The sequence below is a fragment of the Methylobacterium sp. Gmos1 genome (assembly GCF_053764715.1).
Window position 1 is genome coordinate 52,782 of the sequence record NZ_JBSNCC010000002.1, and the last position, 223,891, is coordinate 276,672.

Genomic DNA, 223,891 nt, shown 5'->3' on the forward strand with positions numbered 1-223,891 from the left:
CATCGGAAACCGGCGTATCTCGTCGAGGTAGCGCGACAGGCCCCCTTCGTTGGCGAGCACGGGAAGTGCAGCAGCCATTCCAACCTCCTAGAAGCTCCCCTTGAAGACTGGGCGAGCACGAACGACCTCCCGTTGGCCGGCCGTTCGATCTGCCACCATAGCAGAGAGCGCTCCGGCCGGGTAGCGACGGGTGTCGCGACTAACGCGTGAGGCGGCGTTTTGTGTTGCCGTGGCGGTTCGCCGCGTGCGGTGCCACACTGCCGCAGAGGGACTGCGCGCGGGGCGACCTCGCGCGCGATCCCCTGCCCCTCGTTCATGAGACGTGCGGGGCAAGGGTTTTCGTCCCGCCGGCGTCCTCGGCTCAGGGCGTCAGCGCCGCGATGAGCCGCGCCATGTCGGCCGGCGGCGGGCTCTCGAAGCGCAACGACTCGCCGGTGCGAGGGTGGCGGAAGCCGAGGAGCGCGGCGTGCAGGGCCTGCCGCCCGAGAGCGTCGAGCGCCTGCCGGGCCTCCGGCTCCAGGCGATTCGCCTTGGTGCGGAAGACGCCCCCGTAGGTCGCATCCCCGAGGAGCGGGTGGCCGCGATGGGCGAGGTGCACGCGGATCTGGTGGGTGCGCCCGGTCTCGAGCCGGCAGCGCACCAGCCCGACCGGCTCCCGCTCCCCGAGCGCGGCCTCGGTGCGGTAATGGGTGATCGCGTGGCGGCCGCGGCCCTCGCGCACCACCGCGATCTTCTCCCGGTTGCGCTCCGAGCGGGCGAGCGCGGCGTCGATCGTGCCGGTCGCGGGATCGGGCAGGCCCCAGACCAGGGCCAGGTAGGCCCGCTCCAGCGGCCCGGTGCGACCGTGATCGGCGAATTGCGCCGAGAGGTCCTGATGGGCGAGATCGGTCTTGGCCACCACCATCAGGCCGGTCGTGTCCTTGTCGAGGCGGTGGACGATGCCCGGCCGCGCGACCCCGCCGATGCCCGACAGGCTGGCGCCGCAATGGGCGAGCAGCGCGTTGACCAGCGTGCCGCTGTCGTTGCCGGCGCCCGGATGGACCACGAGCCCCGCCGGCTTGTCGATGACGATCACGTCGTCGTCCTCGTGGACGACCGCGAGGTCGCGCGCCTCCGGCTCCGGCTCGGCCGGGCGCGGCGGCGGTACCGTCACGGCGACGCGCTGGCCGCCCGCGACCTTGGCGGAGGGATCGCCGACGGGGGCATCCTCCAGGGTCACCTGGCCCTCGCGGATCAGCGCCTGGAGGCGGCTGCGCGACAAATCCGGCCACAGACGCGCCAGGGCCCGGTCCAGGCGCTCGCTCCCCTCCCCTTCCGGGATCACGCCCTCGCGCCGGTCAGCCTCGCTCAACCCCACCACTCCTGCCGCCTTTCTCGAAAACATCGCCGGCATACGATTTCGGGCTTGTGCCCGTCCAGGCCCGTCGCTATACCGCCGCCATCCCGCCGGGCCAGCTCCCATCGTCTAGCGGTCTAGGACGTCGCCCTCTCACGGCGAAAACAGGGGTTCGAGTCCCCTTGGGAGCGCCACCGGCCGGAGATTATCTCAGCCAACATCGGTTATACGAGTCCAGTGCTTCGCGAGAGGCGGGCTCGTCTTCGGTCTCCGCGGCGATCTGGATCTGGTCGTCGCGCCTCGCCGAACGGGGCTCGCGCGTCATCCCTGCAAGCGCTCGAAGCGGAACGGCCGGTGCCGGCCCTCGAAGGCCCGCAGATCTACCGTCCATAGGCCGCCGTCGTCACCCTGCAGGGTGGTGGGACGAACAGCAGATCCGCTCCGCCTCGGCATGGCCGCGGAACTCGATCTCGTCGAGCCACCACGGCTCGTCGGCACCGCAGACCCTGATCCTGTCCACGAACGCATCCAGATAGGCCGCCGCTTCGTCCCGCAGGGAGGGGAGCGCCTGTCGCACCGCCTCGGCGATTTTCGCCTGCGCCCGATTCGCCTCGCCGTTCTCGTCGTCCAGGTAGACGCGGACGTGGCCGATCCGCCCGACCCAGCCGTCGACGCCCATGCGCGTGAAGCCCCAGGTCACGGTGTCGCCTTCGAGCCGGTCATCCCCAGACTCTCCCCACGATGTCGTGCGCATCTCGCGCCGGAGTTACCAGTCCGGCCCTCAATGGTCGTGCCCGTGCTCCGGCAGGCTCAACCCGAAATGGCTCACCAGATCCTGCACCTGCGCCGGGGTGAGGTGGCGCGGGTTGAGGTTGCGCAGGAGCAGGTAGAGCTTCGCCGTCTCCTCCAGCTCCTCGGTGGCGAAGACCGCCGCTTCGAGGTCGTCGCCGGCGACCACCGGGCCGTGGTTGGCCAGCAGCACCGAGGAATATCGGCCGGCGAGTCCCCGGATCGCGTCCGCCACCGCCGGGTCGCCGGGGCGGAAGTACGGCACCAGGGCCACCGCGCCGGCCCGCATCAGGCTGTAGGGGGTGAGCGGCGGCAGCACGGCGCGGGGGTCGATCTCGGGCAGCATCGAGACCGCGACGGCGTGGGTGGAGTGGAGGTGGACGATCGCCCGCGCCGACGCCCGGCTGTCGTAGAGGGCGCCGTGGAGCGGGATCTCCTTGGTGGGCTTGTCGCCCGACAGGAGCTGTCCGTCGCGGTCGAGGCGGGAGATGCGGGCGGGGTCGAGGAAGCCGAGCGAGGCGTTGGTCGGGGTCACCAGCCAGCCGCCGTCGTCGAGGCGGAGCGAGATGTTGCCCGACGAGCCCGGCGTCAGGCCGCGCTCGAACAGCGAGCGGCCGAAGCGGCAGATCGCCTCGCGCAAGGCGGATTCGCTCTTCGTCGATACGTCCGTCACGCCGTCGCTCCCTCGATCAGCTCGAAGCCGAGATCCACCACCGTCGCCGGGCTCCCCGTGCAGAGGAGCCGGGCCGCCGTCGCGCCGGCCTCGACCCGCGGGGTGCGGATGGTAGCGAGCGGCTGCGGCATCAGCCGGCCGACATCGAGGCCGTTATAGCCGAACAGCGCCAGCCGCTCCGGCACCGTCAGGCCGTGGGCGAGGCAGTGGAAGTAGCCGCCGAGCGCCATGTCGTCGTTCGAGAAATAGGCCGCGTCGAGATCCGGCACCCGGGCGAGCAGGGCCGCGAGCCCCTGCCGGCCGGCCTCGACGGAGGACGGGCTCGCCACCCGCTCCTCGGCCGCGAGCGCGAGGCCGGCGGCGCTCAACCCCTCGCGAAAGCCGGCGTAGCGCTTGGCGGCGCGCCTGTCCTTGGTCAGATCGTGGCCGATATAGCCGATGCGGCGGTAGCCGCGCCCGGCGAGGTGGCGGGCGCTCGCCTCGCCGGCGGCGCGGTTGGAATAGCCGACCACGATGTCGAGCCCCGGCCCGTCGACGTCGAGGAGCTCGGCCACCCGCACGCCGCTGGCGATGAGCCGCCGCCGGGTGCCCGGATTGTGCTCGAGCCCGGTGACGATCAGCCCGGCCGGGCGCCAGCTCAGGAGCGAGCCGACCACCGCCTCCTCCTTGTCCTGGTCGTAATCGGTGACCGCGATGACCGACTGGAAGCCCTCCTGCTCCAGGGCCGCGGTCGCCCCGCGCAGCAGGTCGGGAAAGACGATGTTGGTGAGCGAGGGGATGACGATGCCGATCAGCCGCGAGCCGGTGGAGGCCAGCGTTCCGGCGATGCGGTTCGGCACGTAGCCGAGGCGCGCCACCGCTGCCTCGACCCGGGCCCGGGTCTTCTCCGAGAACGAGCCGTGGCTGCGCAGGACCCGCGACACCGTGCTCTCGCCGACCCGCGCCTCGCGGGCGACGTCCGCCAGCGTGATCGGGCGCCGGCCGATCCCGTCGCGCCCATCGTCCTCGTCGGCCGCGAAGGCCTCGTTGCCCCCCTCGTCCATCCGCCCTCCGTCGTCGCCCGGCACCTTGTCACGGCGGCTCGGGGGCGCCACGATGTCATGGTTCCCGGGCCGGCTCAACGGACCCTTGGTTCGGATTGGCAGCGCTGCCAAATCGGTGCTAGGACTCGGGGCGACGGCGCGGCGTCAGATCGCGCGGGTATTCGGATCGCGCAGGCGGTCCGCAACGGGTCGTCGCACGACCCGCAAGGGAGGATTCGGCATGAGCGACACACCCGCCCGCGTCGCGGTGATCGGCCTCGGCTCGATGGGCTACGGCATGGCGCAGGCCCTGCGCCGGGCCGGCCTCGAGGTCGCCGGCAGCGACGTCGCCCCCGACAACGTGGCGCGCTTTTCCGCCGAGGGCGGCCGCGGCGCCGCGAGCGCGGCGGAGGCGGCGCGGGATGCGGGCATCGTGGTCTGCGTCGTCGTCAACGCCGCCCAGACCGAGGCGGTGCTGTTCGGGGACGGCGGCGTCGCCGAGGCGATGCCGTCCGGCGCGGTGTTCGTCTCCTGCGCCACGATGGATCCGGAGGTCGCCCGCCGCCTCGCCGCCCGGCTCGAGGCCACCGGCCGGCACTACCTCGACGCGCCGATCAGCGGCGGCGCCCAGCGCGCGGCACAGGGCGAGCTGACGATCCTGGCTTCGGGCAGCGCGGCCGCCTTCGCGCAGGCGAGACCCGCCCTCGACGCCATGGCGGCCAAGCTCTACGAGCTGGGCGATGCCGCCGGCCAGGGCGCGGCGTTCAAGATGATCAACCAGCTGCTCGCCGGCGTGCACATCGCCGCGGCGAGCGAGGCGATGGCCTTCGCGGCCCGCCAGGGGCTCGACCTGCGGAAGGTCTACGAGGTCATCACGGCGTCCGCCGGCAATTCCTGGATGTTCGAGAACCGGATGCCGCACGTCCTCGACGGCGATTACACCCCTCGCAGCGCCGTCGACATCTTCGTCAAGGATCTCGGCATCGTGCAGGACATGGCCCGCACCCAGAAGTTCCCGGTCCCGGTGGCGGCCGCGGCCCTCCAGATGTTCCTGATGGCCGCCGGCGCCGGCATGGGCCGGGACGACGACGCCTCGGTGGCGCGGATCTACGCGCAGGTGACCGGGACGGCGCTGCCGGGTGGGAAGGGATCGGCGTCTTGATTGTCACCCGACCGGATTGAAGTCCTCGGTATCATCCCGGGGCTCGGCGAAGTCGAGAACCCGGGATCCATAACCGTCGACGTTGCAGCGCACGGCGAAGACCGTTCCGCTTCATCCTGAACTCTCAGCGGTTATGGATCCCAGGTTCCGCTTCGCGGCCCCGGGATGACGCGGAGGGTGAGGCCATGTGAGCGCCCGGTCGGCCAACCCGGATCATCGATCGGGCTCAGCCCGCCAGGGCACCGGCGCCAGCGCGCCACTCAAGGGAGGACGTTCATGCCGCGCTTTGCCGCGAACCTGACCCTGATGTTCACTGAAGTCCCGTTCCTCGACCGCTTCGCGCAGGCCGCCGAGGCCGGGTTCGAGGCGGTCGAGTTCCTGTTTCCCTATGAGCATCCGCCGGAGGTCGTCGGCGAGCGGCTGCGGGCGCACGGCCTGACCCAGGCCCTGTTCAACCTGCCGCCCGGCGACTGGGCGGCGGGCGAGCGCGGCCTCGCGGCCCTGCCCGATCGGTTCGAGGAGCTGAAGGACGGCGTCGAGACGGCGCTCCCTTACGCCCGCGCGACGGGCGTGCAGCGCCTGCACCTGATGGCCGGCATGGCCGACCGGGCCGACACCAAGGCGCAGGATTCCTACCGCCGCGCCGTCGCCTGGACGGCTGAGCGCTTAGGGAAGGAAGGCCTCGACCTCGTCCTCGAGCCGATCAACGCCCGCAACATGCCGGGCTACTTCCTCAACGATTTTGCTTACGCCGCCGACCTGATCCGCGAGCTGGCGCTGCCGAACCTCAAGCTCCAGTTCGACCTCTACCATTGCCAGATCCTGCACGGCGACGTGACCATGCGGTTGCGCGCCCTGATGCCGATCGTCGGCCACGTCCAGACCGCGAGCGTGCCCGAGCGGCACGAGCCCGGCAGCGGCGAGATGAACGACGCCTTCCTGTTCGCCGAGCTCGACCGGCTCGGCTACGACGGCTTCATCGGCTGCGAGTACAACCCGCGGGCCGGCACGCGCGAGGGCCTGGGCTGGTTCACCCCCTACAAGGGAGCACGGGCATGACCCTGGCGCTGGGCTGCATCGCCGACGACTATACCGGCGCCTCCGACCTCGCCAACACGCTCACCAAGGCGGGCCTGCGCACGGTCCAGACCATCGGGGTGCCGGCGGACGATCTCGTCCTGCCCGAGGTCGACGCCGTGGTGGTCTCGCTCAAGAGCCGGTCGATCCCCGCCGGCGAGGCGGTGGCGCGCTCGCGCGAGGCCGCCGCGTGGCTGAACGCGAGGGGCGCCGGCCACCTGCTGTTCAAGGTCTGCTCGACCTTCGATTCGACCGATGCCGGCAATATCGGCCCGGTGACCGACGCCTTGCGTACGGATGCCGGCGAGGCGATCGCGCTCGTCACCCCGGCCTTTCCGGAGACGGCGCGCACGGTCTATCTCGGCCACCTCTTCGTCGGCGCGGTGCCGCTCAATGAGAGCCCACTGAAGGACCACCCGCTCAACCCGATGCGGGATTCGAACCTCGTGCGGGTGCTGGCGCGCCAGAGCCGGGCGGGGGTGGGCCTGATCGACCTCGCGACGGTGGCGCGGGGCGCCGACGCCGTGAGCGCCCGCCTCGATGCGCTCGCCCGCGAGGGCAAGGGCGCGGCCATCGCCGACGCGGCGCTCGACCCCGACCTCACGGTCCTGGGCGAGGCCGCCCTGACCCGAAAAATCTCGACCGGCGCCTCGGGCTTGGGGTTGGGCCTCGCCCGGGCCCTGGTCTCGACCGGCCGGGTGACGCCCGCCGCGGCGGATTCCGACCTCGGCGGGCCGATCGGCGGCCCGGCGGCGTGCCTCGCCGGCAGCTGCTCGCAGGCGACGCTCGGGCAGATCGCCCGCGCCGAGGCGGCGATGCCGGTGCGCCGCCTCGATCCGGCCCGGCTGCTCGCCGGCGAGGACGAGGCCGGCGCGGCCTTGGCTTGGGCGATGGAGCGGATCGGCGACGGACCGGTGCTGATCGCCAGCAGCGCCGGCCCGGAGGAGGTGGCGGCGGTCCAGGCCAAGTACGGCCGCGACGAGGCCGGCCACGCCATCGAGGCCGCGATGGCGCGGATCGCCGAGGGGCTGGTCGCCCACGGCGTGCGCCGGCTGGTGGTGGCGGGCGGCGAGACCTCCGGCGCCGTGGTCGACCGCCTCGGGCTGCCGGCCTTCCGCGTCGGCCCCGAGATCGCCGCCGGCGTGCCGGTCCTGCGCACCACCGACCGGGACATGTGGCTGGCGCTGAAATCCGGCAATTTCGGCGGGCCTGACTTCTTCGCCGACGCGCTGAAGCTGATGCCGTAGGATCGTCGCGCGACCCGGCCGGATTCCGTCCGGTCAGGTCGCGCGGGTTTCGGGGCGGCGGGGCTGCATCACCAGCTTCACCTCCAGGTCGCCGTCCAGCGTCTCCAGGATGGTCATCAGCCGGTCGAGGGTAAAGCGTCGCAGCTGCGCATTGCGGATGCGGGAGAACTCGCTGTGCGCCACGCCGGTCGCCGCCTCGGCGGCGCGGGTAGTGAGGCCGCGCGCGTCGAGCGTCCGGGCGATCTGCGCGGCGACCAGGGCGCGCGCCTGTTCGAGATCCGGATGCGGCCGCTTCAGGTCGCGGTAGACGTTGCCGCTCCCATGGATGAGGTCGAGATCGTCGTTGCTCATCGTAAGGCCTCCTGCACTCTCTTCAGGCGCTCCTTGATCCGATCGACATCCATCTGAGGGGTCTTGATCCCTCTGGTCGACTTCTTCTGGAACGCGTCGATGACCCAGATCGCATCGGCGATCTGGACAGCGTAGATCGATCGGTAAGCGTCACCGCGGTGTCGGATCGCTATCTCGAAGACGCCGCCTCCGACACCTTTGAACGGCTTCGCCGTGAGGGGCATCGCACCGTCGGCCGCGAGGGTCAGCGCGTCGAGGATTTCATCCTGTACAGCGGCGGGAAACGCCTCGAACGCCTTCAGCGCCCCTTCACCCACGAGATCGACCGCGTCTTGAGCATGAACGCGACGATGACAATTTTGTCAACTTTCCGCAAGGGAACATCGCGCCTTCACGGCTCTCCCTGCCCCTCCGTCTCCTCCCCCTCCGGCGCAGCCGGCGGCACCGGCTGGGGCGCCGCGTTCGGCACCGGCGCGACGGATGCCGGCGGCACGGGCGCGGTCACGACCGGCGCCGGCCGCCACGGCCGCGTCTCTCCCGGCCGCTTGGCGGTCTCGACCACCGGACCGTCCGCGGTGAAGCGCAGGGTCGTCGACCCGTGCGCCGCCAGGAACGTCTTGTCGAGGATGTGGGCCGCGGCGCAGCCCGGCGGCGCCTCCAGCCGGCTCACCACCACGGTCGCGCGGGCGCAATCCTCCGAAAAGGCGCGCTTGTCGCGCACCAGCGCCACGCTGACGCCCCGGGGCCCGTGGCCGACGCAGCCGAGCTTGTCGCAGCGGGCGCCGGTGGTCAGCCCGGGATCGTCGCGGGAGCGGCCGTCGCCGTCGGCCTTGAGCCACTGCTCCAGCACGAAGGCGGGGGGACGCCCCAGCACCACGAGGCGCCCGTCGGCCCCGCGCAGGGCCGCGCCGCCGCCCTCGCGGTCGACGTAGAGGTCGCGGCGCTCCGGCGAGGCCGCGAGCGCGAGGCCGACGAGGCCGGGGACGAGGCCGAGCCAGCGCAGGCGGGAGACCGGCAGCACCAGGAGCAGCAGCGCCACGCTCATCAGGCCGAGCGCGCCCGGGCCGAAGGCCGGCAGCACGACGGTCGCCCGGTCGAAGCCCTGGATCCAGGCCGAGATGTCGAGCATGCCGCGCACGGCCAGCCCCATCGCCCACCAGACCGGCCGGTCGAGGGCGAAGGGATAGGCCAGGATGCCAAGTACCGCCGAAGGCATCACCACCAGCGAGACGAGCGGCAGGGTGAGCGCGTTGCCGACGAGGCCGAAGGGCTGCACGGTCTGGAAGTGGTAGGTGGCGAAGGGCGCGGTGGCGATTTGCGCCACGAGCGTCGTGGCCAGCGTGCCGACCGCCGTGGCGAGGCCCCAGGCCAGCGCCCGGGTGACCGGCCCGGCGCCCTCCGGGTTCCACAGCCGCCCCTCGATCACCTTCGCGCAGGCGACGAGCCCGGCCACCGCGCCGAACGACATCTGGAAGCTCGGGCCGAGCAGCCCTTCCGGCTCGCGGGCGAGCGAGATCAGGGCGGCGAGCGCCAGGTTGCGCAGGCTGAGCGCCGGCCGGTCGACCAGGATCGCGCCGAGCATCACGAGCGTCATCACCAGCGAGCGCTCGGCCGCGAGGTCCCAGCCCGAGAAGGCGCAGTAGCCGGTGACGCCCATCATCGCGAAGGCGGCGGCGATCTTCTTGATCGGCCAGGAGAGCGCCAGGCCGGGCACGAGGGCCAGGAGCGCCCGGGCGAGCCAGAACACCACGCCGGCGGCCAGCACCATGTGGAGGCCCGAGATCGAGACCACAACTATTCCAGTAAGCCGGCAAGCTGGCGAGCCAACCGCGTCCAAGCGTGAGAACCGTCCGGACGGCAAGAGACCGAAGCCGGTGATCCGACGCGCGACGTCAGGCGGGGACCACTGTGTCCGGCCGCCAGCCGCGAATGGCCACGGAGCTGATTTCCCTGTCGATGGTCGATGCCGTAAGGCAGTTCAGTTCGGCCTGCTCGCCAGCGGCGGCCTCCAGGTTGCGCCGATTAAGCCAGGCTGATTATCGATCATGTCCAGCCGCAGGGCCGTGACGTCGAGGGCTCCGCGCCGCAGGGCGATCACGTCCGGTCGTTCATGCCGACCGCCGGACGATGTCCCCGACGTGGCATGCGCGTCGTCAATGGCTCGCCCGGTACTCCGCCACCATCTCCGGGGTGACGTCTTTCGCGTAGCAGAGGGGCGCGTAACCGCCGGGCCGGACGTAAGCGGCCCGGCGGCCGCAGGAGGAGCCGTTGCGGGCGCTCTGGTAGGGACAGGCGCAGGGACCCGGGTATGCCGCGATTGAATCCGCAATCAGGATCTTCGCGATTTCCGCCGAGGACAGCTTGGGGGTGACCGTGGCCGGTTTGGGCTGCTCCTTCGCCTCCTGCACCAGGGGCTCCGCCCGGAGCCTCTTGGCCTGGATCCACCCTTCACGCTGCGTCGGCCGATGCCGAACGCGGATCCATTCCTCGCCGCGTTCCAGCACCTCGACGGGCTGACCGGACCCGTAGCGGTCGACGACCTTGCCTTGGGCGCTCGGCTCGGCACGCAACGCGACCTTGCGTCCGGAAACGAACAGCGTCTCGGTGGCTGGTGGCTTGGCGGCGGCCGGGGAGACGGGGGGCTCGACCGCGGGCTGCGGGCTCGGCCTGTCGCGGGCCTCCACGGGCACTTGGGCAAGGCCCACCGGCGCCGAGCCGGGCTGCAACGAGGCATAGGACGTCGGCGGATCCAGACGCGGCTTCGTCGGGCCGGAGAAGGCCCCGAACAGGAGCAGCGGCCCACCGACGACGAGGATGAGTGCGAGAGGTAAGCCACCTCCGCCCTTGGAGGATCTGCGCCCGCGCTGCGGCATGTGACGACCTCGGAAGCCCAGCGCAAAGGTTGCCGAGGCGTGGCGTATGGTCAACCGGGCCGTGTAGGTTTGAACCGGGACTTTCCTCGGTCCCGCACCCGGCTGATCCCCGGCCACTAACGGACCAGCGGTCGGGTTCGGCTGGCAAGGAATGGAAGGGGTTAGGCTGGACGGCTCCGGATCATCGCTACCGGGGCTACCGCCGGGCACTCCCTTATCTCAGGGGAACGCCCCAAATGTCGGTCTTCCCCCACAGCCTCCAGGCACGCTCCTTCTCGTACGCGTTCCATTCCTCGATCCGGGCGACCGCCTCGCGGGCGCGCTCGGCCGCGGCCAGATAGGCGGCCGACGACCGGTCGAGCTTGGATAGGCGTCGCCGGAAGGCTAGGGCCCGAGCCTGCGGAAAATCTCGGAGACGTCCGAGCGCAGCGCCCGCACTTGCGCCGTCACGTCGGCCGTCGCCTCCGTCAGGTCGGCCAGCGCCTCGATCAGGTCGTCGAACGCCGCGCCCCCCTCCGGGTCCCCCGACGCCAGGCCCGACACGATCACGTGCATCAGCCGTTCCATCGCGTCGAGGCGCTGCGCGAGTTCCATTCCGTCCATCTCCAGTCCCTTCCAGTGTGATCCCTTGCACGCGGCCCCGCACCTCCGCGGCCGTGATCCGTCTTCCCTCGAACTGTCGCGCCGCGGCCCCGATGACCCGCGTCGCCAAGCGAGCGGTCCCGCTGCCATCGATGATGACAGGCCCCTTCCGGCCTTGGCGAAGGTCCAGCCCCCGGGCCCGCAGGGCCGCGATGAATCCCGCGGCGTTGGCGCTCGCGCGCCAGGCAGCGAGCGCCATGAACCGCACCTCGTCCAGCGGGATGCCGGTGCGCTCCTGGATCAGCCGTTCCGCCGGTGATGTCGCCGCGACCGGGCGGGCCGCCCTTGTGGCGCCATGAGCGACGAGCCAATCCGCCACGTCGAGCCGACCGTCCGCACGCAGGTTGCGAGCGATGGCTCGGGCGTGCTTCGACGCCACCGGCGATAGGCCAGCCTCAAATTCAACGATGCGGCTGACCTTCTCGCGCCGTGCGTAATCGCAAAACAGGTTGACGACGCCGCCTGTCGGACGCACGAGGCCGTAGACCCTGTGCTCGTGCGTCCGACCGCTCTTGACGTGCACGACCCCGCAATACGGCTGGTCCCCGAGCCCGAACTCGACCTCGAACTGCGCCCACCACCGCGCCCGGGCGGCTGCCCCGTCGCGTATCCCGGGATCGGGATCGAGATGGACATGGTACAGCGGCCGGTGGGTCCGGCCGGCCGCCGAAACGGCCACCAGCTCGCGGATCTGTGCGGCGAGCCCGGGCGAGCCGAGGCCGCGCGCCGGGATGACGACCACGCTGTCGTTTTCCGTCTTGAGGAGGTGGTTGGCGAGCGCGTCCCCGCCCCGTCCCCGCACGGCGCCGGATATCATCGCCGCGAATGCTTCATCAAAATAGGGATCAGCAACGCGCGCGATCGCTCCAGGCCGGCCTTGGCAGCCCGTGTGTCGCTGAGCGCGATCGCCGCGTTCACGGACGCGAGTTCGCGGACCGCGGCGGCGATCGCCACTGTCTCCTCGCGCGGCGGCGAAGGCAGCGGAGGCTGGTTGCGGCGGCCAGCCTCCGCCCCGATATTGCACTGCGCCGCGAGCTGGGCCCTGATCCACGCGCCAACGGTGATGCCGTCCCGACGGGCCGCCGCTACAACCGCGTCATGCAGCTCTTGGGTCATCCGAATGCCGGTTCGGACTTCGAGCGGCCGCTCGCTCCGCGGCCGGCCGGCGGTACGCTTCACGGGGACGGACAGCTCGGCGGCAATGTCTTCGATGTCGCTCAAGTTGGGCTCCATGGGATTTCGACGAACGACGTCGGCTCAGTGGGATTTCGGGATCGGGGGGGCAGCCTCCTCCGGCGCCTGTGCCAGGCTGGAACCGTCACCGCTCTCCCGGCGACGGCGACGGGCGGCACGTTCACGCGCCGCCTCCCGTCGCCGTGCAAGCGCGTCAGCGACTTCCTCCGGGACGTTGAGCGGGGCGGGTATGGGCTGGCGCAGGAGGCGCGCCTGCGCGATGCGGGCATCGAGGCGCCGCAGGGCGACCTCCCATGTGTCGAGATCGTGCGTCATCTCCCGGCGGACGATGTCGCGCTCGATGTCCTCGTCGGCGTCTGGCTGGGCTCGCCAGGGCGGGAGGTCCGCGAGGCGGCGGGCGCGCTGCCAAGCCCAGACGTCAGGCCCCATCGCCGCCACGAGCGGGACGATGTCCTCCTCGCGGGCGCCGTCGAACGTGCCGGCGGCGAGCCGCCGCGCGTAATCGCGTGTCGCCGTCGCGAGCGACAGTATCCGCAACCCGCGCGATGTGCGTTGGGCGCCTCGGGAAGGTTCACCGATGAGCGATCCGGCTTTCCTGGTTATAGGCGGTGGATCCTGCGCGTATTTTTGGCTGACAAAATTTAGAGCAAATTTTAAATATCGGCTTAGCATTTTAAGAGCATCTCCGAATCCATGGCAGAGAGCCCTCTTTATGCATCCGGTGAGCCAATAACTCTATTTGCGCGCTCGCTTTGTCTATTGCTGATTTTGTTGTATGCGCGGATCACAACCGAGGATAGATGTCGATCTGAAATTTCCCGTACCGGGATCTGAGGTGGCCACCCCTAGTGAATTACGCAGCTGGAACGAAGACGAATCGGTGAGCTTGTTAGACCAAGCAACCCAGCAAGACTGATTCGTGTCCATGATAGGCTGTCAAAAAGAATTTACGCGTGACAGCAATGGATTAATTGCCGCTCGCTGAAATTCGAAGATGGATGCCTCGACTTGGACGAAGAGGGCGGTATGGGGAACATCTTGGCTCCACATGGAGCCCCACGATGTTCGACGCCTTTTTCCGCTTTCTTGGGCTGGCGCCCCGTCCGCACCTACCCAGCCGCGTCGCGGCAGCCGCCCCGACGGCCAGGCCCCCACGCCCGTCCGCCGGGGTAAGGCCGCCATCCAGTTGTTCGACACCCGCCGTGCGTGACACGATCCCCGGCGCGCCCAACCCGGGCGTCGTTGAGCCAGCCATTGCCGTCGCCGGAGGCGACGTCAAACTGCCGCCGGCTTCGCCGTCGTCACGAGGGCTGCCGCCCGTCGACCCGCAACCGAGCGCGTGTGGCACGCGAGAGCTTGAGGCCCGACCCGCCGCGTCGCTGGCCCCCAGGAAGGCCAGAGCCCCCCGCCGGCACAAGTCCGTGGATCCGAAGCCATAGCTGCGTCCGCCGTTGCGACGGTCGTTCCGCGTCACGCGGAACGACCTCATTCACCACCCGAGAGAAAAGGCCCCCTCATGGCGAGCGTGACCCGGCGCATGGGCCCGGAGCGACAACGGTTTCCGAACGGTCACGAGGCGACGGTCGTGCCGGAGGGACCGGCGTCCGACGCGGCGGACGCCCTCTGGCGGATGATCCCGGCGGCGGCGATGCACGTACCCTACCCCAGGTACCACACCACTCTCGTGCTGCATGTCGCCGGCATGCCGAAGGGCTGGAGCGCCCGCGCGCTGTTGCTCCGTCGCGTCGAGGACGACGGAGGGGTCGAGGTCTACGGGCCGCTGCTCGATTACATGATGGCCTTCCACTGGCGCTCTCGGACCTGGCAGGACACCGTCGCCAGGGCCGTCGGGCTGTTCTGGGACTACACGCTGTCCTGCGGCCCGGCGACCGCGAGCCGGGCGCACGCCGCGCGCCAGGACATGCTGGACCTGCACTTCCGGATGTTCGTGCTCGCCCTCCAGAACGGCACCATGACGGATGCCGAAGATCCGAGCGGCCTGTTCTGGCCCCGGACGCGGCACCAGCGGGCGATTGGCCTCGCCCGTGCGATCGAGGACTTCGCCCGGTGGCGCAGGGGTGGGACCGCGTCCGCCCCCGGGGCCCCGGGGCGGGACGCATGGTGTGACGCCCTGCCCGATGGCAGCACCACCCTCGGCTTCACGGACATGCTCGTGTGGTTCCGGCTGCGCGAGGTCTCCGTGCTGAAGCACCTCTCGTCCCCCCCGACGCCAAAGCGTCGGCCGTCGGTGTTCGACGCCGATGGGGCTGGCCACGGCCTGGAGCCGGTGAAGTTCTTCCCGCGCGACCATGCCGAACGGCTGTTGTGGGAGGGGCACCTGCGCCCGGGTCGGGAGCGCGAGCCGAACGAGTTCCTGCGCTTCAACGTCCGCGACCAGATGATGGCGCTGCTCGATGGGTGGGGGGGCCTGCGGCGGAGCGAGGGCCTGCATCTGTGGGTCGGGGACGTGACGCAGGACCCGAATTGGCCGGGCCATGCCCTCGTCGTGCTGAATCACCCCGCTCGGGCCCTCGTCGAGGTTCGGGACGGCCTATCCGGCCGCATAGTGAGCCAGTCGCGCGAGGCGGTGCTCGAAAGTCGGTACGGCCTGCGACCCAGGAACCTGGTGAAGCGCGGCCGGTACCACGCCGGCTGGAAGGGGATGGACCTCGACAAGCGCGAGCAGGGCGTCGTGCACTGGATCGACGAGCGCGCCGCCGCGCTCTTCCTCGTCCTCTACCGGGGGTACCTTAGCTTAGTGCGGGGCCCGGCGATGCGCGAGCGCACCATACGCGGCGGGGGCGACCATCCATTCCTGTTCGTCTCGGAAGGCCTCCCCGGGGGCGAGGGGATCGGGGACCCGTACTCGATGCAGGCCTACGAGCGGAACCACAGGGCCGCCGTCCTGAGGATGAAGCTGCCTTACGGCAAGGACCACGGCACGACCACGCACGGGCTGCGGCACATGTATGGGCAGACGCTCGCGGACATGAGGATGCCGGCGCAGGTCATCAAGAAGGGGCTCCACCACCGAAGCTACCTGTCTCAGGCCGTCTACGTCGCCCCGTCCCGGGAGAAGATCGACGAGACCCTGCGCAAGGGCTGGGACAGCATGGTCAGCGGGGAAAAGCCAGAGGTCCAACTCGGCGGCTCGGAGGCCACCCAGGCGATCTATCGGCTCAGCGAACGGGTCAGGGGGTAACCACGTGAAGCAGTACAAGCACGTTCAACTCGCGACCCAGAAGGTTTTGGGTGCGTGGTTCAATCATGACCGGACCCGCTTCGAGATTGTACCGACCGAAAACGAAGCTGACCTCGAAGCGACGGCTAAACGCGTCGAGGAATTGGTGAACAGTCTCAGTGTCAACGACGAACAGCGCTCCGATGCCCTCGTGATAGAAACCCTATCGCAGCTGCTTTCGTTGCACGACGCTGGTAAGCTCCTCTGGCCTATATCCCTCGCATACGGTGGGTCTTGCATCGGTAAAATAAATAAACTAGAATATACGAAATTGTTAATATCAAGATACAATCAACTTAACTCAATCATGGACGAGTTGCTGACTTCCAAGGAAACAAAATATTATAAATACAATAAAAGAGATACTGTGGAACAGGGTCGGAAGACTTGGGTAGCCATGTCAGCTATTACTATGGCCTGCGACCGTAAATTGGACGAGCTGTCAAAGGTTCATAGCGAGCATGTCCGGGCATTCATCGACGTGGCTCGCCGTGATGGAGCCTGGGTCGATTGGCTGAGTTTGAATAATAGAAGAGGTATAAGATTTCTTGCTGCCTATCTCGGGGTGATTAGGAACGATCCCAATTTTGGGTATGGCAGAGCTAATTATGGGAGTTCCGGAAAATCTTTTAAAAGAAATATTGAAGTGTTTGATGCATTACCCCATTTGTCTTGGCTGAAGGATCTTTACAATTCTTACGTTAATGGAAAATATATAATGGGAAAGAATTGGCATGATACGCCACTGCGCCTCATGGGGGATTATTATTCCACTCTGCCCCCTAAATCATGTTTGAGCCCTAGTGTTGCTTTTACCGAAAAGAATTTAAAAGGAATGCTGGCTTTTGCTTCTTCATGGAACACTGTAGGCCAGAGACTGAAAGCTATCAATGGTGTGCAGCATTTTATAAGATGGCACCAGCATTCCCTATATGTCGCTGGAGAGCCAAATATTCAGTTAAATTCTTTAAACATTGAATTTGGTTATTTCATATCAGAGCATAACTCAAAGATAGTAAAATCTCTTGGAGCAGATGTAGATGCTCGGCCAATGCCGACACACTACCATCGTTTATTAAGGCAAATAATATGCGAGAATGACTTTGCATGGCCTAAATCTATTGAAAATAGCAAAGGTGAGCCGACGTATTTTATATCAGTATTTGATGATACGACAGGTCGCCAAAATTTTGTATTTTGCCCTGTCATACCTCGCCTTCTTATGTTGCTGCTGGATGTGCCTATAAGGGCAATCCAAGCTCGTCGACTCGATAGCGGTGAAGGTGACAGTCGGCGTTGGAATGCGGATACCGGGCTTTGGGGTCCGTCGGACGGCAAGCATAATGGGTACTGGGAGCGACAACATCGAGGGCTCAATGCGAAGCGCGGTGTTATTAGGGAGATGTCTAATATTAATGGAAATACCATATCTGGTTTATGGATAAACTCAAACAAGACCCAGGATCGCAAAAATCTTTTCGATGAAACATCTGGCTATGAAATTCCCTGGCAGAACAACGATGTACTATTAAATCTCGATGCCATGCGCACATGGCAAGAAACTTACAACCCAGTGAGAGGGCCGATATCGTTTGCAGAAATCTCAAAAGATATTTTTCCAGAGACGCCTGGAGATAGCATCATCAATAGAATACCGGACAGGTTTTATCTATTCAGATATCCAATAAATACGAAAGGTAGAGGAAGAGAGGCTCCCCCAAGTCATATACAAATTACCAAGTTTTTTCTCTTAGCTATAGCGGAGCTTGAAAAGCGTCTCAACGAAGAGGACCCGGAGAGACCAGTCAAACTGATCACAAGCCACGACCGCGCCGGTAGGCCAACTTCGTCTGTATTTACGGTTCATGGGATGCGGTCTTCGACGTTGACAGGACTTCATCTCGCGGGCGTGCCACTTGAGATCTTGAGCAAAGTGGTGGCAGGCCATGCCTCCATCCTCATGACGCTCAAGTATCTCAAATTCGATCCATTGCACATCAGTCAGGTCCTGAACGAAGCGAGCTTCAAGTCGATTGCGAACGCTCGGGATGAGTTTCCCAACTACCTCAAGAAGGCTAGTTTCGAGCACGCCGTCAGGATGACAGCCAGGCTGACTGACGATGGATTGGCGCAAACATCAGGATCATATTCCGAGCCGTCGTGCTGGACTAAGCTCGACATCGGACTGTGCCCAAACGGTAGCACCCAGTGCCATATCGGGGGGCCGATCTTGGTAAAGAGCAATAAGCATGGCCGGGATGAGAGTGTCTACGCGCCAGTCCCAGGGGGACGTAACTGTGTACGCTGCCGCTTCTTCATCACCGGGCTTCCCTTCCTGATCCCGTTGTGGACTCACGGAATGTCGTTGCTCGCACGGGCCGAGGGGCACGCGCGTCGCGCAGCCGCGAGGGATGAGGAGGTCCGGGCACTGAAGGGCGAGCGCATGGCGGTTTCCGCCTCCGGCAGGCCAGTCCCTCTGGACTTGCGCGATCGGATCGACGTGCGCATGGCGGAAGCCGAAGCCGCCAGGGACAAGCGGGACGAGACGTTCGCGGACTTCCACGCCACGCTCGCCCTCGTCGAGAAGATCCGCGCGATCAGCCCGGAGGCGGGCGAGGGCGCGCTCCCGATGCTGCTTCCCGCGGCGGAGATCCCGTCCATGGTAGGCCGTGAATCGACACGGTTCGAGGTCGCGGATGCGGTCGTGCAGGCCTCGCGCTTCTTCCCGTCCATCGAGACGCCCGAGCTCGAACGCGAACGTGACGCGTTCCTCGACCAGATCCTCTACAGGAACGGCTATGTCCCGATCACGATGGCTCCCCTGACGCCGTCCGAGAAGCAGCGTGCCGCCGATGCGATGAGCGCGATGCTCCTCGTCGAGATCAGGGCGATGGAGACGCAGGATCTCATCGAAGGGCGCAGGCAGCTCGACGATTTCGGGCTCAAGGGGCGCCTTGAGGATGCGTGCCGCCAGGCGATCGGCACGCCGATCGGGCGGCTGGCACTCGCCGGGCCGAGGGACGCGCCCGTCACGATCGACGCCGTCGCGACCGCATGAGGCGCCGGGTCCGGTCCCTAATCGGGGACCGCCCCTAGGAGCGCGACGACACCGGAGAGGATCCGCATGGACAAGCAATCGGCCCCGTTCCTGGAAGCCGTCGAGACCGTCGCCAGCCGCCTGAAGGCTGAGGCGAAGAGCGAGGTGGTGCGCGCGAAGCTCGGCCATCTCGACGAGGCGTGCAGGCAAGTTGTTGTGAAGGCCGGGCAGAGGCCGACCATCCCCCTCGTCTGCAAGGTGTACGCCAGCCTGGTGGTCGACCCGAAGCTCGCGATGGCGGGGCAGTCCATCCGCAACGGTCGCGGCGGGGCGAACCCGTACCGGCAGCTCTACCAAGCTTGGGCGGCGGCGGCGGAAGGCATCCTGAAGGCCGGCAGGAGGAAGGGGCGCACCCGCGAGGTGCCGCACGACGAGATCCTGTCGCAGGACGACCTGGATGGGATCGCCGACATCAACCTGCGGGGGCTCGTCAGGCTCGTCGTGGCGCAGAACCGGGGCTTGCGGACCGAACGCGAGATGCTGAGGCGCGCCCACGGAACGCTGACCGTCAACGCGGGGCCCCGCCTCGATCACGAACCAGGGCGGGGAGAGTGCCGAGATGCGATGGCGATGAACGAGGCAGAGGTTGAAGCAGTCCGCGACTTCATCGACGCGAAGCGGATGAGGGCCCGGGGGCTGAGACGTGCCGATGATGGGGCCATCGAGACAGTGGACGGTCGTCCGCTATCGGATCCCGGCTTCGCTACCGTCCTGGAGAAGATGATCGGCTTCACCCGATCCTCGTGATCCGCGGTTTCACGCCTCTCGTTCGCCCCTTTGTCCGGACCCTCACGCCCTCCATGGTGGGCCCCGGCATTCGATTGGTAGATCTACAAAGCGAAATCCCATATTTTTCAAACACAAGTAGGTTGGTAAGGGGGTAAAGCGGCGATTTTACACCCACCCTCAGATGTACCAGGCACTACCATGGTCTTCGCATGCGTCCTCACCCCAGGACCGTGCTCATGACCCTCAAGGTCAAAGCCCCCACCAGCTTGGCCGTACGGAAGGCTGCTGAGGGTGGGTGGCAGCGGTTCGCTGACCCATGGGCCGAATGTCCGTGTCAGGGGCTGACGCGGACGGTGCGGTGGGATCGAACTACCGCGCCTGCCACAGCGCCCCGACGAGCCCAAGATTGGCCAGGCTCAGGGTAAGCAGCAGCCACCACAGCACCTCCGGACCGGCGTGGGTCAGAACCGCCGCGCCGGCCGGCGGTGCGAGGGCCTGAGCAACCAACCCCGGCCGCGCCAGGCGGCCGACCAGCAGCGGGTAGCGTTCGGCGCCGAACAGGGCCAACGGCACCGTCCCCCGCGCGATCGAGTAAACCCCGTTGCCGCCGCCGTAGAGCACCAGCCAGATCCCGACGCCGGGCAGACCCAGAGCGAGCAGCACAAGGCCTAGGGCGACTAGGATCAGGGCCGCCGTCAGGGTCCAGAGCGGGTGATGCCGGCCCTTGAACGCCATCTCCACGACCCGCGCCCCGACCTGTGCCGGGCCGATCAGCGCCCCGTAGGAGACTGCCGAGGCGAGCGCCACGCCGCGCGTCTGCAGGAGCGTGATCAGGTGGACCGACACCAGGGCCATGATCGCCCCGCCAAGCACCAGCACCCCGGCGAACAGGAGGAACGCCCGCCGTTCATGCCCTGTCAGCGCTCCCGTTGTCGCTTGGTGGGTCGTAGGCGTCGCCGGCAGCGCCAGGGCTCTAGGGATCAGCAGCAGCACCAGCGGCAGCGTGACCAGGAGATGCAGGCCGGCGTAGGCCAAGCACGCCCCCCGCCAGCCAATCTGGGCGACCAGGAACGCCGACAGTGGCCAGCACACGGTACTGGCGAACCCGCCCCACAGGGTCAGGGTCGTGATCGCCGGCCGCGCCTCGGCGCCGTAGAGCCGACCGAGCGTCGCAAAGGCCGGGTCATAGAGCCCGCAGGCCATGCCGAGCCCGAGCAGCAGCCAGCCGGCCAAGTAGACCGGCAGGACCGGCGCCAGCGCCAGCGTGGTCAGGCCGCCCGCCAGCAGCAGCGCCCCCAGGGCGAGGACCGGCCGGCCGCCATGGCGGTGGATCGCGGCGCCGACGTGCGGTGCGGCAGCCGCCGCGACCAGCAGGCCGAGCGTCAGCCCGCCGACCACCCAGGCCAGTGGCCAGCCGGTGCTGTCGGCGACCGGACTGGCGAGCACCGCCGGCAGGTAGGCCTACAAGGAGTTTGACGACGCCGGCCGGATGCATCAGGGGCCGCTCTACGAGCGTGTGGTCGACGTGTGCGAGGAACTGATGAAGTTCACGCTGTTGACCCGTGAGCGGGCTGACTACCTGGTGGACCGCTACAGTGAGCGGAAAGAGCGGGAGCCAGACCGGCTCAAGGCCGTAGCGGTAGATATCGGCTTCGTGAAGCGATAGAATGTCGATCAAGATCGATACGGTCTCCTTCTAATAACCTCAACTTTGACTTCGCGAATGTTTGTTGATCCTCGGCGACTGGTAGGCGTGAACGTACCTTCCCGTATGTCCTTTGATCGTCCAAACACTTGCTGAACTTCTTGATCGTGGATTGGGCGATGCCTGCTCTGCTCCGCCCGTCGAGTGTATCGCTTCGCTTCTCTGCTCAACCGAACTTGCTCAATTTCTTCCGTAGTATTGGGAAGTAATCCAAGATCTTTTGCAATCATCATTTCAATCCATTCTTGCCAGCATTCGATAACAAATCCATATTCTCCTTCATCGTCTTCGTCTGCATCAGAAAAATCGGTATCTTCATTGCAATCACCCGATTTGCCGTCGTCTTCATCCTCTTGAGAAGATGAAGTGATATCAAATCCATGCTCAACAGCAAGATCGACAATTTGTTCGTATGTCCACTCGGCAATTTCAGCTATTTTAGTTGGAGGGATTTTGCCTGTTAATTCAGCGCGAGTGTATGCAAAATATTGCGTAAAAAGCCTGTCGCGCTCTTCAGATATATCGTGTTCCGGAAATTTCTTGTCCTTTAGCTGGTATAGACGGTCAGTTACTTCTTCAAGACTGATCAGTGAAGACGCATAACGCATACGCTGAACCCTTGCATTGGAGATACGACAAGATCATGGTGCCTCCAGATGGGGGTTTTGAAGTGCGTCAAATTGTAATCGTAGACTTATCCACAGCCCATGTACGGTGCGATTGGTGCAGCGTAGAGGGTGATTACAGGCGGTAGACCGCAGTCTGATAGGTGTACATCATGACCAGCCCGCACTGAATTGGCATCCCGCTGAGACACCATTGGACCGCACCCACACTCTCTCTGCATGCTCCATTTTGTCCGCATGGGTAAACCGCAGCGGACACCCGAGTGGGGGGCCAAAACCCTGTCCGCTAGGGTTGTTTTCGGTTTGCGGACATGGCTTTATGTGGACGCCATCTCAGCGGACGATTTTGCCTCATGTCCCAGGTCATCCTCTACGCCCGCGTGAGCACCACGGACCAGACCGCCGTCCATCAGCGGACGCAGGCCGAGGACGCGGGCTTCGCGATCGACGCCGTGGTCGCGGACGAGGGCGTGAGCGGCCTCAGCACCCGGCTCGCCGACCGCCCGCAGGGGCGCCGGCTGTTCGACATGCTCCGGCGGGGCGACGTGCTCGTGGTCCGGTGGGTCGACCGGCTCGGCCGCGACTACCAGGATGTGACCGACACCATCCGGGAGCTGATGCGCCGCGGCGTGGTCGTCCGCACAGTCATCAACGGGCTCGTGTTCGACGGCGCTGCCAGGGACCCGATGCAACAGGCCGTCCGGGATGCGCTCATCGCGTTCATGGGCGCGACAGCGCAGGCTCAGGGCGAGGCGACCAAGGAAGCGCAGCGCGCGGGCATCGCCCACGCGAAGGCCCGGGATGACGCATACCGCGGTCGCAAGCCCAGCTTCACCCGCGTCCATCTCGACACTGTACTCACCCAGCTTGCCCAAGGTGCCAGCGTATCGGCCGTTGCCCGGGACACCGGGCTGAGCCGGCAGACAATCTACCGCATTCAGAGAAACCCGGCGGATGCCGAAGCGATCCTCGCTCGATGGGCGGCCTGAGGCGTCGGTGTATCCGGCGAGCCCTGCGCGGGCGCCCTCCGACGACCCGGTCCCTCCCGCCAAGACGCGTTCCAGGTCGCCCAGGACGCCGTTCGGCTGGGCGTGCGAGGCGCACAGGCGACCGCCGCTTCGGGCAGGCTCGGCCACGGTCTCGCAAAACGATCGGCCAATCAGCGCGATTACCTCTCCGTTGCGTGTCGGGTAGCCGATGGAGCGGGGAGGCCGTCGCGGGAGGGTGTGGCAAGCAGCGCCAGCGCCCAAACCCCGAGGGACAATCACCTTGAGGGGGATTGGCAAAACATCTGCCGAGATGGACCGGAAGCGTGCGCGCGCCCGATGACAGGCGCACGGCGGGCGCACGTTAGCGCTTGGCAGAGTTTTAAACCATCCACGATTGCATCCGAGGGAACATTGCGACATCAGCGATAGCTTTGTTATGCGACGTGACGATCACCGTCAGTCCGGCTCGCACGTGGTACCCGTTCAGGCCACGTACTTGCGCTGGTACGCCTCCACGAAATCTGGATCGCGGCACAGGCACCTGCCCGTCGGATCCTGTGCCATGGGATCGTGGAGGTGTTCTGCAAGCGGCCGGGTCAGGTTCAGGCGCGTGGCAACGGTCGGCGCGGCCGCCATCGCTGACACGTCCTTGACCAGTTCCGCCGCCAGCATGATGCCGGCCAGCGCCGACTGAAATGCCATCGGCACCGTCGCTCGGTCACCCTTGGCGCCGCCCGTGAGACGGAACACTACACCGCCGCACATCGCCCGTCCGTAGAATGTCCGCAGCGGCTGGCCCACGAAGGGCAACAGGGCGTCGAAAGGTACACCCTGCCGTTCGGCGACCGTCGCAATGAAAGCGGCGTCGACCGGCGCCCCCGTCGCGAGCAGGCTGCGCACCTGCATGAAGGCCTCCGGGACGCCGAGCTCACGGGCGACCCGGACATCCTCGTCCTCGACTTTGCCGGCCGGCAGGTAGAGGCAGGCGAGACAAGCCTTGCCGTCTGCGAACCCGTGCCGGGATACCCCCAGGTCGTCCGGTGCCGTCCACGCATTCAGGATGCGACGCGGCAGAGACCCCTGTACCGCTAAGCGGTCCTTCGCTGAATCGAGCGCCACGACGACCCGGTCGAGGCGCCAGTCTCCCCGCTCCTGTATGTACCCATCCCAGCGCAGCTGGTGCGGCACGACGCGAAGCGAGCTCCCCGCCAGCGCCTCGGCGGATGTCTCCACCTTCGGCCGGTCCACGCTGTCCTGCCCCGTCATCACGTAGCGCTGCAGGTTGGAGAGGTCGGCCTCTTCGTGGTCGACGAGATGAAGCTCGCCTGTCAGGCCCGGCAGGCGGGCAAGGGCCCAGACCACGCCGTTCCCGATCGCACCCAGGCCAACGAGATGCGTCTCGCCCATGTCGAGGGGGCCGAGCGCCGGATCACACGCCGACCGGCTGAAGTCGGAGATCGAGAGGGTCAGTTCCGCATCCGGTCGCCCGTCCGCCAGCTGGCCGGCGAACACCGTCCGGAATACGTTGGCAGCGGCGAGGCATGCGGCCGCGCCCGCGCCGAACGGGTTCGTCGAGGTGCCCGACCCAACCGGACCCGCCGTCGAAAGCCTCGCAACCCAGCCCCTCGATCCTGCATGGAATGAGGGAACGTCGAGGCCGGCGGGGGTGTCGCCCACCACCACGCAGCATGTGACCCTCCCCAAGGCCGAAGACAACCCGATCTCCGGGTTGATCGACCGGGCGAGGTCGCACAACGTCGCGCCTGTGTCCGAAGCGGCGGCGTCCAGCGGAAGGATTGCCAGGTCGGGGTAGAGCCGCGCCGTGAGGCGTACCGTGAGATCGAGCGTCGCGCGGCCCTCGGCCGACGCGGCGGCCGCGCCGTCGAAGGCCACGCCGACGACGTGGCTTCCGAGGACCGCCTCGAAAGACGCGAGGTCGAACCCGTTCAGTACCTGCGAGGCTGCGGTGGCCGCCCGGTCGAAGAAGCTTGCGCGTGCCATGTTCACTCCACGATCCGGATCAGGCTTCGCGCCCGGGGCGGCGGCACCACGCGCCACCGCCCTTTCGGGTCGAGCCGGTAGACGGCCGTTGTCTCGACGGTGAAGGGACGAGCCGCGAAGTCGGGCACGACGAGGGACAGGCAGCCCGTCGCGGTCGCGACCGCGTTCTCGTCGTCGGTCCCCGAATGGTAGGCACGCCCTGGATGGCTGTGGATCTGGGCGAACAGCGTCAGCCCTTGCCGGAACAACCAGACGTTCAGGCGGTGGAGCTCCTCCGGGCCTACGACGACGCAGACGCCGTCGCCGGTACGGATGTGGCGCTGCACCGGGATCACGGCTTGGACGACCGTGAAACGGTCCTGCTCCTGGCGGCCGACCCATAGTCCGAGCCCTTCGTGCCCGGCGCGGCCTACCTCCCGCAGGTGCGTTTGCACTTTCTCCACGCACCCGCGTGGGACGACCACCGTCTCGACCTGCGCCAGCCTCATCGCGGGATCGAAGCCGCTTGGATCGCGAACCCCGTCACGGTCTGTCGCAACTCCACCTGCCATTGGTCGATGGGGTTGACCCCGTAGGTCAAGATCTGCTCGACCAAGAAGTGCAAGGATCCACCGCCCGAACCCCGATGGAGAAGCCATGAGTCACCTGTGTGGGCCGGATGCTCGTGGTACTCGCGCACGCCGGGAAGGCAGAGGAAGGGGCGCTCGTTTGGGCCGTGCCAGGCGATCATGGCGACCGGCTGGATCTGGCCCGAGGCGAAGAGACCCTCGAACATCTCCGGCGGCACCCCCGGCATGTGGGGACGCCGAACCATGGCCATGGTCATGTCCGCCGCCCGGAGCGGCTCCCGGGTGAACGGGTCGACGAAGGTCACCGAAGGGGGCTGCAGGTCGTAGTTCGTAAAGTCGATCACGACGGCCCCGACCATGGCGGCAGGCTTGAGGCGCGGCGCCGCGAAGGCCATGAAGACCTGAGGAAACGTCGCGTCGAGCAGTAAGCAGCCGCGGCGCCGGTGCGCGACCTCGTGCTCGCGGAACTGTGCCACTTCCCGCTCGAACTTCGCCCGCGAGACCGTCTCGTCGACGGACTGCATCTCTCCCGCGACACCCGCCTTCAGGCTCAGGAACAACACGGTTCCGGATGCGAACCCCGAATCCCGCACTAGCGTCGCGAGGTCGAGAACGTCGCCCGCCTCCGTCTTCAGCTCCCAGTCTTCCGCCGGCCGGCCGACGTTGTCGGTCTGCTTCAGCGCCTTGTCGCGTACCGCAACGAGGGCGTCGCCGCCGGCCACAACGACCTCCGTCTGCGTGCCGTTCACCACCACCGTCAACGTGACGGTTGCGTCCTGCTCCTTTGGCCGCGATACGAAGCGCTCGATGCCCTTGCGTGTCAGGTCGAACGGCCCGTCCAACGGCACAGGCTCGTCGACACCGCCGACCACCTCCAAGAAGAGCTCGTTCTCCTCCGGTTCCAGGCCCGCGACAGTCATCAGCACGCGGCCGGTGATCGTCGGCGCCCCCCAAAGCATGTCCATGTCGTCCACGAAGACGGGCAGGAGCTCGTCCGTCTTGAACACGAGCACCTTCTCGATGCCCCGCTCGCGCAGGTCCCAGGTCGCGTCGAGGCGCAGATGCTCCGTGCCGCCGCCGGGCAGCATGCCAAGCACCATGAACGCGGTTACCGGACGGTGGCCCGACGCCGACAGGATTTGCCGCGCGGTCGGGACCGGGTCAGGCAACTCGACGCGATGGAAGGAGAGGTGCTCGTCGCCAACGTCGAGCAGGTGGCGTTCCCCACGGCGGTTTTCGGGGGGATCTTCGGACTGTGTCATGGGTGTTCCTCGATCGACGGTGCCTGCGCGGGTCCATCCCGCGCCTTCACAAGGTCAATCGAGCCGGCGAACCTGGACCGGAAACGGCCGCCGCAACTTTTTTCGTGGTCCCGCCGAGCCGGGCCGCCGCCCAGGAATGGATTATCGCGGCAGGGTGCCCGCCGGCACGGGACCGCAGACGAAGTAGTGTGGGCAGCGCGGGCAGGTCCGGTCGTTCGCCTTGCGGGGGAACTCGCCGGCGAGGATGCGCTCCGCGTGGCCTAGCGCCTTCTTCTCACGGTTCGCCACCTTCCGCTCGCCCAGGTCGAGCCGCATCACCATCTCGCCTTCCGGCTCGCTCAGGTGGATGGCCTCTACGCTCGCCCGGCCGCCTAGCCGGCGGCGCGCCGCGATCTCGTAGAGGCCGTAGACGATCCCGTCCTCCTCTTCCGAGCTGCGCCGTCCCGTCCGGACGCGGCGGAACGCGACCCCAGCGCCGTCCCCGCGCACCTCGTCAGGCGTCACGATCACCCGAAGCCCGCCCAGGTCCAGCGTGACGGAAGCCCCGCCGCCGTGGCCGTGGCCCTCACGCGAACGCATCAGCGCCCGGATCAACCCGAGCCCGGCCCGCCGATAATCGTCCGCATAGCCGTTCGCTGTCGGACCCTTCTCAAGCCACGCCTCGTCGAACTTGGCCTCGACCGCGGCCTTGGCAAGATGCCACCGTTCCGGCTCTGCCCGGATCCACCGCATGACCTCGTAGACGACGTCGTGCATGCGGACGTAGTCCGTCGACCTGCGGCCGCCCGCTACGCCAAGCACGTGCGTGTACAGGAAGCGGCGCGGGCACTTGTCGAACAATGCGAACGCTTCCGCCGAGAACTCGGGCGGTGCGCTCCAGGTGATCGGCACCCGACCCGCGTCATCTCCTGCCACCACGTCCCCGAATGGGGCCGCAGCGACCCGACGAAGCCGGGATTCGATGCGGGGAAGGAAGGGAGAGGGCTCCCGCCGGTTGCCGTTCGACTGTCTCGATGCCGCGTAGAGGGTCAGGTGGACCCGCGCGCGAGAGAGTGCGACGAAGAATAGGCACTCCTCCTCCGCGTCGTGGCCAGCCTTCACCGCGTCGATGCCGGTCAGGTGCTCCATCCCGGCGATCATGCCGTCGGGCGGTGGGCAGCGCGGCGTCATGACCTTGGCGGGGATGCTCGTCACGACCATGCCCGGGACGTGGACCGCCTCGAACTCAAGCCCCTTGCTGGCGTGGACCGTCAGGAGGCTCACCGCGTCCATCGCACCCGCTGCAGCCGGCATGTGGCGGAGATCCCGCTCCTCGGACAGCAGCACCAGCCGGCGGACCCGGGCGAGGAGACGCTCGATCGGAAGGCCTCGCCCTTCCGGGAGCGCCCGGCAGAACGCGAGGAACTGCCATAGGGCCACGCCCCTGAGACGGTCGCTCGGCCGGTCGGAGAGAACGAGCCGGCGTAGCAGGTCGGTCCGGTCGAGAAGCAGGCGGGTGAGCACGTGCCAGGGATAGGCGTCCGGTCCGAAACCCTCCAGATCCCCGGCCAAGACGCGCAGGGCATCGGTCGCCCCAGGGGCGACCTCAGGGGCGGTCGAGAGCCATTCCAGCGGGTGCCGGCACCTTGATGCGTGGCCTTGGACCTCGTCGAGGTCCGTCAGCGACATCGCGTAGCGCTCCTCCATGGCCACGCGCGGAAGGCTGGCCGCCTTCTGGTCGACAACCAGCGATAGGAGTGCGAGCAGGTCCCTGACCTCATCGCGCTCGAACAGGTTGCCAAGGAATAGAACCGGGACCTCGCGCTCAGTCAGGGCGGTCGCGATTTCGCCGAGCCGCCTGTTGCCCCGGCAGAGCACCGCCTGGTCACGGAATGGTACGCCAGCCTCGCGGAGTTCTAGGATGCGATCCGCCACGGCGCGGAGCTCGTCCTCGGGATGATCCGCCGTTCGCAACTCAGGCGCGTGGCCGGAGCATCCATTCCGGGCTTCGAGATCGAGCGGCAGCACCCCACGGGAGGCCAGCATCCCATCGGCGAAGGTCGAGAACGCATCGACCACCTCGCCCGTCGACCGGTAGTTCACCTTCAGCGCCCGCACGGTCGCACCGGGGAAGTCGTTGGCGAACTCGGCCATGCTCGCCGACGAGGCGCCGCGGAATCGATAGACGGACTGACGGGAATCGCCGACCGCCCAGAGCCGCTCCCCCGAGCCGGCGAGCGCCTTGAGCAGCCGGACGCTCGCCCGGTTCACGTCTTGGTACTCATCGACGAGAACATGGCGGTGGCGGTCGCGCAGCAGCGCAAGCGCCTCAGGGTCCCGCTCCACAAGCAGGGCTGCTCGCATCACCAGATCGCCGAAATCCAAACGGTCGGTTCGGCGCATCTCCCGATCGTACACCTCGTAGACATCCGCCGCCTCGCAGGCCTTCTCGGCTCTGATGCGGGCGGCCTCGTCGACCGGCGACCTTTCTCTCATAGCCCTCGCGAACGCCCGGTATTCCGGTACGCCGCAGACTTCGTCCTTCGCCCGCGAGATCGCCGACAGGATCTCCGCCACGTCAAGCGTCGGGTCATGCAAGTTCCTGAAATGGCGGAGCGTGAGCCCCGGCAGCAAGTCCTCCAGGAGATCGACCGCGTCGGCCTTGTCCACGAGGCGTGGGTCGTCCGGCAGCTTGTCCCGGTCGTGGAAGCGGCGCAGCAGGTCGAGTCCGAACCCGTGGAAGGTTCCGATCCACATCCCAGCCGCCGCCTCGGGCCACACGGCCGCGACCCGCTCGACGAGCTCTCCCGCCGCCTTGTTGGAAAAAGTCAGGATCAAGAGGTGGCGCGGGTCGACGCCCGTATCGAGGAGATGCCCGATCCTGGCAACGAGCGTACGCGTCTTGCCCGTCCCTGGCCCGGCCTGGAGCAGGCACGGGGACCCCTCGTGTGTCGCCGCGTCGCCCTGGCTGCCGTCGAGATCGGTCGGCCGCTTGGCTGCGGGCTTGACCGCCTCGACTTGCTCTGGCAGCAAGAGCGCGTCGAACAACTGCTCGGCGACGAGCGCGTAGGGCAACTCCATGCGCTCCGCGATGGCATACGCTCCTAGGCCGTCACGTAAGAACAGGTCCCGAACCCTCTCCCGCGGCAGGACGAGTTCGCGGGCAAACAGGTCCGCCTGGAGCTCACGCCGCTCACGGCGGCCGTAATCGACGACCTTTTCGACACCGCTCGCCCCTGCCTCGACCGGGCGGGATGGATCGATCTCGTGGTCGACGATCACGTCGGCCGGCTTGTGCACAACCGCGTGGCCCAGTTCGTGTGCGGCGAGTAGCGCCCTGTCAGCGTCGCCGCCCTGATCGACGCAGATGACAGCGTCGAGTTCGGGATCGTAGAGGCCGCGGCCACAGCGTAGGAGCGGGTCGCCTGGCGCGAGCCACCAAAGATTGGGAACCCGCAATCCAACAGCGGCGGTCACTAGGGCAAGTGGCTGCCAAGGGTTGGCGCCTCCCTCGACGGCCTCCCGGTGGATAGAAGCGGCTTGTCGCCGGATTGTCTCGAACGCGTCCACCGGTTGGCTCCGTTAGAGGGACGAGAGCCGGCGCTTCTGCTGCTCGGACAGCTGAGACGTCTCCAGGGCCTCCAGGAACCCTTGCTTGCGGGTCGCCTCGGGCTTGCTGTCGCTCTTGAAGCTCGCGCCCGCGGGGATGCGCGACGGCAGAGCGAGATATGCCGCCACCTCCTCGGCAGAGGTCGCTAGCGCCTTTGCCAGGGTGGCGATGAACCCCGTCGACAACTCCTCCGACCGAACGACCCTATCCCTGAGCCTCGCCAGGAACAGGACGCTGCAATCGAAGGTGGCGGCCACCGCCTTGGGCGTACGACCTGCGAACGGATCGGCCACGATGACTGGTGTCGCAGAGTGGTCAACGATCCTGTGCTCGATTTCGGTGAATCTACGACGCGACGCAGCAGCTTGCCGCTCGTCGACGGGCGCGCATTCGGAGACGTCGCCTCCCACATGCAATAGAAGCTCCTCGGCAAGTTCCATGAGTTCGTTCTCGAACTCAGGGAAACGGAGGATGAATTCGTCGAGGCGCGCCTCTGGGGGGCCGTCGAGCGTGGCAAAATCCGTCAGAACGTCTTCCAGGCTGTGCCGAACAGTCATGGCCTGCGACCTTCCAGTTGCTCTCGTACGAGCCTTACGGCCCGCTTGATACGGTTGCGGACGGTTCTCTCGTCGACGTCGAGCTGCTTGGCGATGGTCATCTTGTCGGGATCCGTGGAACCGGTCTGGTCCCCTTGGCAGACAAGTCGGACTGTCTCGCGAAGGGGTTCCGGTAGCCTCTCAATCGCGGCCAGAGCCGCGGTCCGGAAATCTTGGAACTCAAAAGGCGTCAGCCCGAAGATCTCCTCGGGCGCGGGAGCCGCCAACTCGCTCGACTTCGCCTTGCCATCGCTTGCAGCGGGCACGTCCGCCTTGCGCCCGTCGAGACGTCGCTGCCGTGTGTAGGTCGTCTTGCGCAGGCTCGCCAAAGCGCCGTCGAACATCGCCTCGTAAGGGTCCAACCGTTCTGGTTCGGGCCCGAGCCCGATGGCGAGCACCTCATGGAACTTGCCCAGCACCTCCTCCCGCACGGTTTCGGGATCCGAGACGGTGCCGTAGCGGATGGTGCCGGATAAATTGTGACGGACGCGGCAATCAAGCACCGCGAAGAGCTTGTCGAACCACGCCGGATTGTTACCTGACCTCGCCGTCCGAAGGAGATAGAGGAGACATTCGTTCGAGATGTAGCCTACGGCGTCTCGCCTTCCAACCGCGAGCCTTGCCACGATCTCCTCGCGCGACAGGACTTCAAGTTCGACCAAAGTCGCAGTGGTTTCGGGACGGCGGACATAGAGGTTGCCGTCCATCCGTTTTTTCGTCAGGGGGCGCAGTGACACGTCGTCGTTACCCAACAGGAGACTTCCGGACGAATATGCCCGATCCGATCGATAAACAACAGTGATCATTCAATTTTGATCGTCGCACTTCACCAGGACGCCCGATCACTGGAAGACGACGATCGTGACAGTGAGGCCGGACGCGTACATGGTCTCCATGCGTGGGAGTGAGGGTGGCGACCGCGCGGATCATGTCGGCGCACGTCCCAACCCTCCCTGTCGACATGGAGCCGCGGGAGTAAATACGATGGTCATGAAGCGTTGATTTTCCTCGATCCCGGCTTCGGTCAGCTTAGTCCGGGACGATCCCATTCCTTCTTACGAAGCCAAACCTTCGGGAACCCTCGGGAGGATTTTGGCCCCTTGCGACTTGGAGCGGATCCCGTCCCGTGCCGGTCGATGCTGGCGAACGGCCAGTCCCGGGCCTCGTTGCGAACAAGTCCGGCATCCTCGCCGGCCCTATCCCGGCGTTCCCCCCAGGCCCTGCGATATGCAGGGAGCAAACCGCCGTTGACGGTTCGATCACGGCACGCACCGCCCCGCGCGCCAGAACCTCTCCCACCCATCACCCTATTGGGCCAATACCCCCGGCGTGTGCGCCCGACGACTGGCACACGGTCGTGAGCACATTATCCGCCGGTCGTGGAGCCTTCTGGACCCTTTAAGCCGGTGCGATTGCCGCCTCGCTCGTTCCAGCCTCGCCCATCCGCGGCCTGCGATCGGTCGACCGCGGCATCTATCGATCCTGTCGCATCGACAGGCCACGCATCGGGGGACGGGTTTCCATGGGCCGCAGGCTTCAGGCCGCGTCGTCCTCGGGGCGCCGCCTGCGGTAGCGACCGCCGCCCTCGCTCGCGAACAGCTTGCGATACACGATCCGCTGGTCGACCACGCCTCGTAGCAACTCCGGCCCCCACTCCCCGGGATACGCCTCGGCCTCCTTCACGAACTCGCGCCCGACCCGCTGCGCGATGTCCCTCAGGTGCAGCGCCTCCGTCTCCGGCAGGACCTGCCAGATTTCCTGCGCGACCCGACCCCAGAACTCCCGGGCCCGCACGGCCTGCACGTGGCCCTTCATCCTTTCGAGCTCGCCAGCGTACCATGCGAGCTCCTTCCGCTGGGCCTCGATCACCGCGTCACGCGCGTCGACCATGCCCAGCGCCTCGTTCCGCAACTCGCGCTCGATCGCGATGGCCTCCGCCATGCGGACGCGCTCGCGCTCCAGCACCGTCGCCGCCTCCGCCTGCGCGGCCTTCCAGAGCTCCACCCCCGCCTTCGCGAGATGCGCCGACACCTTGTCCGGCAGCCCCGCGGGCTCGATGACCGGGCTGTACTGGCGCTCCTCCGCCCACTCCGACAGGTACCCGCCCACGCATTGGTTGTTGCCCGCCACGCCGGCATTGCGCTTCACCCGCGCCCATACGTTCCGCAGGGCGACCCGCTCCTTGCCCTCGGCCCGGATCTGGTCCGCCGCTCGGAAGACTTGCTTCCGCCGAGGGTCCTCGGCCCGCGCGGGGTCCGCCTTGCCCTTCGCCATCGCCCGCACCTTCCAAAGGTCAACAGCCTTTGGCGAGCACGGTTAAGGAAGCGTGCCGAGCCGTAGCGAATGCCATGTGGCGCTACCCGCTACGCGCTACTTTCGGAGTCGCGGATCCGGTCCCTGCGCCCGGCCACGAACGGGCCCCGGCGACCGAGACCGATGACTGTTAAGACCTTGACCGGGCCGCGCCTCACCGACGCTTTCCGCGCAGCGCCGTCACGGCCCGTAACCGAACGGCCAGCCGCCCCGTCATCGCCCGGGAGGTTCACGGCAGCACCGAAGATCGCATCGAGCTCGTCCTCGCGTCGGTCGATGAGCGCCGCCAGCGGTTCCGCCGATTCGATGCTCCGCATTCTCGTGGAGGGGGCGGGTCGCCTCCTGGACAACCGTTCCCCGGAGCCCTTCGCCGTGGCGGGCACGATCCGGCCGATGATTGCACCAACCCGCAAGGCGGCTTCAGGGCGAGCTCGGCAAGAGCACGGACAACGCTCCCTTGATGGCGGAGGGCCATACCGGCTCGGCGATGGCCACGAGGTACAGGGCGGTTGCGAGGTAGAGGCTTCGCGGTGCGCCCCCGCTGTCGGATCTCAGGCTGCCTCGCCCTCGGGCAAGGTCGACTTGACCTCAGCGATTGCCTGGAACGGTTCGAGCAGCTCGGGATGCCGGGTGGCGAGGAAGCGGTGCACCTGCCGGTTGGCGAGGAGCTTCGCGAGGTAGCCCTTGGCCACAGTCAGGTGGAGGTTGTCCCGGCTGAAGGAATCCTGGATCGCGCCCATGGACATCTGCAGGTTCTCCAGCTCCCGCTCCATCCGGGCCATCGCCGCCGGGCTCACGCCCTTCGGCTTGGGTTTCTTCCCCGAGACGAGGTCTGCCTGGGGCGTCCCTGCGAGGATCGCCGACGCGTAGGCCACGCTGAAGTTGTTGTGCTGGACCATGAGGTCGGACACCGCCATCTGCCGCAAGGGCTTCATCTTGCGGAGGATGTCGAAGACGGCCATCGGGCAGTGCCGGTCCGTCAGCTGGGTAACCACCTCCTCGCATATCCCGTCCAGCATCTTCACGCGGCGCTGGATGCTCACGACGTCCATTCGGAGCGCGGCGGCGAGCTTCTCCTGCGGCACGCCGCGCTCGATCGTGCGGACGATCATCGCCCGCACCATCACTGGGGTGAGGCGGTTGATGTGGCGGTTGTAGGTGTAGGCCTCGTCGTCCTTGGAGACGATACATTCCACCTCGGTCGCCCCCTCGTCCTTGAGCACCTCCACCCGGACGTGGCCGTCGAGCAGGAGGTAGCGCCCCGGGGCCGCCGCGTCCCTCGATATCACCGGGGGCTCGACCACGCCGATCTCCCGGATGGACTGCGCGATCTGCGCGTACTCCTGGCTCGCCTTAAGGGTCGGCCTAAGGATCTGCACCGGCATCAGCGAGGCGATCGGCACGACGACGATCCCTTGCTCGAACCCTAGGGTGAACGACTTCTGCCGCGCCCCGCTCATGACGCCCTCCCGGCCACGCGGGCCTCCAGGTCGGCCGGCATCGCGTCCAGCCTCTCGGCCTGCAGCAGCTGCACGAAGGCTTGGTCCTCCCGAAGCTCGCGCATGGCCTCGACGATGAACATCAATCGGGATTGCGTGAGCTCCGCCTTCTTGACGAGTACCCTCTCGCGATCGGCCTCCTGCTGGAAAATGCGAAGCAGCGCGGTGGGGGAGGTCGGGGACCGCGGCGGCTCCTTGCGCCCGAAGGGACTGGTGTCGACCTCGCGGCCCCGCTTCCGGCGGGCTTCGAGCAAGAGGCGCGCCTTCACCAGTTTCCCGCCCGACAGCTTCTTCTCCGCGTATGCCTGCGCCAGGAGGGCCTGCTCCCCCGCTTCGTCGGCCTTCGCGATCTCGATAGCCACGCTGATCGGCAGGATCCCGGTCTCGACGGCCGACAGGAGGCGTTCCTCGCCCCGCTCGATCAAGCTGCCGATCATGTTGACCCATTGTTGCGTGCAGCCGACCTTCGTCGCGATCTCGGCGTCGTTGTAGCCGCGCTTGCGGAGGGTCCCGATGTTGTGGAGCAGGTCGACCGGGCGATGCTGGCGACGCGCGCAGTTCTCGACCAGGCCCATCACCAGGCAGTCCTGCTCGCTCGCATCGACCACGACGGCGGGGATCTCCGTCTGGCCGAGCTCGATGCACGCCCGCAGGCGCCCCTCGCCGCACACGACGCCGTAGGCCTCCTGGCCATCTTTGGACGGGACGCGCCTGACGGTGATCGGGCGTTTCAGTCCAACCCTGCCGATGTTCTCCACGATTTCCTGGAAGCGCCGCTTATCGCGCGACCGCGGGTTGAGCACCGTGATCCGATCGACCGGGATCATGACGACGCGCTTGGTGACCCGTTCCATCACGCGGCCTCCGTGAAGCTGGCCCTCTTGGCGAGCGAGTAGAAGAAGTCGAGATCGTCGAACCGGTAGCCGTCGAGGGAGAACCCGTTGCGCTCGGCGAGGCGCAGCCTCGGCTCGGTCATGTCGATGCTCGGAAGGACGTAGTAGTCCAGCGGGGTCTCGTTGCCCGAATTCATGCGGACCGCGACGGTGAAGTCCGGCGCGAGGCCCGCGTCGAGCCTCAGGCGCCACCGGGACGATCCCGCGGCGGTGCTGCGATGGCGGGCGATGATGATGGAGGCCGTGAACTCGCCGTTGACGCTGAGGAGGTCCGTCGCCGGGTCGCGGTCGACCGTGCCGCCGACGCCTTCCAGGCCCTCGACCACGGAGCCGACCACCTCGGGATGCAGAGCCCTGAGGCGCCGGTTCTCCTCCAGGTATCGATAGTCGCGATCCGGGGCGTAGCCCACCAGCCGGTAGGCGCGCAGGAGGCTGCCGAAGCGGCGCCGGTAGACGCTGCTCGACGGCATGTCCTCGCGCTCGTCGATGACCAGGCTCGACAAGGCGCCCGCCGCCTCCAGCAGCCGCGCCAGCAGTTCGAGCAGCTCCGCGTCGTCGTAGCGGCGGCTGCGATCCTCGACGATCGCGCGCGCCTTCTCGAAGACGTCGCTCGCCACGACCGGCTCGAAGGCCCCCTTCGCGACCACCCACAGGCCTGGCGGGTTCACGACCCGGCGCTGCTTCAGCTTGTTGGAGACCCGGTTGTAGACGTTGTCGCCGACGTACTTCGGGTTCGTCAGCACCTGATGCACCGTCCCGCGCGTCCATGGGCGCCCGAGGTCGGTCCGGCCCCCCTCGCCGTTCAGCCTATCCGCGATCTCGCGCTCCGGCTCGCCGGAGAGGAAGAGGGCGTAGATGCGCCGGACGGTCGCCACCTCGGCCTCGGGACCCGGCACCAGGATGACCCGATCGGTCTGGAGGCTCTTGCGCTCGCCGAGGCGCAGCTCGGTCTTGGCGGCGCCGTGCTCGTCGACCATCAGGCGGCGCAGTCCGTACCCCGCCATCCCGCCCTGCCGAAATCCCTTCTCGATCAGGCGGCACTGCCCGGCGAAGACCTTGACCGACAGGTCCCGGCTGTACTCGCCGGCCATCAGGCGCTTGACCGTCTTGAGGAGCGTCGAGCCGATGCTGCCGTCGTTGTCGAACTGCTCGGCGCAGTAGTGGACCGTGATGCCGGCGCGGCGGCAGACGTGCTCGTGGTAGGCGCCCTCGTCGGCATCCTGGAACCGGCCCCAGCGGCTCACGTCGTAGACCAGGATCGCCTCGAAGTCCGCTCGGCCACCCTCGACCTCGGACAGCAGCCGGCGCAGGGAATCGCGTCCCTCCAGCGTCAAGCCGCTGCGTCCGGCATCCTCGTAGACCCGGAGGATCTCGAAGCCGTGCTTCTCGGCGAAGCGGCCTATGAAGGCGAGCTGGTTCTCAGGCGAGAACGTCTGCGGGTCGGTCGACATGCGCACGTAAGCCACCGCCGGCTTGGGCCCGCGCCGACCACGACCGTCCAGGGTGTCTTTACCGGTCGGCCTCAACCAACGATCCTCGTTAGTACGGCTTACTATGCGGTCGCATCTTAGAAGCCGTAAGCTTCTCTCATCCCGAACCTACTGACAGGAGGTTGGGAATGTCGTTTCCGAAAGAGAGCAACAAGTTTCCAGTCGGCAGTGGCCGGCCTCCCATTTCGGAAGGCACGGTCGCGACGGAGATCGCGAAGGCCCTGCGGAGGGAGCTCGGCCACTCGCACGCCGCGGTAAAGACGGTGGCGCAGTGGACGGGCGCCAGCGAGCGAGCGGCGAAGAACTGGTTGGCCGGACGTTTCGCCCCGAGCGGGGAGCACCTCGTCTCGCTGGTCGAGCGCTCAAATGAGGTGCTGTTCGTGTTCCTGATCCTGGCACACCGACAGGACGTCGCCACCGCCGCCGTGCTGGTCGACGTCCGCGACAGGCTGAGAGCGGCATTCCTCGCCGTAGATCGGATCCTCGGCAACGATTGCGAGGAGACCCGATGATCGAGGCGCCGCCGTGATGCCAACGCCGGGTCCGTCCATCCGTCAAAAGTCCCCTCCCCTCGGGGACACCCGACCGCTAGGCGGCGACGGAGCTCGATGGCCGCGTTGCCCTTCCACCACGACAAACCTCAACCCCGCTCCCGCCTCGTGCTCCATGCCCATGTGGTCAACCACAGGCGCACGTCGGGCGCACGTTAGTGCTTGGTTACCCTTCGAAGCGACTTCGCTTGCGCCTATGGCGGCGATAAACGGTTGTGGTGGCAATTCCGCGGGCCACCAACCTCACCACGGCGGCGGGTGGACAAGTTCGCGTCTCGTGCCGGGGAGTGGGATCGAACGCATGGATGCTGCGGGCAAGTAGCCCGAACCGGCGATTTTGCGTGGAGGCGGACGGCGATCATCGTCTATCCTGAAGTCCGTTCCGAAACCTTGTCCTGCCAAGGCGTACATCTGGCGCCAGAACGGGGCGGGACTGCATCGTCGCAGGGGGAGACGTGGAAATAATAATGGTAGTCGTCCTGATCGGCATCGGGGCGTGGGCGTTGAATCACATGCGCAATGAAGCTCGCCGAAAAAGGCTCATGGCCAAGTACGGCGATGCCGAGATTGTCGATATGCTCATGAAGAAAATGGTCTGGCAGGGGATGTCGGCCGAGCAATTGTCGGACGCGCTGGGCCCGCCAGCGGCGACGGACCGGAAGGTCTACAAGGCAAAAACTCGCGAGACCTACAAATACGACCAGAACGGCAAGAACCGTTTCCGCCGTCGGATCACGTTGGAGAACGGCGTCGTGGTCGGCTGGGATATGAAGTAGGCGTCACCGTCCAGCGGCCTGCTTGTCGGCTGACGCCTGCATGAATTCCTGGCGGACGGCCTCGATTTGAGGTTGCATGTGTCGGCGCACGGAGAGGATCTGCGCATGCGCTTGTCGCAGTTCTCCCAGGGCGACGCCCATGCGGCCCTCGATCTGGGTCTTCTTGGCCAGGATGTCTTGCTCGACGCGAGCGGTGTCCCGGGGGTCGACGTGGCGCCTCGGATCGAAGACGAAGCGCTGCTCCACCTGGGACCGCCACGCGAGCATGCGCGCCTGCAGCTTCGGTCCGAAGCCAGGCACCTGGGACAGGGCAGCCTGGGTCACGTCGGCGGCGGTCTCGATGCCGTACGATGCCAACGTCAGCTTCCGGCCCTTGCCGATGCCCTCGATCCTGGCTTTCTCGATCTCGAACGCATCGAGGAAGCGAGTGCGCTGAGCACGTTCGCGGTCGCGTTCCAGGTCGGCCAGCATCCGCAACCTGAGGCTCGGCACCTGGTTCCAGTCGTTTCGCAGCCCAACCAGGACGGCCTTGCGCTGCTCGAAAAGGCCGGGTCCCGCCTTCTGCGACCATTCCTTTTCCGCCCGGTCCCATCGCGCCGCCGCCGCATCGAAGGCCGCAATGATCGGCGCGACCTGCCGGTCCCCGCTGTTGGCTGCGAGGGCGACGAGGTACATGACGACCGCGGCCAGAAGCATCACGGGGCCGGCCACGAGCGCGAAAGCCGCCACGATGCCCGCCAGGGTGGCCGCGACGGCATGGCGCTTCCTGCCCAAGGAGGCGAGCTTCCGGGATTCGGCGGAGGCTTCCGGCATCGGAACCACGATTGCCGGGGCCGGCCCCGGATGATGGACCGCCTCGATCTCCCGCCATAGCCGGGCCATGTCGAAGACCGTGCCGGCCCCGCCTTGCTGCACGGCCGGGAAGAGGACGATGCCGGTGGCTCCCTCCATGGGACACCACGGGCACGACGAGGCTCGGTGGTGCCAGTGCGACGAGTTGGACGCGCACTGCTTGAGGTCCCTTTCGAGGCCTTCCAGAGCAGGGATCCACTCTCGCGCCGATGGGCGGCCGACCGTCGGCGCGTTGGCCGCGAACGCCCTCTCGAACAGCTGGGCGACCTGAGGGCCCACGATGGACAATGCCGGGGTGCCCGGAGGCTGGGTCATCTGCAGGGCGGCGCGCCCCTGGCCGTACGCGAAGCGGTGCTCCTCGATGGCGCGTGGGATCGGCATGTCGCCCGCGCCGGAGAACCGTCCGGCGAAGGGATGGCGCCCCATGAACAGCAGCAGGAACGTCATCACGGCCAAGCCGAAATCGTCGTGTGACGGACTGCGCACTACTCCCTGGAAGGAGCGGCCTTGCAGTTCGGGCGGCGTGAAAGTCTCGACTCCGACCTCGCACAGGAAGCGGCGACCGCCGTGCGTGACCTGGAAGCTGTCGCAATCGATCAGGGTGACGGTGGCGTCCTGGCCAACGAGGACACCGCCGTGGTTGACGTCGCCTATGACGCAGCCGGCCGCGTGCACCGCCGCGAAGGCGCGGGCCGTGTTGGCCGCCGCGTGGACGAGGAAGCGCCAGTCCGCCCTCACGAACTCGGAACGGCGGCTCTTCGGGCTGTAGAGGTTGTGGATGTCCTTGCGGTTGTTGACCCGCGGCATCAGGAGCCCGACCGGCGCGCGTCCGGTGCCGTCCATGAGAAGTCCCGCGGGCCACGCCGCGAGCCGTCCCAGGGCATCGTTGCCGAGCTGGCCCATGAGCCTGATCTTGTCTGCCCGCTCGGCGGTTAGCGGCTTGTGGTAGACCTTTGCCACGAGGCCGGGCAGCGCAATCACCTCGTAGACCGCGCCCTCCCCTCCCCGGCCGAGGACGGCTCCCAGCCGGATCGACCTGCCGGCATCGTCGACCACCTGCGGCGGCCCGTTGTCCATCTGGGGCCCCGTCAGGCGGGTGGCAGGCGGGAGGCGAGGACCAACGACTTGTCGTCATCGGTGCGTTCGCAGACGCGCGGGGATGCGAGATACCGACCGAGATCCGAGGAGAGGGCATCGTTTAGGCCGGGCTCCCCGCCCCGCCGGACCGGCGCGATCATCTGCCTGAAGAAGGGTTCGTAGACCGTCCTCGTCGCATGGTGCAGGACGAGGTTCTCCAGCCCGTCCGAGAAGAGCGCGAGCTCCTGGAGCCGCTCGGGCACGAACGCGAAGTCGAGGAGCTCGGTCGCATCGCGAGAAACGACGAAGTTCGTCGTGTTGGCGAACTCCCCGTGCTGCGGCCAGAACACGTAGGACCAGTCCTCGTCCTCGCCGCGGGATATGACGATGGCGCCGTCGCCCACCTGCAGGAATGCCGCGCAGTCCTCGCCGACGACGGCAGCCAGCAGCGTGCAGGCATAATCTCGGATCGCCCTTCCTTGGGCCGCGGCGTCGCGGATCAAGGCATCGGCCACCCGGGCGACCCAGGCTCGGCCGCAGGCGAGGTCGACGTCGGCCATGCGCCCGCCTTCCTCGAAATGCAGCTCGACCAGCTCGGCCATCGTCTCGGCCGCTCGCCAGGCGCCGACGTCGGCATACGCGGCGCTGCCCGCGCCGTCGCAGACGACCGCGATCAGCACGCTCCCGCCGTCGGTGGCGATGACCCGGCAGCAGGCGTGATCCTGGCAAGGGGTGCCTGAAACCTCGTGCGAGGTGCCCCTGGCGATGGCTGCCGCCAGTCGCCAGGGACGGCTGGCCTCGCTCACACCTCGGCCCACCCGGTCGGGGCGGCCAACGGCACGGCTTGTCCGACCTGGGAGCGTGAGACCCCGCTCAGGGAGGAGGACAGCCAGGCGAAGAGCTCTCGGAAGCGGAGGCCGCCCAGCTTCAAGGGCTGGCGGGTGGAGATGCTCGCCAGGACGTCCATGTTCGCCCCTTCCACGCCGACCGCGAAGAACGAGAACGCCTTCGTCTCCTCGCCCTCGCGAACCAGCTGCGCGGCCCGGGCATACTGGTCGGTCGGCGCGCCGTCGGTCAGCAGGAAGATCCAGGGGCGATAGTAGGAGATCCCGTTGGCGCGGTAGGTGTCCTTGCGCTGACGGACCATCCCGACGCCACGCTCGATGGCGGCCCCCATCGGGGTATCGCCCGTGGTCTCCAGCTGGTGCGGGACGAACAGGTCGGGTGTCTGGAAGTCATGGACGACGGAGACCGGCCCGAACGTCACGACCGCGATCTCGACCCTCTTCATGGCCAGGGCATCAGCGGCGAGCTCATCCTTGAATGCCACCAATCCCTTGTTCAACTCGGCGATGGGTCGACCCTGCATCGAGTGGGAGGTGTCGAGGAGGAGCAGGCATGGACAGCGCGGCTCAGGGTTGTCGGCGAACTCGGCTGCGCCGAACGGCACCTGGTCGAACTCTGACATGCTGTTTCCCCGCCGCAACGCCGTGTAAGGCCCCGCTCTCGGTGGTACGCGATCTACATCATCATGCAAGAGCTAGCTGCGACCTGATCTGGCGAGGACGGCATACTTCAACCCGTGCCTTCCGCCTCGGAGGATGCGGAGGCTCCCCGGCCACTTCGTCCATACATGGAGACGGATTGGGGCAGGACCTTGCGAGCCCCTGCGACACCATTGATTGTGCGCCCTGTCCTTGAGCGGAAAACCGCGGTGACTTCGAAAGGGGGACACACTTCATGCGCATCAAAACTCAGATCGACGGCTCGTTCGAGGGATGGACGGGCGACACCATCGTGAAGCTCATGAACGGGCAGGCATGGCAGCAGGCGGAGTACCATTATCACTACCATTACGCCTACATGCCGGCGGTCGAGGTCACGCTGGCTGGCGGTCGGCCAGTCATGAGGGTGGAGGGGGTTCCGGTCGCGGTTCCTGTCGCAGAGGTATCGATCGAGTGCGACGGCAGCATCGTCTCGCCGTTCACGGGCTTCGGACGCGGCATGATCTTCCAGTTCGACACCGGCCACGTATGGCAGCAGGTTGAGGGGACGACCGAGCGCCACAACGCGAGGCGGCCGTCGGCCATGGTGGTGGACGGCCCCAACGGCACCGTGCTCAAGGTTGAGGACATCGAGACTGTGGTCGAGGTCCGGCGGGTCGCGCGTCGATGATCGACTTGCCGGGCGCGCTCGGCATGGGCGGCGTTCATCGTCGAGGGGGCCCGCTACCATAGCTGTCGCCCGTCCTACACGCCAAGCGAGGTTTCAGGCGGCACCGTCAGTTCGAACATCCAGGTTAAGCCCGACGTGACTTCCGCGGATCGTGTCACGCAGCATGTCCGAACCCAGCACCTTGGTTGACATCGGATGCAGGAAGCTCGGCCGGTCACGACGCCGAACCCAGCAGCTTCCTTGCCATCACCTGGGCTGGCCTTCGATTGATGTCCGATACTGAACTACGCTCCCTTCGGCGAAGCCGCGCCAAACCGCGCCGATACCATCCCCATCCTCACTTTGCGTCGACGAGGCACGAGGGACGCGCATCAGCTCTCTATACCGCCCTTCCGCGCAATAAATTTACCCATCGCGCCCATGTCGTGAGAGGATGACAGTAGCAGAGGTGTGGGATCCGGACATCCAATCATCCGGAGACTCAGCCGAGCAGGTCGTCGATACGATCTTGAGGTACCGATCAAGTTGCATGGGACTTGTGAAGGCGACCAACGCTAACCCCGCTCGACAGGATCGGAGGCTGAGGCCGCCTTCTCAGACCTTTTCTTTTCGACATCCCTCCACGACAGCGGCGGGCACGCCGCCTCGGCCTCGGCGAGCCATGCGGCACGTCGGCGGAGCTCGGCCTTGGTGGCTCGGTAACCCATGCCGAACATGGATCCTGCCCAGGGCATCCACCCCCGTGCTTCCTCGTTCCACCAGAAGCCGTCCCGGAACCTGTGCGCCGCGCCATCGATCGTCTCGACCTCGATGAGCCCGTCCGGCTGGCAGCGCATGGACTTGACCGTATTCCGTATGACCTGCCTAACCCTGGTCCGAACGGCGTGCGTCTCCTCATCGATGCCGGCGCGCGCTGCATCATCCGATGCCTCGGCACGGTTCCAAGCAAGCCGAACCGTCTCGGTCACCGCGGCGACGCGCTCGTCGCGTGCACCCTGAGCCCTGAGGGCTGCAAGGGTGGCGGAGATGCCGGCGATCTCACGCTTGAGGCTCGCCCGCGATTTGTCGATCTCGCGCAGCGGTTCCTCCGCATACTCGTTCAAGGCGCCGAACTTCCTGACGATCGCCTCGCCCTGGGTCTTGAGCTCGGCGGACTTCGCCGTCTTGTTCCTGAGCTCTTCGTCCAGGCGGGCGATCTCGCCTCGGGCGCCCCCCGACAGGTCGAGCGTGACGAGCCACGACAGGATCGCGTTCTCGGTGTCGTGGTAGGGGATGCGGTAGGCATTCTCGCATGAGCCGGCCCGCTCGCCCGTGCATCGGAGCACAGGCGACGAGCGAGGGCCGCGGTCGCGGTATGTCATCGGCTTCCCGCACGCGCCGCAGGCCGCCACCATGCCGAACAGGTTCGAGATGACCGTGCCCTGGCGTCCTCCGGCATTCGGCGCGCGGCCCATGCGCCTACTGACGGCGACGGCACGGGCTTTGTTCCATAGATCGTCGTCGATCACGCGCGGGAAGTAGTCTTTGATCGGATCCCCGATCGGAAGGCGCTTTGCCACCCGCACCCCGTTGATCCGCTCGAACTCCAGCTTGTGCGGCTGGAACTCGCCGATCAGGGCCCTGTTATCGGTGATCTTCTGGACCGTGCCACCATGCCATTGGGTCCCGTGTCCCCAGGGCCGCTTCTCCGGATCCGGGTCCGCGTTCAGGGCCCTGGCGATGTAGTCGCGACCGAACCCGTCGGCCAGCAGTTGCATGATCCGCCGGACGACCTCCACCCGCTTCTCGACCTCGACGAACCCGTCGTCGACCTTCCGGAGCCAGCCCGGGGCGCGAGCTGTCAGCTTGCGCGTCCTGACCATGGCCCGCTTCTGATGCCATGTCGCCTGGAGGCGCTCTGACTTGATCCGCGATTCCTCATGGGCACGCATCAGCGTCATCACGCTGAAGATGAACGAGGCCTGTTGCTCGGCGCCCGACAAGCCGGAGCGGTAGGTCCTCTTGTCCGTCAGGGAGACGACGATGATGCCAGCGCGCATGAGGCTGAGGAGCATGTGCTGGGCGATGTCGACCTCGTCCCGGCTGAAGCGATCCAGGCTCTCGACGAGGAGGTAGGATCCCTTCGGGACGCGGCCGTCGGCGATCGCTCTCTGGAAGAGGTCGAGCCGGCTGTCGATTGCGGCATTCGCGCCGGTGAAGCCGGACACGCCGATGTCGTTGAGGTCGAAGCTCGTGTTCAGGGTCAGGTGCGGGTTGTTCGCGAGATAGTCCTCCCGCAGCTGTACCTGCCGCCGGTAGCCGTCGCGCTCGGGCTTGCGGTCGGGGTCGTTGGCGTTCCGGACCTCTGCGTTGGCCTGACGCTTCGAGCTCAGGCGGATGTAGCTGAAGGCCCACGCCGGTTCCGGCAGGGGGCCATCGATCGGGTCATGGCTCATTGCGCGTCCAGGTATTGTTCGGACCCGGCTTACGGCGTTTGCCGGTCTACCTGCAAGCTTGTGACGACGTGGTAGATGCCCGCCGCCCGCAGCGTCTCGTTGGTGTCCTGGTCGATGAGGCCGCGCTTGCCGGTGACGAGGGCGGCCGCCACCGCCCCGGGCTGGCCGCCATTGGCATCGGCGATGCGGCGGGTGAGCGCGTTGCGGGCCTCGTCGAGGCCGGCGGCGAGGCGCAGGGCCAGCGGCGCGGGCTCGGGCGGCGGCTTGACCGCGGCTTGGCCGAGGAGCGAGCCGACGGCGCCGATGCCGCGAAAATACGCGTCGCGGGAGAAGTCGTAGCCGCCCGGCCGCGCCGGCTCCGGCGGGGGCAGGAGGCGCGCCCTGGCCTCGATGTAGTCGCCGGGCTTGAGGTTGTCGGCGCGGCGATACGAGACCCGCACCCGGGACGGGCGCTCCGTCGCCGGCATCTCGCCGAGCCGCATCACCCGCACCACGAGGCGGGCCCCTTCTTCGCGCTCCTCCAGCGCCTCGACGAAGCCGTGGAGCGGCGCGATCACCGTGCGGGCGAGCACCGGCGCGGCGACGCTGGCGGTGCGGTAGGCCGCCGCCGTGAAGCCGAGGAACACGAAGGACGCGGCGAGCAGCAGGGCCGGCGCCACCGCCCGGGCCCGCAAGGCGAAGGCGGCCCCGGCGAGGGCGAGCCCGGTGCCGAGCGGCGCGGCGAGCACGGCCGGCCCGTCGGCGACCGTGAGGAACAGGAGCGCGCCGGCCCCGAAGGCGACCGCCAACCAGGGAAACAGCCGGCGCTGCGCGGCCTCCAGGGCGAGGCCGGCGGCGAACCAGGAGCCGAGCGCGGGCAGCAGCAGCACGGGTGCGGGCAGCGCGCGCAATCCGCGCGCCACCACTCCCGTTCCTGCCCCCGACCCGGCCATCGTCCGTCCTGCGACGAGGCTGCGCGCAACCGCCGCTCCCCCGGCAGCCCGACGAACGATCGGCCCCGGAGACGGTTTCTTAACGGCTCGTCTCGCGCATGCTACAGGACCCGGCGCCGGCGGGTCGACTCAGGCGACCCGGCCCTGACGGCCCCGGCCACACCGTTTTTTCCGCTCTCACCCGGTTCACGTCGCGCATGTCCTCCGTCGTCACCCGCTTTGCCCCGTCGCCCACGGGCTTCCTCCACATCGGCGGGGGTCGCACGGCGCTGTTCAACTGGCTCTACGCGCGCCGGCACGGCGGGCGGATGCTGCTGCGCATCGAGGACACCGACCGCGAGCGCTCGACGGACGCCGCCATCGAGGCGATCATCGACGGGCTGAACTGGCTCGGCCTCGATTGGGACGGCGACGTGGTCTACCAGTTCGCCCGCGCAGGGAGGCATCGCGAGGTGGCCGAGGGGCTGCTCGCCGCCGGCCGGGCCTATCACTGCTACGCGACGCCCGAGGAGCTGACCGAGATGCGCGAGGCTGCCCGCCGCGAGGGCAAGCCAATCCGCTACGACGGCCGCTGGCGCGACCGCGACCCGTCCGAGGCACCGGCCGGCGTCAAGCCGGTGATCCGCCTGCGCGCGCCGACCGACGGCGAGACCGTGGTCGAGGACGCGGTGCAGGGCCGGGTGGTGTGGCAGAACAAGGACCTCGACGACCTCGTCCTTCTGCGCTCGGACGGCACGCCGACCTACATGCTGGCGGTCGTGGTGGACGACCACGACATGGGCGTGACCCACGTCATCCGCGGCGACGACCACCTGACCAACGCGGCGCGCCAGACCCAGATCTACCAGGCGCTCGGCTGGGACGTGCCGAACATGTCGCACATCCCGCTGATCCACGGGCCGGACGGGGCGAAGCTCTCGAAGCGCCACGGCGCGCTCGGCGTCGATGCCTATCGCGACCTCGGCTACCTGCCGGTCGCCCTGCGCAACTACCTCGTGCGCCTCGGCTGGAGCCACGGCGACCAGGAGATCTTTTCCACGCAGGAGATGATCGCGGCCTTCGATCTCGCCTCGGTCGGGCGCTCGCCGGCCCGGTTCGACTTCGCCAAGCTCGAGAGCCTGAACGGGCACTACATCCGCTCGTCCTCGAACGAGGCGCTGGTCGAGGCGATCGAGGCGATCCTGCCGACGCAGGGTGGGCGCTGGGGCCTCTCCGCCCCGCTCGACGCGGGCCTGCGTGAGAAGTTCATCGCCGCGATGCCGGGGCTGAAGGAGCGGGCCAAGACCCTGATCGAGCTCGTCGACAGCGCCTATTACCTCTACGCCGATCCTCTCACCCTCGACGAGAAGGCTACCGGCCTCCTCGGCAATGGCGGGCGCGAGCGCCTGGCCGGCGCGCTTCCCCATCTCGAGGCGCTGGACGAGTGGTCCGCCGCCTCGACCGAGGGTGCGGTGCGGCACTTCGCCGAGACCGCCGGGGTCAAGCTCGGGCAGGTCGCTCAACCCTTGCGCGCGGCGCTCACCGGCCGCACGACCTCGCCGCCGCTCTTCGACGTGATGGCGGTACTCGGCCGCGAGGAGAGCCTGGAGCGCCTGCGGGTCCAGGCCGCTGCCTGAGGCGGGAGGACGTCGCTGCCCAAGGTCTGGGCAAGCCGCCTTTCGAAGCACAACCTCACCGCGCACCCCCGCGAATCCGTCTCGCGGGGGTGATCCGGCCACCTCTGAACAGAGTCTGAATTCTGTCACCCGGGCGCGGGCCCGTAGTTGATGCCGGTGCGTCGATCCGCTAACCCGGACGGCGAGTGAGCACCCGCAGCAAAGTTCGCCGCCCTGCCCCGGGGGCCGCGGCCGAGGCGCCGACGCTCAGTCTCGTTGATGGAAAGGGTCCGCAACCCCATGAGCCTCCCCCCCAGCACCCTTCAGGTGAACGGCCGCGCGATTGAGATGCCCACCAAGACCGGCACGATCGGTCCGAGCGTCATCGACATCAGCAAGCTCTACGCGCAGACCGGCCAGTTCACCTACGACCCGGGCTTCACCTCGACGGCGTCCTGCGAATCGAAGATCACCTACATCGACGGTGACGAGGGCGTGCTGCTGTATCGCGGCTACCCGATCGAGCAGCTGGCCGAGCACGGCGACTTCCTCGAGACCTGCTACCTGCTGCTGTACGGCGAGCTGCCGACCGCGGCCCAGAAGGCCGATTTCGACTACCGCGTCACGCGCCACACCATGGTGCATGACCAGATGAACCGCTTCTTCTCGGGCTTCCGCCGCGACGCCCACCCGATGGCCGTCATGGTGGCCTCGGTCGGCGCGCTCTCGGCCTTCTATCACGACTCGACCGACATCACGGACGAGAAGCAGCGCATGGTCGCCTCCATGCGCATGATCGCCAAGATGCCGACGCTCGCGGCGATGGCCTACAAGTACACGATCGGCCAGCCCTTCGTGTACCCGAAGAACGACCTCGACTACACCTCGAACTTCCTGCGGATGTGCTTCGCGGTGCCGTGCGAGGAGTACCAGCCGAACCCCGTGCTGTCGCGGGCCCTCGACAGGATCTTCATCCTGCACGCCGACCACGAGCAGAACGCCTCGACCTCGACGGTGCGGCTCGCCGGCTCCTCGGGCGCCAACCCCTTCGCCTGTATCGCCGCCGGCATCGCCTGCCTGTGGGGACCGGCGCATGGCGGCGCCAACGAGGCGGCGCTGAAGATGCTGGCCGAGATCGGCACCCCTGAGCGCGTCGGCGAGTACGTCGCCAAGGCCAAGGACAAGAACGATCCCTTCCGCCTGATGGGCTTCGGTCACCGGGTCTACAAGAACTACGACCCGCGCGCCCGCATCATGCAGAAGACCACGCACGAGGTCCTGAGCGAGCTCGGCATCAAGGACGATCCGCTGCTCGACGTGGCGATGGAGCTGGAGCAGATCGCCCTCAAGGACGAGTACTTCATCGAGAAGAAGCTCTACCCGAACATCGACTTCTACTCGGGCATCACGCTCAAGGCGATGGGCTTCCCGACCTCGATGTTCACGGTGCTGTTCGCGCTCGCCCGCACCGTCGGCTGGATCAGCCAGTGGGCCGAGATGATCGAGGACCCGTCCCAGAAGATCGGCCGTCCGCGCCAGCTCTACACCGGCGCCCCGAAGCGGGACTACGTGACGGTGGCTCAGCGGGGCTGACGCTTCCATCATCGGAAAATGAGAACGGGCGGCACGCGAGTGCCGCCCGTTTCTTTTCGTGCTGCAGACTTCAGCGGAAATCGCGCAGGTCTCTCCTCTCCCCGCGGGCGGGGAGAGGGCCGTGTTCCTGTTCAGGGAACACGGCAAGCGGAGGCGCAGCCGGAGCGAGGGTGAGGGGGTGTTTCCGGAGGAGCCACATTCGGCACTTCCCCCTCACCCTCGCGGCGAACCTGCGGTTCGCTGCTCCCTGAGCCCCTTCGGAGCTCAGGCCTCTCCCCGCGAGAAGTCGGGCTTGCCCGACTTCGTCTGTCGCCTGCAGATCCCGGACAAGCCCGGGATCTGTCGGGGAGAGGGGATTACCCGCGCTTCACCTCGAAGCCATCGGCCCTTACGCCGGCACCTTCCCGCCCAGCTCGTCCTCGATATGCGCCCGCACGATGGCGTCGAAGTCGGGCTCGGCCTTGAAGCCGAGCTCCAGCGCGCGGCGCGCGTCGAAGGTGCGGGGCCAGCCGGAGACGATGCGCTCGATCGTCGGATCGGGCTCGCGGCGGATGCGGGCGACGGCGGAGTCACCGGCGGCGCGGCGCAGGGCCTCGATCTGCTCGGCCACTGTGGCGCCGACGCCCGGCATGGTCAGGTTGCGGCGGTCGCCGAGGCGCTTGGTGTCGATCGTCGCGGCGTGGATCAGGAAGCCGACGGCCGAGCGCGGCGAGGCGTGCCAGTGGCGGACTTGGTCGGAGACCGGCAGCACCGCCTCCTGGCCGGCCAGCGGCTCGCGGATGATGCCGGAGAAGAAACCGGAGGCCGCCTTGTTGGGCTTGCCCGGCCGCACGCAGATGGTCGGCAGGCGGATGCCGACGCCGTCGAAGATCCCGCGGCGCGAGTAGTCGGAGAGCAAGAGCTCGCCGATCGCCTTCTGGGTGCCGTAGCTGGTGAGCGGCGCCGTCAGGTACTCGTCGGGGATCGGGTCCGGCATCGGCGCGCCGAAGACGGCCACCGACGAGGTGAAGACGAAGCGGGGCTTGTAGCCCTCACCGATCGCCCGCACGGCGTCGTAGAGGCGGCGCGTGCCGTCGAGGTTGATCCGGTAGCCCTTGTCGAAATCGGCTTCCGCCTCGCCCGACACGATGGCGGCGAGGTGGAAGATCACGTCGGGGCGGCCGGCGACCAGGCGCTCGGCCTCGCCGGGATCGGAGAAGTCGGAGGCCGAGAGCGAGACCGGGATCTTGGTCCCCGCTGGGGCTTCCGGCGGCACGACGTCGTGCAGGGTCAGGCGCGAGATCGTCTCGCCGCCAAGCGTGCCGTCCTTGACCAGCCGGTCGAGGAGCTTGCGGCCGACCATGCCGGCGGCGCCGAGGATGAGGATGTGCATCGTCGTATCTCCGTCCTCAGAGCGTGAAGCCGCCGTCGGCGACGTGGGTCTGGCCGGTGGTGAAGCGGGACTCGTCCGAGGCGAGGTAGACGGCGAGCGCGGCCATCTCCTCCGGGGTGCCGAGCCGGCCCATCGGCTGGCGGTCGATGAAGGCCTGGCGGGCGGCCTCGACCGAGGTCTTGTTCATCTCCGCCAAGGCCGCGATGCGGTCGTCGAGGGAGGGCGACTGGATCGTGCCGGGGCAGATCGCGTTCGCCCGCACGCCGCTGCGGATGAAGTCGCGCGCCACCGCCTTGGTCAGGCCGACCACCGCCGCCTTCGAGGCGCCGTAGACGTAGCGGTTGGGTGCCGTGGCGTCGGCACCGACCGCCGAGGCGATGTTGACGATCGAGCCGTTGCCGCGCTCCAGCATGCCGGGCAGGAAGGCCCGGATGGTGCGGTGCATCGAGCGCACGTTGAGGTCGAAGGCGAGCTCCCACTCGGCGTCGGTGCAATCGAGGATCGTGCCGTGGTGGACGAAGCCGGCGGCGTTCACCAGCACGTCGACCGGCCCCGCGCCCTTGGCGAAGGCCGCGACGCCTTCGTCAGAGCGCACGTCGAGGGAGGCGGCCTGCGCGCCCTTCAAGCCCTCGAGCTTAGCCACATCGAGGTCGGTCGCCAGCACCTCGGCGCCCTCCGCCAGGAACGCCGCCGCGATGGCGCGGCCGATCCCCTGCCCCGCCGCCGTCACGACCGCGCGCTTGCCCGTCAGCCGTCCCGCCATTGTCGATCCTCCCGTGATGTCCGCCCGCTCGTTGGCGGGGCTTGTTCGTGTCTCGCCGTGTCGGGCGAGGCGCTTGTGCATCCTCGTCGTCAGGCGAGGCGCTTGTGCATGTGCACCAGGCGCCGGTCCGGCAGAGCCTCGACCCGCGCGGTGGCGTAGCCCCGCCGCGCGTACCAGTCGATGTTCCGCACGAGCTTGTCCCCGGTGTAGAGCCGTAGCTCTGACAGGTCGAGGTCCCGCGCCCTGGCCTCGGCCGCCGCGAGCAATTCGTCGCCGAAGCCCACACCCTGATGCGCCGGATCGACCGCGATGCTCCAGATCATCAGGTGATCGGGCTGCGGATCGAGCACCAGGGCGCCGGCGGGCGCGCCGGCGGCCTCCGCCAGCCAGACCTCGTAGCGCGCCAGCACCTCTTTCGCCGGGGTGAGGAGCGGCACCGGCTCGACGCCGAGGAGCCGGCGGTTCGGCGCGTAGGCCGCCTCCTGCAAGGCCGCGAGGGCGGCCTCGTCCGCAATGGTCGCCCGCCGCAATGCGCTGCCCGGGATCGCCGGCGCGGTGAGCGCGCCGAGGCGCAAGCGCTGGCCGCCGTCGAGGTTGCCGGCGGCGAGCCAGCGGTCGAAGCCCTGGGCGAGCTGCGGCCACTCGCCGTCGAGCATCGAGAACCAAGCCGTGTCGCGGTTGCGGCCCTTCACGATCGCCGCCTGGCGAAACAGCCCCTCGTAGGTGAAGCCCAGGCGCTCGGCCGCGCGGCGCGAGGGCGCGTTGAGGGCGTTGCACTTCCACTCGTAGCGGCGATAGCCGAGATCGAAGACGTAAGCAGCGAGGAGCCGCATCGCCTCGGTGGCGCCGGGCGTGCGCTGGAGCGCCGGGGTGTAGAGGATGTTGCCGACCTCGATCACCCGGTTCGCCCGGTCGATCCGCATCAGGGCAGCGTGGCCGATCGCCTTGGCCGTCCCGGCATCGAGGATGGCGAAGAACAGCGGATCGGCCGAGGCCGCGCAGGCCGCGACGTGGGCCTCGAACGCCGCGCGGTCGGGAAACGGCCCGGCGGGCATGTATTGCCACAGGGCCTCGGTGCCGGGCCCGACCGCGCCCTCGGCGAGGTCGGCGGCGTGGGCCGCCTCGAGGGGCACGAGCGTGACGTGGCGCCCCTCCAGGCGCACGCGCTCCGGCGCGGGGGCCGGGGCGGTGACGGCGACGGGGTGGCCGATCGGCAGGCCGGTGACGGGATCGCGGTCCGGGCTCATGCGCCGCCCCGCTCCTTCAGGTCGTTACGGAAGAAGCCGTTGATCTCCGAAAAGCTCACCGAGCCGTCGAAGCCGCCGAAGCTGCCCTCGTCGTGGATGCGGCGCGCCGCGCGGATGAAGCCGGTCCAGGCCGCCCGCGCCAGCGACGAGCCGACGCTGATCCGCCGCACCCCGAGAGCTTCGAGATCGGCGACCTTGAGGCCCGGATTGGTGCTCATCAGGATGTTGACCGGTACCGGCGCCAGGGCCTCCACCAGGGTGCGGATCTCCTCGCGCCGCTTCGGGCCCGGCGCGTAGACCACGTCGGCGCCGGCCTCGGCATAGGCCTGGAGCCGGCGGATCGCCTCCGGCAGCGGCTCGGCGTGGCCGGTGAGGTAGCACTCGGCCCGGCCGGTCAGCATCACGTCGGCGCCGGACGCGTCGATCGCCGCCCGCGCCGCGCGGATGCGCTCGGCCCCCTCCCGGATGTCGTAGAGCGGCCGCGCGGGATCGCCGGTGGCGTCCTCGATCGACAGGCCGGCGATGCCGGTCGCCACACAGGCCGCGACGTTGCGGGCGACGCCCTCGGAATCGTGCGCGTAGCCGGATTCGAAGTCGGCGTTCACCGGCCGGTCGGTGGCGGCGGCGATCTCGGCGATGTGTGCGAGCATCGCGTCGAGCGGCACCGCCCAGTCGGTGTCCGGCAGGGCCCGGGTGAAGGCGTAGCCGGAACTGGTGGTGGCGAGCGCCGGGAAGCCCATCGCCGCGAGGTAGCGGGCGGTGCCGATGTCCCAGGGATTCGGCATCACGAAGCAGCCGGATTCATGGAGCCGCCGGAAGGCGGCGCGGCGCTCGGCGAGGTCGGTCATCGGGCTTGGCTCCCTTGGTCCGGCCCCTTCCTCACACGCCGCGAGCGCGGCTGTAAATCGGCCGGGCGGGCGAAATCGGGCCTGCCGGCGTGTCGGGGCGGACAGCCGTGCACGTCAGACGGATGAGGCGCGGGAAATCCCCTCTCCCCGCCGGGCGGGGAGAGGGCTGTGTCCCCCTTGTCGGGGACACGGCAAGCCCGAAGGGCGAAGGTGAGGGGGTATCTCCGGACGAGTCTCCTCCGGCACCTCCCCCTCACCTTCGGCTGCCGCCTCGCCGTATCCCCTGGACGGGGACACGGCCCTCTCCCCGCCCGCGGGGAGAGGAGAATGCGCACGATTCGGCGCGATCCGGGGACGGCCCTCGTCAGTGGTTGTCCCGCGGGACGCCGTGCGTCTGCGCGATGCGCTGGAAGGCTTCCGAGCCCTTGAGGATCATGCCCTCGGAGAGCTGGTCGACCATCGCGCGCTGGATCGCCTGCCAGGGGGTCTGGCTCGCCGGGTAGGGGTAGCCGCCCCGGGCTGCCAGGTCCTCGCGGCGGCGCCGGATCTCCTCCTCGGGGAGCAGGATGTCGGCGGTGCGCTTGTTGAGGTCGATCCGGACCCGGTCGCCGTTCTGGAGCAGAGCGAGGCCGCCGCCGGCCGCGGCTTCCGGCGAGGCGTTGAGGATCGAGGGCGTGCCCGAGGTGCCGGACTGGCGCCCGTCGCCGATGCAGGGCAGGGACAGCACGCCCTTGCGGATCAGCTCGCCCGGGGGCTGCATGTTCACGACCTCGGCCGCGCCCGGATAGCCGATCGGCCCGGCGCCGCGCATGATCAGCACCGTGTGCTCGTCGATCTCGAGGGCCGGATCGTCGATGCGGTGGTGGTAATCCTCCGGCCCGTCGAACACCACGACACGCCCCTCGAAGGCGTAGGGGTCCTCCGGGTTGGCGAGGTAGCGGTCGTAGAACTCGCGGCTGATCACGCTGGTCTTCATGATCGCGGAGTCGAACAGAGAGCCCTTGAGGTTGAGGAAGCCGGCGCGCTCGCGCATCGGCTCGGCATAGGGCTTGATGACGTCGCGGTCCCAGGTGTGGGCGTTCGCGCAGTTCTCCGCCACGGTCTTGCCGTTGCAGGTCAGCGCGTCGGCGTGGAGCTTGCCGGCTTCCAGCAGCTCCGACATCACCGCCGGCAGGCCGCCGGCCCGGTAGTATTCCTCGCCGAGATACTGGCCGGCCGGCTGCATGTTGACGAGGAGCGGGATGTCGTAGCCGACGCGCTCCCAGTCGTCGCAGGTGAGCGGCACGCCGATCAGCTTGGCGATGGCGTTGATGTGGATCGGCGCGTTGGTCGAGCCGCCGATCGCGGTGTTGGCGACGATCGCGTTCTCGAACGCCTCGCGGGTGAGGATGTCGGAGGGCTTCAGGTCCTCCCACACCATGTCGACGATGCGCTGGCCGGTGGCGTAGGCCGCCTGCCCGCGCTCGCGGTAGGGCGCGGGGATCGCCGCCGAACCCGGCAGCGACATGCCGAGCGCTTCGGCCAGCGCGTTCATGGTCGAGGCGGTGCCCATGGTGTTGCAGTGGCCGTCCGAGGGCGCCGAGGAGGCCACGATGTCGAGGAACTGCTGGTAGTCGATGTCGCCGGCGGCGTGACGCTCGCGAGCCTTCCACACGATGGTGCCCGAGCCGGTGCGCTCGCCGCGGCTCCAGCCGTTCAGCATCGGGCCGACGTTCAGCGAGATCGTCGGGATGTTCACGGTGGCCGCCGCCATCAGGCAGGCCGGCATGGTCTTGTCGCAGCCGGTGAGCAGCACGACGCCGTCGAGGGGGTAGCCGTACAGCACCTCGACCAGCGACAGGTAGGCGAGGTTGCGGTCGAGCGAGGCGGTCGGCCGCTTGCCGGTCTCCTGGATCGGGTGGCACGGGAACTCGAAGGCCACGCCGCCGGCCGCCGTGATGCCCTCGCGCACGCGCTTGGCGAGTTCGAGGTGGTGGCGGTTGCACGGCGAGAGGTCGGAGCCGGTCTGGGCGATGCCGATCAGCGGCTTGCCGCCGCGCAGCTCGCCCACGGTCAGGCCGAAATTGAGGTAGCGCTCGAGGTAGAGCGCGGTCATGCCCGGGTTGTCCGGGTTGTCGAACCAGAGGCGCGAACGCAGGCGGCTGGCGTCGATGCGGGGGCGCGGCGTCTGGGCCATGGCGAGGTCGTCCTTCCCGAGTTCGTTCTTGTCGAGAACCGTTCCGGGGAACCTATGGACCCGGCCGGTGCAGGAAGGCAACACCGCCGGACGCATGGCCGGCGCCCTCGCGGCTGCGACGCCGAGGGGCCGAAAGTTTATCGCCGCGGTGCTGTCGCAACCCGGCTGAGCGGTGCTATGAGGCCGGCTGAACCGTACCGCTCGACAATTCGGGGGAGCCGCCGATGAGCCAAGAGAAGCCGTCCAACCCGCTGGTGCCGATCGCCATCGTGGTGTCGATCCCGGTCATCGTCTGCCTGATCATCATGCTCACCGACGACGGCATCGAGCGCTCGCTGCTCTGGGCGGCGATCAAGACCGGCATCATCCTGACCGTGCTCGGCGGCGCGATCTCGTACGGCGTCAGCCGGCTCGCCGAGCGCAACGCCTCGCGCTGATCGACCCGTCCCGACGGCACCGGAAGGCCGCGGGACCGCCGGGCGGGGCGCAACGATGCCCCGCCTGCCCACGAGGAAACGAGAGACCGCCATGCCCGCCATCGTCCCCGCCTTCTCGCGCATCGGGGAGGAGAACGCCTTCGCGGTGCTCGCCCGCGCCACGGCTCTGGCCCAGGCCGGCCGCGACGTGATCAATCTCGGCATCGGCCAGCCCGACATGCCGACCCCGCCCCACGTGGTCGAGGCGGCGGTGAAGGCCCTCCAGGACGGGCACCACGGCTACACCCCGGCGACCGGCATCCTGCCCTTGCGCGAGGCGGTGGCGCGCGACCTCGACCGGCGCCTCGGCGTCCAGGTCTCGCCCGACAGTGTGATGATCGTGCCGGGCGGCAAGGTCACCATGTTCATGGCGATCCTGATGTTCGGCGAGCCGGGGGCCGAGATCCTGTACCCGGATCCGGGCTTCCCGATCTACCGCTCGATGATCGAGTTCACCGGCGCGACGCCGGTGCCGGTGCCGATCCGCGAGGAGAACGGCTTCGCCTTCTCGGCCGAGGAGACGCTCTCGCTCATCACCCCGCGCACCCGGCTCCTGATCCTCAATTCCCCCGCCAACCCGACCGGCGGCGTGACCCCGAAGGCCGAGATCGACAAGCTCGTCGCCGGCCTCGCCCAGCACCCCGACGTGACCATCATGTCGGACGAGATCTACGGCACGATGACCTATGACGGCGAGCGCCACCACACGCTGCTCGCCTATCCGGAGATCCGCGACCGGCTGATCTACCTCGACGGCGCCTCGAAGACCTACGCGATGACCGGCTGGCGCCTCGGCTGGTCGGTCTGGCCGGCGCCGCTCTACGACGCCGCCCGCAAGCTCGCGGTGAACTCGTTCTCCTGCGTCAACGCCGCGACGCAATGGGCCGGCATCGCGGCCCTCGACGGGCCGCAGGATTGCGTCGCCGCGATGATGGCCGAGTTCGACCGCCGCCGCCTCCTGGTGGTCGAGGGGCTGAACCGGCTGCCCGGAATCTCCTGCATCACCCCGAAGGGCGCGTTCTACGCCTTTCCGAATATCGCCAAGACCGGCTGGAAGGCCAAGGCGCTCGCCTCGGCGCTCCTGGAGGAGGCCGGCGTCGCGACGATCGGCGGGCCGGATTTCGGGGTCCACGGCGAGGGCTACCTGCGCCTGTCCTACGCCAACTCGGCGGAGAACATTTCCCGGGCGCTGGAGCGGATCGGGACGTTCCTCGAGGGGAACCGGCGCTGAGGCGAGGCAATTCTCCGCGTCACCGACAAATTCCTCTGACGTCGGCCCGGGAGCGTCGCAACCCGGACGGCGCGCCGCGAGCCGAAGGCCCCTCACGTCGCTCCCATCAGGAACGCGCACTGTTCGACAGTGATTTTCACTGCGTGCTATGCTGGTGCCAGGAGGGTCGAACCATGGCGACACCCAGCGGCCAGATGACCGTGACGCTGACGCGTGAACTCGAGCAGTACGTACGCGACAAGGTGCGCGAAGGTGCGTTCGCCACTCCAAGCGAGTACATCCGCGATCTCGTGCGCGACCGTTACTTGGCCGAGCGTGATCAGGCAGCCAAACTGAAGGCCTTGGACGCAGCACTGGCCCGCGGGATCGCCGATGCCGACGCAGGCTGTGTCGTCCCGGTCGCGGAAGCTTTCGCGCGCATCCGTGCACAGCTCGCAGACGACGAGACCGGCTCGCGCGGATGAAAGTCGTCCTGACGGAGAATGCGAGCGCAGATCTCCTGCAAATCGCCCGCTACATCCGTCAGGACAATCCGGCCCGGGCCGAAACGTTCGTCGCCGAAATCGAGGATCGCTGCGCTCGACTGGCAGCATCTCCCTTTGCCTATCCGCTCATTCCCGGTCGGGAGCACAGCGGCATTCGGCGCCGTCTGCACCGGAATTACCTGATCTTCTATCGCGTCGATTTGCTCACTGACTTGATCGAAGTGCTCCACGTTATCAATGAAGCGCAAGATTATGAAAATATCCTGTTCCGGCAGGATTGACTCGTTTCGAGCGCGCCGCGCTGCAACGCTGGGCTACATCACCCCATACACGTCATAAACCGGCCCCTCCGGCAGCCGCTGGCCCACCCCCACGGCGATCACCCGGTTGAGCCAGGCGAGATCCGCCGCCCCGGTCTCGAAGCGCACGGCCGTGCGGAAGTAGTATTCCTGCGGCGCCACCGCCTCGCCGCGGCCGAGGCGGGCCAGCACCTCGGGCGGGCCGGCGCGCAGGCCGGTATACTGGCAGTAGACGAGCCCGCCGCCGCTCGCCCGGAGCGTCAGGCGCACGTCGAGATGGGTCGTGCCGTCGGGCTCGACCCGCAGCCAGTCGCCGGCAGGAGCAGGTAGCACCTCGCCCGCAAGGCGCGGCCCCGCGACCGTACCGCCGGTGACGGGCACGACCCGCAGGTCGGCGCCGCGGGACGCGCCGATGCCCTGCGGCGCGCCGACCGTGAGGCTCATCCGGAACAGGAACTCGGTGTCGAGCGGCAGCGGCGCGTCCATGGTGTCTCCTCCGGTTCTCATCGAACGACATCCTCCACGGCGCGACGCGCCGCGTCGAGGTCGGGCGGGTCGATGCGGCGGTAGCGGGCCTGGACGAGGCCGAACACCCCGAAGGCGGCGAGCCCCGCCGCCGTGAGCCCGAGCAGCACCCAGCCGTAGGGCTCGGCGCGCAGGGATTGCAGCGCGCCGCCGAGGCCCTTCACGTCGCTCGACCGGCTGGCGATCGCGGCGGAGATCAGGAAGCCGCCGATCAGCCCGAAGGTCAGCGCCCGGGCGGCGTAGCCGAAGCGGCCGACGTGACGGACCCAGTCGCGGGCGTCGTGGGGGACGGACAGGCGCTTGCACACGTCGCCCTTCCACGCTTTCGCCGCGAAGGCGAGGCCGGCGCCGATGACGACGAGCCCGACGGCCCCGACGAGCCACTGGCCGAAGGGCTGCTGGAGCAGCCAGGCGGTCCAGTCCCGGGCGCCCTGGTCCTCGGCCTTGCGCGCCGTGCCGCGCCCGAGCGCCGCCAGCATCATCGAGGCCCCGAGGCCGCCATAGGTGACGCCGCTGACGAGGTGCCCGGCCCGGGTCGCCAGCCCCTTGGCCGAGCGGCCGTAGGCGTCGGCGTCGGTCAGCGCCTCGACCACCCGCCAGAGCGCGAAGGCGGCGAGTCCGAACGCCACGATCCCGAGCAGGATCCAGCCGAAGGGCCGCTCCAGCAGGATCAGGAGCGCGGTGCGGCTGCCGCCGGTCTGGCCGCCGACGCCGATCGCCGCCAGCACCGCGAGGCCGCCGACCAGGCAGTAGGTGACGCCGCGGGCGCCGTAGCCGAGGCGGGCGAGCAGTTCGAGGGCTTGCCGGCCGCGGGAATGCACGGAACCTCGGCGCATGGCGGCCCCCGTCAGGCCGGAAGGCCGGATTCGACCCGCGCCACCGCCGCCGCGTCGAGGTCGAGGGCCTCGGCCAGCATGCGCAGGAACGTGCGCTCCTGCATCGTGTCGGGGTCGATGGCGAGGCGGGCCGCGGCGTAGACCCGGGCGCCGGCCTGCGGATCCCGCACCCGGTCGGCGATCTCGTCGATCGTCGCCGGGTCATCCAGCTCGCGGGCGAGCCATTGCCGGCCGGCGAGGTCGAGGCCGGATTCGGCCACCGCCGCGTCGAGCCGCGCGCGCTCGCGGGCGTCGATCACCCCGTCGGCGGCGGACGCCGCCACCATGATGCGCAGGCAGAGCGTCGCCTCGTCGTCGCTGAGCGCGCCGGCCTCGAACGGCGTTCCGGACGGCGCGGCGGGCGTCTCGCCGGATTGCGCCTCCGGCTTCGTCGCCCGTAAGGCGAGCCCCGCGATCAGCGCCAGGCCGCCGAGGGCCGCGGAGGCCGCGAGCCCGCCGCGGCGGCTGCGCACCAGGGCGTCCAGCACCCGTTTCACCTCGGCCATCGTACTCTCCCCTGGCACTCACAGATCTTTGCCGACAACGGTCTCGTGCTGCTCCGGTTCGCAACCCAGTTCGCGTGGGGCGGATCGATCGCCGCGGCCGTTGCGCCGCCACGCTCGCGGCGCCATCTCTCCTGTCATGCTCCTCGCCCTGGCCTGGCTGGCGCGCACCCTCGTGCTCGCGCTCGTTCTCCTGTTCCTGCTGCCCCTCGCCACCCATGCCCTGTGGTGGTGGAGCCGCGACGACCTCGCCCCCGACTGGTCGACCGCCGACTGGTCGAGCGCCCGGCTCCTGCCCGCCGCCGCCGCGGCGCCGGAGGCCAAGGTGCGGATCTACGCCGCCCGGGTCGGGCGCTGGCGGGGCATCTTTGCCCATCACACCTGGATCGTCGTCAAGGAGGCGGGTGCCGCGCGCTACACCCGCTACGACGTGGTCGGCTGGGGCCTGCCGGTGCGCACGGACGCCTACGCGGCCGATGCGCGCTGGTTCGGCAACCCGCCGCAGGTGGTGCTCGCCCTCGACGGCGAGGCGGCGGCGCGCGCCGTGCCGGCGATCCGCGCGGCGGTCGCGGCCTACCCCTACGCGAAGGCCGGCAGCTACAGCGCCTGGCCGGGGCCGAACTCCAACACCTTCGTCGCCCACGTGCTGCGGGCGGTGCCGGAGCTCGCCGTGGCACTGCCGCCGACGGCCCTGGGCAAGGACTTTTCGGAGCGCCTGGTGGCCTGGACGCCGAGCCGCACCGGATTCCAGCTCTCGGCGCGGGGCTATCTCGGCCTCACCCTCGGCTGGATCGAGGGGGTAGAGCTGAACGTGCTCGGCACGGTGGCCGGGCTCGACCTGCGCCGCCCAGCCCTGAAGCTGCCGGGCTGGGGCCGCATCGGCATGGATCCGGCCGGCGCGACCGAGACGCTGATCGCCCCGACGGCGCGGGGCTGAGCGGGCACGTCACGGCCCGGCCCGGGCGAGGGCACCGTCCGCCGGCACCTGCCCGAACGGCCGCAGCAGGTTGCGGGCCGCCGCCGCGACCGCCGCGACGTCCCGCGTGCCGCGCATCAGGTCGATCTCGCCGCGCTGCTGGTGGCGGATGGCGTGGGAGAGGAGGCGCACCCGCGGGTCGCCGGCCTGGCCCAAGGCCTCGTCGGCCATCCGGGCCGCGCCGGCGTGGTGGCGGCTCATCAGGGTGACGAACAGGGCGTCGAAGGCGCGGCCTTCGGCGAGGCGCAGGGCCGCGATCTCCTCGGGCCGCGCCATCCCGGGCATCGCCGCGCGCTCCTGCGGCGTGCAGAGGGCGGAGAGCGCCGGAAACCAGCTGTCCCACCATTGCGACATCACGGCGATCTCGCCGTTCTGTGCCGCCTCCATCAGCCCGGCGAGCGCCCGCAGGTGCGGATCCTCGGCCTTCTCCACGGCCAGCGCCGCGAGCTGCGCCCCTTGCGCGTGGTGCTCGCTCATCCGCCGCAGGTAGGACTGGTCGAATGCGGGCTCGCCGAGATGCGGCACCTCCCAGCCGAGCCAGCCGAGGAGCGCCAGGAGGCCGAGCGCCGAGGCCCCCGCCGCGGCAAGGCTCGCCCACAGGGCCGATAAGCCCGGGTGAGATGAGGAGCGGCCGGCGATCCGGTCGCGCAGGAACGGAAACAGCGGGTAGATCGAGGCCGAGGTCAGGTGGACGAGGAAGCCGATCCAGTAGGGCTGCTCAAGGGTGAAGAGCGGCTGGCGGAACGGCAGCAGCGGCACCAGCACGAACCATTCGAGCGACGAGGTCAGGAGCGCCCAGGGCCCGCACAGGACCAGCAGGGTGGCGGGCGACAACCCGGTGGTCCAGCGGCCGAGAAGCCCGAAGAACACCAGCGCCCAGGAGAAGTCGGCCCATTGGTGAAACAGGATGCCGGCCGCGACGACGGGCCAGCCCGGCTCGGGCGAGAGCGCGGCGTCGCGCAGCGGGATTGCCGCCACCACCATCCAGTCCACCGCCGCGTCGCGGCCGATGCGGGCGGCCGTCAGTTGGCTCACCAAAGTCGAGAAGGTGCTGCTGAGGAGCCCGAGCAGGGCGCCGGCGCGCCAATCCATGGCGTTTCCGAAGGGCCGGATGAGCATCGTGACGGATCGCTCCCGCGCGAGGTCCTGCCCGAAGAGCCTACGGGAGGGGAGCGTCACGCCACGACAGCCTATGTTGCCCCGAAGCCCCGAATGCGGGCCGGCGGATCATCTGCACGCAGGCCGTGAACCAAACCGTGGAGCCGTGCGTTGACGCTGACGCCGAGGTTTGTACCGCTCCATGTCCAGTTCCCGATTCGTCAAGGCCGACGCGGCCCCCTCGCCCCTCACCGGGCCTTTCGCCCCGGTCCTCACCGGCGTCTCGCGCGGATTGCAGAACCTGTTTCCGCCGGTCGAGCTGCCGCGGGCCGCGCGCGACGCGCAGGAAGACGAGGACGAGCGCGAGGCCGTGGCGCCGGTGCTGCGGCCGCGCCAGATCCCAGAGCCGCGGCTGGCCTGACGCGACAGCCTCTACCCGGTGCTCTCCCGCAGAACGAGGCGCAATCCGAGATCGACCACCGCCGGCTCCACCGCCTCCCCGTCGAGGAGCCCGAGCAGCATCTCGCCGGTCCGCCGCCCGATTTCCATGGGATCGACCGCGATGGTGGAGAGCCGCGGGATGCATTGCCGGCCGATCTCGATGTCGCCGAAGCCGAGGATCTGGACGTCCTGCGGCACCCGGATGCCGCGGCGCTGGCACTCCATCAGGGCGCCGAAGGCCGAGATGTCGGAGACGAGGAAGGCGGCTTGCGCCCCGCCGCGGGCCAGCAACTCGGCCATCGCCTCGGCCCCGTGCGCGAAGGCGCCCGCCGCCCGTCCGTGATGCAGGACGAGGTCGTCCGCGAGCCCGGCCTGCCGGAGACCGTCGCGCAGGCCGCGCAGGCGCGCCTCGCCGCGAAAGTCCCGGGCCTCGCCGGTCCGCTCCGGCCCGAGCCCGGCGATGCGGGTGGCGCCGAGGCCGATCAGGGTCCGCGCGGCGAGCCGGCCGGCCTCGTAGTTGGAGAAACCCACCGCCCGGTCGATCGGTACCTCGGGCCGGTCCCAGATCTCCACCACCGGCACCCCGGCGCGGGCGAGGAGGTCGCGGGCGGCGGGGGAGCGCTCCATGCCCGACACCACGATCGCGTCCGGTCGGCGCGACAGCATCGCGCGCAGCACCACCTCCTCCTCGGCCACCGAGTAGCCGGTGACGCCGATCAGGGGCTGGTAGCCGCGCGGGCGCATCGCCGCGGTGAGGCCGGCGGCGGTGTCGGCGAAGTTCGGGTTGGTCAGCGTCGGGACGATGAGCGCGACGAAGCCGGTGCGCCGCGACGACAGGCCCCCTGCCCCGCGATCCGGCACGTAGCCGAGCCGGTCCACGGCCGCGAGCACCCGCGCCCGCGCCTCCGCCGAGACGAGGGCCGGATCGGCGAGCGTGCGCGAGACCGTCATCGGCGAGACGCCGGCGAGGCGCGACACGTCGCGCATCGTCGGCGCCCGGCGGGGTGCCCGATCCTCGGCCACGCCCGCCTCAGAAGGTGAGGTGGACCTTGATCGCCCGGCTGCGGTCGGCGGCGAGCGCGAAGGCCTCGTCGGCCCGGGCCATCGGCAGCTCGGCCGAGAGGATCGGCCCGACATCGATCCGTCCGGCGGCGAGAAGCGCGATGGCGGTGCGGTACTCCTCGTGGAAGCGGAACGCGCCGACGAAGTCGATCTCGCGCGCCATCAGGAGGTTCGCCGGCACCGGCACGTCGCCCGGCGGCATCATGCCGAGCTGCACCACCCGCCCGCCGGGCCGCACCACCCGGAACAGCGAGGCCAGGGCCGCGGGCGAGCCGGTGGCCTCGAGCGCCACGTCGAAGGTACCCTTGTCGGCCTCGTAGGCCGCCAGCCGCTCCGGCTCGCTCCCGACATTGATGGTCTCGGCGGCGCCGATCTCCCGGGCGATGCTGAGCGGCGCGTCGGCGAGGTCGGTGCAGACGATCCGGCGCGCGCCGGCGAGCCTCGCCGCCATCAGGCACAGGAGGCCGATCGGCCCGGCCCCGGCGATGAGGACGTGGCGGCCGAGCAGCTCGCCCGCCCGTCGGATCCCGTGTAGCGAGACCGCCAGGGGCTCGCCGCAGGCCGCGACCCGCATCGGCATCGCATCGGGGATCGGCACGCACTGGTCGGCCCGGGCGAGGAAGCGCTCGCTGAAGCCGCCCTGGACGTGCGGAAACATCGCCGCCGAGCCGAAGAAGCGCATGTTGCGGCACAGGTTCGAGCGGCCGGCGCGGCAATAGTCGCACGACAGGCACGGCCGGCTCGGATCGACCGCGACCCGGTCGCCGGGCTTGACGCCGGTCACGGCCGCCCCCACCCGCTCGACCGTGCCGGCGACCTCGTGGCCGAGCACCATCGGCTCGCGCAAGCTGAAGTCGCCGACCCGGCCCTTGCCGTAATACGACAGGTCCGAGCCGCAGATGCCGCCGGCCCCGAGCGCCACCACGACCTCGTCGGCCTCCGGCTCGCGCAGCGAGATCGCCTCGACCCGCAGGTCCCTGGCGGCGTGGATGCGCGCGGCGAGCGTCATGGCGGTTCCTCCCGGTGCGGCTCTTCGGGCTCGTGCGAATCTCGCGCGCCGAGATGCCGCTTGCGCTGGTATCGGTACCATGGTTCCCTTGCCGTACAAGCGCAATCGCGGGAGCGGCCTCGTCTGCCGCCGGGACGGGGGCGCGACTGGGAGGAAGCGTCTCGTGTCGACCGCCTTGTTCGATCTGTCGGGCCGCCGCGCCCTGGTGACCGGTTCCAGCCAGGGCATCGGCCTGTCGCTGGCGCTCGGCCTCGGCCGCGCCGGCGCGGCGATCGTGCTGAACGGCCGCGACGCGGCAAAGCTCGACGGCGCGGTGGCCGAGTTGCGCAAGGAAGGCCTCACCGCCGAGGCCGCGGCCTTCGACGTGTCGGACGCGAGCGCCGTGAAGGCCGGCATCGACCGGATCGAGGCCGAGATCGGCGCGATCGACATCCTGGTGAACAATGCCGGGATCCAGCGCCGCGGGCCGCTCGAGGATTACTCCGTCGAGACCTGGCACGAGCTGATGCGGATCAACCTCGACAGCGTGTTCTACGTCGGCCAGGCGGTGGCGCGGCACATGATCTCGCGCAAGCGCGGCAAGATCATCAACATCGCCAGCCTCCAGAGCGAGGCGGCGCGCTACTCGATCGCCCCCTACACCGCCTCGAAGGGCGCGGTGAAGAACCTGACCAAGGGCATGTGCACCGACTGGGCCCGCCACGGCCTCCAGGTGAACGGCATCGGCCCGGGCTACTTCGCCACGCCGCTGAACCAGGCGCTGATCGAGAACCCCGAATTCGACGCCTGGCTGAAGACCCGCACCCCCGCCGGGCGCTGGGGCCGGGTGGAGGAGCTGCAAGGGGCGGCGATCTTCCTCGCCTCGTCGGCCTCGGACTTCGTCAACGGGCAGATCCTGTACGTCGACGGGGGCGTGCTGGCGACGTTGTGAGGGCCTGTTCGGCCTGCTCGACAGTCCCGGCACCCTCCCGATCATCCCGGGGCCGCGAAAGCGGAAACCCGGGATCCATAGCCGCTGACGCTTCAGGACGAGGCGGAGCGCGATCCGGCCTTTCAGGACACCTCGGCGGTCATGGATCCCGGGTTCTCGCCTTCGGCGAGCCCCGGGACGACGCCGAGCGAGTCAAGAACCCGTCGGAGACGGGCGTCCCGGCGCCTCAGAACACCCGCTTCTCGCGGATCTGCCCGTCGAAGCCGACATGGAGCATCCGCTCCTTGCCGTCCTGGCCCTTGGCCGCCACGTCGAGGTGGCGCGGGCCGCGTCCGGCGACGCGCACATCCGAGTAGCCGGCATCCGCGACCGCCTTGGTGAGGGCCGGGACGTCGACGCTCGGCCCCAAGCCCACCTTGTCCTTGGCCCAGTCGAGGCCGCCGGGGGGCGGGCCCATCGGGCGCAAGGACTGGATCTTGCCGTCGGCCCGGGTGAGCGCGCTCGCATGCAGGAAGCCGTTCTCGAACCGGCCCTGCACCGTCACGCTCTCGCCCTTGGCGACGAGGGTCCCGCCCTCCCCGGCCCGGCCGGTCTCGACCAGCGCCCGGCCGGTGCCGTCCTGGAGGATGAACTTGTTGCCGAAGATCTCGGAGACCTCGCCCTTGGCGGCGGTCGCACCGGAGGGCGCGAGCGCGCTGACGGCCACCGGCGCGACGGGGGTGAGCGGCGTCTGCGCCGGCTGGGCGAGCGAGAGCCCGACGGCGCCGAGCGCCAGCGGCACCGCGACGGCGCCGACGAGGAGGCCGCGGCGGGGCCGCGGGCGCCGGGCGGCCGCCTCGGTCTTCGGGGTCGCGGTGGCGTCGATCTCGGTGGCCTGGCCCTCGATGGTGGTGTGGTCGGTCATGGTCGTGGTCCCTGTTGGTTGAGGCCCTGTCCGGGTCGGCGCCGCTTCTACGTCAGGCCCCGGGAACCGGGCCTGAACCCAACCGTTCAGGTTCGGTTAAACCGCCGGGACTACGGCGGAAATCCGCTTTGAACACGTGGCCTCTCCCCCATGAAGCTCCTGCTCGTCGAGGACGACGCGGCCCTCGCAGCCGAGATCCTGCGGGTCCTGCGCGCCGAGAACTGCGCCGTGGATCACGCCCGGAACGGCGAGGACGGCGCGCATCTGGGCGACACCGAGACCTACGACGCGGCGGTGCTCGATCTCGGCCTGCCGAAGCGCGACGGGATCGCGGTGCTCCAGGGCTGGCGCGCGGCCGGCCGCACCCTGCCGGTGCTGATCCTCACCGCGCGGGACGCCTGGAGCGACAAGGTGGCGGGCTTCAAGGCCGGGGCCGACGACTACCTGGTCAAACCCTTCCGGGTCGAGGAGCTGGTGATCCGGCTGCGGGCGCTCGTGCGCCGCGCCGCCGCCCACGGGGCGACGAGCGTCGCCTGCGGGCCGATCGCGTTCGATCCCGGCCTCGGCGCCTTCACCCGCGACGGGCTGCCGCTCAAGCTCACCGGGCTCGAGTGGCGGGTGCTGTCCTGCCTGATCCTGCGCCGCGACGGCGTGGTGCCGCGGGGCGAGTTGCTGGAGCGGGTCTACGAGGGCGACGCCGAGGTCGATTCGAACTCGGTCGAGGTCATCATCACCCGGTTGCGCCGCAAGATCGCCCCGGCCCGGATCGAGACCGTGCGCGGCCACGGCTACCGGCTCACCGCCGGCAAGGCGTCGTGACGGCTCTCGGCCAGATCGGCTCCTTACGCCGGCGCCTGCTCCTCGGGGCGCTGGCGCTGATCGCGGTCGCGCTGGTGGTGGCGGGGCTCGCGATCGGGCTGATCCTCGCCCGCTTCGTGCGCGGGCAGATCGACCAGCGGCTCGACGCGCAGATCGTCTCCCTGGTCTCGGGGCTGGAGCCGGGACCCGGCCTCCGTCTCTCCCGCGACCTCGACGCGCCGCCCTTCGACCGGCCGGGCTCGGGCTGGACCTGGCAGGTGACGCGCGGGCCCGCCCGGCTGGCTTCCGCCTCGCTCGGCGACCGCGTCCTCGCCGTCCAGGCCGAACTGGGGGCCGACGAGGACAGGCCTCGCCCGGCGGAAGGCACCGGCCCGCGCGGCGAGGCCCTGATCCTGCGCGTGCTGGCCCTGCCGGACGGCATGGTGGTGGCGGCGAGCGCGCCGCGGGCCGCCCTCTACGGACCGTTGCGCGAGGCGGGGCTGGCGCTCGCCGCGAGCCTCGGGGTGCTGGGCCTGTGCCTCGCCGCCGGCGCGGTGGCGCAGGTGCGCTTAGGGCTACGCCCCCTCGACACCTTGCGCCGGGAACTGGAGGCGGTGCGGGCGGGACGGCGCGAGCGGGTGCCCGATTCCCAGCCGGCGGAGGTCCGGCCGCTCGCCGCCGAGATCAACGCCCTCCTCGACCAGAATGCCGCGCAGCTCGCCCAGGCCCGCACCCACGTGGCGAACCTCGCCCACGGGCTGAAGACGCCGCTCGCCACCCTGTCCCTCGCCCTGTCGGAGCCCGGCCGCGACCCGGACGGGCGGCTGACGCAGCTCGTGGCCCATCTCGACCGCGGCGTGCGCCACCACCTGCGCCGGGCCCGCAGCGCCGCGCTGACCGGGGCGGTCCGGATCCGCACCGAGCTTGCCGGGCCGGTCGCCGACCTCGCCGGCGCGCTCGAACGGCTCCACGCCGGGAAGGGGGTGCGGGTGACCTGCGCCATCCCGCCCGGCCTCGCCGCGGCCTGCGACCCGCAGGACCTCGACGAGATGCTGGGCAACCTCGTCGACAATGCCTGCACCTGGTGCACGCAGGCCGTGAGGGTGTCGGCGGAAGGCGCGGGCAGCGACGTGGTGGTGGCGATCGAGGATGACGGCCCGGGCCTCGGGCCCGACGCCCTGGCGGCGGTGGCGCAGCGCGGCCGGCGCCTCGACGAGCGGGTGCCCGGCCACGGCTTCGGCCTCGCCATCACGACGGAACTCGCCGAGCTCTACGGCGGCGGGCTGGAGCTCGACCGGTCGGAGATGGGGGGCTTGCGGGCGCGGCTGCGGCTGCCGGCGTGAGCCCCCCTTTCGGCCGCGCGGCGCGGCTTGCGGGCATACTCCGCCGCCCTACACTCCTCTCAGTCGGGACGAGCGCCGCACGAGACGGCGCGGAGACCGGCCGGGAGGACAGTCTCATGGTTCATCACCCACGCCGTTTCGGCGCCCTGACCGGCGCCCTGTTGAGTCTCGCCGCCGTCACCCCCGCGGCCGCGCAAAGCGCCCCGCCGCCGCTGCAAGTCCCGGCGAAGAGCGTGCCGGTGCCGGGCGACGTCAGCCCGCAGATGGCCAAGATCATCGGCGCGCCGTTGCGCACGAACTGGGACATCCAGCCGAAGACCGGCGAGGAGTGGAAGCCCGTCGCCGAGGCCGGCGCGGCCGCACTCGGAAAGCTCGTGCCCGGCATGCTCGAGCGCCTGAAGGTGAAGGTCGAGCGCACCACGATCGACGGCGTGCGCGCCTTCATCCTCACGCCCGAGGAGATCCCGCCGGAGAACCGCAACCGCCTCCTCGTCCACGTCCATGGCGGCTGCTACGTGCTCAATCCCGGTGAGGCCGGCCTGCCGGAGGCGATCTTCATGGCCGGGTTCGGCCGCTTCAAGGTCATCTCGGTCGATTACCGGATGCCCCCGGAGGCGACCTATCCGGCCGCGCACGACGACGCGATGACGGTGTGGAAGGCCGCGACCAGGATGGCCGACCCGAAGAAGATGGCGATCTTCGGCACCTCGGCGGGCGGGGCGCTGACCCTCGCGATGGTGCTGCGCGCCAAGGCGGAGGGGCTGCCGCTGCCCGCGGCCATCGCCCCCGGGACACCGATGTCCGACACCACCAAGGTCGGCGACAGCTTCGTCACCAACGCGATGCTCGACAACGTGCTGGTCTCGCCCGACGGCTTCTGCGACGCCGGCGCCAAGGTCTACGCCAACGGCCACGACCTCAAGGACCCGATGCTGTCGCCGGTCTACGGCGACATGCACGGCTTCCCGCCGACGATCCTGACCACCGGCACCCGCGACCTCCTCTTGTCGAACACCGTGCGGGTGCACCGCAAGCTGCGCGACGCCGGCGTCGAGGCCTATCTCCAGGTCGGCGAGGGCCAGTCGCACGCCCACTACATCCGCGACGACACCGCGCCCGAGACCCGGGCGGTGTTCCAGGAGATCGCCGGGTTCTTCGACCGGCACCTCGGCCGTTAGAGCATTTTCCGACGAAGTGGATACCGGTTCGTCGAAGAAAATGCGGCAAAATCAAAGATCTAGAGAGCTTCGCGATCGCAATGCGATCGTGAAGTGCTCTAGCCGAGCGGGGACGGCAGGGCTCAGCCCCGGCCCCCTCCACCAGGTCGCGGGAACGCGTCGAGCGACACCCGCGCCACCTCGCGCAAAGCCTCCCGGTCCGCCCCCGAGGAGGCCAGCACCCCCATGCCCGAGGCGACCGTCGACAGGAAGCGGGCGAGCGCGGCCGGCTCGCTGTCCGGGCCCAGATCCCCCTCATCCCTCGCCCGCACGAAGCGCTCGCGCAGCTCGGTCTCGGTCTGGGCGCGGCGGGTGGCGAGCTCGAACGGGATGTTCTCGGAACCCGCGCCGCAGGCCAGGCCCCCTTGCACAAGCAGGCAGCCGGGGGGGTTCGCCGGATCGGTGTGGCTCTCGGCGATGCTCGACAGGAAGCGCTCGGCCACGTCGCGGGCGGTCGCGCCGGCGAGCACGTAGCCCATGTGCTCCGAGCGCCGCTCGGCGTAGCGGTCGAGGGCGGCCTTCAGCAGGCCCTCCTTGCTGCCGAAGGCGGCGTAGAGGCTCGGCGGCTTGATGCCCATCGCCTTCGTCAGCATCGACAGGGTCGCCCCGTCGTAGCCGTGGCGCCAAAACACCTCCATCGCCTCGTCGAGGGCCTTCTCCGTGCAGAAGGCCCGGGGCCGCCCCATCACCATTGTCCTCTGGCTCCAACTTTTGTATCGAGTGGTAGATAAGTCACTTGACGACCGGCGTCCATGCCGACATGTGTAACGCACCTTACAGATGTCGGAGCCGGTCGTGAATCCCGATCCTGCTGTCGTCCCGTCCAGAAGCCCGCGCTTCGCCGCGGCCGGCCTCGCCCTCGCGCTTCTCGCAGGGGCATCCTACCATTTCGCTCCCCTGTCGCGCCTCTCGGGGAATCAGGCCGTCGCCGCGACCCCGCCGGTCGAGCAGGCGGTGCCGGTGCCGGTCGCCGCGGTCGAGCCCCGCGACGTGGTTTTGTTCGACGAGTTCTCGGGCCGCCTCGAGGCGGTCGAGCGCATCGACGTGCGGGCCCGGGTCGGCGGCGCGGTCGCGGCGACGCATTTCTCCGAAGGCGACCTCGTCCGCGCCGGCGACCTCCTGGTGACGATCGACCCGGCTCCTTACGCCGCCGAGGTGCAGCGCCTGGAGGCGCAGGTGGCCGGCGCCGAGGCGCGGCTGGCGCTGACGGCGAGCGACTACGAGCGCGGGCAGCGCCTGTCGGACCAGCGCATCGTCACCGCCCGCGACCTCGACGTGCGGGCGAACGCCTTCAAGGAAGCCAAGGCCAACCTCGACGCCGCCAAGGCGACGCTGGCCTCGGCCCGGCTCAACCTCGACTACACGCAGGTGCGTGCCGCGGTGGGCGGCCGGGTCGGGCGCCGGGAGATCACCCCGGGCAACCTCGTGGCGACGGGAGCGGGCGCGGCGGTGCTGACCACCCTGGTCTCGGTCGATCCGATCTACGCCAGCTTCGACGCCGACGAGACCGTGGTCCTGAAGGCGCTTGGCGCGATCGCCGAGCCGTCGGGCCGGCGCGGCAAGCTCGATCGCATCCCGGTCGAGATGGCGACCGCCGACGGCGAGCGCGCCAGGGGGCACCTCCAGTTCATCGACAACAAGGTCGATGCCCGCTCCGGCACGGTGCGGGTGCGCGCCACCTTCGCCAATGCCGACGGGCACCTGATCCCGGGCCAGTTCGCCCGCATGCGCCTCGGCCAGGCGTCCCCTGAGCGGCTGCTCCTCGTCGACGAGCGGGCGGTCGGCACCGACCAGGACAAGCGCTTCGTGCTGGTGGTCGGGGCCGACAACCGGGCCGAGTTCCGGGCCGTGACCCTCGGCCGGTCGGTCGAGGGCCTGCGGGTCGTCACCGCCGGGCTGTCGGGCGGCGAGCGGATCGTCGTCAACGGGTTGCAGCGGGTGCGCCCGGGCAGCCTCGTCAGCCCGTCGCCGGTGACGATGGGAGCGCGGCCGATGCAGGAGCCGGGCGTGGGGAAGCTGGCGCAGCGGTGAGGGGGGGCGTCCGCCGATAGATCCTCTGCGTCATCCCGGGGCCCGGCGCAGCCGGGAACCCGGGATCCATAACCGCCGACGGTGTAGAAGGCATCGGAACGCGTTCCGCTTCATCCTGAAGAGTCAGCGGTTATGGATCCCGGGCTCCGCTTCGCGGCCCCGGGATGACGCGGAGGGTGGAAGGTTTGTCGTGCAGAGCGAACACAGCTCTGAAACGCACGTCTCCAGCATCGCACACATTCAAAAATAAATCTCAGTTCCCCTCTCCCGTGTGGGAGAGGGGCCAGGGGTGAGGGTGCTACGCCGCCGAGTAGAACTCGGGATGTTCCGGTCTCAGCACCCCGATCAGTGCCTAGTCCTGAACCGTCCCACCCTCACCCCTACCCCTCTCCCACTCGGGAGAGGGGACCCCGCGACTTCTCTTCATCCTGACGCATGAGGCGGCTGCCGCCTCCAGGATCCCTCGCGCCCCCGGAGGGCGGCATGAACCTCTCCAAGTTCTTCATCGACCGCCCGATCTTCGCGGGCGTGCTCTCGGTGCTCATCTTCATCGGCGGATTGCTGTCGCTGTTCGCGATGCCGATCTCCGAGTACCCGGACGTGGTGCCGCCCTCCGTCGTCGTCCGCGCGACCTTCCCGGGTGCCAACCCGAAGGTCATCGCCGAGACCGTGGCGACGCCGATCGAGGAGCAGATCAACGGCGTCGAGGGCATGCTCTACATGTCGAGCCAGGCGACGACGGACGGCATCATGACGCTGACCGTCACGTTCCGCCTCGGCACCGACCCCGACAAGGCGCAGCAGCTGGTCCAGAACCGGGTCTCGCAGGCCGAGCCGCGGCTGCCGGCGATCGTGCGCCAGCTCGGCATCGTCACGGTGAAGTCCTCGCCCGACCTGACGATGGTGGTCCACCTCGTCTCGCCGAACGGCCGGTACGACATGACGTACCTGCGCAACTACGCGGTCCTGAACATCAAGGACCGGCTCGCCCGCCTCGACGGCGTCGGCCAGGTGCAGCTCTTCGGCTCGGGCGACTACGCGATGCGGATCTGGCTCGACCCGCAGAAGGTTGCCGAGCACGGCCTGTCGGCCGGCGACGTGGTGCGCGAGATCCAGGCCCAGAACGTGGAAGCCGCCGCCGGCACCATCGGCGCCTCGCCGGCGGTTCCCGGCCTCGACCTCCAGCTCTCGCTCAACGCGGAAGGGCGGCTCACCAGCGAGGAGCAGTTCGGCGACATCGTGGTCAAGACCGGCGAGAACGGCGAGATCACGCGCCTGCGCGACATCGCCCGGATCGAGCTCGGCGCCGCGGACTATGCCTTGCGCTCGCTCCTCGACAACAAGTCGGCGGTGGCGCTTCCCATCTCGCAATCGCCGGGCTCGAACGCGATCCAGATCTCCGACGAGGTCCGCCGGACCATGGCGGAGATCAAGAAGACCATGCCGGAGGGGGTCGACTACCAGATCGTCTACGATCCGACCCAGTTCGTGCGCGCCTCGATCGAGGCGGTGATCCACACCCTGCTCGAGGCGATCGCCCTCGTCGTCCTGGTGGTGATCCTCTTCCTCCAGACCTGGCGGGCCTCGATCATCCCGCTGCTCGCCGTGCCGGTCTCGATCGTCGGCACCTTCGCGGTGATGCACGTCTTCGGCTTCTCGATCAACGCGCTCAGCCTGTTCGGCCTCGTGCTCGCCATCGGCATCGTCGTCGACGACGCGATCGTGGTGGTGGAGAACGTCGAGCGCAACATCGAGGCCGGGCTGTCGCCGCGCGACGCCAGCTACCAGGCGATGCGGGAGGTGTCGGGCCCGATCATCGCCATCGCGCTGGTGCTGGTGGCCGTCTTCGTGCCGCTCGCCTTCATCAGCGGGCTCACCGGCCAGTTCTACAAGCAGTTCGCGCTGACCATCGCGATCTCGACCGTGATCTCGGCGATCAACTCGCTGACCCTGTCGCCGGCCCTCTCGGCGCTCCTCCTCAAGGACCACCACGCGCCGAAGGACCGGCTGACGAAGGTCCTCGACGGGCTGCTCGGCTGGTTCTTCCGCCGCTTCAACCGCGCCTTCGGCCGGGCCTCGGACGGCTACGGCCACGGCGTCGGCGGGGTCATCTCGCGAAAGGGCGCGATGATGGTGGTCTACCTCGTCCTCGTCGGGGTGACCGCTTTGCTGTTTCGCCAGATCCCCGGCGGCTTCGTGCCGGGCCAGGACAAGCAGTACCTCGTCGGCTTCGCCCAGCTCCCCGACGGCGCGACCCTCGACCGGACCGAGGAGGTGATCCGCCGCATGAGCGAGATCGCCCTCAAGGAGCCCGGCGTCGAGAGCGCGGTCGCCTTCCCGGGGCTGTCGATCAACGGCTTCACCAACTCGTCGAATTCGGGGATCGTGTTCTCGACCCTCAAGCCCTTCGAGGAGCGCAAAGGCCCGGCGTTGAGCGGCGCTGCCATCGCGATGTCCCTGAACAAGAAGTACGCCGCGATCCCGGAAGCCTTCATCGCGATGTTCCCGCCGCCTCCGGTCAACGGCCTCGGCACGATCGGCGGGTTCAAGCTCCAGATCGAGGACCGGGCCGGCCTCGGCTACGAGGCGCTGAACGACGCCACCAAGGCATTCCTCGCCAAGGCGGCGCAGGCGCCCGAGCTCGCCGGGCTTTTCTCCAGCTTCCAGATGAACGTGCCGCAGCTCTTCGCCGACATCGACCGGACCAAGGCGCGCCAGCTCAAGATCCCGGTCACCGACGTGTTCGACACGCTGCAGATCTATCTCGGATCGCTCTACGTCAACGACTTCAACCGCTTCGGCCGCACCTACTCGGTCCGGGTCCAGGCCGATGCGCCGTTCCGCGCCCGCTCCGACGATGTCGGCCAGTTGAAGGTACGCGCGGGCTCAGGGGAGATGGTGCCGCTCTCGACGCTCCTGCGCGTGCGCCAGACCGCCGGCCCCGAGCGGGCGATGCGCTACAACGGCTTCCTCACCGCCGACATCAACGCGGGTGCGGCCCCCGGCTACTCGTCGGGCCAGGCGCAAGCGGCCGCCGCGCGCATCGCCGCCGAGACCCTGCCGCGGGGTTTCGCGTTCGAGTGGACCGACCTCACCTACCAGGAGTTCATCGCCGGCAATTCCGGGGTCTGGGTCTTCCCGCTGGCGCTGCTCCTGGTCTTCCTGGTGCTGGCGGCACAGTACGAGAGCCTCGCCCTGCCGCTGGCGATCCTGATGATCGTGCCGATGGGCCTCCTCGCGGCGATGACCGGGGTCTGGCTGTCGTCGGGCGACAACAACGTGTTCACGCAGATCGGCCTCATCGTGCTGGTCGGGCTGTCGGCGAAGAACGCCATCCTGATCGTCGAATTCGCCCGCGAGCTGGAATTCTCCGGCCGCACCCCGGTCCAGGCGGCGATCGAGGCGAGCCGGCTGCGCTTACGCCCGATCCTGATGACCTCGATGGCCTTCATCATGGGCGTGCTGCCGCTCGTCACCGCCACCGGCGCCGGCTCGGAGATGCGCCGCGCCATGGGCGTGGCGGTGTTCTCCGGCATGATCGGCGTGACGGCCTTCGGGCTGTTCCTTACCCCGGTCTTCTACGTGCTGCTGCGCAGGCTCACCGGGAACCGGCCGCTGAAGCAGCATGGCGGGCATGAGGCGGTGGCCGAGGGGCGCGTGGTCGAGGTGGCGTGACAGACGATCCGGCCGGTGGTGCCTTGGGCAGCCACCGGCGATGGGACGATGGACGGCTCGCCATCGCGCAACACCGGCGTCGTGCTGCGAGAGCTTGTCGACCCGAGCACAAATCTCATCCCAATCACGACCTCATCCTGAGGTGCTGGGCGATCGAAGATCGAGGAGATCCTGGGGGATTGCTCGGACGTGCGAGACGGTGCACGCCCGACACCCGGCTACCGCCCCTTGCAGCGGCTCCGCAGCAGCTCCGAAAACTCCTTCTCGGAACTCTGCACCTGCGCCAGCCTCTCGCTGCGCTCTCCCCCCGAGAGGCAGCGGCCGTAGACGGTGGCGGCGCGGCGCATCGTGTCGACGTGCTGGCGCCAGCCGCGGCAGCGGTCGGCCTCGCTGTCGCCGACGGTCTCCAGGCGCTCGATCGCCATCTTCTGCGAGGATTGCGCCACCAGGAGGTCGCGGGCGCAGGTGCCGTCGGTGGCGCGCGCACCGCTGGAGGCGACGACGAGGAGCACCGCCGCGCAGAGGGAAATCCGCATCGTCACGCCGTCGTCACGCCGCCTGGGCGGGGGATTGGGTCAGGAGGGCGTAGAGCGCGTCGGCGTCGCGGGCGGCGCGGATGCGATCGATGATGCCGGGCTCGCGCAGCACCCGGGCCACCCGGGCGAGGGCCTTCAGGTGGTCGGCGCCGGCGCCCTCGGGGGCGAGCAGCAGGAAGGCGATGTCGACCGGCTGGCCGTCCAGAGCCTCGAAATCGACCGGGCGCTCCAGGCGGGCCATCAGGCCGAACAGCGTGTCGAGCCCCGCCAGCTTGCCGTGCGGGATCGCCACGCCCTCGCCGATGCCGGTCGAGCCGAGGCGTTCGCGCTGGAGCAGCGTCTCGAAGATCTCGCGCTCGTCCAGGCCCGGCAGGTGGCGGGCCGCCTGGGCGGCCAGCTCCTGCAGAACCTGCTTCTTGCCCTGCGCGCGCAGCGCCGGGAGGACCGCCTCCGGCTTCAGGAATTCCAGCAATGGCATCGAGACCGCTGCCTCATCGGCGGGGTGCGCCAGGGCGCCCCGCACTTGTTCCAGGACCGGAGGCCTTCCGTGAGAGGGGTGCTTGGCCCGCTCACGGAGTGCCGCGTTCCGGCGGATCGATCCATCCGATCGCGCCGTCGCCCCGACGATATACGACGTTGACCCGCTCGGTTCCAGCGTGAACGAAGACGAGAACGGGGACACCGGTGAGATCGAGCTCCACCACCGCCTCGCTCACCGTGCGCCGGTGCAGGGTGCGGGTGCTCTCGGCGATGATCGGCGGGTGCTCGCCGGTATCCTCCTCGGGCGCTTCCATCACCGAGTAGGCCGCCTCCATCACGGCGGTGTCCTCAGGGAGCAGGGCCCCGTCGGCGACCGCGCCCTTGGCGTGGCCGTTCGGATGGGCCTTGAGGCGGTGCTTGTAGCGGCGCAGGCGCTTCTCGATCCGCTCGGCGGTCTGGTCGAAGCTTGCATTCGCGTCGTGGGCGGCGCCCGACGCCTCGAGGGTGATGCCCGAGGGCAGGTGCAGCACGCAGTCGGTGCGGTAGGCGCTGCCGTCCCGGCCGACCGTCACGTGACCGTGATAGGCACCGTCGAAGTACTTGGCGAGGGCCGCGGAAATCCGCTCCTCGACCCGGGTTCTCAGGGCCTCCCCGAGATCCACGCCACGACCCGACACGCGCAACGCTGCCATCAGCTCCCTCCGGTCTCGTCGTTCTTCCCGTCGTTGCGGGCCCAAGGTCCCGGGGACGTCTCCGGCGCCAGGGCCAGCCCTCAAGAGCTAAGAACGCCCGGACGCGAAGTCAACGAAGCCGGCTCAGCTGCGGCAGGCGGGGTTCAGCGCGCCGGCATCGCGGCGCGCTCGCGCCGGCGCTCGATCGAGGAGGGAATGCGCAACGATTCCCGGTACTTCGCGACGGTGCGGCGGGCGATGTCGACGCCCTCGCCGCGCAGGCGCTGCACCAGGGCGTCGTCCGACAGGACGTCGGCGGCGGTCTCGCCGTCGATGAGCTGCTTGATGCGGTGGCGCACGGCCTCCGAGGAATGGGCCGCCGCGCCCGCCGCCCCGGGGATCGCCGCGGTGAAGAAGTACTTCATCTCGAAGGTGCCGCGGCTGGTGCCGATCGACTTGTTCGAGGTCACCCGCGAGACGGTGGATTCGTGCATGCCGATCGCGTCGGCGACGGTCTTCAGATTGAGCGGCCGCAGGTGGGCGACGCCGTTGACGAAGAACCCGTCCTGCTGGCGCACGATCTCGCTCGCCACCTTCAGGATGGTGCGGGCGCGCTGCTCCAGGCTGCGGGTGAGCCAGTTGGCGGTCTGGAGGCATTCCGACAGGAAGGCCTTGTCGGTCTCGTTCGCCGCCCCGCGCGAGACGGTGGCGTAGTAGCTCTGGTTGACCAGCACCCGCGGCAGCGCCTCGCTGTTGAGCTCGACCAGCCAGGAGCCGTCGGGGGCCGGGCGCACGAACACGTCGGGCACCAGCACCTCGACCGGGCCGGCGCCGAAGGCGCGGCCGGGCTTCGGATCGAGGCGGCGCAGCTCCGAGAGCATGTCGGCGAGGTCCTCCTCGTCGACCCCGCACAGGCGGCGCAACCCCGAAAAGTCGCGCTTGGCGACGAGGTCGAGGCGCGAGACCAGGGCCTGCATCGCCGGATCGAACCGGTCCTGCTCGCGCAGCTGGATCGCCAGGCACTCGGCGAGGTCGCGGGCGCCGACGCCGGACGGGTCGAAGCCCTGGACGAGGCCGAGCACCCGCTCGACGACCGGAAGAGCGACGCCGAGGCGCTCGGCGAGGGCCGGCAGATCCTCGCGCAGGTAGCCGGCCTCGTCGATCGCATCGACCAGGAAGCCGCCGACCAGGCGCTCGACGGGATCGCGGGTGGCGATGTCGAGCTGCGCCGCGAGGTGGTCGTGCAGCGAGGATTCGGCGGTCAGCGTCGCCTCGAAATCCGGCGCCTCGCCGTCGAAGCTGCCGCCGCTGCCGCTCCACGGCGCCGGGGTGAGCGACAGCCCCTCCCCGCCCGCCGCCGGCGCCTCGCGGCCGACCGGGCCGTCATCCGGGAAGACGTTGTCGAGGCGGGTGCCGAGATCGCCCTCGATCTCGCTGCGGCTCGGGTTGAGGTCGTGGGACAGCCACGGCTCGGCCCCCGATTCCCCGTCGAATCCCCCGCCGTCGAACCCGTCGCCGTCGCCCGAATCGGATGCCTCGCCGCGGGACTCGCTCGGCTCGGGCGCCTCGACCTCGGCCCGCTCCAGGAGCGGGTTGCGCTCGAGCTCGGCGTCAACGTAGGCCGCCAGATCGAGGTGGGAGAGTTGCAGAAGCTTGATCGCCTGCAGGAGTTGCGGCGTCATCACCAGGGCCTGGCCCTGGCGCATCTCGAGCCTTTGCAGCAAACCCATCAGCCAGCCCCGCCGTGCAACGCCCCGGGCCTCGCCGGGGTCGGCACAAGTCTTGCTTCAGACATCTGACAGCAGCTTTAAACCGAAGCGTGACACGCGTCAAAGCGATCGTGAAGGCCCGGCCGGCTGCGCGCGACGGTGGCGCAGGGCGGGGCCGGGCGCCGGTGCAAAGGAAGTGTGACGCCCTAGAAGATCTGGTTCCGCCGCAGGGTCACTGAAGGCCATCGAATTCCTGGCCCGGCACAATGCCGAAACGTCGTTTTGATGATCGCCTGTCGTCGCTACGTCATGGACAATCGTACGTCACGAAACCTTGTGCATGATGGCGTCTCGCGGTGGGCGACGGTCGATCGCCCTTCGTGACATCAACGTCTGTCGCCAGTCCGGGCTCCGCTGCGCGAGCCGGGCGCGAGGAGAGCGGATGTCCGATTCGTGCGGAGAGTTAATCCAACCTGTACGCGATCGCCAGGAGAACTTTTCCAGGAGCACTTTTCCAGGAGCATCGCTCGACGGGCACCCTTCGATCGCGGCCCGACACGCCGCGCTACAGCCGGAAATCCTCGCCCAGGTAGAGCCGCCGCACGTCCTCGTTCGCCACGATCTCGTCCGGCGTGCCCTCGGTGAGGATGCGGCCGGAATGGACGATGTAGGCCCGGTCGATCAGGCCCAGCGTCTCGCGCACGTTGTGGTCGGTGATGAGCACGCCGATGCCGCGGCCCTTGAGGTGCATCACCAGTTCCTGGATGTCGCCGACCGCGATCGGGTCGATGCCCGCGAAGGGCTCGTCGAGCAGCATGAAGGAGGGCGAGGAGGCGAGCGCCCGGGCGATCTCGCAGCGCCGCCGCTCGCCGCCCGAGAGCGCGATCGAGGGCGACTTGCGCAGGCGGGTGATGTTGAACTCGTCGAGGAGCGAATCGAGCTTGCGCTCGCGGGTCTTGCGGTCGGGCTCGACCACCTCGAGCACCGCCCGGATGTTGTCCTCGACGTTGAGGCCGCGGAAGATCGAGGCTTCCTGCGGCAGGTAGCCGATGCCGAGGCGCGCCCGCTGGTACATCGGCAGCCGGGTGATCTCCTGGCCGTCGAGGCTGATCGTGCCGCGATCGGCCGAGACCAGGCCGGTGATCATGTAGAAGATCGTCGTCTTGCCGGCGCCGTTGGGGCCGAGCAGGCCGACCGCCTCGCCGTTGCGCACGGTGAGGCCGGCATCGTGCACCACGGTGCGCGCGCCGTAGCTCTTCTTCAGCCCGGCCACCGCCAGGATGCCGGGGCCGCCAAAGCCCTCGGCGCCGCCCCGCTCCAGCGGCACGGCCTCGGCCCGGCGCCCACGGCCGAACAGGCGCCCGAGGCGCGAGACGGCCCGGGGCGCGGAGACAGCCTGGGCTTGCAAGGGCAGGGCGGAGGGAAAGGTCACGGGCGCACTCGCGAAGGAAGCCGGAGGTCCGGCGCCCCGCCGCGTCGGCCTGATCCGCCCCAGGCGGCCGTGCGGCGGGTGAACGGCGCCGGTTTAGCCGAAGCCGGGCCCCGGCCGCAACGCGCGCGAAGTCCGGCCGGTCCCCGCCTCGTGTTCTGGAACACACCACCACAATGCGCTTACAAAGTCGTTGACCCGACCCCTCCCGCCCGGACGGCCCGATGCTCTCGCTCCTCGACCTCTGCGCCCGAATCGATGCCGGCCGGCTGACGCCCGAGGGGGCGGTCGGCCTCGTGCGCGAGGCGATCGCGGCCCGCGAGCCGGAGGTCGGCGCCCTGGTCTGCGTCGATCCGGCGCCCGCCATCCCGGCGACGGGCCCGCTTTCCGGCATCGCGGTCGGGATCAAGGACATCATCGACACCGCCGACCTGCCGACCACCATGGGCTCGGGCATCTACGAGGGCTGGCGCCCGCGCGCCGACGCGCCGGTGGTGGCGCGGCTCAAGAACCTCGGCGCGGTGCCGCTCGCCAAGACCACCACCACGCCCTTCGCCTTCCTCGACCCCACCGCGACGCGCAACCCGCATAATCCCGGCCACACCCCCGGCGGCTCCTCGGCGGGGTCCGCCGCCGCGGTGGCGGCCGGGATGCTGCCGCTGGCGCTCGGCACCCAGACGGGCGGCTCGATCATCCGCCCGGCGGCGTTCTGCGGCGTCGTCGGGGTCAAGCCGTCGTTCAGGCTGCTGCCGACGGTGGGGGTGAAGTGCTATTCGTGGGCCCTCGACACCCTCGGCCTGTTCGCGGCCGGCGTCGCGGATGCCGCCCACGCGCTCGCGCTGCTCGCCGACCGGCCGGCCATCGCGCGCACAGGCGAGGCGGGCGCGCCCCGGATCGGGATCCTGCGCCAGGACTTCTGCGCCGCCCCCGAGCCGGAGGCGGAGTCAGCGCTCGCCCGGGCGGCGCAGGCCGCCGAGCGGGCCGGGGCGACGATCCGCGACCTCACCCTGCCGGCACCGTTCGGCGAGGCCTACGCCGTCCACGGCACGATCCAGGACTACGAGGCGCGACAGAGCCTCGCCTGGGAATACGCCGCCCACCGCGACGCCCTGCCGCCGCGCCTGCGCGCCGCCCTCGACGCGGCGCAAGGCATCGAGACCGCCGCCTACGACGGCGCCCGCCGCACCGCCCACCACGCCCGCCGCGGCCTGAAGGACGTGTTTTCCGAGAGCGGATGCGACGTGCTCCTGACCTACGCGGCGCCCGGTGCGGCGCCCGCCGGCCTCGACCATACGGGCGATTCGCGCTTCAACCGGCTCTGGACCCTGATGGGCGTGCCCTGCGTCACCCTGCCGGTCGAGCGGACGGGGGCCGGCCTGCCGGTCGGGGTGCAGGTGATCGCCCGGTTCGGCGACGACGGCCGGGCGCTGGCAGTGGCGGGGCTGATCGAGCGGGCGTTGCGGGAGTGAGAATCAGGCCGCCGCAACGTCGATCCGGATTGCCGATCATGTCGCGCGGCGCGAGTCATGCCGCCGCCGACACCCCTGCGCCGACCACCCCGGCCCCCGTCACCTCCCCCATCGGGCGGGGCCGGCCGAACAGGTAGCCCTGCAACTCGTCGCAGCCCGCCTCGCGCAGGATCGCGGCCTGTTCCTCGGTCTCGACGCCCTCGGCGAGCACGATCATGCCGAGCGCCTTGCCGAGGCCGACCGTGGCGCGGACGATCGCGGCGCTGCCGTCCTCCTGCCCGAGATCCTGCACGAAGCAGCGGTCGATCTTGATCTTGTCGAAGGGGAAGCGGCGCAGGTAGCTCAGGGAGGAGTAGCCGGTGCCGAAATCGTCCATCGCGGTGCCGACCCCGAGCGCCCGCAGGCGGTGCAGGATGGCGAGCGTCGCCTCGTCGTCCTGCAGCAGCACCGATTCGGTGATCTCGAGCTCGAGCCGTTCGGGCGGCAGGCCGCTCGCCGCGAGCGCGCCCATCACTTCCTCGACGAGGCCGTCGCCGACGAACTGCGCCGGGGAGAGGTTCACCGCCACCTTGACGTCGGCCGGCCAGCCGGCGGCATCCGTGCAGGCCCGGGCGAGCGCCCAGGCGCCGAGCCCGCGGATCTGCCCCGTCGTCTCGGCGATCGGGATGAACTCGCCCGGGCTGACGAAGCCCTCGCGCGGGTGGCGCCAGCGCAGCAGCGCCTCGCGAGCGCGCAGGGCCGACCCGTCGGCGGCGACGATCGGCTGGTAGTGGACCTCGAGCTGTCCCTCGGCCAGGGCACTGCGCAGGTCCGCGCCGAGCTGGCGGCGGCGTTGCAGGTCGGCATCCATCGCCGGATCGAAGAAGCGCCAGCCGTTCTTGCCCGCGGATTTCGCCTGGTAGAGCGCGACGTCGGCCCGGCGCAGCAGCTCGGCGGTGGTGGTGCCGCGCTCCTCCGTGGTCGCGAGACCGATCGAGGTGCCGATGGCGACCTCGTGGCCCTGGACATCGAAGGGCAGCCGCAGCAGCCGCACGATCCGCTCGGCGAGCGCCGCGATGCCGGCCGGGTGCGAGGGCGCGCAGCGGATCACCGCGAACTCGTCGCCGCCCAGGCGCCCGACGAGCGCCGTGCCGCCGACCGCCTCGCGCAGGCGCCGGGCGACGAGGCGCAGCAGCTCGTCGCCGACCGGGTGGCCGTGGGTGTCGTTGACCTCCTTGAAGCCGTCGAGGTCGAGGCAGAACACGCTCACCGTCTCGTCGGCCCGGCGCTCGGCGAGGGCCGCGTCGAGGCGCTCCTGCAACTGCGCGCGGTTCGGCAGCCCGGTCAGGGCGTCGTGCCCGGCCATGTGGGCGATGCGCGCCTCGTTGCGGCGGCGCTCGCTCACGTCCTCGTGGGTGCAGATCCAGCCGCCGCCCGGGACCGGCACGTGCACGACCGCGATGGCGCGCCCGTCGGTGAGGTCGCAGGTGAAGCTCGCCGGACCGCCGGCGACGATGCGGCGGCGGGCCGCCGCCGCCAGGCCGGCCCGGGTCCCGTCCGCCTCCAGGTGTTCGAGCAGCGCCGAGAGCGGCGTGCCCGCCCGGCGCAAGGACTCCGGCATGGCGTGCATCTCGGCGTAGCGCGCGTTCATCACGATCAGGCGGTCGTCGCGGTCGAACAGGCACAGGCCCTGGGTCATGTGGTCGAGGGCGACGCCGAAACTCGCCCGCTGGGCGCCGAGCTGCCGCTCGCCGCGCTCCCGCACCTCGGCGGCGGCCCGGGCGGCCTCCGCCTCGGCGAGCCGGGCCTGGGCGCGGGTCTGGCGCAGGGCGAGCAGGACCAGCCCGGCGAGGCCGAGATCGAGGAGCAGGGCGGCCGTACCGATGAGCCAGGCTTGCCGGTGCCACTCGGCGAGGCTCGCCTCCGCGGTGCGGCTGACGCTCAGGATCATCGGGTAGCGCGTCAGGGCGCGGGCGGCGGCGATGCGGTCGTGGCCGTCGATCGGGCTGCGGGTGCGGATCACCCCGCCGGCCGGATTCCTGAGTGCGATGCGCAGGGGCGCGGCGTCGGTGAAGCTGCGGCCGACGCTGCCCTCGCGCCGCGGGTACCGCACCAGGAGGGTGCCGTCGTCGCGGAAGACCGAGACGACGTAGTCGCGCGCCGGCGCGATCACCCCGTAGAGTCGCTCGAAGTAGCCGAGCTCGACCGCGCCGAGCACCAGGCCGAGGAAGGTCCCGTCCGGGGCACGGACCTTGCGGGCGATGTAGATCGTCCACACCCCGTCGCCGCGGTTCTGCACCGGCCGACTGATGAAGCGGTCGAGGGCGGGATCGGCCGCCAGGGCCTTGAAGTAGTCCCGGTCGGCGATGTTGACCGTCGGGATCGGCCAGTAGCGGCTGAAGTTCAGGAGGTTGCCGCGGTGGTCGATCACCGTGACGGCGTTCACCTGCGGCAGCGCGGCGATGCGCGACTTCAACGCCTCGTGCAGCGATTCCCGACTCGCGACGTCGGCATAGTCCTCGTCGCTCGTCACCCGTGCGCTGCGGAACTCGCCGATCACCGTGTCCTGGACCAGCTCGATCGATTGCAGCGCCCGGTCGGCCTGATCGGCCAGGACGGTGGAGAGGCCGACGAGGCCGTGCTCGGTCTCCGCGACCGCGTGGTCGTGAAGGTTGCGCACGAGGAGCCCGGCCCCGGCCGCGATCAGCCCCGCCAGCAGGCCGGCGGAGACCGCCACCCTGCGGAAGGAGCGGCGGCGTGGGGCCCCGATGGGCCGCAAGAGGCTGGTCGTCGGGTCCACAGCTCTCGTCTAGTCGAAGCGAACGCGCAGATGCGACGTGTATGCGCCCGCAGGCTTAAGGAGCCATGAAGCCGCGGGCCGGAACTCGCCGATGGAGCGGATCGAGCATCGGACCTCGACCTTCGAGGATGCGGGGATTGTTTCTCCTCGATTGCGCCCGGTTGGCGCCCAATGGCCCGGACGCATCGTCGCCGCGCGAGGACATACACTCTGGCGGCTTCGACAGGGCAATCTCGCACCCGGTCGGTGCGGCGGCAGACAGATGTCGTCCAGGTTCGATCAAATAGTCCCGCCTCGGACGACCGCTCTCCGCGGCACCCCGATCGGATCGGAAGGACGGCGCGAGAAGCCGGGCCGTCACGCGAGAGCGCCCGGGGGACGCGCCGCGACAATTCTCGCTTGCTATTCCGGCATTTGCCGCACCGTCACAGCCCCCCGTCCTGCAGCCGGTACCAGGCCACCACCGCCGAGGCGTAGAGCCGGTGCAGCCCATGCAGCGGCAGCGGCGTGATCGGCGTGGGGCCGAGCGGCAGGGCGTCGGCGTCGTCGCGGGCGATGAAGGCGGCGATCGCCTGGCCCATGCGGGTCTGGAGGCCGACGCCGCGGCCCTGGCAGCCGATGTCGATGAGGAGGCCGGGCTCGGGGGCGTGCAGGTGGGGCAGGTAGTCCCGGGTGACCGCGACCCGGCCGCACCAGCGATGGTCGAAGCCGATGCCGGCGAGCTGCGGAAACAGTTTCGGGACGATCCGCTCCAGATGCGACCAGTCGCCCTGCCCCCTCGGCTCGCGGAACGGCCCGCGCCCGCCGAGCAGCAGCCGGCCGGTATGGTCGAGGCGGAAGTAGAGCAGGAGCTTGCGGGTGTCGGAGGAGACCTGGCCCTCGGGCAGGACGCTGCGGCGCAGGTTGTCGGAGAGCGGCGTGGTCGCGACCTGGAACGAGTTCGCCGCGATGATCGTCCGGCGCAAGGTCGGCCACAGGTCGCCCGAGTAGCCGTTGGTGCACAGGACCACCCGCTCGGTGGCGAGGCTCGGGCCGGCTGCCGTCCGCACCGTCCAGGTCGCGCCCTGCCGCGACAGGCCGGTGACGGGCGAATCGGTGTGGATCCGAGCTCCGGCGGCGAGCGCGGCGCGGGCGAGGCCGCGGGCGTAGGAGAGCGGCTGCACCGCGCCGCCGCGCCCGTCGAGCCAGCCGCCGAGATAGCGCTCGGAGCCGATCAGCCGGGCGGCCTCGGCCTTGTCGAGGAGGCGGGCGGGCGCACCGCGGCGCGCCCATTGCTCCGCCCGGCGCCCGGCCTGGACCAGCCCCGCTTCGGTGTGCGCGCCCTGGATCCAGCCGGTGCGGGTGTGGGGCACGTCCATCCGGTGCTTGGCGATGAGGTCGAACACCGCGTCGGCGGTGCCGGCCCCGAACGCGGCGAGGCGCTCGCCGCGCTCAGGTCCGAACATCCGCACCAGTTCGTCGGGATCGTGCTTGAGGCCCGGGATCACCTGTCCGCCGTTGCGGCCCGAGCCGCCGAAGCCGATCTCGCGCGCCTCCAGGACCACCGGCCTCACACCGGCTTCCGCGAGGTGGAGCGCCGTCGACAGGCCGCAGAAGCCACCGCCGATCACCACCACGTCGGCCCGGCCGGATTCGGCGAGCGGGGCGGTGGCGGGCGCAGGCGCGGCGGTGGTGGCCCAGAGGGCGGGGGCAAGCGGGAAGGGTTCGGTCATGAGATCGGGAGAGCCTGGAATCGACGGCGCGTCACAGCGGGTTCAGCACCCGCCTCAGGAAGTCCTGGGTGCGGGGCTGCTGCGGGCGGCCCAGCACCTCGCGGGCCACGCCCTCCTCGACGATCACGCCGCCGTCGAGGAAGAGCACCCGGTCGGCGACCTCGCGGGCAAAGCTCATCTCGTGGGTGACGACCACCATGGTCATCCCCTCCTCGGCGAGCCCGCGCATGACGCCCAGGACCTCGCCGACGAGTTCCGGGTCGAGGGCCGAGGTCGGCTCGTCGAACAGGATCGCGTCGGGCCGCATGGCGAGCGCCCGGGCGATGGCGACCCGCTGCTGCTGCCCGCCAGAGAGCTTCTGCGGGTGAGCCTCCTCCTTGCCGGAGAGCCCGACCCGGGCGAGCAGCGCCCGGCCGCGCTCGGTCGCCTCCCGGCGGTCCTCGCCCTTCACGTAGATCGGCCCCTCGACGACGTTCTCGAGCGCCGTGCGGTGGGGAAACAGGTTGAAGCGCTGGAACACCATCGAGACCTGGACCCGCACCGCCCGGATCGAGCGGTGGCTGCGGTCGACCTTGCGGCCGTTCACGGTGATCGTGCCGGAATCGTAGGATTCGAGGCCGTTGATGCAGCGCAGCACCGTCGACTTGCCCGAGCCCGACGGCCCGATCACGCAGACCACCTCGCCCTTCGCGACCCCGGCCGAGATGCCCTTCAGCACCTCCAGCGCGCCGTAGGACTTGCGGACGTCGTGGAGCGCGATCATCGCCGGCCGGCCTGCTTCTCGAAATGGCGCACGATCAGGATCAAGGGCAGGCTCAGGGTCAGGTACATCAGCGCGACGAGGGTGAACACGCTGGTGTTCTTGAACGTCGCCGAGGCGATGAGCTTGCCTTGCAGCGCCAGCTCCGCCACCGTGATGGTCGAGGCCTGCGAGGAATCCTTCAGCATCATGATCATCACGTTGCCGAAGGGCGGCAGCGCGGTGCGGAAGGCCTGCGGCAGCAGCACCCGCCGCATCGTCAGCCCCCAGCCCATGCCGATGGTCTGCGCCGCCTCGACCTGGCCCTTGTCGATCGCCTCGATGGCCGCGCGGAAGTTCTCGGCCTGATAGGCCGAGTAGGCCAGCCCCAGGCCCAGCACGCCCGCCTGCACCGCCGACAGCGACAGCCCGAAATCCGGCAGCACGAAGTAGATGTAGAACAGCTGCACGATGATCGGGATGCCCCGGATCACGTTGATGAAGGTCGCGGCGAAGAACGAGAGGGCGCGTACCCCTGAGACCCGCATCATCGCCCAGACGAGCCCGAGCGCGGTCGAGACCACGAGCGAGCCGACCGTGATGAGGATCGTCAGCCACACGCCCTGGAGCAGGATCGGCACGAACTCGCGGGCGTCAGACAGGAAGCTGTCCACGGGACAGGCTTACCCGCTCAGGACGGGTTCACGGAGGGCTGGAGGCCCCACTTCTCCAGGATACGCGCGAGCTCGCCGTTCTCCTTGATCTTGGCGAGCCCGGCGTTGATCTTGGCGAGGAGCGCGGTGTCGTCCTTGCGCACGCCGATGCCGACCGAGCCGACGACGACCGGCTTGTACGAGGCGACGAGGTGGGCGTTGGGGAAGTTGCCGCTCTTGAGGTTGTAGGCGATGATCGGCGAATCGGCGAAGATCGCCTTGACCCGGCCGGCATTGACGTCGCGCAGCATGTCCGGGAACGTGTCGTAGACCTTCACGTCGGCGAACTGGCCCGACTTCTTGAGCGCGTCGACGAAGGCGGTGCCGACCTGCGCGCCCACCGTCTCGCCCTTGAGGTCGGCGAAGGCGGTGTAGGCCTTGGTGTCGGCCTTGGGCACCACCATCCCCTCGCCATAGGAATAGACCGGCCCTGAGAACGCGATCACCTCCTGGCGCGGGGCTGTGATGAACATCGCGGCCGAGATCGCGTCGATCTTCTTGGCGGTCAGCGCGGCGATCAGGGTCGAGAACTGGAACGGCTCGATTTGCACCGAGAAGCCGGCCTGCTTGCCGATGGCGGTGATGACGTCCACCATCACGCCCTGGATGGTGTTGGTCTTGGTGTCGAGGAAGGTGAAGGGGACGCCCGTCGGCGTCGAGCCGACCCGGACCGTATCCTGCGCGAGCGCGGGGCGGGCGAGGGCGGAGCCTGCGAGCAGCACCAGGGCCGCGCCCGCGGCCCGAACGAGACGCTTCATCCTCTTCTCCCCCTGCCAGTTCCGTGCGGTTCACCGCTCGAATTTCATTGACATGAACATCAGGCCATATTTCGCTGCCTCCCGCAATCGAATTTCATGCGCATGAAACAGGCGGCAGATCGACCACGAAACGGGCAGGAAGACCACCAGCGTGATGGGCCGGTGGCGGCCGATCTCGCGGTCGGGCAGCGGCTGCGCCGTTTACGCCAGGCACGCGGCCTGTCGCTGAAGGCGGTGGCAGGGACGACCGGGCTGTCGATCGGCTATCTCAGCCAGGTCGAGCGCGGCCTGTCCTCGCCGTCGCTGCGGGTATTGACGCAGGTGGCCGACCTCCTCGGGGTCGGGCTCAATGCGCTGTTCGAGGGCCCCGAGGGCGCCGAGCCCGACGGGATCGTCACCCGGGCCGGCGAACGGGCGGCGCTCACGCTCTGGCGCGCCGGCATCACCAAGCAGTTGCTGACCCAGGGCGACGGAACCTTGAGCCTGTTCCTGATGCAGCTCGCGCCCGCGTCCGGCACCGGCGACGAGGCCCTGGTCCATGACGGCGAGGAGGCCGGGCTGGTGATGGAGGGCGCCCTCGTCCTCACGGTGGAGGAGACGACGGCGGAACTCGGGCCCGGCGACAGCTTCCGCTTCGCCAGCCGGCGCCCGCACCGCTACCGCAACCCCTCCCCCGACCGGATCGCCGTGGTGCTGTGGGTCAACGCCGTGCCGCGGGCGGGAGATCAAGGAAAATAAACCTAAATCCCGCATTCGCGGCGCCGGTTTCATATTGCGTGAAGATAACTGCGGGAGTGTATCCGCCGACGAAACCGGACCGGTATCATGCAGAAGCGCAGCGGGTGCGACCAGTGCAGGAGCGGCGAGCCGCTGCCCTTCACCTTCACGATGGCGTTCCACCCGATCGTGGACCTCGAGAGAGGAGATATCTGGGGCTACGAGGCCCTGGTGCGCGGCACCGAGGGGCAGGGCGCAGGCTACATCCTCGGCCAGGTCGACGACGGAAACCGCTACCGCTTCGACCAGGCCTGCCGCACCAAGGCGATCGAGCTCGCCGGCGGGCTGTTTCCGGCCGGCGACGTGCGGCTGTCGATCAACTTCCTGCCGAACGCGGTCTACGAGCCGGCGGCCTGCATCCGGGCGACCCTGGAGGCGGCGCGCCGCATCGGATTTTCGCACCAGCGGATCATGTTCGAGTTCACCGAGAACGAGCGCATGACCGACGTCGCCCACGTCCAGCGCATCATCACCGATTACCGCCAGCGCGGCTTCCTCACGGCGCTGGACGATTTCGGCGCCGGCTACGCGGGTCTCGGGCTGCTGGCGCGCTTCCAGCCCGACCTCATCAAGCTCGACATGGAGCTGATCCGCGGCATCGCCGAATCGCCGGCCCGGCGGGCGATCGTGTCGGGGGTGATCGGCATTGCCCGGGCGCTCGGCATCGCGGTGATCGCCGAGGGGATCGAGACGCCCGACGAGCTCGCAGCCCTGCGCGAGGCCGGCATCACCCTGTTCCAGGGCTACCTGTTCGCCCGGCCGACGGTGGCGGCCCTGCCGGAGCTGAGCCTGCCGGGGTTGCGCCAGGCGGCGTGACCGCCCGGCCCGCGCCGCCAGTCGCTAATCGAGGAACCGCCGCACGGTGAGGCGCGAGACCACCGCGGTGACGACCGAGGCGATGACCCCGATCAGCACCACGCTGGCATAGCCGCGCCAGCCGATGGCGAAGCCGCCGAACAGCGCCTCGATCTCGTCGCCCGCGGGCCCGGCGCGCCAGACCCGGGCGAGCGCGCCGCCGGCGCCGATCACCGCCAGCGCCGCCACAGCCCCGATCGCCCCGCCGCGCAAGCCCAGGCGGAAGAAGCGGCGCTGGAACTCCCGGGCGATGAAGTCGGCGTCGGCGCCGACGAAGTGCAGCACCTCGACCACCTCGCGGTTGCCCGCCATCGCCCCGCGGGTCGCGAAGGTGACGGCGAGCCCGGTGGCGAGCAGCACCAGGGCCACGATCGCCACGCCGACGCCGACCACGGTGTTCGCCATGGTCGAGAGGCGCGAGAGCCAGAGCGCGTGGTCGTCGAGGCTCGCCACCCCCGGCAGGGCCTCGGCGAGGCGCTGGCGCAGGGCGCCGAGGTCGGGGGTGCCGGCGCCCAGCCGCACCGTGATGAGCCGCGGCACCGGCAGGTCGCCGAGGTCGAGGCCGCTGCCGAGCCAGGGTTCGAGCAGGCGCTCGGATTCCGCCTTGGTGAAGGGCCGCGTCGAGGCGATGCCCGGGGTGCCGGCCGCGAGCGAGGCCGCCTTGGCGACGTCGGCGTCGGTGTCGCGGCCCGGCCCCGGCCGGACCTGGATCGTCACCTCCTGGGCCACCGAGCCCTGCCACTGCGCCGCGCTCGAGGCGACGATCTCGGCGCCCCCGGCGCAGAGCGCGGCGAGGAAGGTCAGGATCGCGATCACCGCGGCGAGCGCCCGGCCGGCGCTGGTGTCGGTCGGCACCAGGGCGGCGTTGCGGCGCAAGGTCGGCGGCAGGTCGGGGCCGGGCGCCTCGCGCCGCGGCGCCCGTTCCAGGGTGGCGGCCTCAGACATGGCGCGCCTCCCCGCGGCTCATGCGATGTCCGGACGATCGGTTCGGACATCGCATGAGCGAGCCGGCGCGGCGCCTGGGCGAAGCCGGTTTCCGCATCGCGAATGCGATCCGACCGGATCGCCCGAAGCGATCAATCGGAAACTGTCTCATCCCTCGATCCGCAGGCGGTTGTTGCCCAGGACGAACCGGCGCGCGTCGACGAGGTCCATCAGGGCGAAGTCGTGGGTGGCGATCAGCACCGAGGTGCCGAGGCGGTTGAGCTCGACGAACAGGCGCAGGAGGCGCCGGCCGAGCTGGGGGTCGACGTTGCCGGTCGGCTCGTCGGCGAGCAGGAGCTCCGGCCGGGCGATCAGCGCCCGGGCGATCGCCGCGCGCTGCTTCTCGCCGCCCGACAGCAGCGGCGGCAGCACGTGCATGCGCTCGCCGAGGCCCACCCAGCGCAGGAGTTCCACCACCTCGGCCCGGTAGCTCGTCTCGGCCCGGCCCTGGACGCGCAGGGGCAGGGCGACGTTCTCGTAGGTGGTGAGGTGGTCGAGCAGGCGGAAATCCTGGAACACCACGCCCATGCGGCGGCGCAAGCTCGTCAGCGCGCCGCTCGAGATGCCGCTCACCTCCTCGCCGAACACCGAGACGAGGCCCCGGCTCGGCCGCACCGAGAGCAGGATCAGGCGCAGCAGCGTCGTCTTGCCGGCGCCCGAGGGGCCGGTGAGGAACTGGAACGAGTGCGGCGCGATGGTGAAGCTGATGTCGCTCAGGACCTCGGGGCCGACCCCGTAGCGCATCCCGACATTCTCGAACCGGACCACCGGCTCGTCCATCCCGCCGAGCAGGCTGCTTCCGGTCCCCCGGTCCTTTCTCGCGTCCATCCGGTCTCCATGCGCGCCGGTCCCCAAGGTCCGCATCGCTCGTTCGAGGTCGCTCGGCGCGCGCCATTTGACGGCAAGGCCCCGGCGATCCGCGCCGCTTTACCATGCATTAAGGCTGTCGCGGGAGGAGTCGTGGTCCGGCCTCGGTGCCGCGCCCGACTGATTCGCCATGCTGATCGTCTGTCCCGCCTGCGCAAGCGAATATACGCTCGATCCCGAGCAGATCGGCCCCGCGGGGCGCACCGTGCGCTGCGCGGCCTGCCGCGAGCCGTGGTTCGTCGCCGCTCCCAGCCCGGAGCCGGACACCGCGCTCTCGCCCCCCGGCGAGGCGGTGTTCTCCGCCGCCGGAACCAGCCCGCCCCGCCGCGCCGGGGCCCGGGCCGCGAAGGCCGCCGCCGCCGGGCGGCCGTCGCGCCGGCGCCTCGCCGGGGCGGCGCTCGTGCTCGCAGGGATCGCGGCTTTCGTGCTCGCCATGCTGCCGGCGGGGCGGGCCGGGATCGTGCGCGCCCTGCCCTCGACCGCCCGGCTCTATGCCGGGCTCGGCCTGCCGGTGAACCTGCGCGGCCTCGCCTTCCGGGACGTCGCCGCCTACCAGGTGCCCGACGCCTCCGGCAGCGGCCGCCTCGTGGTCGAGGGCGACCTGGTGAGCGCGTCGAAGGATGCCGTACCGGTGCCGCCCCTGCGCATCGAGCTGCGCGACGCGCACGGCCAGGTCGTCTACCGCTGGACCGCCGCGGCGCCGCGCGACCGGCTCGAGCCCGAGGAATCCGCCCGCTTCCGGGCCGAGCTGCCGAATGCGCCGGCCAAGGGGCGCGACGTGCTGGTCCGCTTTGCCGCGGTTGACAGCGGGGATTCTGCCGTCAGCCTGGGGGCTGCGACGAACCCTAAGTGAATCCTAAAAGACCGAGATCGATGAACCCTCCCCTGCCCCGCGTCCGCGTCCTCTTCGACGAATCCGCCATCGCGCAGCGCAACGAGGAGATCGCCCGCGCCATCGCGAGCCAGCCGCTGGAGAACCTCCTGGTGGTGGCGGTGCTCAAGGGCAGCTTCATGTTCGCCGCCGACCTGATCCGGGCGCTGCACCGGGCGGGGCTGGCGCCGCAGGTCGAGTTCATCCACCTGTCGAGCTACCGCGCCGCCACGGTGTCGTCGGGCCAGGTGGCGATCCTGCGCGACGTCGAGAGCGAGGTGCGCGGGCGCGACGTGCTCCTGATCGACGACATCCTCGAATCCGGCCGCACCCTCGTCTACGCCAAGGACCTCCTGATGGCCCGCGGCGCGCGGCGCGTGCTCACCACCGTGCTCTTGGAGAAGCCCGGCAAGCGCGCGGTGACGATGGATGCCGACTACGTCGGCTTCACCTGCCCGGACGTGTTCGTGGTCGGCTACGGCATGGACGTCGCCCACGCCTTCCGGCAGCTGCCCTTCGTCGGCCTCGTCGATTACGGCGATGGCGGGCCGGACCTGTTCGACGAGGCTTGAGGGTTTCTAAGGCTCGGGCAGCGGCTCCGGGGCCCGGAGCGGTTGCGCGTTTGCAACGCCGGCGCGCCGCGATCCGGAAAGCGACACGAAATCGGAACCTTAGCTGCCGCAACGACTTGACCCGATGCGGCGGGGCCCGTCAGATTTGGCCGTGTCCGCGCGGTTTTCGGACCGGAGAGACGAGAGGACATGGCGCGCATCCTGCTGGTCGACGACGAGGAACCGATCCGCGGCTTCCTGAAGCGCGGGCTGGAGATGGACGGCCACACGGTCGTGACGGCGGTCGATGGCAGCGACGGTCTCGACCGGCTGTCCGAGACCGCGTTCGACCTGATGCTGACCGACATCCGGATGCCGCTGATGGACGGCATCGCCCTGGCGCTCGCCGCCAAGCGCGACCACCCGGACCTGACGATCCTGCTGATGACGGGCTTCGCCGACCAGCGCGAGCGCGCCCGCGGCCTCGACGCGATCGTCGCCGACGTGCTGACGAAGCCCTTCACCCTCGCCGACATGCGCGCCACCGTGTCCCGCACCCTGCGCGGCGCCGGGGTCGTGGCGGCGCGGTGAAGCCGTAGGCTTTACACGTCTGAGCGAAGCCGACTTCCGCATGGCGAATGCGATCCGGCAGGATCGCCTGACGCCATCAGCCGGACGTCGTATGACAAGCCTGTCAGGCCGGGCCGCCGGCGAAGTGCCCGAGCGCGAAATCGATGAATGAGCGCAGCTTCGGGGTGATCCGCCGGTCGGGCGCGTAGAGCAGGTGCATCGGGCGGGAGACGGGCCGATAGGTCGGCAGCACCGGCACCAGATGGCCTGCCGCAACGGCATCCCGCACCAGGGCGGTGGGTTGCAGCAGCAGGCCGAGGCCGGCGAGCGCCGCCGTCAGCAGGGCTTGCCCGTTATTGACCAGGAGCCGGTACGACACCTCGACCGTCTCGGGCCCGTCCGGCCCGACGAAGCGCCACTGGTCCCCGGTCGCCATGTAGGCGAATCCCAGGCATTCGTGCTGCTTGAGCTCCGCCGGCGCGCGCGGCGCACCCCGCGCCGCGAGGTAGGCCGGGGCGGCGCACAGGGCGAAGTCCATCGGGCGCAGCGGGCGGGCGACGAGGCCGTTCTCGGCCGGAGGGCCGACGCGGAAGATCACCTCGTAGCCGTCCTCGATCAGGTCGGCCTTCCGGTCGGAGAGGGTCAGCTCGACATCGACCTCGGGGTAGGCCGCCAGATAGGCGGGCAGCACCCGGGCGAGGTCGTAGGCGCCGAAGGTGACGGGGGCGTTCACGCGAATCTGGCCCCGCGGCACCGCCTGGCTGCTCGCCGCGACCGCCTCCACCGCCTCGACCTCCGCCAGGATGATGCGCACCCGCTCGTAGAGCGCGCGCCCCGCCTCGGTCAGGCTCTGCCGGCGCGTCGTGCGGTGGATCAGCCGGACGCCGAGATGCTCCTCGAGCAGGCGCACCTGCTTGCCGACCGCCTGCGGCGAGAGCCCGAGACTCTCGCCCGCGGCCGAGAAGGAGCCGGTCTCGACGGCCCGGGCGAAGGCCTCCATGCCCGACAGACGGTCCATCGATTACAAACCGGGCGTTTCGAATCTCGAATGCGGGCCCGGATTTATCATGGCCGACCGCGGGTTCATACCGGAGGCACGAGCGGAGCGGAGCAGAGGAGAGACCCGGCATGACGACCCAACGCCGCGTGGCGATCACCGAGTTCGGCCCACCGCAGGTCATGACCGTGCAGAGCGGGGAGCTGGCCGCACCCGGCGCCGGCGAGGTGCAGATGCGCCAGACTGCGATCGGCTTCAACTTCATCGACGTCTACCAGCGCCGCGGCGCCTACCCGCTCGACCTGCCGACCGGGCTCGGCTTCGAGGCGGCCGGCGTGGTCGAGGCGGTCGGGCCCGACGTGACGGAGGTGAAGCCCGGCGACCGGGTCGCGTACATGAATGCCGGCGTCGGCGCCTATGCCGACCGGCGCAACGTGCCGGCGGGCAAGCTCGTGCGGCTGCCCGACGCCATCAGCGACGAGACCGCCGCCGCGCTGCTGTTCAAGGGCATGACGGCGCAGTACCTCCTGCGCAAGACCCACGCGGTCCAGGCGGGCGACCTGCTCATGGTGCACTCGGCCGCCGGCGGCGTCGGCCAGATCCTGACCCGGTGGGCGACGGCGCTTGGCGCCAAGGTGATCGGCACCACCGGATCGCCGGAGAAGCGCGACGCGGCGCTCGCCGCCGGCTGCGCCGCGGTGATCGACCTCAACGGCGACTGGCCCAAGGCCTTCCTGGAGGCGACCGGCGGCGCCAAGGCCCGGGTCGTCTACGACGCGGTCGGCAAGGACACGCTGCTCAAGTCCCTCGATTGCGCCGCGCCGTTCGGGCTCGTCGTCTCCTACGGCGCGGCGTCCGGGCCGTCGCCGGCGATCGACCCGGAGCTCCTGAACAAAAAGGGCTGCCTGTTCCTCACCCGCCCTTCGGTCTTCCCGCACAACGCCGACCCGGCCACCTTCCGGGCCAACGCCGCCGACCTGTTCGACGCGATCGGCCGCGGCCACGTCGCGGTCGATATCGGGGCCCGCTTCCCCCTCGATCGGGTGGCGGAGGCGCACGCGGCGGCCGAGGCGCGGGCGGTGACGGGGGCGATCGTGCTGGTGCCGTGAGGCTGGCTGCCGAGGATTTCAGGCTCTCCCGACGGACCTGAAATCCTCGATGTCATCCCGGGGCCGCGCAGCGGAGCCCGGGATCCATAACCGCTGACGATGCAGGATCAATCGGGACGCGCTCCGCCTCACCCTGTACTGTCAGCGGTTATGGATCCCGGGTTCTCGACTTCGTCGAGCCCCGGGATGACAGGGAGGGTGGCAGATCGTCCAGTTCTCGCTCTGTCGTGCGGCAGAATAGCGGTCTGCGTCAGTTCATCCACCAGATCGCGGCGTTGAGCGCGCTCGCGTAGGCCACCCAGGCGGCGTAGGGCACCAGCACGAGGGCGGCGAGGCGGTCGAGCGGCAGGAACAGCCGGATCGTCCACAGGATCATCACCAGCAGGGCGAGCACCACGACGAGGCCGCCGCCGAGATCGTGCCGGGCGAAGAACACCGGCGTCCAGGCGCCGTTGAGGGCGAGCTGGACGAAGAACGCCCACAGGGCGAGCGTCCGGGTGCGCCGCAATCTGCCGGTCGCCGGGGCGGTGCCGAGCACCCGCCAGCCCGAGAAGGCGATGAGCGTGTAGAGGATCGTCCAGGCGACCGGAAACAGCCAGTTCGGCGGCGTGAAGCCGGGCTTGGCCAGGCCCGCGTACCAGGTCGGGATGTTCGGCGTCGTCGCGAGGCTCCCCACCACCGCGACCGCGGCGACGGGGGCGATCGCCGCGAGGAGGCGCGGCAGGGGCGGGAGGACGGGCCGGGCGGGATCGGTCAGCGTTGCGGTCGGCGGCATCTCGGGCTCGGGAGCTATACCGGGATGGAGGTTGCGCGCCGGCACCGGTTCTGCAAGGGCGGCGGGGGAGCAAAACCGTCCCGTCGCATCCTGGAGTCCGGCATGAGCCACGCCCCGCGCCACTGGTCGAAGAAGAGCCTCGCCGCGCAGGCGCTCGGCCACGTCGATCCGGTCACCAAGGCCGTGGTGCCGCCGATCCACGTCGCCACCACCTACATCCGCGACGAGGACAACCAGTATTCCTCCGGCTACGTCTACGGCCGGCCCGACAACGCCACCGTGCGCGAGGCCGAGGCCGTGATCGCGATGCTGGAGGAGGCGCAGGCCGGCGCGCTGCTGTTCTCCTCCGGCATGGCCGCCGCCACGGCGGTGTTCGGCGCGCTCGATCCCGGCGACCACATCGTGGCGCCGACGGTGATGTACTGGGCCCTGCGCCGCTGGCTGTCCGAGGAGGCGACGCGCTGGGGCCTCAAGGTCGACTTCGTCGCCACCGACGACCTCGACGCGCTCAAGAGCGCCGTGCGGCCCGGCGAGACCAAGCTCGTCTGGCTCGAGACCCCCTCGAACCCGCTCTGGACGATCACCGACATCGCGGGCGCCGCCGAGATCGCCCACGCGGCCGGCGCGCGGCTCGCCGTCGATTCGACCGCGAGCTCGCCGGTGGTCACCCGGCCCCTGTCGCTCGGCGCCGACGTGGTGATGCACGCCGCCACCAAGGTGCTCAACGGCCATTCCGACGTCATCGCCGGGGCGCTCGCCGGCGCGAAGGCGGACGCGTTCTGGGCCCGGATCCAGCGCATCCGCTCCGGCAACGGCGCGATCCTGGGGCCGTTCGAGGCCTACCTCTTGATGCGCGGGATGCGCACGCTCCACGTCCGCATCGCCGCCCAGATGGCCAATGCCGGCGAGCTGGCCCGGCGGCTGTCGGCGCATCCGGCCGTCGCCCAGGTGCTGTATCCGGGCCTGCCCGAGCATCCCGGCCACGCGGTGGCGGCACGCCAGATGCCCGGCGGCTTCGGCACCATGCTGTCGATCCGGGTGGCGGCCGGCGAGGCGGCGGCGATCCGGGCGGCGGCGCGGGTGGGCCTGTGGAAGCGCGCGACCTCGCTCGGCGGCGTCGAGAGCCTGATCGAGCACCGCGCCTCGATCGAGGGCCCGGGCACGCCGTGCCCGCCGGATCTCCTGCGCCTCTCGGTCGGCATCGAGGACGCGGACGACCTCTATGCCGACCTGGACCAAGCCCTTCGGTAGAGGACGCGCCGTTTATCGACCCGGAGATACTGGAGAGAAGCATCTCCGGTTCGTCGCCATGACTTGACTGGACTTCGCGATCCGGCGACCTTGCCGGTTGCCGGCCGGCCTGCCGGCGCGGAGACCAGCGGCTCTTGGACCCCTCGCCGAATCCCGGGGCGCCGCCGGACCTGCTCGCGGCGCTCTACGGCAGCGTGACGCGCGACGACGCGCTGCCGGTGATGCTCGACCTCCTGGCGGCGCGGTTCCGCTGCCGCTCGGCGGCATTCTTCTACGCCGACCGGCTGCTGCCGCGGGCCGACGTGGTGCGCGGCCACGGCCTGTTCGACGAGCCCGCGCAAGCCCGCTACCGCGACCGCTTCGCCCATCTCGATCCGCTGCCGGGCCTGATGACGCGGCTGCCGGTCGGCCGGGCCGCGGCGAGCGACCGATTGTTCCGCCCCGACGAGATCCTGGCGCTGCCCTTCATCCGCGAGTTCTACCACCCGCTCGGCCTGCGCGAGGCGCTGGGCGGTCCGATCGTCAACGAGGAGGGCCGCCTCGGCATCGTGTCGGTGCATCGCGGGCCCGACCGGGAGCCCTTCGGCGACGACGAGATCCGCGACTTCGAGGCGCTGATCCCCCACCTCACCCAGGCGGTGCAGCTGCGGCGGCGCTTCTTTGCCCTCGCGGACGAGGCCAGGACCGCCGCCGACGCCCTCGACGCGACGGCGCTCGCCGTGCTCGTGCTGGCGCCGTCGGGAGCCTTGGGCCGGGCGAACGCCGCCGCCCGGGCGCTGCTCGCCCGGGGCGATGGGCTCGCCCTGAGCCGCGCCGGCCGTCTCGAGGCCCGCGACCCGCCGACGGCGCGGCGCCTGCGCGACCTCCTGGCGGCGGGGCTGCCTGCCGGCCGGCCGGCGGTGCTGCCGGTCCCGCGCGGCGGCGACGGCCACCAGGCGGCCTATACGCTGCGGCTCGCTCCGGCGCCCGCGGGCGGCTTCATCGCCCACGTCTCCGACCCCGACCGGCCGTCCGCCGACCCGACGCCGCTGCTGATGGCGGCCCTCGACCTGTCGCTGCCGGCCGCCCGCCTCGTCGCGGCGCTCCTCCGGGGCGACGACCTCAAGGATCACGCCCGCGCCACCGGCCTCTCGCCCAATACCGTGAAGTATCACCTCAAGGCCGCCTTCACAGCGACCGGCACCCGGCGCCAGGCCGACTTGGTCCGGCTGGCGACCGGCATCGCCCGCGACTTCGAAACCAATTATTAACCAATCTTTCGAGCGAGATTTGACCGTGCCATATTCGCAACGGCCCGTGTTTCCGATTGTCTCCTACCCGAACGGGTAGGGCGCGGCCCGGCCGGCCCCTCGTAACACTGGCTTCGTCCGACGGACATCTTCCGCTCTTGCTCGCCGAGACCTTGCTCGCCGAGACCTTGCCGGGGCCGCCATGTCGCCACGTTCCCTGTCGCACGTCCTCTTCTTGACCAGTCTGGGCCTCGCCGCATCGGCCCAGGGCGCGGATCTCGGCCCCCGGCCGGCGCCGCCGGCTGCCGGGCCGCTCTGGTCGGGCTTCTACGCCGGCGTGAGCCTCGGCGGCGGCGTCGGTACCAGCCGCCTCGCCCCGCGCCTGTCGCCGCTGCAGCAGACGACCACCACCACGACGATCGCGATCCCGGGCGGCTGCCAGACCCCCACCGGGCTCTACCCGGTGGTCGGCAGATTCCAGGGGCCGGGCTTCTTCGACGTCACCGGCCCGAACGTCGTCGCGCCGGACGGCACGGTTTTGGGCCGGCTCCCCAATGCCGGTTATCAGCTCAACCCGGTCGAGCCGTTCAACCTCGTACCGGCCGGGCCGCGCACCACCGAGCTTCGGACGATCCAGGGCAACCTGACCGGCTCCTTGAGCGAACAGATCATCGCGGCGCAGAACCTGGTCCTGGCCCCGGGGGCGACGCCGGCGGCGGTGGGCCGCAACTTCCAGTCCCTGGACCCGGCCACCAACCAGCCCGGCAACTGTCGCCCCGTCCTCGCCGCCACCGACTACCTGACGGGCCAGGTCTACGACCGCACACCCAACGACACGCCGGTCGGCACGATCCAGGCTGCCGGAACGCGGACCGAGACGAGCACCGCCACCGCCCTCGTCGGGCCGCTCGCCGGCGGCCAGGGGGTCGACGCCGCGACGCTTGCCGCGCTCGCCGCCCTCCCCGGGCAGCGCCGGTCGTTGCGCACCAGCGGCATCGTCGGCGGCGGCCAGGTCGGCTACAACCTGCAATTCGGCAACGTCGTCGCGGGCCTCGAGGCCGACATCCTCGGTACCGGGCTGTCGGGCCGGTTCGCGGCGGGCGCCTTCTCGGCCCGCACCTCCCTCGACTGGTTCGGCACGGTGCGCGGCCGGCTCGGCCTCGCGGTCGACCGGGTGCTGGTCTACGCCACCGGCGGCCTCGCCTACGGCCAGGTCAGCCTGTCCTACGGCCTCGGCGGGCTGTCGGTCGGCGAGCACCGGCTCCAGCTCGGCTGGACCGCGGGCGGCGGCGCCGAGTTCGCCCTGACCGAGCGGGTCTCGCTGCGGGCCGAGTACAAGTATCTCGACCTCGGCACCGCGACCTACCTGCGGCCGGAGGGCTACGACGCGCGGCTGCGCACGCAGGCCCACGTCGCGACGGCGGGCCTCAACTACCGGTTCTGAGGCGGGCTCGCGACGGCCGGGGCGCGGGTCCGGGAGCCGGCGGGGCGGTTCGCGCGTTGGCTCGGCGAAGCTGACTTTTCGTCCCACCCGGGAGACCCGCCATGCCCGCCGCCCTGCCCTTCGCGCTCCTCGGCGCGCACCTCGTCCTCGTCGCCGCGGACGGCCCGCCGCGGCTCGATATCGAGCACACCTGCAACTCGCCGGGCCGCGCCTCGGTCAGCCAGGAAGCCGGCGCCGACGGCTGCCTGCGCTCCGAGCGCTCGGCGGGCGACGAATTGCGCAAGCGCTGGGGCCAGTTCACGAGCTCGGCCAAGACCCAGTGCTCGCAGCAATCGACCGCCGGCGGCTTTCCGAGCTACGTCGAGATGCTGACCTGCCTCGAACTCGCCAGCGGCACCGTGCCGGTGACGAGCCCCACCAACCGCGCCACCGCCGGCCAGGGCAGCCCCGCCACCACCGGCAGCGTCCGCGGCCGCCCGGGCGAGCGCGCCGACAGCCTCACCGCCGAGCCGGCGCCGAGCCAGCGCACCGACCCGATCAAGGTGCTGGGCAAGCCGGCGCAGTAGGAGCGGCGCTACAGCACGGCGGCGTAGGGGCGGAGCACATCGACCGTCTCGACGAGCCCGGCGGCGTCCATGTCGACGAGAAGGGCTTCAGCGTCCTTCTCGGGCCGCTTGAAGCGCAGCCTCATTGTACGGATGGCAAAGGTCGCCCGGCCGATATCGAGCGCGATCGTATCGGCGAGAAAGGCATCGCTGGAACGGGCTTCCAGGTTCAGCGGCAGAAGGACGTCCGCAGGAAAATCCTTCAGGTTGTCCGTCACGATGATCGAGTTGTCCGTCACGATGATCGAGGCGCGGGTCTTGATGGCCGCAGCCAGGACGTGCGCGTCGTCCTTGTCCGGCAGTCCCTCGCCGTGGACGAGGAACTCATTGAAGCCCGTTACCATGGCCTCCTCGAACGCGGCCTCCATGTTGGCACGCGCATCCGCATCGGAGACACCCTTGCCGGAAAGGATCTCCGCAATAGCGCGCTCCGTCTCGGCCAGGACGGGCTCGGACCATCGGATGCGGAAGAACTCGGCCTCGGCCAAGGTCAGCAGCAGATTCCGCTTCAAGGCACCAGCGAGCGCGCAGGCGTCGATGAATGCGGTGAAGCGACTGGCGAACATGGCTCAGAGATGCTCGGCATCCATCTCCGCTAAGGCGGACAAGGCCTCGCCCCTCTCGGCATCCCGCGCCCGCTTGTAGTCGAACAGGTGCTCGGCCCGGATCCGGCGGTGCCGCCCGACGAGGGTGTGGGGGATCTCCTGCCGGTCGAGCAGGGAGATGAGGAACGGCCGCGAGACGTTCAGCAGGTCGGCCGCCTGCTGGGTCGAGAGCATCTGCCCGACCGGCACCAGCGTCACCGCGTGGCCGCTGCCGACGTGCCGCAACAGTTCGATCAGAAGGTTCGACAGGCCGGGGGTAAGCGTCACCTCGACTGGGGATTTTGCTCCGTCGAGGATGCGCAGGCTCGCGCGGTCGGTAGCGTGGCTTGCCAGGATCGTGCGGAGCTGGTTGGCCGCCGCCCGCTCGTCGTCCGAGGGAAGGCGACGACCCAGGGGCTCGGCATGGGCGGGCGCAGTCACAAGGCCTCCTTCGTCCCGAACCGACGCGGTGCCACTATTCGCAATAATCGCAGCAAACGCAACCATCGCAACGCGGGACCGCGGCAGGCGTTCCGGCCGTTCAGATCTCCCGCCGCGGCAGCGCCTTGGCGTCGTCCGTGGCGGTGGCGAGCCAGACCGGGGCCTCGCCGCGGACCGGCTGGGACCGGGCGGGGAGCGGGGCCGGCGGCGCGGTGCGGGCGGCGGCGAGGTCGCGCAGCTCGGGCGCCTGGGCGGTGTCGTCGACCGTGAGGAAGAGGCCGCGCCGGCGCGCCGCCTGGCCGAGATCGGCCCGGCTCGTCAGCACGCTCAGCACCGGGCTCGCCAGGAGCGCGAGGACGAGCGGCGCCATCCAGAGCGTCAGCAGCGGGTCGGCGGCGTAGGCGAGCGCCGCCGCCAGCAGCCCACCCGCGACCACCGAATCGGCCTGGAGCCGGCAGGCCTCGGACCACGGCACCCGGCGGTCGTCGCGCGCCTGCGTGTCCCAGCGCACCACGCGGCCCGCGAAGGTGGTCGCCACCGCGCCGGCATTGAACAGGGTCATGACCGGCCAGAGCAGCACCCACAGGGCCTGTTCGAGGGCGGCGCTCACGAGCAGGCTCCGGGTGCCCCCGAAGGCGGCGCGGCGCTTACGCGAGAGCAGGACGTGGCCGAGGCTGAGGAGCTTCGGCGCGGCCAGCACCAGGAGGCTCAGAGACGCGAGAGCCGCCGCCGCCGGCCCCTCGCCGGTCAAGCCGTAGGCGAGGAGCCCGAGATCGCCGTCGCGGACCGCCTGCCAGGTACCCAAGGCCAGGAACGCCACCCAGACCGGCGAGGCGAGGTAGGACAGGATGCCGGCGCCGAGGTGCCAGCGGCTGCCGGCGGTGAGGCCGGGCAGGCCGATGATGCCGAGATGCTGGAGGTTGCCCTGGCACCAGCGCCGCTCGCGGCCGAGCAGGTCGGTGAGGTTGGTGGGCATCTCCTCCCAGGTGCCGGGCTCCTCCGGCAGGAGGCGCAGCTCCCAGCCGGCCCGGCGCAGGAACGCCCCCTCGACCGTGTCGTGGCACAGGATCTCGCCGCCGAGCGGCGCGCGGCCGGGCAGCACCGGCAGTTCGGCGTTGGCCATGAAGGCCTCGATCCGCAGGATGGCGTTGTGGCCCCAGTAGCCGCCGTCGGGCCCCTGCCAGGTCTCCAGCGCCCGGATCGAGAGCGGGGCGTAGAGCCGCACGGCGAATTGCTGGATGCGGGCAAACAGCGTGTCGCGCCCGGCGGCGTAGCTGACGGTCTGGATCAGGCCGGTGCGCGGGTTCTCCTCCATCAGCCGCACCAGGCGGCGCATGGCCGCACCGGTCATCAGGCTGTCGGCGTCGAGGACGATCATGAAGTCGTACTCGTGGCCGTAGGTGGCGCAGAACTCGCCGATGTTGCCGGCCTTGCGCCCGGCATTGTCCCGCCGGCGGCGGTAGCGGATCGCCGGCAGGCCGGGCCCGGCCGTGCCGCGCCACGCCTGGATGCGGGCGAACTCGCGCTCCTCGGCCGCGGCGATCTCCGGATCGCGGGTGTCGCTGAGGACGAAGACGTCGAGGTCGCGCCCGTCGCCGCCGGTGCGGGCGAGCGAGCGCGCCATCACCCGGATCGCCGCGAAGACCGCGGCCGGGTCCTCGGCGTGGATCGCCACGACGGCCGCCGTGCGGCTGCGGCCGCTCGCCACCGGCGGCGTCGCGGCGGCCTGCCGCTCCACCACCGACATCACCCGGGCCCCGAGACCGGCGGCGACCGCGCCGTAGAGGTAGGTCCAGGCGATGTAGGCCTGCCAGGCCATCGCCAGGCAGAACAGCGCGAGCACCGCCGCGTCGAGCGGCCCGTCCGGCACGCCGGTCGTGGCGAGCGCCGCGAGCGCGAGGGCGAGCGCCGTCGCGACGGTCGGCAGGACGAGGGCGAGGCGGCGGCGGCGCAGGGACGCGGCCTCCCGCCCGGCATCCTGCCGCTCGGCGGCTTGCGTCTCGGCTTCTTGCCGTTGGGTGAGGTCCGCGCCGGGCGCAGCCGGCACCGCATCGTGCGACGAGGGAGCGAGGGACATGGGGGTCGCGTGAACTCGGTGGATGGGAGCCGAAGCGGGACGCCGGTCGAGCGCCGTCCATGCGCTATCCCGCTGACATCCCTTGAGGCAATCGGGCTGAATGACGCCAGAACGATGACACCTGTTCGCGGCGCTCCAGCTACATAGATACAGGAGGGAGGTATCGGCCGAGGACGGCCGGCAGCGGAAGGAGCGCGACGGGTGCCGCAGACCATCCTGATCACCGGCGGGGCCGGCTTCATCGGCCGGGCCGTGGCGCGGGCCCTCGTCGCCCGGGGCGACCGGGTGCGCGTGCTCGACAGCCTGATCGAGCAGGTCCACGGCGGCCGGGCGCGGCCCGAAGGGCTGCCGGACGCGGTCGAGCTGCGGCAGGGCGACATCCGCGACGGACGCGCGGTGGCCGACGCCGTGGCCGGCGTCGATGCGGTGATCCACCTCGCCGCCGAGGTCGGGGTCGGACAGAGCATGTACGACGTCGACCGCTACGTCGCGGTCAACGAGCACGGCACCGCGATCCTGTTCCAGGCCCTGATCGAGCGGCCGGTGCGCCGCGTGGTGGTCGCCTCCTCGATGAGCGTCTACGGCGAGGGGCTGTATCGCGGCGCCGACGGACGGGTGCGCGAGGAGGTGGTGCGCCAGCCCCGCTCGGGGCCCGACGCGCCGTGGGATCCCCTCGACGAGGCGGGCCGGCCGCTCGTGCCGGTGCCGACCCCGGAATGGAAGCGCCCGGCCCTGGCCTCGGTCTACGCGCTCGGCAAGTACGCCCAGGAGCGCCTGACCCTGATGCTGGCCCCGGCCTACGGCATGGAGGGCGTGGCGCTGCGGCTGTGGAACGCCTACGGGCCGGGCCAGGCGCTCTCGAACCCCTATACCGGCGTGCTCGCGATCTTCGCCTCGCGCCTGCACAACGGCGCGCGCCCGGTGATCTTCGAGGACGGACACCAGCGGCGCGACTTCGTGCAGGTCGACGACGTGGCCCAGTCCTTTCTCCTCGCCCTCGACCGGCCGAAAGCGGCGGGCCAGGTCTACAACATCGGCTCGGGCGAGGACCGCTCGGTGCGCGAGGTCGCGGCCCTTCTGGCCCAGGCGATGGGCCGGCCGGACCTGACGCCGGAGATCGCCGGCAAGGCCCGGGCCGGCGACATCCGCCACTGCATCCCGGACATCACGAAGGCGCGCGAGGAACTGGGCTACCGCCCGGCCCGCGACTTCGCGGACGGCTTGCGCGAGCTCGCCGCCTGGGTGGCGGAGCAGGAGGAGGCCCGGGACCGGGTCGAGGAGGCGCGCCGCGAGCTCGACCGGCGCGGGCTGGTGGCGTGATGACCGCTCCCGTCACGACGCCTCCCGCCCTCGCCGGCCGGCGCCCGGTCCTGATCACCGGCGGCGCCGGCTTCATCGGCTCGAACCTCGCCGACGCCCTGGCGGCGGAGGGACGGGACGTGCTCGTCTACGACGCCCTGCTGCGCCCGGGCGTCGAGGCCAACCTCGCCTGGCTGAAGGACCGCCACCCGCAGCGGATCTCCGCCGTGACGGCGGACGTGCGCGACGCCGGCTCGCTTGCGGCGGCGGCGGCCGAGGCCTCGGCGGTCGTCCACCTCGCCGCCCAGGTCGCCGTGACGACGAGCCTGACCGATCCCTTGGCGGATTTCGCCGTCAACCTCGGCGGGACGCTGACCCTGCTCGACGCCCTGCGCCGGCGTCCCGACCCGGCCCCGCTCGTCTTCGCCTCGACCAACAAGGTCTACGGCGACCTCGCCGACCTGACCTTCCGGCGGGTGGGCGACGCCTACGCACCGGAGGATCCGGATATCCTCGCCCACGGCGTCGGCGAGGACAGGCCGCTGGACTTCCACACGCCCTACGGCTGCTCGAAGGGCGGGGCCGACCAGTACGTGCTGGATTACGCCCGCAGCTTCGCGGTGCCGACCTGCGTCCTGCGGATGAGCTGCATCTACGGCCCGCGCCAGATGGGCACCGAGGACCAGGGCTGGGTCGCGCATTTCCTGATCCGGGCGCTGGAGCGCGAGCGGATCACGGTCTACGGCGACGGCTGCCAGGTGCGCGACGTGCTCGACGTCGGCGACGCGGTCGCGGCCTATCGGGCGGCGCTGGCGCGGATCGCGCAGGTCAGGGGCCGGGCCTACAATCTCGGCGGGGGTCCGGCCAATGCCGTGTCGCTGCGCCGGGTGCTGGCGGCGATCGAGGACATCGTCGGCCACCCCCTCGATCTCGGCTTCGAGGAATGGCGCGCCGGCGATCAGCGCTACTACGTCTCCGACACCCGCCGCGCCGCCGCCGATCTCGGGCTCGAAGCACCGCTGCCCTGGCATCGGGGTCTGGCACGGCTGGCGGACTGGCTCGCGGAGAGCCGGGGCCTGCGCCTGCGGCCCCGGGCGCTGTCGGCGTAGGCCCACGTGCGAGACGCGGTTCGGTTCCGGCTCAAAACCTGCGACGGCGGCATGGCGCGCTCCGCGCCATGCGCCCGCAGCATGACTCCGGTCCCATTGGTATCGATCGCTTAACCGTGCCCGAGCGAAAAGCCCTTGTCGTCCGGAGCGGCCCCGCCACTTCCCAATAGTCGCCACCAGTATCTGCGATGCCCGTTCCCGGTTCAGGACAGCCGCTTTGAGAATCGCCCTCGTCAACCCGACCTGGAGCTTCGAGAACAGCATCTACTTCGGGTGCCGTTCCCCGCACCTCCCCCTCGAGCTCGGGGCCTGCAAGGTGCTGCTGGAGCGGGCGGGCCACGAGGTGCTGATGCTCGATGGCGCCCTCGACGGGCTGTCGCTGACGGCGCTGGCCGACCAGGTGGCCGATTTCGGGCCCGCGATGACGGTGGTCACCACCGCCCCGACCTACCTGTTCTGGCGTTGCGCCCAGCCCGAGTTGCGGGTGCCCCGCGCCTTCCTCGACGCGCTGGGGAATCGCGGCGGTCGCACCGTCGCGGTCGGCCCGCACGGCTCGGTGACGCCCGAGACGACGCTGTCCAAGCTCGCCTGCGACATCGTGGTGCGCGGCGAGTGCGAGGAGGTGGTGGCGCGCCTCGCCGAGGGCGGCCTGGCCCGGCCCGACGCCGTGCCGGCCCTGGCCTTTCGCGACGGGTCCGAGATGGTCGTCACCGGCGGGCCCGCGGCGACCAGCTTCGTCGACCTGCCGGCCCTGTCCTGGCCCGACGAATGGGTGGCGCGCCACGCCCACCACCACCACCGCTTCGACCGGGCGCCGGAGGGGCCGGGCGCCGAGGTCGAGGCCTCGCGCGGCTGCCCTTATTCCTGCACCTTCTGCGCCAAGATCGATTTCCGCGACAAGTACCGGCGGCGCGCGCTGCCGCACGTCCTGGAGGAGATCGACCGGCTGATCGCGCAAGGGGCGACCTACCTCTACTTCATCGACGAGATCTTCCTGCCGCAGAAACCGCTGCTCGAGGCGCTCGCCGCCCGCAAGGTGGAGTTCGGGGTGCAGACGCGAATCGACCTGTGGAAGCCCGACATGCTCGACCTGCTGGGGGCGGCCGGCTGCGTCTCGATCGAGGCCGGCGTCGAGAGCCTGACGGAGGCCGGCCGCGCGATGCTCGACAAGAATTGCCGCGCCTCGACGGACGACCTCGCCGAGCGCCTGATCCACGCCCGCCGCTCGGTGCCGTTCGTGCAGGCGAACCTCATCAAGGTCGCGGGCGACGATCCGGAGATGGTGGCGGCCTGGCGCGACCGCCTGCGCGCCGCCGGCGTCTGGGCCAACGATCCCGTGCCGCTCTACCCCTACCCGTCCTCGCCGGATTACCGCCGCCTCTGGGGCGAGCCGGACGGCGAGGCCTGGGAGCGGGCGCACGCCCATTACCTCGGCCAGTTCGACCGCTTCAGCGATATCCAGGAGGAGCGGCCGGCCCCGTTGCGCGAGTTGGAGGCGGCATGCTGCCCAGCCTGACGGTCCCGGCCGGACGTCCCCTCCCCTACCGGGGGGCGCCGGCCCTCAACCTGTTCATGACCGTCGATGCCGTCGGCGGCGTCTGGCAGTACGGGCTCGACCTCGCCGAGGAGCTGACGCGCCAGGGGCTCGGCGTCACCCTCGCGGTGCTCGGGCCCGAGCCGAGCCAGGACCAGCTCCGCGCCGCCCGCGCCATCCGCGGCCTCGCCCTGTGCCCGCTGGGAGCCAGCCTCGACTGGACGGCGCTGACCCCCGGCGAGGTCGAGGCCGCCGCCGCGATGGTCGCCCGCGAGGCCGAGCGGGCGGGGGCCGACCTGATCCACCTCAACAGCCCGGCGCTCGCCGCGCTCGCCGAGTTCTGCGCCCCCGTGGTGGCGGTGGCGCATTCCTGCGTGGCGACGTGGTGGGCGGCGATGCGCCCTGGGCCTCTGCCGCCGGACCTCGCCTGGCGGGCGAGCCTCGCGGCCGAGGGCTACCGCCGGGTCGACGCGCTGTTGAGCCCCACCCGCGCCTTCGCCGAGGCGACGGCTGCGACCTACGGGATCACCCCGCCCCGCGTGGTGCCGAACGGCCGGCGCAAGCCGGCCTCGCGCGGCCAGCGCACCCCGGCAGGGGCCGCCGCCTCGCCCTTCGCCTTCACCGCCGGCCGGCTCTGGGACGAGGGCAAGAACGCCCGCACCCTTGACCGGGCCGCCGCCCGGATGCAGCTGCCGCTCTTGGCCGCCGGCGACCTGAAGGGCCCGAACGCGGCGCAGTTTTCCCCCGAGCACCTGCGCCCGCTCGGCCGCCTCAGCGACCAGGACGTGGCGCGCTGGCTCGCCGGCAGCCCGATCTACGCCTCCGCCGCCCGCTACGAGCCCTTCGGCCTCGGCGTGCTGGAGGCGGCGAGCGCCGGCTGCGCCCTGGTGCTCTCCGACATCCCGACCTTTCGCGAGTTGTGGGACGAGGCCGCGATCTTCATCGCCCCCGACGACGAGGCGGGCTTTGCCCACGCCATCGAGATGGTAGCGGCCGATCCGGCGATCCGGGCGCGGCTCGGCGCCGAGGCGCGGAACCGGGCCGAGGCCTTCACCGTCGAGGCGATGACGGCGGGGGTGCTCGACGCCTACCGAATGGTGCTCGAAGCCCCGCCCCTGCGCGCCGGGGTGCCGGCGTGAGGATCGTCGCCTTCACGCATTCCCTGCGCTCGTGCTGGAACCACGGCAACGCCCACTTCCTGCGCGGCGTGCTGCGCGAGCTGCAGGCGCTGGGCCACGCGGTCGCGGCGCACGAGCCGGCGGGCGCCTGGAGCGTCGAGAACTTGCGTCGCGATCACGGCGAGGCGGGCCTCGCCTCCTCCCTCGCGCCCTACCCGGAGCTGACGGCCACGGTCGATCCGCCGGGCTTCGACCTCGATGAGGCGCTCGACGGCGCCGACCTCGTGCTGGTGCACGAGTGGAACGAGCCCGCCCTCGTGGCCCGCCTCGGCGCGGCGCGGCGCAACGGCGGGCGCTTCACGCTGCTCTTCCACGACACCCACCACCGGGCGGTGAGCGAGCCCGACGCGATGCGGGCCTACGACCTCTCGGGCTACGACGGCGTGCTGGCCTTCGGCGAGACGCTGGCCGCGGTCTACCGTGGCTGGGGCTGGGGGAATCGCGTCTTCGTCTGGCACGAGGCCGCCGATACCCGCCTGTTCCACCCGTCCGAGGCGGAGGGACCCCGCGAGGGCCTCGTCTGGATCGGCAACTGGGGCGACGGCGAGCGCAGCGCCGAGCTGGAGCAGTTCCTGTTCGGGCCGGCGCAGCGGGCCGGTCTGCCCCTCGACGTCTGGGGCGTGCGCTACCCCGACGCGGCGCTGGCGACGCTGGAGCGCCACGGCGCGCGCTACCGCGGCTGGCTCGCCAATTCCCGCGCCCCGGAGGTGTTTGCCCGCCACCTCGCCACCGTCCACGTGCCGCGGCGCTTCTACGTCGAGGCCCTGCCGGGCATCCCGACGATCCGGGTGTTCGAGGCGCTGGCCTGCGGCATCCCCCTGGTCTCGGCGCCCTGGCGCGACAGCGAGGGGTTGTTCACGCCGGGCAGCGACTTCCTGGTGGCGCCGGACGGCGCGGCGATGGAACGCCACCTGCGCGACCTGGCCGCGGATCCGGGCCGGCGCACATCCCTCATCGAGCACGGCCTGCGGACGATCCGGGCGCGGCACACCTGCGCACACCGGGCGGCGGAACTGCTGGCGGTGGTGGAACGGCTGCGGGGGTGAGCGGACGCGCCTGAACCCCTCCCCCGATGCGGGGGAGAGGCCGGACGCGCGACGAGTTGCCGAGGATGCTCAGTACCGCACGAATTCCCCCAGCCGGCCGGCGAGGCGGTATGCCCGCTCGCGGGTGAGGCCGCGCAGGATGACCCGGGTGTCGCTGTAGAGCGTGAAGGTGCCGTCGGCGTCGGCCTGGATCCGGATGCCCTCGTGCATGGTCTGGCGCTCCCCCCGTCGTTGCGGCATCCGTTCCGGAATGCCGGGGGAAACGCGCGGCCACGGGCGGGGATCGATGCCCGGCAACATTTTTTTAAGCAGCGAATTTTTCCGGTGCCGGACCCGCGAAAAACGATCCTTCTGCCGGAACCTTCACCGTTGGATGAATCTTTCTCCTGACCCGATGTCCAAGCGGGTGAGCCCGCCGCTTCGGCGGGCCGGCTCCGTCCACGAGGGCGGGACCGCGCAGAGGAGACACCAAAGATGAAGAAGACGACTCTGGGCCTCGCGGCGGCGGCGGTTCTCGGCTGCCTCACCTTCGGTATCGGCGCGGCGTCGGCCGCCCCGGCGAGCCCGGCCGGCATCCAGGCCGCTCCCATGGTGGAGACGGTGCAGATGACCCGCGGCGAGCGCCGGATGATGCGCCACCACCGCATGCACCGGCACATGATGCATCGCCGCCACATGATGCACCGGCGGCACATGATGCGCCACCGCATGATGCACCGCCACATGCACCGCATGTAACGGATTTCGCTCCGCCCGGCTCAACGCCGGGCGGAGCTTTGCTTGTCAGAACGACCGGTTGCTGAGCGCCGGCTTGCCGGCCAGGATCCGCTCGTCGACCTGGCGCACGTCGCGCAGGCCGCACATCGCCATCGTGACGTCGAGTTCCTTGCGGATGATGTCGAGGCACTGGGTCACCCCCGCCTCGCCGCCGGCACCTAACCCGTACAGGAAGGCGCGGCCGATGAAGACGCCGTGGGCGCCGAGCGCCAGCGCCTTGATCACGTCCTGCCCCGAGCGGATGCCGCCGTCCATCAGCACCTCGATCCGGTTCCCCACCGCCTCGACGATCGAGGGCAGGGCCGCGATCGACGAGATCGCCCCGTCGAGCTGGCGCCCGCCGTGGTTCGACACGATCATCGCCTCGGCGCCGCTCTGCGCCGCCATCTCGGCGTCCTCGGGATCGAGGATCCCCTTCAGGATCAGCTTGCCGCCCCAGCGGTCGCGGATGCGCTTGACGTCGTCCCAGTTGAGCCGGGGATCGAACTGCTCGGCGGTCCAGGACGAGAGCGAGCGCAGGTCCCCCACCCCTTGGGCGTGCCCGACGATGTTGCGGAAGGTGCGGCGCTGCGTGCGCAGCATGTTGAGGCACCAGCGCGGCTTCGTCGCCAGGTTGATGATGTTGGGGATCGTCATCCTGGGCGGGGTCGAGAGGCCGTTCTTCACGTCCTTGTGGCGCTGGCCGAGGATCTGGAGGTCGAGGGTGAGCACGAGCGCCGAGCACTGCGCCGCCTTGGCCCGGTCGATCAGCCGGTCGATGAAGTCCCGGTCGCGCATCACGTAGAGCTGGAACCAGAACGGCGCGTCGGTGTTCTCGGCCACGTCCTCGATCGAGCAGATGCTCATGGTCGAAAGCGTGAACGGCACCCCGGCCTTGGCGGCGGCGCGCGCGGCCAGGATCTCGCCGTCGGCGTGCTGCATCCCCGTGAGGCCCGTGGGCGCGAGCGCCACCGGCATGCTCACCGGCTGGCCGACCATGGTGCTCGCCAGCGTGCGGTTCGTCATGTCGACGGCGACGCGCTGGCGCAGCTTGATCTGGGAAAAGTCGTCCTCGTTCGCCCGGTAGGTGCCCTCCGAGTACGAGCCGGAATCGGCGTAGTCGTAGAACATCCGCGGCACCCGCCGCTCGGCGAGCACCCGCAGGTCCTCGATGCAGGTGACGGGCCCGCTCGTGAAGAACCGCGACGTCCAGGACGGCGGCCGCGACGAGGGCATTCGGGTGGCGTGCATGGCGTCTCGCTCGTGCGTCTTCTCTTGCCCCGCGCGGGATCTCGCTCGCGCGGGGCGCAGGTTTTTGGTCTCAAGCCCGTCCGGGATACAATCAACCTTCCGGGTCTGACCATCGTTTTTCCCCTGCGCCCGGCGCGGCCCGGCACCGCGGATCACGGGGCCACCTCCTCCCGCGGCGTGGCGCTGAGCTCGGCCCAGTCGAGTTCCTCCTCCAGGCGCAGGTAGGCGTCGTCGCCGATCTCGTCGCGCTCGCGCAGTTCCAGGATGACGGCGCGGGCGGCCTCGATCGCGCGGCGGCGCAACCCGTCGGCGGGCAGGCCCGCCGGCGCGAGGCCCTCCTCGTGGGCCTCCGCCTCGCGCAGGCCCGCGTCGAATTCCCGCCGCAGGGCCTCGGCATGGGAAGACGTCTCGTCGGCGAGGCTGTCGCGGGCCGCCCGGTAGGCCGTGGCGCGGGCCCGGCCGATCTCGATCCCGACCGGATCGTCGTCGCCGAGCGAGAACCAGGCGAGCAGCGGGCGCAAGGTCAGGCCCTGGATCACCAGCGTGCCGAGCACGACGCAGAACGCCGTCAGCACCACGAGGTCGCGGTGCGGGAAGTCGCCGGGTAGTGCCAGCGCCAGCGCGATGGTGATGATGCCGCGCATGCCGCACCACGCCACGATCGTGCCCGAGCGCAGGCCGACCGGGCGTGGGCCGACGGGCCCGGCGAGGCGGTGCACGAGCCGGGCCGAGGCCCGCGCGCCGAGCACCCAGGCGATCCGCACCACCACGGTGGTGCCGAATACGGCGGCAGCGACCACGGCGTACTGGCTGCGCTCGGCCGGGCTCAATCCCTCGAGGATCGGGCCGATCTGCAGGCCGATCAGCACGAAGGCGAGCACGTTGAGCACGAACACCGCCGTCTCCCAGACGGTGTTGGAGGTGACCCGCAGGTGGGCCGGCATGGTCTGGGGCGAGAGCCGCGACACGGTGAGCCCGAAGCTCACCACCGTCAGCACGCCCGAGACCCCGATCCGCTCGGCGGCGAGCCAGAGGCCGAAGGTAGCGACGAATTGCAGCACCACCGCGCTCGGCGGATCGGTCACCCGGCGCATCAGCCGGACGTAGAGCAGCGCCAGGATCGGCCCGGCGATGATCCCGCCGACGACGCCGACGAGGAAGGTCGGGGCGACCTCGGCGACCGAGAACGAGCCGGTCGCCACCGCTCCCAGCCCCAGGCGGTAGATCAGCAGCGACGAGGCGTCGTTGAACAGGCTCTCGCCCTTCAAAATGGTGACGAGGCGGTGGGGCAGCCGGACATGGGCCAGCACCGAGAGCGCCGCCACCGCGTCCGGCGGCGCCACGATGGCACCGAGGACGAGGCCGGCGGACCACGGCAGGTCGGGCACGAGCCAGCGCGCGACGAGCGCCACCGCCACGGTCGTCACCCCGACCGCGCCGACGACGAGGCCGGCGATCGGCAGCCAGTTGCGGCGGATGTCGCGCAGGCTGGTGTCGTAGGCGGCGTCGAGCAGGACGGGGGCGAGAAACAGCGCCAGCGCGAGGTCGGGATCGAGGCGCAGGTTCGGGACCTGCGGCACGAAGGCCAGCACCGCCCCGCCGATGGCGAGGAACGCCGGGAACGGCGCCCCGAGGCGCCGTGCCACCCCGGCGAGCAGGACCGCGACGACGAGCACGCCCGCGATCCATTCGAAGATCAGCATCACCCCTCCGCATCTGAAGGAGGGCAACGCGGATGGGGCGTCCGGGGTTTGGTCGGGGGAGGAGGGAAGCGACCGGCTCAGCCGCCGCCGGCCCGAAGCTCGGCGACTTGAAGCTCGGCAACCTGGCCTGGGCGGAGGATGCGCCCGTCGGCGAGGATGATCCAGGCGCTCCCGGCCTCGACCGCGCGGGAGGCCGCCACCGCCTCGCGCAGGGTCGTGGTCACCGGCTCGCCTGCGCCGCGGTCCGGCCAGGCGACGAGTTGCGCCGGGGCGGTCCAGTCGATCGAATCCGGGTCGCTCATCGGTCCGCGTCTCTCCGGGTCCTCGATGCGCCTCACGAAACTCCCGCGGCGCTGGCGCTCCCCATCGAGCGACGCCGGTAACCGGGAGTTTCGTGAGAGGCATTCGGCCTTGCAGGGGGGAGAGACCATCACCCCATTGCGGCCGCCCCGGGGCGTCTTGCGACGACGCCGCGCTCAGGCGGCGTCGGTCGCGGCGCTCAGGCGCTCCGTCAGGCTGCGCTCGTAGGCGACGAGCTCGCGGCCGATCTTCAGGGCGCGGTGGTACTGCTTGTTCGCCAGCTCGTCCTGGATCGCCACCAGGTAGGGCGCGCTCGTCGGGATGCTGCGCAGGATCTCCATCGATTGCCGCACCAGGAGGTCGTCGGCCTCGATCGGATGGTCGGCGAGGTAGATCAGCTGGAGCGTGACGCACAGGCGCTTGCAGGCGGTGTCGGCGCCGCTCTCCGGGATGATCTCGCTCTCGCGCAGGAACTTGCACGTGTTCTCGATCAGGAGGTTGGTCGAGCGCTCGCCGTTGCGGAGCGCCGCACCGTTGATGATCAGGCGCTCGAACGGCTTGAGGTGGATGCGCAGGGGCATGGGCGTCTATCCGTCTGGTCTTTGCCGTCTAGTCTTTGGCGAAGGGCGCGCCTTCCGAGTTGGGTTGCATCCGGCACGTCACCCCGACGGATCGGCGGGGGACCGCGCCGCCGGCGCCATCCCGTGCCGCCCGCCCCGGTCCGGCACCAGGCTTAAGCACGGGGGCGGCACGACCGGGATCGGGCCATCCGGGGATGGCCGAGGTCGGCGGGCCTGCCCTTGCGGCGGGGCGTTGGAGGGGGAATGGGTGAACATGCGCCCGACGCTAGGGCCCGGACGATTAAGAATTCACTGTAGCGAAACACGAAACGACCTGGCCCGCCATAGATTTATCCAATATTAACCATAACAGGACGGATCCGAACGACGCAACCGTTAGGCTTAAGGAAGACGAAAGGCCCGTTCGGCGAAGGTGATGGCGTCGTCAAAAAGACGCCCCGCCCGACGATCAAAAAGGTCGCCCCATGTCCGACATCACGCTCTCGGCCGCCACCCGTCAGAACCTCCTGTCGCTCCAGGACACGGCAGCGCTGCTCTCCACCACGCAGACGCGCCTCTCGAGCGGCAAGAAGGTCAACAGCGCTCTCGACGGCCCGGTGAACTACTTCACCGCCCAGAACCTGAATTCGCGGTCGTCGTCCCTGACCTACCTGCTCGACGGCGTGTCGAACGGCATCCAGACGATCCAAGCCGCCAATACCGGCATCACCAAGCTGCGCGGCCTGACCGACCAGCTCAAGGCCGTCGCCCAGCAGGCGCTGTCGTCCTCCAACGCCTTCACCGCCAAGGCCAGCGTCGGATCGACCGCCCTCGCCGGCGCCACCGCCAACAACCTCCTGTCGGTCGGCGCGACCGTGGCGACGGCGGACAATCCCATCGGCGCGACCACCGGCACCGCCGCGCCGAAGACCGCCACGAGCTCGACCGCGTTCACCGGTACGGGCGGTCCGCCCAACGACATCGAAGCCGCCATGAACATGACGGCGACGTCGACCTCGGCGACGATCTCGATCGACAACGTCTCGATCACGATCAACAAGGGCAGCGACACTGCCAGCACCGCCGCGTTGGCCTCCGCGATCAACACGCAGCTGAAGGCGGCTGGGTCGAGCGTCGTCGCGTCCAACTCGTCCGGCAACTTGGTTCTCACCGGCACGGGCGATGGCGGCGCATTCGTGGTCGGAACGGATGCAAACACACAGAAGCTGTTCACCGGGTCGAATACCACGGCGGTCCCGATCACCGCAGGCGTGTTCAGGCCGTCAGCGACCACCCTCGCCACCGGCCTCGGCTTTACTGCGGGTGACTCCTTCAACGTCAACGGACAGCCCGTGACCGTGTCCCGGACCGACACCCTAGGCTCGCTCGCGCAGAAAATCAGCGTGGCCACGAATGGCGCGGTGAGCGCGACCTATGATTCCAGCGCCCAGAAGTTCATCTTCACGGCGGCGGATTCCTCGACCGCGATCACGCTGAGCAACGGCAGCACCGCGACCGCGTTGCTGTCCAAGCTCGGCTTCGCCACCCAGTCCTTCGCCGCCGGCGTTGGGGCGATCTCCGGCACCACTCCGACCAACACGAGCGCCCTCAACGGCAAGACGATCAGCGTCAAGGTCGCCAGCGGCAACGCGGTCAGCCTGACCTTCGGCAGCGCCCCGGGCCAGATCTCGACCCTCAATCAGCTCAACGCCGCCCTCGCTCCGGGTAACGCGATGGCGACCATCGATAGCGTGACCGGGGCGTTGAAGATCAGCACCACCAACGAGTCGGGCGCCGACAACCTGACCCTGTCGGCGAGTGGCACCGGCAACCCGTTCAGCTCCAGCACGTCGAGCGCGATCATCGGCGGCGACGGCGCGAACAGCCGCAACGGTCTGGTGAGCACCTACAACAGCCTTCTGTCTCAGATCGACCAGATGGCGGCGGATTCGGGCTTCAACGGCACGAACCTGCTCGCCGGCGACACGGTCGTCGTCAGCTTCAACGAGAAGGGCACCTCCTCGCTCAAGGTCTCCGGCACGGCGGTCACCGCCACGGGTCTCAACCTGATGGCGATCGGTCAGACCGACTTCCAGGACAGCAACTCGATCAACGCCGTGATCGCAACGATCAACACTGCCAACAGCACGCTCCTGAGCCAGGCCTCGACGCTGGGCGCGAACCTGGCGGTGGTGCAGAACCGGCAGGACTTCACCAAGCAGATGATCAACGTGCTCGACACGGGCGCGGCGAACCTGACGAATGCGGACCTGAACGAGGAGGCGGCGAACTCGCAGGCTCTCTCGACCCGCAACTCGCTCGGCATCTCGGCCCTGTCGCTCGCCAACCAGGCCCAGCAGGGCATCCTCCAGCTCCTGCGCTTTTCGTGTTTCCCGGACGGCGCCCTCTCCGAACGGCCGCGCGTTATGCGGCCCATTGCTTCAAGATATACAGCGCAGACTCCAGAAAAATCCCGGGCAGAGGCGTATGGCGCGCCTCTACTTGGGATTTTCCATTGCGGCAGAGTCGGATCAGATCATCGCGCCATCGATCTATTGCAAACGCCAATACCTCTCTTCGTCATCCTGGGGCCACGAAAGTGAAACCCAGGATCACGACGGCGAATTTCAATTTGGCCGAGTCACTCGAATAGGCCCTGAAACTCTCTGCGAGCCCCTCGTCCGGTGACCGTGTGCTGGCGGGTCGTAATGGATGCCGCGAAGCCTGACCTTGCGGGACTGGCATCCGGAACAGCCGGCAATGGGAGCGCCCCGCTCGCCGGGGACACCACAATGGTCTTTTCCCGATAGCCGTTGGTGCTTGGTGGGCACGGCGTACACGACACAGTAGCTTTCACTTTACGGGAGCGACGGCCGCCGCGCGCCCTCCCCCTCCGCACCGGGCTGTCCGGGGACAATAAAGGGCGCTGGCAATCTCCTCTCCCCGCGGGCGGGGAGAGGACTTCATCGACCTTGTCGTCGATGAAGTGAGCGCAGGCGCAGCCGGAACGAGGGTGAGGGGGCCTCCACGGATGATACTCTTCCGGCAATACCCCCTCACCCTCGCCCTGCGGGCTAGCAGCTGACCCAACAAGGGATCAGCGGCCCCTTCCCCGCCCGCGGGGAGAGGGGACACCCGCGCCTCTTCTTTTCTCCGGACAGCCCTGCGCAATAGAGGAAAGGGGCTGCGACAGCCGTCGCTCCCGCACAGCGTCACCTGCTGCTTCGTGTACCGGGCTTGACGGGTTATCAACCAGCGCAACCAATCACCATCCCGTATTCACCCCTCGGCTACCCACTCCGAGCCGCGCATGAATCATGGTAACTTCAATATTAAGGTAAATTTATAAGCAGGAACCAGCAACCTGTTTAACCTTTTGAAAGTCATGACCTTCGCAACCAGGGGAACGAAAGCCTTTTCAGCTTTGCGGTAAGAACCGGGCAAGGGCGAGGGGGCCATTCTGATCTCGCCTTCAAAACACGAAGGTCTACCGATCAATAGGATCGTCCCATGTCTTCCGGCATCACCCTCTCGGCCGCCACCCGCCAGAACCTCCTGTCGCTCCAGGGCACCGCCGACCTTCTCTCGACCACCCAGACCCGCCTCTCGACCGGCAAGAAGGTCAACACCGCCCTCGACAGCCCGAGCAACTACTTCACGGCCCAGGGCTTGTCGTCGCGTTCGTCTGCGCTGACCAGCCTGCTTGACGGCGTGTCGAATGGCATCCAGACCATCCAGGCCGCCAATACGGGCCTCACCAAGCTGCAAGGCTTGACCGACCAGCTCAAGTCCGTCGCCCAGCAGGCCCTCTCGTCCTCCAACGCCTTCACCGCCAAGGCCAGCGTCGGATCGACCGCCCTCGCCGGCGCCACCGCCAACAACCTCCTGTCGGTCGGCGCGACCGTGGCGACGGCTGACAACGTCATCGGCGCGACCACCGGCACCGCCGCGCCGAGGACTGCCACGAGCTCGACCGCGTTCACCGGTACGGGCGGTCCGCCCAACGACATCGAAGCCGCCATGAACATGACGGCGACGTCGACCTCGGCGACGATCTCGATCGACAACGTCTCGATCACGATCAACAAGGGCAGCGACACTGCCAGCACCGCCGCGTTGGCCTCCGCGATCAACACGCAGCTGAAGGCGGCTGGGTCGAGCGTCGTCGCGTCCAACTCGTCCGGCAACTTGGTTCTCACCGGCACGGGCGATGGCGGCGCATTCGTGGTCGGAACGGATGCAAACACACAGAAGCTGTTCACCGGGTCGAATACCACGGCGGTTACGGTGACCGCTGGCACCTTCAGGCCGTCGGCGACCACTCTCGCCACCGGCATCGGCTTTACGGCTGGCGACACGTTCACCGTCAACGGTCAGGCCGTTACCGTCAGCCGCACGGACACGCTGAGCTCGCTCGCTCAGAAGGTGAGCGTGGCGACCAATGGGGCGGTGAGCGCGACCTACGATTCCAGCGCCCAGAAGTTCAGCTTCACGGCGGCGGATTCCTCGACCGCGATCACGCTCGGCAACGGCAGCACCGCGACCGCGCTGGTGTCCAAGCTCGGCTTCGCTACCCAATCGTTCGCCTCGGGCGTCGGCGCGATCATGGGCACCTCTGCGTCCGCCACGAGCGCCCTCAACGGCAAGACGATCAGCGTCAAGGTCGCCACCGGCAACACGGTCAGCCTGACCTTCGGCAGCGCCCCGGGCCAGGTCTCGACCCTCAACCAGCTCAACGCCGCCCTCGCTCCGGCCAACGCCATGGCGAGCATCGACGCCACCACCGGCGCGCTGAAGATCACCACCACCAACGAATCGGGCGCCGACAGCCTGACCCTGTCGGCGAGCGGTACCGGCAACCCGTTCAGCTCCAGCACGTCGAGCGCGATCATCGGCGGTGACGGCGCGAACAGCCGCAACACCCTGATGAGCACCTACAACAACCTGCTGTCGCAGATCGACCAGATGGCGGCGGATTCGGGCTTCAACGGCACGAACCTGCTGGCCGGCGACACGGTCAACGTCACCTTCAACGAGAAGGGCACTTCCTCGCTCAAGATCTCCGGCACGCAGGTCTCCGCCTCGATGCTCGGCCTGAACGCGATCGGCCAGACCGACTTCCAGGACAGCAACTCGATCAACAGCGTGATCTCGACGATCAACAGCGCGTCGAGCCAGCTGAAGAACCAGGCCTCGACCCTGGGCGCCAACCTGGCGGTGGTGCAGAACCGGCAGGACTTCACCAAGCAGATGATCAACGTGCTCGATGCGGGCGCGGCGAACCTGACGAATGCGGACCTGAACGAGGAGGCGGCGAACTCGCAGGCCCTCTCGACCCGCAACTCGCTCGGCATCTCGGCCCTGTCGCTCGCCAACCAGTCGCAGCAGGGCATCCTCCAGCTCCTGCGCTGATCGGCGCAACGAGCCTCATCAAAGACGCGGCCGGGGCTCACGCCCCGGCCGTTCCCGTTTGGGGCTCAGGCGAGACCCGCCAGCCCCTCGGGACGCTTCACCTCGATCTCCACGAAGGCGATCGGGTGGTCGGAGCCGTTCTGGACGTCGTGGCGGATGCCGGCCGGGCGGCGGTAGGACTGGCCGTGGGCGAGCGGCACCTCGGTGACCTGCGTGCCGTCGTGGATCCGGAGCGTGCCCTCCGTGATCATCACCACGAAGTAGGGCCAGCCGTGCTCGTGCCAGCCGGTGACGGCGCCGGGGGAAAAGTCCCAGCGGGTGATGCGGACCGTGTCGTCGTCGTGCTGGACGGTGGGCACCGCGGGGATCGTGCAGGCGAAGGCCATCGGGCGAAAAACTCTTCAGCGGGCGGATTCGAAGCCGGCCAGCACCGCCGTCAGGTTCTCGCCCAGAAGGTCCGAGAGGTAGCCGCCCTCCTGCACCAGCACCGTCGGCAGGTTCAGCCGCGCGAGCGCCGCGCCGATGCGGCGAAAGCCCTCGGTGGTGATGGCGAGCCCGGCGAGCGGATCGTGCTCGGACGCGTCGAGGCCGAGCGCCACCACGAGCGCCGTCGGGGCGAAGGCCCGCACGGTGCGGCTCGCCACGCCCTCCAGCACGCTCAGGTACGCGTCGTCGCCGGTGCCGAGCGCCAGCGGCAGGTTGAGGTTGGCGCCGATCCCCTCCCCTTCGCCGCGCTCGTGGGCGTAGCCCCAGACGAAGGGATAGAAGCCGCGTGGGTCGGCGTGGAGCGACACCGTCAGGACGGTGGGATCGCGGTAGAAGATCCCTTGCGTGCCGTTGCCGTGATGCACGTCGACGTCGAGCACCGCGACCCGCGCGTGACGCTGGCGCAAATGCGCGGCGGCGACCGCGCTGTTGTTGAAGTAGCAGTGGCCCCCGGCCCGGTCGCGGTAGGCGTGGTGGCCGGGCGGGCGGCACAGCGCGTAGGCCGCGTCCTCGCCGTCGAGGACGAGTTGCGCCGCGCTCGCCGCGACGTCGGTGGCGCTCGCCGCCGCCGCGTAGGTGCCCGGGCCGATCGGGCAGGCGGTGTCGACCGTGTGCCAGCCCAGCCGCCCGACGATGTGGGTCGGGTAGGTCGCCGCCTCGCGCACCGGGTGGATGTTGGCGATCATCTCGGACCCGTGATCGGGCAGGGCCTCCCAGGCCTCCCAGGCCTCCGCCATGAAGGCGAGGTAATCGGGGCTGTGCACCCGCGCCCGGGCGCCGACGCCGTGGGCTTGCGGCGCCACCACCGTGTGGTTCCCGGCCCCCAGGCCCGCGAGCAGCCGGTCGGCCCGCTCGGGCTGGTCGGCGGCGGGCTTCACCTGGCCGCGCACCAGGAAGAACTTCGGGTCGTGGCTGCGGTGGTCCTCGGAATGGACGGCCTTCATGGGATCTCCGATGCGGTGTGGGTGAGGCTTGCCACCAGGCGGCCGACCTCGCGGCGGGCGACGCCGATATGGTGGTCGACATGGGCGACGATCCGCTCCGGGTGGCCGGCCTCGATGGCCTCCAGCACCGGCTCGTGCGTGCGGGCGATCTCTTCGGAATCGTCGTAGAGCCGGCCGATCAGCCCGATCACGATCCGCAATTCCGAGGCCAGCCCGTCGAACAGGCGCAGCAGGCGGCCGTTGCCGGAGGCCTCGCAGATCAGGCGGTGGAACTGGTAATCGGCCTCGACGATCGCGACCGGGTCGTCGCGCCGGGCAAGCTCCCGCATCAGGGCGAGCTGGCGGCGCAGGCCCTCGCGGAGGGCAGGCGTCAGGCGGCGGGCCGCCTCGACCGCGGCGTGGCGCTCGACGCACAGGCGCAGGTCGTAGAGCTCGTCGACGTCCTGCGCCGACAATTCGCGCACGAAGAAGCCGCGCCGCGGCGAGGCCTTGAGCAGGCCCTGGCTCTCGAGCAGGCGCGCGGCCTCCCGCACCGGCGCCCGGCTGATGCCGAGCTCGCGGGCCACCGCCGCCTCCGCCACCTTGGCGCCGGGGGCAAGCCGCCCCTGCACGATCGCGTCGGTGAGCCGGCGCGCGACCTGGCGCACGAGATCGCTCTCGGCCAGCACCGGCAATCCGACGGGTCGGGACATCGCGCGCATCGCACCTCCGTGGGTGCAGTGTGCAATGCTTAGGCGTCGATTGTCGACACTTTCGGCTTGATCGCCGCGCGGGCCCGGGTCAGTCTAGGCTCGTACCGGGCGATGTTGTGCTCCGTCCGGCCCTGCATCCGGCCGCCGGCGCGAGAGTATCCGCGCGGCGTCGCCCGTACACGCGAAGACGGGGCGGCTCGTCCGCTCCCGAACATTGTCGCGAGGAGGTCCGATGTCGTCATCCGCCCATCCGCACGCCGACGAGACCGTGCAGCGCATCCGCGTCGACCTGGCGGCGGCCTATCGGCTGATCCACCGCCTCGGCCTCGACGACAGCATCTACACCCACATCTCGGCCCGGCTGCCGGGGCCGGAGCACCGCTTCCTGATCAACCCGTACGGGCTGCGGTTCGAGGAGGTGAAGGCCGGCAACCTCGTCACCGTCGATCTCGAGGGCCGGGTGGTGGACGACCCCTGTGGTCTCGGCATCAACCCGGCGGGCTTCACCATCCACAGCGCGGTCCACGCCGCCCGGGAGGACGCGGTGTGCGTGCTCCACACCCACACGGTCGCGGGCGTCGCCGTGTCGTGCCAGGAGGAGGGGCTGCTGCCGCTCAACCAGTGGTCGATGCAGTTCCACGGCCGCCTGGCCTACCACGCCTACGAGGGCATCGCCCTCGACCTCGACGAGCGCGAGCGCCTGGTGGCCGATCTCGGCGACAAGCCGGTGATGGTCCTGCGCAACCACGGCATGCTGACCTGCGGCCGGTCGGTGGCGGAGGCGTTCAAGCTGATGCACAACCTGGAGCGCTCGTGCCGGGCGCAGCTCGCGCTGCAGGCCGCCGGCGCCCCGCTGATCCGCCCCTCGGCGGCGGTCGCGACGAAGACCGCCGGCCAGTACGCCTCGTTCTACGACAAGATGGAGACCGGCAAGGTGCCCGACCCCGAATGGGACGCCTTCAAGCGCATGCTCGAGCGCAGCGACCCGGATTACAAAGAGTAGTCAAAGCAAATCACGCTCGCCGAGAGGAGTACGGGTTTTCTCCTTTCGCCGCCCGGCGCAGGGCTGTCCGGGGAAAGGACTGGCGCAACTTTACCCCTCCCCCCAACGGAACTCGGGCATGCCCGAGTTCCGCATCCACTTGCCCAAATCCACTTGCCCAAGTCGGGCATGCCCGACTTGGGTCGGGGGAGGGTGGCGAGCGCAGCGAGCCGGGAGAGGGGGCGCCGCTTCCGGATAGGACGGAGCCGTCGTGAAGGGCGCCGCCTGGAACAGCGTCGCGCTGCCCCTCTCCCGCCCCACTCCGTGGGGCACCCTCCCCCGCAGAGGGGGGAGGAGGACGCGCACGACCCGAAGTGCATGCTCTTTCACTGCTGCGACAGGGACCCGAGAGGACAACCGATGCTCAAGACGATTCTGGCCGGCACCGTGCTCTCCCTGGCGCTCGCCGGCACCGCCCTCGCGCAAGGCACGCCGAAGCCCGGCGGCATCGCCAACGCGGTGATCCAGCCCGAGCCGCCCGGCCTGATGCTGGCGATGGTGCAGAACGGACCGACCCAGATGGTGGCCGGCAACATCTACGAGGGGCTGCTGCGCTACGACTTCGCCCTCAAGCCCCTGCCCGGCCTCGCCGAGAGCTGGAGCATGAGCGACGATGGCAAGACCTACACCTTCAAGCTGGTCAAGAACGCGACCTGGCACGACGGCAAGCCGTTCACCGCCGACGACGTGATCTTCTCGGTCGAGCTCTTGCGCCAGACCCATGCCCGCGCCCGCGGCAACCTCGCCCGCGTCGCGAGCGTGACCGCGCCCGACCCCTATACGGTGGTGTTCACGCTCTCGGAGCCGTTCGGGCCGTTCCTCGGCATCTTCGAGGTCGGCTCGATGCCGATGATCCCCAAGCACATCTATGCCGGCACCGACTACAAGACCAACCCGGCCAACAACACGCCGATCGGCACCGGCCCCTACATGTTCAAGGAGTGGAAGAAGGGCTCCTACATCCGGCTCGTCAAGAACCCGAACTATCACGTCGCCGGGAAACCCTACCTCGACGAGATCTACTGGCACGTGATCCCCGACGCCGCCGCCCGCGCGGTGGCGTTCGAGACCGGCAAGGTCGACATCCTGCCCGGCGGCTCGGTCGAGAACTTCGACGTGCCGCGGCTGTCGAAGATCAAGGGCGCCTGCTCGACCACCAAGGGCTGGGAGTTCTTCAGCCCGCATTCCTGGCTCTGGCTCAACAACCGCAAGGGCCCGACCGCCAACAAGGCCTTCCGCCAGGCGGTGTCCTACGCCCTCGACCGGGATTTCGCCCGCGACGTGGTCTGGAACGGGCTCGGCCAACCGGCGACCGGCCCGTTCTCCTCCACCGTGCGCTACTACGACCCGAAGGCCGCGAAATACTCCTTCGACACGGCCAAGGCCAAGGCGCTCCTCAAGGAGGCCGGCTACAAGGGCGAGACCGTGCGCCTCCTGCCGCTCCCTTACGGCGAGACCTGGCAGCGCTGGGCCGAGGCCGTGAAGCAGAACCTCGAGGATGCCGGCATCAAGGTCGAGCTGGTCGCCACCGACGTCGCCGGCTGGAACCAGAAGACCTCCGAGTGGGACTACGACATCGCCTTCACGTATCTCTATCAGTACGGCGACCCGGCGCTCGGGGTCGGGCGCAACTACGTCTCGTCGCAGATCGCCAAGGGCTCGCCGTTCAACAACGTCGAGGGCTACTCGAACCCGGGCGTCGACGAGGCCTTCGCGAAGGGCGCGACCGCGGTCGGCGACGATCAGCGCCGGCCGATCTACGAGGCGGTGCAGAAGACCCTGGTCGAGGACGCGCCGGTGGCCTGGCTCCTGGAGCTGCAATTCCCGACCATCACCCGCTGCAAGGTCCACGACCTCGTCACCACCGGCATCGGGGTCAATGACGGCTTTCGCGATGCCTGGATCGAGCGCTGAAGGGTAACGGCATGGCGGGCTTTCTCGCGCGGCGGATCGCGAAGGGCATCGTGGTGCTCCTCGCCATCGTGGTCCTGAACTTCTTCCTGATCCGCCTCGCCCCCGGCGACCCGGCCCTGGTGATGGCCGGCGAGGCGGGGGCCGGCGACGAGGCCTTCATCGCGCAGCTCAGGGAAAAGTTCGCCCTCGACCAGCCGCTGCCGCGCCAGCTCGGCGCCTATCTCGGCAGCATCGCGACGCTCGATCTCGGCTACTCGGTGCGCCAGCAGATGCCGGTGGCGACCCTGATCGGCGAGCGGCTGCCGGCGACCTTGCTCCTCACCGGCAGCGCCTTCGTGATCTCGCTCTCGCTCGGCGTGCTGCTGGGATCGCTCGCCGCGCGGCGGGCCGGCACGCTCGCCGACACCGCGATCACCGGGCTCGCGCTCCTGTTCTACGCCACGCCCCTGTTCTGGGTGTCGCTGATGGCGATCATCCTGTTCTCGGTCCGGCTCGAGTGGCTGCCGAGCTTCGGCTTCGAGACGGTGGGGGCCGGCTATACCGGGCTGTCCCGCGCCCTCGACATCGCCCACCACCTGGTGCTGCCGGCGCTCACCCTCGGGCTGTTCTTCATGGCGGTCTACGTGCGGATGACCCGCTCCTCGATGCTCGAGGTCTCGCGGCTCGACTTCGTCAAGACGGCGCGGGCCAAGGGCCTGACCGAGGGGGTGATCCAGCGCCGCCACGTCCTGCGCAACGCGCTCCTGCCGGTGGTGACGCTGGCGGGCCTCCAGGCCGGAACGCTCGTCGGCGGCGCGGTGCTCACCGAGACGGTGTTCGCCTGGCCGGGGATCGGGCGCCTGATGTACGAGGCGCTGCTGCAACGCGACTACAACCTGCTGCTGGGCGTCTTCGTGGTCTCCTCCGCGATGGTGCTGGTGTTCAACCTCGTCACCGACGTGGTCTACCGCGCGGTCGATCCGCGCATCGAGGTGGCGTGATGAGCAACGCCCTGCCCCTGGCCGCCGCAGGCCGCCCGCGCCGGCGCGGGCCGCTCTCCGCCTTCCTGCGCCATCCCGGCGCGATGATCGGGCTCGTGATCCTGACCCTCGTCGTCGCCGCAGCGCTGCTGGCGCCGGTGCTCTACCCGACCTCGCCCTGGCGGATGGTGCAAAGACCCTTCGTGCCGCCCTTCACCCTGGAGCGGGTGCCGCTCGGCACCGACGCGCTCGGGCGCGACATCGCCGCCGGGCTGATGCACGGAGCCGGAGTCTCGCTCATCGTCGGCCTCGTCTCGACGCTCGCCGCCCTCCTCATCGGCGTACCGCTCGGCGCGCTCGCCGGCTATCTCGGCGGCCGGGTCGACGATGCGCTCATGCGCTTCACCGAGCTGTTCCAGACCGTGCCGAGCTTCGCGCTCGCCATCGTGCTGGTGGCGATCCTCCAGCCCTCGCTGTCCTCGATGATCCTCGCCATCGCGCTCGTCAGCTGGCCGCCGGTGACCCGGCTGGTGCGGGGCGAGGTGCTGTCCTTGCGCTCGCGCGAATACGTCCAGGCGGCGATCGTAACGGGTCAGACCACCTTCACCATCCTGCGCCGGGAGGTTTTGCCCAACACCCTGTCGCCGATCGTAGTGCTCGCCTCCCTGATGGTGGCGACCGCGATCCTGCTCGAATCCTCGCTCTCGTTCCTCGGCCTCGGCGACCCGAACCGGATGTCGTGGGGCTTCATGGTCGGGGCCGGCCGCACGGTGATCCGGCAGGCCTGGTGGATCACCGCCTTCCCGGGGCTCGTGATCCTGCTCACGGTGCTCGCCCTCAACCTGATCGGCGAGGGGCTGAACGACGCCCTCAACCCGCGCCTGTCCCGGGAGCGCTGAGATGGATGCCGTGACCCAGCGAGCCGCCGCCTCGGTCCGGAACTTGAGCCTCGCCCTGCCGGAGGGCGGCGACCGGCCGAACGCCGTCGACGGCGTGTCCTTCGATCTCGTCGCCGGCGAGATCCTGTGCCTCGTCGGCGAGTCGGGCTCGGGCAAGTCGATGTGCGCCCACGCCCTGATGGGCCTCCTGCCGAAGGCGGTGCGGCCGGTCTCCGGCACGATCCGCCTCGGCGAGACCGACCTGCTCGCCCAGGACGCGGCGGCCTGGCGCGACACCCGCGGCCGGCGGATCGCGATGATCTTCCAGGAGCCGATGACGGCGCTGAACCCCCTGATGCGGATCGGCGACCAGATGGCCGAGATGTTCGAGGCCCACAACCTACTCACTCCGAAGGAGCGCCGCGCCCGCGCGGTCGCGCTCGCCGGCGAGGTCGGGCTGCCGAACCCGGAGCAGATCGTCCGCTCCTATCCCCACCAGCTCTCCGGGGGCCAGCGCCAGCGGGCGATGATCGCGATGGCGCTCGCCCTCGAACCCGCCGTGCTGGTGGCCGACGAGCCGACGACGGCGCTCGACGTCACGACACAAGCCCAGATCCTGAAGCTGATCCGCGACCTCCAGCGCCGTCGCGACATGGCGGTGCTGTTCATCACCCACGATTTCGGCGTGGTGGCGGAGATCGCCGACCGGGTGCTGGTGCTGCGCCACGGACGGGTGGTGGAGGAAGGACCCGCGAGCGCCGTGCTCGGGCGGCCGCAGGCCGCCTATACCCGCGCGCTGCTCGCCGCCGTGCCGACCATGGACCCACCGGTCCGCCCTCCCCTCTCGGGCCCGAAGGCGGTCGAGGTGGTCGGCTTGCAGAAGACCTACGTCACCGGCGGCGGGCTGTGGCGGGCGGGTCGGCGCACCGCGGCGGCCCGGGACGTGACCTTCGCGCTCCACCGCGGCGAGACCCTCGGCCTCGTCGGCGAATCGGGCTCGGGCAAGTCGTCGGTCGCGCGCCTCGTCATGCGGCTGATCGAGCCCGATGCCGGGTCCGTGCGCCTCGGCGACACCGACCTGACGGGGCTCAAGGGCGAGGCCCTGCGCCAGGCCCGCAGCCGGATCCAGATGGTATTCCAGGACCCCTTCGCCTCGCTCAACCCGCGCCGCAGCGTCGGACGCATCATCGCCGACGGGCCGGTGGCGCACGGGGTGCCGCTGGCGGAAGCGATGGAGCGAGCGCGCCGCCTCCTCGGGCTCGTCGGCCTCGACGAGCGGGCGCTGGAGCGCTTCCCGCACGAATTCTCCGGCGGCCAGCGCCAGCGCATCGGCATCGCCCGGGCACTCGCCCTCGAACCCGAGGTCCTGGTCGCGGACGAGGCGGTCTCGGCCCTCGACGTCTCGGTCCAGGCCCAGGTGCTGGCGCTGCTCGAAGACCTGAAGGCACGGCTCGGCCTGTCGATGCTGTTCATCACCCACGACCTGCGGGTGGCGGCCCAGATCTGCGACCGGATCGCGGTGATGCGCCAGGGCGAGATCGTCGAGCTGAAGACCGCGAGCGCATTGTTCGCGAATCCCGAGCACCCCTATACCCGCGCGCTGCTCGACGCGGTGCCGGGCCGGGTGCGGCAGGCGGCGTGATGACCGACCGCCTGCCCTGCGTGCTGCTCAGCACCACCACCGACATCCGCGGGCTGTACGGCGACGCGCTCCGTACGATCGCCGACCGGGTCGAGATCCTCGACCATCCGGCCGAGAACCCTGAGCGGGTGCGCCTGGCGCTCGGCTGGCGCCCGCCCGCCGACGCGTTCGCGCGCTATCCCAACCTCGCGGCCCTGTGCTCGATCGCGGCGGGTGTCGACAACCTGCTCGCCTGCCCCGGCCGCCCGCCCGACCTGCCGGTGGTGCGCGTCGTCGATCCCGACCAGGCGCGCGCGATGTCGGGCTTCGTGCTCTGGCACGTCATCGGCCACCAGCGCCGCTTCGCCACTTACGCCGAGAACCAGCGCGACCGGGTCTGGCGGCGGATCTACCCGCGCGACGCGGGCGCGGTGCCGGTCGGTGTGCTCGGCTACGGCCGGATCGGCCGCCGGGTCGCCGGCGATCTCGCCGCCCTCGGCTTCCCGGTGCGGGCCTGGAGCCGGACCCCGCAAAGCCCGGATCCGGGCGTCACCCACCATCACGGCCCGGACGGGCTGGCGGAGATGCTCGGGGACAGCGAGGTCCTGGTGAACCTGCTGCCGCTGACGCCGGAGACCCGCGGCATCCTCGACGCCCGCCTTCTCGCCCGCCTGCGCCCGGGCGGCTACCTGGTCCAGGTCGGCCGCGGCGAGCACCTGGTCGAGGCCGACCTCCTCGCCGCCCTCGCCTCCGGCCACCTCGCCGGCGCCGCCCTCGACGTGTTCGCCACCGAGCCGCTGCCGCCCGCGCACCCGTTCTGGGACCACCCGGTGATCCGCGTCACCCCGCACGAGGCCTGCGACGCCAGCCCCCGGGCCGTCGCCCGCACCCTCCTCGCCGCGGCGGACGCGGTGCGCGAGGGAAGGCTGCCGCCGGACACCGTCGACCCGGCGCGCGGCTACTGACGTCGCGGCCGGGGTGGCGGACACGGTGAACGGCCCGCACGGCTACGCTACCCATCGTTAACCATTCGGCGCGCAGAGTCCCGCTGGCTGGGTTGACACGCCGCAGCGATATTTCGGGCGGGTGGCTTCGTTTCGCCGTGTTGCGGGGATAAGCTCCGCCGTGGCGTAACCAGCCGAAGGGGGATGGACATGCTCGGGACTGTGACGGCCTTCCTGGCGATCCTGATGGTTCTGGCCCTGCGCAACCTCGCCAAGGCGGCGCTGCTGCCGGTCTATGCCGTGCGCGACATCCATCGCGGGCGCTACGTCCGCGGGCTGGTGCTGCTCTCCTGCTCGGGCCTCGCCGCCTGGTCGATCTGGGCGATGACCCACACGGTCCGCTCGAAGCCCGCCCCGGTCGCGGCGGTGATGTATACCGGCTGATCCGCCGGACCGCTCCGGGGTTTTCTGCACCGACGCGGCGCCCATCGCCGTCCTCGCACGGCGCCCTTGCGCGCTGCGGCATCGGCGCTGGCGCTTCGCGCTGGCGTTCGGCGCTGTTCGGGCCCATATCCACGGTCGCGTCGCGCGCCCGCCCCTCCGAGGCGGGCCCCCGACCGGGCGCCCGAAGGACCGCCATCGTCTGATCGATCCTCCCCCTCGCGGCGCGGGCCGCACCACGGCGCGGACTTGTCCGCCGCGTCGCCATGCCGTGTGCCCCGCCGCCAAGAAGAGTCAACGACCATGCTGCGTTCGAAGCAGAAGCCGAAGGTGCAGGACACGGGCTTCGTCCTGTTCGACGTCTACTACGAGGACGGCTCGCGCCGCTCCAACCGCCGGGTGCCCCGCACCGCCACCCTCGAGCACGACGTCGACGGCGCCGTCCGCCAGGTGATCGAGGAGCAGGACCGCGACATCGCCGAGAAGTCGGGCCGGCCGCCGCTCGCCATCACCAAGATCGTGCGCTCGGCCGATTGACGCGGCCCGCTCGACCGATCGATGCCGGCCCCGGCCGGCATCCCCTCCTCATCGTTTCGCACCGACCCTCGCGGCGGAGGGTTTCGACAGATCGCGGTGGAGCCGCTTCAGGCCCGCATCGTCCCGCGCGCACAGATCGTGCCGCGTCATCGCGTCGAGGAGGTGCTGGGTCCGAGCATCAGGCGAGCCGGCGAGAGCCGCCCCGCCCGGCCACAGCGTGCCGAGCACGGCCGCCAGGCACGGCCCGAACCACCCGCCCCGCATCCGCCGGACCATGCCGCCCTCCCTCACTCCACGCGGAAGAGCGTCGCGCGACGCGCGTAAACGCTTGCCTGCTCAGGCCGGGAGCACCGCGTAGACATCCCCGGAATTCGCCTCCATCGGCAGCGCCATGAGGTGGGCGGCCATCTCGTCCCTGCCGACGAACCGCCCGAGGCTCAGGGCCTGGCTCTCGCCGAGCGCCACGTCGAACCCGTAAGAACCCAGGGCCGAGAACCGGTCGAGGCAGCGCAGCGCGCTCTCCCGCGCGATGGTGGTGAACTCGAAGGACAGGGCAGGCAGCGGCGTCGAGAGCCCCGCCAGCACCCGGTCCTCGAACCCCTCGACGTCGATCTTCACGAAGGCCGGGCGTCCGTGCTCGGCCACCAGCCGGTCGAGGGTGGTGGCCGGCACGGTGATCGACCGGTCCCAGACCTGTCCCTCCCAGCCCGGCGCGCCCGCCGCCCCGGCGACGAACTCGGCCGAGGCCGAGGACACGGTGGGGTTGGCCGAGTTCAGGTGGAACACGACCTCGCCCGCCGCGTCGCCGGCCGCCGCCGCGACCAGGGTCACGCCCGCGTCGCGGCCGTGGAGCAGGCGCAAGGCGCGGGCCGGCCCCGGCTGCGGCTCCAGCGCCACGACCCGGGCACCGAGGCGCCGGAAGGCCGCCACCCGGTCGCCGACATGGGCGCCGACGTCGAACACCAGGTCGCCCGGCCGCACGAAGCGGCGGTAGAGCGCGTCCATGGCGGCGTGCGGCGCGTCCGCGCCGCGGTAGATCCGCAGCGAGCGGCCGATCGCGGCGGCGGTCCCTCTCGGGCGGGTCATCGGGGGGGCTCCGGACATTCGTCCGGAGCCCTATCAGTAGATCGCCGGCTCCGGCACCGGGGCGCCGTACTCGGTGCGCAGGAAGTCGAAGTCGCAGCCCTCGTCCGCCTGCTGGATGTGGCGCGAGAACATCACGCCGTAGCCGCGCTCGTAGCGCGGAGCCGGCGGGGTCCAGGCGGCGCGCCGCCGCTCCAGCTCCTCGTCCGACACCTCCATGCGGATCGAGCGCGCCTCGACGTCGATGCTGACGATGTCGCCGGTGCGCAGGAGCGCCAGCGGGCCGCCGATGAACGATTCCGGTGCGACATGGAGCACGCAGGCGCCGTAGCTGGTGCCGCTCATCCGCGCGTCCGACAGGCGCAGCATGTCGCGGTGGCCTTGCTTGAGGAGCTTCTTCGGCATCGGCAGCATGCCCCATTCGGGCATGCCCGGGCCGCCCTGCGGGCCGGCATTGCGCAGGACCAGGACGTGGTCGGCGGTGACGTCGAGGTTCTCGTCGTCAATCGCTGCCTTGAGAGAGGGGTAATCGTCGAAGACCAGCGCCGGGCCGGAATGCTTGAGGAAGCGCTGGTCCATCGCCGCCGGCTTGATGACGCAGCCGCTCGGCGCGAGGTTGCCCTTCAGCACCGCGAGCGAGCCCTGGCCGTAGACCGGGTTCGACAAGGGCCGGATCACGTCGGCGTTGTAGACCCTGGCGCCCTGGATCGCCTCGCCCAGCGTCTGGCCGCTCACGGTCAGGCAGTCGAGGTGCAGGTGCTCGCGGATCTCGTTCATCAGCGCCCGGATGCCGCCGGCGTAGAAGAAGTCCTCCATCAGGTAGGCGTTGCCGCTGGGGCGGACGTTGCCGATCACCGGCACCACGCGGCTGTAGCGCTCGAAATCGTCGAGGCCGATCTCGTGGCCGGCGCGGCGCGCCATGGCGATCAGGTGGATGATCGCGTTAGTCGAGCAGCCCATCGCCATCGCGACCGCGATGGCGTTCTCGTAGGCCTCGCGGGTCTGGATCCGCTGCGGGGTCAGGTCCTCCCACACCATGTCGACGATGCGCCGGCCGGATTCCGAGCACAGCCGGATGTGGCCGGCATCGGCCGCCGGGATCGAGGAGCCGCCGGGCAGCACCATGCCGACGGCCTCGGCGATCGCCGTCATGGTCGAGGCGGTGCCCATGGTCATGCAGGTGCCGTAGGAGCGGGCGATGCCGCCCTCGATCCCGAGCCAGTCCTGGTCGGTGATCTTGCCGGCGCGCAATTCGTCCCAGTACTTCCAGCTGTCGGAGCCCGAGCCCAGCACCTTGCCCTGCCAGTTGCCGCGCAGCATCGGTCCCGCCGGGATGTAGATCGCCGGCAGGTTCATGCTGGTGGCCCCCAGCAGCAGGCCCGGGGTGGATTTGTCGCAGCCCCCCATCAGCACCGCGCCGTCGACCGGGTGGGAGCGCAAGAGCTCCTCGGTCTCCATCGCCAGCATGTTGCGGTAGAGCATGGTGGTCGGCTTGACGAAGCTCTCGGAGACCGAGATCGCCGGCAACTCGACCGGGAAGCCCCCCGCCATCAGGATGCCGCGCTTCACGTCGTCGACGCGGTGCTTGAAGTGGGCGTGGCAGGGCTGGAGGTCGGACCAGGTGTTGAGGATCGCGATGACCGGCTTTCCGGTCCACTCCTCGGGGGCGTAGCCCATCTGCATCGCCCGCGAGCGGTGCCCGAACGAGCGCAGGTCCGCCGGGCCGAACCAGCGCGCCGAGCGCAACGAGGCGGGGTCGCGGCGCACGGCCTGCGGGCCGTCAGGGATGGTGCCGGGCTCGAGTTCGGACGGGGGGAGCGGGTCGCGGGCCATTTTTTTCGAGGCTCCTGTTGGTGTTCGACGGTTCATGTCAGGCGCACCGCCCGCCCCCTTCCCCCTCTGCGGGGGAGGGTTCACAGCGGCGCCCGTCAGTGCTGCAAGCCCCACTTCTGCACGGTCCGCCGCTCCAGCGTGCGGAAGATCAGGTTCTCGACCACGAGGCCGATGATGATGACCGTCAGCAGCCCCGCGAACACCGCCGGGATGTCGAGGAGGTTGCGGTTCTCGAAGATGAACCAGCCGAGGCCCCCCGCTCCCGACGACACGCCGAAGACCAGCTCCGCCGCGATCAGCGTGCGCCAGGCGAAGGCCCAGCCGATCTTGAGGCCGGTGAGGATCGACGGGAACGCCGCCGGGATCAGGATCTTGGTGACGTAGGGAATGCCCTTCAGCCCGTAATTGCGCCCGACCATCCGCAGCGTGTTCGAGACGCCGCGGAAGCCCGAATGGGTGTTGAGCGCCACCGCCCACAGGACCGAGTGGATCAGCACGAAGACCAGGCTGCCGTTGCCGAGCCCGAACCAGATCAGCGCCAGCGGCAGGAGCGCGATGGCCGGCAGCGGATTGAACATCGCCGTCATCGTCTCGAGGAAGTCGGTGCCGATGCGGGTCGAGATCGCCACCATGGTGAGCGTGGCGGCGAGCAGGATGCCTGCGGCGTAGCCCATCAGCAGCACCTTGATCGACGTGAAGGCGCGATTCGGGATCGTGCCGTCGATCGTCTGCTGCCACAGCGTGGTGACGGTGTCGGAGAAGGTCGGGAACAAGAGCGGGTTGTCGAGGAAGCGGGCGTAGATCTCCCAGATCAGCGCCAGCACGACGATGATCGCGGTCTTGCGGACGAAGCCCGAGTTCCACAGGATCTCGGCGGTGCCGAGCTGGCGCTCGACCGCGCCGTCGGCGGCGGGCGCCGCGTCGCTCATGATGATGCGGGCCGGCATGGTGGCGCTCATGGCTTGTGCCTCCTCTCGGGCGCGGCGATCAATGGTGATGGGCGGGCTCGTCGGCAAACAGCAGGTCGTGGATCTGCTGCTCGAGCTGGCCGGCGCTGCCGTCCTGCGCCGAGACCTTGTCGACGTCGCGCACCTCGGCCTTGACCCGGCCCGGATGCGGCGAGAGCAGGAGGATGCGGTTGCCGATCTTGATCGCCTCGGCGATCGAGTGGGTGACGAACAGCACCGTGAACTTGGTCTCCTCCCAGAGCTGCAGGAGCTCGTCCTGGCAGGTGCGCCGGGTGAGCGCGTCGAGCGCCGCGAAGGGCTCGTCCATCAGGAGGATGTCGGGCTCCATCGCCATGCCGCGGGCGATCGCCACGCGCTGCTTCATCCCGCCCGACAGGGTGTGGGGGTAGCTGTCGACGGCGCGCGTCAGGCTGACCTTCTCAATATAGGCGCGTGCCCGCTCCTCGGCCTCGCGGCGGGGCATTTTTCTGGCGTTGAGGAGCGGGAACATCACGTTCTCCAGCACCGTCTTCCAGGGCAGGAGCTGGTCGAACTCCTGGAACACCATCATCCGGTCGGCGCCGGGCTCCTTGACCACCCGGTCCTTGATGCGGATCTCGCCCTCGCTCGGATGCAGGTAGCCGCCCACGGCCTTCAGCAGAGTGGACTTGCCACAGCCCGACGGTCCGAGCAGCACGAAGCGGTCGGAGGTGTCGACCTTGAAGCTGACGCGCTCGGTCGCGGTGACGAGCACGTTGGGCGTCTTGTAGCGCAAGGTGACGCCGCGGACGTCGAGGAGCGCGGTCATGATGGCGTGTCCCTTCCCGGCGAGATCGCGTCAGCTGCCGCTCAGGTCGTGGGCGACCGGCAGGTAATAATCGGTCCAGGCCTTCGGCTTCGTCCGCAGGGTGCCGATCCGCCCGAGATGCTCGGCGAAGCGCATCGTGCCTTGCGGCTGGAGATTGAACTCCATCATGCCGGGCTCACGCAGATAGCTCAGCAGATCCTCGACGCTGGTCTTGTCGCCGGTCACCTCGCGGTAGATCTCGACGGCCTTGCGGGTATCCGAGCGGATCAGGGCCTGCGCCTCTTCCGACGCTGCCCGCACCGCCTGGACGATCTTCGGGTTGGCGTCGGCGAACTTGGTGGTGGTGAAGAACTGGCCCTGCGTCAGCGGCCCGCCGATGATGTCGGGCGAGCGGGCGACGATGTGGGCGCCGGGCACGGTGCGCAGCTCGACGTACTGGAACGGGGGCGCGGCGAAGTGGGTCTTGATCTCGTGGGTGGGGTTGGCGAGCGCGATCGCCGCGTCCGGGTGCCCGAGCTGCACCGTGTTGGCGTCGAGCCGGCCCGACTGGTCGGCGCCCCACAGCTCGCCCGCCGCCATCTGGAGCAGGATCGCCTGCGTCGAGACCTTGACGGTCGGCACCGCGACCTTGTCGCCGGGGGCGATGTCCTTGATCGTCCTGATCTTCGGGTCGCGGCTGACGAGCAGCAGCGGCAGCGCCGAGGTGGCGACGATGCCCTTCACCCCGCCCCGCGTGCGGTCCCACAGCAGCAGCAGGTTGCCGGTGCCGGTATTGACGATGTCGACCCCGCCGGCGAGCAGCGCGTCGGTCTGGCTGCCGCCGCCCGAGAAGGTGATCCACTTCGTCTTGACGCCCGGCACGCCCAGCCGCTCGGCGTGCTTCTCGATCAGCCCCTGCTTCTCGATGACGTGGGTCGGCAGGTAGATGATGCCGGGCTGGCGCGTGATCGCGATCTCGCTCTTCTGCTGCGCGGCCGCCGGGCCGAATCCGGCGAGCAGCGTGCCGGCGGCGAGGAGGCCCGCCGCGAAGGCGCGGCGCGCGGGCGAGTGGATCATGGGCGTTCTCCCGGGGCCGCCGTCTGGGCGGCGCGTGCCGGCCGCTGTGTTTCTGGTTCGTCGGCCTGACCGCCTCACTAAAATGGTAATGCATTAGTATGTCAACCGGGAACGGGGCGTGCTAGGCTGCCCCTGGGGCGGCTCCGGCTGCCTCGCGTCCTCGACCGGGTTCGACTGCCATGAACGCCGTCTTCGCCGGTGCGCAGCGTCTGCGCGACCGCTCGCGCCACGCCGCCCCGCAGGTCTTCGACCTGATCCGGGAGAAGATCGTCTCGCTCGATCTCGCCCCCGGCACGGTGCTGTCGCGTCCCGAATTGCAGGCGAGCTTCGGCCTGAGCGCCACCCCGATCCGCGACGCGCTTCTGCGCCTCCAGGAGGAGGGCCTGGTCGACATCTTCCCGCAATCGGCCACCGTGGTGAGCCGCATCGACCTCGCGGCGGCGCGCCAGGCGCAGTTCCTGCGCCGCGCCGTCGAGCAGGAGGTGGTGCGCACCCTGGCGCTCGCGCCCGACCGGGCCCTCGTCGCCCGGCTCCAGGCCTTCGTGGCCGAGCAGGGAATCTTTGCCGACGAAGGCGACCTCGCCCGCCTGTCGGCGAGCGACGAGGCCTTCCATCGGGCGCTGTGCGAGGCCGCCGCCGTGCCCGACCTCTGGGACCTGATCCGCCGCCGCAGCGGCCATATCGACCGCCTGCGCCGGCTGCACCTGCCGGTCGAGGGCAAGGCGCAGCAGATCGTCGCCGATCACCGGCGGATCGTGGCGGCGCTCGCCGAGGGCGCGGCGGAGGCGGCGCAGGAGGCCCTGCGCGACCACCTGTCGAAGTCGATCGCGCTCGGCGACGAGATCCGGGCGCGGTGGCCGGCGTATTTCGCGTGACGCTCTCACCCCCCTGCCCTTTCCCGGACGACTGTAGCGAAGCGGAAGGAGATCCGGGATCCAGGGGAGAGATGCCGCGAAGCGGCTCTGCAGATTGCACCGTTGCAGACACAAGGACGCTTCGCGACTTTTTATGCTGGATCCCGGATCTCCTTCCGCTGGCGCTTCAGTCGTCCGGGAAAGGGCCAGCCTCGTTCTGAGAGGGAAATTACCCCCGCCCCACCACCGTCCGGATCGCGAAGCTCGACTGGATCCGCGCCACGCCGGGCAGGCGCGACAGCACCTCCTTGTGCAGGCGCTCGTAGTCGCCCGCATCCGAGACTTCGATCCGCATCAGGTAGTCGGACAGGCCGGTCATCAGGTAGCAGTCGCGCACCTCCGGGCAGCGGCGCACCGCCGCCTCGAAGCGGTTGAGCGATTCCTCGGTCTGCCGCTCCAGGGTGATCTGGGTCAGCACCACCATGTGGTGCTCGCGCTCGTCGGCCTCGATCAGGGCGGTGTAGCCGCGGATGGTGCCGTTCGATTCGAGCAGCCGCAGGCGGCGCAGGCAGGCCGAGGGCGACAGGCCGACCTTGGCGGCGAGATCGGCGTTGCTGATGCGCCCGTCGTCGCGCAGGACGCGCAGGATGCGCGCGTCGATCTCGTCCCGCCCGGCCACCGCGCAATCTCCTGTCGTCCGACCGCAGATTGGTGCGTGTCGTAGCACAATCTCGCACGTCCTGCGCCGATCCGGCGGGAAATTCGGCGATCGTTGCGCGACACTCCCCTCATCGACCAGGCGCCGGGTCGGGCACGGACAGGCAGGGCGCGACTCTAAGGATTTTCGGCGATGCGCGTTCTGATCCTCGGCGGCGGCGTGGTCGGCGTCACCTCGGCCTACTACCTCGCCAAGGCCGGCCACGAGGTCACGGTGCTCGACCGCCAGCCGGGCGCGGGCCTCGAGACCAGCTTTGCCAATGCCGGCCAGGTCTCGCCCGGCTACTCGGCGCCGTGGGCCGCCCCCGGCATCCCCGTCAAGGCGATGAAGTGGCTGATGATGCGCCACCGGCCGCTGGTGCTGTGGCCGAGCCTGGAGCCCAAGCTCTACGGCTGGCTCGCGCAGATGCTGGCGAACTGCACCGAGGACGCCTACCGCCGCAACAAGGGCCGGATGGTGCGGCTCGCCGAGTACAGCCGCGACGTGCTGCGCGACCTGCGCCTCGAGACCGGCATCACCTACGATCACCGCGAGAAGGGCACGCTCCAGCTCTTCCGCACGCAAAAGCAGCTCGACCATGTCGGCGACGATACCGGCGTGCTCGACGAGTACGGCGTTCCCTACGAGGTGCTCGACCCGGCGGGCTGCATCGCGGCCGAGCCGGCGCTCGCCCGGGTCGCCGGCAGCTTCGTCGGCGGCCTGCGGCTCCCCGGCGACGAGACCGGCGACGCGCATCTCTTCACGCAGCGGCTGGCGGCGCTCTGCGAGCGCATGGGCGTCACCATCCGCTACGGCGCGACCATCACGAGCCTTCGCCAGGAGGGCGGCCGGATCGCCGGCGTGGGGCTTGCCGGCGGCGAGGTGCTGACGGCAGATTCTTATGTCGCCGCCATGGGCAGCTACACCCCGATGATGCTCAAGCCGCTCGGCATCGCGCTGCCGGTCTATCCGGTGAAGGGCTACTCCCTGACCCTGCCGATCACGGATGCCGAGGCCGCCCCGGTCTCGACCGTGATGGACGAGACCTTCAAGGTGGCGATCACCCGCCTCGGCGACCGCATCCGCGTCGGCGGCACGGCAGAGCTCGCCGGCTTCAGCCAGGCTTTGCGCGGCCCGCGCCGGGCGACCCTGGAGCGCTCGGTCCTCGACCTCTTCCCGGAAGGAGGCGACGTCTCGCAGGCGAAGTTCTGGACGGGCCTGCGCCCGATGACCCCGGACGGCACCCCGATCGTCGGCGCGACCGCGTATTCGAACCTCTACACCAATACCGGCCACGGCACCCTCGGCTGGACCATGGCCTGCGGCTCGGGCCGGCTGCTCGCCGACCTGATCGGCGGCCGGGCGCCGGAGATCGACCACCAGGACCTTGCGGAGTCGCGCTACGCCAAGGCGGCGTGAGGCGTTCCACGACAGTAACTGACACCCTCCTGGTCATCCCGGGGCCGAGTAGCGGAGCCCGGGATCCAAATGCGCCGATGCTTGTTCGGCTCAGGCGCAATGCTTCGCGAAGATCCGCTTTGTCCCACCCACGGCCTCATCCTGAGGTGCTGCGCAGCACCTCAGGATGAGGCCGTGGGTGGAATAGCCGTAGAAACGTCGACGCCTCGCGACAACAGCCCTCCCCGCGCTAGATCCATGCCCCGAGCGGAGAAACGGGAATGACGTGGGTCGCAGGGGTGGACGGGTGCCCGGGCGGCTGGGTGGCGGTCTTCGCTCCGCGCGACGGCGACCCCGACACCATCCGCGCCCGCGTCCTGCCAAGCCTCGAAGCCGTCTGCGACGCGCCGGAAGCGCCCGCGATCGTCGCCGTCGACATCCCCATCGGCCTGCCGGACCGGGTCGGCCCCGGCGGGCGCGCGGCGGAGGTGCTGGTCCGCGCCCTCCTTGGACCCCGGCGCGCCTCGGTGTTCCCGACTTCGGCCCGCAGCGTCGTCTACGCGCCCGACTACACGGCGGCCATCGCCCTGTCGCGCCGGCCCGAGACCCAGCCCTTCGCCCCCTCCCCGCCCGCCAACGCCATCTTTCCCCGCATCCGCGAGGTGGACGGCCTGCTGCGCGCCCGGCCCGAGTTGCAGGCGCGGGTCTACGAGGTGCATCCGGAACTCGCCTTCCTGTGCCTCAACGGCGGCACCCCGCTCCCCGAACCGAAGCGCAAGCCCGCCGGCGCGGCGCTGCGGCGCGATCTCCTGGCAAGAGCCGGCCTGCCGGCCGACCTCGCGGCGCCCCGCGGCGCCAAGCCCGACGACCTCCTCGACGCGCTGGCGGCGCTCACTGTGGCGCGGGCCATCGCCAACGGGCGCGGGGTGCCGTATCCCGATCCGCCGGAGCGCGACGCCCACGGCCTGCCGGCCGCGATCTGGACGCTTCCCCCCAGCGAGGCACCCGCATGACCGAAGCTCCCACCGCCCTTGCGACCCGCGACATCGCCCGCGCCCTGGTGCTCGACCCGGCGGGCCGCCTCCTGCTGATCGCCTACGAGGCCTCGCGCGACGTCGATCCGGGCCGGCCGGGCGACCGGACCTTCTGGTTCATGCCCGGCGGCGGCATCGAGCCCGGCGAGACGCCCGAGGAGGCCTGCCGGCGCGAGCTGGAGGAGGAGATCGGCGTCAAGGACGTCGCCCTCGGTCCCCAGGTCGCCCGCTGCGACGGGCCGTTCACGCTGTTCAACAAGCCGCGCTTTGCCCGCGAGCGCTACTTCGTGGTGCGGCTGCCGGACGATACCGTCGATACCAGCCGGCTCGCCGAGACCGAGGACAACCCGGTCTACGGCACCCGCTGGTGGCCCCTCGACGAGCTCGCCGCGACCCGGGAGCGGGTCGAGCCGCAGGGGCTGGCGGATCTCGCCCGGCGCCTCGTCGCCGGCGAGACCCCCGAGGTGGTGACGTTGTCCTGGGGCCCGGGCGCAGCGTAAGCCCACATCTGCCGAAGGAGCACGACCATGACCGACGCGACCCCCTTCCCCCCGGCGCTGACGGAGGGCTACCGCGCCTTCCTCGACGACCGGTTCGTGCGCGAGCAGGACCGCTACGCCAGCCTCGCCGAGGGGCAGAGCCCCGAGATCCTGATCATCAGCTGCTGCGACAGCCGGGTCTCGCCGGAGGTGATCTTCGACGCGCGGCCGGGCGAGCTGTTCGTGGTGCGCAACGTCGCCAACCTGGTCCCGCCCTTCGAGACCGGCGGCGAGTACCACGGCACCTCGGCGGCGCTCGAATTCGCCGTGCAGGCGCTCAAGGTGAAGCACATCGTGGTGCTGGGCCACGCCCGCTGCGGCGGCGTGCGCGCCTTCGCGGACGACGCCGCGCCGCTCTCGCCCGGCGACTTCATCGGCCGCTGGGTCTCGCTGATCCGCCCGGCGGCGGAGGCGCTCGGCGACGAGCCGCGCGGGCCGGACTACCTCGAGCAGCTCGAATTCGCCACGGTGACGAACAGCCTGCGCAACCTGATGACGTTCCCGTGCGTGCGCATCCTGGTCGAGCGCGGCAAGCTCCAGCTCCACGGCGCGCATTTCGGCATCGCCACCGGTCAGCTGCGCATTCGCGACCCCGAGACCGGCGAGTTCCGCCTCGCCGAGCCCGACCGAGCGGCCGGCGCGACGAAGCTGATCCGGTGCCAGGACGAGGCGGGGAGTGGTGGCTGAGAAGGCTTTCTCCCCGCCTGTCCCAAGTTGAGCGCGTCCCCCTCTCCCACTCGGGAGAGGGGATCCCGCGACCTCCTGGTCTCACGTCATCGCAGTGAAATCACTGCTCCGAATGCCCGATCCGCGCCGCCAGCGCCGGCGCGAGGCCGGTGCTCGGCTTCGGATCGGGCCGCCGGAACGTCCCGGCGGTCGCCTTGCGCGGGCGCTGCGCCGCCACCGCCTCGGCGAGCTTGACCGCCGCCACCACCTGATCGACCACCGGAACCGGCAGCCGGTCGCGCACCCGGGCGCCGAGACCCGTCAGCGGCGCGCCGGCAAAGATCAGCACGTCGGCACCATCCTCGTCCACCGCGACGCGGGCGAGGTCGATCAGCTGCGCCTCCTTCTCCTCCTGCACGGAAGACAGGGCGGAGAAGCGCCCTTCCAGCGCCCGCACCCCGGCGCAGCGCTGCTGGAGGCCGTGGGCGGCGACGCATTCCTCGTACCAGGGCACGAGCGCGCGGGCGAAGGTGACGAGGCCGAAGCGCCGGCCGAGCAGGCAAGCCGAGAGCATCGCGGCCTCCGCCAGGCCGACGACCGGGGTGTCGAACAATTCGCGGGCACCGAACAGGCCGGGATCGCCGAAAGCCGCGATGATCGCCGCATCGACCGGAGGCGCCTCGGCCAGCATCTCGAGCGCGAGCGCGCCGCCGATCTGCGCCTCGGCGCGGGTCGCGATGTAGGGCACGCCGCGGGGCGCGGTGGCCGTCAGGATCTCGGTGCCGGGCGAGGCGACCGCGGCGCCGGTGGCGCGCATCAGCTCGGTCACGTCGGAGCTGGTATTGGGGTTGAGGAGCAGCAGGCGCATCGGCGGTCTCTCGTCAGTCAGGCGGCATCGGGCCGGGCGAGGCCGGACAGCAGAGCCGTGCCGGTATGGCCGACATGGTCGGCGAGCAGGCGGCCGGCGCACGCGGCGTCGCGGGCCTCGAGCGCTTCGAGGATCGCCCGGTGCTCGGCGACCGATTCGTCCCAGCGCGCCCGGCTGTCGAGGGCGCGGCGGCGGGCGATCTCGGCCCGGGCGTGCAGCGCCTCGTGCGCCTCCCGCAAGGGGGCGTTGCGGGCGCAAGCCACGATCAGGGCGTGGATGCGCTGGTTGAGGGCGAAGTAGGGGCCGAGTTCGCCGGCCGCGTGGTGCGCCTCCATCTCGGCCTGGTACGCGCGTAAGCGCTCCAGCTCGGCCGGGGTGATGCGCGCAGCTGCCAATTCGGCCGCGGCCCGCTCGATGGCGGCGATGGCCTCGAACAGCTCGGTCACCGCGTCCGCCCGCAGCTCCGCCACCCGGGGCGAGCGGTTGGGCCGCAGCTCCACCAGCCCCTCGACGGCGAGCAGCTTCAGCGCCTCACGCAGCGGCGTGCGCGAGATGCCGAGCGCCGCCGACAGCTCGGTCTCGACCAGAGCCGCGCCGGCCGGCAGCGTCCCCTCGACGATCAGCGCGCGCAGGCGCTCCGCCGCCTGGTCGTGCAGGCCGCGGCGCGGCCGCAGGGCCGCGGCCTCCAGCAGCACCGGTTTGCGCGGGCGCCCGCGCGGGCGCCGGACCGGGTCCATGCGTGTCGCTCTCCTTGTGCCGTCGGGATGCGACCATAGCCGCTCACCTCAGCCACGGGCGCTTCAATTCCAGGCAATTCTGCTGCCTACCTCGGCAGTTGGCATCAATTGCATGCAGAGTACGAAAAATCCATTGCGCCGGCCTCGCACCCGTCCCACCCTGATCTCGCGGCGGCACGGACAGTCCCGCCAGCTCCTTCGAGACGCCCGATCGCGCGCCCCTCACGAGCGAGGTCCCAAGACCATGCGCCGCCATCTCGGCCCCCTGCTGGCCGCCGCCCTCTGGTCCTTCTCGCCCGGGTCCCTCACGCCGGCCTCGGCGCAGGAGGCGCCGGTGAAGGTCGGCTACGCCAAATGCGCCCATTGCCTGCCGGTCGCCCTGCTGCCGGGGCTCGCCAAGGAAGCAGGCAAGGGCGCGACGATCGACGCCACCGGCTTCAATTCCGGCAACGACGTGCTGACGGCCCTGATCGCCAAGAGCCTCGATGTGGCGCAGGTCACCTACCTCCACTACGTCACCGCCCTCGACAAGGGCTTCGACATCGTGGCGGTGGCCGGCGAGGTGAACGGCGGCTCGGAATGCCTGTCGTCGAAGGCGCTGAACCTAAAGGCGGACGACTGGGCCGGGTTCAAGGCCGCGGTGGAGAAGGCGAAGGCGGCGGGCACGCCGCTGAAGGTCGCGGCCTCCCGCGGCAACGCGCAGGACATCCACATGCGCGGCGCCTTCCTCAAGCAGGGCATCAACCCGAACAAGGACGTGCAGTTCGTCAACATCCCGAACCCGTCCGACCACCTCGCGGCGATGCAGCGGGGCGAGATCGACATGGTCTGCTCGGTCGAGCCCTTCGCCTCGCAGATCCGCATGGCGGGGGCCGCACACCGCTTCGTGCTGCCCTACGACCAGGCCGCCGGCAACCTGACGAACCTGATCGTCACCCGCTCCGACGTGATCGCGAAGAACCGGGCCGGGGTGCAGGCGGTGGTCGATGCCGACGTGGCGCTCGTCGAGAAGCTGAAGGCCGACAAGGCCGTCTGGATCGACGTCATCAACCAGAAGACCGGCCTGTCGAAGGAGGTCGCCGCCGAGGCGATCACCAACGCCGAGCCGGATTACCGGATGCATCGCGCCAAGACGCTCGCCATCGCCGCGATGATGCGGGACCTCAAGTACATCAGCCGCGACGTCTCGGCCGACGTCGAGAAGCACATGGACTTCTCGTTCCTGGAGGCCGCCACCAAGAAGTCCCGCGATGGCCTCGGCTACTGAGACCGCGCCGCTCGCCCCCGCGGCTCCCGCCCGCCGGCTGCCCCGGCGCCTCGTCGCCTTCGCCGAGCGGGCGGCCCTGCCGCTCCTCCTCGTCGCCGGCTGGGAGGCTTTCGCCCGCTCCGGCGCCCTGCCGGCGGCCCTGCTGCCGGCGCCGAGCACCGTGCTGCACGCGCTCGGTGACTGGCTCTTCGGCATCGACGAGAGCACCCAGACCTATTCCGGCCACTGGGTGCCCGACGCGCTGGCGAGCCTGACCCGGGTCGCGGCCGGCTACGCCATCGCGGCGGTCTCGGCGATCCTCCTCGGGGTCGCGATCGGCTGGTGGCGGCTCGTCGAGCGCACCGTCGAGCCGACCCTGCAGATGCTGCGGCCGATCCCGCCGGTGTCGTGGATCCCGCTCGCCATCATCTGGTTCGGCATCGCCGACAAGCCGGCGATCTTCTTGGTCTTCCTCGGCGCGTTCTTTCCGGTGCTGATGAACACCATCCACGGCGTGCGCGGGGTCGACCGCAACCTGATCCGGGCTGGTTCCATGATGGGCGCCTCCGAGCGCCAGCTCCTCACCGACATCGTGCTGCCGGCCGCCCTGCCGTCGATTTTTTCCGGGTTGCGCATCGCCATCGGCTCGGCCTGGATGCTGACGGTGACGGCCGAGATGGTCGCGGTGAAGAGCGGGCTCGGCTACGTGCTGTGGGATTCCTACTATTTCCTGCGCTACGACATCGTGCTCGCCGCGATGATCTCGATCGGGCTCCTCGGCTACCTGTCCGATCTTGGCCTCAAGGCGCTGATGGCTTCGGTGCTGCACTGGCAGAAGGGCACGACGGTGCAGGGGCGGTGAGCCGCCCCTCCCCTTCCTCCGGATTCCCTCGTCCACGGAGCTCCCGATGAGCGCGATCGACCTCGCCGACGTCCAGAAGGTGTTTCGCGACCGCGACGGGCGCGACCTCGTGGCGGTGGAGCGCACCCGCGCCACGATCGAGGCGGGCGAGTTCGTCTGCCTGCTCGGCCCCTCGGGCTGCGGCAAGTCCACCCTGCTCAACATGATCGCCGGCTTCGAGGCGCCGAGCGCCGGCGAGATCCGGGTGGCCGGCCGGCGCGTCGAGCGGCCGGGGGCCGACCGCGGCGTGGTTTTTCAGCAGCCGACGCTGATGCCGTGGCTCACCGTCATCGACAATGTCGCCTTCCACCTCAAGCTGAAAGGCGTGGGGAAACCTGAGCGGCACGAGCGGGCCAAGGCCTATATCGACCTTGTCGGGCTCACCGGTTTCGAGCGGCACTACCCGGCGGAACTGTCGGGCGGCATGAGCCAGCGGGTCGGCATCGCGCGGGCGCTCCTGATGAACCCGGCGGTGATCCTGATGGACGAGCCCTTCGCGGCGCTCGACGCCCAGACCAAGATCGAGATGCAGGAGGAGCTGGTGGCGATCTGGCAACGGGTCGGCGCCACGGTGGTGTTCGTCACCCACTCGGTCGACGAGGCCCTGGTGCTCGGCAATCGCATCGCCGTGATGAGCCGGCGCCCGGGCCGCATCCGCGAGTTCATCCCCTTCGACTTAGCCAGGCCGCGGGACGTGACGAGCCCGGAATTTAACGACATGAAGCGCCGCGTGCTGGGGATGATCCGAGAGGAATCGAGCCGGAAGGTCGCGGCATGATCCGCCTCGGGATGCTGACCCCGTCCTCGAACACCCGGTTGGAGCCGGCGACCGCGGACCTGCTGCACGATACGCCCGACCTCACCGCGCATTTCTCGCGCTTTCGCGTCACCGAGATCACCCTCTCGGCGGCGGGGCTCGGGCAGTTCGACGAGGCGCCGATCCTGGACGCGGCCGCCCTGCTTGCCGACGCGAAGGTGGACGCGATTGCCTGGAACGGCACCTCGGCGGCGTGGCTGGGATTTCCCCGCGACGAGGCCCTGTGCGCCCGGATCACGGACGTCACCGACATCCCGGCGGCGACCGCAGTGCTGGGTTTTCGCGAGGCCTTCACCCGCGCCGGCATCCGGCGCGTCGGCCTCGTCACGCCCTACACCGGCGACGTGCAGGCGAGGATCCAGGCGAACTGGGGAGCGGCCGGCTTCGATTGCACGGCCGAGCGCCATTGCGGGCTCTCCGACAACTTCTCCTTCGCGGAGGTGCCAGAGGCGGAAGTCAGCGCCATGGCCCGGGCGGTCGCGGCGGAGGGCGCCGAGGCGGTGGCAATCGTCTGCACCAACATGGCGGGGGCGGCGATGGCCGCGGATCTCGAGGCCGAGCTAGGCATCCCGGTCTACGATTCGATCGCCGTCACCCTGTGGGCGGCCCTGCGCGCCGCGGGCGCCGATCCCGGCCGGATCACCGGCCGAGGGGGACTGTTTCGGCTCTGACGGACTGTTTGGTGTGAACGACAGATCCGTCCCATCCTCGGCCTCATCCTGAGGTGTCAGTCGATCGTCCATCGTCGATCGACTGACCTCGAAGGAGGCCTCCAGATGTCTCTGTGCTCTCTGGAGGCCTCCTTCGAGGCCGCTATGCGGCACCTCAGGATGAGGTCGTGGAGGGGACGGATCGGATAGTCGGTATTGCTACGAAAATCTCCGAGACTTACCGGTCGGCCTTGTCGCCGCTGACCGTCAGCTCCAGGTAGCGGCGCGTCGTCGGCCGCACGAGGTCGGCCATTTTTTGCGCCATCGCCAGCTCCTCCCGCAGCGACATCTCGAAGGCCGGCAGCCGGGCGCTCTGTCCGGCCGCTTCGGCGAGCGTGATCAGCGCGTCGTAGGCTGCCGCCTCGTAGTTCTCGAAGGCGCGGTTGGCGAAGGCGTTCTTCAGGATCTCGTCCTGGGCCGGGGTGTGGGCGAGCGCCGCCATGTTGCCCATGAAGCCGAGCACGCCCTCCTTCAGGGCCGACGGGCTCTCGGACATCGCCGCCAGGGCCTCGTCGAGCCGGTCGCGCTGGCCGTGCGTCTCGGTGATGTGCCGGCGCAGGGCCGCCTCCATGTCGGGGTAGCGCTCCAGGCGCTCGACCTGCCGCTCCATGATCTGGAGCGCCTGCAACTCGAGCGCGTGGGTGTTCTTCAGCGCGGTCACGTACAGCGAACGGACGTCCTCGGCCATCTCGGGGGCTCCTTCGTGGCATGGTGGGGCAGGTGCCTGCTGACCGGGCCAACGCCCCCCGCCAGCGCCGGTTCTCCCAAAATACTTATACTGTGACAAAGTATCCGAGGGGTGCGGGCGTGCCAGGAACGCCCGGAGAGGCCCGGCGTTGTCTGCCCTCCACGGCGAGACCAGCTCCTCGCCCCACCACTCAAGGGAGATCGCCATGACCGCGTCACCCCCGCCCGTGCCGCCGGCCAACCGCTCCGACAAGGGCCCCGGCAGCGCCGAGCGTGCTCCGACCGAGACCGGGCCGAAGGGCGCCAACCAGACCAAGGACCCGGACAAGATCGGCCAGGCCGGCAACTCGAAGGTGAACACCACGAACCAGGGCTACCAGCAGGATCGGTGATCCGCAGGATTGACGCCTTCCCACGGACAAGAGCTTCGAGGATCGGAGACCCTATGAGCACCTCGGACAAGACCGGCGCCGCCAACCGCCACCATGGCGGTCCGGGCAGCAGCCATCAGGCGCCCGACCGGCCCGACCCCACCGCCAAGGCCGGCCCGAACCCGGGCTCCGCCACCAGCGACAGCCGCTCCCACGTCTCGGGCGGCGGCGGCGAGCGCGACCGGCACCACACCCACGATCCCGACCGCAAGGGGCACTCGCCGCGGTCGCATTGAGGCGAAGGGCGCCGCGCCCTGGGGAGACACCTTTCGTTAAGGGTGTTTCCCGTGAAACGTGGGGCGGGCGCCCCGATCCCGTCACGGCCTCAGCGCGATATCGCCCAGGTCGTGCGGCAAGCGAGCCTCCCTGACGAACCGCGCAGGGAGCCCCACGATGTTCCACCCCGCCCGTCCTCAGCCCGGTCTCACCCGCCGCGCCGCCCTGATCGGCACCGCGCTCGCGGCCTGCGCCGTCCGCAGCGCCTCGGCCGCCGAGGATGCGGTCGCCCGTCTGGCACAGCTGGAGCGGCGCGACGGCGGCAGGCTCGGCGTCGAGGTGCGCGACACCGCCACCGGCCGCCGCTTCGGCCACCGCGCCGACGAGCGCTTCCCGATGTGCTCGACCTTCAAGGCCGTCGCCGCCGCCGCGGTGCTGGCCCGCATCGACGCGGGCAAGGACGACTTGAACCGCCGGATTCATTACGGCCGCGACGCCCTCCTCAGCTATGCCCCGGTCACGGCGAAGAACGTCGAGACCGGCATGACCCTCGCCGAGCTCTGCGCCGCCGCCGTGGTGTGGAGCGACAACACCGCCGCCAACCTGATGCTCGACACGCTCGGCGGACCGGAGGGGATCACCGCCTTCGCGCGCGCCCACGGCGACACGGTCACCCGCCTCGACCGCACCGAGCCGACGCTCAACACCGCGATCCCCGGCGATCCCCGCGACACCACCAGCCCGGCGGCGATGGTGGGGCTCCTGGAGAACGTCCTCCTCGGGCGTGCCTTGTCGGCGGAGTCGCGCACGCGGCTCACCGGCTGGATGCACGACAGCCCGACCGGCCTCAAGCGCGTGCGCGCCGGCCTGCCGGAGGGGTGGCGCACCGCGGACAAGACCGGCACCGGCGACAACGGCACCGCCAACGTGGTGGCGCTGATCCACCGGCCGGACGGTGCGCCGATCCTCGCTTCGGTGTATCTCACCGGCTCGCCGGCCGAGCCGGCCGCCCGCGACGCCGTGCACGCCGAGGTCGGCCGGCTGATCGCCCGGACCCTGGCCAGCGCCTGACCGCCCCGAGACGTCCCGCCCGACGATCCCATGTCGAAGACCACCCGCGCCACGCAAGCCCTCGCCCGCGCCGGCATCCCGCACAGCGTCCACGCCTACGACTACGACCCGGACGCGACCCGCATTGGCCTCCAGGCGGCGGAGGCGATGGGCGTCGGACCGGGCGAGGTATTCAAGACCCTGATGGCCGCCGTCGATGGCAAGCCGGTCTGCGTGCTGGTCCCCTCCGACCGCGAGGTGTCGCTGAAGAAGCTCGCCGCCGCCTTCGCGGGGAAATCCGCCGCGATGATGCGCCCGGCCGAGGCCGAGCGGCTGACCGGCTACCATGTCGGCGGCATCAGCCCGCTCGGGCAGAAGCGATCGGTCCCGACCCTGGTCGACGCGGCCGCCCTCGCCCTGTCCGAGATCTTCGTCAATGGCGGCCAGCGGGGGTTGCAGGTGCGGGTGAAGCCCGACGATCTCGTGCGCCTGCTCCAGGCCCGCATCGAGGCGGTGACCTGACGCAAACGCGGCGTTAACCACGATCCGCCAAGGCTCTGCATCGAGAGCGGATGCGGGGACGGGCGGATGGGTGACGGCGTGCGGCTGCTGGCGGGCCTGATCGTCCTCGGCCTCGCGGGACCGGCGAGTGCGGCCGACATGCCGGAGCCCGGCTACTGGCCGGCGCCGCGGCCCGGGCCGGGCGCTCCCCCGCCCCCGCGCTACTTCCCGCGCGGCGACAGCGACGCCTCGCCCATCACCCGCGCCGATCCCGCCTGCCAGGGCTTCGTGCCGACCAACGCACCCGGCGACCCGACCTATGTCGGCTCGCCCTTCGGCATCGGCAAGCCGAGCTATTACGGCTTCCCGCCCCCGCGCGGCGTCGACGATCCGTACGGGCGCCGAGTCGCCCGGGGATGCTTCTAGGGTCAAAGCGCGATCAGCTTGACCCTATGAGGGTCTGCTGACGACCCTACTCGGACCCTCGGAAGGTCTGCTTCTAGGCAATCTGATTGAGTGTGCCTGAACGGCCAAAGCTGGTCGATTGTGGTCCGCACTCCTCTCGATCAGCTCGGGAGCAATCCCACCTTCTGATAGCTCTCGATCAACGAGTCGAACAAATTGATGTCTGAGCGGCTTCGGGCTATGATCTGTGCTCCTGCAACAGCAGCATAGATAGCACGGGCTCTCGACTCGCTATCGACCGGATCAACTAATTGGGCATCGACCAGTTGCTTGCGTAGCCACGCCGTGTTGACATCAGCAAAAGCCTGGACTTCTTTTAATACAGGATCTGGCAACTCGTCATGTTCCGTAGCCATAAAGCTGCTGAGACACATACGATTATTGCGCGCCAGAGATAAGCGAAAAATACCAGGATATTGCTCCAAAGCGTCAATCGGGCTCTGAGCGCCCGTAGAAATAGCTTCAAGATCGCGTGCTATATCTTCCCAATAACGACGCGCCACCGCCTCGCCGAGGAGAGCCTTATTGGCGAAGTAGTAGTTGATGCTTGCGGCCTTGATGCCGACAGCCTCCGCGAGGTCGCGGAAATTGATGCCGCCATAGCCATAGGCCATCGCGGCCTCCTTCGCGGCCGAGAGGATCGCCTCTCTCACGTTCGCCTTCAATGTCGCTGCCATCTCAACCTCCATCTGTCATATGGCAGACAGGGGTTGACGGCACAAGGTGGGAGTCCTAGCTTCCTACCTGTCATCTGACAGACAGACGACCACCGCCGGAAAGCGAGACGACGATGTCCGACAAGCTCAAGCTCTTCACCTCTCCCTCGGCCTTCCCTAACCCGCAGCGCCTGCGGATCTTCATGCACGAGAAGGGCATCGCCGATCGCTTCGACGAGACGATCTACGACATGTCGCCTGTCGGCGAGCAGCGGGGTTGGAAGCACTTGAAGATGAACCCATGGGGCGAGACACCGACCCTTGCGCTCGCTGACGGTTCTTACCTCAGCGAGACCTCCGCCATCGCCCGCTACCTCGACGACACGTTCGAGGGCCGCAAGATCATGGGCGAAACGGCGTACGAGCGCGGCCTCGATCAGATGTGGGACAACCGGGTGTGGGTGCACATCCTCTACCCCATCGTCACCGCCTTCCATGTCCTGCACCAGGGGCTGGGCCCGAAGCTCGAACTGACCAGCAATCCGGCCTGGGGCGAGCATTCCCGTAAGGTGGCACTGACGCATTCGGGTCTGGTCGATCGGCATCTTGCGGACGGGCGGGAATGGCTGCTGGGCGGCAGTCAACCGACCTTCTCGGACATCACGCTGGCGACGGCGATCGCCTTCTCCAAATTCCCGGTCAATGCTACCCCGCTCGATGAGCGCTTCGAGCACATCGACGCTTTCTGGCGGCGCTGGCAGACCCGGCCGACCTTCCTTGCCGCCTACGCCGATAGAAGCAGCGGCGTGCCAGAACTCGACAACCGCGCTTGAGTATCCTGTCGCCGATCTCGACGGTTGACTGACTCTATTTTGAGACGAGAAGAATACTAGAAATTATATCTTGGCGCGGAGGGTTCTGATGACCCTCTGCCCAAGTGGGCGCATAGGTTGATTGAATGCGCAAGGATCAAGGTCCGGCTTTGGACATCACACGAGCGCCCGCTTTCCACCCTCAGCAACACTTCACTCGGTCAAGCTGATTGAGTTTTGACCCTAGAGTCCAGATCCCGGCCGGCCGCAAGGCCGCGCACTCTGGCCGATCGATTCGATCTTGCGGCCCCGGCTTCCACGGATAAACCGGCCTCACCGAAGCCGGATGTTCCGCCCATGCCCCGCATCGCCTGCCTCCACACCCTCGACAGCAACGCCGCGCTCTTCGACGCGGCCCTGCGGGAAACCGGGCGGGCCGGCGTCGCCTTGCGCCACACCGTGCGCGCCGACCTGCTCGCCGCCGCCGAGCGCGCGGGGCAGCTCACGCCCGGGATCGCCGCCGAGACCGCCGCGATCCTGCGCGAGCTGTCGGAGGAGGCCGACGCGGTCCTGCTCACCTGCTCGACCCTCGGGCCGGCGGCCGAGAGCGCGGCCGCCGAGGTTTCCGTGCCGGTCCTGCGGGTCGATGCGGCCCTCGCCGCGGAGGCGGTGAGGGCAGGCGGCCGGGTGGTGGTGCTCTGCGCCGTCGCGACGACGGTCGAGCCAACCCGGCGCCTGTTCGAAGCGGCCGCGCGGGCGACGGGGGCGGCGGTGAGCGTCGAGGTTGTTCCCGGGGCCTGGGACGCGTTCAAGGCGGGCGAGTCCGACCGTTACCGGGCGCTGGTCGCCCGCGCCGCCGCCGCCGCGCGGGAGGACGGCGCGACGCAGGTCGCCCTGGCGCAGGCCTCGATGGCGGGCGCCGCCGCCCTGCTGCCCGAGGCGACCCGCCCGCTGACCAGCCCAGCGGTCGGCCTCGCGGCGGCGATCTCGGCCGCCGGCGGGTAGAGCGCCTGAAGGCTGCGCCCTATCCGGCGGGCCCGGCCATGCGCGCCCGGGTGTCCGCATCGAGCACGGCGCGGATCGCCGCCGTCAGCGGATGGCGGGCGGTGTGCCGGGCGCCGTAGGTGAGGTTGAAGGCGTAGTCGAAGCCCGGCGGGTTGCGGCCCTGGTTGTGCTGGAGGATCGTCTCCAGCTTGTCGAAGCCCTTGGCGAGCACCGCCTCCGGCGAGGTGCCGGCCTCGTACTCCTCCCACAATCCCAGGATCTCGTCCCGGCGCGCCGGAGGCAGCGGCGCGGTGAGGCTTTCGAGGTCGCGCCGCTCCTGCGCGCTCTTGCCCGCGGCGCGGGGATCGGTCGCCGGCACGCACGCCGCTGCCTCGCGAGGCCTACGACGCGCTATGGGCGGAACGCTGAAGTTCATCGATGCCTCGACGCTTCGTCGCGGTGCTGTCGGACGAACCGGAAGCCGGACGCCGGGGCCTCGACCTCGGTGACTGCCTGCACTCTGAATCGGCGAAATACGAGCGCGTGCCGATCCTGGCGATGGCCGACGAGTTCAGGCAGACCGATCCGGATGGCATTCCCTAATGTACCATCCGTTCGATCGACGAACAGGCAGCGCTCCAGATAGTTGATATTTCGAGATTTTTCTTCGGCGATGCGCCATTCGCCCCGTTGAAAACGCTTGGGGCCGCGTCCCGCGAGCCGAAAATCGGCTCCTCGACCGCGGGAGGCGCCACAACTTCACACAGCACGACCCTGGCGCCCGATCCCCGCCCCGATTACGGTCCCGGCCGATCCGGCCGCCAGGAGCCCCGCGCGATGACACCATCCCCCTCCCCTTCCCCCGTCCTCCGGCTGACCGACGTTCCAGCCCTGCGGGCGCAGGTGCGGGCGTGGCGGGCGGCCGGCGAGGGCGTGGCGCTGGTGCCGACCATGGGGGCGCTGCATGAGGGGCATCTGTCCCTGGTGCGCCAGGCGCAAGCGGGCTCCCGGCGGGTGGTCGTCAGCATCTTCGTCAACCCGACGCAGTTCGGCCCGAACGAGGATTTTTCGCGCTACCCGCGGGTCCTCGGGGCCGATCTCGCCCTGCTGGCCGAGGCCGGGGCCGATGCCGCCTTCCTGCCGGACGTGGCCACGATGTACCCGCCGGGCTTCGCCACCACCGTGACGGTGGCGGGGCTGACCGAGATCCTGTGCGGACCGTTCCGCCCCGGGCACTTCGCCGGCGTTGCCACCGTGGTGACGAAGCTCCTGCTGCAGGCCCTGCCCGACCGGGCGATCTTCGGCGAGAAGGATTTCCAGCAGCTCCAGGTGATCCGGCGCGCGGCCCGCGACCTCGACGTCCCGGTGGCGATCGAGGGCGCGCCGACCCTGCGCGAGCCTGATGGCCTCGCCCTGTCGTCGCGCAACCGCTACCTGTCGCAGGAGGAGCGGCGGGCCGCCCCCGCGATGCACGCGGTGCTGCGACGGGTGGCCGAGGCGGTGCGCGGCGGCGCGGATACGGCGCCCGCCCTCGCCGAGGGCCGGGCGGCCCTGGCGGCGGCGGGGTTCGGGCCCGTGCAGTACCTGTCGGTGAACGACGCCGAGTCGCTGGCGCCGCTGGAGCGGGTCGAGGGCCCGGCCCGGGTGCTGGCGGCGGCGTATCTCGGCGCCACGCGCCTCATCGACAACGTCGCGGTCTGACGGCGACCGCGACGCTCGGATTTCTCAATCGCGCAACAGCTCGTTGATGCCGGTCTTCGCCCGGGTGCCGGCATCGACGCGCTTGACGATGACCGCGCAGTAGAGCGACGGGCCGGGGGTGCCGTCCGGCAGGGCCTTGCCGGGCTGCGTGCCCGACACCACCACCGAGTAGGGCGGTATGCGGCCGTAGGAGACCTCGCCGGTGGCCCGGTCGATGATCTTCGTCGAGGCGCCGATATAGACGCCCATCGACAGCACGCTGCCCTCGCCGACGATCACGCCCTCGGCCACCTCGGCGCGGGCGCCGATGAAGCAGTTGTCCTCGATGATGACAGGGTTGGCCTGGAGCGGCTCCAGCACGCCGGCGATGCCGGCGCCGCCGGAGATGTGGCAGTTCTTGCCGACCTGGGCGCAGGAGCCGATCGTGGCCCAGGTGTCGACCATCGTGCCCTCGCCGACATAGGCGCCGAGATTGACGAAGGAGGGCATCAGGACCGCGCCGGCGGCGATGTGGGCGCCCCGGCGCACCACCGCGCCCGGCACCGCCCGGAAGCCCGCGGCGCGGAAGCGCGCGGCGTCCCAGCCCTCGAACTTCGACGGCACCTTGTCCCACCAGCCGCCGCCGCCGGGCCCGCCCTCGATCAGCGACATGTCGTTGAGGCGGAAGGAGAGCAGCACCGCCTTCTTGAGCCACTGGTTGACGTGCCAGTCCGCGCCCCCCGACTTCTCGGCGACGCGCGCCTCGCCGGAATCGAGCAGCGCCAGGGCGGCCTCGACGGCCTCGCGCACCGGCCCGCGCGTGTCGGCACCGACACTCGCGCGGTCCTCCCAGGCGGCTTCGATGGTCCGGGCGAGATCGGCGTGCGACATGGGAGGCGTCCAAGGCGGGAGTTCGGTGTCGCGTCCCCTCTACCAAAGCCGCTGCCGTGCTGTCACGTCGGGTCGGCGGCCCGGCTGTCGGCGAAGGCGCGGGTCAGCGCGGCGAGCTCGTCGGCGAGCGCGTCGTGGATCACCGCGGCGGCGTCGGGAAACACCTCGAGCATCCGCCGCATCACCGCCTGGGTGACGACCATGACCTCGACCGGGTCGCGCCCGGCCCGGGCGGTGGTCGGCCGCTCCAGGGGGTAGAACAGGGCGGCCTGGCCGATCAGCGCCGAGGGGCCGGCCTCGACCGGGGCGCCGCGGGACCCGCGCGGCTCCAGCACCACCGTGCCGCGCATGACCACGAAGCCGCCCTCGGCGGTGTCGCCGCGGGTGAAGAGCACGGCGCCCGGCTCCAGCCGCCGGCGCTCGGCCGCGAACGAGATCAGCCGCAGGGCGTCCCGGTTCATCAGGCCGAACAGCGGCGCCGCTTGCAGAATCGCGATGTCGTCGTCGAGCGCCAACGGCCTCGCTCTCCCCTCTCGCGCCGGCGCCCGGCACCGGGGCGGCCCGGCCAAGCTCTAGAGCATTTTGCGCAGCACTGGACACCGGTTCGTCGCAGAAAATGCGGCGCGGCGGAAGCCGCCGCTCCGCGTTCCCCCCATGCGCCTCGCCCTCACGCGACCCGCGCGCCGGCCCCGCTCCCGGGCCGGGCCACCACCCGGTCGCGCCCCTGGCGCTTGGCCTCGTAGAGCGCCGCGTCGGCGGCCGAGAAGCCCTGCCCCCCGGTCTCGCCGGACAGGATCTCGGCGACGCCGAGGCTCACCGTGACGATGCCGCCCTCGTTGGCGACATGCGGGATCTGGAGGCGGGCCACCGCCCGGCGGATCCGCTCGGACCGGGCGACGGCCTCCGGGCCGGACGACCCCGGCAGCAGCACGGCGAATTCCTCGCCGCCGATCCGGCAGGCGCTCTCCGCCGGCTCGCGGACCTGGCGCTGCAGCACCCGGGCGACGGCGCGCAGCACCTCGTCCCCGGCGAGGTGACCGTAGGTGTCGTTGTAGCGCTTGAACCGGTCGGCATCGAGGAGGACGAGGGACAGGGGCGTCCCGGTCCGCACGGCCTCCTCGCGCGCGCGAGAAAACGCCTCGTCGAAGTGGCGGCGGTTCGGCAGGCCGGTGAGCCCGTCGGTATGGGCGAGGCGGGCGAGGTCGCGGTTGGCCGCGAGCGCGCCCTCCTCGGCGTGGGCGCGCCGCTCCAGCTGGCGCTGGAGCACGAGGGTCAGCGCGATTAGGCCGCCGCACAGGAACGCCACCAGGGCGGCGATCACCCTCGCCCGCGGCCACCACAGATCGGCGATGGCCTGGGTCGGCACTATCACGACGGCGACGAGCGGATGCGGGCCGATCCGGGTGTAGCTGAACAGGCCCTCGACCGCCTCGGTGTAGCCCGTCGCCACGAACCGCCCGGTGCGATGCTCGAAGAAGCGCCGGAAATGCGGTGCCGCCGTCAGGTCCTTGCCGATCGCGTCCTCCATCATCGGGCTGCGGACCAGGAGCTCGCCGCTCTCGCGGAAGAACGCGATGCGGGTGCGGTCGCCGAGGCTGAGGCGGCCGAACAGCGCGTTGAAGTAGCCGATGTCGATCGTGCCGACGACGACGCCGGCGAAGGCCCCGTCGGCATAGGCGAGGCGGCGGCTGAGCGGGATGACCCAGCGCCCGTCCGGCGTCATCCGGGTCGGCTTGCCGATGTAGAGCCCGACATCCTCCCGCTCCCGGTGGACGCGGAAGAAATCCGCGTCGGGAAAGCTCAGCCGGCGCGGCACCACGGCGGTCGAATCGGCGAAGGCCTGCCCCTGCGCGTCGAGGGCCAGGATGGCGCCGAGGCCCTTGGCGGTGGCGGCCCGGTCGAACAGCACGACCTGGCGCAGGCCCGGGGCGACGCCGTCGGCCTCCGGGTTGTGCAGGCCCTCGACCACGCCCTGGAGCGACAGGTCGTAGAGCTCGATGTTGCGGTCGACCATGTGCTCGACCGATTCCAGCAGGTTCTGCGATACCCGGCCGACCTGCTCCCAGGCGCTGCGGCGCATCTGCATGACGGTCAGGCCCGAGGCGCCGCCGATCACCAGGGTGGCGGCGACGATCGCTCCCGCCAGCGTGCGGGACGCGGTCGACTGTCGCCTGCGGGGTCCGGGCTGCATCGACGCTCCGTTGCGCGGTGCTCTGCGATCCTCCCGGTCTAGGTACGGGACTCTAAGATCCGGTTGCGGCCGCAGGGTAATCGGCCCCAAGGATAACCGATCGTTACGAGCGGCCGGCCCTGTGCGGGTGGGCGGGCCGCGCCGTTTGCGGATACGATCCGGTGCGGGCGACTGACCCGGCAGGAGGGACGATATGCGTGCCGACACGATTGCGCCCATGATGGTCAGGGGCGCGCCGCGATGCTGAGCCCCGCGCTTCGCGAGGAGATCGCCCGCCGCTACGGCACGCCGGCGGTCGTCGTCGACCTCGACCGGGTGGCCCGCAACGTCGCCCGGCTCCAGGCCGCCTGCGACGCCGCCGGCCTCGCCAACCGCCCGCACATCAAGACGCACAAGAGCCCGGTCCTCGCCCGGATGCAGATCGAGGCCGGGGCGCGGGGCGTCACCTGCCAGAAGATCGGCGAGGCCGAGGTGATGGCACGGGCCGGGATCGACGACATCCTCGTCAGCTACAACCTGATCGGCCCGCACGCGGTCGGGCGCCTCGGCCGGCTCCTGCGCGAGAGCCCCGCCCGGATCACGGTCGCGGCCGACAATCCCGTGACCGTGGCGGGCCTGCCCGAGGCGGCGCAGGCCGGCGGGCGCCCCCTCGACGTGGTGGTCGAGTGCGACACCGGCCGCAAGCGCGCCGGCGTCGAGACCCCCGGCGAGGCGGTGGCGCTCGCCCGCGACATCGCCGGCCGGCCCGGCCTCGCCTTCGGGGGCCTGCTGCTCTACCCCCCGGTCGGCGCCGCCGACGGCGCGCAGGCCTTCCTCGACGCGGCGCAGGCGGGCCTTGCCGAGCACGGGCTCCACGCCCGCATCGTCTCGACCGGCGGCACGCCGAACCTGCCGGAGCTCGGGCACGTCCGCGGCGCCACCGAGCACCGGGCCGGCACGGTGATCTTCAACGACCGCATGATGATGGCGGCGGGCGTCGCGACGCTCGAGGATTGCGCGCTCGCCGTGCTCGCCCGGGTGGTGAGCCGGGCCGGCCCTGAGCGCGGCATCCTCGACGCCGGCTCGAAGACGCTCACCAGCGATGCCGGCGGCGGGCTCGACGGGTTCGGGCTGCTGCCCGACCATCCGGGCGCCCGCATCAGCGCCTTCGCGGAGGAGCACGGCTTCCTGGATCTCGCGGCCTGCGCGGAACGCCCCCGGGTCGGGACGCTGGTCGAGGTGGTGCCCAACCACGTCTGCGTCGTCGTCAACATGGTCGACGAGCTGGTGGCCGTGCGGGACGGGGCGATCGTCGGCACGCTGCCGGTGGAGGCGCGGGGGATGATCGCGTAGAGGACGGGATCAAGCCGTCGCGGCATCGATCCTATCCGCGACCTCATCCTGAGGTGCGAGCGACAGCGAGCCTCGAAGGAGGCCTCCAGTGATCTCGGCGATGTCTGGAGGCCTCCTTCGAGGCCGCTGCGCGGCACCTCAGGATGAGGTCGCGGGTAGGATGACCCCGGGGTCTTCGATGCTTCGCGGCGCCCTTGTCCGACGCCGGCCGCACTCCTACGGCAGCAGCTTGTACCCCCCGCCCTCCGTCACCAGGATCGAGGCGGTGGCCGGGTTGGGCTCGATCTTCTGGCGCAGGCGGTAGATGTGGGTCTCGAGGGTGTGGGTGGTGACCTGGGCGTTGTAGCCCCATACCTCGGCGAGCAGCGTGTCGCGCCCCACCACCTGGCGCCCGGCGCGGTAGAGGAAACGCAGGATCGCGGTCTCCTTCTCGGTGAGCTTCAGCTTCGAGCCGCGATCGCCGACGAGGAGCTTGGCGCCCGGCCGGAAGGTGTAGGGGCCGATCTGGAACACCGCGTCCTCGCTCGCCTCGTACTGGCGCAGCTGGGCGCGGATGCGGGCGAGCAGCACCGCGAACTTGAACGGCTTCGTCACGTAGTCGTTGGCGCCGGCATCCAGCCCCTGCACGGTGTCGGAATCCGAGGCCTGGCCGGTCAGCATGATCACCGGGCCGCGAAAGCCGCCCTGGCGCATCTGCCGCACCGCCTCGCGCCCGTCGAGGTCGGGCAGGCCGACATCCATCACCACGAGGTCGACCCGCTCGCCCGTGACACGGTCCATCGCCCCGCGGGCGGTCTCGGCGGTGACGACCTCGAAGGCGTCCGACAGGGCGAGCTGCTCGGTCAGGGTGTCGCGCAGGGTCGGATCGTCGTCGACGACGAGCAGGCGGTGGGCGTTCGACATCGAACCGGCACTCTCGAGGAAGGCGGACGGGCGCAAGGCCCGCCGCCGGCCGGGCCGCGATCCCGGACGGAGCGCAGCCTGGCAGCGTTGCGGGGCAGAGTAGCGGAGCGCCAAGCCGCGGCAAGGGCCGGCACCCGTCCTGTCCCCCGTCCTGTCCACGCTGCCGGCGGTCAGGCGCGGGGCGGCAAGGTGCCCTCCGGGCGCGGCGGCACGGGCCGCAGGTTGCTCGGGGTGGCGAGATCCGGGCGCGCCACCGCCACCGGGCAGGCCTGGAGCCAGAGATAGGCCCGGAGCGCCAGCCAGGCATCCTCGAGCGCGCCGTGGCGGGTTCCCACCCGGGCAAGGCCGATGCGCCGGCACACCGCGCCGAGGGCCGCCCTCCCCTTCTCGCCGCGCCGGCGATAGGCCTCCATGGTGCAGTAGACCTTCGCCGAGACCGGCGGCAGGCCGGCCGTCGCGAGTTCGCGGCCGAGGAAGCCGAGATCAAAGGCGGCATTGTGGGCGACGATCAGGTCGGCCCCGGCAAGCAGCTCCGCCAGGGCACCCATATGGGCGGCGGCCGGGTCCTGGTGGCGCAGGAGCCAGTCGTCGTAGCCGTGCACCGCCTCGGCCCGCGGGTGGCTCGCCCGGCCGGGATCGAAGATCAGGTGGTGGCAGGCGATCTCCGGCGCACCGGCGGCGAGGGAGGCGGTGGCGAGCGCGACGGCGCCGAAGCTCACCACCCGGTCGGCCTCGGCGAGCCCCGTCGTCTCGACGTCGATCGCGACGACGCGCGGCGGCAGCCAGCCGAGCCAGTCCGGCGCGGGATCGGGGGGCGGCGAGGACATGGCGACGGCTCGGGCACGGGACGCGTCCCGCCATTCTCCGCCGGGCCGGGCGTCCTGTCACGCTCCCCTCGACGGGCCCGGAGCCGGCGCCGTAGAACGGGCTCCCATGAAGCGCACCACCCTCCGGCACCTGCGGGTCCGCCCGAACCCCCTCGACCGACGCCGCGGCACCCTGATCGCCGGACCGGTCCTGATCCCCTGCGCCCTCGGCAAGGGCGGCCAGACGCGGGGCAAGCGCGAGGGCGACGGCGCCTCGCCCCGCGGGACGTTCCGCCTGCGCGGCGGCTTCTACCGGCCCGACCGGCTCGGCGTGCGGCCCGCGAGCCTCCTCCCCCTGCGCCGCATCCGCCCGCAGGACGGCTGGTGCGACGAGCCCGGCGACCGGCGCTACAACCGCCCGATCGCGCTGCCCGCGCCGGGCATCAGCGCGGAGGCGATGTGGCGCGACGACGGGCTCTACGACCTCGTGATCGACCTCGACTACAACCGCGGCCCGATCCGCCCGGGCCGCGGCAGCGCCATCTTCCTGCACGTCGCCCGCCCCGGCTTCCGGCCGACCGAGGGCTGCGTGGCCTTGCGCCGCCCCGACCTCGTGCGGCTGCTGCGGCGTCTCGGTCCCGGCACCCGCCTCACGATCTAGGCCAGCTGTTCTCCGGCAACCCGGAGAATTCGAGAGAATTTTCTCTTCCGCCCATGCTGCGGAGCACAAAAAACTCTTTCATTTTGGTAACGCTGCCACACTCGCGCCACGCGAAAACATCCTGTACGGTCCGGCTGCCACATAAAAACCATGTCGGACGCAGGGAGAAGACGCATGCTCGACGCCTACACCGCGACCGAGATCGTTCGGGCCCGACAGATTCACGCGGCGGAGGGCGCCCGCGGCACCCTCTGGGACAGCACCGCCCGCTACCGCGACGGGTTGCCGAACTCCCCGATCCTGCTCACGGACGAGGATCGCGTCCGCTTCCTGGAGCAGGCGCGGGAGGAGATCCGCTGCCTGCACGCCAATTGACGTGACGCCGACGCGTCAGACCTTCGGCTGGCGCGCTCCGAAGATCGCGCTGCCGACCCGCACGTGGGTCGCGCCCATCTGGATCGCCGCCGAGTAGTCGGCGCTCATCCCCATCGACAGGACCGGCAGGGCGTGGCGGCGGGCGATCGCCGCCAGCAGCCCGAAATGCGCCGAAGGCGGATCCTCCGCCGGCGGGATGCACATCAGTCCCGAGACCGTGAGGCCATGCGTCTCGCGGCACTCGACGAGGAACGCGTCGGCCGCGCCCGGCGCCACCCCGCCCTTCTGCGGCTCCTCGCCGGTATTGACCTGCACCAGCAGGGTCGGGTGCCGGCCGCTGCGCTGGATCTCCTTCGCCAGGGCCGCGGCGAGCGAGGTCCGGTCGAGGGTGTGGATCACGTCGAACAGCTCCACCGCCTCGCGCGCCTTGTTCGACTGCAAGGGGCCGATCAGGTGCAGCTCGACGTCCGGAAACTCGTCGCGCAAGGAGGGCCACTTGGCCTTCGCCTCCTGCACGTAGTTCTCGCCGAACCGGCGCTGGCCCGCGTCGAGCGCCGGGCGGATCCCTTCCGCCGGAATCGTCTTCGAGACCGCGATCAGCGCGACGTCGTTGGGATCGCGCTCGCCGTCCTCGGCGGCGCGGACGATTGCCGCCCGCACCTCGGCCAGATTCGACGTGACGGTCTGCGGGTCGATCATGACCGGCGCCTCTCCGCTAGATTGGTTGACCCTCGGGACCAAACCGTGTCCTAGTCCGCCGGCGCCGCGCCGAGCAAGCTCAACCGTTTGCGGCCGTGACGTTTTCCCTTCATCCCTGCCGCCGGTGCTCACGGCGCCGGCGCCGACCGGTCGCAAAGACGCCGCCATGGCCGAACGTTACAACGCGAAGGATTCCGAGCCCCACTGGCAGCAGGTGTGGGCCGAGCGGGAGATTTTTCGCACCCGCAACGACGATCCGCGCCCGAAATACTACGTGCTCGAGATGTTCCCCTACCCGTCGGGACGCATCCACATGGGCCACGTGCGCAACTACGCGATGGGCGACGTGGTCGCGCGCTACAAGCGCGCCAAGGGCTTCAACGTCCTGCACCCGATGGGGTGGGACGCTTTCGGCCTTCCGGCCGAGAACGCCGCGATGCAGAACAAGGTCAATCCGCGGGACTGGACCTACGCCAACATCGCGACGATGCGGGCGCAGCTGCAATCGATGGGCCTGTCGCTGGACTGGAGCCGCGAGATCGCGACCTGCGATCCCGAGTACTACAAGCACCAGCAGCGGATGTTCCTCGACTTCCTCCAGGCCGGGCTGGTCTCGCGCCGCACCGCCAAGGTGAACTGGGACCCGGTCGATCACACGGTGCTGGCCAACGAGCAGGTCATCGACGGGCGCGGCTGGCGCTCGGGCGCGCTCGTCGAGCAGCGCGAGCTGACCCAGTGGTTCTTCAAGATCACCGACTTCGCCCAGGACCTGGACGACCGGCTCGACACGCTGGAGCGCTGGCCGGAGAAGGTCCGGCTGATGCAGCGCAACTGGATCGGCCGCTCGGAGGGGCTGGAGCTGCGCTTCGCGCTCGAGAGCGCGCCGGAGGGCGCGGCCCGCGAGGTCACGGTCTACACGACGCGGCCCGACACCCTGTTCGGCGCGAAGTTCCTGGCGGTCGCCGCCGATCACCCCCTCGCCGCCGCGGTGGCGAAGGACGAGCCGGCGCTCCAGGACTTCATTGCCGAGTGCCGGCGCATGGGCACGGCGCAGGCCGCGATCGACACGGCGGAGAAGCTCGGCTTCGATACCGGCTTGCGCGTGCGCCATCCGCTCGATCCGTCCTGGACCCTGCCGGTCTACGTCGCGAACTTCGTGCTGATGGAGTACGGCACCGGCGCGGTGTTCGGCTGCCCCGCCCACGACCAGCGCGACCTCGACTTCGCCAACAAGTACGGCTTGGGCAACACGCCCGTGGTCTGCCCGCCGGACCAGGACCCGGCTGCCTTCGTCATCACCGACACCGCCTATGACGGTGACGGGCGGATGATCAACTCGCGCTTCCTCGACGGGATGGACACCGACGCGGCGTTCAAGGCCGTCGCCGACCGCCTGGAGGCCGAGACCCTGGACGGCGCGCCGGTGGGTCAGCGCCGGGTGCAGTTCCGCCTGCGCGACTGGGGCGTCTCGCGCCAGCGCTACTGGGGCTGCCCGATCCCGGTGATCCATTGCGATGCCTGCGGCGTCGTGCCGGTGCCGGTCGAGAACCTGCCGGTGCGCCTGCCCGACGAGGTCTCGTTCGACGTGCCCGGCAACCCGCTGGAGCGCGACGCGGCCTGGCGCAACGTGCCCTGCCCGTCCTGCGGGCAGCCCGCCCGGCGCGAGACCGACACGATGGACACCTTCGTCGACTCGTCCTGGTACTTCGCCCGCTTCACCGCGCCGTGGCTGGAAGACGCTCCGACCGACAAGGCGGTAGCCGACCACTGGCTGCCGGTCGACCAGTATATCGGCGGCATCGAGCACGCGATCCTGCACCTGCTCTACTCCCGCTTCTTCATGCGGGCGATGCGCAGGACCGGCTGGGCCGGGCTCGACGAGCCCTTCGCCGGCCTGTTCACGCAGGGCATGGTGGTCCACGAGACCTATCGCGACGAGGCCGGGGCCTGGGTGCAGCCGGTCGACGTCAAGGTGGTGACCGAGGACGGCGCCCGCAAAGCGTTTCACGTGAAAACCGACGCGCCGATCGCCATCGGGGCGATCGAGAAGATGTCGAAGTCGAAGAAGAACGTCGTCGATCCCGACGACATCATCGCTTCCTACGGCGCCGACACCGCCCGCTGGTTCATGCTCTCCGACTCGCCGCCGGAGCGCGACGTGATCTGGACCGAGGACGGCGTGCAGGGCGCCTCACGCTTCGTCCAGCGCGTCTGGCGCATGGTGAGCGAGGTGGCCGAAGGTGGATCGGCGCCCGCGGGTGCGGGCAGCGAGGCGGTGCTGAAGGCGGCGCACAAGGCGCTGCACGCGGTCGGTGAGGATATCGAGCGCCTGCGCTTCAACCGCTGCGTCGCCCACGTCTACGAGCTGGCGAACAGCCTACAGGAGGCCGTGAATGCCGAGCGCGGCCACGCACCCTCGCCGGCCCTGCACGAGGCGACGCGGATCCTGGTCCAGCTCATCGCCCCGATGATGCCGCACCTCGCCGAGACCTGCTGGACCGCGCTCAAGCAGGACGGCCTGGTGGCCGAAGCCGCCTGGCCGGCGGTCCGCCACGACCTCCTGGTCGAGGACAGCGTGACGCTGCCGGTGCAGATCAACGGCCGCAAGCGCGCCGACGTCACGGTCCCACGCGATGCCGATCAGGCCGCCGTGCAGGCGGCGGTGCTGGCGCTCGAGCCGGTGCAGCGGGCGCTGGAGGGCAAGCCGCCGCGAAAGGTGATCGTGGTCCCGCTGCGCATCGTCAACATCGTGGTCTGACCGGACACGCTCCGCGACGACAATTCGGGGCCCGGCGATCACAGGATCGCCGGGCCTTTCCCTTATCCGCGACATCCCCGGTTTCCCGCGACCGACCGGCCCCACGCCCTTGTGTCGCCGCAGAGACTCGTTAGCTCCCGTCCTCTATCCTGAGGGACGCGGAGGGCGTCGATTCGAAGGCCCCTCCCCCTTCGCCAAACCCCTTGGCAGGGGCCAAGCGTAGCGGTAACGGACGAGCGGTGGCAGGACGGACCTTCATGGCAGGCAGCACGGCGAAGACGGCGCGAAACCTCACTCTCGTCGCCACCCTGGCGCTCGGCCTCTCGGCCTGCTTCCGGCCGCTCTACGGGCCGACCGCCTCCGGCGCGCCCTTGAGCGCCGTGCTCGCCTCGATCCAGGTCGAGACGGCGAAGACTGCGCAAGGGCAGGAGCGCCTCGGCCACTACCTGCGCAGCGAGCTGGTCTTCGACCTCGACGGCTCGGGCCAGCCGTCCGAGAAGAAGTACCGCCTGACGCTCGCGGCGAGCGAGACGGTGCAGACGCCGATCGTCAGCTCGATCACCGGCCGGGCCGAATCGGCGACCCTGCTCGGCACCGCCTCCTACAAGGTGCAGACCCTCGTCGGCGACCGCATCATCACCGAGGGCGTCGCGCAGGGAACCGCCACCTACGACCGCTCGGCCCAGCGCTTCGCCAGCCTGCGCGCCGCCCGCGACGCCGAGATCCGGCTCGCCAAGCTCCTCTCCGAGCAGATCAAGACCCGCGTCGCCGCGATCCTGGCGACCCAGCCCTGAGCCCGACCGCCGGAGACCGCGAATGACCGCCGTCAAGGCCGGCGAGGTCGAGGGGCTGCTGCGCCGCGGCCCCGACCCGCGCATCGCCGTGATCCTGGTCTACGGCCCGGATACCGGCCTCGTCACCGAGCGTGCCCGGACGCTGGCCGAAAAGGCGGTCGACGACCCGGCCGACCCGTTCGCGCTGGTGAAGATCGACGGCGACGTGCTGGCGGGCGATCCCGGCCGCCTGATCGACGAGGCCGGCACGGTCGGGCTGTTCGGGGGCAAGCGCGCCGTCTGGGTGCGGCCCAGCAGCCGCAACTACGCGCCGGCGGTCGAGGGCGTGCTGAAGCAGGACGGCCTCGACACCCGCATCGTCGTCGAGGCCGGCGACCTCGCCAAATCGGCCCCGTTGCGGGTCGTCTGCGAGCGCTCGCCGAAGGCGCTGGCGATCCCCTGCTACCCGGACGATGCCGGAACCCTCGCCGATCTCGTCGAGCGGACGCTCAGGGCCGACGGCCTGCGCATCACCCGCGAGGCCCGCGACCTCCTGGTCGGCGGCCTCGGCGGCGACCGGCGGGCGAGCCTCGGCGAGATCGAGAAGCTGGCGCTCTATGCCCGCGGCCAGGGCGAGATCGGCATCGACGACGTCGAGGCGATCGGCAGCGACGTCTCGGGATCGATGCTCAACGCGCTGATCGACGCGGCCTTCGCCGGACGGGTCGCCGAGACGGAGCGGGCCTATCGTCGCTTCCAGATCGAGGGCATGGACGCCTCGGTGATGCTGGGGGGCGCGCTGCGCCACGCCCTCACGCTGCTCGCCACCCGGCTCGACGGCGAGGGCAAGAGCCCGGGCGCGATGGTGGCGGGCTGGCGCGGCCTGCACTTCCGGCGCCAGAAGATCGTCGAGACGCAGCTCGCCCGCTGGAGCCCGGCCTCGTTGCGCCGGGCGGTGGCGCTGTTGCAGGAGGCGGTGCTCGGCGCCCGCCGAGCCGGCGGCGACTTCTCGCACGCGGTCGCGGCCGATCTCTTCCTGCGGCTCGCCAGCGAGGCGGCGCGGCGGGGCTGACGGAGCCCCCCTGCCCTCTCGCAGGCCGGGCTGAGAGACCCGACCGGCGGCGTCACATCTCCAGGCGCCGGCACAGCCCGTCGAGCTGGTCGAGGCTGGTGTAGCGCAGCCGCACCTCGCCGCCGGCGCCCTTGGCGTCGATCGACACCACGACGCCCAAGATGTCCTCCAGGCGGCGTTCGAGCGCACGGGTATCGGCGTCCTTCTCCACCGCTACCTTGCGCGGCCGGCCGGGGCGCGGGCCGGTGCCGGTCTGCTCGCCGGCGGCCAGGGCCTCGACCTCGCGCACCGTCATGCCGTCCTCGATCACCCGGCGGGCGATTCCCTCCGGGTCCTTCACGGCGAGGAGCGCCCGGGCATGGCCGGCGGTGAGGGTGCCGGCGATGACGTGGTCCTGCACCCCGGGCGGCAGTTGCAGCAGGCGCAGGGTGTTGGCGAGGTGGCTGCGGCTCTTGCCGATGATCTCGGCGAGCTCGGTCTGGGTGTAGCGGAACTCGCTCATCAGCCGCTCGTAGCCCGCCGCCTCCTCGATGGCGTTGAGGTCGGCGCGCTGGACGTTCTCCAGGATGGCGTATTCGAGCGAGGTGCGGTCGTCGATCTCGACCGTGACCACCGGCACCTCGTGCAGGCCAGCCCGCTGCGCCGCGCGCCAGCGCCGCTCACCGGCGACGATCTCGAACGCGTCCGGCACGTTGGCGAGCGCCCGCACGACGATCGGCTGGATCACCCCGCGGGTGCGGATCGAGGCCGACAGCTCCTCGAGTTCGGTCTCGGCGAAGTGGCGGCGCGGGTTGCGCGGGTTCGGCCGCAGGAACTCGATCGGCACGCGCCTCTGCCCGGCCTTCGCCTTCTCGGGAGCGGCCGGGGCCTCGTCGCCGAAGTCGCCGATCAGCGCCGCGAGACCGCGCCCGAGGCGCGGCCGCGCTCCCTCCTCCGCCATACCCTTCATCCTCTCCATCGCTCCAATTCGTATGGCGTCAGGCGGCCGCCGGCAGGCGGCCTTCGCGCTGGATGATCTCGGAGGCGAGCCGCAGGTAGGCCTGCGAGCCGGCGCATTTGAGATCGTAGAGCAGCACCGGCTTGCCGTGCGACGGCGCCTCGGACACGCGCACGTTGCGGGGGATCATGGTCTCGTAGACCTTGTCGCCCATGAATTCGCGCACGTCGGCCACGACCTGCGCCGACAGGTTGTTGCGCGGGTCGAACATCGTCAGCACCACGCCCTGGATCGCCAGGCGCGGGTTGAGCGCACCCTTGACCTGCTCGACGGTGCGCAGGAGCTGGCTCAGGCCCTCCAGCGCGAAGAACTCGCATTGCAGCGGCACCAGAACCGCGTGCGCTGCGGCGAGCGCGTTGAGGGTGAGCAGGTTGAGCGAGGGCGGGCAGTCGATCAGCACGTAGGTGAAACGCTGCTCGTCCGGCGCCCCATCCTGGTCGAGGGGTTCGAGCGCCCGGCGCAGGCGCTGCGCCCGGTCGGCGGCGCTCGCCATCGCCATCTCAAGGCCGAGCAGGTCCATGGTCGAGGGGATGAGCGACAGGCGCGGCACCGCCGTCGCCTGCACCGCGTCGACGAGCGGCGCCTCGCCGGAGAGCACGTCGTAGGTCGAGAGGCGGCGCTGGCGCCGGTCGATGCCGAGGCCGGTCGAGGCGTTGCCCTGCGGGTCGAGATCGACGATCAGCACGCGCTCGCCGATCGCCGCGAGGGCGGTGCCGAGGTTGATCGCCGTCGTGGTCTTGCCGACGCCGCCTTTCTGATTGGCGAGCGCGATGATGCGCAGGGGTCGCGGGCTGCCGCTCACCTGCGACTCGGGGGGTTCCGCGATCATGGGAGTAGGCCGCTCACGCTGGAGACGCGGACGATTCTGGCCTCAGAATCGGTCCGGCTCGGGATCAGATCCGCGGCAAATCTCCACCTTTCCTCCGCCTCGGTCAATTCGGTTAAGACATCACGCCCTTTCGGAAACAGCCCGGTGGCGCCTTTTTTCAACACCGGTTCGGTCCAGGCGAGGAGCTGCGACAGCGGCGCGAGGGCGCGCGCGGTCACGACCTGCGTATCGGAGAAGCCCGCGATGACGCTCTCGATGCGGGCGACGTGGACCTTCGCCGCCGCCCCGGTGAGGCGGGCGGTCTCCTGGAGGAACGCGCCCTTGCGGCCGTTGCTCTCGACGAGGTCGACGCGAAAGCCCGGCCGCTCGCGGCCGGCGATCGCCAGGATCAGCCCCGGGATCCCGGCGCCGCTGCCGAGATCGAGCCAGCGCGTCGCCTCCGGGGCGAGCGCCAGGAGCTGGAGCGAATCGGCGATGTGGCGGGTCCAGACCTCGGCCAGCGTCGAGGGGCCGACGAGGTTCTTGATCGACTGCCAGCGGGTGAGTTGCGCGACGTAGAGATCGAGCGCCGCGGCTGTTTCACGTGAAACGCCGGCCTCGCGGAGGACGGCGTCGCGGCCGGAGGGCGTGGTCTTCATTCGGCCGGAACCTGGGCGGGAGCGCCGCGGCGAGCGTGCGCGGCAAGCAGCGTGAGGGCAGCCGGGGTCACACCCTCGATACGGGCGGCTTGGCCGAGCGTGAGGGGCCGAACCTTATCGAGCTTCAGCCGCAGCTCGTTCGAGAGGCCGGCGATGCTGCCGTAATCGAGCAGAGCCGGCAGGGCCACGGCCTCGTCGCGCCGGAACGCCGCGATGTCGGCCTGCTGCCGGTCGAGATAGACCGCGTAGGTCGCGTCGGTACACAGCCGATCGGCGAGGGCAGGGGGGATGGCCTGGAGTTGCGGCCACACCGCGGCGAGCCGGTCCCAGGTGATCTCCGGGTAGGAGAGGAGCTGGAACGCCGAGCGTCGGATGCCGTCGCGGTTGAGGGCGATGCCGTGCCGATGCGCCTCGGTCGGCGTGAGACTCAACTCATCGAGCATCCGCCGCGCGCCCTGAAGCGCGTCGCGGCGCGCCGCGTCGTGCGCGGCGCGGGTCGGCGAGACGCAGCCGAGGGCGAGGCCGCGACCGGTCAGACGTTCGTCGGCGTTGTCGACGCGCAGGCTGAGCCGGTACTCCGAGCGCGAGGTGAACATGCGGTACGGTTCGCTGACGCCGTGGGTCACGAGGTCGTCGATCATCACGCCGAGATAGGACTCGGCCCGGTCGAACACCGCGAGTTCCGCCGCTCCGGCCAGACGCGCGGCGTTGAGCCCGGCCACCAGCCCCTGGCCCGCCGCCTCTTCGTAGCCGGTGGTGCCGTTGATCTGTCCGGCCAGGAACAGGCCGGGAATGCGCCGGGTCTGCAAGGTCGGGTCGAGCTCGCGCGGATCGACGTAGTCGTACTCGATCGCGTAGCCCGGGCGCAGGATCACCGCGCGCTCGCAGCCGGGCAGCGACCGGACGATGCCGGCCTGGACGTCCTCGGGCAGAGAGGTCGAGATGCCGTTCGGGTAGACCGTCGGATCGTCGAGGCCCTCCGGCTCCAGGAAGATCTGGTGCCCGTCGCGGTCACCGAAACGCACCACCTTGTCCTCGATCGACGGGCAGTAGCGCGGGCCGCGGCTGGTGATGCCGCCGGAATACATCGCCGAGCGGTGGAGGTTGGCGCGGATCAGGTCGTGCGCTGCCGGTCCGGTCCGGGTCACGCCGCACTCGATCTGCGGCGTGGTGATGCGCTCGGTTAGGGTCGAGAACGGCACCGGCGCGTCGTCGGCGGCCTGCTTGTCGATGCCGTGCCAGTCGATGGTGCGGCCGTCGAGGCGGGGCGGGGTGCCGGTCTTCAGGCGGCCGAGGGCGAAGCCGTGGCGGTCGAGGGTGGCCGAGAGGCCGAGCGCCGGCCCTTCTCCCATCCGTCCGGCCGGAATGGTGACCTCGCCGATATGGATCAGGCCGCGCAGGAAGGTCCCGGTGGTCAGGACCACGGCGCGGCAGGGGAGGGCGCGGCCGTCGGCGAGCACGGCGCCCGTGACCCGCCCGCCGACGACGGTAAGATCCGCGACCTCGCCCTCGACGATCACCAGGTTCGGCGTCTCGCTCAAGGCGGCCTGCATCTCCCGGGCGTAGAGCTTGCGGTCGGCCTGGGTGCGCGGCCCACGCACGGCCGGGCCCTTGCGGCGGTTGAGCAGGCGGAACTGGATCCCGGCCCGGTCGGCGCAGCGGCCCATCAGGCCGTCGAGAGCATCGACCTCGCGCACGAGGTGGCCCTTGCCGAGGCCGCCGATGGCCGGGTTGCAGGACATCGCACCGAGCGTGTCGCGGCGGTGGGTAACCAGGATCGTACGGGCGCCGGTGCGCGCGGCCGCCGCGGCCGCCTCGGCACCCGCGTGCCCGCCGCCGACGACGATCACGTCGCAGGGGAGAGAATCGTCAGTGAGCATGGGGTGATTAGGCGGCGCCCGGCGGCGGCGTCAATCGGGCTGTCGCGCGATCCCGCGTTTCACGTGAAAACACCGCGGATCGCGACGCTCACTTGCCGATGCAGAAGCTGGAAAAGAGCCGGTCGAGCATCTCTTCGACCCCGACGCGGCCGGCGACCTCGCCGAGCGCACGGACAGCGAGGCGCAGATCCTCGGCCACCAGCTCGGTCGGCAGGACGGCGCCGTGCTCGACGACGCGGTCGAGGTGGTGCAGGCAGCGTTCGAGGGCGAGCCGCTGACGTTCGCGGGTCACGAGGGCATCGCCGCTGCCGAGCGAGGTTTCGGCCAGGCGCTCGATCTCGCCGAGGAGCCGGTCGAGCCCGGTGCCGATCCGGGCCGAGATCGTGATCTCGCCGGCCGGCGCCGGGCTCGAAAGATCGCCCTTGGTGGCGACGACGAGAACCGGGACGGCGAGGGGAGGGGGCGGCTCGCCGCCCGGCTCGCGCAGCCACAGGACGAGATCCGCCTGATCGATGCGACGCCGGCTGCGGGCCACCCCCTCGGCCTCGATCGCATCCGTGCTGTCGCGCAGGCCCGCCGTATCGACCAGCAGGACCGGCAATCCGCCGAGATCGCAGCGGACCTCGATCGCGTCCCGCGTCGTCCCGGGTATCGCCGAGACGATCGCGACGTCGCGGCGGGCGAGCGCATTGAGCAGGGTCGACTTGCCGGCATTGGGCGCGCCGGCGAGCACCACCGTGAAACCGTCCCGCAGGCGCTCGCCCCGGCGGCCCTCGGCGAGGGCGGCGCGGATGGCGTCACGGACGCGGCCCGCGGCCGCGCGCCCGGACGCGGTCAGCGCCTCGTCGTCGACATCGCCCTCGTCGGAGAAGTCGAGCGCGGCTTCCGTTCCGGCAAGCACGTCGAGGAGGGAGGCCCGCCAGCCCTCGACGGCCCGGCCGAGGGCGCCGTCGAGCTGGCGGACCGCCTGCCGCCGCTGTGCCTCGGTCTCCGCGTCGATCAGGTCGGCCAACCCCTCGACGGCGGTCAGGTCCATGCGGCCGTTGAGGAAGGCGCGGCGGGTGAAGGCGCCGGGCTCCGCCGGCACGAGGCTGGGGATGCCCCCGAGACTGCGGAGGATTGCCGCCCGCACCGCCGGACCGCCGTGGAGATGCAGTTCCACCATGTCCTCGCCGGTGGCGGTGCCGGGGCCGGGCAGCCAGGCGACGAGGGCGTGATCGAGCATGTCCCCGGTCCCTGGCTCGCGCAGGGTGCGCAGCGACAGACGGCGTGCGGCGGGCAGTGACCCACGGATCAGCGCCGCGAGGGCGGGGCCGGCCTGCGGACCGCTGATGCGCACGACCGCGACGGCGGTGCGGCCATAGCCGGTGGCGGGGGCGAAGATGGTATCGGACATAGGCTTCGGGCGTGACGGCGGCAGGCTTGCGGGAGCGCCGGATCGGGGTTCGGCGCGGCGTCGCTAGCACGGATCGAGGTGCGATGCCGAGAACCGGCGTCACGGTGTCGATGCGGTGAGGCCGTTTCCCGGACGACTTGCCGGACCCCACGGGCGAGCCGCTTCCGCTGACGGTCGAGGACGCCGCGATATCTCGTCAATCTCGCACCCTCGTCTGGAGATGCCGCGCGTAGGGGGCAAGCCGCCCGACGGAGGGCTCCAGCTAGCGTGAAGATCCCTGGAGCCATCCTCTAACACCCGCGGCCGCGGGCACCTCGGGACGCGGGCGCGTCGTCCACGCCCTCCCCAAACGAGAACGGCGCCCCTCTCGGGGCGCCGCGTGAGCCTGTTGCGTGATCGCGACCGATCGGCCGGATTAGGTGTTCATCGAGTCGAAGAAGTCGCCGTTGCTCTTGGTCTGGCGCAGCTTGTCGAGCAGGAACTCGATCGCGTCGGTGACGCCCATCGGGTTGAGGATGCGGCGCAGCACGTAGGTCTTCTTGAGCGAGTCCGGCGGGACCAGCAGCTCCTCCTTGCGGGTGCCGGAGCGGGTGATGTCGATCGCCGGGAAGATGCGCTTGTCGGAGACCTTGCGGTCCAGGATGATCTCCGAGTTGCCGGTGCCCTTGAACTCCTCGAAGATCACCTCGTCCATGCGCGAGCCGGTGTCGATCAGCGCGGTGGCGATGATGGAGAGCGAGCCGCCCTCCTCGATGTTGCGGGCGGCGCCGAAGAAGCGCTTGGGCCGCTGGAGGGCGTTGGCGTCGACACCGCCGGTCAGCACCTTGCCGGAGGACGGCACCACGGTGTTGTAGGCGCGGCCGAGCCGGGTGATCGAATCGAGCAGGATGACGACGTCGCGGCCGTGCTCGACCAGGCGCTTCGCCTTCTCGATCACCATCTCGGCGACCTGGACGTGGCGGGTCGCCGGCTCGTCGAAGGTCGAGGCGATCACCTCGCCCTTCACCGAGCGCTGCATGTCGGTAACCTCCTCCGGCCGCTCGTCGATGAGCAGGACGATGAGGTAGCACTCAGGATGATTGAGGGTGATCGACTGGGCGATGTTCTGCATCAGCACCGTCTTGCCGGTGCGCGGCGGCGCCACGATCAGGGCGCGCTGGCCCTTGCCGATCGGCGCGACGATGTCGATGATCCGGGGCGAGAAGTCCTTGCGGGTCGGCTCCGACAGTTCGAGCTTGAAGCGCTGCGTGGGGAACAGCGGCGTCAGGTTGTCGAAGTGGACCTTGTGCTTGATCTTGTCCGGATTCTCGAAATTGATCGTGTTGACCTTGAGCAGCGCGAAGTAGCGCTCGCCGTCCTTCGGGCCGCGGATCGGCCCCTCGACGGTGTCGCCGGTGCGCAGGCCGAAGCGGCGGATCTGCGTCGGCGAGATGTAGATGTCGTCCGGGCCGGGCAGGTAGTTCGAGTCGGAGGAGCGCAGGAAGCCGAAGCCGTCCTGGAGCACCTCGACCGTGCCGGCGCCGATGATCTCGACATCCTTGGCAGCGAGCTGCTTCAGGATCGCGAACATCAGCTCCTGCTTGCGCATGGTCGAGGCGTTCTCGACCTCGACCTCCTCGGCGAAGGTGAGCAGCTCGGTCGGGGTCTTGGACTTGAGATCCTGCAGCTTCACCTCGCGCATGGCGGGGGCGGCGGTCTCGATCGGGGCGAGGGTGTCTTCGATCATGGGATATCGGGGTGTGGGGGCGAAGCTGGGGAGCGTCATGTCAGGACAGGTCCGGCCGCCGCAGGACGCGGCGTTGAGCGGAAAAGCAACGGGGTGGCCGAGAGGCGGGCACCGGTCGCGAAGTCGTCGCCTGATTGTCCCGGAGGTCGCGTGGAGGGGCCGGGCGGCCCTGGATGCGACGTGACGTGACGATGGAGGAGGGAACGACTTTATGTAACGGGTCCTCGTCGTCGACTCAAGTCCGCGGTTGCGGAAAAGTGGGGAGCGGCGCGGTACGGCGGCACCAGAAGAGACGGCGGACCCGGCGAGGATGCTCCGGCCGCGTCCGAAGCACGGCGAACTATCGGCGCAGTCGTCCGGGCCATGCATTAACATTTGGAACGTTCTGCCCCGACGTTACAACCAACGATCGTCGACGCAACCGCCGAGCTCGAGGCTATTCGGGCGGGTCGAGCGAGGTCTCGCGGTGATCCGGTCCAGTATCGTGGTGGGCGTGGCCGGCAGCGATGCGGTCGGCGGCCAGTCGATCAGCGGCGGCGAAGGCGGATATAGAGCGCGCCGCCGCCGCCGTGATGGTGAGCCGCCTCCTCGAAGCCGACGACCAGGGCGCGCAGTTCGGGCAGGCGCAGCCAGTGCGGCACGCTGCGGCGCAGGACGCCGCGCTCGGCGTAGGGGTCGCCGCCGGTCCCGCCCTTGCCGGTGACCACCAGCACCACGGCGTGGCCGGCCGCCCGGGACCGGTGCAGGAAGCCGATCAGCGCCGCGTGGGCCTCGGCCTGGCGCATCCCGTGCAGGTCGATCGAGGCGTCGACGCTGCGCGAGCCGCGGCGCAGGGCGGTGCGGACCCGCCGCTCGAGGGGCGCCAGCGGCGGCAGGACCGGCGCGGGCGTCACGGTCGGTTTCCTGACCGGCTTCTTGACCGGTTTCTCGACGACCGGACGACCGGGCGGCGTCACGGCGGCGGGGCTCGCGACGGGCTCCGGCGACGGGGGAGGGGAGGGGGCGGCCCGGCCGCGCAAGGGCGTGACCAGGCGGGAGATCTCGGCCCAGAGCCGGGCCTCCTCGGAGGAGAGCCGGCGCCGGCGCCGGATGCGGGGAGGCTCGGTCACGGCGCGGCCCCTGCCTCGCCCGGCTTCGGCAGCAGCACGACGAAGCGCGCGGGATCGCGCAGCAGGCCGGCGACCGCGCCGGCCCGGGCGCCGGTGCCGAGATAGAGGTCGCCGCGGGCCGGGCCCAGGATCGCCGAGCCGGTATCCTGCGCCACGACGAGGCGGCGCAACGGGGCGCTGCCGCCCTCCGGATCGGGCAGCGATCCCTCCAGCCAGAACGGCAGGCCGTAGCGCCACAGGGAGGCGTCGACCGCGAGGCTGCGCCCGGCCGTCAGCGGCACGCCGGCCCCGCCGCGCGGCCCCGCCCCCTCCGGCACGCTCTCGTCGAGGCGGAAGAAGACGTAGGAGGCGTTGCGGCGGATCAGGTCGCGGGCGATGTCGGGATGGGCGCGCAGCCAGCCGGTCCAGCGGGCGAGCGTCAGGCCCTCCAGCGGCAGGTGGCCGCCGGTGACGATCAGGCGGGCGACCGAGGTGTAGGGCCGGCCGTTGCGGCCGTCATAGGCGAGGCGGACGGCGCGGCCGTCGGGCAGGCGCACCCGGCCGGAGCCCTGGACCTGCAGCACCAGGAGGTCGACCGCGTCGCGCAGCCAGAGGAGCGGGCGGGCGCGGGGCCCAAGCGCCCCATCCTCGATCGCCGCCCGGTCCGGGTAGGGCAGGAAGGCGTCGCCGTCGCGGCGCGCGGCGCGGAGCGAGGGGTCGAGGCCCGGCCGGGTCTCGCCGGGATCGAGCGACACGAGGTCGTCGGGGCGCGCGAGCGCCGGCACGGTGAAGTCCGGCGTGGCGACCGGCGAGCCGGCGAGCTCGGGCTCGAAATAGCCGGTGAGGAAACCATTCGTGCGCTCGGGCGCGGCGTCGCGGTTCGGCCGCAGGACGCGGTAGGCGGAGAAATGTCCCTCGAAGAAGGCCCGGGCTCCCTCCGGCGCCGCGCCGGCGGCCGCGGCGCAGGCGCGGGCGAGATCCTGGCTCGGCGCGCCTGGGGCCGCCTCGGCGAGGACCGGGCCGGCAGGCGCCGTGCAGGTCGCCCGGAAGGCAGCGAGGGCCGCCGCGAGGTCGTCACCGGGAAAGCCCGGCAGGGCGCTGAAGGGAACGGGTTCGAGGACGGCCTCGCCGACCCGCAGGGGGGCGGCGCCCGCCGGGCTCGGTCCGCCGGCGAGGAGGGCGGCGAGGACCAGTCCGGCGGAGACGCGTCCGATCGCGGAACTGGCAGCGGGACAAGGGCCGAAGGCCGGTGGCATGGGCGCGTCGGGCTCCGGCCCCGGGAATGCTGTGCTGTGGTCGCGTCGCGCGAGGCTGCGAGGCGAGGCCCGGCGACCGATGGAGTGTCGCCGAGGGCCGGCGGCCGATCAAGCCGCCGGCGCGACGGTCATCAGTGCCCGGCTTCCGTGGCGACGAGCTGCCAGTTCGGGTCGCGGCTGCCGAGGGTCCGGGCGAAGGTCCAGACGTCGGTCACGTCCACGACCTTCTCGGGGCTGCCGTCGACGACCTGGCCTTGCGGCCCGCGGGTGGCGGTGATGAGCTTCGAGAGGTAGCGCACGGTGACCTGGGCCACGCGGTTGCGCACGTCGACCCCGACGATCTCGGCCCGGTCGATCGACACGAAGGTGGTCTCGACGGTTTGGCCGGCGCGCTCGCGGCCCTGGATCGCCCGCTCGAACCCGTCCGCGACCTCGCGCGAGAGCAGGGTCTTGAGCGTCTTGCGGTCGCCCTTGGCGAAGGCGGTCACGATCGTCTCGTAGGCGACCTTGGCGCCGTCGGTGAAGCCGCGGGGATCGAAGTTCGGCTCCTGCTGGAGGATCAGGTCGAGGCCGCGGGCGGCGGGCGAGTTCGGCTCGACCACGCCCTTCCAGTTGCGCGGCACCGCGGTCGCGACCGGCGCGGCGGCGCCGCGCTCGGGGCCGGCGCCGGGCAGCCGCACGACGTTGTCGCCGTCGCGGGGTGCCGCCGGCGGCTCCTCGCGCCGGGCCAGCGGGTTGAACGGCGGCCGCTCGCTCCCGGTCTTCTGGCCGAGGACCGAGCGCAGCTTCCAGATCACGAAGACCGCAAGCCCGAGGAAGATGAGGGTCGTAAGGTCGAGGGAGTCCTGCATCATCGATCCGTTCATCGATCCGTTCTAGACGGCTTCCTTGGCGGCGTCCTTGGCGGCTTGACGCCGAGCATCCCCGACCGCCCCGGCACAGCTTGCGACATCTCCGGCGCGTCGACGGCTTTGGCACCAGGACCGGGGCAAGGCAAGCGTCCGGCCGGCGCCGCACCGCGGGCCATGCCGGTGATATGGGGCCGGGCCCCCGCCGTATCCAGGCGCCGGCGCGCGACGCCGCACGGGTCCCGGCCGAGTTCGAGGCGGGAGCCGGCCTGCCGCAGCGTCGGGACGGCCGGGAGGCAGGGGCGCGGGAGGGATGATCGGCGCCTCTGCTTGTTCGCGGCCTGCGGGCATGATAGCCGCAACGCCGCCGTCGCGCGCGCCGTTTTTCGCGCCAGCGCGCGTCGGCCGTCGTTTACGTCCAGCCCTCGAAGGAACCCTCCGCCATGGCCGATTCCCCGGTCCCGAACGGCAACGGTGGCGCCGCGGCGCAGCCCGACGACTTCACGCCGACCCTCAACGCCCTGGCGCAATACGCCAAGGACCTCTCCTTCGAGAACCCGAATGCGCCGCGCTCGCTGCAGCCGCAGCAGCAGGGCCCGCAGATCAACATCCAGGTCAACGTCAACGCCCGGCAGCTCGCCGAGGAGGACTTCGAGGTCGAGCTGCGTCTCGAGGGCGACGCGAAGATCGGCGCCGAGGTGCTGTTCGCCTTCGAGCTGACCTATGCGGGCATCTTCCGCCTGCGCAACATCCCGCAGGACCAGATGCACCCGGCGGTGATGATCGAGTGCCCGCGGCTGCTGTTCCCGTTCGCCCGCCAGATCATCGCCGACGCGGTGCGCAACGGCGGCTTCCCGCCGCTCTACATCGACCCGATCGACTTCGTCGGCCTCTACCGCCAGAAGGCCGCCGAGGCCCAGGCGCAGGGCGGCGTGGCGTAACGCCGGCTGCCGCGTGGGCCGGCTCCCGGCCCGCGCGATCGTCGGACGTGTTTCACGGGAAACGCGGCCGCCACTCCTAATCCCGCAGGGTTGGCACCAGGGACGCCACCAGCAGCCCGGCCATCGCGAGGTTGAACACGCGCAGGGCACGGCGCGTCCGCAGCACCCGGGCGGTGCCGACGCCGATCAGCGTCCAGAGACCGACGCAGGGCAGCGCGACGATCCCGAACAGGACCGCGAGCAGCAGCGTCGCGCGGAGTGGGGCGTCCTCGGTGCCCGCCGTGTAGGTGGCGAGCGCCCCCGCCGCGATGACCCAGGCCTTCGGGTTCACCCACTGGAACAGGGCCGCCTGCAGGAAGCCGAGCGGCCGTCCGCCCGCACCCGCCTTGCTGCCGGGCTCGGCGGGATCCGGGTCTGCACCGGCGATCTTCCAGGCGAGCCAGAGCAGGTAGGCCGCACCGACCCATTTCAGCACCGCGTGGACCCGCGGATCGGCCAGCAGCGGCAGGCCGACGGTGCCGAGCACGACCAGCATCACGGGAAAACCCGCGGCGATGCCGAGCATGTGCGGCACGGTGCGGACGAAGCCGTAGGTCGCGCCCGAGGCCACCACCATGGTGTTGTTTGGGCCGGGCGTCGCCGACATCGCGACCGCGAAGGCGCCCGCCGAGAGAAGCCAAGTCCAGTCCACGATCGATCCGCCCTGTCTCGTCGTTACGCCGTCGGGGCGATGATACACGGTTTCGAGGCGGCGCTCGCGGCGGCGTCGGACGAAACGGCGACGGTCCCGCGCTCTGCTGCCGGCCCGGGGCCCTGTCGCGCACAGCAGCCGCGAACCCTGGGTCAGGTGACCGCAGGACGGGTCGGCGCCGCCCCCTGGACTCCCGCCCCCGGATCGGGCGATGGGGGCCCTGCGCGCTCGGGCGTGCGGGAACATCTGCGCGTCGCGCGAGAGGGAAGACGACGGGATGGCGTACTGGCTCTACAAGTCCGAGCCCTCGGTGTGGTCGTGGGACGACCAGGTCGCCGCCGGCGCGGCGGGGACGTTCTGGAACGGGGTGCGCAACCATGTCGCCCGCAAGAACCTCGAGGCGATGCGGCTCGGCGAGCAGGGCTTCTTCTACCACTCGAACGAGGGCAAGGCGGTGGTCGGCGTCGTCGAGGTGATCCGCACCTACTATCCCGACCACACCGATGAGACCGGTCGCTTCGGCATGGTCGACCTGAAGGCGGTCGAAGGGCTGCCCAACCCCGTGAGCCTCGAGGCGATCAAGGCCGAGCCGCGTTTACGCGAGATGGTGCTCGTCAACAATTCGCGCCTGTCGGTGCAGCCGGTCAGCGAGGCGGAGTGGGCGCTGGTGCGCCGCATGGGGGGCCTCTGACCGATGGGGACCGGCGCGTGAGGCGCGTCCTCGCAGGGTGCGGGCTCGTCCTTGCGCTGCTGGCGGACCCGGCGGGCGCCCAGCAGAAGCCCAGAGCCCCGGAAGCCAAGGCACCGGCGAAGCCGGCCGGGCCGGAGAAGGTGCTGACCTGCGGGGCGCTGTCGAACCTGCGCATCCTGATGGCGGAGACGGGCGGCACGCCTGCGGCGATCAGGACCCGGCTGGACGACCCGAAGGCCGATCATCTCGGCTGCACGCGGGTCGGCCGCGACCGGATCGAGGGCAATGCCGAGCGGGTGGTGATCGGCGGCACCGCCTACGATTGCCTGAAGGTGAAGGAGACGAGCCTGTGCCGCTGGACCCCGTCGGGCGTGCCGGCGGAGGCGCCGTGAGGCGCCCCCGCCTTTAAGCCGGTCAGATGCTCCAGTACGGCGTGGCGTTGAAGTAGTGGTGGACGTGCTCCTCCCACTTCCGGTCGTAGGAGGGATCGTTGCCCTCGGCCGAGGCCGGCGGCGCGGCGCGGAGCTGCTCCTCGGTGAGGTCGAGCACGTAGGCGTCGAGCTCCGGCGCGAAGCGCAGGGTCGACCACGGCACGGTGTGGTAGCCCTCGCCGATGCCGAGGAAGCCGCCGAAGCTCATCACGGCGTAGACCACCTTGCCGGTGGCCTTCTCGATCATCAGGCGCTCGATGCGGCCGATGCTGTCCCCGTTCGGGCGACGCACGGCGGTGCCCTCGACGCGGTCGCTGGCGATCAGCGCGCTGGTCTCGTTGGTGGTGGTGCTGCCCATGTCGGAGCGATCGCCGACGGTCGGTGCGACGGTGGTCATCGGAACTCTCCAGGTTCGTCCGTTTCTTCCCCGGCAACGCTGCCGCCGCGGGGCCTGTTCCGGCGCCGGGATCGCGGAGGGACGCTGCGGCGAATGGCGGAGCAGCGGGGCAGTTCCCCCCGGGCGATCGGGGCGCTAGCCTGCGGCATGCCTCTGCGTTGCTCGCCGATTCGCCGTGCCGCCGTCCTGACGGCCCTCCTCGCGCTCGCCGCACCCGCCCTCGCGCAGGATCGCGGCACCCTCAACCCGAAGCCGCTGCCGCCGCTCGCCAACCCGGACGATCCCTCGACGCCGGCCAAGGCCCTGTTCGGCCGCGCGACGACGCCGGCCGCCCTGCCGCCGCAGGCGATCGGCGGCTACGCCCGCGGCTGCGTCGCCGGGGCCGAGGCGCTGCCGATCGACGGCGCGACCTGGCAGGTGATGCGCCTGTCGCGCAACCGGAACTGGGGCCATCCCCGACTCGTCGCCTTCCTGGAGAAGATCGCGGCGGAAGCGCCGCGCAAGGCGGGATGGCCGGGCCTCCTCGTCGGCGACATGTCGCAGCCGCGCGGCGGGCCGATGCTGACCGGCCACGCCTCGCACCAGCTCGGCCTTGACGCCGACATCTGGCTGACCCCGATGCCGGACCGGCGCCTGAGCCGCGCCGAGCGCGAGGAGATGTCGGCCACCAACGTGGTGCGGACGGACCGGCGCGACATCGACCCGGAGGTCTGGCGGCCGGAGCACCTGCGGCTGATCAAGATGGTGTCGCGCGAGCCGGAGGTGGCGCGGATCTTCGTCAACCCGGCGATCAAGCGGGCCTTGTGCCGCGAGGCGGGATCGGACCGTGGCTGGCTCACCAAGGTGCGGCCGATCTACGGCCACAACTACCACTTCCACATCCGGCTCGACTGCCCGGCCGGCGAGGCGGCCTGCCACGACCAGGACCCGCCGCCCTCGGGCGACGGCTGCGGCGCGGAACTCGATTACTGGTTCACGGACGCGGTGCTGAACCCCAAGCCCCGCCCGCCCGGCAAGCCGCGCCCGCCGATGACGCTCGCGGGCCTGCCGGAGGCCTGCCGCACGGTGCTGAAGGCGCGGTGACGGCGGAACCGGGATCGGCCCACGCCGGTCCCGGTGCGCAGGCTCACTCCGCCGCGACGCCGACCCCGATCGGGCAGGACACGCCGGTGCCCCCTAGGCCGCAATAGCCGCCCGGGTTCTTCGCCAGGTACTGCTGGTGGTAATCCTCGGCGAAGTAGAACGGGCCGCCGTCGCGGATCTCCGTGGTGATCGGGCCGTAGCCGCGGGCCTTCAGGGCGGCCTCGTAGGTCTCACGCGAGGCCTCGGCCTCGGCCCGGCGCGCCGCGTCGGGCAGGTAGATGCCCGAGCGGTACTGCGTGCCGACGTCGTTGCCCTGGCGCATGCCCTGCGTCGGGTCGTGGCTCTCCCAGAAGGTCTTGAGCAGGGCGGAGAAGGGGATCGTGCGCGGGTCGTAGGCGACGAGCACGACCTCGTTGTGGCCGGTCATGCCCGAGCAGACCTCCTCGTAGGTCGGGTTCGGGGTGGTGCCGGCGGCGTAGCCCACTGCGGTGACGAAGACGCCGTCGCCCAGCTGCCAGAACTTGCGCTCCGCCCCCCAGAAGCAGCCGAGGCCGAACACCGCCGTCTCGATGCCGTCCGGATAGGGGCCCTTGAGGGGATGACCGTTGACGAAGTGCCGCTCCGCCGTCGGCAGGGGGTTGGGCCGCCCCGGCAGGATCTGGTCGGGGCTCGGCATCTCGGCGCGCTTGCGGAAGAACAGCATCGGGTCGCTCCGGTATCGGAACGGAGCCTCGCGGCTCCGGAGGCGAGACGCCTCTGAACACGACCTGATGTGGGGTGGGAGCCCTCGCTTCTGAAGGGCGTCGCGTCAGCGCAGGAGCAGCCTCAGCGGAGGAGCAGCTTCAGCGAAGGACCGGCGCCGGCGCGTCCGTGGCGGCGACGCGGGCCGGGGCGTCGGGGCCGAAGGCGGTGCTCGGATCGAAGAAGGCGCCGCGGGCCACGATCAGCCCGGCCGCCAGGACCCAGAAGAGCACCGCGCCGACGATCCGCCGGGTCCGGACCGGACGTCGGCGCGCCGTCGCGCAGGCAGCCTCCTGCGCGGGCCGCAGGTCCAGACGCTCGCCGAACGGATCGAAGATGGCAGGACGCATGGTCTTTCCGGGCTGACGCGCGACTTCGCAGGACGACACTTCGACATTGTAGATAGGTCGGGCGCAGGCCCCGCAGCAATAGACGCGGTTTTCTATTTTCAGTGGATCTAGAGAAGATATTTACTGCCCGAAAGATCGTCTGGAGAAATTTCGTCTTTGTTCCCCGACGCACCTTCGGTCCGGTGCTGCGTCGTGACGCAGCCGGGCCGTCCGGCCCTCCGCGGGTGCTCCCCCGCGCCATCGGAGCGGACCGCCGCCGCCCCCGCCAAGGCCGGTGAAGCCTCGGCATCGCGCAGACGCGGTGCGGGCCCGCGCCCTGGTCCGCGCAACTCACCAGGCGCGGTTGCCCGCCCGGGATCGTCCAGCCTACAATTCCGTGACTTTGCGGCATGACGGCCTGTTTGGCGCCGGCCGCAACAGCTGGGATTGGGAACAAGTACCGTGGAGAGCGGGACTCCGATGCGTGTCGCGCGGGGGGATTATAGAGCGCGGCGATGCCGCCATCCGGGCCGACACCGCGAAGCGGGGCGGATCGCGCGCCGGACCGGCGCCCGATGAACCCGTCCTCGCCGGATCACCGCGCCGACCCGCGGTCGGCGGAGCTGTCGTCGGCCGACTTCATGCGCCTGATCGAGGCGTTCGGCCTGACCGGCGCCTGGCGCTGGGACTTCGTCACCGGCCGGCAGGTCTGGTCGGCGGGGCTCTACCGGCTGCTCGGGCTGCCCGAGGGCGAGCCGGCGAGCTACGAGCGCCTGATCGGCCTCGTCCACCCGGCCGACCGCGACGGGCTCGAGGATTCCGGCCAGATCGTCCAGGCCGGGATCCTCGGCAGCCACACGGTCCGGCTGATCCGCCCGGACGGGACGACGCGCACGGTGGTGAGCCGCGGCGAGGTCTTCTTCAGCCCGGAGGGACGCCCGGTCGCGGCGACCGGGGTGCTCCTCGACGTGACCGACCGCGAGCGCCTGGCCGAGATGCACCGCCTGGAGCAGCAGCGCCGGGCCAGCCTGGCGCGGGAGGCGCAGGTCTTCATCCACACCGAGCCCAGCCTGCCGCTGACCGAGTACGGACCGGATTTCCTGGCCCTCGTCGGCCTGCGGCGCGAGGAGGTGCAGGCGGACTGGCTCAGCCCGATCGTGCCGCAGGAGCGGGCGCGCTGGCGCGACGAGCTGCCCCGCCTCGCCGCTCTGGGCCAGCCGTTCAGCATCGCGCCGACCCTGCGGCTCGCCGCGGGCGGTAGCGCGCAGTTCCGCATGACGCTGGTGCCCTTGCGCGACGGGACGCCCGATCCGGCCTGCTGGACCGCCGTGATCACGCCCCTGTCGGCCGAGGGCACCGCCTGGGATCCCGTGCCGCGCCCGGCCGAGCCGGCGATCCTGGTCGAGCAGGCGATCGAGGGCTGCCACCTGCGGGCGGCCCGCGGCCTCCTCGACTGGACCCTGAACGACCTCGCGCGAGAGAGCGGCCTGTCGCTCTCCACCGTGCGGCGCCTGGAGGAGGAATCCGACGGGCCGTCCTCCCGCTCGCGCCCGCACGCGCTGGCCGCCCTGCGCCGGGCCGGCATCGTCTTCACCCTGGTCGAGGGCGCGGTGGCGGTGGCGCTGGCGGAGTGAGCGCTCACCCCACCCGGAACACCGAGAGCGCCACGTGGTCCGGCGCCCGGGCCCCGGTGGCGAGGAACAGGCTGGTCTGCATCCAGGCGAGATGCGGGGCCGCGGTCTCGAAGCGCGGCACGGTGCGGAAATAGATCAGGCTCGGGTCGACCGGCTCGCCCCGGCGCAGGCGCTCGAGCGCCTCGGGCGGCCCGAAGCGCAGGCCCGTGTTCTCGACGTAGATCCGGGCGCCGTCCCCGGCCTCGACCACGTAGCGGGCGTGGAGATGGGTGAGCCCGTCCGCGGCGATGGTCTGGTAGTCGGCCCCGCCGGGCAGGACCCGCCCGGCGAGGGCGGGGCCCGAGACGGTGCCGCCGGTGATGGCGATGACCCGGCGGGCGCCGGCGCTCGTCGCGCCGATCTCGCAGGGGATCGCCACGTCGATGCGGGCATCGAAGACGTGTTCCAGGGCGGGGGCGGGAAGCGTCACGATCCGGCCCTCACTTGCCCCGCACCAGCGGGCAGTCGCTCTCTTCGATCGGCCGGAAGGCCTCGTCGCCGGGAAGCGTCGCGACCCGCTCCATCACGTCCCACTCGCCCTTCGATTCCTCCGGGCGCTTGACCCGGAACAGCGAGACGTCGCGGATCACCCGCCCGTCCGGCCGCAGGCGCCCGCCCTTGGTCATGAAGTCGTCGATCGGGGTCTCGCGCATCTTCGCCATCACCGGCTCGGCCGCGTCGGTGCCGGCCGCCTTCACGGCCTTCAGGTAGTGCATCACCGCCGAGTAGACCCCCGCCTGGTAGCTGTTCGGCATCGCCCGCTGGCGTTCGTAGAAGCGCCTGGCGAAGGCACGGGCGGCGTCGTCCTGGTCCCAGTAGAACGCCTCCGCGAGGTAGAGCCCGCCCGCGACCTTGAGACCCAGCGCGTGGACGTCGACCGCCGTCATGTAGAAGCCGGCGAGCTTCTGCTTCCCGCCGAGCAATCCGAACTCGGAGGCCTGCTTGACCGCGTTGATCGCGTCGCCGCCGACGTTGAACAGCGCGATCACCCCGGCGCCGGAGGCTTGCGCCTGGAGGATCTGCGACGACAGGTCGGGCGAGAGCAGGGGATGGAAGACCTGGCCCACCACCTTGCCGCCGCCCTTCGTCACCACCGGCGTCACGTCGGCGACGAAGGATTTGCCGAGCGTGATGTCGGCGACGATGTTGAACCAGGTCTTCTCGCCCGCCTCGACCAGGGGCTTGGCGATGGCGCGAGACAGCGCGTAGGTGTCGATGACCCAGAGCGCGCCGTTTGGGGAGCACTGCGCCCCGGTGATCACCGTCGAGCCCGATCCCGTGATGAGGGCGAGGCGGCCCTTCTCCTTCGCGAGCGCCTGGGCGCCGAGCGCGATGGCCGAGTTGTCGAGGTCGGTGATCATGTCGACCCCCTCGACGTCGTACCAGCGTCGCGCCAGCGTGCTCGCCACGTCCGGCTTGCTCTGGTGGTCGGCGGCGACGATCTCGATCGGCTTTCCCAGCACGGTCGGGCCGAAATCCTCGACCGCGAGCCGCGCCGCGGTGACGCTGCCGGTGCCGTAATTGTCGGCCATCGCGGTCGACATGTCGGCGAGCACGCCGATCTTGACGACGTCGCCGGAGACGGCGCCCTCCGCCCGGACCGCGGCGGGGGCGAAGGCGATCAGGCCCGCGAGGAGGGCGGAGCGGAGGGCGCGCATCGATTCACCCCCCTCAGACGGCCTTGAGGCCGAGGATCTCCCGGGCCTCGCCCGGGCTTGCCGGCTCGTGGTTGAGCTCCTTGACGATCCGTACCGTGCGGGCGACGAGCTGCTCGTTGGTGGCGAGCTGGCCGCGGGAATAGTAGTTGTTGTCCTCGAGCCCGACCCGGACGTGGCCGCCGAGCAGGATGGCCTGCGTGGTGGCCGGCAGCTGCGCCGGGCCGATGCCGGAGACGCAGAAGATCGATTGCGGCGGCAGCATCCGGATCATCGCCGCCAGGATGTCGTGCGAGTAGGGCATCGCGCCCTGGAAGCCCTTGTCGGCGCCGAGCACCATGTTGATGTAGTAGGGCGGCTTGTCGTAGCCCTTCTCGATCAGCCGGGTCACGTCCTGGAGGATGTGCTGGGGGCCAAAGACCTCCCATTCCGGCTTGATGCCGCGCTCCTGCATGCGCTTGGCGAGCAGCTCGCAGCGGCTCGGGGTCGTCACCACCAGGATCTCGCGGCCGCCATGCACGTCCGCGAAGGTCATGCCGTCGAAGGTCGCCATCTCGGCCCCGGCCTCGCAGCCCTTCAGCCGCTCCTCGAAGCTCGATTCGAACAGCCCGTCGGGGCGCGGCACCAGCATGTCGCCGCTCGATCCGCCGCCGGTCGAGTTGTTGAGGATGATGTCGCAGCGCTCGCGGATGCGCCGGTTGATGTCGCGATAGATCTCGGCGTTGCAGGTCGCCTCGTCGTCGGGCCGCCGGGCGTGGAGCGCCGCGATCGCCGCGCCCTCCTTCCAGGACTTGTGCACCGATTCGGCGATTTCCTGCGGCTGGGTCGGCAGGTTGTGGTTCTGGGCCTTCGAGGCCATGCCGCCCGTCGGCGCTACCGTCACGATCACCTTGGCCATGTTGTCCTCCCTTGGTTCGTTGGGGTTGGTTACGGCAGCTCCGGCGCGGCGCGCTTCTGCCGCACGAGGTCGACGAGCAGCCGGTCGCGCTCGGCCACCATCGCGTCGAGGTCGCGGCCCGCCAGCGCCTCGTCGAGGCCGCGGACGAGGGTCTGTTTCAGCTCGGGCGTCAGGCGCGGGTCGCCGAGATCGGCCCACATCGCCTCCATCAGCGGCCCGAGATGGTCGAGGGTGTGGGCGAGCCCGCCCGGGCCGCCGGAGAGGTGGTTGAGCAGGCACGGCCCCATCAACGCCCAGCGCAGGCCCGGCCCGTGGGCGATCGCCGCGTCGATGTCGGCGACCGTCGCGGCGCCCGAGCCGACGAGGTGGAACGCCTCGCGCCAGAGCGCCGCCTGGAGCCGGTTGGCGACATGGCCGACGAGCTCGCGCCGCAGGCGGATCGGCCGCTTGCCGATGCGTTCGTAGAAACCCATCGCGGCCGCGATGGCGCCCTCGTCGGTTTTTTCTCCCCCTAAGACCTCGACCAGCGGCACGAGATGGGGCGGGTTGAAGGGATGGCCGAGCACCACCCGGCCGGGGAAGCGGCAGGCCTCCTGGATCGCGCTCGGGGTGAGGCCCGACGAACTCGTCGCCAGCACCACGTCGGGGGCCGCCGCGGCGTCGAGGCGGCGGTAGGTCTCGCGCTTGATCGCCAGGCGCTCGGGCCCGTTCTCCTGCACGAAGTCGGCGCCCTCGACCGCTTCTTCCGGCTCGGCCACGAAGGTCAGGCGCTCCGGCGAGGCGTCGGGCTGAAGGCCGATTCGTTCGAGGACCGGCCAGTGCCGGGCGACCGTCTCGCGCAGGCGGTCCTCGGCACCCGGAGCCGGATCGGTGGCGGTCACGTCGAGGCCGTGGGCGAGACACAGCGACACCCACGACGCCCCGATGACGCCGGTGCCGATCACCGCCACCCGGCCGATGGCCGTGCGGTAGCCGCCTGCCTGCTCGCTCGCGTGGTTCATCGCGGCGCCCTCCCTGATCGGGTCGGTTGTCAGGGCTTGCCGCCCGATTGACCCGTTGAGATAGTTATATCACATTACAAATCAGGTTTGGCAATCCGGCGCGAACAGGCCGGAGCGAGAATCGGAGGAACGCCACGATGGCGGAGGACCTGTCGGGCCTCGGCACCGAGTCCCTGGTGGTGACCAGGCGGGACGCGGTGGCGATCGTCACCCTGAACCGCCCGCACAAGCGCAACGCCCTCGACGACGGCATGGTGCTGGGGCTGGAGCGCATCGCCCGGGGCCTGCCCGACGACGTGCGGGCGCTGGTGATCGCAGCAGAAGGCCCGCATTTCTGCGCCGGGCTCGACCTCGCCGAACTGACCGAGCGCGACGCTCCGGCCGGCATGCTGCATTCGCGGATGTGGCACCGGGCCTTCCACGAGATCGAGTTCGGCCGGGTGCCGGTGGTGGCGGCGCTGAAAGGGGCGGTGATCGGCGGTGGGCTGGAACTGGCCCTCTCAGCCCACCTGCGGGTGGCCGAGGCCTCCGCCTTCTTCGCCCTGCCGGAAGGGCAACGCGGCATCTTCGTCGGCGGCGGCGCCTCGGTGCGGCTGCCGCGGCTGATCGGCGTCTCGCGGATGCGCGACATGATGCTGACCGGCCGCGTGCACGACGCCGAGAGCGGCGAGCGGCTGGGCCTGTCGCACTACGTCGTGCCGGCCGGCGAAGGGCTGGAGCGGGCGATCGCGCTCGCTGCGCGCGCGGCCGAGAACGCCCCGCTCACCAACTACGCCCTGATCCACGCCCTGCCGCGCATCGCCGAGGCCGACCCGGCGACGGGCTACCTCACCGAGGCCCTGATGACCGCGGTGGCGCAGAGCGACGCCGAGGCCAAGCGCCGGCTTGCGGAGTTTCTGGAAGGGCGGGCGAAGAAGGTGCGGGAATAGCCCCGATTCCCCGCGCCGTGCCCTGACACCCTCCTGGTCATTCCGGGGCCGCGAAAGCGGAGCCCGGGATGATACCGAGAGACAGAAACACAGAAAATACAAGTAAATCTCGGTTACCTTCTCAGTTTTGGGAGAGAGATTAGGGGTGAAGGTGCTACATTTCTGAGTCTAACTCAGAACGTCCCGCTGCCAGCACGACGCTCAACGTCTCATACGGAAGCGTGTCACCCTCACCCCTACCCCTCTCCCAGACGGGAGAGGGGATCCCGCGCCTTATTCTGCTTCGTCGCGCCAAGGATAAAGCGCTCCGAAGACTTCGACCGCATCCAAAAACCCGGCACGAAGACCGGCCACCCCCATCCCGGAGGAACCCATGCCCCGCCACGCCACCCGCCGGCTCGCCCCGGCCCTCGTCGCCCTCCTCGCCTTCCTCGCCCCCGCCAAGGCCACCGAGCGGCCGGTGAAGATCGGCGTCCTCAACGACATGTCGGGGCCCTACGCCGACTACCAGGGCCAGGGCTCGGTCATCGCCGCCCAGCTCGCCATCGAGGACTTCGCAGCCAAGGCCGGGCGACCGGTCGAGCTGGTCTCGGCCGACCACCAGAACAAGACCGATATCGGCGCCTCGATCGCCCGGCGCTGGTTCGACCAGGACGGCGTCGACCTGATCCTCGATGTGCCGAACTCCGCCGTGGCGCTGGCGGTCGCGAACCTGGCACGGGAGAAGAACAAGGTGTTCATCGGCTCGGGCGCCGGCACCGCCGAGCTCACCGGCAAGCAGTGCTCGCCCAACACCGTGCACTGGACCTACGACACCTGGTCGCTCGGCCACGCGCTGGCCAAGGCCCTAGTGCAGCAGGGCGGAAAGTCCTGGTACTTCCTCACCGCCGACTACACCTTCGGCAAGGATCTCGAGGGCTCCGCCGCCGAGGAGGTGAAGGCGACGGGCGGCAGCGTAAAGGGGGCGTCGCGCCATCCCCTCGGCACCGCCGACTTCTCGTCCTTCCTGCTCCAGGCGCAGGCTTCGGGCGCCGACGTGATCGGGCTGGCGAATGCCGGCGACGACACCTCGAACGCCTTGAAGCAGGCGGCGGAGTTCGGCATCGCCCCGGGCCAGCGCCTCGCCGGCTTGATCCTCAACATCACCAACATGCCGGCGCTCGGCCTCAAGGCGACGCAGGGCGTCTACATCGTGACCCCCTACTACTGGGACCTCAACGACGGCACCCGCGCCTTCGCGGCGCGCTACGCTGCGCGCCATCCGCGCCACGCCATGCCGAACGACATGCAGGCCGGCATCTACTCGGCGGTGGAGCACTACCTGAAGGCGCTCGGCACCGTGAAGGAGGCCGGCGACGGTCGCGCGGTGGTGGCGGCCATGAAGGCGATGCCGACCGACGACCCGATCTTCGGCAAGGGCCGCATCCGCGAGGACGGGCGCAAGCTCCACCAGATGTACCTGCTCGAGACCAAGACCCCGGCCGAGAGCAAGGGCGGCTGGGACTACTTCAAGCCGGTCCGCACCGTGCCGGCGGACGAAGCCTGGCGTCCGCTCTCCGAGGGCGGCTGCCCGCTGGTGAAGGGCTGATCCATGGCCACGCATCGCTTCGTCGAGCGGGACGACGGCAGCCTCGTCGTCACCGCGACGGCCCCGCTGCCGCCCTATCCCGAGCGCCTGACCGCGCACCTCACCCGCCACGCCGCCGAGGCGCCGGACCGGCCGTTCCTGGTGCGGCGAGGCCGGGACGGCGCGTTCGAGCCCCTGACCTACGGGGCGGCTTTCCGCGGCGTCGAGCGCATCGCCGCATCGTTGCTCGCCCGGAATCTCTCGGCCGAGCGGCCGGTGATGATCCTGTCGGGCAACGGCTTCGAGCACGCGCTCCTCTCGCTCGCCGCCCTCCATGCCGGCGTCGCGGTGGCGCCGGTCTCGCCGGCCTATTCCACCGTGTCGCAGGACCATGCCCGCCTGCGGGCGATCGTCGAACTGCTCACCCCCGGCCTCGTCTTCGCGGCCGAGGGCGCCCCTTACGCTCCGGCCATCGCCGCGGCGGTGCCGGCGGGCACCGAGGTGGTGATCGCGGACGGCGCCGCGATCGGCCGGCCAGTCACGACGTTCGACGACCTCTTGCAAGGCGAGGACGGAGAAGCCGTGGCGGCGGCCCACGCGGCGGTCGCGCCCGATACGGTGGCTAAGCTCCTGTTCACCTCCGGCTCGACCGGCGTGCCGAAGGCGGTGGTGAACACCCACCGGATGCTCGCCTCCAACCAGGCGATGCTCCAGGCGCGCTTTCCCGCGCTGACCGCCGAGCCGCCGGTGATGGTCGACTGGCTGCCCTGGCACCACACCTTCGGGGGCAACCACAACTTCAACCTGGTGCTGGCGAATGGCGGCACCCTGTACATCGACGAGGGCCGGCCGACCCCCGGCGGCATCCGCGAGACCGTGCGGGCACTGCGCGAGGTCGCGCCCACCCTCTACCTCACGGTGCCGAAGGGCTTCGAGGCGCTGGTGCCGCACCTGCGCGACGATCCTGAGCTGCGAAACAACTTCTTCAGCCGGCTCCAGGTCACCTTCTTCGCCGCCGCCGGCCTGCCGCAGCCGGTCTGGGACGCGATCGACGATCTCGCCCGCCACACCATCGGCCGCACCGTGCCGATGGTGACAGGGCTGGGCGCCACCGAGACCGCCCCGATGGCGCTCGTCACCGACGACCGCCCGGCGAAGGCCGGCCAGGTCGGCCTGCCGGCGCCGGGGGTCGAATTGAAGGTCGCCCCCGTCGGCACCAAGCGCGAGGCACGGGTGCGGGGCCCCAACGTCACGCCCGGCTACTGGCGCCGGCCGGACCTGACGGCCTCCGCCTTCGACGAGGAGGGCTTCTACCGCCTCGGCGACGCGCTGGTGCCGGTCGATCCCGACGATCGCAACCGCGGCTTCACCTTCGACGGGCGCCTCAACGAGGATTTCAAGCTCACCACCGGGGTCTGGGTCAGCGTCGGTCCCTTGCGGGCCGCATTCCTCGACGCGTTCCAGCCGCTGGTGCGCGACGTCGCCATCGCGGGCGAGGCGCGCGACGAGGTCGCGGCCCTGGTCTTTCCCGATCTCGCCGCCTGCCGGGGGTTGAGCGGGAAGGGGGGCGACGACGAGGCCGTTCTCGCCCACCCGGCGGTCCGGCGCGACTTCGCCCGGCGCCTCGCCGCCTTCGCACGGAAGTCCACCGGCTCGTCGAACCGCATCGCCCGGCTCCTGCTGGTGGCCGAGCCGCCGGCCCTCGACCGCGACGAGGTGACCGACAAGGGCTCGATCAACCAGCGCGGCGTGCTGCGCAACCGCGCAGGGGCGGTCGAACGCCTCTACGCCGCGCCCTACGCCCCCGACATCATCACCCCGGAGACCGCATGACCGCGCCCGCGACCCAGCCCGTCGCCGACCACGAAGGCTTCAGCCACACCCGGACCCTGACGGTGGAATGGGGCCATTGCGACCCCGCCGGCATCGTGTTCAACCCGCGCTTCTTCGACTTCTTCGACTGGTCGACCGCGCTCCTGTGCGAGGCCGCGACCGGGCTGCCGAAGGCCGGGATGCTGGCGCGCTACGACCTCCTCGGCATCCCGCTGGTCGAGACGGGAGCGCGCTTCCTCAAGCCCTCGCGCTACGGCGACCGGGTCGAGATCGTCTCGACGGTGGTGGAGGTCGGCCGCTCCAGCTTCGCCGTGCGCCACCGCCTGCTCAATGCCGGGGATCTCGCCGTCGAGGGCCGCGAGCGCCGGGTCTGGGCCGGCCGCCACCCCGACGACCCGAACCGGATGAAGGCGGCGCCGATCCCGGAGGAGCTGGTGCGAAAGTTCCGGGGGGAGTGAGACTCCGGCTTCGAAGCCGGTCTGACCCGAGAAGACACGTATCGCGAAAACCCGTCATGTCCTTCCCGCGACCTCATCCTGAGGTGTCAGTCGATCTCGATCGACTGACCTCGAAGGAAGGCTCCAGAAACCTCTGCGATCCCTGGAGCGCTCCTTCGAGGCTGCTGCACGCAGCAGCACCTCAGGATGAGGTCGCGGGTGGGATGACGTGGAGCATCGCTCCGTCGAGAGTGCGCGTCCGGGAGCCTCTCCCCATCATCACTCCGCCTCCTCGGTCCCCTCGTCCCCCGCCACGTCCCGCGCGCCCTGCTCCAGCCGGCGCAGCAGGCCGAGGAGCGCGGCGCGCTCCTCCGGGTCCAGGAAGGCGGCGATGCGCTCCTCGTGCGCGGCCTCGCGGCGGTGCAGCTCGGCCATCAGGGCCTCGCCGTCGGGCGTGAGGAACAGGGATTGCGAGCGGCGGTCCGTTGGGTCGGGCTCGCGGCGGACCAGGGCGCGGGTCTCCAGCTCGTCGAGAAGCGGGCCGATATTGGCCCGCTTGATGCCGATCGCGGCCCCGACCTGGCTCGGCCGCAGGCCCGGACTGCCCTCGATCACCGTGAGCACGCCGAGCTGGCTCTGGCGCACGTCGAGATCGGCGAACAGCTCGACGAAGCTGCGGGAGACCGCGACCTGCGCCCGCCGCAGGGTGTAGCCGATCAGGCCTTCGAGGCGGGCGAGGCCCGGGGAATCATCGCTCGGCAACGCTGGACGGGCCCCTGTCTTCGGCCGTGAACCTGTCCCGCCACCTGCCCGCGATCGGGCCCGGGCGCAAGCCGGGAGGCCGCGCCCGGGCTTCTGCCCGTCAGCCCGCCGCCCGGGCCTCCCGGTCCCACGCGGCTTCTGCCTCGAGAGAGGCCTTATCCCGCTTGCAGGTGGCGAGCGCGGCGTCGCGCCCGTCCTCGCGGTAGGTGACGGCGAAGTCGCCCTTCTCCACGTCGCCCTCGATGCGGGCATCCTCCGCCGAACCGGCATGGCCGACGTAGCGCAGGCTGGTACCGTAATGCCCGCTCCAGAAGAACGGCGTCTCGGTGAACGGCGCCGCCTCGCCGAGAAGGGCGCGGGCGACGTGCTGGCCCTGGCGCTGGGCGTGGACCCAGTGCTCGACCCGCACGCGCTGCCCGCCGCGCGGATCGGGATACGACGCGACGTCGCCGACCGCGTAGATCCCGGGGCTCGAGGCGGCGAGCTGCGCGTCGACCGCGATGCCGCCGCCCTCGTCCTTCTCCGCCAGCGTCAGGCCGGCGACCTCGGCGAGGTCGGTGCGGGGCGCGACGCCGGTGCCGAGCACCACGAGGTCCGCCTCGATCCGGCTGCCGTCGTCGAGAGTCAGCGCCCGGCCGTCGAAGCCCGTGACCTCGCGGCCGAGGCGGAAGGTCACGCCCTTCTCCTCGTGCAGGCCCTGGACGAAGCGGCCGACCGCCGCGCCGAGGATCTTTTCCAATGGCACCGCATCCGGCGCCACTACCGTGACGGCCTTCTCGCGGGCCACCATCGCGGCGGCGACCTCGAGGCCGATGAAGCTCGCGCCCACCACCGCGACGCTGCGGGCGCTCGCCGCCGCCGCGATCAGCGCGTCGGCGTCGGCGAGGCTGCGCAGGGTGTGGACGTTCGGCCGATCGAAGCCCGGCAGGTCCGGCCGCCGCGGTGCGGCGCCGGTCGCGATCACCAGGGCGTCGTAAGGGAGCCGCTCGCCGCCCGCGGTCACGACCTCCTCGGCGCCGAGATCGAGCGAGACCACCCGGTCGCGCAGGAGCCGGGGGCCGTCGCCGGAATAGAAGCTCTCTGGGGCGAGCAGCGTCTTCTCCCGCGGCGCCTTTCCGGAGAGGTACTGCTTCGAGCAGAAGGTGCGGTCGTAGGGCGGATCGGGATCGTCGCTCACCAGGGTGACGGCGCCGCCGTGGCCGGCCCGGGCCAGCCACTCGGCGCAGGCATGCCCGCCCGCCCCGCCGCCGACGATCACGACCTTGCCGGGGGCCCGCACGACCCTGCCGGGGGCCTTCGTCACGGGCTTGCGCTCCGCCTCGCGGCGGCCGGTCACGGTGATGCGGCCGTCGCGCTCCTCGGCGCGGTAGCACGGCAGCGGGTCGAAGGCCGGGGCGCCGACCGCCTCGCCGGTCTCCAGGCTGAAGCGGGCGTGATGCCAGGGGCAGAGGATCTCGCCCTCGGCCACGATGCCCTTGCCCATCGGCGCGCCGAGATGGGTGCAGCGGGCGCCGATCGCCCGCATCTGCCCGTCGCGGCGCAGGAGCAGCACCTTGTCCGCGCCGAGCGTGCCCTCGATCATCGCCCCCTCGGGCAGGTCGCCGGCCGGAATCCCGCGGGCGAAATCCGGCTTGTCCTCGGCAGTTGTCTTCTCGGAACCCGTATCGGCCATGGCCTGCCTCTTCGTCAGTCGACGCCTCGTCGGCAGGCAACGCGCATGTGCCGTAACGGTGCCTCGCCCGATCCCGTCGATGTTCGGCGGGCGGCGACCGCCCCCGGGCGAAGGGCGTCGGCGGCGCCCGCCGGGCAGCATGGAGATCGACAGGCGCGGGCTTGTTACGTCAACCGTTCGATTCCTCGGAGTTTGCGGTTTTTATCAACAGATAATCCTTGCCTTTTCGGGCGCCCCGAACTTAAGGATAGGATACCGAATTCCAGTGATTCTCAGAGCGTGCCGGGATGGACGAGACCTCGAACACTCACGATCAGATTGTCACGCTGACAGCTGACATCATCTCTGCCTATGTCAGCAGCAATCATCTGCAGAGCGCAGAGTTGCCGAAGCTGATTTCCGATGTCTATGGCGCGCTGAACGAGATGGCGCGGGGGACCAAAGCCCTGCCCGAGCCGGTTCATCCGAAGGCGACTCCGGCCGAGATCCGCCGCTCGATCACCCACGACTACCTGACCAGCTTCGAGGACGGCAAGTCGTACAAGACCCTGCGCCGCCATCTCACCTTGCGGGGTCTGACCCCCGAAGCCTACCGCCAGAAATGGGGCCTGCCCCACGACTACCCGATGACCTCGGCGAGCTATTCGGAGCAGCGCTCCGAGCTCGCCCGCTCGCTCGGCCTCGGCCAGCAGCGCCGCCGCCCCGCGCGGAGCGAGGAGGGGGACGACGCGGTCGAGGCGGTCGAGCCGTCCGCTCCCGAGGCATCTGCCCCCGAGCCGGCGGCCGAAGCGGCCGAGGCCCCGAGCGAGACCAAGCCCCGCCGCGGCCGCCGCGGCGCCTGAGCGCCGGTCCGATCGGCTCGTCCGGCCGGCCCGCGACGCCGCGGGGACCGGTCGCCTTCGACGAACCGGGTCTCGCGGCGTCGGACCGTGCTCCGAGCCCGAAGCCTGGTCCCGCTCCCCGCGCCTCAGCCGCCCCGCGCCGCTTCGGCGAGCGCCGCGAAGGCGTGCGCCACCGCGATCGCGCCCGGATCCTCCACCCCGGCGAGGTCGGCGGCGGCGAGGTAGCTCGAGCGGCCGGTCCCGGCCCGGGTCATCCGGGCGGTGGCGGCGGCGCCCGCCTCCGCCGCCCGCGCCGCCGCGGCGAGACCGTCGGGCAGGGCGCCAAGGGCCGGCACCAGGGCGTCGAGCAGGGTGCGGTCGCCGGGGCGCGCGCCGCCATGGGCCTGGAGCCGCTCTGCCCCGCGCGCGAGAGCGTCGCGCCAGCCGAGCCCGTCCGCGAGGCCGGCACCCGCGGCGGAGAAGAAGATCGACATCAATACCCCGCTCGATCCGCCGGCCACCCGGGCCAGCCGGTCGGAGAGAGCGCGGCACAGGGCGGCGGGCTCGGCCTGCGGCAGCCGGTCGAGGTCGGCGAGCACGGCGCGCGCCGCCGCCGCGAAGGTGGTGCCGGTGTCGCCGTCCCCGACCCGCGCGTCGAGGGCGTTGAGCGCGCCTTCCGCCCCGATCAGGGCGGTACAGACCGCCGTGATCGCGCGCGCCACGGCGGGATCCTGCGAGGCGGCCGCCGCGTCCTGCCGCGCGAGGGCATCGGGCAGGGGGCGCGTCGCCGGGGCGACGACGGGAACCGCGCGCGGCCAGGCCGGCACCTCGGTCGCGGCCGTGAGCGCGGCTTCGGTCGCCGGGCCGAGCGGCAGCAGCGAGAGCGAGGCGCCGTGCATGTCGAGCGCCGTCATCGCGGCGGCCGGCCCGAGGAGCAGGCGCACCCGGCGGCCCAGCGGCGTCGCCAGCACCGCGCCGGTCAGCACCTGCATCTCCAGCGCCGTGGTGCCGCCGAGGTCGTTGACGAGGAGGGCGAGCGGCCCCTCCTCCGGGAGCGCCGCGGCGAGGCGCCCGGTCATCAGGCCGGCAAGCTCGCCCGCCCGCGGCAGGGCGATGCGCTCGATGCCGGGCTCGCCGTGGATGCCGAGGCCGAGCTCGGCCTGCCCCGGCGCGAGGCGCGCCTCCACCGTCCCACCCGGCATCGTGCAGCCCGAGACCGCGATGCCGAGGGACCTGACCCCGGCGGCGGCGGCCCGCGCGGCGGCCGCGACCTCGGCCAGCGGCCGGCCGCTTTCCGCCGCGTGGCCCGCCACCTTGTGCACCAGTAGCGTGCCGGCGATGCCGCGGGGCTGCGCGGCGCCGGGAATCGCCACGTCGTCGGCCACCGTGACGGTCTCGATGGCGAGGCCGAGAGCCCGGGCGCGCTCGGCGGCGAGGCCAAAGTTCAGCCGGTCGCCGGCGTAGTTCTTGATGATGACGAGGCAGCCCGCCGGCCCGGTCACCGCCAGGATCCCAGCCAGCACCGCGTCGACGGAGGGCGAGGCGAAGACGTCGCCGCAGACCGCCGCGGTGAGGAGGCCGCGCCCGACGAAGCCCGCATGGGCCGGCTCGTGGCCCGAGCCGCCGCCGGAGACGACCGCGACGCGGTCCGCCGGCCAGTCGGTCCGCAGCACGACCCGGATCGCCGGATCGCCGTCGAGGCGGGCGAGCCGGCCGCCGCTGCCCGCGACGAGACCGTCCACGGCCTCCGCCACCAGGGCGGCGCGGTCGTTGATGAAGTGGGCCATCCGGTCCTCCCTCTCGCGTCGGTCGCGGATCCTCCGCGACCCGGCAGCGCCTTGTCGCCGATCCTGCCAAAAGCGCGGCCGGCCCGCCACGGCCGAGGCGACCGAGCGGACGGCTTTGCCGAATCGGCCGCTTCGGGCCATAAGGGAGGGCCATCCTCCGGGCCGGGACTTCCCGGCGTCGCGGGCGCCACGCGGCGTCCGGGCCCGGACCGGCTTCGAGACCCGCCAGGGCCGTGTCGCAGCGGCGCCCCGCCCCCAAGGTGAGCCCGCCGCCGACCCGATGAGTGACACCCTCCCGTTCCTGGCCGGCGGCGGCCGCGCGGCCGCGATGATCCGCGCGCGCGACTGGTCCGGCCACCCGCTCGGGGGCCCCGAGACCTGGCCGGAGGCCCTGCGCACGGCGCTCTCCCTGGTGCTGAACTCGCCCGAGAGCATGATCCTGGCCTGGGGGCCGGACCTGCATTTCTTCTTCAACGAGACCTACTTCCCGCTGCTCGGGCCCCGGCTCGACTGGGCGATGGGCGAGCGCTTCGACCGGGTCTGGGCCGACGGCTGGGAGCAGGCCAAGCCCATCATCGATGACGCCTTCGCGGGTCGGAGCCGGCGCTTCGTCGACCTGCCGTGGACGCTCGGCACCGACCGGGGCGAGGCTCAGACCTGGTGGACCTTCTCCTACTCGCGGGTACTCGACGGCGCGGGCCGCGTCGCCGGCCTGTTCATCCTCACCAACGAGACCACCGCCCAGGTGATCGCGACGAAGCGCCTGCGCGAGAGCGAGGCGGTCGCCCGGGAGAACATCGAGCGGGTCCAGCTCGCGCTGTCCGCCGGCGCGATCATCGGCACCTGGTTCTGGGACCTGCCGAACGACCGCTTCACCGTCGACGAGGCCTTCGCCCGCAGCTTCGGCCTCGATCCGGCTCTCGGCCGCGAGGGCCTGAGCCTGGAGCAGGTGATCGAGACGGTGCACCCCGACGACCGGGCCGGGCTGATCGCGGCGATCGACGCGGTGGTGATCCGCGGCGGCGCCTACGCCCACCAGTACCGCACCCGGCGCGCCGACGGGCAGTATTACTGGCTCGAGGCGAACGGGCGGGTCGACCACGCGCCCGACGGCACGCCGCTGAGCTTTCCGGGCGTCCTCATCGACGTGAACGAGCGCCGCGCCGTCGAGGCCGAGCGCGACCGCGCCACCACGATGCTGCGGGCGCTGACCGAGACCCTGGAGCAGCAGGTCGCCGCGCGCACCGCCGAGCTGATGCGGGCCGAGGAGGCCCTGCGCCAGTCGCAGAAGATGGAGGCGGTGGGCCAGCTGACGGGGGGCATCGCCCACGACTTCAACAACCTGCTCGCCGGCATCTCGGGCGCGCTCGAACTGATGCAGACCCGCATCAACCAGGGCCGGCTCGCGGATGTCGAGCGCTACATGGCGGCGGCGCAAGGCGCGACCCGGCGCGCCGCGGCGCTGACCCATCGGCTGCTCGCCTTCTCGCGCCGCCAGACCCTCGATCCGCGGCCCACCGACGTCGGCCGGCTGGTGGCCGGGATGGAGGAGCTGATCCGGCGCACCGTCGGGCCGGCGATCGAGATCGCGGTCTCGGGCGCCCCCGGCCCCTGGACCGTCCTCGTCGACCCGCCGCAGCTCGAGAACGCGCTGCTCAACCTCTGCCTCAACGCCCGCGACGCGATGCCCGATGGCGGGCGCATCGCGATCGAGACCGCGAACCTGCACCTCGATGCGGCGGCGGCGCGCGAGCACGGGATCCCGCCCGGCGACTACCTGTCGCTCTGCGTGACCGATACCGGCATCGGCATGGCGCGCGAGGTGATCGCCCGGGTGTTCGAGCCGTTCTTCACCACGAAGCCGATCGGCCAGGGCACGGGCTTGGGCCTGTCGATGATCTACGGCTTCACCCAGCAATCCGGCGGGCAGGTGCGGATCACCTCCGAGGTCGGCTGCGGCACCCGGGTGTGCCTCGTCCTGCCGCGCCACCACGGCGCCTCCGAGGCGGAGGTCCCGCAGGCGGCCCGCGCCGACGCGCCCCGGGCGGAGCGGGGCGAGACGGTGCTGATCGTCGACGACGAGCCGACCGTGCGGATGCTGGTGACCGAGGTGCTGGAGGATCTCGGCTACACGGCGGTCGAGGCGGCCGACGGCGCGGCCGGCCTGAAGGTGCTGCAATCGGACGCCCGCATCGACCTCGTCGTCACCGATGTCGGCCTGCCCGGCGGCATGAACGGGCGCCAGATGGCCGATGCCGGCCGGGTGCGGCGGCCGGGCCTGAAGGTGCTGTTCATCACCGGCTACGCCGAGACCGCGGCGCTGGGCGCCGGGCAGCTCGAACCCGGCATGCAGGTGCTGACGAAGCCCTTCGCGGTCGAGGCCCTGGCCCTGCGGATCCGCGAGATGCTCGCCCGGCCGTGACGGGCCGAGCCGTGCGGCGGTCTGCCGCGGGATTACGTTGCGTTATATCCCGTTAAGGGCGGCGTGCTTGAAGGGAGCAAAGGCCCACGATCGTCTGGGACACCATAATGTTTGCCTCCGCGCGCCGCGCCAGCACTGCCGCCAAGCTCGACGCCATCGAGCGCTCCCAGGCCATCGTGACGTTCGGGCTCGACGGCCTGCTCGCCGAGGCGAACGAGAATTTCCTCCAGCTGATGGGCTACCGCCTCGACGAGGTGCGCGGGCGTCACCACCGCCTGTTCGTCGACCCCGACGAGGCGGCGGATCCGGCCTACGAGGCGTTCTGGGCCTCGTTGCAGCGGGGAGAGTTCCAGAGCGCCGAGTATCGGCGCCTCGCCAAGGGCGGGCGCGAGGTGTGGATCCGCGCCAGCTACAACCCGGTGCTCGACGCCCGCGGCCGGCCGGTCCGGATCGTGAAGTTCGCCCTCGACGTCACCGCCGAGAAGCAGGCGGCGATCGCCGCCGCCGGCCAGATCACCGCGATCAACCGCTCGCAGGCGGTGATCCACTTCGCCCCCGACGGCACGATCCTCGACGCCAACCCGCACTTCCTCACGGCGACCGGCTACGGACTCGACGAGATCGTCGGCCGCCACCACCGCGTGTTCGTGACCGGCGAGGAGGCCGCCGGGCCGGAGTACCGCGAGTTCTGGGCGGGGCTCGCCCGCGGCGAGTACCGGGCGGGCGAGTTCAAGCGGCGGGCCAAGGACGGCACCGAGATCTGGATCCAGGCGACCTACAACCCGATCCTCGACCCGACCGGGCGCACGCTCAGGATCGTCAAGTACGCCGCCGACATCACCGCCGCCAAGCAGCACGCCGCCGACACCGCCGGCAAGATCGAGGCGGCGCTCCGCTCGCAGGCGGTGATCGAGTTCGCGATGGACGGCACCATCCTCGATGCCAACGGCCACTTCCTGAAGGCGATGGGCTACGGCCTCGACGAGATCGTCGGCCGGCACCACCGCCTGTTCGTCTCGCCCGATGCCGCCGCGAGCCGCAGCTACGCCGAGTTCTGGGAGTCCCTGCGCGCCGGGCGCTACGCCTCCGCGGTGTACCAGCGCGTCGGCAAGGGCGGCCGGGAGGTGTGGATCCAGGCCACCTATACCCCGGTCCTCGACCTCGACGGGCGCCCCTGCAAGGTCATCAAGTTCGCCACCGACGTCACCCACAGCATGAGCGTGCGGGCGCGCGCGATCACGGCGGCGGAGCAGACCCTGGCCCGGATCCAGGCGGTGGCGGAGGCCTCCGAGGAGATGCACCGGACCTCGGCGTCGATCGCGGGCCGGATGGGCGAATCGCGCCAGGCCGTCGGCCAGATCCAGGAGCGGATGGGCGTGGCGGAGGCCGCCACCGCGCGCCTCGACGTGGCGGCCCGGGCGATGAACGGCGTCGTCGAGACGATCACCGCCATCGCCGAGCAGATCAACCTGCTGGCTCTGAACGCCACGATCGAGGCGGCCCGCGCCGGGGCGGCCGGCCGCGGCTTCGCGGTCGTCGCCGCCGAGGTGAAGAACCTCGCCGGCCAGGCCAGCGCGGCGACGGGGCGGATCTCGGGCGAGATCGGCGCCATGCAGAGCGTGTCGCGCGAGGTCGCCGAGGCCCTGGGCTCGATCAGCGGCGCGGTGGACGCCGTACAGGGCTTCATCGCCGAGACCACGGCGGCGAGCGAGCGCCAGCGCGCCACCACCGGCGAGGTCAGCACCAACGTCCAGACCACGGCGACCGGCGTCGCGGAGATCGCCGGCAGCCTCGACGAGTGGCTGGTCGGCCTCGAGGAGCGGCGGATCGACGAGCGGACCCGCACCTCGATCTCCGGCCGGGTCGTGCTGCCGCCGGGATCGGGAGTGGTCGAGGCGATCTCCTGCCTCGTGCTCAACCTCTCGAAGTCCGGCGCCAAGCTCGCCCTCGAGCGCCCGGTCCGGCTGCCGCCCCGGATCCGCCTCGCGATCGAGGGCCACGCCGAGCGCCCCTGCGAGGTGATCCGCCAGCACGGCTGCGAGATCGGCATCCGCTTCGAGGAGTGATGGTTCGGACAGGCTGGTTGCCCCGAGAAAATATTTATGTTGTCGGCTACATCATACCGCTCGCAATCACTGGTACGGGCGAACGGAGTCTGAACCGGCACTTCAGCCGAAGACTTCGCTGTGCGAGCCAAGTCGGGCGAGCCGCAAGGTCGTCGAGTCGGGCTTGCGATAGATCAACACGAGGTCCGGCTTCACGTGGCAATCGCGATAGCCGGACCAATTGCCGGTGAGCTCGTGGTCGCGATGGTGCGTCGCGAGGGGCTGATCGGTCGCGAGTGCGGTCAAAACCGGCAGAAGCAAGCTGTCGAGCGTCGCTCTGTACCGTCCACGGGCCTCTCGCTTGTAGTCACGCTTGAACGCAGTTGAGCGGTCGATCGTCCGCATGGAGATCGGCCATCAGGGCTTCGATCCCAGCCAGGCGCGTCCCATGTCCCTCTTCCAGTTCGGTAATGGCTTCGCGGGTCTCGGCGTTCGGAACTTCGACGTCGAAGGGAAGGCGCCGGTCGTCGGCGATGCGCAGCATCAGCAGCCGGATCGCATCGGAAACAGACAGGCCCATGGCGTCGAGCGCCTCCGCGGCGCGCTCCTTGATGTCCGCGTCGATGCGGGCGCGAACGTAGGTGACGTCGGGCATCAGCGTCTCCGAAGTAGGGCTTCCGATGTTGTGGGCTCACGGTCGCGCCAGTGCAACGGACGCGGCGTCGCGTCCCACCCTACGGCCGCGGCCAGCCCAGCAGCCGCTCCGGCGCGAACGGCGCCACCGGCACCGCGGGCGTGCGGCCGGTAGCGAGGTCGGCGACGAGCCGGCCGGTGATCGGGCCGGTGGACAGGCCGATATGGCCGTGGCCGAAGGCGAAGATCAGGCCGGCGTGGCGCGGCGCGGGGCCGATCACCGGCAGGCCGTCCGGGGTCGAGGGGCGCGAGCCGAGCCAGGGCCGGTTGTCGAGGGGCTGGCCGAGGCGCACGGTGCCGGCGGCCTCCCGCGCCGCCGCCTCGATCTGCCGGTAATCCGGCTCGGCATGGCGGTCCGCGACCTCGACGCCGGAGAGCACCCGCACCCGGCCCTCGCCCATCGGCGACAGGATCGAGGCGGCGCCGGTGTCGTAGACCGGGCGGGTGAGGGCCGGGCTGTCGGGGTGCAGGGCGTAGTGGCGGTGGTAGCCGCGCTCGGCCGCGAAGGCGAAGCGGTAGCCGAGCGGCCGCGACAGCTCGTGCGCCGCCGCTCCCGTCGCTAGCACCACCTGGCGCGCCCGCACGATCCCGCCCGGATGGACGACGCGCCAGCCGTCGGCCCCGGGCTCCAGGCGGCTGACGGTAGTGCGCAGGGTTCGCCCGCCGAGGCCGGAGAACAGCCGCTCGGCGGCCTCGACGAGGCCACCCGGATCCCCGACGGCGCCGGTCTGCGGCAGCAGCATCGCCCGGGCGAAGGGGCGGACCAGCGCCGGCTCCAAGGCCTGGATCGCCGGGCCTTCGACAATCTCGAACGGGACGCCGTGATCCGTCAGGATCTCGCGCTCCAGGGCCGCACCCGCGAAGGCGGCCTCGGTGCGGTAGAGCTTCACCCAGCCGCATTCCCGCAGCAGGTGGGGCACGCCGGCCCGGTCGGCGAGGCGGCGGTGCTCCGGGTAGGCGGCGTCGGTGAGCGGGGCCAGCGCGTCGGCGGCCCGGCGCCAGGCTGAGGCACGGGCGCTCGCGAGGAAATGCGCCACCCAGGGCAGCACCCGCAGCAGGTGGCCGTGGCGCAGGCGAAGGCCCGGATCCGCGTTGCGCAGGTAGGCCGGCAGCTTGCCCCACAGGGCCGGGCCCGCCATGGGCAGGATCGAGCCGCGGCTGACCACGCCGGCATTGCCGTAGGAGGTGCGCGCCCGCGCCTCGCCGGGGTCGCACAGGACCACGTCCAGCCCGCGATCCTTCAGGGCGATGGCGGAGGACAGGCCCACCATCCCGCCGCCGACCACCACGATGTCGGCCGTCTGCTCGTCCTGCTGCATCACCCTTGTCTCGCCCACCAGGGAGATTCGCGATCGCAATGCCATCGCGAAGCTCTCTAAGTCTTTGTTCTGCCGCATTTTCTTCGACGAACCGGCATCCATTTCGTCGGAAAATGCTCTAGGTCAGCCCGGCGAGATCGCGCACCGTGCCGAGCAGCACCCGCGTCGCCGCGTCGGCATCCTCCAGGGTGATCGACTCGGCCGGGTTGTGGCTGATGCCGCCGCGGCAGCGCACGAACAGCATCGCGGAGGGGCCGAGCGCCGCCATCGCCACCGCGTCGTGGGTGGCGCCCGAGGGCAGTTGCAGGGGAGAAAAGCCGAGGCGCCGCGCCGCCCGGTCGAGGGCGGCCTGGAAGCCCGGATCGAGGGCGACCGCCGCGTTGTCCATGTGGGTCTCGGCACTGAACCCCACCGTGCGGCGCCGCGCGATCGCCCGGCACTCGGCCTCGATCGCCTGGGACAGGCGCAGGCGGTCGGAATCCTCGGGCGCGCGCACGTCGAGGCTGAAATCGACCCGGCCCGGGATCACGTTGACGGCGCCCGGCACGACGGTGAGCGCGCCCACCGTCGCGACCGCGCCCGGCACCGCCTCGCCGAGGCGCTCGACCGCGAGCGCCATCTCAGCGGCGGCGGCGAGCGCGTCCCGGCGCATGCCCATCGGCACGGTGCCGGCGTGGTTGGCCTCGCCGGTCACGGTGCAGCGCGCCCGGGTGAGGCCGACGATGCCGGAGACCACGCCGACCGGCTGCGCCGCGGCCTCCAGCGCCGGGCCCTGCTCGATGTGGATCTCGAGGTAGCCGGCGATCTCGTCGCGGCGCCGGGCGAGGGCCGGGATGCCGTCCGGGTCGCCGCCGAACCGGGCCAGCGCCTCGCGCAAGGTCGTGCCGGCGTCGTCGCGGCCCTCCAGCCACTCCGGCTTGTACTGCCCGGCCCAGGCCTTCGAGGTCGAGAGCGAGGTCGGGAAGCGCACGTTCTCCTCGTCGCCGAAGGCCACTACCTCGATGGCGAAGGGGAGGGTTCGGCCGCGCAGCTCCTCGGCGACGACCAGGGCCGCCGCGACCCCGAGGGGGCCGTCGTAGCGCCCGGCATCGACCACGCTGTCGATGTGCGAGCCGAGCACCAGGGCCGGCAGCCCCGGCTCCCGCCCCTCCATCCGCCCGACCACGCTGCCGGCGGCGTCGATCCGCGCCGAGAGTCCAGCCTCCCGCATCAGGCCAAGCACCGCCTCGGCGGTCGCCCGGTGGGCCGGCGAGAGGTAGAGCCGGGTCAGCCGTCCCGGCTCGTCGGTGTGACGGGCGAGGTCGTCGATCAGCGCCATCACGCGGGCGCCGAGGCGGGGAGTGTCGGTCATGGGCGTCGCGACCCTGCTGGTGTCGAGCGGGCGGTATGCAGGGTCGGTGGCGGTGGAGGCAACCGGGCGCGGCGCATGCCCGGAGCCCGTCAGCGCGGCGCCGGGCGCAGGCCGTCGAGGGGGGCGAGGCCATCCGGACCCACGGCGGGCGGGCGGACCGCGTCGAGATCCCGGGCGAGGCCGGCGAGGTCCGGCACCGGGGCCTCGCCGGTCCCGAACAGGGCCGCGTCGAGGGCGGCGAGGCGCGGGCCGGTGCGGAGATCGGCGCGCCAGGCCGCGGCGCGGGCCGGATCGCGCCGGGCGGCGTGATCGAGGGCGGCGCGGAACCCGCGCGGATCGCGCCGCCGGGCGGCACGGGCGAGCGCGCGCAGGGGCGGCGCCTCGCGGCGGGAGAGGCCCCAGGCGCTAAAAGCCAGCCCGAAGGCGGCAAGCCCGGCGGCGAGCGCGCGCCAGGGCGAAGCCGGGGGAGGGGGCGCCGCGTCCGTGCTCCTCGCCGCGCGGGCACCGACGATGCGGGCCGGGATCTCGGCCTCGCGCATCACCCGCGCCTTGGTGTCGAACCACGGGATCGAAATCGCCTGAAGGGTGATCGGCTCCGGCACGCCCGGGCGCACGTCCCAGCGATAGGTCGCGCGGGCGACCGGGCCCGCCGGGGTGATGCGGGTCTGGCGCTCGACCGGGCCGGCGAAGGTGAGGATGCCGCGGGTGCGCAAGGTTGGCCGCGGCGGCAGGGCGTCGGCGGTGAGCCCGCGCGCCTCCAGCGTCACGGTGCGGCGGGCCGGCTCGCCGAGCCGCAAGCTCTCGGGCTCGGGCTCCCAGACGTCGGTCACGGTCAGGCCTTCGGCCGGCAGCCACCAGGGCTCGGGCGCGTCCGGCCCGCCCGGGCCCTGCCAGGCGGCGACGGCGAGGGGCAGCGGGTTCGAGCGCACCTCGATCAGCCGGCGCTCGCCGCCATCAACGACCGTCAGGCGGTGCACGAAGGGATCGACGACGAACCGGCCGGCGCCTTGCGGGAACACCGCGACGGTGCGCTCGAAGCCGCGCGCCTCCTGGCCCTGGATCGTGGTGCGAAACCACCGGTCGCGGCCGAGCTGGGTCCAGGCGAAATGCGGCAGGCTCGGCTGGCGCAGGTCTTCGAGCGCGATCTGCGCCCGGTAGGTGCCGCGGATGCGCAGGAGCACCATCTCGCGCGGGTAGGGCGCGGCGGAGCCCGGAACCTCGGCGGTGACGGAGAGCGCGAGGTTGCCGTCCTCCAGGGCGAGCGCCGGCGAGGCGGCGAGGAGGCCGGCGAGGAGGAGCCACGCCGCCACGGGCTGCTTCACCACGGGCTGCCTCACCATGGGTCGCTTCCCGGCTGCACGGCGGTGCCGGCCTCGCGCCGGCGGGTCTGCTCGGCGAGAATCCTCGAGCGGACGAAGCGGCCGGGATCGTCGGTCAGGGTCGCGAGCCAGTGCCGGTCGGGGCGGATCTCTCGCGACTCGAAGCTCTTCGAGACCCGGCGCACCTCGCGCTCCACCACCTCGGACACGCTGGCATTGCCGCCGCCCTGGCGCCCACCGCCCTCGGCGTCGCTCGCCGAGCCCCGCGCCTGGCCGCGGCCGGGATCGACCGCCCGCTGCTCGGCCCGGCCGGTGCGGGCGGCCTTCGAATTGCCGGGCGATTCGGCGGCCGAGGACGCCTCGCGATGGCCGGCCAAGCCCTCGCCGGTCGAGGCGGTACCGGGGTCGTCGGCGTCGGATTCGGTCTTGGTGGCGTAGCGGGTGGCGGCGTCGGCCCGGGCATTGGCCTCGCCGGCGGTGCGGCCGCCGGGGGCGTCCGGCGTGTCGAGGAGGCGCGCCACCAGTTCGCGGTTGGCCCTGGCGTCCTCGTCCGCCGGGTCGCGGGCGAGCGCGGCGTCGTAGGCCCCGAGCGCCCCTTTCAGGTCGCCGGAGAGCGCCAGCGCGTTGCCGCGGTTGTAGGGCGAGCCCGCGAAGGCCGCGGCGGCCTCCTCGTAGCGGCCGGCGGCGTAGAGGGCGGTGCCGCGCCAGGCCGGATCGTCGGTGATGGCGGCCGCCGGGCCCGGCAGGCCGGCGGCGAGGAGGAGGCGGGCCAGCGCCGCGGGCTCGACGACCAGCCCCGCCAGGGCGAGGCCGCCGGCGGCCAGGAGAAGCGTTCGCATCAGGCGCTCCGCCGGAAGAGGAGCAGGACCGGCAGCAGCGCAAGGCCCGCGAGAACGCGGCCGAGATCCTGCCAGGCCAGCACCGCGTAGCCGCCCTCGGCCAGATGGCGGGCCACCGTCTCGGAGATCGCCGCCAGCACCGGGCCCGGCGCGTCGAGGCTTCCGGACGCGCCGCCGCCGAGGGCAGCGAGGCGGGCGAGGCCCGCGCCGTCCGGCCGCGGCGCCTCGGGCGGCAGGGCGGGATTCGTGACCAGCACGGTGTGCAGCCGGTGGCCCTCCGCCCGGAGCGCCGCCGCCTCGCGGGAGCTCGCTTCGTCGAGGCCGCCACCGTCGCTCACCAGCACCACGTCGCCGGTCACCACCACGCCCTCGGCCAGCGTCCGGCGGGCGAGCGCGAGGGCCCGGGCCGGATGGCTGCCGCGATCCGGCACGGTGGTGCCGTCGAGGGCGAACAGGACCGTGCTCACGCTGTCGCGGTCGGTGGTCGGCGTCGCCACGAGGTAGGCGTCGCCGGCATAGGCGACAAGCGCGACCGCCTTCGTGCCGGCGGCCTCGGCCAACCCTTGCGCCAGCGCCCGCGCCTCGCCGAGGCGCCCGCCCTCGGCGACCGAGCGCGACAGGTCGAGGGCGATGATCGCCGCGTCGAGGTTGCGGAATCCCACCACGTCGCGCCGCTCCCGGGCCGGGCCGGCGAGACCCAGCGCGAGGAGGGCGGCCGCCAGCACCAGCAGGGCCTGCCCCGAGCGGCGCCCCGGCCGCACCGCGCCGCGGGCGTGAAGCGCCGCCATCAGGTGCGACTCCACCGCCCTGGCCCAGTCGCCGAGCGGCGCGGCGCGGTGGGCGACGCGCCAGGCCAGGAGGGCGAGGAGCGGCAGGACGAGGAGCCACCAGGGGCGCAGCAGGGTGAAGGCCTCGGTCACGCCGCCCTCCGGGTCAGCAGGAGCGCCAGCGCCGACAGGAGCGCCACCGTGCCCGGCCACGGCCAGAGGTCGCGGCGCAAGGGCACCGGCGGGGCCCGGTCGCGCCCGCCTTCGAGCGCGTCGATGCTGTCGGCGACGCCCGCGAGATCCTCGGTGGTGCGCACCCGGAAGAAGCGGCCGCCGCTGGTCGCCGCCACGTCGCGCAGCGCATCCGAATCGACCACGTCCTGCTCGCCGTCGGCATCGGCGAGGTCGCGGGGACCGAGGGCGATGGTGTGGACGCGGATGCTGAGGTCGCGGGCGAGGACGGCGACGTCCCGCGGCGTGGTCTGGCCGGCATTGTTGGCGCCGTCGGAGAGCAGCACCACCACCTTCGCCGGGCCCGGCAGGGCGTCGAGGCGCTTGAGGGCGAGGCCGAGCCCGTCGCCGATGCCGGTCGAGCGGCCGACGAGACCGATCTGCGCCTCCTCCAGCGCCCGGGCGACGGCGCTGGTGTCGAAGGATGGGGCGGCCGCCACGTCGGCCTGGTCGGCGAAGATCACGAGGCCGACCCGGTCGCCGGCCCGGCGGCGGATGAAATCGGCCCCGACCCGCTTGACCGCCGCGAGGCGCGAGGTGGTGCGGCCGTCGAGCGAAAAGTCGATCCGCTCCATGCTGCCCGACAGGTCGAGGGCGAGCACGATGTCGCGTCCGGAGGCCGGCAGTGCCGCGCCCGGCAGCACCAGCCGCGGGCCGGCGAGGCTCGCGACGAGGGCGACCCAGAGCAGCCAGGTCAGGGCCGCGCGTCCCCGCGCCCCGACCGCGAGCGGCCCGCCGCGATCGAGCCCGGCGATCAGGGAGGGCGGCACCGCGAGCGCCCCGCTGTCGCCCGCCCGCGGCGGCAGGAGGCGGGCGGCGATGAGCGGCAGCGGCAGGAGCAGGCCGGCGAGCGGCGCCGCGAAATCCAGGGAGGCGAGGCCGGCCACGTCGCTCAAGCCCGCAGGCGCGCGAGGAGCCGGGCGAGGCCGGCCTCGACGGCGGCGAGATCGGGCGCGGGGCCCGGGACGTAGAGGTTTTCGCTCAGCGCCCGGCCGGGGCCGCGTCCGAAGAAGTCGGTGCGCAAGGCAGCGTCGAGCCCCGCCGGACCCTCGACCCCGAGGCTGCGGGCGAGCCGCCGGCTCAACCGCGCCAGCGCCACGCGGCGCTCCGCTGGCGGCAGGGCGCGGGCGGCGGACAGCTCGGCGAGCGCCGCCCGGCGGACCGGGCGGGCGCGCCAGCGCGGCCGGAGCCAGGCGGCGAGGGCGGCGAGCGCCAGGCCGAGGACGACCGCGGCCAGCATCTCGGGCCGGACCAGCCCCGGATCGGGCGGGGGGTGCAGGCCGCGCAGGCCCGAGAGCGCGGCCTCACAGCACGGCATCGAGCCGTTCCACCAGCGGGGCGAAGCCCTCGGGGCCCGTCTCGGTGTCGAGGCGCAGGCCCGCGAGGCCGAGGCGGGCACAGGCCGCGAGGCGGTCCTCCGGCGCCGGCCGCGCCCGGCCGATCCTCGCGGTGCCGCGGCGGCCGTCCGGGGTGGCGTAGGGGTAGAGGCCCGGGGGAGCGGCGCGCTCGAAGGCATCGCTCACCAGGATCAGGCTGACGGAGATCCGCTCGGCGAGCGCCGCGAGGCACTCCGAAAAATCCTCGCCGGGTGAATCGAGGGCGCTCGCCAGCACCAGGTGCCCGCCCGCCGGCAGCAGCGACCGCGCCCGCTCCAGGACCGGGCTCAAGGGCGGGTCTTCGTGAAGCGGAGCCGCGAGCGCGCCCGCATGCGCCCGGGCGAGGCCCTGGCACAGGGCCGCCATGCCGCGCCCACCGCCCCGCGGCGGCAGCGCCACCGGCTCGGCGCCCGCGACGCAGAGCCCGACCCGGCCGCCATCGCCGGCGATGCGCCAGCCGAGCAGCACCAGGGCCTCCGCGGCGGCGACCGAGCGCAAGGAGCGGCGGGTGCCGAACAGCATCGAGGGCCGGAAGTCGGCCAGCATCACCACGGCGCGGTCGCGCTCCTCGTGGTGGGTGCGCACGTGCGGCGCGCCGGTGCGGGCGGTGGCGTTGCGGTCGATGTGGCGCACGTCGTCGCCCTCGGCCCACGGCCGCACGTCGTCGGGCTCGGTGCCGCGCCCGCGCCGGCGCGTGACGATGCCGCCGGGCAGCCCAGAGCGACCCCGCGTCATCGCCTCGGTCCCGCGGCGGGCGAGGTGGCGCAGGCCCATGAGCGCCCCGGCCTCGAGGGCGATGCCGGGCTGGGCGAGGGGGTCGGACTCGGGCGGCGGCCGTGCCACGATGACAAACATCCTCAGAGCGGGTGCACCCGGTCGAGCAGGCCGGCGACCACGGCGCGGGCGGTCTGCCCATCCGCCGAAGCGCGCCAGGTCAGGGCGAGGCGGTGGGCGAGCGCGTCGCCGGCGAGCGCCGCGACGTCGTCCGGCACGACGTGGTCGCGCCCGTGCAGGTAGGCCCGGGCCTTGCCGGCGAGCATCAGGGCTAGCGTCCCGCGGGGCGAGACCGGATGCTCGATCGCGGCCCGCAGGTCCGGCGCCGCCGGCCCGCCCCGGGTGGCACCGACGAGGCGGACCAGAAAGTCCTTGAGCGCCGGCGAGACGTGGACCTTGAGCGCAGCAGTTCGGGCTTGGCGCAGTTCCTCGGCCGTGAGGCGCACCGGCATGGCTGCCACTGCCTCCGTCATCTCGCCCTCGACGAGGTCGAGGATGCGGCGCTCGGCGACCTCGTCCGGCATCGCGACGGCGACGTGGAGCAGGAACCGGTCGAGCTGCGCCTCCGGCAGCGGGAAGGTGCCGGCATGCTCGATCGGGTTCTGGGTCGCCACCACCATGAACGGATCGGGCAGGGGGTGGGTTGTGCCCGCCACCGTGACCTGCTGCTCGGCCATCGCCTCGAGCAGCGCCGACTGCACCTTCGGCGGCGCCCGGTTGACCTCGTCGACGAGCACCAGGGAGTGGAACAGCGGGCCTTCCAGGAACTCGAACCGGCCGCCGTCCGGCCGCCAGACCGTGGTGCCGGTGAGGTCGGCGGGCATCAGGTCGGGGGTGCACTGGATGCGGGCGAATCCCGTGTCGAGCCCGTCGGCGAGTCGCTTGACCGCCCGGGTCTTGGCGAGGCCCGGCGCGCCCTCGATCAAGAGGTGGCCGCCGGTGAGGAGCCCGATCAGGAGCCGCTCGACGAGGCCGGAGGCACCGATCAGGCCGGCTTCGAGGCCGGTCCGCAGGACGTCGAGGCGCGCGCGGACGGGATCGTCGGCTGCCGCGACGCTGCGCAGCGCGGCCTGTTCAGCGCCTCGCGCCATCCTGGCGTCTCCCCCTCGGGCCGGTGCTTGGCGTGCCGGCGTTGCGGGGGATCAGGCCGCGTCTTGCTTGGTGCGTCAATCCCGCGGGTGAGGGAGGCGGGGTGTGCTTAAGTCCGCGGCGCAGGATGAGAATGCCGGACGTCTCGAATCGAACCCAGTCAGCTTGACCGAGCGAGGGGCTGCATGCGACCCGGTACTGAAGCTGTGAACGTCCGCTCGCAGGCTGCTCGACGGGACGATGATCTGCGGTTGCCTGGACAGGCCACCCGTGGCTCCAGAGCATTTCCGACGAACCGGCATCCACTTCATCGGAAAATGCTCTGGTCCAACCAGGACTTGTTCGGTCAGCGCAAGCTCATCCTTGCATCATTGTCGACGATGAAAGCTCCGGGTGCGCAGCTTCCGAGTCAAAATCGCCTATACGGTCCCGTGACCGAACCGATGACGGCTGTCGCTGTCTTGGCCGGGTAGGTCAGCAATGACGTTCCGAACGAAAGCGTGCTGGTCACGAGGTTGGTGGTCGATGTCGTCGTTGTCGTCTTGGGCGCAGTTGCGGTCGTCGTGGTGGCGCTGGTCGTAGGAGCCGTGGTCGTTGCAGGTGCCGTGGTCGACGTGGTGCCTGACGCCGTCACGATCGCGGGAGCCGCGGTCGCGCTCGTGCCGGATGTCGTAGTGGTCGGTGCCGTCGTTGTCCCACCGGCGGTCGGCGACGTCGTCGAGGTGGCCGTGCTTCCGGTCAAGGCTGAGGTCATGCCGCTCAGGAGCGAGGTGGCTTCGCCCAGGACCTGCGTCGTCCCGCTGGAGACCGTGGAGGCTGTGGTCGTTGAAGCCGTGCTGCTGCCGCCCGATGTCGTTCCCGCCGCCGTGCTCGGAGAGACGGTGCCAGTGACGGATGCCATCGTGCTCGCCAGGTAGGCGGTCGTCGCGCTTACGACAGACGGGCTCGACGTTGTGTCGCTCAGGACCGAGGTCACTGGCGCCACGACCGGAGCGGTCACAGCCTGCGCGGCGCCGGAGAAGGCGCCGGTCGTCGCGGTGACCTGCGCGATCGTCGAGGAAACAGCGGGCGTGGCGACGGCATCCGCGACGGTCGAGGTGACGGCAGCAACCACCGGGGCTGAGACCTCCACGCTCGCCTGGACGCCGCCGGGCGCCACGCCCAGGGCGTCGAGCGCCTGACCCGCTACCCCGTCCTTCACGCCATCGAGTGCCTGCACGGAGACCGCGACATCCCCGGACTTCGTATCGATGCCGATTTTGGCGTCAGCCTTCGCGCCTGCGACAGAGGCCTTGACCGTCGCATCGGCCGCCTGCGTATTGATATTGGCATCGATATCGCTACCGCCCAAGGACGCAGTCGGAGAAGAGTTGATGTTCGCCTTCTCCAGAGCCTTCAAAGACGCGTTGATGGACGCACTTGCAGTCGCTTTAGCCGAAGGTGATGTGAGAGCAATGGCGTTCGGCTCCTTCGACTTGTCTGAGCGTTTCTGAGAGATTTTATTGTCGATCGCTGCGTCATTCGATTTTGGCTTGCTGCCAGAGACCTTGCTCCGGTCGTAGGCGTAGTAAGCCTCGCGGGCCTTCGCGGCGGCTGTCGCGGACGACTTGAGAGTATCACCTGCTGTCGATGGAGATGTGTCTGCATATCTGGAGAAGAAAGAATTGATTTGGGACTTGGTATATTGCCCTATCTGCATGTCGAACCCCTTCGTCTGGAGGATGATTTCCGCTAAAATCCAGACCGGGATCTAAATAAGATTCATCGTATTTTAGTAGTTTTGTTCTATTTCAATCGTTTTGGGCGCAATCTGATCGAGGCTTCGCGAAATGGTTGACGCTCTTTTTAATGATTACGTGAGCGAGAGGTTCCCGGAGGTTGCGTAGCGCAACGCGGCACCACCGGAGATCCCCTACGGACAGTGTAATACGAGGTTGTCGGCGCATGCGTAGCCAGGCTTAGTGCACCTCACGAAACTTCCGCTGCGCTGGCGCTGCCACATCAAGCGACGCGGATGACCGCGAGTTTTGCGAGAGACAGTTCGACCATGCCGCAGCGGATCATGGCGTGGGACCTCTTCGAGAGTTTCTAGGAGAAGGGCGTTCACATCGCCGCCGTCACGGTCGCGGGCTTCATGCCGCCCGGCTCATAGGGGAGAAGGGGAGGGCGCTCCCCGAGGGAGCGCCCCGCCTCACGACGCGCGTCGCCTCACACCGTCCACGGCGCCGGCCGGTTCGGGCTGATTCCGTAGCGGGCCACCGCATCGGCCACCTTCGCCCGGTCGAGCGTGCCCTCGTCAGCGAGCGCGGCGAGCGCCGCCACCGCGACGTGGTGCCGGTCGACCTCGAAGAAGGCGCGCAGCGCGCTGCGGGTGTCGCTGCGGCCGAAGCCGTCGGTACCGAGGGTGACGTAGCGGGCCTGGATCGCGGTCGCGATCAGCTGCGGGTAGGCGCGGACGTAGTCGGTGGCGGCGACGACCGGAATGGGCCCGGGCAGCGACTCTTCCACGAGGCTGCGCTTCTGCGGCAGGCTCGGGTTCAGCCGGTTCGACCGCTCGACCTCGCGGGCCTCGCGGGCAAGCTCGCTGAAGCTCGTGACGCTGTGGACCTCGGCGGCGATGCCCCATTCCTCGGCGAGAAGCTTCGCCGCGGCGATGACCTCGGGCAGGATCGCTCCCGAACCGAGTAGCCGAATAGCCGGCTCACCATCTCCGTAGCCGGCAAAACGATACATCCCGCGGATGATCCCGTCGCGCACGCCGTCGGGCATCGACGGTTGGGCGTAGTTCTCGTTCATCGCCGTGACGTAGTAGAACGCGTCGACGTCGCGCTCCATCATGTCGCGGGCGCCGTGGTCGAGGATCACCGCCATCTCGTAGGCGAAGGCGGGGTCATAGGCGCGGCAGTTCGGGATCGTTGCGGCCACCAGATGGCTCGACCCGTCCTGATGCTGCAATCCCTCGCCGCCGAGCGTGGTGCGGCCCGCCGTGGCGCCGATGAGGAAGCCGCGGGCGCGCTGGTCGGCCGCCGCCCAGATCAGGTCGCCGACGCGCTGGAAGCCGAACATCGAGTAGTAGATGTAGAACGGCAGCATCGCGAGGCCGTGGACGCTGTAGGACGTCGCGGCCGCGGCCCAGGACGAGATCGCGCCCGCCTCGGTGATGCCCTCCTCGAGCAGCTGCCCGTCGCGCGACTCCTTGTAATAGAGCATCGAGCCGGCATCCTCCGGCTCGTAGAGCTGGCCGAGCGGCGAGTAGATGCCGACCTGCCGGAACAGGTTCGCCATGCCGAAGGTGCGCGCCTCGTCGGCGACGATCGGCACGACGCGCGGACCCAGCTCCTTGTGCTTGATGAGGCTGCTGAACAGCCGCACCGCCGCGGTGGTGGTCGACATCTCCTTGCCGTCGGCCTCGAGCGCGAAGCCCGCATAGGTCGAGAGGTCCGGCACCGCAACGTGGGCGGCGGTGCGCCGGCGCTTGGGCAGGAAGCCGCCGAGCTTCTCGCGGCGCTCGCGCAGGTAGCGCAGCTCGCGGCTGTTCTCGTCCGGCTTGTAGAATTCCAGCCCCTCGACCTGCGCGTCGGTGAGCGGCAGGGCGAAGCGATCGCGGAACGCCTTCAGCGCGTCGGTATCGAGCTTCTTGGCCTGGTGGGCGGTCATGCGCGACTCGCCGGCCCCCCCCATGCCGTAACCCTTCTTGGTCTTGGCCAGGATCACGGTCGGGCGGCCCTTGGTCGCCTTGGCGGCGGCGAAGGCCGCGTAGAGCTTGCGGAAATCGTGGCCGCCGCGCTTCAGCTTGTCGACGTCGCCGTCCGACATGTGCGAGACCAGCGCCTTCACCTCGTCATCCTCGCCGAAGAAGTGGGCGAGGTTGTAGGCGCCGTCCTTGGCGCCGAGCGTCTGGTACTTGCCGTCGACGGTGGCGGCGAAGCGGCGAAGTAAGGCGTGGTTGGTGTCGCGGGCGAAGATCGCGTCCCACTCCGAGCCCCACAGCACCTTGACGACGTTCCAGCCGGCACCGCGAAAAACGCTCTCCAGCTCCTGGATGATCTGGCCGTTGCCGCGCACCGGTCCGTCGAGGCGCTGCAGGTTGCAGTTGATGACGAAGGTGACGTTGTCGAGCTTTTCGCGCGCCGCCAGCGTCAGCGCACCGATCGATTCCGGCTCGTCCATCTCGCCGTCGCCGAACACGCCCCAGACGTGCTGGCCGGCGGTATCGGCCAAACCCCGGTCGCTCAAGTAGCGCATGAAGCGCGCCTGGTAGATCGCGTTCATCGGCCCGATGCCCATCGAGCCGGTCGGCACCTGCCAGAACTCGGGCATCAACCAGGGATGGGGGTAGGAGCACAGGCCCTCGCCGGCGATCTCCTGGCGGTAATGCTTCAGGTTGGTCTCGGAGAGCCGCCCCTCCAGGAAGGCGCGGGCGTAGACGCCGGGCGCCGAGTGCGGCTGGAAGAACACGAGGTCGGCGCCCGCTCCGCTCGCGTCGCCGGCCTGGAAGAAGTGGTTGAAGCCGAGCTCGAAGATCTCGGCGGCCGAGGCGTAGGAGGCGACGTGGCCGCCGAGCTCGCCGTAGGCCATGTTGGCCCGCACCACCATGGCGAGCGCGTTCCAGCGCATGATCGAGGTGATGCGCTCCTCGACCGCGAGGTCGCCCGGATAGGGCGGCTGCTTCTCCAGCGGGATGGTATTGCGGTAGGGCGAGTAGGGCGGCGCCTCCTCGACGACGCCGATCTCGCGCGCCTTCTGCTCCAGCCGGTCGAGCAGGAAGCGGGCTCGCGCCGCGCCGCCGTGGCGGAGCACCGATTCGAGCGAGGCGAGCCAGTCCGCGGTCTCGGCCGGATCCGGATCGGCCACGCCGCGCGGGCCCAGAATGGCTTGGTTGCTGGTGCGCTCGTTCTCGTTGACCGGTACGGCCGGGACCGGCTTGGCGCTCGCGCTCATGGCCTTCATCCTCCCAAAAGATGGCGCCAGGATAATCCCCCGGTCGCGGCAGAAGCTGCTTCGTTTGCCGCCGGATCGAGGGCCAGCGCAAAACATTTTCGCGAGATCGATCATGCGTGGTCGATCTTGCCGCGGGGCGAGGGCGAAGCGGCGCCGTTCGGCGGCCGGCGACAGGATGCGCCGCCAGATCCGAGGCTCGCGCATCGCGCGCTCCACAATGTCCGGCAGGTAGCGTCAATGGCACCTTTGTCCTAAAGTCCGCGCCGAGTCGGGCTGTGCGGGGCCGGCCTCCCCATCGCTCGTCCCTCGTCGAGACCGTATCGGCCGGGGATGCGGGGTCGCCGGCTCGGCCATGCCCGTGCCTGCCTCGGGACACAGCCTCGCGATGACCGCCGATCCGGCCGCCAGCCTCAGCCTGCTCCAGACCCCCCTGCACGATCTGCACCTGGAGGTCGGCGCCCGGATGGTGCCGTTCGCCGGCTACATGATGCCGCTGCAATACCCGCTCGGGCTCCTCAAGGAGCACCTGCACACCCGCAAGGCCGCCGGGCTGTTCGACGTGTCGCATATGGGCCAGATCGCCGTGCGGGCCCGCTCCGGCGACCTCGCGGACGCCGCCCGCGCCCTCGAGACGGTGCTGCCGATCGACGTCGTGGGGTTGGGCGCCGGGCGCCAGCGCTACGGATTCCTGACCACGCAGGGCGGCGGCATCCTCGACGACCTGATGCTCGCCAACTTAAGCGACCACTACCTCCTGATCGTCAACGCCGCCAACAAGGCCGCGGGCCTCGCCCACCTCCTCGACGCGATCGGCACCGAGTGCATCGTGGAGCCGGTCGAGCGGGCGCTGATCGCGCTCCAGGGCCCGGGGGCGGAAGGTGCGCTCGCGCGCCACCTGCCCGTGGTCGCCGAGATGCGCTTCATGGATGCGCGCACGATCGCGTTCCAGGGCGAGGACGGCGTGGTGGTGCGTTCCGGCTATACCGGCGAGGACGGGTTCGAGATCGCGCTGCCGCCCGACGCCGCCGTGGCGCTCGCCCGGGCGCTGCTGGCCGACCCCGAGGTGAAGCCGATCGGGCTCGGCGCCCGCGATTCCCTGCGGCTCGAAGCGGGCTTGTGCCTGCACGGCTCGGACATCGACCACGAGACCTCGCCGGTCGAGGCCGGCCTGTCCTGGGCGATCCCGAAGGTGCGCCGCCTCGGCGGCGCCCGGGCCGGGGGCTTCCCCGGCGCCGAGCGCATCCTGGCCGAGCTCGCCGACGGCCCGGCGCGCCTGCGGGTGGGCCTGCGGCCGGAGGGGCGCACCCCGGTCCGGGCCGGCGCCGCCCTCTACGAGACCGCCGACGGATCCGAGGCGGTCGGCCGGGTGACCTCCGGCGGCTTCGGGCCGAGCCTGGAGGGGCCGGTCGCCATGGGGGTGGTGCCGCGCGCGCTCGCGGTGCCGGGCACCCACGTCTTCGCCGAGGTGCGCGGCCAGCGCCTGCCATGCGCGGTGGTGCCGCTGCCGTTCCGCCCCGCCGGCTTCAAGCGTTCCTGAACGAAGGAAACGAGACATGCTGAAATATACCGACGAGCACGAGTGGCTGCGCCTGGAGGGCGACGTGGCGACGGTGGGGATCACCGACCACGCCGCCGAGCAGCTCGGCGACCTCGTCTTCGTCGAGCTGCCGAAGGTCGGCGCCACGCTGACCAAGGGCGCCGCCGCCGCGGTGGTGGAATCGGTCAAGGCGGCCTCCGACGTCTACGCGCCGGTCGACGGCGAGGTGACCGAGGTCAACGAGGCCGCGGTGGCGAGCCCCGAGAGCGTCGGCACCGATCCGCAGGGCGCCGGCTGGCTCTACCGCGTGCGCCTCTCGAACCCGTCCCAGCTCGACGGGCTGATGGACGAGGCGGCCTACCGCGCCTTCGTGGGCTGACATGATGTCAGCCTGATCTGTTTCGAGACCAGTCAAGCGCGGGATCCCCTCTCCCGTGTAGGAGAGGGGTAGGGGTGAGGGTGGCGCGCTTCAGGATTTGCCTGAACGGTCCCGCTGCCAGCACGACGCTCAGCGTTTCGCACTGAAGCGTATCACCCTCACCCCCGGCCCCTCTCCCACACCTTGCAGCGATACCGGGCAAGCCCGGCATCGCCTGGAGAGGGGAGAAGCGCTCCACCTTTCAAGCCGCACCGCACGGCTCCGACCAGGGCACCCCCTCCATGCCGATGGACAAGTACGATCCCTACGACTTCGCCAACCGCCGCCATATCGGCCCGTCGGTGGACGAGATCGCCCGCATGCTGGAGGTGGTCGGTTCTGACAGCCTCGACGCCCTGATCGACGAGACCCTGCCGGCGGGGATCCGCCAGAAGGAGGCGACCGAGTTCGGCGCCGCCCTGTCGGAGCGCCGGGCGATCGAGCGCCTGCGGGCGACGGCCAACAAGAACAAGCTGCTGACCTCGCTGATCGGCCAGGGCTACCACGGCACCACGATGCCGCCGGCGATCCAGCGCAACATCTTCGAGAACCCGGCCTGGTACACGGCCTACTCGCCCTACCAGCCCGAGATCAGCCAGGGCCGGCTCGAGGCGCTGCTCAACTTCCAGACCTGCGTCAGCGACCTGACCGGGCTCGACATCGCCAACGCCTCGCTCCTCGACGAGGCGACCGCCGCCGCCGAGGCGATGGGCATGGCGCGCCGCATCGCGACCGCCAAGCCCGACACGTTCTTCGTCGACGCGCAGTGCCTGCCGCAGACCATCGCGGTGCTGAAGACCCGGGCCGAGCCGTTCGGCTGGCGGATCGTCGTCGGCGATCCCTTCACCGACCTCGATCCCAACGCGGTCTTCGGCGCGATCTTCCAGTATCCGGGCGTCGAGGGCGCGGCCCACGACTTCACCGACGTCATCACCAAGCTCCATGAGGCCGGCGCCATCGCCGTGGTGGCGGCCGATCCGCTGTCGCTGACGGTGTTGAAGCCCCCGGGCGAGATGGGGGCCGACATCGCGGTCGGCTCGATGCAGCGCTTCGGCGTGCCGATGGGCTACGGCGGCCCGCACGCCGCCTACATGGCGACCCGCGACGCCCACAAGCGCTCGCTGCCCGGGCGCATCGTCGGCGTCTCGGTCGATTCCCGCGGCAACCGCGCCTACCGGCTCTCGCTCCAGACCCGCGAGCAGCACATCCGGCGCGAGAAGGCGACCTCGAACATCTGCACCAGCCAGGTGCTGCTGGCGGTCATCGCCTCGATGTACGCGGTGTTCCACGGGCCGCGCGGGCTCAAGGCGATCGCGATGCGCATCCACCGCGACGCGACGCGGCTCGCCGCCGGCCTGAACCAGCTCGGCTTCGAGACCCACCCGGACGCCTTCTTCGACACGATCACCGTCACGGTCGGGCCGTTCCAGGGCGTGATCCTGAAGAACGCCGTCGCCAACGGGATCAACCTGCGAAAAGTGGGCAACGACCGGATCGGCATCACGGTCGACGAGCGCACGCGGCCCGACATCATCGAGGCGGTGTGGCGCGCCTTCGGGGGCGACAGCCTCGCCTACGACGAATCCTGGCCCGAGCCGCGCCTGCCGGCGGACCTGATCCGGACGTCGGAGTACCTGACCCACCCGATCTTCCACATGAACCGGGCCGAGAGCGAGATGACGCGCTACATGCGTCGCCTCGCCGACCGCGACCTCGCCCTCGACCGGGCGATGATCCCGCTCGGCTCGTGCACGATGAAGCTCAACGCCACGGCCGAGATGCTGCCGATCTCGTGGCCGGAATTCTCGGAGCTGCACCCGTTCGCGCCGAAGGACCAGGCCGAGGGCTACGCCGAGATGATCCAAGATCTCTCGCAGAAGCTCGCCGACATCACCGGCTACGCGGCGATCTCGATGCAGCCGAATTCCGGCGCCCAGGGCGAGTATGCGGGCCTCTTGGCGATCCGCGCATACCACCTGTCGCGCGGGGAGGGGCACCGCACTGTCTGCCTGATCCCGTCCTCGGCCCACGGCACCAACCCGGCCTCGGCGCAGATGTGCGGCATGACCGTGGTGGTGGTCGGCGCCGACCGCAACGGCAACGTCGACGTGGCCGATCTGCGCGCCAAGGCGGAGAAGCACAGCGACAACCTCGCCGCCTGCATGATCACCTACCCGTCCACCCACGGGGTGTTCGAGGAGGCGGTGCGGGAGATCTGCGACATCACCCACGCCCATGGCGGCCAGGTCTATCTCGACGGCGCCAACCTCAACGCGCTCGTCGGCCTCGCCCGGCCCGGCGACATCGGGGCCGACGTCAGCCACATCAACCTGCACAAGACCTTCTGCATCCCGCATGGCGGCGGCGGGCCCGGCATGGGGCCGATCGGCGTCAAGGCGCACCTGATCCCGTTCCTGCCCGGCCACGTCGAGACCGACGGGCGCGAGTTCTCGGTCTCGGCCGCGCCCTACGGCTCCGCGGCGATCCTACCGATCTCCTGGAGCTACTGCCTGCTGATGGGCGGGCGCGGGCTGACGCAGGCGACCCGCATCGCGATCCTCAACGCCAACTACATCGCCAAGCGCCTCGCGGGCGCCTACGACGTGCTCTACACCGGCACCCACGGGCGCGTGGCGCACGAGTGCATCATCGACGCCCGCCCGCTGATGAAGAGCGCCGGCGTCAGCGTCGAGGACATCGCCAAGCGGCTGATCGATTGCGGCTTCCACCCGCCGACGATGAGCTGGCCGGTGGCCGGCACACTGATGATCGAGCCGACCGAGTCCGAGACCAAGGGCGAGATCGACCGCTTCTGCGACGCCATGCTGGCGATCCGGGACGAGATCCGGGCGATCGAGGAGGGCCGGATGGACCGGGCCGACAACCCGCTCAAGAACGCCCCCCACACGGTGGAGGACCTGATCGGCCCGTGGGAGCGGCCCTATTCCCGCGAGGCCGCCTGCTTCCCGGCCGGCGCCTTCCGGGTCGACAAGTACTGGCCGCCGGTCAACCGGGTCGACAACGCCTACGGCGACCGCAACCTCGTCTGCGCCTGCCCGCCGGTGGAGAGCTACATGAAGGCGGCCGAGTAAGGGCCGAGCCTGCCGATGCCGGAACGATGACCGGGCCGATCGTGTCCGGTCATCGCCTCGAGCCGGCATCGCGAGGCGCAGGGCCTGCGTGACGGGGCCGGAGGCGTAGAGCCCTCCATCATCCTCCCGGGGCTCGTCGCCGGCGAGAGCCCCGGATCGAGACCGCGTATGGTTCAGGATGTGCCTGCGGCACTCGGGGCTGCGCTTCCGCGGCCCCGGACTGACCGCGTGGATGTCGGTTCCGTCAGTGCGATGCGCCAGACCGACAGCAGGAAGCCCGGCCGCGCGTCGCGGACCGGGCTTCCTCGTTCTCAACCGTGCGGTCCGGTCACTTGTCGGTGCACAAGCCCGCCTCGGAGAGCCGGCGGTGATGGCGCGGGTCGCAATCGGTGGCGAGGAAGGAGGCCCATTCGGCCTTGGTGCCGTAGAAGGCGTTGCGGTCGACGTCGCCGCGCACGCCCGGCACCCGGCCGGTCGAGGTGAACTGCCACAGCATCCAGTCGCGGTTGACGTAGCGCTGCTCCGGCTCGGCCGCGGTGGAGCGGACCCAATGCGGGTAATCCGGCAGCTCGCCCTCCAGCACGTCCTTGTGGAACGTGATGTCGGTGTAGATGATCGGCCGCTTGCCCGTGTAGGCCTCCATCTCGCGCAGCATGTACTCGGTCATCGCGAGGGCCTGGGCCTTCGGCAGTTTCTTCGGGCAGAGCTGCGAGTGGCCGTTCCACTCGACGTCGAGCACCGGGGGCAGGGCGGTCGGGTCGTTGGGGACGTTGCGCTTGAACCAGTCCATCTGGTCCTTGGCCGAGCGGCACCAGAACACGAAGTGGTAGGCGCCCCGCGGCACACCGGCGCGGCCGGCACCATCCCAGTTCTCGCGGAAGCGGTCGTCGACGTGGTCGCCGCCCTCGGTCGCCTTGATGTAGGCGAACTGGGTGCCGGCGCCCTTGACCGACATCCAGTCGATCGGCCCCTGCCACTTCGAGACGTCGATGCCCTGGATCGGGTGGTTCTTCGCCTTGGCGACCCCCGGATGGGGCTTCACGTCGCCCTTGGTCGGGTAGAAATCGGCGCCCCCACCGGCGCAGGCCGCCAGCGTGGCGAGGCTCGCCGCCGCGAGGGCACGCTTGCCCCACAGGACTCCCCGCGACAGCACGGAGGAATACGGGGCGGAGGGGATCGTCGACTCCATCGGCATCGGGGCGCGGCCTGACTTCACGCGGAACACTATGGCTATTCGATGCGGTGGGGCGGGTTAATGGAAGCTTGACGGGATCTGAACGGAATTCCGAAACGCGTGGCGCAAAAGCCACGTAAGCCCTGGACGAGGCTCGCCCGCGCCTCGTCCATCGGGCATAAGCCCCGGTCGAATCTGAGGTTTGCCGGGACGCGCCATGGCCAAGGTTCTGTTTACCATAGGGTACGAAGGCGCCGATACCGAGCGCTTCGCCGCCGCCCTGCGCGATGCCGGGGTCATGACCCTCGCCGACGTGCGGGCGGTGGCGGCCTCGCGCAAGCGCGGCTTCTCGAAGAGCGCGCTGGCCGCGGGACTGGCCGATGCGGGGATCGGCTACGCGCATCTGCGCAGCCTCGGCACGCCGAAGGCCGGCCGCGAGGCGGCGCGCGCCCATGACGCGGCGCTGATGCGGCGGATCTACTGCGACGAGGTGCTGGACACGGCGGCCGGCGAGGCCGCCCTCGACGAGCTTGCGGCTCTGGCCGC

At 70.6% G+C, this 223,891-nt stretch carries 206 protein-coding genes, 1 tRNA gene and 5 pseudogenes (2 of these 212 only partly in view); 93 read left to right on the plus strand and 119 right to left on the minus strand.

Going from position 1 to position 223,891, the window contains the following annotated elements; translation table 11 throughout:
* Together rpoH and ACS5PV_RS03340 are read right to left on the minus strand one after the other, a co-directional pair.
* Positions 1–78: the 5' end (the start) of an RNA polymerase sigma factor RpoH gene (gene rpoH / locus ACS5PV_RS03335; protein ID WP_455393960.1), read on the minus strand. The gene continues 813 nt to the left of window position 1, outside the view; 78 of the gene's 891 nt are visible here — the first part of the coding sequence; the start codon lies at positions 76–78; its stop codon lies off the left edge, out of view.
* A 283-nt stretch (positions 79–361) separates the two neighbouring features.
* On the minus strand, positions 362–1,384 hold the full coding sequence (locus ACS5PV_RS03340; protein ID WP_455393961.1) for an RluA family pseudouridine synthase: 1,023 nt from the start codon (positions 1,382–1,384) through the stop codon (positions 362–364).
* Positions 1,385–1,454: 70 nt separating this feature from the next.
* On the opposite strand from ACS5PV_RS03340, the gene ACS5PV_RS03345 reads away from it, so the two are divergent.
* Positions 1,455–1,530 (plus strand) — tRNA-Glu (locus ACS5PV_RS03345).
* A gap of 209 nt (positions 1,531–1,739) precedes the next feature.
* On the opposite strand, the gene ACS5PV_RS03350 is transcribed toward ACS5PV_RS03345, so the two are convergent.
* The 3 genes from ACS5PV_RS03350 to ACS5PV_RS03360 all read right to left on the minus strand — a co-directional run bounded on the left by ACS5PV_RS03350 (position 1,740) and on the right by ACS5PV_RS03360 (position 3,841).
* Positions 1,740–2,036 carry a hypothetical protein gene (locus tag ACS5PV_RS03350; protein ID WP_455393962.1) on the minus strand — a complete coding sequence of 99 codons (297 nt, stop codon included), beginning with the start codon at positions 2,034–2,036 and terminating at the stop codon, positions 1,740–1,742.
* Positions 2,037–2,117: 81 nt separating this feature from the next.
* Positions 2,118–2,798: a 3-oxo-tetronate 4-phosphate decarboxylase gene (gene otnC / locus ACS5PV_RS03355; RefSeq protein WP_455393963.1), complete on the minus strand. Its 681-nt coding sequence runs from the start codon at positions 2,796–2,798 to the stop codon at positions 2,118–2,120.
* Positions 2,795–3,841 (minus strand): LacI family DNA-binding transcriptional regulator, encoded by a 1,047-nt coding sequence (locus tag ACS5PV_RS03360; protein WP_455394446.1) that lies wholly within the window; start codon positions 3,839–3,841, stop codon positions 2,795–2,797. Before ACS5PV_RS03360 ends, otnC begins: the two co-directional genes overlap by 4 nt.
* Positions 3,842–3,893: 52 nt before the next feature.
* Here ACS5PV_RS03360 and ltnD point away from each other — a divergent pair, with 52 nt between their 5' ends.
* The 3 genes from ltnD to otnK all read left to right on the plus strand — a co-directional run bounded on the left by ltnD (position 3,894) and on the right by otnK (position 7,306).
* Entirely contained in the window at positions 3,894–4,982 is a 1,089-nt protein-coding gene (gene ltnD / locus ACS5PV_RS03365; protein WP_455393964.1) for an L-threonate dehydrogenase, read from the plus strand.
* Between the two features lie 276 nt (positions 4,983–5,258).
* On the plus strand, positions 5,259–6,041 hold the full coding sequence (gene otnI / locus ACS5PV_RS03370; protein ID WP_455393965.1) for a 2-oxo-tetronate isomerase: 783 nt from the start codon (positions 5,259–5,261) through the stop codon (positions 6,039–6,041).
* Positions 6,038–7,306 (plus strand): 3-oxo-tetronate kinase, encoded by a 1,269-nt coding sequence (otnK, locus tag ACS5PV_RS03375; protein WP_455393966.1) that lies wholly within the window; start codon positions 6,038–6,040, stop codon positions 7,304–7,306. The genes otnI and otnK overlap by 4 nt, the downstream gene beginning before the upstream one ends.
* Positions 7,307–7,339: 33 nt before the next feature.
* Here the strand turns inward: otnK and ACS5PV_RS03380 are convergent, their stop codons facing one another.
* The 8 genes and pseudogenes from ACS5PV_RS03380 to ACS5PV_RS03415 all read right to left on the minus strand — a co-directional run bounded on the left by ACS5PV_RS03380 (position 7,340) and on the right by ACS5PV_RS03415 (position 13,038).
* Positions 7,340–7,657, minus strand: a complete 318-nt coding sequence (locus ACS5PV_RS03380; protein ID WP_455393967.1) for a helix-turn-helix domain-containing protein — start codon at positions 7,655–7,657, stop codon at positions 7,340–7,342.
* Complete coding sequence (locus ACS5PV_RS03385) at positions 7,654–7,974, minus strand: type II toxin-antitoxin system RelE/ParE family toxin (RefSeq protein ID WP_455393968.1); 321 nt, start codon at positions 7,972–7,974, stop codon at positions 7,654–7,656. Before ACS5PV_RS03385 ends, ACS5PV_RS03380 begins: the two co-directional genes overlap by 4 nt.
* A 74-nt stretch (positions 7,975–8,048) precedes the next feature.
* Positions 8,049–9,518: pseudogene (locus ACS5PV_RS03390) on the minus strand (ComEC/Rec2 family competence protein); the annotation flags it as partial.
* Between the two features lie 292 nt (positions 9,519–9,810).
* The gene (locus ACS5PV_RS03395) at positions 9,811–10,530 is read right to left on the minus strand and encodes an SH3 domain-containing protein (RefSeq protein ID WP_455393969.1); all 720 of its coding nucleotides are present in this window, start codon (positions 10,528–10,530) and stop codon (positions 9,811–9,813) included.
* 384 nt (positions 10,531–10,914) lie between these two features.
* Entirely contained in the window at positions 10,915–11,124 is a 210-nt protein-coding gene (locus tag ACS5PV_RS03400; RefSeq protein WP_455394465.1) for a hypothetical protein, read from the minus strand.
* A 445-nt stretch (positions 11,125–11,569) separates the two neighbouring features.
* Positions 11,570–11,989, minus strand: a pseudogene (locus tag ACS5PV_RS03405) (relaxase/mobilization nuclease domain-containing protein); the annotation flags it as partial.
* Positions 11,986–12,393: a hypothetical protein gene (locus ACS5PV_RS03410; protein WP_455393970.1), complete on the minus strand. Its 408-nt coding sequence runs from the start codon at positions 12,391–12,393 to the stop codon at positions 11,986–11,988. The gene ACS5PV_RS03410 and the pseudogene ACS5PV_RS03405, both read right to left, overlap by 4 nt.
* A 36-nt stretch (positions 12,394–12,429) precedes the next feature.
* Positions 12,430–13,038 (minus strand): hypothetical protein, encoded by a 609-nt coding sequence (locus ACS5PV_RS03415; RefSeq protein WP_455393971.1) that lies wholly within the window; start codon positions 13,036–13,038, stop codon positions 12,430–12,432.
* An 844-nt stretch (positions 13,039–13,882) separates the two neighbouring features.
* Between ACS5PV_RS03415 and ACS5PV_RS03420 the strand changes: the two genes are divergently transcribed.
* The 3 genes from ACS5PV_RS03420 (at position 13,883) to gmtX (ending at position 19,451) form a co-directional block, all read left to right on the plus strand.
* The gene (locus ACS5PV_RS03420; RefSeq protein ID WP_455393972.1) at positions 13,883–15,568 is read left to right on the plus strand and encodes a hypothetical protein; all 1,686 of its coding nucleotides are present in this window, start codon (positions 13,883–13,885) and stop codon (positions 15,566–15,568) included.
* A 4-nt stretch (positions 15,569–15,572) separates the two neighbouring features.
* Entirely contained in the window at positions 15,573–18,665 is a 3,093-nt protein-coding gene (locus ACS5PV_RS03425; RefSeq protein ID WP_455393973.1) for a VPA1269 family protein, read from the plus strand.
* 66 nt (positions 18,666–18,731) lie between these two features.
* On the plus strand, positions 18,732–19,451 hold the full coding sequence (gene gmtX / locus ACS5PV_RS03430; protein WP_455393974.1) for a gamma-mobile-trio protein GmtX: 720 nt from the start codon (positions 18,732–18,734) through the stop codon (positions 19,449–19,451).
* 351 nt (positions 19,452–19,802) lie between these two features.
* Here gmtX and ACS5PV_RS03435 read toward each other — a convergent pair.
* Positions 19,803–20,891, minus strand: a pseudogene (locus ACS5PV_RS03435) (MFS transporter); the annotation flags it as partial.
* A 1-nt stretch (position 20,892) separates the two neighbouring features.
* Between ACS5PV_RS03435 and ACS5PV_RS03440 the strand changes: the two are divergent.
* Positions 20,893–21,099, plus strand: a pseudogene (locus ACS5PV_RS03440) (arsenical resistance protein ArsH); the annotation flags it as partial.
* 8 nt (positions 21,100–21,107) lie between these two features.
* Here the strand turns inward: ACS5PV_RS03440 and ACS5PV_RS03445 are convergent.
* Positions 21,108–21,746: a hypothetical protein gene (locus tag ACS5PV_RS03445; protein WP_455393975.1), complete on the minus strand. Its 639-nt coding sequence runs from the start codon at positions 21,744–21,746 to the stop codon at positions 21,108–21,110.
* Positions 21,747–22,117: 371 nt separating this feature from the next.
* Here ACS5PV_RS03445 and ACS5PV_RS03450 point away from each other — a divergent pair, with 371 nt between their 5' ends.
* A complete protein-coding gene (locus ACS5PV_RS03450; RefSeq protein ID WP_455393976.1) occupies positions 22,118–22,753 on the plus strand; it encodes a recombinase family protein in 636 nt (211 codons plus the stop codon).
* Positions 22,754–23,236: 483 nt separating this feature from the next.
* Here ACS5PV_RS03450 and ACS5PV_RS03455 read toward each other — a convergent pair whose 3' ends face one another.
* From ACS5PV_RS03455 to ACS5PV_RS03500, 10 genes are all read right to left on the minus strand, one after another.
* Positions 23,237–24,754, minus strand: a complete 1,518-nt coding sequence (locus ACS5PV_RS03455) for an E2 ligase fold family C protein (protein WP_455394447.1) — start codon at positions 24,752–24,754, stop codon at positions 23,237–23,239.
* 2 nt (positions 24,755–24,756) lie between these two features.
* On the minus strand, positions 24,757–25,188 hold the full coding sequence (locus ACS5PV_RS03460; protein WP_455393977.1) for a Mov34/MPN/PAD-1 family protein: 432 nt from the start codon (positions 25,186–25,188) through the stop codon (positions 24,757–24,759).
* Between the two features lie 50 nt (positions 25,189–25,238).
* The gene (locus tag ACS5PV_RS03465) at positions 25,239–26,585 is read right to left on the minus strand and encodes a multiubiquitin domain-containing protein (protein ID WP_455393978.1); all 1,347 of its coding nucleotides are present in this window, start codon (positions 26,583–26,585) and stop codon (positions 25,239–25,241) included.
* A 141-nt stretch (positions 26,586–26,726) separates the two neighbouring features.
* Entirely contained in the window at positions 26,727–30,134 is a 3,408-nt protein-coding gene (locus ACS5PV_RS03470; protein WP_455393979.1) for a UvrD-helicase domain-containing protein, read from the minus strand.
* Between the two features lie 12 nt (positions 30,135–30,146).
* On the minus strand, positions 30,147–30,731 hold the full coding sequence (locus ACS5PV_RS03475) for a hypothetical protein (RefSeq protein WP_455393980.1): 585 nt from the start codon (positions 30,729–30,731) through the stop codon (positions 30,147–30,149).
* Positions 30,728–31,522 carry an RNA polymerase sigma factor gene (locus ACS5PV_RS03480; RefSeq protein WP_455393981.1) on the minus strand — a complete coding sequence of 265 codons (795 nt, stop codon included), beginning with the start codon at positions 31,520–31,522 and terminating at the stop codon, positions 30,728–30,730. Before ACS5PV_RS03480 ends, ACS5PV_RS03475 begins: the two co-directional genes overlap by 4 nt.
* Before the next feature lie 784 nt (positions 31,523–32,306).
* Entirely contained in the window at positions 32,307–33,044 is a 738-nt protein-coding gene (locus tag ACS5PV_RS03485; RefSeq protein ID WP_455393982.1) for a DNA-binding protein, read from the minus strand.
* Between the two features lie 590 nt (positions 33,045–33,634).
* Entirely contained in the window at positions 33,635–34,543 is a 909-nt protein-coding gene (locus tag ACS5PV_RS03490; RefSeq protein WP_455393983.1) for a plasmid partitioning protein RepB C-terminal domain-containing protein, read from the minus strand.
* Positions 34,540–35,436 (minus strand): plasmid partitioning protein RepB C-terminal domain-containing protein, encoded by an 897-nt coding sequence (locus ACS5PV_RS03495; RefSeq protein ID WP_455393984.1) that lies wholly within the window; start codon positions 35,434–35,436, stop codon positions 34,540–34,542. The genes ACS5PV_RS03490 and ACS5PV_RS03495 overlap by 4 nt, the downstream gene beginning before the upstream one ends.
* Positions 35,436–36,977: a recombinase family protein gene (locus ACS5PV_RS03500; protein ID WP_455394448.1), complete on the minus strand. Its 1,542-nt coding sequence runs from the start codon at positions 36,975–36,977 to the stop codon at positions 35,436–35,438. The genes ACS5PV_RS03495 and ACS5PV_RS03500 overlap by 1 nt, the downstream gene beginning before the upstream one ends.
* Before the next feature lie 116 nt (positions 36,978–37,093).
* Here ACS5PV_RS03500 and ACS5PV_RS03505 point away from each other — a divergent pair, with 116 nt between their 5' ends.
* Complete coding sequence (locus ACS5PV_RS03505; RefSeq protein WP_455393985.1) at positions 37,094–37,477, plus strand: hypothetical protein; 384 nt, start codon at positions 37,094–37,096, stop codon at positions 37,475–37,477.
* 506 nt (positions 37,478–37,983) lie between these two features.
* Entirely contained in the window at positions 37,984–38,292 is a 309-nt protein-coding gene (locus tag ACS5PV_RS03510) for a hypothetical protein (protein WP_455393986.1), read from the plus strand.
* Positions 38,293–38,295: 3 nt separating this feature from the next.
* Here the strand turns inward: ACS5PV_RS03510 and ACS5PV_RS03515 are convergent, their stop codons facing one another.
* Genes ACS5PV_RS03515 through ACS5PV_RS03525 form a run of 3 tightly spaced genes read right to left on the minus strand, consistent with a single transcriptional unit; the run spans position 38,296 to position 41,689 of the window.
* Positions 38,296–40,221, minus strand: coding sequence for a hypothetical protein (locus tag ACS5PV_RS03515; RefSeq protein ID WP_455393987.1), 1,926 nt, complete (start codon positions 40,219–40,221; stop codon positions 38,296–38,298).
* Between the two features lie 11 nt (positions 40,222–40,232).
* On the minus strand, positions 40,233–41,027 hold the full coding sequence (locus tag ACS5PV_RS03520) for a PP2C family serine/threonine-protein phosphatase (protein WP_455393988.1): 795 nt from the start codon (positions 41,025–41,027) through the stop codon (positions 40,233–40,235).
* On the minus strand, positions 41,024–41,689 hold the full coding sequence (locus ACS5PV_RS03525) for a vWA domain-containing protein (protein ID WP_455393989.1): 666 nt from the start codon (positions 41,687–41,689) through the stop codon (positions 41,024–41,026). Before ACS5PV_RS03525 ends, ACS5PV_RS03520 begins: the two co-directional genes overlap by 4 nt.
* Positions 41,690–41,961: 272 nt before the next feature.
* Between ACS5PV_RS03525 and ACS5PV_RS03530 the strand changes: the two genes are divergently transcribed.
* Positions 41,962–42,396: a hypothetical protein gene (locus ACS5PV_RS03530; RefSeq protein WP_455393990.1), complete on the plus strand. Its 435-nt coding sequence runs from the start codon at positions 41,962–41,964 to the stop codon at positions 42,394–42,396.
* A 554-nt stretch (positions 42,397–42,950) separates the two neighbouring features.
* Here the strand turns inward: ACS5PV_RS03530 and ACS5PV_RS03535 are convergent.
* Entirely contained in the window at positions 42,951–44,831 is a 1,881-nt protein-coding gene (locus ACS5PV_RS03535; RefSeq protein WP_455393991.1) for a recombinase family protein, read from the minus strand.
* A 59-nt stretch (positions 44,832–44,890) separates the two neighbouring features.
* Positions 44,891–45,763 (minus strand): annotated as a pseudogene (locus ACS5PV_RS03540) (DUF4131 domain-containing protein); the annotation flags it as partial.
* 197 nt (positions 45,764–45,960) lie between these two features.
* Here ACS5PV_RS03540 and gltX point away from each other — a divergent pair.
* Together gltX and gltA are read left to right on the plus strand one after the other, a co-directional pair.
* The gene (gltX, locus tag ACS5PV_RS03545) at positions 45,961–47,379 is read left to right on the plus strand and encodes a glutamate--tRNA ligase (RefSeq protein ID WP_455393992.1); all 1,419 of its coding nucleotides are present in this window, start codon (positions 45,961–45,963) and stop codon (positions 47,377–47,379) included.
* Positions 47,380–47,658: 279 nt separating this feature from the next.
* The gene (gene gltA / locus ACS5PV_RS03550; protein WP_455393993.1) at positions 47,659–48,951 is read left to right on the plus strand and encodes a citrate synthase; all 1,293 of its coding nucleotides are present in this window, start codon (positions 47,659–47,661) and stop codon (positions 48,949–48,951) included.
* A 388-nt stretch (positions 48,952–49,339) separates the two neighbouring features.
* Here gltA and denD read toward each other — a convergent pair whose 3' ends face one another.
* The 5 genes from denD to ACS5PV_RS03575 form a co-directional block, all read right to left on the minus strand.
* Complete coding sequence (gene denD, locus ACS5PV_RS03555) at positions 49,340–50,323, minus strand: D-erythronate dehydrogenase (RefSeq protein ID WP_455393994.1); 984 nt, start codon at positions 50,321–50,323, stop codon at positions 49,340–49,342.
* Positions 50,324–50,339: 16 nt separating this feature from the next.
* A complete protein-coding gene (locus ACS5PV_RS03560) occupies positions 50,340–51,086 on the minus strand; it encodes an SDR family oxidoreductase (protein ID WP_455393995.1) in 747 nt (248 codons plus the stop codon).
* Between the two features lie 89 nt (positions 51,087–51,175).
* Positions 51,176–52,333: a GNAT family N-acetyltransferase gene (locus ACS5PV_RS03565; RefSeq protein WP_455393996.1), complete on the minus strand. Its 1,158-nt coding sequence runs from the start codon at positions 52,331–52,333 to the stop codon at positions 51,176–51,178.
* Complete coding sequence (locus ACS5PV_RS03570; RefSeq protein WP_455393997.1) at positions 52,330–53,181, minus strand: isocitrate lyase/PEP mutase family protein; 852 nt, start codon at positions 53,179–53,181, stop codon at positions 52,330–52,332. Before ACS5PV_RS03570 ends, ACS5PV_RS03565 begins: the two co-directional genes overlap by 4 nt.
* Before the next feature lie 364 nt (positions 53,182–53,545).
* Positions 53,546–55,357, minus strand: coding sequence for an IlvD/Edd family dehydratase (locus ACS5PV_RS03575; RefSeq protein WP_455393998.1), 1,812 nt, complete (start codon positions 55,355–55,357; stop codon positions 53,546–53,548).
* Positions 55,358–55,581: 224 nt separating this feature from the next.
* Between ACS5PV_RS03575 and ACS5PV_RS03580 the strand changes: the two genes are divergently transcribed.
* From ACS5PV_RS03580 to ACS5PV_RS03595, 4 genes are all read left to right on the plus strand, one after another.
* On the plus strand, positions 55,582–55,794 hold the full coding sequence (locus ACS5PV_RS03580; protein ID WP_093570066.1) for a hypothetical protein: 213 nt from the start codon (positions 55,582–55,584) through the stop codon (positions 55,792–55,794).
* Positions 55,795–55,885: 91 nt separating this feature from the next.
* Entirely contained in the window at positions 55,886–57,064 is a 1,179-nt protein-coding gene (locus ACS5PV_RS03585; protein ID WP_455393999.1) for a pyridoxal phosphate-dependent aminotransferase, read from the plus strand.
* 173 nt (positions 57,065–57,237) lie between these two features.
* On the plus strand, positions 57,238–57,528 hold the full coding sequence (locus ACS5PV_RS03590) for a type II toxin-antitoxin system ParD family antitoxin (protein WP_455394000.1): 291 nt from the start codon (positions 57,238–57,240) through the stop codon (positions 57,526–57,528).
* Positions 57,525–57,830: a type II toxin-antitoxin system RelE/ParE family toxin gene (locus ACS5PV_RS03595; protein ID WP_455394001.1), complete on the plus strand. Its 306-nt coding sequence runs from the start codon at positions 57,525–57,527 to the stop codon at positions 57,828–57,830. Before ACS5PV_RS03590 ends, ACS5PV_RS03595 begins: the two co-directional genes overlap by 4 nt.
* 33 nt (positions 57,831–57,863) lie before the next feature.
* Here ACS5PV_RS03595 and ACS5PV_RS03600 read toward each other — a convergent pair whose 3' ends face one another.
* The 3 genes from ACS5PV_RS03600 to ACS5PV_RS03610 are packed head-to-tail and all read right to left on the minus strand — an operon-like array spanning position 57,864 to position 59,754.
* On the minus strand, positions 57,864–58,355 hold the full coding sequence (locus ACS5PV_RS03600) for a DUF3237 domain-containing protein (RefSeq protein ID WP_455394002.1): 492 nt from the start codon (positions 58,353–58,355) through the stop codon (positions 57,864–57,866).
* Complete coding sequence (locus ACS5PV_RS03605) at positions 58,352–59,209, minus strand: DUF1206 domain-containing protein (protein ID WP_455394003.1); 858 nt, start codon at positions 59,207–59,209, stop codon at positions 58,352–58,354. Before ACS5PV_RS03605 ends, ACS5PV_RS03600 begins: the two co-directional genes overlap by 4 nt.
* Before the next feature lie 11 nt (positions 59,210–59,220).
* On the minus strand, positions 59,221–59,754 hold the full coding sequence (locus ACS5PV_RS03610) for a DUF533 domain-containing protein (protein WP_455394004.1): 534 nt from the start codon (positions 59,752–59,754) through the stop codon (positions 59,221–59,223).
* Between the two features lie 136 nt (positions 59,755–59,890).
* On the opposite strand from ACS5PV_RS03610, the gene ACS5PV_RS03615 reads away from it, so the two are divergent.
* On the plus strand, positions 59,891–60,688 hold the full coding sequence (locus ACS5PV_RS03615) for a DUF3750 domain-containing protein (protein WP_455394005.1): 798 nt from the start codon (positions 59,891–59,893) through the stop codon (positions 60,686–60,688).
* A gap of 9 nt (positions 60,689–60,697) precedes the next feature.
* On the opposite strand, the gene ACS5PV_RS03620 is transcribed toward ACS5PV_RS03615, so the two are convergent.
* Entirely contained in the window at positions 60,698–61,819 is a 1,122-nt protein-coding gene (locus ACS5PV_RS03620) for a DUF305 domain-containing protein (RefSeq protein WP_455394006.1), read from the minus strand.
* 208 nt (positions 61,820–62,027) lie between these two features.
* Between ACS5PV_RS03620 and ACS5PV_RS03625 the strand changes: the two genes are divergently transcribed.
* Positions 62,028–62,246, plus strand: a complete 219-nt coding sequence (locus tag ACS5PV_RS03625; RefSeq protein WP_455394007.1) for a hypothetical protein — start codon at positions 62,028–62,030, stop codon at positions 62,244–62,246.
* A gap of 11 nt (positions 62,247–62,257) precedes the next feature.
* On the opposite strand, the gene ACS5PV_RS03630 is transcribed toward ACS5PV_RS03625, so the two are convergent.
* Complete coding sequence (locus ACS5PV_RS03630) at positions 62,258–63,253, minus strand: LacI family DNA-binding transcriptional regulator (protein WP_455394449.1); 996 nt, start codon at positions 63,251–63,253, stop codon at positions 62,258–62,260.
* Positions 63,254–63,296: 43 nt separating this feature from the next.
* Positions 63,297–64,337 carry an L-idonate 5-dehydrogenase gene (locus ACS5PV_RS03635; RefSeq protein WP_455394008.1) on the minus strand — a complete coding sequence of 347 codons (1,041 nt, stop codon included), beginning with the start codon at positions 64,335–64,337 and terminating at the stop codon, positions 63,297–63,299.
* 163 nt (positions 64,338–64,500) lie between these two features.
* Between ACS5PV_RS03635 and ACS5PV_RS03640 the strand changes: the two genes are divergently transcribed.
* The gene (locus tag ACS5PV_RS03640) at positions 64,501–65,268 is read left to right on the plus strand and encodes an SDR family oxidoreductase (protein WP_455394009.1); all 768 of its coding nucleotides are present in this window, start codon (positions 64,501–64,503) and stop codon (positions 65,266–65,268) included.
* Between the two features lie 226 nt (positions 65,269–65,494).
* Here the strand turns inward: ACS5PV_RS03640 and ACS5PV_RS03645 are convergent, their stop codons facing one another.
* Positions 65,495–66,172, minus strand: coding sequence for a DNA-binding protein (locus tag ACS5PV_RS03645; protein ID WP_455394010.1), 678 nt, complete (start codon positions 66,170–66,172; stop codon positions 65,495–65,497).
* A 150-nt stretch (positions 66,173–66,322) separates the two neighbouring features.
* Between ACS5PV_RS03645 and ACS5PV_RS03650 the strand changes: the two genes are divergently transcribed.
* The 3 genes from ACS5PV_RS03650 to ACS5PV_RS03660 all read left to right on the plus strand — a co-directional run bounded on the left by ACS5PV_RS03650 (position 66,323) and on the right by ACS5PV_RS03660 (position 69,491).
* Positions 66,323–66,991, plus strand: a complete 669-nt coding sequence (locus ACS5PV_RS03650; protein WP_455394011.1) for a response regulator transcription factor — start codon at positions 66,323–66,325, stop codon at positions 66,989–66,991.
* Positions 66,988–68,313, plus strand: a complete 1,326-nt coding sequence (locus ACS5PV_RS03655; protein ID WP_455394012.1) for a sensor histidine kinase — start codon at positions 66,988–66,990, stop codon at positions 68,311–68,313. Before ACS5PV_RS03650 ends, ACS5PV_RS03655 begins: the two co-directional genes overlap by 4 nt.
* A 116-nt stretch (positions 68,314–68,429) precedes the next feature.
* A complete protein-coding gene (locus ACS5PV_RS03660; protein WP_455394013.1) occupies positions 68,430–69,491 on the plus strand; it encodes an alpha/beta hydrolase in 1,062 nt (353 codons plus the stop codon).
* A gap of 122 nt (positions 69,492–69,613) precedes the next feature.
* Here the strand turns inward: ACS5PV_RS03660 and ACS5PV_RS03665 are convergent, their stop codons facing one another.
* Entirely contained in the window at positions 69,614–70,222 is a 609-nt protein-coding gene (locus ACS5PV_RS03665) for a TetR/AcrR family transcriptional regulator (protein ID WP_455394014.1), read from the minus strand.
* Between the two features lie 88 nt (positions 70,223–70,310).
* Between ACS5PV_RS03665 and ACS5PV_RS03670 the strand changes: the two genes are divergently transcribed.
* Both ACS5PV_RS03670 and ACS5PV_RS03675 read left to right on the plus strand, forming a co-directional pair.
* On the plus strand, positions 70,311–71,561 hold the full coding sequence (locus ACS5PV_RS03670) for an efflux RND transporter periplasmic adaptor subunit (RefSeq protein ID WP_455394015.1): 1,251 nt from the start codon (positions 70,311–70,313) through the stop codon (positions 71,559–71,561).
* A 483-nt stretch (positions 71,562–72,044) separates the two neighbouring features.
* Positions 72,045–75,236 (plus strand): efflux RND transporter permease subunit, encoded by a 3,192-nt coding sequence (locus tag ACS5PV_RS03675; protein WP_455394016.1) that lies wholly within the window; start codon positions 72,045–72,047, stop codon positions 75,234–75,236.
* 218 nt (positions 75,237–75,454) lie between these two features.
* On the opposite strand, the gene ACS5PV_RS03680 is transcribed toward ACS5PV_RS03675, so the two are convergent.
* From ACS5PV_RS03680 to lptB, 5 genes are all read right to left on the minus strand, one after another.
* Entirely contained in the window at positions 75,455–75,772 is a 318-nt protein-coding gene (locus tag ACS5PV_RS03680) for a hypothetical protein (protein ID WP_455394017.1), read from the minus strand.
* Positions 75,773–75,785: 13 nt separating this feature from the next.
* Positions 75,786–76,250 carry a PTS IIA-like nitrogen regulatory protein PtsN gene (gene ptsN, locus ACS5PV_RS03685; RefSeq protein ID WP_455394018.1) on the minus strand — a complete coding sequence of 155 codons (465 nt, stop codon included), beginning with the start codon at positions 76,248–76,250 and terminating at the stop codon, positions 75,786–75,788.
* 91 nt (positions 76,251–76,341) lie between these two features.
* Positions 76,342–76,944 carry a ribosome hibernation-promoting factor, HPF/YfiA family gene (hpf, locus tag ACS5PV_RS03690; protein ID WP_455394019.1) on the minus strand — a complete coding sequence of 201 codons (603 nt, stop codon included), beginning with the start codon at positions 76,942–76,944 and terminating at the stop codon, positions 76,342–76,344.
* Between the two features lie 143 nt (positions 76,945–77,087).
* A complete protein-coding gene (gene rpoN, locus ACS5PV_RS03695) occupies positions 77,088–78,653 on the minus strand; it encodes an RNA polymerase factor sigma-54 (RefSeq protein ID WP_455394020.1) in 1,566 nt (521 codons plus the stop codon).
* Positions 78,654–79,197: 544 nt separating this feature from the next.
* Complete coding sequence (lptB, locus tag ACS5PV_RS03700) at positions 79,198–80,064, minus strand: LPS export ABC transporter ATP-binding protein (RefSeq protein WP_455394021.1); 867 nt, start codon at positions 80,062–80,064, stop codon at positions 79,198–79,200.
* Positions 80,065–80,285: 221 nt separating this feature from the next.
* On the opposite strand from lptB, the gene ACS5PV_RS03705 reads away from it, so the two are divergent.
* Entirely contained in the window at positions 80,286–81,530 is a 1,245-nt protein-coding gene (locus tag ACS5PV_RS03705; RefSeq protein WP_455394022.1) for an amidase, read from the plus strand.
* Between the two features lie 55 nt (positions 81,531–81,585).
* Here ACS5PV_RS03705 and ACS5PV_RS03710 read toward each other — a convergent pair whose 3' ends face one another.
* The 5 genes from ACS5PV_RS03710 to ACS5PV_RS03730 form a co-directional block, all read right to left on the minus strand.
* Positions 81,586–84,309, minus strand: coding sequence for a bifunctional diguanylate cyclase/phosphodiesterase (locus tag ACS5PV_RS03710; protein WP_455394023.1), 2,724 nt, complete (start codon positions 84,307–84,309; stop codon positions 81,586–81,588).
* A 425-nt stretch (positions 84,310–84,734) separates the two neighbouring features.
* Entirely contained in the window at positions 84,735–86,021 is a 1,287-nt protein-coding gene (locus ACS5PV_RS03715; RefSeq protein ID WP_455394024.1) for an NAD(P)/FAD-dependent oxidoreductase, read from the minus strand.
* A 31-nt stretch (positions 86,022–86,052) separates the two neighbouring features.
* On the minus strand, positions 86,053–86,784 hold the full coding sequence (locus tag ACS5PV_RS03720; protein WP_455394025.1) for an amino acid ABC transporter ATP-binding protein: 732 nt from the start codon (positions 86,782–86,784) through the stop codon (positions 86,053–86,055).
* Positions 86,781–87,434, minus strand: coding sequence for an amino acid ABC transporter permease (locus ACS5PV_RS03725; protein WP_455394026.1), 654 nt, complete (start codon positions 87,432–87,434; stop codon positions 86,781–86,783). Before ACS5PV_RS03725 ends, ACS5PV_RS03720 begins: the two co-directional genes overlap by 4 nt.
* A 17-nt stretch (positions 87,435–87,451) precedes the next feature.
* Positions 87,452–88,231, minus strand: a complete 780-nt coding sequence (locus tag ACS5PV_RS03730) for an ABC transporter substrate-binding protein (protein ID WP_455394027.1) — start codon at positions 88,229–88,231, stop codon at positions 87,452–87,454.
* Positions 88,232–88,333: 102 nt separating this feature from the next.
* Here ACS5PV_RS03730 and ACS5PV_RS03735 point away from each other — a divergent pair, with 102 nt between their 5' ends.
* On the plus strand, positions 88,334–88,969 hold the full coding sequence (locus ACS5PV_RS03735; protein WP_455394028.1) for a cupin domain-containing protein: 636 nt from the start codon (positions 88,334–88,336) through the stop codon (positions 88,967–88,969).
* Between the two features lie 87 nt (positions 88,970–89,056).
* Positions 89,057–89,824 (plus strand): EAL domain-containing protein, encoded by a 768-nt coding sequence (locus tag ACS5PV_RS03740; protein ID WP_455394029.1) that lies wholly within the window; start codon positions 89,057–89,059, stop codon positions 89,822–89,824.
* A gap of 24 nt (positions 89,825–89,848) precedes the next feature.
* Here ACS5PV_RS03740 and ACS5PV_RS03745 read toward each other — a convergent pair whose 3' ends face one another.
* Positions 89,849–90,808 (minus strand): cell division protein FtsX, encoded by a 960-nt coding sequence (locus ACS5PV_RS03745; RefSeq protein ID WP_455394030.1) that lies wholly within the window; start codon positions 90,806–90,808, stop codon positions 89,849–89,851.
* A 147-nt stretch (positions 90,809–90,955) separates the two neighbouring features.
* A complete protein-coding gene (gene ftsE / locus ACS5PV_RS03750; protein WP_455394031.1) occupies positions 90,956–91,675 on the minus strand; it encodes a cell division ATP-binding protein FtsE in 720 nt (239 codons plus the stop codon).
* Between the two features lie 169 nt (positions 91,676–91,844).
* On the opposite strand from ftsE, the gene ACS5PV_RS03755 reads away from it, so the two are divergent.
* The 3 genes from ACS5PV_RS03755 to ACS5PV_RS03765 all read left to right on the plus strand — a co-directional run bounded on the left by ACS5PV_RS03755 (position 91,845) and on the right by ACS5PV_RS03765 (position 93,727).
* Positions 91,845–92,567 (plus strand): zinc-ribbon domain-containing protein, encoded by a 723-nt coding sequence (locus ACS5PV_RS03755; protein ID WP_455394032.1) that lies wholly within the window; start codon positions 91,845–91,847, stop codon positions 92,565–92,567.
* Positions 92,568–92,587: 20 nt separating this feature from the next.
* A complete protein-coding gene (gene hpt, locus ACS5PV_RS03760; RefSeq protein WP_455394033.1) occupies positions 92,588–93,157 on the plus strand; it encodes a hypoxanthine phosphoribosyltransferase in 570 nt (189 codons plus the stop codon).
* 189 nt (positions 93,158–93,346) lie between these two features.
* The gene (locus ACS5PV_RS03765; RefSeq protein ID WP_455394034.1) at positions 93,347–93,727 is read left to right on the plus strand and encodes a response regulator; all 381 of its coding nucleotides are present in this window, start codon (positions 93,347–93,349) and stop codon (positions 93,725–93,727) included.
* A gap of 103 nt (positions 93,728–93,830) precedes the next feature.
* Here the strand turns inward: ACS5PV_RS03765 and ACS5PV_RS03770 are convergent, their stop codons facing one another.
* A complete protein-coding gene (locus ACS5PV_RS03770) occupies positions 93,831–94,724 on the minus strand; it encodes a LysR substrate-binding domain-containing protein (protein ID WP_455394035.1) in 894 nt (297 codons plus the stop codon).
* A gap of 110 nt (positions 94,725–94,834) precedes the next feature.
* On the opposite strand from ACS5PV_RS03770, the gene ACS5PV_RS03775 reads away from it, so the two are divergent.
* Complete coding sequence (locus ACS5PV_RS03775; protein WP_455394036.1) at positions 94,835–95,812, plus strand: quinone oxidoreductase family protein; 978 nt, start codon at positions 94,835–94,837, stop codon at positions 95,810–95,812.
* Between the two features lie 250 nt (positions 95,813–96,062).
* Here the strand turns inward: ACS5PV_RS03775 and ACS5PV_RS03780 are convergent, their stop codons facing one another.
* On the minus strand, positions 96,063–96,587 hold the full coding sequence (locus ACS5PV_RS03780) for a TspO/MBR family protein (protein WP_455394037.1): 525 nt from the start codon (positions 96,585–96,587) through the stop codon (positions 96,063–96,065).
* Positions 96,588–96,689: 102 nt separating this feature from the next.
* Between ACS5PV_RS03780 and ACS5PV_RS03785 the strand changes: the two genes are divergently transcribed.
* The 4 genes from ACS5PV_RS03785 to ACS5PV_RS03800 all read left to right on the plus strand — a co-directional run bounded on the left by ACS5PV_RS03785 (position 96,690) and on the right by ACS5PV_RS03800 (position 101,077).
* A complete protein-coding gene (locus tag ACS5PV_RS03785; protein WP_455394038.1) occupies positions 96,690–97,838 on the plus strand; it encodes a trans-sulfuration enzyme family protein in 1,149 nt (382 codons plus the stop codon).
* 134 nt (positions 97,839–97,972) lie between these two features.
* Positions 97,973–99,088 (plus strand): helix-turn-helix transcriptional regulator, encoded by a 1,116-nt coding sequence (locus tag ACS5PV_RS03790; protein ID WP_455394039.1) that lies wholly within the window; start codon positions 97,973–97,975, stop codon positions 99,086–99,088.
* A gap of 181 nt (positions 99,089–99,269) precedes the next feature.
* A complete protein-coding gene (locus ACS5PV_RS03795) occupies positions 99,270–100,511 on the plus strand; it encodes an outer membrane protein (RefSeq protein WP_455394040.1) in 1,242 nt (413 codons plus the stop codon).
* A 101-nt stretch (positions 100,512–100,612) separates the two neighbouring features.
* Positions 100,613–101,077, plus strand: a complete 465-nt coding sequence (locus ACS5PV_RS03800; protein ID WP_455394041.1) for a hypothetical protein — start codon at positions 100,613–100,615, stop codon at positions 101,075–101,077.
* Between the two features lie 8 nt (positions 101,078–101,085).
* Here ACS5PV_RS03800 and ACS5PV_RS03805 read toward each other — a convergent pair whose 3' ends face one another.
* The 3 genes from ACS5PV_RS03805 to mdoH form a co-directional block, all read right to left on the minus strand.
* Positions 101,086–101,682 (minus strand): PIN domain-containing protein, encoded by a 597-nt coding sequence (locus tag ACS5PV_RS03805; RefSeq protein ID WP_455394042.1) that lies wholly within the window; start codon positions 101,680–101,682, stop codon positions 101,086–101,088.
* Positions 101,683–101,685: 3 nt separating this feature from the next.
* Positions 101,686–102,141 carry a helix-turn-helix domain-containing protein gene (locus tag ACS5PV_RS03810; protein ID WP_455394043.1) on the minus strand — a complete coding sequence of 152 codons (456 nt, stop codon included), beginning with the start codon at positions 102,139–102,141 and terminating at the stop codon, positions 101,686–101,688.
* A gap of 100 nt (positions 102,142–102,241) precedes the next feature.
* Positions 102,242–104,218 (minus strand): glucans biosynthesis glucosyltransferase MdoH, encoded by a 1,977-nt coding sequence (gene mdoH / locus ACS5PV_RS03815; RefSeq protein WP_455394044.1) that lies wholly within the window; start codon positions 104,216–104,218, stop codon positions 102,242–102,244.
* Between the two features lie 201 nt (positions 104,219–104,419).
* Here mdoH and ACS5PV_RS03820 point away from each other — a divergent pair, with 201 nt between their 5' ends.
* The 5 genes from ACS5PV_RS03820 (at position 104,420) to ACS5PV_RS03840 (ending at position 110,384) form a co-directional block, all read left to right on the plus strand.
* Positions 104,420–105,538, plus strand: coding sequence for an NAD-dependent epimerase/dehydratase family protein (locus ACS5PV_RS03820; protein ID WP_455394045.1), 1,119 nt, complete (start codon positions 104,420–104,422; stop codon positions 105,536–105,538).
* Positions 105,538–106,626 carry an SDR family NAD(P)-dependent oxidoreductase gene (locus ACS5PV_RS03825; RefSeq protein WP_455394046.1) on the plus strand — a complete coding sequence of 363 codons (1,089 nt, stop codon included), beginning with the start codon at positions 105,538–105,540 and terminating at the stop codon, positions 106,624–106,626. Before ACS5PV_RS03820 ends, ACS5PV_RS03825 begins: the two co-directional genes overlap by 1 nt.
* 217 nt (positions 106,627–106,843) lie before the next feature.
* Positions 106,844–108,142, plus strand: a complete 1,299-nt coding sequence (locus tag ACS5PV_RS03830) for a TIGR04295 family B12-binding domain-containing radical SAM protein (RefSeq protein WP_455394047.1) — start codon at positions 106,844–106,846, stop codon at positions 108,140–108,142.
* Positions 108,127–109,299, plus strand: a complete 1,173-nt coding sequence (locus ACS5PV_RS03835) for a glycosyltransferase family 4 protein (protein WP_455394048.1) — start codon at positions 108,127–108,129, stop codon at positions 109,297–109,299. The genes ACS5PV_RS03830 and ACS5PV_RS03835 overlap by 16 nt, the downstream gene beginning before the upstream one ends.
* A complete protein-coding gene (locus ACS5PV_RS03840; protein ID WP_455394049.1) occupies positions 109,296–110,384 on the plus strand; it encodes a CgeB family protein in 1,089 nt (362 codons plus the stop codon). The genes ACS5PV_RS03835 and ACS5PV_RS03840 overlap by 4 nt, the downstream gene beginning before the upstream one ends.
* A gap of 69 nt (positions 110,385–110,453) precedes the next feature.
* Here the strand turns inward: ACS5PV_RS03840 and ACS5PV_RS03845 are convergent, their stop codons facing one another.
* Positions 110,454–110,594, minus strand: a complete 141-nt coding sequence (locus ACS5PV_RS03845; RefSeq protein WP_232388408.1) for a hypothetical protein — start codon at positions 110,592–110,594, stop codon at positions 110,454–110,456.
* Between the two features lie 264 nt (positions 110,595–110,858).
* Between ACS5PV_RS03845 and ACS5PV_RS03850 the strand changes: the two genes are divergently transcribed.
* A complete protein-coding gene (locus tag ACS5PV_RS03850; protein ID WP_455394050.1) occupies positions 110,859–111,122 on the plus strand; it encodes a hypothetical protein in 264 nt (87 codons plus the stop codon).
* A 45-nt stretch (positions 111,123–111,167) separates the two neighbouring features.
* Here ACS5PV_RS03850 and ACS5PV_RS03855 read toward each other — a convergent pair whose 3' ends face one another.
* From ACS5PV_RS03855 to ACS5PV_RS03870, 4 genes are all read right to left on the minus strand, one after another.
* Positions 111,168–112,376, minus strand: coding sequence for an alpha-hydroxy acid oxidase (locus ACS5PV_RS03855; RefSeq protein WP_455394450.1), 1,209 nt, complete (start codon positions 112,374–112,376; stop codon positions 111,168–111,170).
* A 167-nt stretch (positions 112,377–112,543) separates the two neighbouring features.
* Complete coding sequence (locus tag ACS5PV_RS03860; RefSeq protein ID WP_455394051.1) at positions 112,544–114,094, minus strand: Na+/H+ antiporter; 1,551 nt, start codon at positions 114,092–114,094, stop codon at positions 112,544–112,546.
* 77 nt (positions 114,095–114,171) lie between these two features.
* Positions 114,172–114,396 carry a hypothetical protein gene (locus ACS5PV_RS03865; RefSeq protein WP_455394052.1) on the minus strand — a complete coding sequence of 75 codons (225 nt, stop codon included), beginning with the start codon at positions 114,394–114,396 and terminating at the stop codon, positions 114,172–114,174.
* 174 nt (positions 114,397–114,570) lie between these two features.
* Positions 114,571–114,975: a flagellar biosynthesis repressor FlbT gene (locus tag ACS5PV_RS03870; RefSeq protein ID WP_455394053.1), complete on the minus strand. Its 405-nt coding sequence runs from the start codon at positions 114,973–114,975 to the stop codon at positions 114,571–114,573.
* Positions 114,976–115,439: 464 nt separating this feature from the next.
* On the opposite strand from ACS5PV_RS03870, the gene ACS5PV_RS03875 reads away from it, so the two are divergent.
* Positions 115,440–117,557 carry a flagellin N-terminal helical domain-containing protein gene (locus ACS5PV_RS03875; protein WP_455394054.1) on the plus strand — a complete coding sequence of 706 codons (2,118 nt, stop codon included), beginning with the start codon at positions 115,440–115,442 and terminating at the stop codon, positions 117,555–117,557.
* A gap of 907 nt (positions 117,558–118,464) precedes the next feature.
* Positions 118,465–120,366: a flagellin N-terminal helical domain-containing protein gene (locus ACS5PV_RS03880; protein WP_455394055.1), complete on the plus strand. Its 1,902-nt coding sequence runs from the start codon at positions 118,465–118,467 to the stop codon at positions 120,364–120,366.
* A gap of 65 nt (positions 120,367–120,431) precedes the next feature.
* Here the strand turns inward: ACS5PV_RS03880 and ACS5PV_RS03885 are convergent, their stop codons facing one another.
* The 3 genes from ACS5PV_RS03885 to ACS5PV_RS03895 are packed head-to-tail and all read right to left on the minus strand — an operon-like array spanning position 120,432 to position 122,488.
* A complete protein-coding gene (locus ACS5PV_RS03885; RefSeq protein WP_455394056.1) occupies positions 120,432–120,752 on the minus strand; it encodes a cupin domain-containing protein in 321 nt (106 codons plus the stop codon).
* A gap of 15 nt (positions 120,753–120,767) precedes the next feature.
* Complete coding sequence (locus ACS5PV_RS03890) at positions 120,768–121,796, minus strand: histone deacetylase family protein (RefSeq protein ID WP_455394057.1); 1,029 nt, start codon at positions 121,794–121,796, stop codon at positions 120,768–120,770.
* Complete coding sequence (locus tag ACS5PV_RS03895; RefSeq protein WP_455394058.1) at positions 121,793–122,488, minus strand: GntR family transcriptional regulator; 696 nt, start codon at positions 122,486–122,488, stop codon at positions 121,793–121,795. Before ACS5PV_RS03895 ends, ACS5PV_RS03890 begins: the two co-directional genes overlap by 4 nt.
* Positions 122,489–122,720: 232 nt before the next feature.
* Here ACS5PV_RS03895 and ACS5PV_RS03900 point away from each other — a divergent pair, with 232 nt between their 5' ends.
* From ACS5PV_RS03900 to ACS5PV_RS03935, 8 genes are all read left to right on the plus strand, one after another.
* Complete coding sequence (locus ACS5PV_RS03900; RefSeq protein ID WP_455394059.1) at positions 122,721–123,491, plus strand: class II aldolase/adducin family protein; 771 nt, start codon at positions 122,721–122,723, stop codon at positions 123,489–123,491.
* A gap of 399 nt (positions 123,492–123,890) precedes the next feature.
* Positions 123,891–125,444, plus strand: a complete 1,554-nt coding sequence (locus ACS5PV_RS03905; RefSeq protein ID WP_455394060.1) for an ABC transporter substrate-binding protein — start codon at positions 123,891–123,893, stop codon at positions 125,442–125,444.
* A gap of 11 nt (positions 125,445–125,455) precedes the next feature.
* Entirely contained in the window at positions 125,456–126,424 is a 969-nt protein-coding gene (locus ACS5PV_RS03910; protein ID WP_455394061.1) for an ABC transporter permease, read from the plus strand.
* A complete protein-coding gene (locus ACS5PV_RS03915; protein WP_455394062.1) occupies positions 126,424–127,302 on the plus strand; it encodes an ABC transporter permease in 879 nt (292 codons plus the stop codon). The genes ACS5PV_RS03910 and ACS5PV_RS03915 overlap by 1 nt, the downstream gene beginning before the upstream one ends.
* Before the next feature lies 1 nt (position 127,303).
* On the plus strand, positions 127,304–128,923 hold the full coding sequence (locus ACS5PV_RS03920; RefSeq protein ID WP_455394063.1) for an ABC transporter ATP-binding protein: 1,620 nt from the start codon (positions 127,304–127,306) through the stop codon (positions 128,921–128,923).
* A complete protein-coding gene (locus ACS5PV_RS03925) occupies positions 128,923–129,867 on the plus strand; it encodes a 2-hydroxyacid dehydrogenase (RefSeq protein WP_455394064.1) in 945 nt (314 codons plus the stop codon). The genes ACS5PV_RS03920 and ACS5PV_RS03925 overlap by 1 nt, the downstream gene beginning before the upstream one ends.
* Positions 129,868–130,056: 189 nt before the next feature.
* Complete coding sequence (locus tag ACS5PV_RS03930; protein WP_455394065.1) at positions 130,057–130,290, plus strand: hypothetical protein; 234 nt, start codon at positions 130,057–130,059, stop codon at positions 130,288–130,290.
* A gap of 300 nt (positions 130,291–130,590) precedes the next feature.
* On the plus strand, positions 130,591–130,824 hold the full coding sequence (locus ACS5PV_RS03935) for a hypothetical protein (RefSeq protein WP_355285295.1): 234 nt from the start codon (positions 130,591–130,593) through the stop codon (positions 130,822–130,824).
* A gap of 336 nt (positions 130,825–131,160) precedes the next feature.
* On the opposite strand, the gene ACS5PV_RS03940 is transcribed toward ACS5PV_RS03935, so the two are convergent.
* The 5 genes from ACS5PV_RS03940 to ACS5PV_RS03960 form a co-directional block, all read right to left on the minus strand.
* Positions 131,161–131,910 (minus strand): FkbM family methyltransferase, encoded by a 750-nt coding sequence (locus ACS5PV_RS03940; protein ID WP_455394066.1) that lies wholly within the window; start codon positions 131,908–131,910, stop codon positions 131,161–131,163.
* 33 nt (positions 131,911–131,943) lie between these two features.
* Positions 131,944–133,740, minus strand: coding sequence for an L-arabinonate dehydratase (araD, locus tag ACS5PV_RS03945; RefSeq protein WP_455394067.1), 1,797 nt, complete (start codon positions 133,738–133,740; stop codon positions 131,944–131,946).
* 95 nt (positions 133,741–133,835) lie between these two features.
* Positions 133,836–134,699: an ABC transporter permease gene (locus ACS5PV_RS03950; RefSeq protein ID WP_455394068.1), complete on the minus strand. Its 864-nt coding sequence runs from the start codon at positions 134,697–134,699 to the stop codon at positions 133,836–133,838.
* Between the two features lie 28 nt (positions 134,700–134,727).
* Positions 134,728–135,495, minus strand: coding sequence for an ABC transporter ATP-binding protein (locus ACS5PV_RS03955; protein WP_455394069.1), 768 nt, complete (start codon positions 135,493–135,495; stop codon positions 134,728–134,730).
* A gap of 30 nt (positions 135,496–135,525) precedes the next feature.
* Positions 135,526–136,551: an ABC transporter substrate-binding protein gene (locus tag ACS5PV_RS03960; protein ID WP_455394070.1), complete on the minus strand. Its 1,026-nt coding sequence runs from the start codon at positions 136,549–136,551 to the stop codon at positions 135,526–135,528.
* 179 nt (positions 136,552–136,730) lie between these two features.
* Here ACS5PV_RS03960 and ACS5PV_RS03965 point away from each other — a divergent pair, with 179 nt between their 5' ends.
* Entirely contained in the window at positions 136,731–137,426 is a 696-nt protein-coding gene (locus ACS5PV_RS03965) for a GntR family transcriptional regulator (RefSeq protein ID WP_455394071.1), read from the plus strand.
* Positions 137,427–137,634: 208 nt separating this feature from the next.
* Here ACS5PV_RS03965 and ACS5PV_RS03970 read toward each other — a convergent pair whose 3' ends face one another.
* The gene (locus ACS5PV_RS03970; RefSeq protein WP_244538404.1) at positions 137,635–138,084 is read right to left on the minus strand and encodes an Lrp/AsnC family transcriptional regulator; all 450 of its coding nucleotides are present in this window, start codon (positions 138,082–138,084) and stop codon (positions 137,635–137,637) included.
* A 171-nt stretch (positions 138,085–138,255) separates the two neighbouring features.
* Between ACS5PV_RS03970 and ACS5PV_RS03975 the strand changes: the two genes are divergently transcribed.
* The 4 genes from ACS5PV_RS03975 (at position 138,256) to ACS5PV_RS03990 (ending at position 141,760) form a co-directional block, all read left to right on the plus strand.
* Positions 138,256–139,521, plus strand: coding sequence for a D-amino acid dehydrogenase (locus ACS5PV_RS03975; RefSeq protein WP_455394072.1), 1,266 nt, complete (start codon positions 138,256–138,258; stop codon positions 139,519–139,521).
* A gap of 260 nt (positions 139,522–139,781) precedes the next feature.
* Positions 139,782–140,513: a DUF429 domain-containing protein gene (locus tag ACS5PV_RS03980; protein WP_455394073.1), complete on the plus strand. Its 732-nt coding sequence runs from the start codon at positions 139,782–139,784 to the stop codon at positions 140,511–140,513.
* The gene (locus ACS5PV_RS03985) at positions 140,510–141,034 is read left to right on the plus strand and encodes an NUDIX hydrolase (protein WP_455394074.1); all 525 of its coding nucleotides are present in this window, start codon (positions 140,510–140,512) and stop codon (positions 141,032–141,034) included. The genes ACS5PV_RS03980 and ACS5PV_RS03985 overlap by 4 nt, the downstream gene beginning before the upstream one ends.
* A gap of 27 nt (positions 141,035–141,061) precedes the next feature.
* Complete coding sequence (locus ACS5PV_RS03990; RefSeq protein WP_455394075.1) at positions 141,062–141,760, plus strand: carbonic anhydrase; 699 nt, start codon at positions 141,062–141,064, stop codon at positions 141,758–141,760.
* A 100-nt stretch (positions 141,761–141,860) separates the two neighbouring features.
* Here the strand turns inward: ACS5PV_RS03990 and ACS5PV_RS03995 are convergent, their stop codons facing one another.
* Positions 141,861–142,607, minus strand: coding sequence for an aspartate/glutamate racemase family protein (locus ACS5PV_RS03995; protein WP_455394076.1), 747 nt, complete (start codon positions 142,605–142,607; stop codon positions 141,861–141,863).
* Between the two features lie 17 nt (positions 142,608–142,624).
* Positions 142,625–143,344, minus strand: a complete 720-nt coding sequence (locus tag ACS5PV_RS04000) for a GntR family transcriptional regulator (protein ID WP_455394077.1) — start codon at positions 143,342–143,344, stop codon at positions 142,625–142,627.
* 244 nt (positions 143,345–143,588) lie between these two features.
* On the opposite strand from ACS5PV_RS04000, the gene ACS5PV_RS04005 reads away from it, so the two are divergent.
* From ACS5PV_RS04005 to ACS5PV_RS04020, 4 genes are read left to right on the plus strand one after another with little or no spacing between them, the layout of a single operon-like run.
* Positions 143,589–144,611 (plus strand): ABC transporter substrate-binding protein, encoded by a 1,023-nt coding sequence (locus tag ACS5PV_RS04005; RefSeq protein WP_455394078.1) that lies wholly within the window; start codon positions 143,589–143,591, stop codon positions 144,609–144,611.
* Positions 144,595–145,452 carry an ABC transporter permease gene (locus ACS5PV_RS04010; RefSeq protein ID WP_455394079.1) on the plus strand — a complete coding sequence of 286 codons (858 nt, stop codon included), beginning with the start codon at positions 144,595–144,597 and terminating at the stop codon, positions 145,450–145,452. The genes ACS5PV_RS04005 and ACS5PV_RS04010 overlap by 17 nt, the downstream gene beginning before the upstream one ends.
* A gap of 46 nt (positions 145,453–145,498) precedes the next feature.
* Complete coding sequence (locus ACS5PV_RS04015; protein ID WP_455394080.1) at positions 145,499–146,269, plus strand: ABC transporter ATP-binding protein; 771 nt, start codon at positions 145,499–145,501, stop codon at positions 146,267–146,269.
* Complete coding sequence (locus ACS5PV_RS04020) at positions 146,266–146,979, plus strand: maleate cis-trans isomerase family protein (protein ID WP_455394081.1); 714 nt, start codon at positions 146,266–146,268, stop codon at positions 146,977–146,979. The genes ACS5PV_RS04015 and ACS5PV_RS04020 overlap by 4 nt, the downstream gene beginning before the upstream one ends.
* Positions 146,980–147,196: 217 nt before the next feature.
* Here ACS5PV_RS04020 and ACS5PV_RS04025 read toward each other — a convergent pair whose 3' ends face one another.
* Positions 147,197–147,706, minus strand: coding sequence for a ferritin-like domain-containing protein (locus ACS5PV_RS04025; RefSeq protein ID WP_455394082.1), 510 nt, complete (start codon positions 147,704–147,706; stop codon positions 147,197–147,199).
* Positions 147,707–147,911: 205 nt separating this feature from the next.
* Between ACS5PV_RS04025 and ACS5PV_RS04030 the strand changes: the two genes are divergently transcribed.
* The 5 genes from ACS5PV_RS04030 to ACS5PV_RS04050 all read left to right on the plus strand — a co-directional run bounded on the left by ACS5PV_RS04030 (position 147,912) and on the right by ACS5PV_RS04050 (position 150,329).
* Positions 147,912–148,097: a hypothetical protein gene (locus ACS5PV_RS04030; protein WP_099904172.1), complete on the plus strand. Its 186-nt coding sequence runs from the start codon at positions 147,912–147,914 to the stop codon at positions 148,095–148,097.
* 53 nt (positions 148,098–148,150) lie between these two features.
* Complete coding sequence (locus ACS5PV_RS04035) at positions 148,151–148,372, plus strand: hypothetical protein (RefSeq protein WP_455394083.1); 222 nt, start codon at positions 148,151–148,153, stop codon at positions 148,370–148,372.
* Between the two features lie 157 nt (positions 148,373–148,529).
* Positions 148,530–149,423: a class A beta-lactamase gene (gene bla / locus ACS5PV_RS04040; protein ID WP_455394084.1), complete on the plus strand. Its 894-nt coding sequence runs from the start codon at positions 148,530–148,532 to the stop codon at positions 149,421–149,423.
* A 30-nt stretch (positions 149,424–149,453) separates the two neighbouring features.
* Positions 149,454–149,924 (plus strand): Cys-tRNA(Pro) deacylase, encoded by a 471-nt coding sequence (gene ybaK / locus ACS5PV_RS04045; protein WP_455394085.1) that lies wholly within the window; start codon positions 149,454–149,456, stop codon positions 149,922–149,924.
* A gap of 66 nt (positions 149,925–149,990) precedes the next feature.
* Positions 149,991–150,329, plus strand: coding sequence for a hypothetical protein (locus ACS5PV_RS04050; protein WP_455394086.1), 339 nt, complete (start codon positions 149,991–149,993; stop codon positions 150,327–150,329).
* A 140-nt stretch (positions 150,330–150,469) separates the two neighbouring features.
* On the opposite strand, the gene ACS5PV_RS04055 is transcribed toward ACS5PV_RS04050, so the two are convergent.
* Entirely contained in the window at positions 150,470–151,045 is a 576-nt protein-coding gene (locus tag ACS5PV_RS04055; protein WP_455394087.1) for a TetR/AcrR family transcriptional regulator, read from the minus strand.
* A 113-nt stretch (positions 151,046–151,158) separates the two neighbouring features.
* Here ACS5PV_RS04055 and ACS5PV_RS04060 point away from each other — a divergent pair, with 113 nt between their 5' ends.
* Both ACS5PV_RS04060 and ACS5PV_RS04065 read left to right on the plus strand, forming a co-directional pair.
* A complete protein-coding gene (locus ACS5PV_RS04060) occupies positions 151,159–151,857 on the plus strand; it encodes a glutathione S-transferase family protein (protein ID WP_455394088.1) in 699 nt (232 codons plus the stop codon).
* A gap of 336 nt (positions 151,858–152,193) precedes the next feature.
* Positions 152,194–152,841: an aspartate/glutamate racemase family protein gene (locus tag ACS5PV_RS04065; protein WP_455394089.1), complete on the plus strand. Its 648-nt coding sequence runs from the start codon at positions 152,194–152,196 to the stop codon at positions 152,839–152,841.
* Positions 152,842–152,860: 19 nt separating this feature from the next.
* On the opposite strand, the gene ACS5PV_RS04070 is transcribed toward ACS5PV_RS04065, so the two are convergent.
* Positions 152,861–153,199 carry an HD domain-containing protein gene (locus ACS5PV_RS04070; protein ID WP_455394090.1) on the minus strand — a complete coding sequence of 113 codons (339 nt, stop codon included), beginning with the start codon at positions 153,197–153,199 and terminating at the stop codon, positions 152,861–152,863.
* A gap of 59 nt (positions 153,200–153,258) precedes the next feature.
* Here ACS5PV_RS04070 and ACS5PV_RS04075 point away from each other — a divergent pair, with 59 nt between their 5' ends.
* Both ACS5PV_RS04075 and panC read left to right on the plus strand, forming a co-directional pair.
* Positions 153,259–153,423 carry a hypothetical protein gene (locus tag ACS5PV_RS04075; protein ID WP_455394091.1) on the plus strand — a complete coding sequence of 55 codons (165 nt, stop codon included), beginning with the start codon at positions 153,259–153,261 and terminating at the stop codon, positions 153,421–153,423.
* 234 nt (positions 153,424–153,657) lie between these two features.
* A complete protein-coding gene (gene panC / locus ACS5PV_RS04080) occupies positions 153,658–154,521 on the plus strand; it encodes a pantoate--beta-alanine ligase (protein WP_455394092.1) in 864 nt (287 codons plus the stop codon).
* A gap of 24 nt (positions 154,522–154,545) precedes the next feature.
* On the opposite strand, the gene dapD is transcribed toward panC, so the two are convergent.
* The 3 genes from dapD to ACS5PV_RS04095 all read right to left on the minus strand — a co-directional run bounded on the left by dapD (position 154,546) and on the right by ACS5PV_RS04095 (position 157,582).
* Positions 154,546–155,391 carry a 2,3,4,5-tetrahydropyridine-2,6-dicarboxylate N-succinyltransferase gene (dapD, locus tag ACS5PV_RS04085; protein ID WP_455394093.1) on the minus strand — a complete coding sequence of 282 codons (846 nt, stop codon included), beginning with the start codon at positions 155,389–155,391 and terminating at the stop codon, positions 154,546–154,548.
* Between the two features lie 62 nt (positions 155,392–155,453).
* Positions 155,454–155,906: a cyclic nucleotide-binding domain-containing protein gene (locus tag ACS5PV_RS04090; protein WP_455394094.1), complete on the minus strand. Its 453-nt coding sequence runs from the start codon at positions 155,904–155,906 to the stop codon at positions 155,454–155,456.
* A gap of 152 nt (positions 155,907–156,058) precedes the next feature.
* On the minus strand, positions 156,059–157,582 hold the full coding sequence (locus tag ACS5PV_RS04095; RefSeq protein ID WP_455394095.1) for a sensor domain-containing diguanylate cyclase: 1,524 nt from the start codon (positions 157,580–157,582) through the stop codon (positions 156,059–156,061).
* Positions 157,583–157,825: 243 nt separating this feature from the next.
* Between ACS5PV_RS04095 and ACS5PV_RS04100 the strand changes: the two genes are divergently transcribed.
* On the plus strand, positions 157,826–158,914 hold the full coding sequence (locus ACS5PV_RS04100) for an alanine racemase (protein ID WP_455394451.1): 1,089 nt from the start codon (positions 157,826–157,828) through the stop codon (positions 158,912–158,914).
* Positions 158,915–159,130: 216 nt separating this feature from the next.
* Here ACS5PV_RS04100 and ACS5PV_RS04105 read toward each other — a convergent pair whose 3' ends face one another.
* Together ACS5PV_RS04105 and ACS5PV_RS04110 are read right to left on the minus strand one after the other, a co-directional pair.
* Positions 159,131–159,817 (minus strand): response regulator transcription factor, encoded by a 687-nt coding sequence (locus ACS5PV_RS04105; RefSeq protein WP_455394096.1) that lies wholly within the window; start codon positions 159,815–159,817, stop codon positions 159,131–159,133.
* 170 nt (positions 159,818–159,987) lie between these two features.
* Positions 159,988–160,644 carry a 3'-5' exonuclease gene (locus ACS5PV_RS04110; RefSeq protein ID WP_455394097.1) on the minus strand — a complete coding sequence of 219 codons (657 nt, stop codon included), beginning with the start codon at positions 160,642–160,644 and terminating at the stop codon, positions 159,988–159,990.
* Between the two features lie 106 nt (positions 160,645–160,750).
* On the opposite strand from ACS5PV_RS04110, the gene ACS5PV_RS04115 reads away from it, so the two are divergent.
* Together ACS5PV_RS04115 and ACS5PV_RS04120 are read left to right on the plus strand one after the other, a co-directional pair.
* Positions 160,751–161,284 carry a L,D-transpeptidase family protein gene (locus tag ACS5PV_RS04115; RefSeq protein WP_455394098.1) on the plus strand — a complete coding sequence of 178 codons (534 nt, stop codon included), beginning with the start codon at positions 160,751–160,753 and terminating at the stop codon, positions 161,282–161,284.
* Positions 161,285–161,458: 174 nt separating this feature from the next.
* Complete coding sequence (locus tag ACS5PV_RS04120) at positions 161,459–161,659, plus strand: hypothetical protein (RefSeq protein ID WP_093568647.1); 201 nt, start codon at positions 161,459–161,461, stop codon at positions 161,657–161,659.
* Between the two features lie 15 nt (positions 161,660–161,674).
* On the opposite strand, the gene ACS5PV_RS04125 is transcribed toward ACS5PV_RS04120, so the two are convergent.
* Positions 161,675–162,358 (minus strand): YggS family pyridoxal phosphate-dependent enzyme, encoded by a 684-nt coding sequence (locus ACS5PV_RS04125; RefSeq protein WP_455394099.1) that lies wholly within the window; start codon positions 162,356–162,358, stop codon positions 161,675–161,677.
* A 166-nt stretch (positions 162,359–162,524) separates the two neighbouring features.
* Between ACS5PV_RS04125 and leuS the strand changes: the two genes are divergently transcribed.
* The 3 genes from leuS to holA all read left to right on the plus strand — a co-directional run bounded on the left by leuS (position 162,525) and on the right by holA (position 166,961).
* Positions 162,525–165,116: a leucine--tRNA ligase gene (leuS, locus tag ACS5PV_RS04130; RefSeq protein WP_455394100.1), complete on the plus strand. Its 2,592-nt coding sequence runs from the start codon at positions 162,525–162,527 to the stop codon at positions 165,114–165,116.
* A gap of 257 nt (positions 165,117–165,373) precedes the next feature.
* A complete protein-coding gene (lptE, locus tag ACS5PV_RS04135) occupies positions 165,374–165,910 on the plus strand; it encodes an LPS assembly lipoprotein LptE (RefSeq protein WP_455394101.1) in 537 nt (178 codons plus the stop codon).
* A gap of 22 nt (positions 165,911–165,932) precedes the next feature.
* Positions 165,933–166,961, plus strand: coding sequence for a DNA polymerase III subunit delta (gene holA, locus ACS5PV_RS04140; protein ID WP_455394102.1), 1,029 nt, complete (start codon positions 165,933–165,935; stop codon positions 166,959–166,961).
* Positions 166,962–167,013: 52 nt separating this feature from the next.
* Here holA and ACS5PV_RS04145 read toward each other — a convergent pair whose 3' ends face one another.
* The 9 genes from ACS5PV_RS04145 to ACS5PV_RS04185 all read right to left on the minus strand — a co-directional run bounded on the left by ACS5PV_RS04145 (position 167,014) and on the right by ACS5PV_RS04185 (position 177,622).
* A complete protein-coding gene (locus ACS5PV_RS04145; RefSeq protein WP_455394103.1) occupies positions 167,014–167,901 on the minus strand; it encodes a ParB/RepB/Spo0J family partition protein in 888 nt (295 codons plus the stop codon).
* Between the two features lie 37 nt (positions 167,902–167,938).
* Positions 167,939–168,787, minus strand: a complete 849-nt coding sequence (locus ACS5PV_RS04150; RefSeq protein ID WP_455394104.1) for a ParA family protein — start codon at positions 168,785–168,787, stop codon at positions 167,939–167,941.
* The gene (gene rsmG / locus ACS5PV_RS04155) at positions 168,784–169,425 is read right to left on the minus strand and encodes a 16S rRNA (guanine(527)-N(7))-methyltransferase RsmG (protein ID WP_455394105.1); all 642 of its coding nucleotides are present in this window, start codon (positions 169,423–169,425) and stop codon (positions 168,784–168,786) included. Before rsmG ends, ACS5PV_RS04150 begins: the two co-directional genes overlap by 4 nt.
* A complete protein-coding gene (gene mnmG / locus ACS5PV_RS04160; protein WP_455394106.1) occupies positions 169,422–171,305 on the minus strand; it encodes a tRNA uridine-5-carboxymethylaminomethyl(34) synthesis enzyme MnmG in 1,884 nt (627 codons plus the stop codon). The genes rsmG and mnmG overlap by 4 nt, the downstream gene beginning before the upstream one ends.
* Positions 171,306–171,393: 88 nt before the next feature.
* Positions 171,394–172,701 (minus strand): tRNA uridine-5-carboxymethylaminomethyl(34) synthesis GTPase MnmE, encoded by a 1,308-nt coding sequence (mnmE, locus tag ACS5PV_RS04165; protein WP_455394107.1) that lies wholly within the window; start codon positions 172,699–172,701, stop codon positions 171,394–171,396.
* Between the two features lie 415 nt (positions 172,702–173,116).
* Positions 173,117–174,466 (minus strand): transcription termination factor Rho, encoded by a 1,350-nt coding sequence (gene rho / locus ACS5PV_RS04170; RefSeq protein WP_455394108.1) that lies wholly within the window; start codon positions 174,464–174,466, stop codon positions 173,117–173,119.
* A gap of 488 nt (positions 174,467–174,954) precedes the next feature.
* Entirely contained in the window at positions 174,955–175,536 is a 582-nt protein-coding gene (locus ACS5PV_RS04175; RefSeq protein WP_455394109.1) for a Smr/MutS family protein, read from the minus strand.
* Positions 175,533–176,771, minus strand: a complete 1,239-nt coding sequence (gene mltA, locus ACS5PV_RS04180; RefSeq protein WP_455394110.1) for a murein transglycosylase A — start codon at positions 176,769–176,771, stop codon at positions 175,533–175,535. The genes ACS5PV_RS04175 and mltA overlap by 4 nt, the downstream gene beginning before the upstream one ends.
* A gap of 131 nt (positions 176,772–176,902) precedes the next feature.
* A complete protein-coding gene (locus tag ACS5PV_RS04185) occupies positions 176,903–177,622 on the minus strand; it encodes a Tim44/TimA family putative adaptor protein (protein ID WP_208642375.1) in 720 nt (239 codons plus the stop codon).
* Between the two features lie 440 nt (positions 177,623–178,062).
* Between ACS5PV_RS04185 and secB the strand changes: the two genes are divergently transcribed.
* Positions 178,063–178,560, plus strand: a complete 498-nt coding sequence (secB, locus tag ACS5PV_RS04190) for a protein-export chaperone SecB (RefSeq protein WP_099906705.1) — start codon at positions 178,063–178,065, stop codon at positions 178,558–178,560.
* Positions 178,561–178,636: 76 nt separating this feature from the next.
* Here secB and ACS5PV_RS04195 read toward each other — a convergent pair whose 3' ends face one another.
* A complete protein-coding gene (locus ACS5PV_RS04195; RefSeq protein WP_455394111.1) occupies positions 178,637–179,251 on the minus strand; it encodes a LysE family translocator in 615 nt (204 codons plus the stop codon).
* Positions 179,252–179,528: 277 nt separating this feature from the next.
* On the opposite strand from ACS5PV_RS04195, the gene ACS5PV_RS04200 reads away from it, so the two are divergent.
* A complete protein-coding gene (locus ACS5PV_RS04200) occupies positions 179,529–179,942 on the plus strand; it encodes an EVE domain-containing protein (protein ID WP_455394112.1) in 414 nt (137 codons plus the stop codon).
* 17 nt (positions 179,943–179,959) lie between these two features.
* Positions 179,960–180,334, plus strand: coding sequence for a hypothetical protein (locus tag ACS5PV_RS04205; protein ID WP_455394113.1), 375 nt, complete (start codon positions 179,960–179,962; stop codon positions 180,332–180,334).
* Positions 180,335–180,356: 22 nt separating this feature from the next.
* On the opposite strand, the gene ACS5PV_RS04210 is transcribed toward ACS5PV_RS04205, so the two are convergent.
* Positions 180,357–180,731 (minus strand): PRC-barrel domain-containing protein, encoded by a 375-nt coding sequence (locus tag ACS5PV_RS04210; protein ID WP_455394452.1) that lies wholly within the window; start codon positions 180,729–180,731, stop codon positions 180,357–180,359.
* Positions 180,732–180,917: 186 nt separating this feature from the next.
* Between ACS5PV_RS04210 and mepA the strand changes: the two genes are divergently transcribed.
* The gene (gene mepA / locus ACS5PV_RS04215; protein ID WP_455394114.1) at positions 180,918–181,853 is read left to right on the plus strand and encodes a penicillin-insensitive murein endopeptidase; all 936 of its coding nucleotides are present in this window, start codon (positions 180,918–180,920) and stop codon (positions 181,851–181,853) included.
* Between the two features lie 43 nt (positions 181,854–181,896).
* Here the strand turns inward: mepA and msrA are convergent, their stop codons facing one another.
* Both msrA and ACS5PV_RS04225 read right to left on the minus strand, forming a co-directional pair.
* Positions 181,897–182,556, minus strand: coding sequence for a peptide-methionine (S)-S-oxide reductase MsrA (msrA, locus tag ACS5PV_RS04220; protein ID WP_455394115.1), 660 nt, complete (start codon positions 182,554–182,556; stop codon positions 181,897–181,899).
* 139 nt (positions 182,557–182,695) lie between these two features.
* Complete coding sequence (locus tag ACS5PV_RS04225; protein WP_455394116.1) at positions 182,696–182,944, minus strand: hypothetical protein; 249 nt, start codon at positions 182,942–182,944, stop codon at positions 182,696–182,698.
* Positions 182,945–183,498: 554 nt separating this feature from the next.
* Here ACS5PV_RS04225 and ACS5PV_RS04230 point away from each other — a divergent pair.
* A complete protein-coding gene (locus tag ACS5PV_RS04230) occupies positions 183,499–184,557 on the plus strand; it encodes a PAS domain-containing protein (protein WP_455394117.1) in 1,059 nt (352 codons plus the stop codon).
* 4 nt (positions 184,558–184,561) lie between these two features.
* Here the strand turns inward: ACS5PV_RS04230 and ACS5PV_RS04235 are convergent, their stop codons facing one another.
* From ACS5PV_RS04235 to ACS5PV_RS04250, 4 genes are read right to left on the minus strand one after another with little or no spacing between them, the layout of a single operon-like run.
* Positions 184,562–185,026 carry a DUF3237 domain-containing protein gene (locus ACS5PV_RS04235; protein WP_455394118.1) on the minus strand — a complete coding sequence of 155 codons (465 nt, stop codon included), beginning with the start codon at positions 185,024–185,026 and terminating at the stop codon, positions 184,562–184,564.
* Positions 185,027–185,036: 10 nt separating this feature from the next.
* Positions 185,037–186,254: an ABC transporter substrate-binding protein gene (locus ACS5PV_RS04240; protein WP_455394119.1), complete on the minus strand. Its 1,218-nt coding sequence runs from the start codon at positions 186,252–186,254 to the stop codon at positions 185,037–185,039.
* A gap of 13 nt (positions 186,255–186,267) precedes the next feature.
* Entirely contained in the window at positions 186,268–187,149 is an 882-nt protein-coding gene (locus tag ACS5PV_RS04245; protein WP_455394120.1) for a 3-keto-5-aminohexanoate cleavage protein, read from the minus strand.
* Between the two features lie 29 nt (positions 187,150–187,178).
* Entirely contained in the window at positions 187,179–188,150 is a 972-nt protein-coding gene (locus tag ACS5PV_RS04250; protein WP_455394121.1) for a 3-hydroxyacyl-CoA dehydrogenase NAD-binding domain-containing protein, read from the minus strand.
* 137 nt (positions 188,151–188,287) lie between these two features.
* On the opposite strand from ACS5PV_RS04250, the gene ACS5PV_RS04255 reads away from it, so the two are divergent.
* The 4 genes from ACS5PV_RS04255 (at position 188,288) to ACS5PV_RS04270 (ending at position 192,937) form a co-directional block, all read left to right on the plus strand.
* Positions 188,288–189,079: a crotonase/enoyl-CoA hydratase family protein gene (locus tag ACS5PV_RS04255; RefSeq protein ID WP_093568672.1), complete on the plus strand. Its 792-nt coding sequence runs from the start codon at positions 188,288–188,290 to the stop codon at positions 189,077–189,079.
* 373 nt (positions 189,080–189,452) lie between these two features.
* Positions 189,453–190,667, plus strand: coding sequence for an ABC transporter substrate-binding protein (locus ACS5PV_RS04260; protein WP_455394122.1), 1,215 nt, complete (start codon positions 189,453–189,455; stop codon positions 190,665–190,667).
* Between the two features lie 3 nt (positions 190,668–190,670).
* A complete protein-coding gene (locus ACS5PV_RS04265; RefSeq protein ID WP_455394123.1) occupies positions 190,671–192,479 on the plus strand; it encodes a feruloyl-CoA synthase in 1,809 nt (602 codons plus the stop codon).
* Positions 192,476–192,937 carry an acyl-CoA thioesterase gene (locus ACS5PV_RS04270; RefSeq protein WP_455394124.1) on the plus strand — a complete coding sequence of 154 codons (462 nt, stop codon included), beginning with the start codon at positions 192,476–192,478 and terminating at the stop codon, positions 192,935–192,937. The genes ACS5PV_RS04265 and ACS5PV_RS04270 overlap by 4 nt, the downstream gene beginning before the upstream one ends.
* Positions 192,938–193,195: 258 nt before the next feature.
* On the opposite strand, the gene ACS5PV_RS04275 is transcribed toward ACS5PV_RS04270, so the two are convergent.
* Positions 193,196–193,678: a MarR family winged helix-turn-helix transcriptional regulator gene (locus ACS5PV_RS04275; RefSeq protein WP_455394125.1), complete on the minus strand. Its 483-nt coding sequence runs from the start codon at positions 193,676–193,678 to the stop codon at positions 193,196–193,198.
* Positions 193,679–193,778: 100 nt separating this feature from the next.
* On the minus strand, positions 193,779–195,350 hold the full coding sequence (locus ACS5PV_RS04280; protein WP_455394126.1) for an FAD-dependent oxidoreductase: 1,572 nt from the start codon (positions 195,348–195,350) through the stop codon (positions 193,779–193,781).
* Between the two features lie 287 nt (positions 195,351–195,637).
* On the opposite strand from ACS5PV_RS04280, the gene ACS5PV_RS04285 reads away from it, so the two are divergent.
* Positions 195,638–196,192 (plus strand): MucR family transcriptional regulator, encoded by a 555-nt coding sequence (locus ACS5PV_RS04285; RefSeq protein ID WP_455394127.1) that lies wholly within the window; start codon positions 195,638–195,640, stop codon positions 196,190–196,192.
* A 125-nt stretch (positions 196,193–196,317) separates the two neighbouring features.
* On the opposite strand, the gene ACS5PV_RS04290 is transcribed toward ACS5PV_RS04285, so the two are convergent.
* Positions 196,318–197,958 carry a dihydroxyacetone kinase subunit DhaK gene (locus tag ACS5PV_RS04290; RefSeq protein ID WP_455394128.1) on the minus strand — a complete coding sequence of 547 codons (1,641 nt, stop codon included), beginning with the start codon at positions 197,956–197,958 and terminating at the stop codon, positions 196,318–196,320.
* Positions 197,959–198,238: 280 nt separating this feature from the next.
* Here ACS5PV_RS04290 and ACS5PV_RS04295 point away from each other — a divergent pair, with 280 nt between their 5' ends.
* Both ACS5PV_RS04295 and ACS5PV_RS04300 read left to right on the plus strand, forming a co-directional pair.
* Positions 198,239–200,380: an ATP-binding protein gene (locus ACS5PV_RS04295; protein WP_455394129.1), complete on the plus strand. Its 2,142-nt coding sequence runs from the start codon at positions 198,239–198,241 to the stop codon at positions 200,378–200,380.
* Between the two features lie 107 nt (positions 200,381–200,487).
* A complete protein-coding gene (locus ACS5PV_RS04300) occupies positions 200,488–202,446 on the plus strand; it encodes a PAS domain-containing protein (RefSeq protein ID WP_455394130.1) in 1,959 nt (652 codons plus the stop codon).
* Between the two features lie 102 nt (positions 202,447–202,548).
* On the opposite strand, the gene ACS5PV_RS04305 is transcribed toward ACS5PV_RS04300, so the two are convergent.
* The 13 genes from ACS5PV_RS04305 to mdeB all read right to left on the minus strand — a co-directional run bounded on the left by ACS5PV_RS04305 (position 202,549) and on the right by mdeB (position 217,124).
* Positions 202,549–202,830 (minus strand): type II toxin-antitoxin system YafQ family toxin, encoded by a 282-nt coding sequence (locus ACS5PV_RS04305; protein ID WP_455394131.1) that lies wholly within the window; start codon positions 202,828–202,830, stop codon positions 202,549–202,551.
* Positions 202,793–203,080 carry a type II toxin-antitoxin system RelB/DinJ family antitoxin gene (locus ACS5PV_RS04310; protein ID WP_455394132.1) on the minus strand — a complete coding sequence of 96 codons (288 nt, stop codon included), beginning with the start codon at positions 203,078–203,080 and terminating at the stop codon, positions 202,793–202,795. Before ACS5PV_RS04310 ends, ACS5PV_RS04305 begins: the two co-directional genes overlap by 38 nt.
* A gap of 79 nt (positions 203,081–203,159) precedes the next feature.
* Positions 203,160–204,437, minus strand: a complete 1,278-nt coding sequence (locus tag ACS5PV_RS04315) for an NAD(P)/FAD-dependent oxidoreductase (protein WP_455394133.1) — start codon at positions 204,435–204,437, stop codon at positions 203,160–203,162.
* 118 nt (positions 204,438–204,555) lie between these two features.
* Positions 204,556–205,788 (minus strand): allantoate amidohydrolase, encoded by a 1,233-nt coding sequence (locus ACS5PV_RS04320; RefSeq protein ID WP_455394134.1) that lies wholly within the window; start codon positions 205,786–205,788, stop codon positions 204,556–204,558.
* Positions 205,789–205,877: 89 nt separating this feature from the next.
* On the minus strand, positions 205,878–207,128 hold the full coding sequence (locus tag ACS5PV_RS04325) for a hypothetical protein (RefSeq protein WP_455394135.1): 1,251 nt from the start codon (positions 207,126–207,128) through the stop codon (positions 205,878–205,880).
* A complete protein-coding gene (locus ACS5PV_RS04330) occupies positions 207,122–207,946 on the minus strand; it encodes a hypothetical protein (RefSeq protein WP_455394136.1) in 825 nt (274 codons plus the stop codon). Before ACS5PV_RS04330 ends, ACS5PV_RS04325 begins: the two co-directional genes overlap by 7 nt.
* Positions 207,946–208,866, minus strand: coding sequence for a VWA domain-containing protein (locus ACS5PV_RS04335; protein ID WP_455394137.1), 921 nt, complete (start codon positions 208,864–208,866; stop codon positions 207,946–207,948). Before ACS5PV_RS04335 ends, ACS5PV_RS04330 begins: the two co-directional genes overlap by 1 nt.
* Positions 208,863–209,840, minus strand: a complete 978-nt coding sequence (locus ACS5PV_RS04340; RefSeq protein ID WP_455394138.1) for a VWA domain-containing protein — start codon at positions 209,838–209,840, stop codon at positions 208,863–208,865. The genes ACS5PV_RS04335 and ACS5PV_RS04340 overlap by 4 nt, the downstream gene beginning before the upstream one ends.
* Positions 209,837–210,262, minus strand: a complete 426-nt coding sequence (locus tag ACS5PV_RS04345; RefSeq protein WP_455394139.1) for a DUF4381 family protein — start codon at positions 210,260–210,262, stop codon at positions 209,837–209,839. The genes ACS5PV_RS04340 and ACS5PV_RS04345 overlap by 4 nt, the downstream gene beginning before the upstream one ends.
* Positions 210,249–211,166, minus strand: coding sequence for a DUF58 domain-containing protein (locus ACS5PV_RS04350; protein ID WP_455394453.1), 918 nt, complete (start codon positions 211,164–211,166; stop codon positions 210,249–210,251). Before ACS5PV_RS04350 ends, ACS5PV_RS04345 begins: the two co-directional genes overlap by 14 nt.
* Positions 211,167–211,177: 11 nt before the next feature.
* Positions 211,178–212,185: an AAA family ATPase gene (locus ACS5PV_RS04355; protein ID WP_455394140.1), complete on the minus strand. Its 1,008-nt coding sequence runs from the start codon at positions 212,183–212,185 to the stop codon at positions 211,178–211,180.
* A 407-nt stretch (positions 212,186–212,592) separates the two neighbouring features.
* On the minus strand, positions 212,593–213,882 hold the full coding sequence (locus tag ACS5PV_RS04360; protein ID WP_455394141.1) for a hypothetical protein: 1,290 nt from the start codon (positions 213,880–213,882) through the stop codon (positions 212,593–212,595).
* A 509-nt stretch (positions 213,883–214,391) separates the two neighbouring features.
* Positions 214,392–217,124, minus strand: coding sequence for an alpha-ketoglutarate dehydrogenase (mdeB, locus tag ACS5PV_RS04365; protein WP_455394142.1), 2,733 nt, complete (start codon positions 217,122–217,124; stop codon positions 214,392–214,394).
* A gap of 385 nt (positions 217,125–217,509) precedes the next feature.
* On the opposite strand from mdeB, the gene gcvT reads away from it, so the two are divergent.
* The 3 genes from gcvT to gcvP all read left to right on the plus strand — a co-directional run bounded on the left by gcvT (position 217,510) and on the right by gcvP (position 222,171).
* Positions 217,510–218,661, plus strand: a complete 1,152-nt coding sequence (gcvT, locus tag ACS5PV_RS04370) for a glycine cleavage system aminomethyltransferase GcvT (protein ID WP_455394143.1) — start codon at positions 217,510–217,512, stop codon at positions 218,659–218,661.
* A 16-nt stretch (positions 218,662–218,677) separates the two neighbouring features.
* On the plus strand, positions 218,678–219,040 hold the full coding sequence (gcvH, locus tag ACS5PV_RS04375; protein ID WP_455394144.1) for a glycine cleavage system protein GcvH: 363 nt from the start codon (positions 218,678–218,680) through the stop codon (positions 219,038–219,040).
* Positions 219,041–219,321: 281 nt separating this feature from the next.
* Positions 219,322–222,171, plus strand: a complete 2,850-nt coding sequence (gene gcvP, locus ACS5PV_RS04380) for an aminomethyl-transferring glycine dehydrogenase (protein ID WP_455394145.1) — start codon at positions 219,322–219,324, stop codon at positions 222,169–222,171.
* A gap of 328 nt (positions 222,172–222,499) precedes the next feature.
* On the opposite strand, the gene ACS5PV_RS04385 is transcribed toward gcvP, so the two are convergent.
* Entirely contained in the window at positions 222,500–223,360 is an 861-nt protein-coding gene (locus ACS5PV_RS04385) for a glycoside hydrolase family 25 protein (RefSeq protein ID WP_455394146.1), read from the minus strand.
* Positions 223,361–223,562: 202 nt separating this feature from the next.
* Here ACS5PV_RS04385 and ACS5PV_RS04390 point away from each other — a divergent pair, with 202 nt between their 5' ends.
* Positions 223,563–223,891, plus strand: partial view of a DUF488 domain-containing protein gene (locus ACS5PV_RS04390; RefSeq protein ID WP_455394147.1) — the 5' portion only. It continues 115 nt past the right edge of the window; the window shows 329 of its 444 coding nt (coding positions 1–329); its start codon is at positions 223,563–223,565; the stop codon falls past the right edge of the window.

Coding starts and splice junctions, on each gene's coding strand:
- ACS5PV_RS03395 (WP_455393969.1), bottom strand. CDS start 10,530: ATGCCGCAGCGCGGGCGCAGATCCTCCAAGGGCGGAGGTGGCTTACCT.
- ACS5PV_RS04095 (WP_455394095.1), bottom strand. CDS start 157,582: ATGCAGCCCGGACCCCGCAGGCGACAGTCGACCGCGTCCCGCACGCTG.
- ACS5PV_RS03485 (WP_455393982.1), bottom strand. CDS start 33,044: ATGGCGAAGGGCAAGGCGGACCCCGCGCGGGCCGAGGACCCTCGGCGG.
- ACS5PV_RS04025 (WP_455394082.1), bottom strand. CDS start 147,706: ATGGCCGAGGACGTCCGTTCGCTGTACGTGACCGCGCTGAAGAACACC.
- rpoN (WP_455394020.1), bottom strand. CDS start 78,653: ATGGGTTTGCTGCAAAGGCTCGAGATGCGCCAGGGCCAGGCCCTGGTG.
- ACS5PV_RS03360 (WP_455394446.1), bottom strand. CDS start 3,841: ATGGACGAGGGGGGCAACGAGGCCTTCGCGGCCGACGAGGACGATGGG.
- ACS5PV_RS03940 (WP_455394066.1), bottom strand. CDS start 131,910: ATGACCCGCCCGAGAGGGACCGCCGCCGCGATCGGCCGCTCGCTGCGG.
- ACS5PV_RS03915 (WP_455394062.1), top strand. CDS start 126,424: ATGAGCAACGCCCTGCCCCTGGCCGCCGCAGGCCGCCCGCGCCGGCGC.
- araD (WP_455394067.1), bottom strand. CDS start 133,740: ATGGCCCGCGACCCGCTCCCCCCGTCCGAACTCGAGCCCGGCACCATC.
- ACS5PV_RS03380 (WP_455393967.1), bottom strand. CDS start 7,657: ATGAGCAACGACGATCTCGACCTCATCCATGGGAGCGGCAACGTCTAC.
- otnI (WP_455393965.1), top strand. CDS start 5,259: ATGCCGCGCTTTGCCGCGAACCTGACCCTGATGTTCACTGAAGTCCCG.
- ACS5PV_RS04200 (WP_455394112.1), top strand. CDS start 179,529: ATGGCGTACTGGCTCTACAAGTCCGAGCCCTCGGTGTGGTCGTGGGAC.
- bla (WP_455394084.1), top strand. CDS start 148,530: ATGTTCCACCCCGCCCGTCCTCAGCCCGGTCTCACCCGCCGCGCCGCC.
- ACS5PV_RS04355 (WP_455394140.1), bottom strand. CDS start 212,185: ATGGCGCGAGGCGCTGAACAGGCCGCGCTGCGCAGCGTCGCGGCAGCC.
- mltA (WP_455394110.1), bottom strand. CDS start 176,771: ATGCCACCGGCCTTCGGCCCTTGTCCCGCTGCCAGTTCCGCGATCGGA.
- ACS5PV_RS03900 (WP_455394059.1), top strand. CDS start 122,721: ATGTCGTCATCCGCCCATCCGCACGCCGACGAGACCGTGCAGCGCATC.
- ACS5PV_RS03715 (WP_455394024.1), bottom strand. CDS start 86,021: ATGACCGAACCCTTCCCGCTTGCCCCCGCCCTCTGGGCCACCACCGCC.
- gcvT (WP_455394143.1), top strand. CDS start 217,510: ATGACCGCCGATCCGGCCGCCAGCCTCAGCCTGCTCCAGACCCCCCTG.
- ACS5PV_RS03585 (WP_455393999.1), top strand. CDS start 55,886: ATGCCCGCCATCGTCCCCGCCTTCTCGCGCATCGGGGAGGAGAACGCC.
- ACS5PV_RS03890 (WP_455394057.1), bottom strand. CDS start 121,796: ATGAAGGCCGTCCATTCCGAGGACCACCGCAGCCACGACCCGAAGTTC.
- ACS5PV_RS04145 (WP_455394103.1), bottom strand. CDS start 167,901: ATGGCGGAGGAGGGAGCGCGGCCGCGCCTCGGGCGCGGTCTCGCGGCG.
- mepA (WP_455394114.1), top strand. CDS start 180,918: ATGCCTCTGCGTTGCTCGCCGATTCGCCGTGCCGCCGTCCTGACGGCC.
- ACS5PV_RS04240 (WP_455394119.1), bottom strand. CDS start 186,254: ATGCGCGCCCTCCGCTCCGCCCTCCTCGCGGGCCTGATCGCCTTCGCC.
- lptE (WP_455394101.1), top strand. CDS start 165,374: ATGGCAGGCAGCACGGCGAAGACGGCGCGAAACCTCACTCTCGTCGCC.
- ACS5PV_RS04300 (WP_455394130.1), top strand. CDS start 200,488: ATGTTTGCCTCCGCGCGCCGCGCCAGCACTGCCGCCAAGCTCGACGCC.
- ACS5PV_RS03845 (WP_232388408.1), bottom strand. CDS start 110,594: ATGCACGAGGGCATCCGGATCCAGGCCGACGCCGACGGCACCTTCACG.
- mnmE (WP_455394107.1), bottom strand. CDS start 172,701: ATGTCCGATACCATCTTCGCCCCCGCCACCGGCTATGGCCGCACCGCC.
- ACS5PV_RS03705 (WP_455394022.1), top strand. CDS start 80,286: ATGCTCTCGCTCCTCGACCTCTGCGCCCGAATCGATGCCGGCCGGCTG.
- ACS5PV_RS04065 (WP_455394089.1), top strand. CDS start 152,194: ATGCCCCGCATCGCCTGCCTCCACACCCTCGACAGCAACGCCGCGCTC.
- ACS5PV_RS04310 (WP_455394132.1), bottom strand. CDS start 203,080: ATGCCCGACGTCACCTACGTTCGCGCCCGCATCGACGCGGACATCAAG.
- ACS5PV_RS04105 (WP_455394096.1), bottom strand. CDS start 159,817: ATGTCGAACGCCCACCGCCTGCTCGTCGTCGACGACGATCCGACCCTG.
- ACS5PV_RS04265 (WP_455394123.1), top strand. CDS start 190,671: ATGGCCACGCATCGCTTCGTCGAGCGGGACGACGGCAGCCTCGTCGTC.
- gcvP (WP_455394145.1), top strand. CDS start 219,322: ATGCCGATGGACAAGTACGATCCCTACGACTTCGCCAACCGCCGCCAT.
- mdoH (WP_455394044.1), bottom strand. CDS start 104,218: ATGTCCCTCGCTCCCTCGTCGCACGATGCGGTGCCGGCTGCGCCCGGC.
- ACS5PV_RS03575 (WP_455393998.1), bottom strand. CDS start 55,357: ATGGCCCAGACGCCGCGCCCCCGCATCGACGCCAGCCGCCTGCGTTCG.
- ACS5PV_RS04115 (WP_455394098.1), top strand. CDS start 160,751: ATGAAGCGCACCACCCTCCGGCACCTGCGGGTCCGCCCGAACCCCCTC.
- ACS5PV_RS03905 (WP_455394060.1), top strand. CDS start 123,891: ATGCTCAAGACGATTCTGGCCGGCACCGTGCTCTCCCTGGCGCTCGCC.
- ACS5PV_RS03985 (WP_455394074.1), top strand. CDS start 140,510: ATGACCGAAGCTCCCACCGCCCTTGCGACCCGCGACATCGCCCGCGCC.
- ACS5PV_RS03465 (WP_455393978.1), bottom strand. CDS start 26,585: ATGACACAGTCCGAAGATCCCCCCGAAAACCGCCGTGGGGAACGCCAC.
- ACS5PV_RS03670 (WP_455394015.1), top strand. CDS start 70,311: ATGTCGGAGCCGGTCGTGAATCCCGATCCTGCTGTCGTCCCGTCCAGA.
- rho (WP_455394108.1), bottom strand. CDS start 174,466: ATGACGCTCCCCAGCTTCGCCCCCACACCCCGATATCCCATGATCGAA.
- ACS5PV_RS03990 (WP_455394075.1), top strand. CDS start 141,062: ATGACCGACGCGACCCCCTTCCCCCCGGCGCTGACGGAGGGCTACCGC.
- ACS5PV_RS03630 (WP_455394449.1), bottom strand. CDS start 63,253: ATGCGCGACGTGTCGCGCCTCGCCGGCGTCTCGCCGATGACGGTCTCG.
- ACS5PV_RS03450 (WP_455393976.1), top strand. CDS start 22,118: ATGTCCCAGGTCATCCTCTACGCCCGCGTGAGCACCACGGACCAGACC.
- ACS5PV_RS03625 (WP_455394007.1), top strand. CDS start 62,028: ATGTCCAGTTCCCGATTCGTCAAGGCCGACGCGGCCCCCTCGCCCCTC.
- ACS5PV_RS03600 (WP_455394002.1), bottom strand. CDS start 58,355: ATGAGAACCGGAGGAGACACCATGGACGCGCCGCTGCCGCTCGACACC.
- ACS5PV_RS03475 (WP_455393980.1), bottom strand. CDS start 30,731: ATGACTGTTCGGCACAGCCTGGAAGACGTTCTGACGGATTTTGCCACG.
- ACS5PV_RS04360 (WP_455394141.1), bottom strand. CDS start 213,882: ATGCAGATAGGGCAATATACCAAGTCCCAAATCAATTCTTTCTTCTCC.
- ACS5PV_RS03590 (WP_455394000.1), top strand. CDS start 57,238: ATGGCGACACCCAGCGGCCAGATGACCGTGACGCTGACGCGTGAACTC.
- ACS5PV_RS04050 (WP_455394086.1), top strand. CDS start 149,991: ATGGGTGACGGCGTGCGGCTGCTGGCGGGCCTGATCGTCCTCGGCCTC.
- ACS5PV_RS04120 (WP_093568647.1), top strand. CDS start 161,459: ATGCTCGACGCCTACACCGCGACCGAGATCGTTCGGGCCCGACAGATT.
- ACS5PV_RS03805 (WP_455394042.1), bottom strand. CDS start 101,682: ATGTTCGCCAGTCGCTTCACCGCATTCATCGACGCCTGCGCGCTCGCT.
- ACS5PV_RS03505 (WP_455393985.1), top strand. CDS start 37,094: ATGTCGTTTCCGAAAGAGAGCAACAAGTTTCCAGTCGGCAGTGGCCGG.
- ACS5PV_RS04260 (WP_455394122.1), top strand. CDS start 189,453: ATGCCCCGCCACGCCACCCGCCGGCTCGCCCCGGCCCTCGTCGCCCTC.
- ACS5PV_RS03895 (WP_455394058.1), bottom strand. CDS start 122,488: ATGTCCCGACCCGTCGGATTGCCGGTGCTGGCCGAGAGCGATCTCGTG.
- ACS5PV_RS03495 (WP_455393984.1), bottom strand. CDS start 35,436: ATGGAACGGGTCACCAAGCGCGTCGTCATGATCCCGGTCGATCGGATC.
- ACS5PV_RS03875 (WP_455394054.1), top strand. CDS start 115,440: ATGTCCGACATCACGCTCTCGGCCGCCACCCGTCAGAACCTCCTGTCG.
- ACS5PV_RS04055 (WP_455394087.1), bottom strand. CDS start 151,045: ATGGCAGCGACATTGAAGGCGAACGTGAGAGAGGCGATCCTCTCGGCC.
- ACS5PV_RS04230 (WP_455394117.1), top strand. CDS start 183,499: ATGAACCCGTCCTCGCCGGATCACCGCGCCGACCCGCGGTCGGCGGAG.
- ACS5PV_RS03740 (WP_455394029.1), top strand. CDS start 89,057: ATGCAGAAGCGCAGCGGGTGCGACCAGTGCAGGAGCGGCGAGCCGCTG.
- panC (WP_455394092.1), top strand. CDS start 153,658: ATGACACCATCCCCCTCCCCTTCCCCCGTCCTCCGGCTGACCGACGTT.
- ACS5PV_RS03680 (WP_455394017.1), bottom strand. CDS start 75,772: ATGCGGATTTCCCTCTGCGCGGCGGTGCTCCTCGTCGTCGCCTCCAGC.
- ACS5PV_RS03745 (WP_455394030.1), bottom strand. CDS start 90,808: ATGTCTGAGGCCGCCACCCTGGAACGGGCGCCGCGGCGCGAGGCGCCC.
- ACS5PV_RS03595 (WP_455394001.1), top strand. CDS start 57,525: ATGAAAGTCGTCCTGACGGAGAATGCGAGCGCAGATCTCCTGCAAATC.
- ACS5PV_RS04125 (WP_455394099.1), bottom strand. CDS start 162,358: ATGATCGACCCGCAGACCGTCACGTCGAATCTGGCCGAGGTGCGGGCG.
- ACS5PV_RS03720 (WP_455394025.1), bottom strand. CDS start 86,784: ATGATCGCGCTCCACGACGTCCGCAAGTCCTACGGCGCGCTGGAGGTG.
- ACS5PV_RS04280 (WP_455394126.1), bottom strand. CDS start 195,350: ATGGCCGATACGGGTTCCGAGAAGACAACTGCCGAGGACAAGCCGGAT.
- ACS5PV_RS04015 (WP_455394080.1), top strand. CDS start 145,499: ATGAGCGCGATCGACCTCGCCGACGTCCAGAAGGTGTTTCGCGACCGC.
- ybaK (WP_455394085.1), top strand. CDS start 149,454: ATGTCGAAGACCACCCGCGCCACGCAAGCCCTCGCCCGCGCCGGCATC.
- ACS5PV_RS03565 (WP_455393996.1), bottom strand. CDS start 52,333: ATGAGCCCGGACCGCGATCCCGTCACCGGCCTGCCGATCGGCCACCCC.
- ACS5PV_RS03650 (WP_455394011.1), top strand. CDS start 66,323: ATGAAGCTCCTGCTCGTCGAGGACGACGCGGCCCTCGCAGCCGAGATC.
- ACS5PV_RS04075 (WP_455394091.1), top strand. CDS start 153,259: ATGCCTCGACGCTTCGTCGCGGTGCTGTCGGACGAACCGGAAGCCGGA.
- ACS5PV_RS03445 (WP_455393975.1), bottom strand. CDS start 21,746: ATGCGTTATGCGTCTTCACTGATCAGTCTTGAAGAAGTAACTGACCGT.
- ltnD (WP_455393964.1), top strand. CDS start 3,894: ATGTCATGGTTCCCGGGCCGGCTCAACGGACCCTTGGTTCGGATTGGC.
- gmtX (WP_455393974.1), top strand. CDS start 18,732: ATGGACAAGCAATCGGCCCCGTTCCTGGAAGCCGTCGAGACCGTCGCC.
- denD (WP_455393994.1), bottom strand. CDS start 50,323: ATGCACATCCTCATCCTCGGCGCCGCCGGCATGGTCGGCCGCAAGCTC.
- ACS5PV_RS03515 (WP_455393987.1), bottom strand. CDS start 40,221: ATGGACAACGGGCCGCCGCAGGTGGTCGACGATGCCGGCAGGTCGATC.
- ACS5PV_RS03645 (WP_455394010.1), bottom strand. CDS start 66,172: ATGACCGACCACACCACCATCGAGGGCCAGGCCACCGAGATCGACGCC.
- ACS5PV_RS03530 (WP_455393990.1), top strand. CDS start 41,962: ATGCGCATCAAAACTCAGATCGACGGCTCGTTCGAGGGATGGACGGGC.
- ACS5PV_RS03975 (WP_455394072.1), top strand. CDS start 138,256: ATGCGCGTTCTGATCCTCGGCGGCGGCGTGGTCGGCGTCACCTCGGCC.
- ACS5PV_RS03765 (WP_455394034.1), top strand. CDS start 93,347: ATGGCGCGCATCCTGCTGGTCGACGACGAGGAACCGATCCGCGGCTTC.
- ACS5PV_RS03615 (WP_455394005.1), top strand. CDS start 59,891: ATGCTCCTCGCCCTGGCCTGGCTGGCGCGCACCCTCGTGCTCGCGCTC.
- gltA (WP_455393993.1), top strand. CDS start 47,659: ATGAGCCTCCCCCCCAGCACCCTTCAGGTGAACGGCCGCGCGATTGAG.
- ACS5PV_RS03340 (WP_455393961.1), bottom strand. CDS start 1,384: ATGTTTTCGAGAAAGGCGGCAGGAGTGGTGGGGTTGAGCGAGGCTGAC.
- otnK (WP_455393966.1), top strand. CDS start 6,038: ATGACCCTGGCGCTGGGCTGCATCGCCGACGACTATACCGGCGCCTCC.
- ACS5PV_RS04325 (WP_455394135.1), bottom strand. CDS start 207,128: ATGGTGAGGCAGCCCGTGGTGAAGCAGCCCGTGGCGGCGTGGCTCCTC.
- ACS5PV_RS03510 (WP_455393986.1), top strand. CDS start 37,984: ATGGTAGTCGTCCTGATCGGCATCGGGGCGTGGGCGTTGAATCACATG.
- ACS5PV_RS04255 (WP_093568672.1), top strand. CDS start 188,288: ATGGCGGAGGACCTGTCGGGCCTCGGCACCGAGTCCCTGGTGGTGACC.
- ACS5PV_RS04035 (WP_455394083.1), top strand. CDS start 148,151: ATGAGCACCTCGGACAAGACCGGCGCCGCCAACCGCCACCATGGCGGT.
- ACS5PV_RS03675 (WP_455394016.1), top strand. CDS start 72,045: ATGAACCTCTCCAAGTTCTTCATCGACCGCCCGATCTTCGCGGGCGTG.
- ACS5PV_RS03825 (WP_455394046.1), top strand. CDS start 105,538: ATGACCGCTCCCGTCACGACGCCTCCCGCCCTCGCCGGCCGGCGCCCG.
- ACS5PV_RS04225 (WP_455394116.1), bottom strand. CDS start 182,944: ATGCGTCCTGCCATCTTCGATCCGTTCGGCGAGCGTCTGGACCTGCGG.
- ACS5PV_RS03420 (WP_455393972.1), top strand. CDS start 13,883: ATGGCGAGCGTGACCCGGCGCATGGGCCCGGAGCGACAACGGTTTCCG.
- ACS5PV_RS03610 (WP_455394004.1), bottom strand. CDS start 59,754: ATGGCCGAGGTGAAACGGGTGCTGGACGCCCTGGTGCGCAGCCGCCGC.
- hpf (WP_455394019.1), bottom strand. CDS start 76,944: ATGGCAGCGTTGCGCGTGTCGGGTCGTGGCGTGGATCTCGGGGAGGCC.
- ACS5PV_RS04305 (WP_455394131.1), bottom strand. CDS start 202,830: ATGCGGACGATCGACCGCTCAACTGCGTTCAAGCGTGACTACAAGCGA.
- ACS5PV_RS03415 (WP_455393971.1), bottom strand. CDS start 13,038: ATGCTAAGCCGATATTTAAAATTTGCTCTAAATTTTGTCAGCCAAAAA.
- hpt (WP_455394033.1), top strand. CDS start 92,588: ATGAACCCTCCCCTGCCCCGCGTCCGCGTCCTCTTCGACGAATCCGCC.
- ACS5PV_RS03580 (WP_093570066.1), top strand. CDS start 55,582: ATGAGCCAAGAGAAGCCGTCCAACCCGCTGGTGCCGATCGCCATCGTG.
- ACS5PV_RS03960 (WP_455394070.1), bottom strand. CDS start 136,551: ATGATCCACTCGCCCGCGCGCCGCGCCTTCGCGGCGGGCCTCCTCGCC.
- ACS5PV_RS03620 (WP_455394006.1), bottom strand. CDS start 61,819: ATGGATTGGCGCGCCGGCGCCCTGCTCGGGCTCCTCAGCAGCACCTTC.
- ACS5PV_RS03910 (WP_455394061.1), top strand. CDS start 125,456: ATGGCGGGCTTTCTCGCGCGGCGGATCGCGAAGGGCATCGTGGTGCTC.
- secB (WP_099906705.1), top strand. CDS start 178,063: ATGGCCGATTCCCCGGTCCCGAACGGCAACGGTGGCGCCGCGGCGCAG.
- ACS5PV_RS03885 (WP_455394056.1), bottom strand. CDS start 120,752: ATGGCCTTCGCCTGCACGATCCCCGCGGTGCCCACCGTCCAGCACGAC.
- ACS5PV_RS03795 (WP_455394040.1), top strand. CDS start 99,270: ATGTCGCCACGTTCCCTGTCGCACGTCCTCTTCTTGACCAGTCTGGGC.
- ACS5PV_RS03770 (WP_455394035.1), bottom strand. CDS start 94,724: ATGGACCGTCTGTCGGGCATGGAGGCCTTCGCCCGGGCCGTCGAGACC.
- ACS5PV_RS03855 (WP_455394450.1), bottom strand. CDS start 112,376: ATGCCCTCGTCGCGGCCGCCGTCCTGGACGTCGCGGTTCTTCACGAGC.
- ACS5PV_RS03775 (WP_455394036.1), top strand. CDS start 94,835: ATGACGACCCAACGCCGCGTGGCGATCACCGAGTTCGGCCCACCGCAG.
- ACS5PV_RS03930 (WP_455394065.1), top strand. CDS start 130,057: ATGCTCGGGACTGTGACGGCCTTCCTGGCGATCCTGATGGTTCTGGCC.
- gltX (WP_455393992.1), top strand. CDS start 45,961: ATGTCCTCCGTCGTCACCCGCTTTGCCCCGTCGCCCACGGGCTTCCTC.
- ACS5PV_RS04330 (WP_455394136.1), bottom strand. CDS start 207,946: ATGCGAACGCTTCTCCTGGCCGCCGGCGGCCTCGCCCTGGCGGGGCTG.
- ACS5PV_RS04285 (WP_455394127.1), top strand. CDS start 195,638: ATGGACGAGACCTCGAACACTCACGATCAGATTGTCACGCTGACAGCT.
- ACS5PV_RS03780 (WP_455394037.1), bottom strand. CDS start 96,587: ATGCCGCCGACCGCAACGCTGACCGATCCCGCCCGGCCCGTCCTCCCG.
- ACS5PV_RS04320 (WP_455394134.1), bottom strand. CDS start 205,788: ATGACCGACACTCCCCGCCTCGGCGCCCGCGTGATGGCGCTGATCGAC.
- ACS5PV_RS03735 (WP_455394028.1), top strand. CDS start 88,334: ATGAAACAGGCGGCAGATCGACCACGAAACGGGCAGGAAGACCACCAG.
- ACS5PV_RS03525 (WP_455393989.1), bottom strand. CDS start 41,689: ATGTCAGAGTTCGACCAGGTGCCGTTCGGCGCAGCCGAGTTCGCCGAC.
- ptsN (WP_455394018.1), bottom strand. CDS start 76,250: ATGCCATTGCTGGAATTCCTGAAGCCGGAGGCGGTCCTCCCGGCGCTG.
- ACS5PV_RS03455 (WP_455394447.1), bottom strand. CDS start 24,754: ATGGCACGCGCAAGCTTCTTCGACCGGGCGGCCACCGCAGCCTCGCAG.
- msrA (WP_455394115.1), bottom strand. CDS start 182,556: ATGCTGTTCTTCCGCAAGCGCGCCGAGATGCCGAGCCCCGACCAGATC.
- mdeB (WP_455394142.1), bottom strand. CDS start 217,124: ATGAGCGCGAGCGCCAAGCCGGTCCCGGCCGTACCGGTCAACGAGAAC.
- ACS5PV_RS04060 (WP_455394088.1), top strand. CDS start 151,159: ATGTCCGACAAGCTCAAGCTCTTCACCTCTCCCTCGGCCTTCCCTAAC.
- ACS5PV_RS03850 (WP_455394050.1), top strand. CDS start 110,859: ATGAAGAAGACGACTCTGGGCCTCGCGGCGGCGGCGGTTCTCGGCTGC.
- ACS5PV_RS03835 (WP_455394048.1), top strand. CDS start 108,127: ATGCTGCCCAGCCTGACGGTCCCGGCCGGACGTCCCCTCCCCTACCGG.
- ACS5PV_RS04030 (WP_099904172.1), top strand. CDS start 147,912: ATGACCGCGTCACCCCCGCCCGTGCCGCCGGCCAACCGCTCCGACAAG.
- rsmG (WP_455394105.1), bottom strand. CDS start 169,425: ATGAAGACCACGCCCTCCGGCCGCGACGCCGTCCTCCGCGAGGCCGGC.
- ACS5PV_RS04315 (WP_455394133.1), bottom strand. CDS start 204,437: ATGCAGCAGGACGAGCAGACGGCCGACATCGTGGTGGTCGGCGGCGGG.
- holA (WP_455394102.1), top strand. CDS start 165,933: ATGACCGCCGTCAAGGCCGGCGAGGTCGAGGGGCTGCTGCGCCGCGGC.
- ACS5PV_RS03965 (WP_455394071.1), top strand. CDS start 136,731: ATGAACGCCGTCTTCGCCGGTGCGCAGCGTCTGCGCGACCGCTCGCGC.
- ACS5PV_RS03665 (WP_455394014.1), bottom strand. CDS start 70,222: ATGGTGATGGGGCGGCCCCGGGCCTTCTGCACGGAGAAGGCCCTCGAC.
- ACS5PV_RS03490 (WP_455393983.1), bottom strand. CDS start 34,543: ATGAGCGGGGCGCGGCAGAAGTCGTTCACCCTAGGGTTCGAGCAAGGG.
- ACS5PV_RS04270 (WP_455394124.1), top strand. CDS start 192,476: ATGACCGCGCCCGCGACCCAGCCCGTCGCCGACCACGAAGGCTTCAGC.
- ACS5PV_RS04005 (WP_455394078.1), top strand. CDS start 143,589: ATGCGCCGCCATCTCGGCCCCCTGCTGGCCGCCGCCCTCTGGTCCTTC.
- dapD (WP_455394093.1), bottom strand. CDS start 155,391: ATGTCGCACGCCGATCTCGCCCGGACCATCGAAGCCGCCTGGGAGGAC.
- ACS5PV_RS03535 (WP_455393991.1), bottom strand. CDS start 44,831: ATGAGCCATGACCCGATCGATGGCCCCCTGCCGGAACCGGCGTGGGCC.
- ftsE (WP_455394031.1), bottom strand. CDS start 91,675: ATGGACGCGAGAAAGGACCGGGGGACCGGAAGCAGCCTGCTCGGCGGG.
- ACS5PV_RS03880 (WP_455394055.1), top strand. CDS start 118,465: ATGTCTTCCGGCATCACCCTCTCGGCCGCCACCCGCCAGAACCTCCTG.
- ACS5PV_RS04110 (WP_455394097.1), bottom strand. CDS start 160,644: ATGTCCTCGCCGCCCCCCGATCCCGCGCCGGACTGGCTCGGCTGGCTG.
- ACS5PV_RS03800 (WP_455394041.1), top strand. CDS start 100,613: ATGCCCGCCGCCCTGCCCTTCGCGCTCCTCGGCGCGCACCTCGTCCTC.
- ACS5PV_RS04295 (WP_455394129.1), top strand. CDS start 198,239: ATGAGTGACACCCTCCCGTTCCTGGCCGGCGGCGGCCGCGCGGCCGCG.
- ACS5PV_RS03935 (WP_355285295.1), top strand. CDS start 130,591: ATGCTGCGTTCGAAGCAGAAGCCGAAGGTGCAGGACACGGGCTTCGTC.
- ACS5PV_RS04150 (WP_455394104.1), bottom strand. CDS start 168,787: ATGATCGCGGAACCCCCCGAGTCGCAGGTGAGCGGCAGCCCGCGACCC.
- ACS5PV_RS03560 (WP_455393995.1), bottom strand. CDS start 51,086: ATGGCGGGACGGCTGACGGGCAAGCGCGCGGTCGTGACGGCGGCGGGG.
- ACS5PV_RS03635 (WP_455394008.1), bottom strand. CDS start 64,337: ATGACGCTCGCCGCGCGCATCCACGCCGCCAGGGACCTGCGGGTCGAG.
- ACS5PV_RS03730 (WP_455394027.1), bottom strand. CDS start 88,231: ATGAAGCGTCTCGTTCGGGCCGCGGGCGCGGCCCTGGTGCTGCTCGCA.
- ACS5PV_RS03605 (WP_455394003.1), bottom strand. CDS start 59,209: ATGCGCCGAGGTTCCGTGCATTCCCGCGGCCGGCAAGCCCTCGAACTG.
- ACS5PV_RS04245 (WP_455394120.1), bottom strand. CDS start 187,149: ATGGCCAAGGTGATCGTGACGGTAGCGCCGACGGGCGGCATGGCCTCG.
- ACS5PV_RS03950 (WP_455394068.1), bottom strand. CDS start 134,699: ATGAGCGCCACCATGCCGGCCCGCATCATCATGAGCGACGCGGCGCCC.
- ACS5PV_RS04250 (WP_455394121.1), bottom strand. CDS start 188,150: ATGAACCACGCGAGCGAGCAGGCAGGCGGCTACCGCACGGCCATCGGC.
- ACS5PV_RS04290 (WP_455394128.1), bottom strand. CDS start 197,958: ATGGCCCACTTCATCAACGACCGCGCCGCCCTGGTGGCGGAGGCCGTG.
- ACS5PV_RS03860 (WP_455394051.1), bottom strand. CDS start 114,094: ATGCTGATCTTCGAATGGATCGCGGGCGTGCTCGTCGTCGCGGTCCTG.
- ACS5PV_RS03400 (WP_455394465.1), bottom strand. CDS start 11,124: ATGGAACTCGCGCAGCGCCTCGACGCGATGGAACGGCTGATGCACGTG.
- ACS5PV_RS04185 (WP_208642375.1), bottom strand. CDS start 177,622: ATGCAGGACTCCCTCGACCTTACGACCCTCATCTTCCTCGGGCTTGCG.
- ACS5PV_RS03925 (WP_455394064.1), top strand. CDS start 128,923: ATGACCGACCGCCTGCCCTGCGTGCTGCTCAGCACCACCACCGACATC.
- mnmG (WP_455394106.1), bottom strand. CDS start 171,305: ATGCTCACTGACGATTCTCTCCCCTGCGACGTGATCGTCGTCGGCGGC.
- ACS5PV_RS04345 (WP_455394139.1), bottom strand. CDS start 210,262: ATGCCGTGCTGTGAGGCCGCGCTCTCGGGCCTGCGCGGCCTGCACCCC.
- ACS5PV_RS03785 (WP_455394038.1), top strand. CDS start 96,690: ATGAGCCACGCCCCGCGCCACTGGTCGAAGAAGAGCCTCGCCGCGCAG.
- ACS5PV_RS03980 (WP_455394073.1), top strand. CDS start 139,782: ATGACGTGGGTCGCAGGGGTGGACGGGTGCCCGGGCGGCTGGGTGGCG.
- ACS5PV_RS04020 (WP_455394081.1), top strand. CDS start 146,266: ATGATCCGCCTCGGGATGCTGACCCCGTCCTCGAACACCCGGTTGGAG.
- ACS5PV_RS04210 (WP_455394452.1), bottom strand. CDS start 180,731: ATGGGCAGCACCACCACCAACGAGACCAGCGCGCTGATCGCCAGCGAC.
- ACS5PV_RS03755 (WP_455394032.1), top strand. CDS start 91,845: ATGCTGATCGTCTGTCCCGCCTGCGCAAGCGAATATACGCTCGATCCC.
- gcvH (WP_455394144.1), top strand. CDS start 218,678: ATGCTGAAATATACCGACGAGCACGAGTGGCTGCGCCTGGAGGGCGAC.
- ACS5PV_RS04385 (WP_455394146.1), bottom strand. CDS start 223,360: ATGGAGTCGACGATCCCCTCCGCCCCGTATTCCTCCGTGCTGTCGCGG.
- ACS5PV_RS03955 (WP_455394069.1), bottom strand. CDS start 135,495: ATGACCGCGCTCCTCGACGTCCGCGGCGTCACCTTGCGCTACAAGACG.
- ACS5PV_RS03570 (WP_455393997.1), bottom strand. CDS start 53,181: ATGACCGACCTCGCCGAGCGCCGCGCCGCCTTCCGGCGGCTCCATGAA.
- ACS5PV_RS04010 (WP_455394079.1), top strand. CDS start 144,595: ATGGCCTCGGCTACTGAGACCGCGCCGCTCGCCCCCGCGGCTCCCGCC.
- ACS5PV_RS03995 (WP_455394076.1), bottom strand. CDS start 142,607: ATGCGCCTGCTGCTCCTCAACCCCAATACCAGCTCCGACGTGACCGAG.
- ACS5PV_RS04000 (WP_455394077.1), bottom strand. CDS start 143,344: ATGGACCCGGTCCGGCGCCCGCGCGGGCGCCCGCGCAAACCGGTGCTG.
- ACS5PV_RS03660 (WP_455394013.1), top strand. CDS start 68,430: ATGGTTCATCACCCACGCCGTTTCGGCGCCCTGACCGGCGCCCTGTTG.
- ACS5PV_RS03920 (WP_455394063.1), top strand. CDS start 127,304: ATGGATGCCGTGACCCAGCGAGCCGCCGCCTCGGTCCGGAACTTGAGC.
- leuS (WP_455394100.1), top strand. CDS start 162,525: ATGGCCGAACGTTACAACGCGAAGGATTCCGAGCCCCACTGGCAGCAG.
- ACS5PV_RS03865 (WP_455394052.1), bottom strand. CDS start 114,396: ATGAGCGACCCGGATTCGATCGACTGGACCGCCCCGGCGCAACTCGTC.
- ACS5PV_RS03870 (WP_455394053.1), bottom strand. CDS start 114,975: ATGCCCCTGCGCATCCACCTCAAGCCGTTCGAGCGCCTGATCATCAAC.